The following is a 230,686-nucleotide window of genomic DNA, read 5'->3' as shown; positions in this document are numbered from 1 at the left end:
AGCCACGGGTTTCAGAGAATGGAATGCTCTCGATAAAGGCTACTGCATCCACTTGCCCGCCACTGTTACCTAGCCAGGTATTCACTCGCGATGGACCGGCGTTATAGGCGGCGCTGGATAAGATACGGTTGCGCCCGAACTGTTGGTAGACCTCTTCCAGATAACTGGTACCGATCTCAATGTTTGTGAGCGGATCCAGCAATTGGCTGCTATTGACATACCCACTGATATTATTGAGTTTTACTGTGTGTTCAGCGGTTCGCGGCATCACCTGCATTAACCCTGCAGCCCCTACTGGTGACTGTGCTTTCGGGTTCCAGGCACTTTCCTGACGGGCAATGGCCATAGCATAACTTGGGGTTATCCCTTTGCCTTCTGTCGCCTGACGGAACTCCTTTGGCCATGCCAGCGGGAAGCGTTCTTCCAGATGATCCCACAATTTGGCAACGATGGTCGCCTGTACGCTTAAGTCCGCCCACTTCTGGTTAAACGCGTAGCGTGCCAGTGCTTCCTGTTCCGGCTTGCTGCGGCTGGCAACCAGATAGCTCCACTCGTTACGGGCCAAATTATCCATATTCCAGTACATCAACTCACGCACCCGGATAATTTCCGGCCGCTGTGCCAACGATGCATCCGGTTTGGTCGCTACCTCAACATTAATGGGATATGGAACCCCCAACTTTTGGGCCGCAACCATGGGGTAAAAGCCACGTTCCTGCATCAGGCTACGCAGGATAGCTTCACCCTCAGTTTTTTTACCTTGCTCCAATAATAGCGATGCACGCCAATAGCGCCATTCATCCTTATCTTGCGCATCGGCCGGCAAGCGAGCCAACCAGGTCGCTACCCCTTGACGATCGCCGCTGCCCAGAGACATACGAATACGGCGCTCCAGCAAGGAAGTTGAATGACTACGCAGAGTGACTTGATCTCGCCATTTGGCCTGATCATAAGTCGCATCTGTCCCCATCAAACGCCAGGCAACCGCCTCTTCCAGCTCCAGTTTTTCGCTGTCACTCATTTTTTGTAACCGTGCAAGGGTTGGAATCATTGCACGTGCATTTTCTACGTCCTGGCGCGCCAGGCGGGTAAAAGCAATGGTGGTAGCAGAGCGGGTAAAATCGGTCGGCCCGACAGTACGGGCGAAGTTTTCAACACTGGCCGGGTCACTTTGCAGTTTCGCCAGTGCCGTACCCATGGTCTGATAATCCGCTGGCAGTTGTTTGAGTAAATAACTCACTAAACTGGCATTGCCTTCTTTCAAGGCCAACTTCATCCGTGCCAGCGTTGCCAGAGGGGTTTGATGCCCAGCTTGTTGCCAGACACTGAATAATTTAGTGCAACTGCCTGGAAGTGTCTGGCCGTTTAGCCAAATTTCACTCGCGCCATCCCAGGCTACCTGCTGTTCGCCAGTAGCCCATTTGGCATAGTAATAGTTGCAACGGGCAGCAACCGGCTTCGGTGCTGTCGGGCTGAATGCCAATAACCCACGCCAATCTTCCCGGCGGGCTAATTCATTAACAAAACGAGATGGCAGCGAACGTGCTGGCGGCAAGGTTGGATTACGGCTAAGGAAATCGTTCACTTGCGCCGCGCTCACCTGGCTCAGGTCTTGCGTTAACTGGCGGTACTCCAGATACGGGTACAGGGGATAATCGCGCAACGTGGGCATCAGTTGTATCACTGTGTCCATCTGATTGCTGTCCCAGGCCAGTTTAACTTGCTGATAGCGTTGCCGTTGGGCATCAATAGAGTCAGCGAATGCCGCTCCTGAAGTCGTCACCAGACACACGCCAATCGCCAGATATCGCCACTTGTCCATACTTACTGTTTCCTCACTGGTTGTTGGCTACTGCACTTTACTTATCGCCACATCATTATGTCACTTACCGCAACCTCTGATTAGCATATGCCTAATTAGTTCCGGCAGCAGAACATACTAGCGAAGAGCTTTACCTGATAGCCAGCAATAACACGGGCCAATATGAAATGAAGATTCATCATTATGTGTTATCACTCAATATCAGTGAAACATTCAACATCAGCAAAAAAATAACCGGCAGGATAGTTCAACCTGTAATTACTTACTATTCACAAGGTTACCAACCATATGTTGCTAAATGTTTCATGTTTATTATCTCAGATCAAAGCACTATCTTGATGAAAACCTACTATCCTTGCTTAATATAACTAGGTTGTTGTAAATATATCTTTCAACGTATTTTTTTGCTTTTTAATCAAAATCAAACAATTAAGGAACAGGCTAGATTCACAACGCCTCTTCACGGAAGAAATGAAGACAATTTTCTCTGCCCCGTCCCACGATGAAACGGATAGATAGATTTTAGATTTATTAATTTTTAAGAAGGTTCTTTCAATGCAAAACTCATCAGACCATAAATCCGCCTCCCCGCCCCCAGAGGGTAAGGCTTGGTATCAACTTACTGCGGAAGAGTCTTTGCAGCATTTAAATAGCCGCGAAGAAGGGTTAACACCACAAGAGGCGGAGGAACGCCTTAAACAATACGGCCCCAATTCACTACCTGCTAAAAAAAGAAAACATCCCCTGCTACAGTTTTTAGCCCACTTTAATGATGTTCTGATTTACATTTTATTAGCCGCAGCGTTGGTCAAAGGCCTGATGGGTCATTCAGTTGACACTATTATTATCCTTTGTGTGGCAGTTATTAATGCCTTAATTGGTTATGTGCAGGAAAATAAAGCCGAGAAGTCGCTGAAAAGCATACAGAATATGCTTTCCAGTAAAGCGGTGGTCACTCGTGGTGGTAGCGCTCAGGTCATTGATGCACAAAATCTGGTCCCCGGTGATATCGTCACCTTGAAACCAGGGGATAAAATCCCGGCAGATCTGCGCTTGCTGGAAGCCCACAATCTTCAGATTGAAGAAGCTATCCTGACCGGTGAGTCAACGGTGGTCGAGAAGCAAATCGGCGTGATTGAGAACGAGTCGGTGATTGGTGATCGCAAAAACTTGCTGTTCTCAGGAACGACCATCAGTGCCGGTACCGCAAAAGGCTTGGTGATTGCCAGTGGCGGTGATACCGAACTGGGCCATATTAACCAAATGATGTCGGCGGTTGAATCAACCCGTACCCCGCTGCTGCAACAAATGGATCGTTTAGGTAAAGCCATCTTCATCCTGATCCTGGTCATGATGGCCTTCTTGTTTGTCTTCGCCTTTATCCTGCGCGACCTGCCGGTCAATGAACTGTTACTGGCATTAATCAGTCTGGCGGTGGCATCGGTTCCAGAAGGCTTACCGGCGATTATTTCCATCATCCTCTCCCTGGGTGTGCAAGCGATGGCGCGCAACCGCGCGATTATCCGCAAACTGCCAACGGTAGAAACCTTAGGTGCCATGACTGTCGTCTGTTCCGATAAAACCGGCACACTGACGATGAACGAAATGACCGTTAAAGCGGTCATTCTGGCAGACCATTGCTATCGCGTAGAAGGCGAAAGCTACGAACCGGTTGGTAACATCTATCCAGAAGGGAGTGACCAGCAAGCCTCACTCGATACCAACGGCACGTTAAAGACATTTATCACTGCGGTGAATTTGTGTAATGACAGCCAAATTCAGAAGAACGAGCAAGGTCATTGGGCCATTACCGGCGGCCCGACAGAAGGCGCGCTGAAAGTGTTAGCCGCTAAATCCGGTATTGAGCTGGGTCAGGTGACTCAGCACGGTAAAATACCTTTTGATTCTGCCTATAAATACATGGCTACCAGCCATCAGGTTCAAGCAGAACATAGTATCTTCCTGACTGGCGCACCTGATGTGTTGTTTACATTCTGCCAGCAAGAACTGACGGATCAGGGTGTTGCGCCATTCCGCCGCGATTACTGGGAAGCCGAGATGGCACGTTATGCCAAGCAAGGTCTACGCATGGTAGCCGCAGCCTTCCGCCCAACAGAACAACCGGTCAGCGAGTTGGACCACAGTGATATCCAGCAAGGCATGGTGTTTGTGGGTATCGCTGGCATGATGGACCCACCACGTCCTGAAGCCATCGATGCAATAGCAACCTGCCAGCAGGCCGGTATTCGCGTGAAAATGATCACCGGCGACCATCAGGAAACCGCGATGGCGATTGGTGCCATGCTGGGAATTGGTAATGGTAAAGATTCTATTACCGGTGGTCAGTTGGAGCATATGGACGATAACGAACTGGCACAGGCGGCCGTTCATTATGATATTTTCGCCCGTACCAGCCCGGAACATAAACTGCGTTTGGTTAAAGCGTTACAAGAGAAAGGCGAAATTGTCGGTATGACCGGTGATGGTGTGAATGATGCGCCAGCACTGAAACAGGCCGATGTAGGTATCGCCATGGGTATCAAGGGCACCGAGGTGACAAAAGAAGCTGCCGATATGGTGCTGTCAGACGATAACTTCGCGACCATTGCCAGTGCGGTTGAAGAAGGCCGTCGTGTCTACGATAACCTGAAGAAAACCATTCTGTTTGTATTGCCCACCAACCTGGCGCAAGGGTTGCTTATTATCTTTGCCATCCTCGCCGGTGCAGTTATTCCCTTAACGCCACTGCAAATCCTCTGGATAAACATGGCTACCTCCACCACGCTCTCTTTCGGTTTGGCATTTGAACCGGCAGAAAGAGGCATTATGCGCCGCAATCCGCGTGACCCATCAAAACATGTGTTAGACGGCCATGCCATCTGGCGCATCGCGTTTGTCGGTACGTTGATTGCTTTAAGTGCTTTTGCCTTGGAAGCCTATATGGAGCCACGCGGTTACAGCACTGAATTTATCCGCACCGTGTTGATGCAAACCTTGGTTACCGCGCAGTGGATTTATATGTTTAACTGCCGAGTGACTGACCGTTTCCCTCTGAACAAAGAAGTCTTTGTTAACAAAGGGCTGTGGTTAGTATCAGGTGTACTGATCGTGTTGCAGTTAGCCATCATCTACCTGCCATTTATGAATACCGCGTTTGGTACCGAACCCTTGCCTGCCTATTACTGGGGCTTAACATTGTTGGTTTCTATCGCCATCTTCTTAATAGTAGAAATCGAAAAGTGGGTTATCGGTCGCTTTAAGCGCGGATCGAATCCTGTCTGATATCCAGACATCGCAACACCCAAAGCCTGGCTAATCAGCCGGGCTTTTTTATCACTTAGAAATATGATTTAAGATAAATCGCATATTGCCGATATCATGACTATTATTGCATCAATTAAATCTTATAATAGAACAGCGGCGATTTATTATGCGATCGCTGCAATGAACATGTGAATTATGCCGCCCTACAGGAAGCGCAAAAATGAACACTGCAACTTGCGCAATTAACGGCGTCAGTATTTATGAGCGCTTTTATCCGCTAAAACTGATGACACTGCGGCATCTCTGGCGGCCTTGTGCCTCTATTTTATTACTTCTCTCAAGTTTATTTACCCCCTTGCCATCAAAGGCGGGAAATACCCTAAATGAAGCCCTTATCCATGAACGCAGTGATGCCGTCACCAAAATGGTGCTAGGCATTATCAGCTATGCTCGCTGGCCCGTGGCCCCCGTCGTAACTCGTTTGTGTGTGGTAGCCCCGACAAACTATGCGGAAGCGCTATTTAACCCGGCATTTATGGAAACCGCACATCCCATTAAAACTCAGCGTTATTCCCTCTCGGATACCTCAATTGCAACCCATTGCGATGTCGTTTATCTGGGGCGTACCGAGCCACAACTGCGCCAGGAACTGACAACCCGACTGTCGGGATACCCCATTCTTACCATCAGTGAAGATTATGACGAATGTACGTTTGGCAGTGCATTTTGTTTGTTACTGGAAGATAAGCAGGCTTCTTTCAAGGTCAATATGGATGCATTAGCGCGCAGCGGGATAAGGGTTCATCCCAATGTGTTGCAACTTGCCCGTAAAAAGACAGATGCATTATGAATTCAACACAGAATAAGTCAGTCAAACAGACAAAGAATCGCCCAAACACTGCGAAGCTCCCCACGCTGGGCCGAGTCCTGGGCCGTATACATATCACGGTAGCATTAGTGTCGGTCGCGACGGCAGGTATTTTTCTAACACTGGCAGCACTGTTTGCCTTACGGGTATATGCCGACCATAACCTACATTTAGTTGCTCGCTCAATCAGTTACACCACCGAAGCCGCCGTGGTGTTTGGTGATAGCGTGGTTGCCAACGAAGCGCTGTCCTTGATTGCGAAAAATGAAGAAGTTGCCCAAGCTAAAATTCTCGATGTGGATGGCCGAGAAGTGGCTAATTGGACATTACCCAACGATGGTCCAATGTTTGATATGGAACAAAAAATCGCCCGTTGGGCACTGCCTGAACCGGTGGTACTCCCAATAGAGCATTCCGGTAAAAAAGTCGGCAGCATCGTGATTTTCGGCCATGGCGGTAACCTGTTGCGTTTTCTGTTGCAAGGGTTGGCGGGCTTATTTATCTGCTTAATCCTCAGCACGATAGTGGCGCTATTCTTGTCTCGCAGAATGCTTTTTGGCATTATTGAGTCGTTGAACAAAATCACCGAAGTTGCTCACAATGTTAGCCGCCATCGCAGCTTTGGTCAGCGTGTGCCGTCAGCGAAAATTGCCGAACTCAACGAGTTAAGCAATGACTTCAATGGATTGTTGGAAGAACTGGAGGTTTGGCAAGACCATTTAACACAGGAAAATGACTTCCTTGCACACCGCGCTGCCCATGACAGCCTGACTGGATTAGCTAATCGTGCTTTCTTTGAGGGTCGACTAAGCCGTACGCTGAGTGATTGCGCTGCTGATGAACAACTGGCCGTATTATTTATTGATGGTGATCACTTCAAAGAAATCAATGATAACTACGGCCATGCTGCTGGCGATTTGGTGCTGACCGCGATTGCCGATCGTATCCGCTCACTGTTACGTGAAACCGATTTAGTGGCACGTTTGGGCGGTGATGAGTTTGCAGTCTTACTGGCACCGATCCACAATACCGATGATGTTCTTACCATCGCCAATAAAATCATCGACAGTATGAATCAACCTATTGATCTTGTTGATGGTAGTGAGATAACCGCCTCTATTAGCATCGGTATTGCAATTTACCCTGATCATGCGCAGACCCCCGAAGACCTATTACAACGGGCCGACGAAGCCATGTATCAAGCGAAGAAAAGTTTCCCGTCCGGTGGCGTTATTACTCATCAATCGGATATTACTCTCACTGAAAGCTTAGGATAGGTGACATGCAGGGATTGAAAAAAAACAGTTTGATAAGCCATATCTGGATCAGTTTTTTCGCCATGAGTTTATTGATATTGGCGGGGTGTCAGGCAGCTAAACCACCAGGATTAACGCCGGAGCAGATAGCGGCATTACAGGAGCAAGGGTTTAAATTAACTGATAATGGCTGGGAATTTGGTCTGGCAAACAAAGTGTTATTCGACAGTGACGTGAGAAAATTGAATCCGTCAGGCGTGCAGAGGGTACAAAAAATTGGCCGTGCACTGGCGAATGTGGGCATTCATCATATGCGGGTTGATGGGCATACTGATTCCATCGGTGAAGACGGTTATAACCAACAGTTGTCGCTGGAACGAGCCTCTGCGGTAGCAGATGCACTGGCAGCCATCGGTATTCCACGAGCCAATATTGATGTTCGAGGCCGTGGTAAGTTAGAGCCCGTCGCCGATAACCATACCCCTAAAGGGCGAGCTGAAAACCGCCGGGTATCTATGATAGTGACCGCTCCGTAACGCTTTTTTTGTTCTGCTGCCTCGGTGCATCCCAAGCTCATTGGTGGTGCAACCAGGTGGCAAACAAATAACAAATCGGTCAAAAATTGATTCGCAGTAGCCGCCAATAAACAAAGCGTAGCAGGGATTTTGCAGGAGGTTTTGGGGTGTGCTGATGATAGGTTTCGACCTTAAAGAAAAAGGCGACCTGAGTCGCCTACTACCAATTACTGTTTAGTGCTTTCAGCGGCAGCTTCAGTCGTTTTTTCATGAGCTTTTGTAGAAGTCTCATGAGCCATACCCGCTTCTTTCTTCGCTTCCTCTGTCTTCCCTTCTTTATGATGCTTAGCAGCTTTCTTATGATGCTCAGCAGCTTTCTCATGCTGAACTGCCGCGTCGGTATGAGTCATTGCCGCATCAGCAGCAATACCAGCAAATGAAGTCAAGCCCAGAGATAATACTGATACCGCTAATAATTTCTTAATCATATAAATCCCTTATATTTACAATTGACTATTTGAACACCTAAACCTATCTAAACGTAGAAGTCATCTCGTCATAACGCAAACTGTCACTACCAATAATTAATAGTAATGGGATACAAGTCAAATAAACATAAAAATTATTTATGTATTTTAAATGTAAACTCGTTATAAAATAATACGAACCCATCTTGATAAACTGCGGTCACATTCCTGATAACTGAGTGTATACGCGACCATTAAAATGATAAAAAATACATAATAAAATATTATTAATTAAGGAGATAAAGTGATTATTGATATATTACTAACTGTCGCTATCATATTTTTATCTTCGATTCTTGCTTGGGTCTATGCTATGCCATATATCGCCTTATCAACGATAGGTAGTATTTCATTGTTTTAACGACTAACCCCTGGCTATCAATAGATAAACACCGGAAGATATACCCGCGCCGCGAAAGACTAGAGATGAGCTTATTTTCAGAGCTATCCCCACACCTTCCACCACTCCAGCAAAGCAAAAGTCTTGATAAGACGACTCAGTAAGGCCCGGACAAACCTCAGCCCTTTTATCTATGCCCCCAGATAAACGCTAAAGGAAAGGGAGCTGATTAACATTTTACACCAACAGCACTGGGTGATAGCTGGGATCGCATCGTGAAACGGGCTAAACTGCGATATCGAAATACATACCAATCGCGCCTTCTTATGCGTGTTGGTCGTTATCCACCGAGGTGAATCCCTCATTTATTGCAATGCAAATGGGGCACTTCTTGGCACTAATGCCCCATACATGCCTCACTCCAAGAGTGGGATATCATGAAAACCAGTTATAGCGAGGGTTAGAGCAACGTGGCTCAATACGTCTATTCTATGCATCGTGTCGGCAAAGTCGTTCCGCCGAAACGTCATATTCTGAAAAACATCTCCCTGAGTTTCTTCCCTGGAGCCAAAATTGGTGTGCTGGGCCTTAACGGTTCGGGTAAATCTACCTTACTGCGTATCATGGCGGGTATTGATACTGATATTGAAGGCGAAGCCCGCCCGCAGCCTGGTATCAAAATTGGTTACCTGCCGCAGGAGCCTAAGCTAAATCTTGAGCAAACCGTGCGTGAATCGGTTGAAGAGGCCGTGGGTGAAGTTAAACGCGCGCTGACCCGTCTGGATGAGGTTTATGCGCTGTATGCCGATCCTGATGCTGACTTTGATAAGCTGGCGAAGGAACAAGGCGAGCTGGAAGCGATTATCCAGTCCCATGATGGCCATAATCTGGATAACCAGTTAGAACGTGCTGCCGATGCTCTGCGCCTGCCGCCGTGGGATGCCAAAATTGCCAATCTATCCGGTGGTGAACGCCGCCGTGTGGCAATTTGCCGCCTGCTGCTGGAAAAACCCGACATGTTGTTGCTGGATGAACCCACTAACCACTTGGATGCCGAATCCGTGGCTTGGCTGGAGCGCTTCTTGCACGACTACGAGGGCACTGTTGTCGCCATTACCCATGACCGTTACTTCCTTGATAATGTGGCGGGTTGGATTCTGGAACTGGACCGTGGCGAAGGCATTCCGTGGGAAGGCAATTACTCCTCATGGCTGGAGCAGAAAGATGCTCGTCTGGCACTGGAAGCCTCTTCCGAAGCCGCACGCCGTAAGTCTATTGAGAAAGAGCTGGAGTGGGTTCGTCAGAATCCCAAAGGCCGTCAGGCGAAAGGTAAAGCACGTCTGGCCCGCTTTGAAGAACTTAACAGCGTTGAGTATCAAAAACGTAACGAAACCAGTGAGTTGTTCATTCCACCGGGTCCACGGTTGGGCGACAAAGTGCTGGAAGTTGAGCACCTGAGCAAGTCTTACGGTGACCGCTTGCTGATTGATGATCTGACCTTTGCGCTGCCGAAAGGGGCGATAGTGGGGATCATCGGGCCGAATGGTGCCGGTAAATCAACACTGTTCCGCATGTTATCTGGGCAGGAACAACCTGATTCCGGCACGATTTCACTGGGTGATACCGTGCAATTGGCATCGGTTGATCAGTTCCGTGACAACATGGACAACAGCAAAACCGTATGGGAAGAAGTTTCCGGCGGTCAGGACATCATGAAGATCGGTAACTTTGAAATTCCAAGCCGTGCTTACGTAGGCCGCTTTAACTTTAAAGGGATTGATCAGGGCAAGCGTGTGGGTGAGCTGTCTGGTGGTGAGCGCGGCCGTATCCATTTGGCCAAACTGCTACAGGTTGGCGGTAACATGTTGCTGCTCGATGAACCAACTAACGACCTGGATATCGAAACGCTGCGCGCGCTGGAAAACGCCTTACTGGAATTCCCAGGTTGCGCGATGGTTATTTCCCATGACCGTTGGTTCCTTGACCGAATTGCTACCCATATCATCGACTATCAGGATGAGGGTAAAGTGGCATTCTTCGAAGGTAACTTTACTGAATACGAAGAGTGGAAGAAACGCACCCTGGGTGCCGAAGCACTGGAACCACACCGTATCAAGTATAAGAAGATGACCAAGTAATATGACATCGGCTCATTTGATGAGCCGATTAATGCCGCTATTCGGCTCATCAAATGAGCCGAATACTCCGTGACTCTCTGCACCAAACAAGCCGCCAACCACCAGAATTCCATTCTGTGATCGTTATCCTTCTTACCCACTGAATTTTGCCAGTATTCCTTGTCCTAAGGCAGTCAGCCGAAGGTGACAAGACTGCACACTATTTAGACTCCTTCGTTATCAGCGGTTTATGCGCCCTTCTGGTTCTGCGCCTACCCGCACCATCACAACGAAGGATAATAAGATGAACAATGCGATTATATTGGGGATAATTTGGCATCTGGTGGGCGCTGCCAGTGCGGCGTGTTTCTATGCGCCGTTTAAGCAAGTTAAAAAGTGGTCATGGGAGACCATGTGGTCGATTGGTGGCCTAGTGTCATGGCTTATCCTGCCGTGGACGGTCAGCTACTTGTTATTGCCTGACTTTTGGCAATATTACGGCTCCTTCAGTATAGCAACCCTGCTGCCAGTATTTCTGTTCGGTGCCATGTGGGGGATTGGTAATATCAACTACGGCCTGACCATGCGTTACCTCGGCATGTCGATGGGAATTGGGATTGCCATCGGTATCACTCTAATTATCGGCACATTAATGACCCCCATACTGCAAGGGCGCTTTGATGTGTTACTCGGCACTGCTGGCGGCCGGATGACCCTGCTGGGCGTCGCCGTGGCACTGATCGGGGTAGCTATTGTCAGTTATGCCGGATTACTGAAAGAACGCGCCATGGGCATTCAGGCGGAAGAGTTCAACCTGAAGAAAGGGCTTATTCTGGCCGTAATGTGCGGTATTTTCTCAGCCGGTATGTCATTTGCCATGGATGCCGCGAAACCGATGCATGAAGCCGCCAGCGCATTAGGAATTAACCCTCTGTATGTGGCGTTGCCAAGTTACGTCATCATCATGGGCGGTGGGGCCATCATCAACCTGAGTTACTGTTTTATTCGTTTAGCCAGCCTCAAGAATTTGTCGGTCAAAGCCGATTTCTCTATCGCCAAGCCGCTGTTGATCACTAATATCCTGTTCTCAGCCTTGGGGGGATTGATGTGGTATCTGCAATTCTTCTTCTATGCCTGGGGTCACGCCAAAATCCCACCACAGTATGACTATATGAGCTGGATGTTACACATGAGTTTCTATGTGTTGTGTGGCGGTATTGTGGGTCTGTTACTCAAAGAGTGGAAATGCTCAAGCAGGAAACCCGTGACGGTACTGTGTATTGGTTGTCTGGTGATCATTCTGGCAGCAAATATAGTCGGTTTGGGTATGGCGGCATAATAACGCTTACTGAAGATGATAATTGCATTGGCGGGTGATGTTGAGAAACGTCCCCGTCAATTTGACGCTATAAATTTAAAGCGTGGTACTACCCTGATGTTGTTGTTCTTTTTCGCTGCCGTTTTTAGCCGATAATAATGGAGTACGAACAAAGCGCTGGCGATAGTCACGGGGTGTCATCCCAGCTTCACGCGTAAAAACGGCAGAGAAATAATTACTGTCCTCAAACCCGCAACGCGCAGCGATATCACTGATGCGATGCTCACTTCCCCGCAGCAAACATTTGGCATGACAAAGGCGAATTTGGCGTAAATAATGGCTGATACTCATGCCCGTCTGTTGGCGAAACAGTTGTTTAAGAGAACGCTCAACTAACTGATTCTTATGGCAGAACTCCGCCATATCAAAATGCGTTGCCAGGCTTTGCTGTACGGCAGACATCACGAGATCTAACTGTTCACCATCAGGCAATAAATGTGCCTGTTCAGCTCGGTAGCGATGGCGTTTTAGTACGATGGCGAGTTGCAATAATAGCACCTCCGTCAGTTGTATTGACCAGGAATCTGTCTTACGTGACTCCTGTGCCAACTGATGAATAATCGGCCGAGCCTGTGCCATGCCCTGCGTGGTTAACCGCCAGTATCCTTGATTCTGCTCATGCCCAAATAGAGGTAATAACTTATGCCACTGTGCATTTAGGTGTAATCGTTCGGGGCAATAAATAATGTTATCTAATACCAAGTCATGCACGGATTCGTAGCTATGATGATCTGTGGCTTGAATATAAAAAACGTCGCCACAAGTAATGCGGTAAGGATGGTCATTTAGGACATGTAGCCCGTTACCCCGCCAGACAATCACAATTTCGCAGAATTGATGGGTATGCTCTGCGAAAACTTCCTGCGGGTATCGGTTGGTTACCGCCACCGGCATCTGCTCCGATGGCAAATAATCCCGGCTTTCTAACCGCAGTGGTATTCGCATGTCTATCGCCCTATATTGACAAGCTAATTAATAATCAGCTCATTATCATGAAACTACCGATTTTTACCGTGATGCCATTCACGCCCCATAGGTTGCACTAGAGTTGACTGCGCAAATCACGGGGAGACTGAGCAAACTCCCGCTTAAACAACGTTGAAAAATGATTGCTGTCACCGAAACCACATTGGTAGGCAATCTCAGTGACGCTACTGTCGCTGTAACACAATTGATGACGCGCCTGTAGCAAGCGCAAACGCGTCAGATAACGTTGTGGGGTCATGCCGGTCTGATTTTTTAACTGCCGATGTAGCGTACGTAACGGTAAAGCAAAGCGATCAGCCAGTTCCGGCCACTCAATTGCTTCACTGTAGTGGTTCTGTAGCCAGTCTAATAATTGGCATAAGCGCCCTTCCTGATCCTCCCCCACCTGCGCCCGACACCCTTGCCACAGTTGAACCAACAACTGCATAAACACACTTTCATGTAGCGCGATATCTTCAGCTTTCTCGCTGTGAGGCGAGTGTTCAAGGCAGCTAATCAAGTGTTTAACTTGCTGTAAAACCTGCCCATTAATCCGCCAATGTGAGGGGTAACCCCCTTCACTTTCACGTGGTAGAAAATGTTCTACGCCAGACAAGAAACGAAAAGCATCAGGCGCGCGGAATAAGACGTTGGTGAGGAACAAACCGTCGGTTGACTCAAACAGGTGACGGTCATGGTCACGGACAAAACAAACGCATCCTCCGCTTAAGGTGTAGGGGTTGCCATTAAACACATGGACCCCCGCCCCCTGTTCAACAATGATAATTTCATAAAAATCATGATGATGCTCAGGGAATACAGGTTGTGGCGACCGGGATTCAATTGCAACCGACGCGGAACTTGAAGAGAAAAAATCAATACTGTGCAAGACAGTCATCTTTTGCCCTCTTTCAACAGGCACGGCGAAATCGCCCTGCTTCAGCTCTCGATAGTAAAAGCAGCAGCGGTAATGAAACCTTCAAATTTTGACGTTAAAAGCGACTTTGACGGTGATTTTTTTTAGATAAGTGCAGCAATGTTGAAAAGTATGCGCAGGGTCACAGGCGGGGGATGCCCTGTTTAAATACAAAACTGTGAGCTGTTTCACTTTCACTTTCGTCATTTTGCCAGCAAGCCATAGGGGCTGGCAGTGATGAGAAGGTGGCAAGTAAGCCAAGTTTCTACACTGTCGGCATTGAGAAATGACAGGCCGCTAATCATGCCCACACAATCAGCAGTGACACCATCCATCAGCACACGGCACATGGTCGCCATTGACCTTGGCGCATCCAGCGGACGCGTGATGCTGGCAAGCTATCATCCCAGCCAACAACAACTTGCGCTACGGGAAGTTTGCCGCTTTGCTAATCAGATTAAATCCATTGATGGTACAGATGTCTGGGATATCGATGCTATTGAACAATCAATCCGTCAGGGTTTGAATCAGCTCGATAGCGAAGGGATTCTGCTCGACAGCATTGGAATTGATAGCTGGGGTGTTGATTTTGTTTTGCTTGATAAGCAAGGGGAACGGGTCGGGCAGCCAGTCGCTTACCGCGACAGCCGTACACAGGGTGTGATGGAGCAGGCGCAACAAACGCTGGGAAACAGTGCCATTTATCGCCGTACCGGTATTCAATTTTTACCGTTCAATACCTTGTATCAATTACGGGCATTAAGTGAACAGCAACCGCATTTGTTGGCTGATGTCGCCCATCTGTTGCTGATCCCGGACTATTTGCACTATCGCCTTACTGGCCAGCTTAACTGGGAATACACCAATGCCACTACCACCCAGTTACTTAATATTGAAACCAATGATTGGGATAGCGATCTATTAGCCTATGCCGGCGTACCGGCCCATTGGTTTGCCAAACCCACTAACCCTGGCAATACCATCGGCTATTGGTCAGGTGCCAGCGGCCAGCAGGTGCCGGTCATTGCCGTTGCCAGCCACGATACTGCCAGCGCGGTACTTGCCGCACCATTGATTGATGCGGATGCGGCCTATCTTAGCTCCGGTACCTGGTCATTGATGGGATTTGAAAGCCCCACCCCCATAACCCATGGGCAGGCGCTGGCCAGCAATATCACCAATGAAGGTGGTGCAGAAGGCCGCTATCGGGTACTGAAAAATATTATGGGATTGTGGCTACTGCAACGGGCCACTGATGAGTTGCAGATTAAAGACCTGCCGCAGCTGATCGAACAAGCGGCACGCCAACCGGCTTGCCGCTCGCTGATTAACCCCAATGACAGCCGCTTTATCAATCCAGCCAATATGTGCGGCGAGATTCAGAACGCCTGCCGCGAATATGGCATGCCAATCCCCACCACCGCAGCCCAACTGGCGCGTTGCATCTTTGATAGCCTCGCCATGTTGTACCGGCAAGTTGCCCAAGAACTGGCAGAGTTACGCGGGCGTCCAATCAGCCATTTGCATATCGTCGGGGGCGGCTGCCAAAACCAATTCCTTAATCAGCTCTGTGCTGATGCCTGTGGCCTGAATGTCACCATGGGGCCGGTTGAAGCCTCGACACTGGGCAATATTGGCAGCCAATTAATTGCACTGGGAGAGGTGAGCGATGTTGCTCACTACCGCCGCATCGTGGCGAATAACTTCCCACTCCACCCTTTATCCCCTCACGACAACACTGACTTTGCAGCCCATTGGCCGCAATTCCAGTCACTGAGTCAATTACCTAAGGAACTTTGCATATGACGAACTCTATTGAACAGGCCTGGGATCTGGCTAAACAGCGCTTTGCCGCCGTCGGCGTGGATGTTGATGCCGCACTTGCCCGCCTTGATACCCTGCCGGTCTCCATGCACTGCTGGCAAGGTGATGACGTCACCGGTTTTGAAAACCCGGATGGCGTACTGACTGGCGGGATTCAGGCCACCGGCAACTACCCCGGTAAAGCGCGTAATGCTACTGAGTTACGTTCTGACATCGAGCTAGCCCTAACATTGATCCCCGGCCCTAAGCGACTCAATTTACATGCTATTTATCTCGAATCGGATACCCCCGTGGCCCGTAATAAAATTGAGCCACGCCACTTTAGCCGCTGGGTTGAGTGGGCTAAAAAACATCATCTAGGATTGGACTTCAACCCATCCTGCTTCTCTCACCCACTGAGTGCCGATGGCTTTACCCTGTCTCATGCCAACCCTGAAATTCGCCAATTCTGGATTGAACATTGTCAGGCCAGCCGCCGGGTCTCGGCCTATTTTGGTGAGCAACTAGGGACACCATCGGTGATGAATATCTGGATCCCCGATGGCATGAAGGATACCCCTATCGACCGTTTGGCACCCCGCCAACGGCTGCTATCAGCACTGGATGAGGTTATCAGTGAAAAGTTAAACCCGGAACATCACATTGATGCCGTCGAGAGCAAATTGTTTGGTATTGGGGCTGAAAGCTACACCGTCGGTTCTAACGAGTTTTACATGGGATATGCCGCCAGCCGCCAGACCGCACTGTGTCTGGACGCCGGTCACTTCCATCCGACTGAAGTGATTTCCGACAAGATCTCTAGTGCCATGTTGTATGTTCCGCGCCTGCTACTGCATGTCAGCCGTCCGGTGCGTTGGGACAGCGATCATGTGGTCTTGCTCGATGATGAAACACAAGCTATCGCCAGCGAAATTATCCGCCACGACCTGTTCGACAGGGTGCATATCGGTCTCGACTTCTTTGACGCCTCCATCAACCGTATCGCCGCCTGGGTCATTGGCACTCGCAACATGAAGAAAGCCTTGCTGCGCGCCTTATTGGAGCCGACTGAGATGCTACGCCAATTGGAACTGCGCGGTGACTACACCGCACGCCTGGCACTGCTGGAAGAACAGAAATCCCTGCCATGGCAAGCCATCTGGGAAGGGTATTGTCAGCGCAACGATGTGCCGGTCGATGCTCGCTGGCTCAATGCCGTACGTGATTACGAACAACAGACTCTCAGCCAACGTTAAGGACTCATGATTATGCAAGCTATTCAATCTTCCTGGTTTATTCAGGGAATGATTAAAGCCACCAGCGATATGTGGCGCAAAGGGTGGGATGAACGTAACGGTGGCAATATCAGCCTGCGCTTACTGGCTGAGGAGGTTGAACCGTATCGTGGTGATTTCGCTGCGCAACCACGTAACGTGGAACTCACTCAACCCGCCCCTGAACTGGCGAACAGTTGGTTCTTAGTCACCGGCTCTGGCAAATTTTTCCGCAATGTTGAATTAAACCCAGAAGACAATCTGGTACTACTGCAAATCAGCAATGATGGCATGGCTTATCACATTCACTGGGGCCTGCCACAAGGGGGGCTGCCAACCTCGGAGCTTGCCGCGCACTTCCAATCTCATATTGTTCGCATGCAAGTCAGTGGTGGCAGCAACCGAGTGATCATGCATTGCCATGCCACCAATCTGATTGCTCTGAGTTATGTACAAAAACTGGATAATGCCAGCTTCACTCGGTTGTTATGGGAGGGCAGCACCGAGTGTCTGGTGGTGTTCCCCGACGGTATCGGCATCGTGCCGTGGATGGTGCCGGGAACCGACGGTATCGGTAGCCAAACTGCCGAACAGATGCGTGAACACAGTCTGGTGCTATGGCCATTCCACGGTATTTTCGGCAGTGGCCCAACGCTGGATGATGCCTTTGGTCTGATTGATACCGCCGAGAAATCTGCCGAAATCATGGTGAAAGTCCTGTCGATGGGCGGCAAGCAGCAAACCATTTCTCGTGAACAACTGATAGCACTTGCGGCTCGTTTTGGCGTCACGCCACTGGCTGCTGCGCTGGACGTTTAACCCCTTCGACCAACGCTCCGGTTCAGGCCGGGGCTGGTCATTATCTGGTCTGCTTTCTTTGAGGAGCACAGCATGAGTTTTATGTTGGCACTACCAAAAATCAGCTTGCACGGCACAGGTGCAATCGAGGATATGGTTAAATTACTCGGCGACAAACAGTGGGGCAAAGCCCTGATTGTCACTGATGGGCAATTGGTCGAACTCGGCTTACTCGACAGCCTGTTCGCTGCGATGCAACAGCATCAGTTACCTTATGCCTTGTTTGGCGAGGTATTTCCTAACCCTACCGAAGCGTTAGTACAGGCAGGATTAACCGCGTTCAGGCAGCATCAGTGTGACTATCTGATCGCTTTTGGGGGGGGTAGCCCAATCGATACAGCCAAAGCCGTTAAGATTTTGACCGCCAATCCAGGGCCATCCACGGCATATTCCGGTGTCGGCAAAGTAAAACAGAGTGGTGTCCCGCTGGTCGCCATCAATACCACCGCCGGAACAGCCGCAGAACTGACCAGTAATGCAGTGATTATTGATAGCCAGCGGCAAGTAAAAGAAGTCATTATCGATACCAATATCATTCCTGATATCGCCGTCGATGACCCCTCTGTCATGTTGAATATTCCTGCCAGTGTGACTGCTGCGACCGGAATGGATGCCCTCACCCACGCTATCGAAGCGTATGTATCGCTGGGCGCACACACCCTAACCGACCATTCAGCGCTTGAATCTATCCGCCTGATCAGCCAATGGTTACCTCTGGCAGTCGATGACGGTAAGAATCTGCACGCGCGTGAAATGATGGCGTGCGGCCAGTATCTGGCGGGGATGGCATTTAACAGCGCCGGGCTAGGTTTAGTGCATGCACTGGCCCATCAACCGGGTGCCACCCATAACCTTCCACACGGGGTGTGCAATGCTATTTTACTGCCCATTATTGAAGAGTATAACCGCCCACAGGCGGTCAGCCGTTTTGCCCGTATAGCACAAGCCATGGGGGTAAATACTCAGCAGTTGACGGATGAGCAAGCCAGCCATCAAGCGATAAGCGCCATTCGGCAGTTGTCGCAACGTGTTGGCATTCCTGTTGGCTTCTCAGCATTAGGTATTCAGGAAAGTGATATCGAAGGCTGGTTAGATAAAGCGCTGGCGGATCCTTGTGCACCTTGTAACCCACGTACTGCGGACAGAGATCAAGTCCGCGCACTGTACTTACAGGCACTTTGATCGGAGTAATATCATGATACGCAAAGCCTTTGTAATGCAGGTTAACCCTGATGCCCATGCAGAATATCAGCGGCGGCATTCACCCATCTGGCCAGAACTGGAAGCGGTACTGAAGGCCCATGGCGCTCACCACTATTCAATTTTTCTCGATGAAACGCGCAATTTGCTATTTGGTTTTGTCGAAATTGAATCAGAAGAGCGCTGGAATGCCGTGGCCCAAACCGCCATTTGCCAGCGCTGGTGGCAACATATGGCCGATGTGATGCCAGCCAACCCCGATTACAGCCCGGTAAGCCAGGCACTACGAGAAGTGTTCTATTTGGCATAGCTCGCCCGATGTGGAGCCTGGCTCCACATCTTTCAGGACGTGGCCAGCCCCTGCACATAATCTTCAAATACCGGATGGCCTATCACCACATCAATAAAACAGCTCAGTGCCGGTGAGTTCAACTTCCGACTCGGATACACCAGATACAGCTCATTACCTTCAGCTTGCCATTGCGGTAACACTTCCACTAATTGGCGGTTCGCCACCACTTCACGGCTTAAAAATGCCGGTAATAGGGTGATGCCACCGCCCGCAAGAGCACATTCGCGGGCATACAGCAGATTATCAGTGACATGCAGCGCAGGTACCTGCCAGCGGTAAAATTCGTCTTCACGGCGTAAAATCAACGCCTGCCAGGCACGATGGGCAATGCAGCGGTGAGTATCCAGTTGCCTTGGATGAGTCAGTGGCGGATGCTGTGCCAAATAGGCAGGTGACGCTAACAGATAGCGTGGCGCATAGCCCAATCGGCGGCCAATCAGTGACGAGTCCTGCGGCTTACCGGTGCGCAATGCAACATCAAAGCCCTCTTCAACCAAATCTACCATGGTGTCCGAGACTAACACCTCCAACAACACATCCGGGTATTGCCGCTGAAAATCTGTTGCCAACCGCGCCAGTAAAGTCGCCCCCAGCCCTGCCGGAGTTGAGATGCGCAAGCGGCCACTGGGGTTATCTTTCAGGCGTTGCAGCGCCAGATCAGCGCGCTCTGCGGCTTGTAGCATCTCCTGACAATGCACCAGATAGCGCTCACCGGCAAAGGTCAGGTTCAGTTGACGGGTGGTTCGATTGAGTAAACGGATACCTAAGTTTTGCTCTAACTGACTGATGCGCTGGCTAACACTGGATTTCGGCAAACCCGCCATTTCTGCGGCGCGGGTAAAGCTGCCACACTCCGCGACCCGTGCAAACAGCGCCATATCCTGAAGTTGTTTAAACATGATTGTTTATCTTAGACGAACACTGCGTTAGTGATTGTCCATCTTATCACCACCCCCCAGAAGGTCTAGACTCAATCCATACGCTAAACAGGAGTATTACCATGTCAGTTAAAGCCATTGCTGTGAACCCGCAACAACCCGCTGATTTTATTGAAGTCGCTCTGGACTCACTCGCTCCCGGTCCGTTTGATTTGCTGGTTGAGGTTAAAGCCGCATCCATCAATCCGGTTGATACCAAAGTACATGCTGGCCTGAAGAAGAATGGCCTGCAACAGCCGCGTATTCTGGGTTGGGATGCCGCTGGAGTGGTCATCAGCGTCGGTGAGAGCGTCACCGAGTTCCGTGCAGGTGATGAAGTGTGGTATGCCGGCGATATCACCCGCCCCGGTAGCAATGCTAACCAACAGTTGGTTGATGCCCGCATCGTGGCCCACAAACCCCGCTCATTCAACTGGGCGCAGGCCGCTGCATTGCCATTAACCGCAATAACTGCGTGGGAAGCGCTGTTTGAACATCTAAAAATTCAGCAAGCCAGTGCCGGACAAAGCTTATTGATCATCGGGGGAGCAGGCGGTGTTGGCTCGTTAGCTATTCCTCTGGCGGCATTACGTAGCACGCTAAAAGTGATAGCAACAGCATCACGGCCAGCATCAGCCGCCTGGTGCCGTGAACGCGGAGCAGACTTGACCGTTGATTACCACAATCTGAAAGCTGAACTGGCAAAAGAGGGTATTGATAAAGTTGATTATATTCTTTGCCTGAATGACACCGACGGCCACTGGCCCGCCATCAGTGAACTCATCGCACCATTGGGGCAAATCTGTACCATTGTTGAAAATGAAAAACCGTTGGATCAGAATCAGTTAAAACTCAAAAGTGCCGCCCTGCATTGGGAATTTATGTTCACCCGCAGCATGTTCTCTACCCCGGATATCGCTCAACAAGGGCAAATTTTAAAGCAGGTAAGTCAGTTGGTGGATGAGGGCAAACTGCCAGGCACCTTAAGCGAAACACTGCACGGCCTGACAGTGGAAAACCTGCATGCCGCCCACGCGCAAGTTGCAGGCGGGCATATGCAGGGTAAAGTCGTTATTGCTTACTAAATATATTATTAACAGGGCTATTTTATTTGCCATTTTACATTTGGGCAGTGCTCGAAATCCTCACGTAGCCATGATTTACAACGTCATGGTGTACGCTCCGGTTTCTGTGCACTGTCCGCATGCAAACTGACTGCAACAATCACGCCCTCAGATATCAAATTTTCATCAACCCTATTGTGGTACATCACTCAATAATGAAGGGCGGGCAAGGCGTTGCAGGTCAGCGGCCAGAAGTTGTTGCACCAGTTCGACACAGCGCAGAAAGCGTTCATCATAGTCTGCCGATTCGACGTGAACATATTCGATATTGTTACTGCGCAACATCTGCTCCAGTAAGTTCTGGAAGGATTTGCGGTCACGATCGCTACCCAGGCTGCGTAAACCGTCGGCAACCCACGGCGTATTGTTTTCCAACAAAATAACCAGATCAAAACGGTATTCGTCAATCAGCGCCTGCACGAAGGGGTGCTCTTTGCCCTCATATTTTTTGCAGAAGGCCTGCGTAGTAACGAAGTCAGTATCGATAAATGCCACTTTGTTGGCGTATTTCACCGCAAAATCCACATACTGTGCCTGCCCCAGCGCGATTTTGTCGTAATCAGAATATTGCAACGCCATCTCATCGCCGCCAAGATGGGAAAAGACATAATCCCGGCCATATTCCCACGCACTGGTGGTATTGAAGATATTGGCTAACTTATTGACCAAAGTGGATTTCCCACTGGACTCACCGCCCAGTATCGCCACAGTACGGACAAAAAATGGCTTCACTTCAGTCGGGATATAGTCCCAGTAACGGAAAGGGTCACGGCGGATCTGGCGACCACTGATATTCATAAATGAACGCTGTGGATCAATCAGGATGGTTTCAATGCCAAATTGCTCGTTGTAATGCGGCGCATCCTGGCTTTCGCTGGAGTAAATAAAGTTCGGAACAATGCCTTTTTCATTCATAAAGCCTTTTACGCCATGGCTCCACACATCCCAGCCATGGGGGTACGGCTCGATACCGTGCTCATCAAACGAATGAATATGGATATTTTTCTGATATTTAAAGGTTTGTAACAACCAGCGCAAACGGTCACTGACCGTCGGCTGCTGTGACATCGAACTGTTTTCAAACAGCTCACGATCGCGTGGCTCATCAAAACAAAGAATGATGTGCAACTCGTCAACCTGGCTACAGGCGCGCTGGATTAAATAGATATGGCCGGTATGCAGCGGGTAAAATTTACCAAACACCACGCCGACTTTTTTCTCACGGCGGGGAAACTCCAGCCCGAGGAAACGGTGCAGAGCTTCAAGCTTTTGCGCACTGGGGCTTTTGATTTTGTCGTTGAGTAACTGGCTTAAATAACCTTTGGTCATGCCGTTACATTCGGCCACCTGCTGTAAGGTGCAACCCTTTTGCTTAATTGCCGTTTTGAGATAGTCGAATTGCAGCATACCGCCTCCTTGTTTAGTGCGCTAAACAAAAATAACACAGTATGCTGCAAGATGAACACGACTAAATTAGCGGTTATAAATCCTCTAACACCGCCAGCGCATCAGCCAATTTCTTCACACCGAACACCTGCATATTGGGCAGGGGTTTCTTCGGCATATTGGCATACGGCACGATAGCGCGTTTAAAACCGTGTTTGGCGGCCTCAGAGATGCGTTCCTGCCCACTGGGCACTGGGCGAATTTCACCGGCTAGCCCTACCTCACCAAAGACCACTAAATCCTGTGGCAGCGGGCGGTCCCGCAAGCTGGAGACTAGCGACATCAGCAATGCCAGATCAGCACTGGTTTCTGTCACTTTCACCCCACCAACCACATTGACGAACACATCTTGGTCCGACATCTGTAACCCGCCATGACGATGCAATACCGCCAGCAAGATTGCCAGCCGGTTCTGTTCCAGACCGACCGCTACCCGACGCGGGTTGGACATCATTGAGTGGTCCACCAGCGCCTGAATCTCTACCAGCAACGGGCGAGTTCCTTCCCATACCACCATCACCGAGCTACCAGCAGTGACTTCATCCCCACGGCTGAGGAAAATCGCCGACGGGTTGCTAACTTCGCGCAAGCCCTGTTCGGTCATGGCAAATACGCCTAACTCATTCACCGCACCAAAGCGATTTTTGTGGCTACGCAGCGTACGGAAACGAGTATCACCGTCACCATCAAGCATCACAGAGCAGTCAATACAGTGCTCCAGCACTTTCGGCCCAGCCAGTGAACCATCTTTCGTCACATGGCCCACCATGATAATGGCGACACCACGGGTTTTGGCAAAACGGGTGAGGTAGGCTGCCGTTTCGCGCACTTGAGCCACGCTGCCAGGCGACGACTGAATATCCGCCATATGCATCACCTGAATGGAGTCGATCACCATCAAGCGCGGCTGCTCTTGCTCAGCAATTAAGCAAATTTGCTCAATGCTGGTTTCCGACAGCATATTGAGGCCCGCAGTGGGCAATCCCAAACGATGCGCACGCATCGCCACCTGCTGCAACGACTCTTCGCCAGTGACATACAGGGTTTTCATGTTTTCAGACAGCTTGCACAGCGTTTGCAGCAGTAAGGTACTTTTCCCCGCGCCGGGGTTACCCCCAATCAGAATGGCGCTACCCGGTACCACACCACCGCCCAGCACCCGATCAAACTCAAGAAAGCCTGTTGAAAAGCGTGGCAGTTCATCCAGACTGATATCTGACAGTTTCTGTACTCGGCTAACACCTGCATCACCGGCATAGCCACCAAAACGCTCATTGCGCGACGATGATGATGTTGCCGCGGCTAATCGAATCTCAGTAATGGTATTCCAGGCGTTACAGGCGCTGCATTGCCCCTGCCAACGAGGATAATCGGCACCACACTCATTACAGACAAATGCTCGTTTTGGCGCTTTAGCCACGGTTCACCTCAATTTAATTAGCTCACGCCTGCCATCCCCAAATTACCCAGTAGGCGTAATTGTTACAGGCAGTTTGAGTGCAGACAGCGCGCAGAAACCGGAGCGTACACCATAACGTTGTAAATCCTGGCTACGTGAGGATTTTATTCGCTACGCTCCCCTACGGGCCGCCCTTAAGTGCGTTCAAAATGGCAAATAAAATAGCCTATTTCATCGTTCTTCGTGCTTCAGACTGCCGGTCAAAATGCAAAGAACACTCAGCAAATCACCGTGACGGATCGCCACTTTCGCTTTGGCATATACCTTCGGCTTCGCATGGAATGCCAGCCCTAAGCCGGCGGCTTGCATCATTTTCAGGTCATTGGCACCATCGCCGATAGCCACTGTTTGAGCAATAGGGATATTGAGTTTTTCCGCCAATTTGAGCAGGGTATCGGCTTTATATTGTGCATCGACAATCGGCCCTAACACTTTGCCTGTCAGCTTGCCGTCTTTGATTTCAAGTTCATTGGCTGCCACATCAACCAGCCGCAGTTTGTCGCGCAGATATTCAGCATAATAAGTGAAACCACCGGAGGCGATAGCCACATGCCAATCTAATGCCTGAAGCTTACATACCAGGCTGGTCAGCCCCGGCATCAATGGCAGTTGGTCACGTACCTGTTTTAAGATATTGGCATCCGCCCCTTTCAGGGTGGCAACCCGCTGGCGCAGGCTGGCGGCGAAGTCCAGTTCACCTTGCATGGCACGTTCGGTGACGGCAGCCACTTCTTCGCCAACACCGGCGAGCTTGGCAATCTCATCAATACATTCGATTTGGATGGCAGTTGAATCCATATCCATCACCAGCAGGCCAGGGCTACGCAAATGCGGGATAGCCCCCAAAGGCGCAACATCCAGACCGTTCTCATCCGCTAACGTTTTAATCCGTGGTGTCAAACTGCCGGCCAAACGGATGACCTGATAATCCTCCACACACCAGGCGGAAACTATCACCATGGCAGCACCCAACTGGCCTTGGAAACTCGTAATACGCTGCTTATCCAGCTTTCTACCGTACAGTAGCCAACCTGTATGACCGGCACGATAATCCAGCGGCATGACCTCATCGCCACTGAGCGAAAGTGGCAGACCCGGCCATTGATAGATCTCCGCGGGGAGATCGCAATAGGTCAGACTATTAGACATGAATGACTCCTGTAGAAAACGGGGTAAAGACCAGACAAAAGGACGCATCAAGCTATCCTATAGCCCTTGCTTCTGGCAACATATACCCTAAATAATTCGAGTTGCGGGAAGGCGGCAAACGAAATAATCCCGATAAACTTACATCAGTAAGTGATTCGGGTTATTGAGAGTAGCCAACGCACATGCGGCTTGAAGTATGACGGGTATAAAGTCACCGATTCTTGCAAGGAACCCGCATGACCAAGGCTAAACTAAAATTCCGACTGCACCGCACTGCTATTGTACTGATTTGCCTGGCATTATTGGTCTTGCTGATGCAAGGTGCATCCTATTTCAGCCTCAGTCATCAATTAGCTCGTTCGGAACAAGTTGAAGAGTTGGCGAAAACACTGGCGAAACAAGTCACGTTCAGTCTCTCCCCCATCATGGACAGTGGGGATGATGATATCGATAGCCAGAAGGTTGACGAAGTTCTCCAGCAACTGACGCAATCAAGCCGCATATTGGATGCCAGTGTATATCAGATTGATGGAACGCTGGTCGCCAGCGCCGGAGAGAACGTAAAAGTACGTGATCGACTGGCTTTAGATGGTAAACGCCCCGGCAGCTATTTCAACCACCAGATTGTCGAGCTGATCCCCGGTAAAAGCGGGCCAAGCGGCTTTCTGCGTATGACGCTGGACACCCATGTGCTGGCGACGGAATCCAAGCAAGTGGATAATACCACCAATTTGCTGCGCCTGATGATTCTCGTCGCGCTGGCTGTGGGGATTATTCTGGCTCGCACTCTGCTGCAAGGCCGCCGCAGCCGTTGGCAGCAATCACCTTATCTGCTCACCGCCAATACACCGGTCAAAGAAGATGAGGATGAAACACCAGAGGCACCTGCCAATCAGCCAGATGCAGATAAAAAGGCGGGAGATAAATAATACTGCGGATAGATATTATGCCATGCGCTCAATTAACGTGGTGAGAGAAAGCAGTTGTCCCTGCATCTGTCGGGCAATAAGTTTGAATTCATTACTGATGTTCGAGTGATCTATCACCCGTTGCCAGAATATATTTGCCAGTTGCTGTGCTCGTTGCCAGTCCAGTTTGCTGATATCAACAGATAAAGAGATTTCCGGCACGTTGTGGCGCATATTCCCCGTGCTCGTCGGGGCAAATGCCATTGGCAACATATCGTAAACTGGCGCTAATGATAGTGGTGTGTTCTCAGGATGCAGAAAGGAAAGATTACCTTGGTGCATATCGGTATTGGCGATTAATTTGCCAAATGCCCAGATAACGTTAACCTGCTCTAATGCCGGCGCGGCCAGTAATCCTTTATCGACTAATTGTTGGCAAACTTGTGGCCAACTGGCAACTGGGTTGCCAACAAATTCGGCATTAACCGCCTCTAAAGAAACTATCCCTAAACGGCCACGCTGCCCGCAGCGATCAAATCGCTCTACCTCAAGGAATATTTGCCTACCAACACCCTGTAAAACCTGACTTGTGGCCGCCTTATAACCCCCATTATTCAAGGTGCTAAGTGCAAGCGACTCAGATATCAGTAGGTCACCCCAGCGACGGCTATTGGCGTTTTGTAAAGAGGCAGAAAATTTGACAATAACATATGACGAAGGTCGCTCCAGATTCCCAGCATAACAAGTAAATTTCGGTTGTTCGCCGCCCGCAGAAGAACCGACCATTTCACCCGCCAGAGCCATTTGAGAAAGTTCTGCATAACGGGATAACTTATCTACCGGATCGATAGGTATCGCATCAGGTGCAGCTAACCAATGTTGATAACTTTGTTGTCCAATCAATATATTGCCATTCATATCATCAGCCTGACGTGACAGAGCTAATAAGATATGGTCTTCGTTCCACAAACGAACGTCATCGGTGAGCTGTAACTTACCTGCAACTGATTTCCCCCAAATCCGCCCGAGAAACCCCTGCGGCCGCATATCAGTCAAATACCACGGCAAGCTGTCAAATAGCTGCCATGTATCAGATGCCAGTTGATGTACACAGCACATTTCAGCCGGATGGATAGGATAGAGTATCGCGAAATGGGTTGCATGACCCTGTTCATCGATGCGATATAGCGGGAATGCATGCTCTGCGGCACTATCTCCAGCAATGTACCGCCGTAAGGCATATTGTGTTGCTTTGCCTTTACCTATTTTCAGCACCCTCTCTTTTAACCCGCTTAACTGCCGGGAAACCGTGGGTTGACTGATTGCCATAGCTTGCGCCAGATAGCTCGCGGTCGCCGGTTTTTGGCGTAATAACGTTTCCAGAGAGAGCATATGAATAGATTCGTGAATAGAATGATGAATAGATTTATAACGCTAATTATCTGATGTGTAAACAAACCTATTTTTTCTGGCAGATTTTATGAATAGATTCAGCGGCAGAGATCGCTGCCGCTGAATAGAGGGAAGCAGAGAAGGGATTACTTCTGATCGCCCAGCAACACCGATTCCAACGCAATTTCAATCATGTCATTAAAAGTACTTTGGCGCTCCGCAGCGGTGGTTTGCTCACCGGTACGGATATGGTCAGAAACAGTACAGATGGTCAGGGCTTTAGCACCGAACTCCGCAGCAACGCCGTAAATACCGGCAGCTTCCATTTCCACACCCAGAATGCCGTATTTTTCCATTACATCAAACATTTGCGGGTCTGGCGTATAGAACAGATCAGCAGAGAAGATGTTACCGACACGAACGTCGATACCTTTCGCTTTTGCCGCATCAACAGCATTGCGGGTCATCTCAAAGTCAGCAATCGCTGCATAGTCGTGATCTTTAAAGCGCATACGGTTTACTTTGGAGTCGGTACAAGCCCCCATGCCGATCACCACATCACGCAGTTTCACATCAGCACGAACCGCACCACATGAACCGACACGAATGATTTTTTTCACGCCAAAATCAGTGATCAGTTCTTTGGCGTAAATGGAGCAGGACGGGATACCCATACCGTGGCCCATTACAGAGATTTTGCGGCCTTTATAAGTACCGGTGAAGCCCAACATGCCACGCACATTGTTCACTTCGCGCACGTCTTGCAGGAAGGTTTCGGCGATAAATTTCGCACGCAGTGGATCCCCTGGCATTAATACAACGTCAGCGAAATCACCCATTTCAGCATTAATATGTGGCGTAGCCATAATCACTTTCCTTAAAAATCAGAGAATTAAAATTTATATTACTGAACTGTTTTTAAGTTTGAACTACTTTGCACAGTTCAGAGAAAATCAGCCATCGCCAGCGTAGATGAGCACCGACAGTTTGGGCACGGCCAGCGCACAGCCCCCGGAGCGTACACGCAGTACGTGAGGAGGGCGAGCACTGCCCGGGTTCAAAATGGCACGCTCAGCTTAGCTGAATGACTTAAAGCATATTCTTACCGTAATCCATTGGAGATAGATTAAAATATGTCGCTACCGTCTGCCCAATATCGGCAAACGTCTCACGATGCCCCAGCGATCCCGGTTTGACTTTCGGGCCGTAAACCAAGACCGGAATGTGCTCACGGGTATGGTCAGTGCCCGGCCAGGTTGGGTCACAACCGTGGTCAGCCGTCAGGATCATGATGTCATCTTCTTTTACCAGCGCCATCAGCTCAGGCAGACGGCGGTCGAACAGTTCCAATGCGGCAGCATAACCGGCAACGTCGCGGCGGTGACCATAAGAGGAGTCAAAATCAACAAAGTTAGTGAACACGATAGTGTTGTCACCGGCTTTCTTCATCTCTTCTATCGTGGCATCAAACAACGCATCCAGACCGGTGGCTTTCACTTTTTGAGTGATACCCACATGTGCATAGATATCGGCGATTTTACCGATAGAAACCACTTCTCCCCCCTTCTCATCCACCAGTTTTTTCAACATGGTTGGTGCTGGCGGTTCAACGGCCAGATCATGGCGGTTACCGGTGCGTTGGAAGTTACCCGGCTTGTCACCAATAAACGGACGCGCAATCACACGGCCAATATTGTAGCCACCTTCGGTCAGTTCTTCGCGGGCAATTTCACACAGCTCATACAAGCGATCCAGGCCAAAAGTTTCTTCGTGGCAGGCAATCTGGAACACCGAGTCCGCCGAGGTATAGAAAATCGGCTTACCGGTTTTCATATGCTCTTCGCCCAGTTGGTCAAGGATAACGGTACCACTTGAGTGGCAGTTACCCAGATAACCCGGCAGGTTGGCCCGTTTTACCAGTTTATCCAACAGTTCCTGCGGGAAGCTGTTTTCGACATCACTGAAGTAACCCCAGTCAAACAGAACCGGTACACCCGCAATCTCCCAGTGGCCTGACGGTGTATCTTTACCGGAAGATAACTCACTGGCATAACCATAAGCACCAATGATGTCTGCATTTTTATCCAGCCCAACCGGGAATTTACCGGTGGACTCTTCAGCAGCTTTACCCAGCCCTAAACGGCTCAGGTTTGGCAGCGTCAATGGGCCACTACGGCCAACGTTGGCTTCCCCACGGGCGCAGACCTCTGCGATGTGGCCCAGAGTATCGGCCCCTTGGTCACCAAATTTGTTAGCATCGGCGCTGGCACCAATACCAAATGAGTCCAATACCATAATAAATGTACGTTTCATTATTTTCTCCTGCGTGGGTTCACGCTCTGGGGCAGCTACGTTCATCTGCTCCCCCATGTAATTAATCTGTTTTTGCTAACATTTGCCGTCGAAAGCAAATAGCGTCAATAACAAAAGTATGGCGCTTATTCAGTAATACGGCGATAGATAACCGGTGTTTCTTCCGGCGCGTTGTCACCCAAGGTGATCGCCGCACGTACTGCATCTGCTGCCTGTTGCCAGTCGTCTTCGTTATTGGCATGAATTACGGCTAATGGCTGCTGGCTATCAACCCCGCCTCCCAGACGTGCCATTTCAGTGATACCAACACTGTAATCAATAGGATCAGTTGCCCGCCGACGACCACCGCCGAGGGAAACCACCGCCATACCCAGAGCACGGGTATCCATTGCGGTAACAATACCGGCTCGTTCAGCAAAGACCGGTTTGCTCAGCGTGGCAACCGGTAGGTAGCTGTCATAACGCTCAACGAAATCACTCGGACCTTTTTGCGCTGCCACCATGCGACCAAAGAGTTCTGCCGCTTTTCCGTTGTCCAGCACCGCCTGTAGCTTGGATCTGGCGTCAGCATCATTTTGCGCCAAACCACCTGATAACAGCATTTCAACGCACAGCGCCATCGTCACTTCCAGCAAGCGTGGATTGCGATATTCGCCGGTCAGGAAGCGCACCGCTTCGCGCACTTCAACCGCATTACCGGCGCTGGAAGCCAACACCTGATTCATATCGGTCAATAGTGCAGTCGTTTTGCAACCCGCGCCATTAGCCACACTGACAATAGCTTGTGCTAAATCGGCAGATAGTTGATATGTCGGCATAAAGGCACCAGAACCTACCTTCACATCCATCACCAACGCATCCAGCCCTTCAGCCAGTTTCTTCGCCAGAATAGAAGCAGTAATCAGTGGGATGGAATCTACAGTGGCGGTGATATCACGGGTAGCGTAGAAACGTTTATCTGCCGGTGCCAACGAGCTGGTTTGGCCGATGATGGCAACACCGACGTCCTGAATGATTTTACGGAACGCATTATCATCGGGGAAAATATCAAAACCGGGAATAGCTTCCAGTTTGTCCAAGGTCCCGCCGGTATGGCCCAGGCCACGGCCAGAAATCATCGGCACATAGCCACCGCAGGCTGCGACCATCGGACCGAGCATCAGTGATGTCACATCACCCACGCCACCGGTAGAGTGTTTATCCACGATCGGGCCGTTTAGATTAAGGCTTTGCCAGTTGAGCACCGTGCCAGAATCACGCATTGCCATGGTAAGTGCCACGCGCTCCGGCATGCTCATGTCGTGGAAATAGATGGTCATCGCCAAAGCAGCAATCTGCCCTTCGGATACCGAGTTATCGCGGATCCCATTGATAAAGAAACGAATTTCTTCTTCGCTCAATGGCTGACCATCACGTTTTTTACGGATAATTTCTTGTGCCAGAAACACAGCATCCCCCTGACCTAAATAAGGATAAAAGCCGCACTACAGGCTAGTCGCCCGCAGTGCATCAGCAAAACTCAATGAGTGCGATAATGATTAGTAACCGCTACTTTTGCTATCACTCTGATGGCCCAGCGTGGTTAATAAGCTGGCTAACAGACTGGATGCGCCAAAGCGGAAGTGGCGGGCATCGGCCCAGCCCTCACCCATCAATTGATCGGCCAGTTGCAGGAATTGTGCGGCATCTTCAGCGGTACGAACCCCGCCCGCAGGCTTAAAGCCGACGGTTTTACCCACGCCTAAATCACGGATAGTGCTCATCATAATACCCGCGCTTTCCAGTGTGGCATTGACCGGCACTTTACCGGTGGAGGTTTTGATAAAATCTGCGCCAGCTTTAATCGCAATTTCAGAGGCTTGACGGATCAAGTGCTCTTGCTTTAGCTCACCGGTTTCTATGATTACTTTCAGCAATACATTCGCGGCAGCGCAGGCTTCTTTGCACTCTTTCACTAATTCGAAGCCGACCTTATCATTACCTGCCATTAAGGCGCGGTAAGGGAAAACCACATCCACTTCATCAGCACCATAGGCAATGGCAGCACGGGTTTCTGCCAGTGCAATAGCAATATCATCATTGCCATGTGGGAAGTTGGTTACTGTTGCAATGCGGATTTCAGGGGTACCCTGCTCACGCAACGTTTTACGCGCAATAGGAATAAAGCGGGGATAAATACAGATTGCCGCCGTGTTACCGGCAGGGCTTTTTGCCTGATGACACAACGCGATAACCTTATCGTCGGTATCGTCGTCATTCAGGGTGGTTAAATCCATCAAACTCAGTGCGCGTTTGGCATAATCGTTCAGATTCGCGCAGGCGGTTAAATCGGTCATAAAACTCTCCAACACTATTTCAGCCCCAGCACTTTGCCAGAACTGAGCATCTATTTATGAGCGGACAAAGAGACCGTACCGGTACCTTTGGTGATTAAAAGCCCCTCTCAAGAGGCGTAATTGTTGCCGCTGGGCAAATAAAATCGCCCTAATGAGAGGGTTCTAAGCTCAATACGTTGGCGAGCGGACTTGGTTCCTTGAAGATAGCCCCTATGGGTGGCAATTGAGATCCATCTCACCGCACTAACTACTTGGTCATTGCATACATCACTGATGCAATGCGACGACATACAGGCTTTAGGCTTTCAATCCGAAAACCAATAATACTATTTGAACACGTTACCGATGCCTTGGGTGTGCTCAATTTCACACTAATCAATAGTAACTTGTAACGAGTAAAAATTATACGTGATTAAAGTCACAAAATAATCTGATTTGTAATTTATCGCCGATGATATGCCCACTCGCATCAAGGATAGCTTATGGGCAGAAATACGCAGTATTGTGGGCCTGAACCATAAAAAACTAAGCGTCAGCGGCGCAGACAGTTTGGGTGCGGACAGCACGCAGGGACTGGAGCGTACACGAAGTACGTGACAAGTCCCGAGCACTGCCCAATCTCAAAATGGCAAGTCAAGCTAGCCTAATTATAATGCCAGGAAGAAACCGGCGATCGTCGCACTCATCAGATTCGACAATGTGCCTGCCGCTACCGCTTTCAGGCCAAAACGCGCGATATCGTGGCGGCGATTCGGTGCCATGCTACCCAAACCACCCAATAAGATGGCAACAGATGACAAGTTAGCAAAACCGCACAACGCAAAGGAGATAATGGCCTTAGTGTGATCGGAAAGAACCTGTAAACCCGCAGCTTTGACTAACTCTTCCGCCTGGAGATACTGACCGAAATTCATAAATGCTACGAATTCGTTAACGATAATCTTCTGGCCGATAAATGAACCCGCCACCATCGCTTCACTCCACGGCACACCGATCAGATAGGCAATCGGCGAGAATACCCAGCCCAGAATCAACTCTAGCGAAAGTTGTGGATAATCAAACCAGCCACCAATCCCACCCAAAATACCATTGAGCAGAGCAATCAAGGCTATAAAGGCCAACAGCATTGCCCCAACATTCAGCGCCAATTGCATACCGGAAGCCGCGCCAGAGGCCGCAGCATCAATAACGTTAGCCGGGCGTTCATCCTCAGCAATCAAGGTAGTCGCATCAACTTTATCATGGGTTTTTTCGGTTTCTGGCACCATCAGTTTAGCAAACAGTAACCCGCCCGGTGCTGCCATAAAGGAGGCGGCAATCAGGTATTCCAATGGCACCCCCATTTGCGCATAACCGGCCAATACTGAACCGGCAACGGAGGCTAAACCACCGCACATTACCGCAAACAGCTCAGATTGGGTCATGGTGGCAATATAAGGGCGCACCACTAACGGCGCTTCGGTTTGACCAACAAAGATATTGGCAGTGGCGGAAAGGGATTCAGTACGTGAAGTCCCCAGCAGCTTTTGCAAACCACCGCCCAATACTTTAATAACGATTTGCATGATGCCGAGGTAATACAAAACGGCAATCAATGACGAGAAGAATACAATTACCGGTAATACTCGCAAGGCGAATACAAAGCCGCCGCCACCGAAAACCTCAAACATTTTGTCGGAAACCAAACCGCCAAAAATAAATGAAATTCCCTCATTACCGTAGGCGATAACGTTCGCTACCCCTTCTGACATGCCGCCCAGAATGCGGCGACCGATAGGCACATATAACACCAATGCACCAATAACGATCTGGATAATAAATGCACCAACAACAGTGCGGATATTAATCGCCCTATAATTACTTGAAAGAAGTACGGCTATTAATATCAGTACTGCCATTCCAACCAAACTCATTAGCATGTCGCTATCCCTAATAGTGAAATCATTAATTAAATTGAAATTATTTTGGGGGGATTATACCGGCATGACGGGGCTATCAAACAATCTCTGTCACAAATAAACACAACTAAAAGCAACTTGAACAACACAAATGTGACAAAAGTCACATTAAAAGACAGAAATAACGAGATGTTGATAATTATTAGCGTGGTTTGTATGCACCCATCGGTGATTTAGGGGGGGCATATCTTGGCTGGCGGTAACCGGAACAAACGCTGGCTATTCTCTAGCAACTGGCTGGCAATCTGTTGTGGTGCTTCAGGGCGTAATTCACACAATACACTGAACACATCAGCAGCCCGCTCAGGCCGATTTGGTTGCCCCTGAAAACCCGCTAACGGCATATCCGGTGCATCGGTTTCCAGCAGTAATGCAGAAAGCGGTAATGCGGCCATCACACCACGGGTTTTCTGTGCCCGCGCATAAGTAATGGTCCCGCCCACACCGATGTAATAACCCAGGCGAATAAAGGCTTGCGCTTGCGCCAGGCTACCGGCAAAACCATGCACGACCCCCGTGCGCGGCAAAACAGTTTTGCGCAGTGCCGAGGCTAATTGGTCATGGGAACGGCGGGAATGCAGAATAACGGGGAGATCATGCTGTTTCGCCAACGTAAGTTGGGCCTGCAATAGCGCTAATTGGCGTGATAACTGCGGCTCATCCATATAGAGATCCAGGCCAATTTCCCCCACCGCCACCAGCTTATGCGTTTTGTTCACCAGATAAGATGCCAGAGCGGCTAAATCGGCCTCTTGATGTTGAGCAATATAGAGTGGATGCATACCTAGTGCGGCAAAAAGAGGCGGATAGTTCGCAGCCAACGCCAAAATACGGGAAAAATAAGCCGCACCCACCGCCGGGACGATCAACTGCCGGACATTCGCCTGAGCCGCAGTGACTAGACTGGCCGCCTCTGCGCCACTGAACGGAGGGAAGTCAAAATGACAGTGGGTATCGATAAAATAAGGTGTATCGATGAGAGACGGTATCTGCTCAATGATCGCTGCCATTACGCGGTATCACCTTTGTTCTTTGCCATATCGGCAGGCAAAATGATCTCCCCTGCCAGGGGTTTTCTGCTGCTATGCGTAGTGACCGGAATAATTAACCCATTGCCGCTCACCCTCATCTGAGCCGGTAGACCATGCTTAGTGGTGGCAGTTGAATCCGCTGGCGTGATGATATTCGGCGGTTGAGTGATATCAAATGAAGAATCATCAATATCAATTAGCGCTGCCATATCATCCGGTTGATTAATATCTTGCGGCTGAAGCATACGGCGTGAGAGTGAAATCGAGATTTTCTCCCCATTGATTTCAGCTTGATCCCGATGATCTTGCGGTAATAACCAGTGCCCAACGGTCGCCAGAAAATAGCGGCCACAACGGCGGCCTAAATGATAATCACGATTAAGCGCCGCAACCCGACTCCCCAGCGCATTACTGGCAAGTGGCTTAGGCGGAAAAATTTCGAAAATACGCAGATCACCGGGCGGTTTTTCAATAAATTGCTGAATACGGTGATAGCTCTGCTCATGTTGCTGCATAATCCGCACCAGTTGTTGCAAACTACTTTCACTCAGCCAATGTTCCATCCGCTTCATCCACTGCGGCGTATAATAGACCTGCGACGGCACCGTGCGAATCACTACAATAGTATCAGCGCCACGGCGGTAGGCTTCTTCCACCGGAATGGCATCACTGATGCCACCATCTTGATAACTGATCCCCCCCAAATCCACTCCCTGACGGTATAAACCAGGGATTGCACTGGACGCTTTAATGGTCGGCAGCCAACTTTCTCGAGTGGGAGAAATATAGGTAGGTTCAAAATCATCACTGCGGCAGGCGCACATCAAGAATTCGCGGCCATTGCGTAAATGCTCTTCAGCATGATCCATGGCCAGAGGTAACTGCTGGGAGGTGATATCCACCAACCAGTCGAGATCAATTAGGTGCCCACCCCGTACAAAACGTAATGGGTTAAAGAAATTAGCTGTGGTGGTGTAGCGAGTAATAACACGGCGAGCGTAACCGGGTTGACCGCAGATAAAAGCAGATAGGTTTTGTGCACCCGCAGAGGTGCCAATCATCAGATCAAAAGGGTTAAAGCGGGCGCGTTGGAATTCATCCAGCACACCGGCTGTAAAAATCCCCCGCTGCCCGCCTCCCTCGCAGACCAACGCCATTTTTCCGGGTTGATATGGTTTATAGGCGAGTGGCTCAATATTACCGAGCGTGATAGGTATTCTGTATCCCACCATCCATCCTTAATTCGTTACAACAGGTGCTGAGGATACCTCGTCTTATCCTTTGCTGTAACCCTCTCGCCTTACTAAAGGCGCTTACGGCCTGTAAACAGACTGATGAGGAATAGGACAATACCCACTACAAAGACGACTTTTGCAGCCCAAGCTGCCGTACCGGCTAACCCGCCGAAACCTAATGCCGCAGCGATTAAAGCAATAATCAAAAATATGATGCCCCAGCGAAACATAAGCCTCTCCTTCCCGTTTTTAAAAATGGCTTTATACACTTACGTTAAAAACAGCGTTTTAACCTTCGGTCTATTTAACAGTAGCGTGTTTAACAGAAGTCGCATTATTAACGGATTTATTATTTGGCTGACGGGCTTATAAACGTTATTCCGTAAAGTATTTCTCTCCCACGAAATACCCATCAGCCGATAATAATTAAGGTTTGATGCTCAGATCATTTTTAACGCTTTTCACGCCATTAACGGCTTTAGCGATACTTTCAGCACGGTCAGACTGCGCTTTACTCTCAACATGACCTGACAACTGCACCACGCCGTCGGTAGTTTCTACTTTCACTTTACGTGAGGGTACGATGTCATCAGCCAGTAATTTGGCTTTGATTGAACTGGTTGTTGCAGCATCGCCAGCATATTCACTGACTGATTGTGATTTCTGATCCTTCACATGCAGCTTATCGCTGACAGATTTAACGCCTTCAACGTTTCCGGCAATTTCAACGGCGGTTTCAGCTTCAGCCTGAGAAGTCACAAAACCAGTCAAAGTGACGACGCCATGGTTGGTTTCAACAGAGATATCCGTACTTTTAAGGGATTTCTCTTCCAACAAGGCGCTTTTCACTTTCGCTGTTGCAGCGCTATCGCCCATGTAGTTATCGACTTTCTTCATGGAGCTATCGAGTTTCGCGCCGGTGCTGTCTACCACGTTGTTTGTCTTATTGAGCATGGTTTCTTCAGCGAACACGCTACCACTCATCAGTGCAGTACCTAAAACAACAGCGATCATTGAACGGGCAAATTTTGTATTTGTCATCGATTTCTTCCTTTGTCGTTATAAACCGTAAAGGGTTATCAAGCTTAATGGATTACAACACCCAAATTTACGGATTTTTACGCCCCCCAGAGGGGTGGGCATTTGATGAATACTTTACGATTACTACAGGTTATTTGACCCAAAAGTGATGTGCGTCAATCCTGCGTGTATCTATAAAGATAGAGCATCACAGAATAAATACAGTCAGAATCGCCCTAAAGCCGGATTTTTATGATTAAGTAGGAGTTATCCTAAGGAGAAAATAGTGAGGGGAATTAATGAATCGGGGTACTGGGTACCCCGATAGAATGCGGCTTGGCGGGTGATTAATGTTCGCGGGTTTTACGGAAATTCACTTCCGGGTAACGCTCTTGCGTAATATTAAGATTAACCATAGTTGGGGCGATATAGCTCAAGTTATCACCACCATCGAGTGCCAGATTAACCTCATTTTTACGTTTAAACTCTTCGAACTTCTTCACGTCATCACACTCCACCCAACGGGCGGTAGAGACGTTGACGGATTCATACACCGCTTCCACGTTGTATTCACTTTTCAGTCGTGAAGAAACCACTTCAAACTGTAGAACACCAACTGCGCCGACAATCAAATCGTTGTTGGTTAACGGACGGAACACTTGCACCGCCCCCTCTTCTGACAACTGAACCAACCCTTTCAGCAACTGCTTCTGTTTCAATGGATCACGCAGGCGAATACGACGGAACAATTCAGGGGCAAAGTTCGGAATACCGGTGAACTTCATATCCTCACCCTGGGTGAAGGTATCACCAATTTGAATGGTACCGTGGTTATGCAAGCCAATGATATCGCCAGCAAACGCTTCTTCTACATGCGAACGGTCACCGGCCATAAAGGTCAGTGCATCAGAAATCACCACGTCTTTCTTGGTACGCACCTGACGCAGTTTCATCCCTTTTTCAAAGCGGCCAGAAACTACACGCATAAAGGCAACACGGTCACGGTGTTTCGGGTCCATATTTGCCTGAATTTTGAAAACAAAACCGGTAAATTTGGGTTCAGCAGCAACCACTTCACGGGTATCTGTTTTACGTGGCATCGGGGCCGGAGCCCATTCAACCAAGCCATCCAACATATGATCGACGCCGAAGTTACCCAAAGCGGTACCGAAGAACACCGGCGTTAAGTCACCAGACAGGAAAGCATCATGCTCGAACTCATGAGAAGCCCCCTGTACCAGTTCCAACTCCTGACGGAACTGCTTAGCCAAGTCTTCACCAACTGCTGCATCCAAGTCTGGGTTATTTAGCCCTTTGACGATGCGCACTTCCTGAATAGTGTGGCCTTTACCCGTCTGATAGAGATACGTTTCATCTTTATAAAGGTGATAAACCCCTTTAAACAACTTACCGCAGCCAATCGGCCAGGTGATGGGTGAACAAGCAATTTTCAGCTCACGTTCCACTTCATCCAACACTTCCATCGGATCACGGATATCGCGGTCCAATTTATTCATAAAGGTCAGAATCGGCGTATCACGCAGACGGGTCACTTCCATCAGCTTACGGGTCCGATCTTCAACCCCTTTTGCCGCATCAATCACCATCAGACAGCAGTCCACGGCAGTCAGAGTACGGTAAGTATCTTCGGAGAAGTCTTCATGGCCTGGGGTATCGAGCAAATTGACCAGACAACCGCCATAGGGAAACTGCATCACCGAGGTGGTGATGGAGATCCCACGTTGCTTTTCCATTTCCATCCAGTCAGATTTGGCATGATGGCTTGAGCCACGGCCTTTTACCGTACCGGCGGTCTGAATTGCGTGTCCGAACAACAACACTTTTTCGGTAATGGTGGTTTTACCGGCATCGGGGTGGGAAATGATCGCGAAAGTACGTCTTTTCGCGACTTCCAGTGCGTATTCACTTGGAGACATAGTTTGAGATTTCTACTTTTAGGCCGCCCTGCTCTGGGCCTCATATCTTATTGATATGCGGGTCAGGCAAAGCGAGGCATTGATTGTGGCGCCATACCCCTGCTTATGTGAAATTGCAGCACGGTTGGCGGCAATTCTTACGTCGGGTATAAGTGGCTATAGCGCGGTATTTTCTCTGATTTATGCGAGATAGACAATTTATTCAAGACAAACAGTCGTTATTCAAGACAAACAATCGTTATTCAAGACAAACCGTCATTATTCACAACTGACAATCGGCAAAACGGTGCTATCCCATCGGCAGCGCCATCATAATGGCATCTTCACGCCCATCGGCACTCGGGTAATAGTTACGCCGCACAGAAACCTCGTTAAAGCCTAAACTCTCATAGAGGGCGATAGCCCGAGCGTTTGAAGCTCGCACCTCAAGCCAAAGAGTGACGATATCACGTGTTTCCAACTGTTCAATCAGATGTTCAAGCAGTAAACGCCCATAACCCTGACGCTGATACTGTGGATCGATGGCGATATTAAACAGCGTCGCTTCATCCAACACTATTTGGGTAATGGCAAAACCGACCATTTGTTGACTGACACTCAACTTAAAATTGAGATAGCGATCCCCTTGGTTGCTGACCAGGGTTTTTTCCGTCCACGGGAAAGCGTGGCTGGCTTGCTCAATGTTGTACGCTGCGGCCAGATCGGCTGGCGTCAGGATAGAAATCTGCTTCATGGTGACAAATCTGCTGCCAAAGTGCGCGCTTAGCGCTCGCGTCTTGATAAAGTCCGGCCAGTGCCGGGCTGTGTAACTGCGCGCCAACGACCGCAAGCGGTTCACTGATGCCCAATCGCCAACTGTTGCACTGCGTATCTTCTGGCAACATCGCTACCTTTTCCGGCGTCAGCGCATAAGCCTGACGCGGCGTGAGACCCAAGCTGTGCAACACATCGCACAACAGTGGATCATCATATTCTGGAAGCTGGTGTGCCACAATCAGCAGGCGGGTATCTGCGGGTAAGCGCACTGCGATTTCACCCTGCAAGACGGCCGGGCGGCGCAATGTCCACTGCGTAATGCCTAGCTGTTGTAACAGCAAGTCTCGTCTTGATGCCATGCCATTTCCTGTCAGAGCGACCCGTATTTCGACGCTATGCTAGCAAACCCATCGAACATGTGCCAACAAACCTCTATAATCCCCAATCATATTAATAAGGAGCCAAAGACTGATGTCAGCATTAACCCCAGCCAGTGAAGTGATACTGCGCCATAGTGATGAATTTATAGCCCGCCATGTGTTGTTTGCCGGTGATTTACAAGATGCGCTGCCAGCGCAGTTTGATGCAGCCGGGGTACGGGTTCATACCAATCAATATCACCACTGGCAATTACTGAGCAATACGCTGGAAGAGAATGTGCAATTCGGTCTTTTGGCCACTGCCGACATGGTGGCTAACTGCGATACGCTGGTTTATTACTGGCCAAAAAGCAAACAGGAAGCCCTGTTCCAACTGGCTAACCTGCTTTCGTTATTGCCTGTCGGCACTGATATTTTTGTGGTGGGTGAAAACCGCAGTGGCGTGCGCAGCGCAGAAGAAATGTTATCTGAATTTGCGCAACTGACCAAAATCGACAGCGCCCGCCGTTGCGGCCTGTACCATGGCCGATTGGATAAGCAGCCGGAATTTGATGCTGATGCCTGGTGGGAAAGTTACCAGGTGGGCGATGTGACAGTCAAAACATTGCCTGGCGTATTCAGCCGTGACTCGCTGGACTCCGGCAGCCATCTGTTACTGTCTACTTTCAGTGAGCCATTTAAAGGCAATGTGCTGGATGTCGGCTGTGGCGCAGGTGTGCTGGCCTCAGTACTGGCGCAGCAATCACCTAAAATCAAATGGACCCTGAGTGATGTCTCTGCGGCCGCTATTGAGGCCAGCCGAGCGACATTAGCGGCGAATAACATCGACGCACAAGTGATCGCCAGTAACGTCTACTCCGACATTAAAGGCCGCTTCGAGATGATTATTTCGAACCCACCGTTCCATGATGGCATTCAAACCAGCCTGACTGCGGCAGAATTGTTGATCCGTGGCGCAACCGCTCACCTGCATGTCGGCGGTAAATTGCGGATAGTGGCGAACTCCTTCCTGCCTTACCCTGCACTGCTGGATGCGGCATTTGGCAGCCATGAAGTGCTGGCCCAGAATGGTCGTTTTAAGGTGTATCAGGCAACTGTCGGGCGTGCGCCACGAGACGCTAAGAAAAAACGTTAAAACTAGGCGTTAAGATGAGCCATTCCCTCCACGCCGTAGCGTTCACCCGCTGCGGCATGGAACGGGAATACCGCATCCAGCGCCGCCAGCTCTTGCGGGCTGAGTGCCAGATCGAGTGCTGCCAGATTCTCTTCCAGATAAGCACGCCGTTTGGTTCCTGGGATCGGAACAATATATTGCCCCTGCGCCAATACCCATGCCAACGCCAGTTGGGCGGGTTTAACCCCTTTCTCACGCGCCATTTCCACTACCGCATCGGCCAATACCAAATTCATGGCAAAATTATCCCCTTGGAAACGCGGGTTATGACGGCGGAAATCATCAGCAGCCAGATCTTCCGGGCGACGTAACGCTCCAGTCAGGAAACCACGCCCCAGAGGGCTATAAGCCACAAACCCCACGCCTAGCCGTTCGCAGGTCGCCAATACAGAGGATTCCACATCTCGTGTCCAAAGTGAGTATTCACTCTGCACTGCGGTAATGGGATGTACCTGATGGGCCTTCTCTAATGTTGTCGCTGAGACTTCACTCAAACCGATATAACGAATTTTACCGGCGGTAACCAAATCAGCCAACGTGCCAATCACATCCTCAACCGGCACACTCGGATCACCACGGTGCTGGTAATAAAGGTCAATGACATCAACACCCAACCGCTTTAGGCTACCGTCAACAGACTGACGAATATAATCAGGCTGGCTACTGACGCCACGCACCGTCGGATCTGCCGGGTCACGAACAATACCGAATTTAGTGGCCAGAAAAACCTGATCACGTTTGCCTTTAATGGCGCGCCCAACCAACTCCTCATTGGTAAACGGGCCATACATGTCGGCGGTATCGAGCAAAGTCACCCCCAATTCCAGCGCACGATGTAACGTCGCAATGGATTCATTCACATCCTGATTGGTGGAGTAAAAGTCACTCATCCCCATGCAGCCAAGCCCCAGCGCTGAGACGAGTGGACCATTCAAACCTAATTGACGTTGTTGCATTGTGATATTCCCCATTAGTGATGTCGGAAGAAAGTGTGGTTGTTTAGCGAGGAAAGATAAATAATGCAGATTGCTCATTACTGTTCAAAAAACACCAACAATGGCGGGATGCAATCATGGACCAAATACAAGCTATGCGGATATTTGTCCGTATTGTTGAATTGGGCAGTTTCAGTCGCGCGGCGGAGAAACTGCAATTGCCACGCGCAACGGTCAGCCATACCTTAAAACGGTTGGAGCAGCGCTTAGGTGTGCGTTTATTGGTGCGCACCACCCGGCAAGTCAATATCACGGCTGAAGGCACGCTGTATTACCAGCGTTGTTTGCAATTATTGTCAGCGTTTGAAGAGGCTGACTCGCTATTCAGCCATCAGCGGTTACAACCCGAGGGGAAAGTACGCATTGATATGCCACATTCGCTGGCCCGCAATGTGGTTATCCCCGCGCTGAATGACTTTTATCAGCGTTATCCCCATATCACACTGATGCTCGGTGCGAATGACAGCACCATTGACCTGATGCGTGAAGGTGTAGACTGTGTTTTGCGCGCATGGCTACCCCATGATGAGCAATTAGCGTCGCGAAATATTGGTCTACAACCACAGATAACCTGTGCATCTCCGGCATATCTGGCAAAACAGGGTGTCCCGCAGTCCCTTGACGATCTGGCTGGCCATCAAGCTGTGGGCTATTTCTCACAGATAAATAGCCGTGATTACCCGCTAGAATTTGTTTATCAGGGCAAGGTTGAAAACCGTACCTTACCTGGCATCTTGAGTGTCAGTGGTGCCGATGCTTATATCGCAGCCGGTGTCGCAGGCTTAGGATTAATTCAGGCTCCCACGTCAGGTATTCAGAGCCAATTAGCACAAGGGGAACTGATAGAGGTACTGCCCCACTGCCCACCGCCGGCTATGCCACTGTTTATCATGTTCCCTGCGGGCCGTTTTCTCGCCCCCAGGGTCAGGGTGCTAATTGACTGGCTTATTGAGCTGTTTTCCCATTATCCACAGCCATCATCCCATCTACCCAGTAGCCGCTAAAAACTAAAAATGCTTCTGTAATCAAATCAATTATTCAACATATGATGCTTTTTACAGCAAACGTCCCGCTTAGGGGAAATAAGTATTGACCTGAACGTGAAAATCTCTAGAATTCGCCTCCGTAGTTGCTTTATAAAAGTCATGTTCCGGTACGCGATGGTGGCGGAATTGGTAGACGCGCTAGCTTCAGGTGTTAGTGTTCTTACGGACGTGAGGGTTCAAGTCCCTCCCTTCGCACCAAACAGTCTTTTGTAAGTAATCTATTTTGTGAGTAGGTCATTTTGGTAAAGTAAGTAGCAGTAAAGATTTATATTGCACAGCACATGCGATGGTGGCGGAATTGGTAGACGCGCTAGCTTCAGGTGTTAGTGTTCTTACGGACGTGAGGGTTCAAGTCCCTCCCTTCGCACCAAGCTGGTGATATAAATCCTAAGTTTTACTTTTTCAAGATATACCCAAAATAACTCGAGTTGCAGGAAAGCGGCAAACGCACATGCAGTTGGAAGTATAGCGGGGATAAGCAGTAAGAAATCATTTGGGCGATGGTGGCGGAATTGGTAGACGCGCTAGCTTCAGGTGTTAGTGTTCTTACGGACGTGAGGGTTCAAGTCCCTCCCTTCGCACCACAATGATTTCAAAAAGCGCAGTAATACCTTTCTTCTGGCAATTCCTCTTCCTGAAATACACGCCAATACCTCTACTTACTAAAATTCAGTCCGCTCGATTGGGTTCAATGTTGGGTTTTAGGTAAATCAATGTATCCCGCTATGCATTAATACCGCAGTCAGGCCGCTCAACAGCGCCAGGCAAGATGGCAGCAATAAAAAATGCCGCAACCGTGCGTGATACAGCATGCTAACCGTGGCCAGCATGGCGAGCACAATCAGGATACGTAACTGACCGATGGTGATATCTGCCCATCCCAAAACCGGTAGTAAAGCAAAAGGCAGCAATATCCCCCAGCCACTAGACATAGCACGGCTCAATAACCCACTGATCCCATACCAACGATAAGCGGCTAATCTGGTTGTAATCATAGCAATGGCCTCAAGTGATAATGATAACCAATATCATATATCACTCTACCACAGTCTGCACTATGAAGTTGTTGGCAGCAGACAAGCAACAACAAGGTAAGAAACATCATGATGACAGGCTGAAACAAAAATGGTAATTTTGGTTAAGAAAATTCCTAAAATGATGTTAAAAAGCTTCAAATAAAAATAATTACCAAGAAAAACTATTTATCGTGATGCCTAAATAATAGGGCCTTATGAGGATATTGTTTATTTGTCTACTGACAGCACGACATTATGCAGAGTGAATTGAATATGAATAGCCATTCCTACGATCAGCTTCTGAAAAGTAAGCATCGGCTCTCTTTACTGCTTTTTCTATTTCTCAATGCGTCGTCATCTATTTTTAGTATGATATTACCGTCGCCTGAAACACCAGCGGTGACATTACCGATAGTGCTAATCACGGTTATCAGCCTGAGTGCCGCAGCTTATCTGATTTTTATTTCGAAGAATTATGCCGATAAACTGAATTTATTTTCAATAATCATGGGTATGCTTTGGGCCTGGCAAATCATTCTTAAATACGAATACTTGGGTACTAATGTAAATAACTACTTATTGCTTAGCCTGTTTACGATTTTCTTTATCAGCACCATAGCTCTGTCTGATAATTTCCTCGCATTTTGTTTGCACACCGCCCCATCTGCCTTAACCGTTATTTTACTGGATGATTTTCAAAATATTTTCCGTATTTTATTTACTATCATGCTGCCACTGATTGGTTTCTCTTTACATCATTTGATGCTGCGCCGTAGCGATGACTTTACCCGAAAACTTGTCGCACGCCTGTATAATGAAAGGGAAAAATTCAGTGATTTAAGCATGATAGATCCCTTAACCAGTTTGTATAATCGCCGGGGTCTGGAGAATAAACTTGAAACACTGCTGGCTCAGTCCCCTGGCAATCATTACGTACTGTTACTCGATATCGACCATTTTAAAGCTTATAACGATAACTATGGTCACACCATGGGGGATCAAGCGCTGGTTCGCGTTGCTGCCGCTATTCGTGATGCAGTTCGTTCACGGGATATCGTGGTGCGCTACGGCGGTGAAGAGTTCTTAGTGCTCTTGACTCATGTCAGTGAAGAATATGCCAGCCAATTGGCTGAGCGCGTGCGCCAACGGGTTTTAGGGCTTGATATTCCACATGTTTTTAACCATAAAGTTTCCACAACTGTGACACTGAGTGCAGGTATTTCGCCTCTTCAAGCCTATGATCTGGCCTCCTCACTCAAAGCCGCAGATGAAGCACTTTACCGAGCCAAAAAAAATGGCCGTAATAAAGTTGCCTTTGCCGGAGAAAAATTATCAAACGTTGAATCATCACCCTAATTAAATCACGCAGTACAGACTCAATTATTATTTTTTACCATAATGGTTGAGTTTAATACTGCGGTATTATATTTCACTTTAATTATGTTATTAAACCTTATCATTGCATCTCAATAAAATAAATCACTGGCTCATCTACTGACAAATAACATCCATTTAAGTGAATCATCCTCCCGCACAGTTGGACATAATCTGCGTTTAAGACCATAAACTGCTCTATTTCCCTCATTAAAAAGCCAATCCCTTACTCTACCGATACTCCCTAGAGAAACCCTGAATAATATTCAGATACTGCAATGCAAATACAATAATGATTATCATTTATATAAAGTAGGGTTATACCGGAAAGCGCCTTGCGACGGGGGATAAAAATCGACTGACAATGCAGCCTGGCACTGTTTTTTTGGCTACAACAGATTATTTTGTTGCTTTGCTAAACCGATTCTTCTACTTTTAGCAGCAACCAGAATTGAAGAAAAAAAGGGTTTATCATGGAAAATACCATTTGGGTTTTAGGTGATGCTGTAATTGATTTAGTTCCTGAAAATTCAAATAGTTATCTTAAATGCCCAGGGGGTGCACCTGCCAATGTGGCGGTCGGTATCGCCAGATTGGGCGGTAAAAGTGCCTTTATTGGCCGGGTTGGGCAAGACAGTTTTGGTCGTTTTATGCAGCAGGTATTACAGCAAGAAAACGTTGATACCCACGCGATGACGCAAGATCCGCTGCACCATACCTCTACGGTGGTGGTGGATTTAGATGAACATGGCGAACGCACTTTTACATTTATGGTGACACCGAGTGCTGATCTATTCTTGCAACCAGATGATTTACCTGAATTTAAAAATAATCAGTGGCTGCATCTGTGCTCTATTGCCTTAAGCCAAGAGCCGAGCCGCAGTACCGCCTTTGAGGCGATGCGCCGTATTAAAGCCGACGGCGGTTGGGTCAGTTTTGACCCCAATATCCGTGCCGATATCTGGCGTGAGCCACAAGCGTTACTCCCCTGTCTGCAACAGGCGCTGATGTTAGCCGATGTGGTGAAACTGTCGTTGGAAGAACTGAATTTTATCTGCCCGGATCAGGATGTTGCCAGCGCAATGGAACAGGTGATGGCCGACTATTGCTGCAAATTGCTGTTGGTGACACTAGGAGCCGATGGCGTTTGGGTGCATAACCGCCATCGCCTGCAAAAATACCCAAGCCGAAAAATCACTCCAGTAGATACAACCGGCGCGGGTGATGCCTTTGTCGCTGGGTTGCTGGCGGCATTGGCACGGCTACCGGACTGGCACTTAGGTGCAGATCTCACCGCCGCCATCGATCAGGCGCAAGCCTGTGGTGCTTTGGCCACCAGCGCTAAAGGGGCGATGACTGCGTTACCTAATGCTCAACAGTTGCTGGATTTTCTTCAACGCAGTCACTCATTGTATAAACGATTCTCTGTATAAACCCGTCAGGATGTCGCCTTTGGCAGGCATCCATCTCCCCTCTTACCTGCCGTTCTTGTTGCTAAATACCCAGCCTATTTCCTCGTATCTAACATTGTATTTCTAGTTCTATCCTGCCGCCCATAGCCTTATTCCACTCGTAAAATCGTGCAATTTGCAGCCTGGATCACAATAGCTGAATCGGGTTAGCAAAATATTTTGCTAATCCCAGAGGTTCCCCCTTATGTTAGCCATGAAAAACCGGTTTAGCTGTTTAGCATAAATACAATTAATCACATACCGAGTGATATAAAATGATGATAAAACCAAGCTATCTTGCTGTATCAATAGGACTTATCCTTTCCTGCGCAGCGACCACCACCTTTGCAGCCTCTTCTTCTTCAAGCATGGATATAGAAGCCCGCCTCAATGCTATGGAGCAGCGATTGCAACAAGCGGAACAACGGGCAAAAAATGCAGAAACACGCGCCGAAATTGCCGAAAAACAAGCACAAAAACTGGAAGCCAGAACACTTCAGGCAGAAGAAAAGACCGTTCAGGTGGCTAAGCGCACCGATAAACTGGAAAGCAAAACACAGGATGGCAACGGCTTTGAGTTTCATGGTTATGCCCGTTCTGGTCTGCTAATGAACGACTCTGGCACCGGCACCCAAGGTGGCCCGTATGTTACGCCAGCGGGCAGTACCGGAGGGGCAGTTGGCCGCTTGGGTAATGAGCCAGACACTTATGTTGAAGTCAATTTGGAGAAAAAGCAGAAGCTGGATAACGGTGCCACCACCCGCTATAAAGTGATGCTGGCTGATGGTCAGCGCAGCTATAACGACTGGACAGCCGACAGCAGTGACCTCAATGTGCGCCAGGCATTTGTCGAACTGGGTACCCTGCCAACCTTTAACGGTATTTTTAAAGACAGCACATTGTGGGCAGGTAAACGTTTCGATCGCGATAACTTTGATATTCACTGGCTGGATTCAGACGTGGTATTCCTTGCCGGTACTGGTGGCGGTATCTATGACATCAAATGGACTGATAACCTGAAGAGTAACTTCTCGTTATATGGCCGTAATTATGGTGAGATCGAGAATGTTAATAGCGATATCCAAAGCTATATTTTCACTGCCAATAACTATAGCGGCCCCTTCCAGTGGATGGTGAGCGGGTTGCGGGCCAAAGATAACGAAGCGCGCCAAAATAGCGGTGAAACCGTCAATACCCATGCCGCTGACAAAGGTATTCACAGCATGTTGGCCTATCACGGTGACAGCTTCTATGGGCTACGTGATGGTACGTCAAAAACCGCACTGCTGTACGGCCATGGTTTAGGGGCTGAAGTAAAATCCATCGGTTCCGATGGCAACTTAACCAGCAGCGCAGATACCTGGCGTTTGGCGACTTACGGCACCACCGCATTAAGTAAAAACTGGAGTCTGGCTCCAGCAATATTGGCGCAACAAAGTAAGGATCGTTATGTCTCGGGCGATAGCTATAAGTGGATAACATTCAACACCCGCCTGATTCAGGAAATCACCGAGAATTTTGCATTAGCTTATGAAGGTAGTTATCAGTACATGAATCTGGATCCGCAGGGCTATAAGGATTATCACAAAGTCAGTGGCGGTTTCTATAAATTGACCTTCGCCCCAACCTTTAAAGCAGGTGATATCAGCAACTTCTTCAGCCGGCCGGAAATTCGGGTGTTCGCCACCTATATGGATTGGAGCCAAGATCTGGATAACTACGCCAAGGATGATTCCTTCGGTAAAGATGGTTTTGCCGCCGGTGGACAATGGAACTTTGGTATCCAAATGGAAACCTGGTTCTGACTATTGCGCACAGCAGTAATCACGAAGAATACCACCTGCAGCCGTGACGATCCTCGGCATGCAGGAATAAAAATAAATTTGCGAGGGATATCATGAATATCAACGAGACCGTAACGGCTCTGCTCCCATTGCTTGGTGGTAAAGAGAATATCGTCAGTGCTGCACACTGCGCCACTCGCCTGCGCTTGGTTCTGGCAGATGATTCTTTAGTGCAAAAATCAGCGGTAGAGAAACTCGATGGCGTTAAGGGCTGCTTCAGCAATGCCGGGCAGTTACAAGTGATTTTCGGTACCGGGCTGGTCAATAAAGTTTATGCCGAATTTATCCAGGTAGCGGGTGTAAACGAAGCCAGTAAATCTGAAGCTGCCGCTGTGGCTGCGCGTAAACTCAATCCGTTCCAACGCATTGCCCGCCTGCTATCCAATATTTTTGTCCCGATCATTCCAGCGATTGTGGCGTCCGGCCTGTTAATGGGCTTGCTCGGCATGGTAAAAACCTATGGCTGGGCCGATGCCGACAGCGCGCTGTTTATTATGCTGGATATGTTCAGCTCCGCTGCTTTTATCATTCTGCCTATTTTAATTGGTTTCACCGCAGCCAAAGAGTTTGGCGGCAACCCGTATCTGGGAGCAACTCTGGGCGGCATTTTGACGCATCCAGCGCTAACCAATGCCTGGGGGGTTGCAGGCGGTTTCCATACCATGAATTTCTTCGGTATGGAGGTAGCGATGATTGGCTATCAGGGCACGGTATTCCCAGTGCTGCTGGCTGTGTGGTTTATGAGTATGCTGGAAAAGCGCCTGCGCAAAGTGATACCTGATGCGCTGGACCTGATCCTCACCCCCTTTTTAACGGTGATCATTACCGGTTTTGTCGCGCTGTTATTTATCGGCCCTGCCGGGCGAGTATTGGGTGATGGGATCTCGCTGGTACTTAGCACACTGATAACCCATGCAGGCTGGCTGGCCGGGTTACTGTTCGGCGGGCTTTATTCCGTGATAGTGATAACCGGTATTCATCATAGCTTCCACGCCATCGAGGCTGGGCTATTGGGTAATCCGAATATCGGGGTCAATTTCTTGTTACCTATCTGGTCAATGGCAAACGTGGCGCAAGGCGGAGCCTGCCTGGCGGTCTACTTTAAGACCCGCGATGCTAAAATTAAAGCCATCGCCATCCCATCGGCATTTTCTGCCATGCTGGGTATTACCGAAGCGGCAATTTTCGGGATTAATCTGCGCTTTATCAAACCCTTCCTTGCGGCACTGGCCGGCGGCGCATTAGGGGGAGCCTGGGTAGTCGCGAATCATGTCAATATGACCGCTGTAGGTTTAACCGGCATCCCAGGCATCGCTATCGTACAAGGTAATTCAATTGTTAATTATCTGATTGGATTGGTCATTGCATTTGGTGCTGCATTTATTATCTCTCTACTGCTTAAGTACAAAACGGACAGCGAATAATGCAAGAAGTCAGTTTGCTAAAACAACTTACGCTGGCAGTGATGCGTGGTCAAATCCGCGCATCGCGTGACACTCATCGGCCGGGCTGGCACCTGGCCCCCAGTGTCGGGCTGCTGAATGATCCCAACGGGTTTATTTATCATGCTGGCTATTACCATTTGTTCTATCAATGGAACCCGTTGGATTGCCGCCACGGCAGTAAATACTGGGGCCATTGGCGTAGTGCCGATCTGATTCATTGGGAACATCAGCCTGTCGCATTGGTGCCCAGTGAAGAATATGAAAGCCACGGCTGCTACTCAGGTTCTGCCGTCATTGCTGATGACCGAATCACTCTAATTTATACCGGTAATGTGAAATATCCTGATGGCTCGCGTACCGCATTCCAATGTCTGGCACAGGAGAATGAACGGGGGGAATATGACAAATTAGGGCCAGTACTCCCATTACCTGCGGGTTATACCGGCCATGTTCGCGACCCGAAAGTCTGGCAGCACGACGGTCAGTGGTACATGGTATTAGGGGCGCAGGATAAGCAATTGCAAGGGAAAGTACTGTTATTACGCTCCAATGATTTACGTGAATGGCACCCTCTGGGTGAAATTGCCGGTTCCGGCCTGGGCGGATTAGGGCCGTTTGGCTACATGTGGGAATGCCCTGACATGTTCAGGTTAGCGGATCAGGACATGCTGATTTTCTGCCCGCAGGGCATCGCTGCCGAAGCAGAGCGTTACCGTAATACCTTCCAGGCGGGTTATTTACTGGGCCAATTAGATTATACCAAGGCAGCATTCGACCATCAGGCGTTCCACGAACTGGATGCCGGTTTCGAATTCTACGCGCCACAAACCACGCTGGCCGCAGATGGCCGGCGCTTGTTATTCGCCTGGATGGGGATCCCGGATGAAGATGAGTTATATCAACCCACGGTAGCCTATGGTTGGATCCATACCATGACCTGCCCGCGAGAACTGAGTCTGATTGACGGCAAAGTCATTCAACGACCCGCGCGTGAATTGCAGGTATTGCGCCGTGAGCATCGCCAGTGGCAAGGCCGTGCTCAAGAAGCACCGGCACTCTCCATCCGCAGTGCGGAAATGATAGTCGACGTCAGTGCGCCATTTATCCTCGGGTTAGGCGATGAAATGATGCTGGTATGGGACGGTGAACGCATCACACTAAGCCGCCGGAATTTGCGTACCGGGCTGCAAGAGTTCCGTTATTGGCGCGGTCAATTGCAGCAGTTACAACTGCTCTGCGATAGTTGCAGCATAGAGATCTTTATCAATCAGGGGGAGGCGGTAATGACCACATGCTACTTCCCAACTGAAGACCCTATAGCAATCTTTAACGGAAATGCTGAACTGCGTCTGCAACACTGGTTGTTGTCTTCGCCCATGTTAGAATGAAGTATCTTTCAAGGCGACAGATTCACTCAGTGAAAAACAATAACCTGTGAAAAATCATAAACGAATCACCATTAACGATATTGCCAAACTGGCTGGGGTGTCGAAATCGACCACCAGTTTGGTGCTCAATGGGCGCAGCAAGGAGTATCGTGTTTCCGATGAAACGCGGGATCGTATTGTTGCTTTGGCTAACGAGCATAACTATCAACCGAGCTTCCATGCCCGCTCGCTACGCTCAACCCGCAGCCACACCATAGGATTGGTGGTCCCGGAGATGACCAACCACGGTTTTGCCCTGATTTCACGTGAGCTAGAGATGCTGTGTCGCGAAGCCGGATTACAGCTACTGATTGCTTGCACCGATGAAAACCCCGGTCAGGAAATGATGGCGGTCAATAGCCTGGTACAACGTCAGGTCGATGGCCTGATTGTCGCATCCAGCCAGCTCAATGACAGTGAATATCAAAAGATCAATGCCTGCCTACCGGTGGTGCAGATGGACCGATTAATTGGTGAATCAGAGTTGCCGCTGGTTATCACTGACTCCGTGGCCTCCACCACCCTATTGGTTGAAAACGTTGCCCGCCAACATCCTGATGAGTTTTATTTTCTTGGTGGTCAGCCACGCATCTCACCTACCCGTGATCGGCTAGCCGGTTTCCAGCAAGGTCTGCAACAGGCAGGGGTGACGTGCCGCCCAGAATGGATACTAAATGGCCATTACCTGCCCAGTTCCGGTTATGAAATGATAGCTCAACTCTGTGCACAATTAGGCCGCCCACCAAAAGCGGTGTTTACTGCCGCCTGTGGGCTGTTGGAAGGTGTACTGCGCTATCTCAATCAGCATCAATTAATGGACAGCGATATTCATTTATGCAGTTTTGACGATCATTATCTGTTTGATTGCCTACCGTTGAAAATAGATACCATTGCACAAGATTGCCAAGGGCTGGCACGCCATAGCTTTGAGATGATCACCAGCTTAATTGCCGAATCGCCACTGGCGCAAAATCAACTGATTCTGCCAGGGCAGATCCATTGGCGGCATCCAGGTTCTAAGGCATTCAATGAGCAACACTGACCCAGTGACCACGCCAGCATTGGCAGAGTCCTGGCGGCGTTGCCAAAAATTGATGCAAGCCCACCAATGGCGAGTACCTCATCGGGCCGTGGGTGCAACTTTTCAATCAATTTGCCAGCGCAAAAATGACTTACTGGTATTAGGTCAAGCCGCATTGGAAGATGCGTACGAATATATGGAATCACGCCCCTGTGTGCTGCTGATTCTGGATGAAAGTGGCTGTACCCTCTGGCAATGCGGGCATCCGCAAACCATTAGTCAGCTACAGGAATTGGGGATCGGTTGCGGCAGTTATTGGGCGGAAGGGCTAATGGGCACCAATGCACCGGCGCTGGCAATTGCTGAAGGTAACCCGATACAAGTCAGTGGCCAACAGCACTTTAAACAAGCGCTGCACCCGTGGCGTTTTTGCGCCACTCCGGTGTATGACAACAGTGGCCGCCAACGGGCGGTGATTGTTTTAGGTAGCCTGCTCAGCGAACAGGCGGCAAGTGACTTGCCTCTGACATTAGCTATCGCCCGCGAAATTGGCAATTATCTCCACGCAGATAGCTTATTGGCAGAAACTAACCGCCATCTGAATGAACTCAATGCCCTACTCGATGGCGTGGACGATGGTGTCATGGCATGGGACCAACGCGGTTGTCTGCTGTATCTCAACCGCCGCGCTGCCGCTATTTTGCAGTTAGATGAAACCAGTAGCCTCGGCAAACCGGTCACAGATTTACTGACCTTACCTTCCTTACTGACCCATGCCATTTTACATCGTAATCCTCTCAGCCACGTTGAGGTGACGTTTGAGAGCCAGCAGCAATTTATTTCCGCCCTCTTAACCCTCAAACCCATTCCTGATGGTAATCGCTGCGGCTTTATTGCATTACTTCATCCACAAGAATTACTGCGGCAAATGGTACACAACCAATTAGGGCGGGCAAATTGTACTTTTGAGGATATGCCGGTTGCTTCACTAGAAATGCGCCGCCTGGTGCGTTATGGCAAGCAGGCCGCTAAAGGCCGGCATCCAATTTTACTGCACGGGGAAGAAGGGGTCGGTAAACAGCAGTTGGGGCAAGCAATCCATAATGCCAGTAATCGAGCCGATGGCCCTTACATCGTCTTAAATTGTCAGGCATTGCCGCAGAATTTTATGGCGCGCGAATTTCTTGGCAGTGATGCCAGTGAAGGGGAATCCGGCCAACCCAGCAAGTTTGAGCTGGCTAATGGCGGTACCTTATATCTGGAACAAGTTGAATATCTGTCACCAGAAATGCAATCAGCTTTACTGCAAATCGTCAAAACTGGCATGGTCATGCGGGTCAACTCCAATCGGGTGATCCCCGTCGATGTGCGGATTATTACTGCCACCGGAGCAGACCTACCCTTACTGGTAAAACAAGGGCGTTTTCGTCGCCAGCTATTTTATACCCTGCAATCTTTCGAATTACATATTCCGCCGCTGCGCCAGCGCCAGCAAGATATCCCACTACTGGTGCAGCATACGCTGGCAAGTATTGGGCAACATTTCCACTGCCAATATCAGCCTGATGAAAGTGTGATCCGTCAGTTATGCCAATACCCATGGCCAGGTAATGATCAGGAACTAAAAAGCGTAGTGGAGCGTGCCGCGATGGCCTGCCGCCATAACCGAATTAATCTCAATGATTTGCCAGAGCATCTATTGGGGGAGAGACTACTGCTCGAACCGGATATGCCGCAACCTCAGCCCGTATTATCGCTACAAGAATTAGAAAGGCAGGCCATTATTCGTGCTGCACTGGTCTGCCAAGGTCAGCTCAATGAAATGGCGGCCTTATTAGGGATAGGCCGCACAACTTTATGGCGAAAGGTAAAACTTCATCGGCTGGATATCAGCCAATTTAAGGGTGGCGAGTCACTGCCAGTGTAATCTCAATGCACCGCCCAGTCGGGGAAAATCATCGGTAAAGTGAATGCTTTTAGCTGCTCAGCAGACAATTGACGACGCTGTGTATTAATCTCTGCGCCCGGCCCCTGACTGTTTGCCTCAAAGAAACGCGAATCTTGCGGATAGAACCAGATTTTCTCACCTTGCTTATCTTTACCGGACATTTTGTCCCAACCGTAAATGTGATCGTCCATCGTCGTATTTATAAATACGGCCTGACCAATAGCCGCAGGATCAGCATAACGGCCGTCGTCAAAAGTTGTGGTTGGATGCCACGGGCGCCCTAAAGCGAAACTTTTGGCTGGAACCCCCGGCTCTTTGGTCAAACGACTATTGAGAAAAATCAAACCATAGGGTGATGTGCTTAATGTACTGGGGGCAGTAATATAGCCATAGGGCGGCTCAATATCGCTACGGTCACGGGCAACAATATTGCATCGGTCGAATACTGTAATACCCGAACCAAAAATAAAATCGACATGACCACTGATTTCACAATCAGTGAAATAGCTACGGCTGCCTGTCTTGCTGTACAGCGTATCCTGATAGCCTTCGAGTTTTACTTTCTTAAAGCGCGCCCTATTACTGTTTTCAGCCAATAATAATGCCACGGCTTGAGTATCTTTTAACTTCGTCGGATCACTGTCAGCTTTCTTTTTATTGGCAGGGAAATCAAAATCGTTACGAATAGTAAGCTCTTCAGCCGTAAAATTTGCCGCATTAACCAGCACGGTACTACTGCCCGAGGTTCCCCATTTCTCCCCTTGCGGATTAAGCATGCCGGCCGCAGTATTGGCACTGATCACCGTACCATCACGGTTTTCCCCTTTTAATGTGACATTATTACGATTGACCTCCAGCCGTTCAGTATAAACGCCCGTTCTAAGGAAAATAACGAATGCTGAATTATCCGCTGGCGCTGATTGTAACGCAGCATTAATCGAGGAAAACTCATTACCCTGTGGAGCAGTAGAAACCACAGCATTATACTGAGCAGCACTGGCTTGGCCCAATACAGTAATAGACATCAATCCTAACAATAGCGTTTTACCCAAAAAATTAATTGGCATTACATGATCCTTGGTTATTAGCCCGCGCCAGATTAAAATAACTTTAGGTTATTATCGTTTAAGAAAAGCAACTATAGCAGTGTAAAAAAGGCATGATACACAAAAATGGAATATTGTTCTATTTATGCAGATCACATTTTTTGACATTTATAGCTAAATCGTAAAAATAGCCATATGGGTATTTAAAATACAGGTAATGTATAACTCATCAAGTAGTTATAACATTAACCTCCCTATTTAATACATTCGAGTTACTGTTTTATAAAAAGCAACAGCAAACCAGGCCAATACCTATCTATAATTAATTATTTGCTAAATATATATAGTGATAGATATTTATAAAAACTTGCCGGAAAGTGATCTTTGATATATAAAAAAGAAAGAAGCAATAAAAAATAGTAAGTCATCAATAAAAACACCTCTATTAATATACGTAATTTTATATGATTTGTTTTTATCAATATAATTCATCAATAACAAACCAACTTATTAGGATGTTGACATAATAGGGATTAAATATAAAATAATTCATTTTAATATCAATGATCTTGGGATAGATATAAACTCAGTTAAAAACGCATTATCATTTAAATCATTAGAATGGGATACTAATGATATTAAAATATCTCAATTGAAATTCTTGGCAAGAAAATTTTATAACGATAAAACTGTCATCTTTCAGGAGGCACAGCGTTATCTCGATGATAGAACCCTACCACCCAATATTAAAAAACTCATATTGCTGCTATCTGAAGAAGATAGGCAAACTTTTTACGCCTATAAACCATTTCGAAAAAGAAGTATTAGCCGATTCATTGTTAAATCCATCAACAATCAATGGGAAGTCAGTAATATTGAAAGCCCTGAATCAACTAACTTCACTCAGCATCCTGACTCCCCCTCAGATTTAAGGAAATTAAAACGTCGATTTCCACCTATGGACCTGGCAACAAGTCATTCATTTATATTAAAAAAACTCATAATACGTTTTGTAGAAATGCTGTGCGAATGTGAACATGAGCGGGAAATAAAAAAAGTTGAAGTAACCTGTCATCAGATGTCTTTGATTATTGATAATACAATGAATTCGGTCTGTAATTCACCTGAGGGATTACATCAAGATGGAAGTGACTATATTGTATCCGCACTGGTTATTGATAAATACAACATCGACGGTGGAACGAGTAAACTCTATTGTACCGAAAGAGAAGAATTTATTAAATCACATACACTTAATTGTGGTGAGGGATTGTTTCACATTGATAGAAATTCAACCATTTGGCACAAAGTAACTCCGATAAAATTAAAAGAGCCATCAATAAAAATAGGCTACCGTAACATATTAGGATTTGACTTTAATTATATACAATAACAATCTATCCATGTGAAATAAATTTAATGAATATTAAAATAAATCAAAATAAGCAAAACAAGAAAATAATATTATCATTACTCTTTTTTATCCACGGAATAGCCTATGCTAGTCTCGTCCCTTGGATCCCAGAAATAAAGGAGAAGTTTTACCTTAGTCACTATATGGTTGGTATAATGATATCATCTATCCCAGCAGGCGCAATTGCCCTGGGATTACTCTCAAAGAATTTTATTAATTCAATTGGGTTATATTGGGCAACAAATATAGCATTTTTATTCTTTATAGTTTTCATATCAATAATACCATTTGCATCATCATGGTATGAAATAACGTTACTGCTTTTCCTGTTTGGGGTTTTCGATGCCTGGACAGATACTTGTATGAATGTACAGGCACTAAATGTACAGAGGTTATATGGCCGAAGCTTGATTAATCAATTTCATGGCGCAGAAAGTATCGGCACAATCATGGGAGGGGCCATCGCCATATCAGCAATCGGATTCGGCTTTTCTATGGGGCAATTTAGTATTACTGTATTATTTATGAACCTAATAATATTGATTAATTATATGGTATTCTTCCGAAATGGAAATTTAAAAAATAAATTTCCCCTTCGTAAAAACATTAAAAAAAGTATGAGTTACACAGGTACTAAACTGTATATCATTGCGTTAATCTTGCTAGCATTCACATGTGGCATAGAAGATACAGCAAGTATTTGGGGCGCTATATATATGAATAATTACTATCAAGTCCCTTCTGTTATTTCAGGTTTACCTTATCTGGCTTGTCAAGTATCAATGGTTATAGGCCGAGGCTTTGGTGATGAGCTGACCAATAAATTTGGGAGTATTCCGGTATTAAGAACCGGGATCTTGATGGCGGCATTGGGAATAGCAACAGTGATAATCATTCATTCACCAACTTTTTCAATACTAGGTTTTTTGTTAATTGGATTAGGGATGTCAGTTATATTCCCATTAACTATTTCATTTATTGGTCAAATACCAAATATAAACTCAACGAATGGAATTACATTCGCCACTTGGATATCACGAGTTGGCCTGCTTATATTCCCACCATTAATAGGGATGTTGGCCGACATGACATCATTAAGAACTGCGCTGATTACGATATTGATTGGTTGTCTATTGGTCTTCTTATTAATTAATACACTATCAAACACACTAATTAAACAGTTAACCTCAGGAGATAAATAATGAAAAAAATGAAGTGGGCTATCATATCAGGGGATGGACTCCCAACAAGTGGTCTACTCACTATTTTTAGAAATGTTGTAGAAATAGCTATAAAAAACAATAAGATTATTAATGAAATACCTGCCGATTTAGGATTCTCTTGGCGGCCGGACAAAAAACACTTTTTCCCGTATGGCAGTGCTGAATCCCATTATCCAACATGGATGAATGTAAGCTCTATTCACCAAAAAATTCCATATGATAACGATCATGCTCACTGTTTTACTCATATCAGAAAGAGAGTAGCAAGATATGAATCATTAACAGACGCAGAAATTAAAGACATCAATCAGGATATTGATTCTATTGCTAAAATTTATGAGGATTATTTCCTAAGTTGGTTTGAGGATAATAACGTCGATTGGGTATTCTGCTTAAACATCACACTTTCGGATGCCGTTCCTGTTAGCCTGGCACTACATAACGCAGCGAGAAAATACTGGGCTAAAAAAATAATGGCGGTATTATTTTTTGGGATCATGACCTCTTTGGTAGTTATGCTATTTATGAGCATGAGGAAAGGCTATACCCTGAAAAACCCAATATATTGACACCAATACCACAAGATAATGCCTATACTAAATGGATAGTGGCTTCTGAAGCACTGGCAAAGGAAAGCAGAAACTACCCAACAGAACTTGTACCCGATGTCATTCCCAATATATTGCCATCAATAGATATGTCTGCTTTCAATGATATTCATATTGATTTTCTAAGCCAACATAATATACCTGTAGGTTCATCTATTGTTATAGTTCCTGTTCGGGTATTCAGAGTCAAAGGTATCGAAATATCGATAAGTGTCTTTAATGAGCTATTTGATATTTATAAAGAAAAAAAACTGCTCACGCCAAAATTATTGATCTTCGGTAATATCAATGAAGATCCTGAGTATGCTTATGAACTAAAAGAGCAGGTAAAAAGATGCGGTCTTGATGATGATATTATATTTTTAGATGAAGTACCGATACAAACATATAAAAGTAAAGAAAACCAATGGTATCTGGATGAAATTGATTTGCTTACCATTTGCCATACTTTATCAGGTGCGGTTTTATTTACACCAAATGTAGAAAATGTAGAAAGTGTCGGTTTAGGGCCAGCACTTGCCGCGATAGCAGGCATCCCTTGCGCAGTGACACACTACTCGGCCTTCACTGAATTTTATGGTACTGGATATCATCATATTAAAGTGATTCCTGAACACCCTCGAGATGCGGCACAACAGTTGTTTACATGGATGCGTTTACATGCGGCCGAGTCTAATGACATTAAAATTCTGTTAGCTAATAACAAAAAATTTGTCCAATCAAGATTTCCTGAAAAACCATGGAGTGAATTTATGGATAAGTTGCAATGAATATAAATTATCACTCTCTTGATAAATCCATTATTGAAGGATAGATATAATGAATATTATAGATATTAACTCACGTAGAAACAAAAATGATATTCCATCCAGAATAAACATCTTAATACTTGGTGCGGGTATGTCAGGCCTGGAGTTAGCCAAGCATCTAAGCTGTCGAGGAATAAAAGATACAGTCGTTATCGAGGCGGGCCCAGCAGATGATTGCAACCATATAAATGCAAGTGGTGAATGCGATCGCGCTAATGAATATTGGAAAAATGAAGATTCTGATAAATATGCCTACCGTTCATGGCATTCTTTAAATGAGCCTCATTTTGCTAAAGGAACTTGTCTGCGCCGTAGAGTCGGCGGCAGATCCCTCTATTGGCATGGTGTTATCTTGCCAATAGAGGCGGAGTCACTTAAGTACTGGCCTTCAAATATTGTCCGCGATCTGACAGAAGGTTGGTTAGGCGGGCCATCACTTTACACTCAGGTACAATCTGAAATACTCGCATGGGCGGGAAGAAGCCATGAAACAGATTACTCTCTCCAATTATCTGGCTTTGAGTTTAAAATCGCACCACAGGTTATCCGCAATATTGACTCATCAGGGGGTTGGGAATCATATTCACCACTATCCTATTGGAAACAGGATAACCAATTAAAAGCTGATCCGAAAATCATTTCTGGCCATGAAGTTATCGCTCTTATCATTAAAAATGGCCACTGTATTGGCGCTAAATTGAGGAATACTCAATCAAATGAGATATATCCCGTATTTGCTGATAAATTTGTTCTCGCCTTAGGTACCATTGAAAATACACGTTTAGCCGCTAAAACACTTTATGACTCAGGGCTTTTGATTGAGGAAAAAGTAACTGGCCTTGTTGATCATATTGTACAGGGATTTAATGTAACACTTGAATATTGTAAACTGCCCAATATGCTCAGAGAGTTAATTGAACATAACACTGACACCATCTTCTTTTGCCATAGCCCATCAGGCGAGCGGTTTAATTTATTTTTCACCATCAGCCAATCAGAGTTTGGTATTGAGTTAGAAGTATGGGTAATGGGTGAACAGATCCCTTCAGAACAAGGATACATCTATATAGATAGAAATGATGAAGACATGCCTTTATCAATTTATAGTAGTTTAAATAATGATGACAATGCGTTAATACAAAAACAGCAGGATGAATTAAATAGATTCTGGCATGGTATTTGTGAAAATATAGCAATCCCCTTCTCCCCTTTAGCTTTTGAAGGCGGTTTTACTGTCCATGCGAGAACCATGGGGGATGTCTATCATGAGTTTCATTCCTCATCGAGGGCCGTCCGTGTCAACAAACCCGCCACATGGATAAGCCCGCTCGGCACCGAAAACCATGAAGGTTGTACTCTGCCACTGGGCAAGATACTGAATGAAAATCATGAATTTAATCATATTAAGAATCTATATGCTGTTGGCCCAAGTATATTTCCTCGACCAGGTGCGGCTAATCCATCGTTAACAACCCTCGCGCTATCACGTCGACTTGCTTACATTCTTAACTAATAAAAGGCCAAATTAATAAGGATATTAATTATGCAAAAACCAATTTATATTCTCGGCACGGCCCTATCACATGATGGCTCAACTAGCCTAATGAAGGATGGCAAGATTATATTCTCTATTGAAAAAGAAAGAATATCCAGAGTGAAGCATGATGGGTTCAATGATAATGCCACAATCCAATATTGTTTAGAGGCTGCCGGTATTCAATACAGTGATCTCAGGTTGGTGGTTGAACAAAATTCTTATAATCCATTGTTTAGCCAATCATTAGAACAACGGAAAAATCGAGTTTTGCCCCCTATGGTGCCAGTCGTCACGCTTTCACATCACTTGGCACATGCCTACAGTGCAATCGGCACATCACCTTTTGATGATATGGGTATCGTGGTTATTGATGGTCATGGAGGTAGCTTAGACAGTTGTAATGACATGGTAGAAGGTATCAAAGGTGCAAATAGCATTCACGTCAACAATCGTTACCGTTACTGGGAGACATGCAGCTACTACGTTTATCAAGATGGAGAAATAAAACCAATTTTCAAAGATTTCTCCCGCTGGGTTAATCGAAAGAACCGCAGAGATTACCCTGTTTCAAGCTGGGAAATAGAGAATTCTATTGGCGAGTTCTATGAAGGAATAGCGCTGTATATTTTTGGTGAGCTGGATTGTGCAGGTAAGCTGATGGGGTTAGCCCCTTATGGAAGGCCGAATGTTATTGATTGGGAAGCATTCTTTTTCGATTCCGGCAAAGTGGTATTGCGTAATGACTGGTGGATAAATATAGATCCGCTACTGAACACCAGCCCCACTCACTTTGGTGACAACTTTCAGTATTACGCTGATTTGGCCTATTGGGCACAAACCAAACTTGAGCAAGCACTATTTTATCTATTCAGCTATTACTACCAACTTTATCCTATGAAGAACTTTGCTTATGCCGGGGGGGTCGCATTGAATGCCACTGCAAATGAAAAACTCATTAATAATAGTGAGTTTGAGCACCTCTATATTCAACCTGCTGCGGGTGATAACGGGCTTTCGATCGGTTGTTGCTATTATGGCTGGTTGGAAATACTGAAGAAAGAGCGAGTAAAACACTCTGGCTCAACGTACTTTGGTAAAAAATATAATGATATTAGCGTTATAGAAGAGCTTGAAAAGCATACTGATAAAATTGAATATAATTACCATGATGACATTGAAGCTATTGCCGCTAAATCTATCGCATCAGGTCATGTTATTGCCTGGTTCCAAGGGGAATCTGAGTTTGGCCCTCGCGCTTTAGGCAATAGAAGTATTTTAGCTGATCCACGCAACCCACAAATGAAGGACCATATTAATGCTAACGTTAAATATCGTGAAGATTTTCGCCCCTTTGCCCCTGCTGTTTTACATGAGAAAGTACATGACTATTTTTATTTGAATCATGACAGTGATCACATGCTATTTATTGCCAATGTCAAAGAGCAATATCGAGCAGCACTAGTGTCGATTGTTCATGTTGATGGTAGTGCTCGAGTGCAGACAGTCAAAAAGGAGATGAATAAGAAATTCCATACGTTAATAGAATATTTCCATGCCGAGACTGGCGTCCCTATATTACTGAACACTTCTTTAAATACCAAAGGGATGCCAATTGTGGAAACGCCCAAAGATGCTATCAATTTATTCTTAAACTGTGGTTTAGATTTTCTATTTATTAATAATTACATGATATACAAGAAAGACAACCATTTAATTCCCTTATGTTAATACAGATGTAAATCATATTTATCCATTAAGAGATGAGGTTTATATGCAACGTGAAAAACTGTTTAATTGCGATAAAAAAAACTTAAAAATTGGCATTATTCATTTAATAACTGAAGGCGTACAACTTTTTGTCGGCGGGGTTGGTTCCTATATCAGAGGGCAGATCCTGGCATTACCAGAGGTCATTGAATTACTGGCTAATAATAATATTACATTAGAACCCCATTTTATTGAGATTGCCTCCAGTAAGTATAATGCTTTCTTTGATACCCACCATCATAACTATTTTATAAACCAAATTAATAATATGGGAGGGACTTTTTCGACAGTACCAGACATGACTATGGGGAAAGGCGTTGATTGTTCATGGCCCTACGGTGACGCTTTTCTTGGCAATTTACAAAACTGGCAAATATCCTCTGCGGCTGGTGCGGCAAAAATTATCGATCTCAGTACTAATTATGATATCACCCTAGCCTTTTGCCATGAATTACCGTTCTCGTTCACCCCACTCATTGCTCGTCTACATGCTGAGGTTGAAACATTGAATTTAAAAGTTGTTTATATTTCTCATGGCACGGCATTTAATCATGAAATGCCATTACCCAATCCTGAGCGCATTATGGCCGAATCGTTAGCTGTTCACTGGGCCAAGATTGATTCTAATATTAAGCTCGGCAATATCAGTCACTTTCTGGCGACGCACTTAGTGGCACAATACGGTGCTGATCCACAATCATTTATACCGACACCTGCGGGAATAAATATCAATGATCCCTGGTTTAGAATACGCAGTGATCAGGAAATTAGTGACACACTCTCATCATATGGCATATCGCTGGAACACCCCTTAGCGATCACGTTAGGGAGAGGAGTTCATTACAAGCGCCATGATGTGTTACTCAGGGCAGCCCGTTATCTGGGTAATGATATTCATCCCGTTATTATGAGTGATCCTATTTTGCCGGAATTATCTGCCTTGGCGAGCCAACTCAATATCTCTGCCTCTATTATAAATTCTTTTGATCGTGAACTGATGGCATGCCTTATTCAATGGCGTAATACTCGCGTTTGCGTTCTTTCTGCGGAGAATGAACCTAATGGATTGATTCCAATGGAGTCTCGTTGGCTGGCCAGAAAACAGGGAGCATTGTTAGTCGTTGCCGACTCCGGTGGTTTGAGTGAGCAAGTTGAACATGGGATCGATGGGTTCCTTCATATTCCAGGGAATGCGGCAAGTTTAGCGGAAATAATACGTCAGGTTTGCCAATTAACCGAAGGTGAAATAGCTAATATTAGGCACGCCGGCGCAACACTCATTAGAGAACGATATAACTGGCGAAACCAGATTTTGTCACCACTGAGACGTCTGGCTCCACAAATTGCAGCTCTGGAGTGATGCAGAGCTGCAATTTTTAGTTAATCATTTTTTGGTGATGATTCTTTATTGCAGCTTTAATGCCCCGATGGCGGTATCTAATATTGCGTTTTGCCCATTACGGCTGGCTTCCAGGCACCCCACGGCACCGACTAACATTGGAATATCCAACTCTTTAGCCAAAATGGCACTATGAGACATGATATGCCCTTTGCTTAAACAGATGCCTTTTACCTGCCGGTGGTTCAGCCCAATCATCTGTGAAGGCAATAACTCATTAGCTAGTAATATAATTTCACCACTAACTGAAAGCGAAACCGGTGGTAGCCCAGTCAAATGGCCCAATATGCGGTTAAGTATATCGCGAATATCTAATTCCCGAACGCGTAAATACTCATCATCCAGAGCCAGATAATCTTCCACCATTGCCATCAATTCATCCTGCAATGCTGATTCTGCACAAACGAGCTGACGCTCTATGCGCGCGTTCATCGCCTGATGCAATTCCTCATCATCTATCAGCATCGCATGTGCGTTGAAAATAGCCGCAGCCTCAGCGCTAATTTGTTGCTCGGCCTGTAGCGCCAACTGCTGCAAATCAGTCACAGTTTGAGCCAACGCCTGCTGTAAACGCTGCCGCTCTTTAGCTACCTGTTCAACATTGATTGTTTGAGGTAAAAAAACCGGGAGGGCAGGCAACCATTGCAACAACGGCGCACTAATAGCGCCTCGAGGTACCATCACGCCGGTAAATTCCCCCTCACTGGTGGAGGTAACTAATTCGCCAAAATGTTGTTGAGCCAGTTGCATAAAAGCATCTAGCGCCTCACCTGCTTGCTCCCCACTGGCTAGCAAACGAATGGTATCACCTTTACGAATTTGCAATATAGCGAGCTGGTTCAGGCTACGTGGATTTACACACTGGCCATTTTTTTCCAGCAGTAAATCTGCCGCGAACGGAGCCAATGCTTCGACCAATTTAGCCGCTGGTCGCACGTGTAGCCCGTTAGGATTGCGAACCACCCAACTGACACTTTGTGCATCCGCTGCCGCCTTAGCCACCGCATTGCTGGCAGGTGCCGTAGCCTCTTCCCCTAGCTGAGTGGCTTTAGCGATCAACGCCCCCATCGCTTCAGCACGCACGTCGGCGAGTGAAGCACCAGATGATGCAGCAACGACAGCAGCGAGAGTCCCTTCCACCAAGGGTGCAGCGCAAAGTTGCACATGCTGCGCCATGTCGGGGTCTAATAACTCCAATGCCGTTTCGGCGCTGAGTAAGGCACTACCCAAATCCATCAACACCAGTACGCCGGATGGGGTGTAAACCGACTCAATAGCTTCCATCACTTTAATGGCATCCGTGCCAATAGGATGATCCAGGTCGTCTACACCGGCAGCAACCGCTAACTGGCAGCCCCCTTGTGTCATTTGCTGTGCCAGTTCGGCCACACCCTGAGCCAGCAGCGCGCTATGAGAAACTACAACGAGATTGACCATCTTTCCTCCTGATAAACGTGTCGGTCCAGCCTGATTAATGACTGGCAACCTGCCATAGCGCCTGCATCATCAACATCGCTGATGTTGCTCCTGGGTCCTGATGACCAATACTCCGTTCGCCCAAATAGCTGGCGCGGCCTTTGCGAGCCTGCATGGTAATAGTCCCGGCCAATGCTTGCTGAGCGCGTTCAACAGCCTGCTGTAACGCATCCACCAATGGCACTCCCTGCTGATTTGCCTGTTCAAGCTGCGCCACCACCGCCCACCAAACATCGCACATCGTTTTATCACCCGGCTCCGCTTTGCCGCGCATCACTACCCCTTCCACACCATCTTTAAACATCTGACAAACCGCTGTCAGATCGAGGCTCTGCTTAGCATTAGTGCTTTGTGCCGCGCGAATGAAAAATGTGCCAAACAACGGGCCACTGGCACCGCCAACACTTGAAAGCAGAGTCATACCGGTATTTTTCAGGATGAAACCAATGTCTTTATCAGCAAAGGTAGGTAACTTCTCGACCACTTTATTAAAGCCGCGATTCATGTTCAGGCCGTGGTCGCCGTCGCCGATTTCGGTATCCAACTGCGTCAGAAAATCTCGCTGCTCGCTGAACACTTCAGCGCATAGCTGTAACCAACTGACAATTTGTTGTTTAGTGAGTCCCATGCTCTTCTCCTAGCACATTGTTTTATAAGATTGTTTTATATGCAGCACTTGTGCTACCCCGCAGGATGAGCCTCCAATGAGGCTCATGACACCAATGCGCTTACTTAAAGTGATTCAGATTAGTGAAAGTCGCGCGCGCCCTGCGGCTTCAAGTACCAAGGAGATATCAGCACCCCCAGCGCAGCGCGGGGGTACTTACCGGCGCATCCCACAATGACAGCAGTTCATCATCAACTTTCAGCACGGTGATGGACATCCCTTGCATATCCAATGACGTACAATAAGAACCAATCAACTTACGCTCGATGGTCAAACCGAATTGTGTACAACACTCCGCCAGACGGTGCCAGACACCATAAAGTTCTGATAAGGGAGTCGCACCAAGGTTATTGACCAAAACAATGATCCGATCGCCTTTGGCTAAGGGCTGCTTACTCTGGCGCGTCTCACTCCAGTCACCGGCTTGTCGATCCCAGTGGCGTAATGTGCGCTGATAACTGCCGTGATCAATCAAGGTCTGGAACATGGCATCTACCGTGTTATTCAGCGAAGTAAATGGCCGACGCTCGATACCCGGTTCACCATGGATACCCACACCAAACTCCATCTCATTTTCAGCCAAAATAAATGACGGCTTACCGGCTGCGGGTACAGTACACGCGCCAAGCGCGATGCCGATAGAATGCCCCTGATTATTAATTTTCTGACCCAATTGTGCGCATTCATCCAAAGAATCACCACGTGCCGCCGCCGCACCGAGTAATTTTTCGATAATCACCGTGTTCGCCACCCCACGCCGCCCGGCGGTATACAGGCTATCTTTGACCGCCACATCATCGTCTATCACTAAGGTAGCAACAGCGGTGCCACCGGCATGCAACAGCTCGGCGGCAGTTTCAAAGTTTAGAATGTCGCCAGTGTAATTCTTAATTAGCATCAGCACACCTGGCCCACCATCAATGGCTTGGCCACATTCATACATTTGATCGGGGGTCGGCGAAGTAAAAATCTCACCAGGGCAGGCACCATCCAACATGCCTTCGCCAATAAAGCCACAATGCATCGGCTCGTGACCACTGCCACCACCGGACATCAATGCAACTTTGCCACTCACTGGCGCATCTGCACGGGTGATAAAAAGGGGATCCTGATGCAATGTCAGCTCAGGATGCGCTGCAACCAGCCCCTGAATTTGTTCCTGTAACACACTCTCAACGCTGTTAATTAATTTTTTCATTTTATGCTCCGCGAACGGGAATGCTGGAGAACAGAGCTGCCGATGATGCAAAACACCGGCAGACTCAGTCGATTTTCTACTTAGAACGTATTTGCCGCACAGATTAGTTGAGGAAAGCCTGACCCAAACGGTCAGCCACAATAATTGCTGCATATACGCTGTCTGGTGTCACCTTAAATGGCATGTTGTGAATGGTTTCGCCCTCAGCACAACTGGCCTTGGCGACAGCGTGGATTTTGCGTTCGATATCCTCAGAAACCCCCATTTCAGCCAATGTGATTGGTAAACCCAGTTGCTGGCAGAATGAGAGCACTGTCTCGATCTCTTCCATGCTGCTGTTCTGTAATACGAGCTGTGTCAACGTACCAAAGGCCACTTTCTCACCGTGATACAAGTGGTGACACTCATCTAATACGGTGAAACCGTTATGAATGGCGTGGGCTGCCGCCAAGCCGCTACTTTCAAAACCAATACCACTCAGATAGGTATTAGCTTCGATAATACGTTCAACGGCTTCGGTCACAACACCCGCCTCTACCGCCAGTTTGGCTTTATAGCCTTCCGCCAGTAAGGTTTCGTAACACAAGCGAGCCAACGTGACTGCCGCTAATGTTGATGCACCACCGGCCATACTGATAGCTTTAGCGTCAAAACAAGCTTGTGCTTCAAAGTAAGTAGAGAGCGCATCCCCCATACCGGCGACCAGTAAACGTACTGGTGCTTTGGCAATAATGGTGGAATCCATCAGTACAATGTCAGGATTTTTCGGGTAAATCATATATTCAGCAAACTTGCCCTGTTCGGTATAAATGACTGACAAGGCGCTGGTCGGGGCATCGGTAGAGGCAATGGTAGGCACCACAACAACGGGGATATGCTGATAGTGAGCAATCGCTTTAGCCGTATCGAGGGTTTTCCCACCACCGATACCAACCACCCCATTACAGCCGTGCTTTTTCAGCTCAACCGTTAGTCGCTCAATTTCGTGACGGGAACATTCGCCATTAAAGCGACTGAAATGATGTTCCAGCTCACTGGCTTGCATGCTGGAGCCGACGGTATCAGCAGTCAGCTTCATGACGAAATCATCAGCAATGATAAAATAGTTATTAGCCAATAACTTAGCAAATTCACCAATGGACTGTAATGCATTGGCACCTTGAATATATTTTGACGGAGATTGAATGACTTTCAGCATATCTTGCTCCTGTAGCGTAAGAGATAATGTAAGAATAAATAATTTTTAGGGTTAATTTGATGAAACTGCATCCACTATAAGCGCAAAAAACAGGCTGAGAATCAGCAATGAAAACGTTCCATTATGAAACTCCATTATCTCGGCATGGTTTCATATTGGAACGATAGTGTGGTGATAAAACCACGAGAAGAGAGATGGCGCACAGAAGCCGTCAAACGGTGCCATAAGGTAAAATAGAAATAGGTTTATGAGCGATAAGCAACCGCCATAAAAAAAGCTGCCCCGATAAAAGGGCAGCTTTGGTCATTCTCGGTAGTGATAACGCGGCGCTAGCCGTTATTCACTGACAGGTTCGTCACTCACTTTCTCTTTAGGTTCTGGATTCATACAACTGTAAATCACTGGTAACACCAGCAATGTCAGCACCGTTGCAAAGCCCAGACCAAACATGATGACCACAGCCATACTCTGGAAGAAGGCATCACTGAGCAGCGGAGCCAGCCCCAGAACAGTAGTAAATGCCGTCAGCATAATAGGCCGTAAACGGGCGGTAGACGCATCAATGATAGCTTCGCGCAGTGGTTTTTCCTGCCGCTGTAGCCCTATCTCTTCCACCAGCACGATGCCGTTACGTATCAACATACCACTCAGACTTAGCAGCCCCAGCAAGGCCATAAAACCGAAAGGGATCCCCGTCAACAGGAAGCCTACCGTGACACCAATTAATGCCAGTGGCACCGTCAGCCAGATCGCTATAGCATTGCGCACCGAGCTGAACATTAATACCGTTACGATGAACATAATCAGGAACGCGATCGGCAAACTGATGAAAATACCCCGTTGTGCTTCCTTGGTACTTTCATAGTCACCTCCCCACTCCAGTTCATATCCGCGCGGTAACTGAATGGCTTCCACACCCGGTTTGATACGCCGCAACAGTTCAGCAGAGGTCTCACCACCTTGTTGGGTAGGGTCCGTTTGTACCGTCAACGTCCGCTTGCGGTCCAGGCGCATAATGAGCGGATCTTCCCACTCGGTTTCAAAACTGGTGACAACGTTATCGATCGGGATAAAGGCAAGGCGCGCCTGACTCCATACCATCACATCATTCAGCCGTTCTGCATTAAGCCGTTCTGCATCCGGTGTGCGCAGTACAATCGGCATTAAGCGAGTGCCATCACGGTATAATCCTACCGGCAGGCCACCAAAACTCATGCGCAATGTGCCATCAACTTCGCGTTTATCTACCCCCAGTTCGCGCCCCAGATAGTCGGAGAATTGTGGCCGGATCATTTTGCTACGATCCTGCCAGTCATGCCGTGCACCATCTGCCATTGGATCAGCAATGATCGCCTTTTCCGCTTGCGCTGCCAGGGTTCGTAACACTTCAGGATCCGGGCCAACAAAGCGTGCTTCAATGGAGCTGTTGTTGGATGGCCCAAACATGATGCGTTTTATCTGCGCATCAACCTGCGGGTATTCATCATGCATATAGGATTCGATTTCATCAATCAAACCCGGAATTTGATTTAGGTCCTCAGTACGAATCATCACCTGCGCATAGTTAGGATAACGACGTTGAGCATTGTAGGTCAGCATAAAGCGCATCGCACCCTGACCAATCGTCACCATGGTGTCCTCAACCCCTTTTTGCTGCTTGATATACTGCTCAACCTTGTTTGCTATCCCTTCGGTATAATTGATATCAGTGCCATTCGGCAGCCAGATATCAACGAAGAAGATTGGCGTATTTGATGGCGGGAAGAAGCTCTGGCGAACATGACCAAAACCCACCACCGATGCCACTAACATGGCCGCCAGCAGCACCAAAGTGATACTGCGATGTTGCAGTAATTTATTCAATATCACCCGATAATAGCGGAATAACCACCCATCATAAGGTTGTCTGGCCGGCTTATCGGCATCCACTTTCGCCGGTTTCTGGTTTTGGAATGCCCACTTAGCAAAGACCGGTGTTAGCGTCAGTGCCGTGAGCCAACTTAACATCAGCGAGATCAGCAACACCTGGAATAACGATTTACAGTATTCACCCGTTGCATCATTGGACAGGCCGATAGGCGCGAAGGCCAGAATGGCAATGATGGTCGCGCCTAACAACGGCATCATTGAGCGCTTCACCACATTGCTAATAGCAGTAAAGATGTTTTCGCCTCGCTGGCGACCAACAACGATACCTTCCACCACCACAATGGCGTTATCCACCAACATACTGAGCGCAATAATCAGCGCCCCTAACGACACTCGCTGTAGCTCGATATTAAATAGCCACATAATGAGCAACGTACCCAGTACGTTAAGTGCCAGCGAGATAGCTATCACTATACCGCTGCGTACCCCCATGAAAATCAGCAAAGTGACCACAACAATCAACAGAGCCAACAGGAAGTTAAGGATAAAACCGTTAACGGCCCCTTCAACTTCATGGGACTGATCATAGAACACGTTGATATGCATACCTAACGGGCGTTCACTATCAAGCTGCGCCAGTCTGGCTTTAATCGCATTACCTACGTTTACCACGTTGACATTTGGGGCAAACGAAATCCCCAGTGCCAGTGCGGGTTTACCGTTAGCACGATAAATATTGGTCGGTGAATGGCCGAAACCCTGAGAGACAGTGGCGATATCCCGCAAATACACGCTTTTCGGGCTGCCGGGCTGACTTACCAGTAAATTCCCCAGTTCTTGTACACTTTGGAATTCACCGGTCGGATGCAAACGGATAGACTCACTGCCTACCTGCAACTGGCCCGCATCAGACACCACATTCTGGCGGCTCAGTAAATCGGACAACTGCTGTGGCGTGATGCCTGCGGCGGTCATCTGGGCGCGAGAAATCTCCACCTGAACTTCCTCAGGCAGAATACCCACAATACCCACTTTACCTACCCCAGGAACCAGTACCAGTTCACGTCGCAGTTGCTCGGCGAAATTACGTAAATCCTGGTTACTGTAACCCTCTCCCGTGAGCGAGAAGAAGAAGCCATAAACATCGCCAAAGTCGTCATTGACCATCGGCGCACTGGCTCCCGGTGGCAAACGCACACTGTTATCGCTGATTTTACGCCGCAGTTCATCCCAGATTTGCGGTAACTCATTCGCGCCATATTGTGCGCGAATATTGATGGTTATTTGCGATAAACCCGCACTGGAAATAGAGGTAACATCGTCAACATAAGAGAGTTCCTGAATCGCATTCTCCAATGGGAGCGTGACTTCTTCCTCTACCTGCTGCGCTGATGCACCATCATAACGGGTGACAACTACCGCCGTTTTGATGGTGAAAGCTGGGTCTTCCAGCCGGCCTATATTGAGATAGGCAATAATGCCACCAATACCCAGCAACAGGATCGTTAGCCAGATACGGGTATTATTATTGATAAAATTGTCAGTCAGCTTCATCAGAGACCCCGCTCACGGACCCAAGCCCGGACAACCTGATTTGGGCGAAGCTCACCGGTACCTGCGGAGACAATCTGCTCGCCATCCGCCAGGCCGGAGGTAATTTGAATGCCGTTGGCGGTCAATTGACCCACCTGAACTTTGCGCTCTTCAACATGCATCTGACCGTCATCATTCTTGATGACCCAAACCCTGGCATCATTCAATTGGGCACTGTCTGGGTTAAACACCGCTTCCACTGGTACGATAATCGTCGGATGATCAGTACCAGACAGATTGCCAGAGTTGATTCTTACCCGGCCACTGATACCTGAAAGCAACGGCATATCTGCTGGGCGCTTCATTGTCAGCGTCACTTGGAAAGTTTGTGAAGCAGAGGTGGTTGAGGTGGTGTGTTCTTTATACTCAGCAATAAATTCGCGCCCCGGCATATGGTTAAGTAATACCGTTGGCTTGTATGTCCGATTGCTGATATCCAGCGTAGTAAACAGGCGCTCCGGCACACTGAACACCACATCTAACGTATCCAATGCACTTAATGTGGCAACCGCCTGACCTGGGGCCATGACCTGATGGTTACGCACATTCACATTGGCAATAATGCCATCAAAAGGTGCGGTGATAGTTGCATCACTAAGTTCTTTTTGTGCAATTTCCAAGGCCGCACGCGCAGATTCCATCTCAGCACGACGTACATCTAACTCAGCACGAGATACTGCTCTTTGCCCTTGCAACGTATTGAAACGGTTAAACTGATCGCGAGCCAGATTAAAAGTAGACTGACGATCCCTGACTCGTAGGTTCAAATCCGTATCATTCAGTCTGGCAATGACTTGGCCTTTTTTCACCTGCTCACCTTCACGAACCAGCAACTGTTGCAATTGCCCACTTCGTTTAAAGGAGAGTTGGGTTTCATCGCCAGCTTGTAATCGCGCTGGAAAATAGCGAGTGCCATTTTGCCCACTGTCTTCAACGGTAAATATTTTTACCGGGCGCACACTTTCTACGACTTCAGGGGGAGTTCTGTCGCAAGCAGCCAGAAGAAACGTTAATAGCAGAGTGATTACTGTTTTTATCTTCACTATAAGATCTCGTTGAGTCAGGTTTTAATAATTATTGCAGATTAATTACTCACACTTTTTTATCTGTTTTAGGCTTCACTTTTTTGTGACAGACAGCGCACCAGCCTTCTTATCAGTGTGATTAATAATCCCCCAGTAAAATAGATCAGCACAATTAGCGCCTAAATGGGTAGTGTTATTTGCACGTAACGGATAAATAGCCAATAGAGAAATAGCGCTGCTTTGCTATTCACTATCGGCTATTTTTTTAAGAGCAACTCCGTTACACCCTAAATAATTCGAGTTGTAGGAAGGAGGCAATTAAGCGAATCCCCAGGAGCTTACGCAGTCAAGTGATTCGGGTAAGTGCGCGCAGCTAACACCCCTGTGGCTTCAAGGCCGAAGGCCATCCCCAAAGTCATTGGAGCCACAGGTAGGCAGCCAGCAAACGAATCCCGATGAGCTTACTCAAGTAAGTGATTCGGGTAAGTGCGCGCAGCTAACACCCCTGTGGCTTCAAGGCCGAAGGGGATTAGTAGTCGACGGCATCCCGGATTATTGGACACGTCATACAGTGACCCCCCCCACGCCCACGGCCTAATTCACTGCCGACGATTTCAATCACTTCCACCCCTTCTTTACGCAACTGGGTGTTGGTTTTGGTATTACGGTCATAGGCCAACACCACACCTGGTGAAAGCGCAACCATGTTATTACCGCTGTCCCATTGTTGACGTTCAGTATCGTAATCATTACCTTCCGTTTCAACCACACGCAGTTTTTTCAGATTCAGTGCACCAGCAACTGCTTCAACAAAAGTCCCTTTGTCGCGACTTAACTTAATGCCGGTCGGGCCATTATCAGGGCGCAGTGAGAAGGTTTGGATCTGATTAACAATCGCCGGATATAACGTTACTACATCACGGTCGCAGAACGTAAACACGGTATCCAAATGCATGGCGGCACGCAGTTTAGGCATGGCCGCAATCATGACGCGTTCAACCTGCCCTTCGCTATTTTTAAACAGCGATTGCGCCAACTGAGTAATGGCCTGATGCGATGTTCGCTCACTCATCCCGATTAACACCGTTTTATTACCGATTGGCATCACATCACCGCCTTCCAGCGTAGCAGTGCCGTGGTGCTGCGTCGGGTCACCCCACCAGACTTTCACATTGGCATCACCAAAGTCTGGGTGGAATTTATAGATTGCCGTGGTGAGGATAGTTTCTTCATGACGCGCCGGCCAATACAGTGGGTTTAGCGTCACACCGCCATAGATCCAGCAAGTGGTATCGCGGGTATACAGTGTATTGGGCAACGGTGGTAACAAGTATTCAGTTATGCCTACCGCTTCGCGGATCAGCTTCAACTCTTCTTTGTCACATTTACCGTCGTTATGCAGCTCAGTAGTCGATAAACCGCCAATCAGCACTTCAGCGAGTACGCGAGGTTCCAGACTTTCCAGATAGCTGCGGGTTTCTTGCAAAATGCCCAGTGATACTTCATTAGGGACAATTTGCTGATCCAGAATCCACTTTTTCGCCGCTGGAATGGCAACTGTTTCAGCCAGCAGGTTATGCATCTCAACCACATCAACACCGCGTTCGCGCATTTTGGTCATAAAATCGAAATGGTCGCGCTTAGCTCTTTCTACCCACAGCACATCATCAAATAATAATTCATCACAATTACTTGGCGTCAGGCGGTTATGGGCACGCCCAGGGGCGCACACCATCACTTTATGCAACTTGCCGACTTCAGAGTGAACACCAAACTTAGTTTTAGCGTGAGTTTTCTTAGCTTTATCTGACATAAGAACTCCAATAAATTATATGGTGATAATCCCGGTGGCAATGCTATAAATCGCAGCAACCGCAGCAACAATCAGAACAATAAACAGTATTCTCTCATAGGAATTAAAGGCTTTTTGATGCTGTTCACGTTTGGCAATCAGATACAAAATAGTGCCTGGTCCGTAAATGATGGCCGACAACAGCACGTATTTCAGACCGCCGGCGTAAATCATCAGTGCAGAGTAGAAAGTGGCGATAATGGCAAAGATTAAATCTTTTCTATGACCACGGTTATTCGTTTCGTAAGTCTCACCGGTCCATGCTAATTTCAAGCCATAAGCTCCCACCAGCAGATACGGGATCAGAGTTAATGAGCTGGTTAATTCCAGTGCCAATTGGAAAGCATAATCAGTAAACAACGTGAGAATTAAGAATATCTGTATAAAGATATTGGTCAGCCAAACCGCTGCTGAAGGCACAGCATTGCTGTTTTCAGTCGCGAATATTTTTGGCATGCTGTTACTCTTGGCCGCCGAAAACAGGACTTCCGCCGCCAGCAGTGACCATGATAAATAAGCACCCAATACGGAGATAATCAGGCCAACACTGATAAATATTGCCCCCCAGCGGCCGACTATCGCTTCCAACACCCCGGCCATTGATGGCTGGCGTAACGCTGCCAAATCAGGGCGCAGTAGCACGCCGTAAGACAGCATAGTGATCAATACCAGTAGGCACAGCACACCAATAAAACCCAGAACAGTCGCAATACCAACATGGCTACGTTCTTTGGCATAACGTGAATAAACGCTCGCACCTTCGATACCCAAGAATACAAATACAGTGACCAGCATGGTGCTACGTACCTGAGAGAATAAAGACTCAGGTTCAACCGATGTGGTGATTGCCGCAGCCGCATGACCAACATAACCATAGTCATTCAGATGGGATAAATCGGCACCTTTAACCACGTCTGGCGTGCCCCAGAAGTTCAACGCGAAGACATCACCTTTAAAGGCAAAAATCAGCACAATGACGAAAATGAAGATTGGAATTATTTTTGCAAAGGTAGCGATGGTATTAATTGCCGCAGCTTCTTTAACGCCGCGCAATATCAGGATATGGAATCCCCATAAAATAACGGAGGCAATTAACACCGCTGGAATAGTATTACCATCACCGAATATCGGGAAGAAAGCCCCTAACGTAGATTTAATAAGTACAAAGTAAGAGACGTTACCAATACAGGTACCAGCCCAGAAACCTAATGCAGAAGCAAAACCAAGATAATCCCCAAAGCCCTCTTTTGCGTAGATGAATACCCCAGAATCGAGATTAGGTTTACGCTGCGCTAATGTTTGGAAAACAAAAGCCAGCATTAACATCCCACCCCCGGCGATACACCAGGCAATCAGTGCACCAAACCCGCCCGTTGCTCGTCCAAATGTTGCCGGCAATGAAAATATGCCAGCCCCGATCATTGAACCGACCACCAAAGAGGTAAGGGCCGGTAAAGATAATTTATTCGTTGCTGAATTGGCCATGATGCTCTCAATGACATTGGATAAATTAAGTTAAATGTAAATTCTGCTTATCTCACAGACAGATTCACCCAGACCCACTTATCAATATAAATACATAATTATCATAGCTTCCTTTAAAACTATTGCATAATGCCGAAAAAACAGACCAAATATTACAAAATGTAAATTATTGAAAAAATATCACGGGATCTATGGTTTTGTAACCATGTTGAAAATCATCATTTTGTATACTAAAGAAATCACATGACAGTTTAATTCACTGCCAGCAGGTCACTCCATTAGCATAGATATCTGTTTTTTCCAGAATAGTCATTTGAGATGATTCAAGCATAGGTATTAACCTAATTATCCCGATATATATAGGAGCCTCTACGGCCTTGCTCACTCGCGTTATATGGTCTACGTTTAGAGGTTGACCATTAAAAGTGAAAACAAAAAAATCAACTATTTTCAATGAGTTAAAAATAACCATCCCGTTATAAAAAATAGGTCATATCTTATTAAAACTCTCTATCAGCTCACATTTACCCCCCTCTGACCGCCATCGATTAGCCATATGTAATCAGGTGATAACTACAGCCATATATCAGGTTTTGATTTTTATAAAATGGATATGATGTTGTTCTTTCAATCATTACCGCGCAGTTATTCATCACGAAAAAATCAATGCAAACCGCATCCGAATAATAATTATCTCGATTTATTGTAGGCTCCATTTATAGTTCATTTACATTTGTTACAACAATGTAAACTTTCGACTGTAACATCTAATTCAGTGAAAAATTACATCGTTTAATGCTGAAATTTCATAATAAATCAGTTTTTTAATTTAACTAAAACCAACATTTTAAAATTAATCACTGATGAAATACGGTGATTTAAATGAAAAACACCTCCATTTTTCCCACAAAATCATTAGAAATATTAATGTTTATAATTGAAATATCTTACATGCAGTAGGATTATGATGATGAAATTAAGCAGGAAATATCTGATAACTGACATTATCATTCCAACAAAAAAGCAGGAAACGTAAATAACATTCGTATATTCAATGCGCTGCGTTTACATCTCATTAAATATCTTCTGATCCAAATAGAGATATCGGTTTTCCCGTTAAAATTCACTTTTAGATTCAAGACATTCATCATTATTACGAAATCAATAAAAACGGCCCCATTAGTAGGGGCCGTTTTTATTGCACGTCACATTCACAGGATATATATCCTGTTATATCAATTACTTATCCGATACATGCTGAGTCTCTGTTACTGAATAGCCCGCCAAAATTGCGACGAAAATCATAAACAGATGGCCTTCAGATGAATCCAGCAGGAATGAATTAAAGAAGTTACACGCCATATAGCTGGTCAATACGGCCAGTAGCACATTGCGTAAAACCGGTGTCTGTTGCCAAATAACGCGATAACAACAGACAATCCATGCCAAAAAGATAATTAGGCCAACAATGCCTGATTGAATCGTTTCCAACAGATATTGGTTGTGTGGATTATTGATTTTGTAATTGATCTCTGGATTCTCATAATAGAACCCGCCAGCGCCGTGCCCCAAAATAGGAGACTCTTTAATTAGCCGCACAGCTTCAATGGCAAAGGCCGAACGTTGCCCCATCGAACTACGACAAGCATCATTTACATCATCCGCAGAAGCGGCCATACAGACTTTTATCTCATCAACACCCTGGACGATACGATCCGTGGCTTTATTGGGTATAAGTAGCAACGCAGTAAAGGCGATTGCCCCTAATACCACTAATAGCCAGCGCTGGCGGCTACCCAGCGAGAAAAATAACCATATACCTAATCCAACAACCAATGCCACATAACCGGTTCGCCCCAATACCAAGAACAGAATACTGTAGCTAGCCGCCGCTACCAGCAAGCCATACCCCCAGCGTTTCCAACCCTGACTTTTAAAAGCTAGCGCTAGCCACAACAGCGCGGCCAATGCCATAAAGAAGTTTTGGGTAATTTGTAGTTTAAAAATGGTCGGGTTGGTTGGGTCTACATTGCCAATGGGAATGTGCAACACTCCAACGGCCAATGTTCCGGCTAATGCCACCGCGTTAGCCGCTAAGAAGCCGATACCGAACAATTTTATCAACCGTGGTTGGTTGATAAAAAACAGGGCTAACGGCAACACATAAAGAAATTTCTTATCTTTACCCACCATATCCGGGCCGTAGCTGTTGTGATGGAACAACAGTGATAATGCCAGTAGTGCAAACATGGCGGCTGGCAGGTAAATCAACGGATTCGTCAGTAATGGCTTGAATTGCAATGCGTTGCGATTGATTATCAAACAGATCAAGATTAAAACCAGCGAGATATTGATCAGTGAGTTGGATGCCGGTAAGGAAATACCTAGCAACAATGCTGTAATACCGCTCAGCATTTCACTGCGACGGTTGGTCGTGAAAGCGACTGGCGAAGAAGTCGATGGGATTGTCATAATTCTCTCAGCTTAAGCTGGTTAGCGGAAAATAAAGTTACTGACAGATATGCGTTACCCGCACATTACTGGCTTTGAGTACGCCAAGAGTCAACAGCATTGATAACTTCGCTCACCGGAATGGCGTTCAAATATCGATCGGTCGTGTCAGTATCTATCTCATTAGGGTGTGGCAACGAACGGTAATGTCCAGCCCATAATAGCGTGTGGGGAGCCTGCCACGGGTGCCATTGGTTAAGATTGCTGGGGCCAAAGAGGACTACCGCGGGTGTTTGTAAGGCTGCGGCCATATGCATCGCCACGGAATCTACGCCAATAAATAGCTTAGCGTTATCGATAAACACCGCCAGTTCCGGTAGCGCCAGCAGGCCCGACAAATTAACGACCTTTTCTGGTTGTGTGCACCCGGCAATGATCTCGGCAATATAGTCCAATTCAGCCTGATCTTTGCCACCGGTAAGCAAAATGGTTTCACCTTGATCGGTGAGATGATTGACGAGTTGGCTAAACGATTCGCTGGCCCATGTTTTGAACTTCCAGCGAGCAGAAGGTTGGATCAATATATAGTCATTAATATGGCGTTGTTGGCACAATTGCTTTACCCGTTCAACATCGTGCGCACCATAAGACATGGTTACATCAGTAATAATATCCGTCAGTTGCAGTGGCGCAAGGATATCCAGATTATTGAGTACAGTATGCCTTTTGGCCGCATTGGGGATATCAACCAATGTAGAATGGCAATAGCGCCATAGCCAGGTATCGCGTTTGGGGTAATGGAAACCAATACTGAAGCCGGGTTTTAATAAACGGCAATACGCTGCGGCTCGCCATTGATCTGATAGATTGAGGATCAGGTCATAATGGTGTTCTTTCAATGCATTAAACAGCGCTTTTTCACCACTGATTTGCGTTTTTAGCCCCGCATGCTTGAGGCCACGGTCGACAATAAATGCATGATTAACTGTTTTGTTCTCTCGCAGCATATCTTGCGTTCCGCCATACAGCAGGACGTCGATTTTTGCTTGTGGATAGTTGGCTTTTAAGGTGCTCAGTAGCGGCGTAGTGAGTAAAACATCGCCGAAATGGCGTAATTTAATCACTAAGATACGCTGAACGTTACTTTTCTCCCGCAATGTATCTGGCAGGTTAAATGCCCGCTGTTGGGTAGCAGCAACAGGAGCAGAAGGTTGCCCGGCAGGTGATTCTGTCTTATTTGATGTATTCATCATAGGATGCGCCATCATCGGCAACGAAAGAGGGGGAATAATGCTATCCAAGTGTTTACTGCATGGCAATTCTTTTATATCCATCATACTTCAAGCTGCATGTGCGTTAGCTGCCCTCGCTCACCCCAGTCACTTACTTGAGTAAGCTCTTGGGGATTTACTCAGTTGCCGCCTTCCTGCAACTCGAATTATTTAGGGTATAGCATGCCAATATCTTTCTTACCTAACTCTATAAAGCCACGAATGATTGTAATGATCATTCTGCCCCGAAGCTCAAACTGGCAAGTAAGATAATTACCAGAGGAAATTGGCGTTATCGGCGCAGGCAGATTGAGTGCGGACAGCGCGCAGCCAACGGAGCGTACACGCAGTACGTGACGGCGGCGAGCACTGCCCCGAAGCTCAAGCTGGCAAGTAAGATAGCCAATTTTAGAGGCCAGGGGCTTTCCATAGAGAGGTCGTCAACCCACTGTCCACCAGCGACAACTGATCGGTATATACTGCTTGCCAGTTAACCTTTGCCGCCTGATAAAGGGCTTGATGCTCGGTGTTCGGGGTGTATTCATGTTCCCAGCGCACCAACCGTTCACCGGTTTTATCCAGCGCTTCATATAGGCCGACCCCTACCCCCGCAGCGATAGCACAACCGAGTGCGGTGGCTTCTTTGACAACCGGTACCCGCACAGAAACTCCGGTCACATCGGCTAGGATCTGGCTCCACAGTTTCCCTTTTGAACCTCCGCCAGCAAACACTACCGAGGCCGCTTTTACGCCGGAGAACTCAGCAATTTGCGCTAAATTACAGGCCGAGACTATCGCGGCATTCTCTTCCAGTGCACGGAACAGTGTGGCCTTGTTACATTTTTCTGGATCAAGTGAGAGGTTAATAAAGGAAGGCGCGGCGTGATACCAGGATTTGAAACGCATTACATCGGAGAAAATCGGCATCACTCCATAAGCACCTGCCGGTACGCGGGCGGCCATATCCTCCAATAAACTGTAGGTATCGATACCCAACCGCTGCGCCAGTAATTTCTCTTCGGCGCAAAATGCATCACGGAACCAGCGCATGGTCAGGCCGGTAAAGAAACTGATGGATTCCGCCTGTACCATACCGGGTATAACATGAGGGTTAATCCGCGTATTCATATTCGGATCGGTAATCGGCTTAGGCAAATTTACTACCTGCTGCCAGAAGGTGCCGCCCAATACTGCGGTCTGACCCGGTTGAACGACCCCCAACCCCAAACAACCTAGTTGTACATCGCCACCGCCCATCACCACTGGCGTTCCCGCCAGCAGACCACTCTCTTCTGCGGCCTGTGCTGTGACATGGCCTAGCAGTGTTCCGGTTTCTTTGACCGGCGATAAAATATCGGCACGTAATCCGGCCATCTCCAGCAAGTTCGGCTGCCAGTTACGGGTGACTAAATCCAGCATGCCGGTGGTTCCCGCATTGGAGGGGTCAACCGCCAGTTCGCCACTGAGCATATTGGCTAGCCAGTCGCTTATCATGGTTAACGTGCCCGCCTGGCGATAAATATCCGGGCGGTAATGCGCCAGCCACAGTAACCGAGGCATAGCACTCAGCGCCAGAGTTTGGCCTGAACATTGATAAACCTCGAATTCAAACCCATCATTATGCAGCTCTTTCAGCTCACTGACTTCACGGCTGGCACGAGCATCCACATTGGCGCACGCCCAGATAGGTTTGCCACTGCGATCATAGAGCACAATGCCCTCGCGCATTGAGCAGGCAGCAACGGCACGGATAGCACTTGCCGGTAGCTTAGCCTGATGCAAGGCCTGACGGATGCACTGGCAGGTCAACTTCCAGTTAGTCGCTAAATCAAACTCCATCGACCCAGGGACATCAGGTACGGGCAAATGTAGCCACTCAGCCTGCCCGGCCGCGATCTGATTACCGTTAAGATCAAATATAACGGCCCGGACACTGCCGGTGCCTGCATCCAGAGCCATCAGGTATTCAGCCGATGAGAGTTGATTCATGTTCGATCCTCAGCTTCAATGTGTTTTTATATAAATTCGTGGATAAACCCGTCCTCTACTGCCTTTTTCTCAACAGAATAATCAAAACTATTGGCGTTATTCTTGAACCCCTGCACAAGCCTAAGCTGACAAGTAAAATAGCCAATCAAATCAGTTTGATAATTGATCTCGCTGTCAGCTCATCAGTCACTAATGCATTCACGTATTTTCCCCGCAATGCAGCAACAATCGCTTCTGATTTTTCAACGCCACCGGCGACGCCAATCACCGTCGGGATGTTGGTCAGATCTGCCAGTGAGACGCCAATCAGCTCCTGGTGAATCTGCATATCCGGCACCAATGCGCCATCGGCTTGCATAAAGTAGCCAAGGATATCGCCGACCGCACCTTTGCGACTGAACATCAGTTGTTCACCTTCTCCGATATAGCCGGAGCGTAAAATGGTGGCCTCTTTTTGCTGATTAACCGAACCGATACCCACGACGGCGACATCAGCCGCTCGTGCGGCTAGCATCACATCGCGCACACTGTTTTCCTGACGGAATGTTTCCGCCACTGTGGCACTGGAAGCACGCAACGGCGCAGGAATAATACTGACCTGACAAGCGGCGTCCAACTGACCAATACCGGTCATATAAGAGCCAACCCCACCAGAAAGTGTTACCAACCTGACCTGCTGTGAGGCGATAAAACCGCTTAGATGCTGTAAGGCACACATGGTGGTTTCACCAAAACCAACTGCCAGTAATTGTTGTGGCTGTATCAATGCCATCAATAAATGTGCAGCACCAATTCCCAGCCGGCTACTGATACTGAGATCAGCCAAAGAAGGCAGAATGCGGATATGCTTGAGGCCGAAATGCTGTTGCAAGGTGTTTTCCAGTTCCAGACAACCCTCATAGCGCGAATTAATCTGTACCCGAATAACCCCTGACTGGCGGCCTTTTTCCAGCAATCTGGATACCTTCAGCCGGGTCAGCCCCAACAGTTCGCCAATATCCCCTTGTGTTAAGCCATCGTGATAATAAAACCACGCAATGCGAGCGAGCAGTTCCTCTTCACTCATGCTATTACCCGGATATTTGTATTCATCGTTAGACGACATGGGTTTTTCTTTTGTTACTGATTTTTCTTTCATCATTAGCCGTGATCCCTATTGCCGCTTTCTCATTCTTCGTTGATTCATCATCGATCAAAAATCCACGGTCTGATAAATGCTATACCCAAGAGATTTCAAGATGCAGGAAGGCGGCAAACGCTGGCCCGTAAGGTGAACCTCTGATGAGGTTCATAATCCCGATGAGCTTACATAAGTAAGTCATTCGGGCGATTGAGCACAGCCAACACACCTGCAACTTGAAGATGACGGGTATAAATTACAATTGATAACTACGCTAACAGCTTAGGCAATACATTTGAACATATTTTAATTTAAATTTTTTTATTCACGGAAATGTGATCTTGATTACGCCATAAATGGGATTATACAGCTATCTTTTTTGAACACTTTTAAATTTAAAATATTTTTGTTCATAAAAAGGAGCCACTGATGCCGCACACCAATCCGCCACCGCTGCTCCAGGTTCGTGGTATCAGCAAGCAGTTTTCCGGCGTAGTGGTATTGAAAAATATCGACTTTACCCTGCAACCAGGACAGGTACATGCCCTGTTGGGGGGAAATGGTGCGGGGAAATCAACGCTGATGAAAATTATCGCCGGCGTGCTCCCTCCAGACAGCGGCACTATCGAGATCAATGGGCAAGCCTGCCTTAACCTCACCCCAGCCAAAGCACATCAACTCGGTATTTATTTGGTCCCCCAAGAGCCGATGCTATTTGCCAATCTGTCGGTACAAGAAAATATTCTGTTTCGTTTGCCCAAGCATCAGACCGACAAGAAGAAGATGGCGCAATTACTCAAAAACCTGGGTTGCCATTTGGACCTGTCAGTCAGCGCCGGTTCACTGGATGTGGCAGATCAACAGCTAGTAGAAATTATGCGCGGCCTGATGCGCGATTCACGTATTTTGATCCTTGACGAGCCAACGGCGTCACTGACACCGGCGGAAACCAATCGTTTATTTAGCCAAATCAAAATGTTATTGCAGCAAGGTGTCGGAGTGGTGTTTATCTCCCATAAATTGCCTGAAATCCGTCAACTGGCAGATTGGGTCAGTGTCATGCGCGATGGCGGCATCGCTCTGAGCGGTGCCACTACTGATTTCTCAATCGATACAATTATTCAGGCTATTAAGCCACAAGCCAAAAACAGCGAATTATCCGATACCCAGAAGTTATGGCTGGAGCTGCCCGGTAACCGCCGCTCTCAAGCGCGCGCTCAGTCCAATCAACCGGTGATCGAAGTTACCGATCTGAGCGGTGAAGGTTTTGCCCATATCTCTTTTGAGGTGCATGCCGGTGAAATTCTGGGATTAGCAGGGGTGGTTGGCGCAGGCAGAACAGAACTTGCTGAAACACTTTATGGTTTACGGCCCGCCAGCGGTGGTCACGTCAGGCTGGAGGGTATTGATATCACATTGATGAAAACCGTCAATCGTCTGGCAACCGGGTTGGTTTATCTGCCGGAAGACCGCCAAGCCTCTGGCCTCTATCTGGATGCACCACTCAGTTGGAATGTCTGCTCGCTAACCCAGGGTAATCAAGGGGTATGGACGCATCCGGCACAAGAGGCCGCCATTCTGGAACGCTATCGCCGGGCACTGAACATTAAGTTCAGTCACCTTGAGCAACCCGTGCGTACCTTGTCCGGTGGTAATCAACAAAAGCTGTTGATTGCGAAATGCCTTGAGGCCAATCCGTTGTTACTGATTATTGATGAACCCACTCGTGGCGTAGATGTGTCAGCACGCAGTGATATCTATCAATTGATCCGCAGTATTGCCTCTCAGCATGTGGCGATCATTTTTATCTCGTCAGATCTAGAAGAAGTGGTGCAGATGGCTTCCCGGGTGTTGGTCATGCATCAGGGTGAAATCAGTGGCGCAGTCAGTGGGGCGGAAATGAACGTCGATACCATTATGCATCTGGCCTTTGGTGAACATGATACCAGCGTGCGCCAATCTGCTGAAAATGAGGGTGCATCATGTTGAGATTTATTCAAAACAATCGCGAAGGTACTGCGCTGTTGGCCATTTTGGCTTTATTTGCCTTGCTTGGTGTGATCGACAGTAATTACTTCACCTTGCAAACCTTCACCATGATCTTCAGTAGCGCACAGATCCTGATCCTGTTAGCCATCGGCGCCACCATGGTGATGCTAACCCGCAATATTGATGTGTCCGTCGGCTCCATTACCGGCTTATGTGCCGTCACCGTGGGTATGGCGCTCAATGCGGGTTTTGGCCTGGCAACCTCCTGCCTGTTTGCTCTGCTGGTTGGCATGGTGACGGGCTTCTTTAATGGCATTTTGGTTACCTGGCTGCGCATCCCGGCGATTGTCGCCACCCTGGGTACGCTGGGGTTGTATCGCGGCTTGATGCTATTGATAACCGGCGGGAAATGGATAGAAGGGCTGCCGGCAGATCTGAAAAGTTTATCCACCCCTATTCTGTTTTCTATCTCTCCTATCGGTTGGCTAATTATGCTGCTGATTGTAGCCATGGCCTTGCTACTAGGTAAAACCGCCTTTGGCCGCAGTTTCTATGCTACCGGCGATAACTTGCAGGGCGCACGCCAACTGGGGATCCGCACTGACAGCATTCGTATTTTCGCTTTCTCAATGAATGGTGTGATGGCCGCGCTGGCGGGGATCGTCTTCGCCTCCCAAATTGGCTTTATCCCTAATCAGACAGGGAGTGGGTTAGAGATGAAAGCCATCGCCGCCTGTGTGCTGGGTGGGATCAGCCTGCTTGGTGGCACTGGCACCATTCTCGGGGCCATTCTGGGGGCTTACCTATTAACACAAATCGACAGCGTGTTGGTGCTACTGCGCCTGCCTGCGTGGTGGAATGACTTTATTGCCGGATTGGTGTTGCTGGGTGTGCTGGTGTTCGATGGCCGCCTGCGCTGTGCCATTGAGCGCAATATCCGCCAGCAGAAATATGCTCGCTTTACAGCTCGTCCGGCAGTTTCTGGTAAGCCGACAACTTCGGATAAAAAGAAAAACGTTATACCCAATAGATTTCATGATGCAGGAAGGCGGCAAACGAGAGAATCCCGATGAACTTACAGTGGTAAGTGATTCGGGTAAACGAGAGCAGGTAACACACCTGCAATTTGAAAGATGAAGGGTATAAAAAGAGGTAGCGCGATGAATACATATCGCCGTTATGGATGGGAACTGGCCTTGGCTGCACTGTTAGTACTGGAAATCCTGCTGTTTGGTTTATCAAATTCTCGCATGTTGGATATCAACGTACTGCTGTTCAGTACCAGTGATTTCATCTGTATCGGTATTGTGGCTTTACCGCTAACCATGGTGATTGTCAGTGGCGGAATTGACATCTCATTCGGTTCAACTATCGGATTGTGCTCCATATTCCTAGGAGTGATGTTTCAAGCGGGTGTCCCCATGAGTGTCGCGATCCCACTGACACTGGTGGTTGGCGCACTATGCGGTTTGATTAATGCCGGGCTGATTCTGTATACCGGCGTCAACCCGCTGGTCATAACCTTGGGCACCATGTACCTGTTCGGCGGCAGCGCTTTGCTGCTGTCTGGCATTTCCGGTGCAACCGGCTATGAAGGGATTGGCGGCTTCCCGACAGCCTTTACCGATTTTGCCAACCAAACGTTATTCGGCCTGCCCGTCCCACTGGTTATCTTTATGGTCTGCGTGCTGCTGTTCTGGCTGCTGATGCACCGTACTCATAGCGGGCGCAACGTATTCCTTATCGGGCAAAACAGTCGAGTGGCCCGTTACAGCGCCCTGCCCGTCGCGCGCACCTTATGCATCTTGTATGCCCTGACTGGCGTGGCGTCTGCGATTGCCGCAGTCCTGCTGGTTTCTTATTTCGGCTCGGCACGCTCTGATTTGGGGGCATCGTTCCTGATGCCAGCCATCACCGCAGTGGTTCTGGGGGGCGCTAACATCTACGGCGGCTCTGGCTCCATCCTCGGAACGGCACTGGCAGTATTACTGGTGGGTTACTTACAACAAGGTTTGCAAATGATTGGTACACCAAACCAGATATCGAGCGCGTTGTCCGGTGCATTGCTGATTCTGGTGGTAGTTGGGCGTTCTATCAGCCTGCACCGGCATCTGATTCATGAATGGCTGCAACGTCGTCGCAGCAGACACACCCTAAGTTAATACCTATTTTCTTTTGTAGTGAAATTGCCAACACCTCTACCCCTAGCTTCGGAGATAGCAATGAAAACACAAAGATTAAAAAAGCTGGCACTGGTTTGTGCCCTCGGATTTGCCTGTATCACTACTGCTCAAGCGGCAGAACGCATCGCATTTATCCCGAAACTGGTCGGGGTCGGCTTCTTCACCAGTGGCGGTAAAGGTGCCGTTGATGCCGGTAAAGAGCTGGGTGTGGATGTGACTTACGATGGCCCGACAGAACCAAGTGTTTCCGGCCAGGTTCAGTTGATCAATAACTTCGTCAATCAAGGTTACAACGCCATTGTGGTCTCGGCAGTCTCGCCGGATGGACTGTGCCCAGCGTTAAAACGCGCGATGCAACGTGGCGTCAAAATCTTGACCTGGGACTCTGATACCAAACCAGAATGTCGTTCGGTTTATATCAACCAAGGGACCCCAAATCAATTGGGTTCGATGTTGGTCGATATGGCCGCGAATCAAGTGAAAAAAGATAAAGCCAAGGTCGCGTTCTTCTATTCCAGCCCGACGGTTACCGACCAAAACCAATGGGTCAATGAAGCGAAGAAAAAAATCCAACAAGATCACCCCGGTTGGGAAGTGGTCACCACCCAGTTTGGCTATAACGATGCGACAAAATCGCTGCAAACCGCTGAGGGCATCTTAAAAGCTTATAGCGATCTGGATGCCATTATTGCCCCAGATGCCAACGCACTGCCCGCCGCCGCACAAGCAGCAGAGAACCTGAAACGCGACAATGTGGCGATCGTCGGCTTCAGTACCCCGAACGTGATGCGCCCTTATGTTGAGCGCGGCACGGTCAAAGAGTTCGGTCTGTGGGATGTGGTTAATCAAGGCAAAATCTCGGTATATGTCGCCAATGAAATGCTGAAAAAAGGCGACCTGAATGTCGGCGATAAAATTGATATCCCGAACATTGGCGTGGTTGAAGTGGCACCGAACAGCGTTCAGGGCTATGACCATGAGGCCAAAGGAAGCGGCATTGTGTTACTGCCACAGCGGGTCATCTTTACTAAAGACAACATCAACAAATACGATTTTTAATCTCGGCGGCCGGCCCACCGGTGGGCCGGAACAGGACTAAGGGAGTAATAACAGATGGCTGATTTAGACGATATTAAAGACGGCAAAGATTTCGGCATTGGCGTGCCACAGAAAAATCCTGCATTTACCCTCAAAGGCTCAGGTTCACTGGATTGGGGGATGCAATCCCGCCTGGCGCGAATTTTCAATCCGAAAACCAATCGCACGGTAATGCTGGCATTTGACCATGGCTATTTTCAGGGGCCAACCACCGGTCTGGAGCGGATTGATATCAATATCGCCCCGCTGTTTGAATATGCCGACGTCCTAATGTGTACCCGTGGCATTTTACGCAGTATCGTCCCCGCGTCGGCCAATCGCCCGGTGGTACTGCGCGCATCCGGTGCCAACTCAATTCTGACTGATTTATCCAACGAAGCGGTGGCCGTAGCAATGGAAGATGCATTGCGACTCAACTCCTGCGCCGTGGCCGCACAGGTCTATATCGGCACCGAACATGAGCATCAGTCGATTAAAAACATCATTCAATTAGTCGATCAGGGAATGCGTTACGGCATGCCTACCATGGCCGTGACTGGCGTCGGTAAAGACATGGCTCGTGATCAGCGCTACTTCTCTCTGGCCACCCGAATTGCCGCTGAAATGGGCGCTCAGGTAATCAAAACCTATTATGTCGACAGTGGGTTTGAACGTATTGCTGCCGGTTGCCCGGTGCCTATCGTCATTGCCGGGGGTAAGAAACTGCCAGAACGCGATGCACTGGAAATGTGCTATCAAGCCATTGATCAGGGAGCATCAGGTGTAGATATGGGCCGCAATATCTTCCAGTCAGAAGCGCCGATTGCCATGCTAAAAGCGGTTCATGCTGTGGTACATAAAAATGAAAATGCACAAACAGCCTATAAGCTGTTCTTAGATGAAAAAGGTTGAGTCAATATGGTGGCCAGCCCTTGGCTGGCAAACAATGACAAGGAGAAAGATATGCATGTCACCCTCGTCGAAATTAATGTGAAAGAAGACAAAGTGGCGCAGTTTATTGAGGTTTTTCGCGCCAATCACCTGGGTTCTATCCGTGAAGCGGGGAACTTGCGTTTTGATGTGCTGAGGGATGAGACGATCCCAACCCGTTTTTATATTTATGAGGCTTATACCGATGAAGCTGCGGTGGCGGCGCACAAGCAAACCCCCCATTACCTGAAGTGTGTCGAACAACTGGAGGGATTGATGACCGGCCCACGCAAGAAAACAGTCTTTATTGGCTTGATGCCTTAACCGATACGGGCAGCAGATTTCCTATGCTGCCCGCATGTTGGAACCGCAAGGCAAATTTAACGACTGAGCCACATCACTTGCGCAAGCGAAAACTGATCCGAACCAGTAAACCGCCTAGTAACTCACTGTGCAATAACTCTGGGCGGGTTTTATGGTAGGTCGTAATGTCTTTTACCAAAGCTAACCCCAGCCCCGCCCCTTGCTGCTCACCAACATTATCCAACCGATGAAATGGCATCAGCGCTTGCGCGGCTTCATCTTGCGCAATACCGGGACCACTGTCTTCTATTTCTAACAAACAGCGCCCTGCTTCACTGCCTATCACCAATCGTACCGTCACCACACCGTGCTTTGGCGTGTATTTCAACGCGTTGTCCAGCAAGTTGTCGCACAGTTCGGTCAGCAACAAAGCATCCCCCTCGATCCAACATTCAGACGCCCCCTCATAACCCAGATCAATCTGCTTGCTGCGGGCTTGAGCAAGGTGGGCGAAACACGCATCTCGTAATAATGGGCCGAGATTAACCGGTTGTAGTCTGCGTTCGTGCACTTTCATCCGTGATAACTGCAATAACCGATCCGTCAGAGAAACGGTGTGATCCAGCGTCCCGCGCATCGCCACCAGGCTTTCACGCCATTGTTGTGGGGAGTCACTGGCCAGAGCCACCGCCACCTGCGTTTTCAACACCGTCAGCGGTGTGCGCAATTGATGAGAGGCATCAGCACTAAAGCGCCCCTGCCGTGCCACCATTTCCCGTAAACGCTCGATGTAGCGATCAAAGGCCAATAACAACGGTGCCATTTCTGACCATGGCAATACTTTGGGGAGCGGGGTCAGTTCACCGGGATCACGCCGCAGCATCAAGCCTGATAGCTTACGTAATGGCTTGAGAATACCTTTGAGTAAGATATACGCCATTACCAGCGTCAAGAGCACTAGAGTACCCTGGGTCAAGACTGCCGATATCATGATCTGCTGTGCCAGATCATGGCGGGAAGCCAACGTTTCAGCCACCAGCACCATCGCCATGCCCATAACACCAGACTCATTAACCGGCTGATAAAGCGCAGCCACACGTATTGGTTTACCTCGGTACTCGGCATCATAAAAATGCACCAATGCAGGGTAGAGAAGGGATCGTGGCGTATTCAGCGGGAAAGGCGGTAAATCATTGTAGCCAGCAATACTTTTCCCCTCAGGTGTAATCACCTGATAGTAAAGCTGGTCATTCATATTCCGTTCAAAGCTGTCGAGGACAATATAAGGGACATCAACCTCTAGCTGCCCATGGCGGACAACCAACCGCTCCGCCACCGTCCGGGCAGAGGCCAATAACGTGCGATCATAAGCTAGCGTAGCGGCATTCATGGCACTGATATAATGGGTATAAATAGAAATCCCGCCCAAAATCAGTAACGGTACGCCAAAAAATAGCAGCAATTGATGAAACAGCGAACGTGGGGCTTTAAACCATCGTGGCACAATAGTGTTAGAGCACGCCATCGGTACATTCCAGGCTGTAACCTAAGCCGCGTAAGGTCTGGATAGACACATTACTGCCGTGTAGTTTTTTACGCACTCGATGCACATACAGTTCAATACTTTCTGGATTGGCATCATCGGATAAGGTAAATATCTGCTCAAACAGTTGTTGTTTGGCAACCGGCCTACCCCGGCGATGCATCAATGACGTTAATACTGCCGATTCCCGTGGTGTCAGCGCCAATGGCTTATCAGCTAACAGAAAGTAGCCTTCGTCGTGATAGGTCAAATCACCAAACTGCACCACCTGCCCAGTTCCACCGACACTACGCCGTAATAGGGCACGTATCCGCGCCTCCAGTTCATCCATTTCAAACGGTTTCGTCAAATAGTCATCAGCCCCCAAGTTCAACCCTTTCACCCGGTCAGCCACTTCCGTTCTGGCGGTTAACAACAACACCGGCAGCGTTTGCCCACGCTTACGTAACCGTGCCAGCAGATCTAACCCGTTCAGGCGTGGTAACGCTACATCCAATACCACCAGTGTGTAATTTTCGTTTTGCAGCAAATGATCAGCGGCAACACCATCATTTGCCACATCCACAGCAAAGCCCGCATGAGTCAATGCTTTCTGTAACCAGTGAGATAACTCGGGGTGATCTTCTACTAACAAGAGACGCATATCACATCCTGTACTTTTTCCTTCCCATTGAAAGGTAACTGAAAGGTTAATCTATTAACAATTCAATAACCTCGCAATCGCGGGAAAGCTCACAATTTAGACGAAAATATTGAGGGAATAATATGAAAAGAATAATTACCCGCACGTTAGCCGCCTCGGTTCTGATACTGACGGCACAAATGGCACAGGCTATCGACGCGCCCGGCAGAACAGAATGTATTGCGCCCGCCAAACCCGGCGGCGGCTTTGATCTTACCTGTAAATTGATTCAGGTTTCCCTGCAAGAGACTAAAGCAATTGACCGCCCGATGCGGGTCACCTATATGCCAGGAGGTGTCGGAGCGGTAGCCTATAACGCCATCGTGGCACAACGCCCGGCGGAATTCGGCACCGTGGTCGCGTTCTCCGGCGGTTCTTTACTTAATCTGGCACAAAATAAATTTGGCCGTTATAGCCCTGACGATGTGAAGTGGCTGGCGGCCATCGGCACTGATTACGGCATGATCGCCGTGCGGGCTGACTCTCCCTATAAAACGCTAACAGATCTGATGGATGCCTTTAAACAAGATCCTAACAGCGTGGTGTTCGGGGCCGGTGCCTCGATTGGCAGCCAGGACTGGATGAAAACGGCGTTACTGGCCCGTGAGGTGGGCATCGACCCTCATAAAATGCGCTATGTGGCCTTTGAGGGCGGCGGCGAACCGGTTACCGCATTGTTAGGCAACCATATTCAGGCGGTGTCCGGGGATTTAAGTGAAATGGTGCCTTATTTGGCCGGCGACAAACTGCGGGTGTTAGCCGTTTATGCAGAACAACGCCTGCCCGGTCAACTGGCTAATATTCCTACGGCTAAAGAACAGGGCTTTAATTTAGTGTGGCCGATTATTCGTGGCTTCTATCTGGGGCCGAAGGTCAGTGATGCCGAATATCAATGGTGGACGGAGACCTTTAACACCCTGGTACAAACTGACGAATTCAAAAAACAGCGTGAATTACGCGGCTTATTTGAGTTTAACCTGACCGGCAAAGAGCTGGATGTGTACGTCAAAAAGCAGATCGAACAATATCGTCAACAAGCTAAAGCGTTCGGGCTGGCTAAATAATTCAGGAGAAAGATCATGAGCGATCGTATTTTTGCCAGTATCTGGATCCTGCTCTGCATCAGTGGCTTATTTATCGGCTGGGGAATTCAAAGCGAATACAGTTACGAGCCGCTAGGCCCGCGCCCTTTCCCCATGGCAATTCTGGCGTTAATGACATTGTGCGCGGTGCTATTGCTGCTGCATAAACCTGATGTTATCGCATGGCCGCACGCCAAAGTATTGCATCGCCTGTTGGTGATGGTGATTACGCTGGTGCTCTATGCCTGGGGGTTTGAGTCGCTTGGATTCCCACTGGCAACCGCCCTACTAACATTTAGCATTGCATTGTTATTTAAGGCAAAAGTATGGGTCGCTGCGCTATCCGGCGTAGTTCTGGGCGCGTCATTATTCTATGCCTTTGACTATTTACTTGATGTCACCCTACCGCTTGGCGTTTGGCTGAACTAACGAGGCTGTGATGGAAACTTGGATGTATTTATCGCAAGGATTTGAGGTGGCATTAACACCACAAAACCTGATGATTGCCCTGATAGGCTGCTTTATCGGTACCATTGTTGGCTTACTCCCAGGACTGGGGCCGATCAACGGCGTGGCCATTTTGCTGCCACTCGCTTTTGCCCTAAAACTGCCCGCAGAATCTGCACTGATCTTGCTGGCCACGGTTTATATCGGTTGTGAATATGGTGGGCGCATCTCATCCATATTACTTAATGTCCCCGGCGATGCTGCAGCCATCATGACCGCCCTTGATGGTTATCCAATGGCGCAGCAGGGCCGTGCTGGTGTGGCGCTATCTATTTCAGCGGTTAGCTCATTTGTTGGTTCAATCTTGGCTATTGGTGGGATCATTCTGTTTGCACCGCTACTGGCACAGTGGTCACTGGCCTTCGGACCCTCGGAGTATTTCGCGTTAATGGTCTTCGCCATTGCCTGCCTTGGCAGCATGATGAGCCAAAACCCCTTAAAATCACTGCTCGCCGCCTTAATTGGATTGGGGCTGGCAACCGTAGGCGTTGATGCAAACACCGGTGTTTATCGCTTCACATTTGATAGTGTCCATCTCTCTGATGGGATCCAATTTATCGTGGTAGTGATCGGCTTGTTCTCGGTCAGTGAAATCTTGTTGATGCTGGAAAGCACCAGCACCGGCCAGAAACTGGTGCGTAAAACCGGTCGCCTGATGTTCAACCGCAAAGAAGCGGCAGAATGTGTTGGGCCAACACTGCGTTCTTCAGTGATTGGTTTTTTTGTCGGGATTTTACCGGGTGCAGGGGCAACCATCGCCAGTGCGCTGACCTACATGACCGAAAAGCGTATCAGTGGCAACAGCGATAGTTTTGGCAAAGGAGATATTCGTGGTGTTGCCGCACCTGAAGCGGCGAATAATGCTTCTGCCTGTGGATCTTTTATTCCAATGCTTACTCTGGGCGTTCCAGGCTCAGGTACCACCGCGGTAATGATGGGAGCATTGACCCTGTATAACATCACGCCGGGGCCTGCGATGTTCACCGAGCAACCGGATATTGTCTGGGGGTTAATTGCCTCTCTGTTGATAGCCAACGTCATATTACTGCTGATGAACTTACCGTTGGTTGGTTTCTTCACCCGCATGTTAACCATTCCGTTATGGTTCCTGGTACCCGCCATTGCAGCAGTCTCTGCGGTGGGGGTTTATGCCGTGCACAGCACCACTTTCGACCTGATGCTCATGGTCGGATTGGGTATCTTTGGCTATCTGCTCAGAAAAATGAATTTCCCCATGTCCCCGTTGATTTTAGGTTTTGTCTTGGGAGAAATGCTGGAGCAGAACCTGCGCCGTGCTCTGTCCATTAGCAATGGCAATTACACTATCTTGTGGTCGAGCCCCATCGCAAAAAGTTTGCTAATACTGGCTGTGGTGGTGTTGGTTCTGCCGCCAATCCTACGAGTGGTGCGTAAACTTCGCCAATCAAAGCCAGCCGTTAATGAAGGATAAAAACTGACTCACATTACTCCGGGGCTAATAATTATAGGATTATTGGCCCCGATTTCTTGGGTTAGTTACAATCAAATATTCCTCGTTATAAGATGATACCTATCAGCAAAATGATTAATGAGTAAACTGATCATTACCAATACCGGAAATACCCAGACCTTAACTATAATGAAGGTAAATAAGTCCATTCACGATAAATAATGAGGCAAAACCATGTCAGACAAAATCGCCGTCGGTATCAGCGCTTGCCTGTTAGGTGAGAAAGTACGTTTCGATGGCGGGCATAAGCGTCTAACATTTGCTGTGGACGAGTTGGCTCCCTTTGTTCATTTTGAGCCGGTCTGCCCCGAGATGGCAATCGGGCTGCCTTCGCCCCGCCCAGCGCTACGCTTGGTTAAAGCAGGTTCCGATGATATTCGTCTCAGCTTTAGTAACCAACCAGAAACCGACCTGACCAGCGCCATGCAGGACTTCTCCGCGAAAAAAATTGCGGGACTACAGCATCTGAGCGGCTATGTGGTTTGCGCCAAATCCCCTAGCTGTGGCATGGAGCGGGTGCGGGTGTATGAAGCCGATGGTAAAAATAACCGTAAAAGTGGTACTGGCATTTTCACTCAAGAATTAATGCGCCAACTACCGTGGCTCCCCATTGAGGAAGATGGCCGCCTGTGTGACCCTGAGCTGAAAGAGAATTTTGTGGCGCGGATTTATGCCTTACACGAGTTTAATCAGCTATGGCAGCAAGGCATGAGCCGCGCCCGACTGATCGCTTTCCATAGCAGTTATAAATTGTTATTACTGGCTCATTCGCAACCTGCCTACCGTGAATTAGGGCGTTTCGTTGCGGCTATCGACCAATGGCCTTCAATTAATGAATGTGCTTTTGAATACCGTAACCGGCTGATGGCCCTGATGAGCCAACACTCCTCGCGCCGTGGTCACACCAATGTCTTGCAGCATGTCCAAGGCTATTTCAGCAACCAACTCAGCTCTCGGCAACGCAGCGAACTGGCACAACTGATTTTGCGTTACCGTCAAGGCAGTCAGCCACTGCTTGCCCCGATTACCCTGCTCAAACATTATTTAGCTGAATACCCCGACAGCTATCTTGCCCAGCAGCGCTATTTTGACCCTTACCCAGAGGTTTTGCGCCTAAGGTATGGGCATTAATCGGCGGATTTAAACGCGATATGAAGCCAGTGGCAATTTAGCCAATCGCCGCGTTATCAGATAACACCTATCAGCAAAAGGTGTCCTTTGCGTTATTCTTAGCGCCGAACATAATAACTAGCAGCCTTTCTGGTGGTATCACGGCCTCATGGCAGTGAGGCCGCCGTAAAACAGGAGTTTCTATGAACACCACTTATCGCCTGGCACTGGCTTTGGCTTTTTCTACCACGCTGCTGACGGGTACCGTTCACGCCAATAGTCTATTGGATTCAGTAAAAAGTGCTGCTGACCAATACAGTAAATCGGGCGATAGCTCATCCTCACTGTCGTCACTGACTGGCTTACTCAATGGCGGCGATAAAGGGCTAAGTGCCAGCACCATGACCAATGCTGCCGGTATATTGCAATATTGCGTACAAAACAATGTACTGTCGGCCAATGGCACGTCGGCGATTAAAGACCAATTGATGAGTAAACTGGGCATCACCAGTACCGAAAATGCCAATAGCCAGGATTATCAGGAAGGTTTAGGCGGGTTACTGAAAACCGGTGAAGGTAACAGTCTGAATCTGAACGATCTGGGCAGTGAACAAATCACTGAAAAAATCAAAACCAAAGCCTGTGATTTAGTCCTGAAACAGGGTCAGTCGTTCTTGTTGAAATAAACCTGACACACTGAAGTTTATAACAACGCGATTTCTGGCTCAGTGAGTGAAGGGTTTACCGCACTCAGGGGCACGGTGGCTTACGCCACTACGGCCCCAACAGTAAGTATCCCCTTCATTTCACTTTGTCAGTGCGTTCTATTTTATGAAAATATTCTGGCGGTGATACGCCATCTGCCCTTCATCAGGGGAAAACTTAACCGGTAAACGCAGCTTTCGCCCTTCATATTTAGCGAAATTATCTTCACTGATACTGCTTTTGAGTTTTTTGATCAGAGGGGATAACACCATTTCCAAATGCTCATTAAAGGTGATTAATCCCTGATCAAAAGCCCGATCATGCAAACTGGAAAGGCACAGACCATTACTGGGATTAAGCCGATGTTCAGCGCCGTGACTCCATGGGCGAATATGGCTAGCAACGAGTAATGCAGGTACTTCTAGTTCAGTAATACAGCAACGATTGTCATAGATGTGCAGTACGTTTTTACGAAATAATTGCTGACCAACCCTCGCTTTAATAATCGTGGTTCTTTCGCCGCCACTAAAGTCTTTAATACCAATATCAGCCTTAATACCATTGTCAATTTTAACATTACTATCAAACAGTTGGGTGACCGGCTCGTCTAACTGCCTCATCGCCTGTTGGCATTGCAGCTCAAAAACATCAGCATTCTCATTCAATTCCAACCATAAAGCTCGGTCGGCCTTAGAGACACTCGTTAAACCACTGCGGCCTGAGTCAGTAATAAAAGGGTCCAGACTGGCTAAATTGACCAACTTCATCGCGAGTGCCGAAGGGGTTCTGCCAATTAACGCGGCGTAATGAATAATATCGGGATTTCTGGAATGCAATTTGCCAAAGGGAATTTGGCTATACAGTGTAAAAGCAACTAACAGTTGATCCCGCGTCCAGTGATTTACCGCCGCCATGCATCGTCACCCAAAATTAGTGAGTCATTTTATTGAATGCGTTAACTATGCCAGGTGTTATGGGGTATGGGTACCCTATCCTCCCCAATATATCTTCAGCCCCAACTCGGATAACCATACAAAATCTAAATTAGCCACAACAATTCATACCCCAAAATATCCTGTTTTGGGATATTTTTACGCGGATAGAATAATTACTCAAACACATCACATGGAGGATAAACGGAAGTGGAATCACTCACTTTCAGGCCATCATCCTGCTGCTGTCTCACAGGCAAAAATGTTAGTACCCATATTATATGCGGCTTCAAGTACCTGTTCAGGGCCACCTAAGTCTGGCAGCAGTAACACCGTTGAACTCATCACCGGCGCACCACAGAAATTGAAAATACCGTGCTCAATCTGTATTTTCATCGCTTCGGCAAAGCCGTGATTGATATAAGTCTTATACGCAGCCGCACCGATTCCAATGATATGTACTGGCAGATGCGTCAGCTTTTTGATCAGCTCTCCCGCGTCATCATAGGCCCAACCATTGGAAAACACGCGATCAATCCATCCTTTTAACAATGCGGGCATCGACCACCAGTAAATTGGGAACACTAATACCAACGCATCTGCCCGCTCAACCCTTTGTTGCTCCGCCAGCACATCATCCGCCAGCGAAGCTTGCCGATTAAAAGCGGCAATATCCACTGCGGTAAACCTTGGGTCAAAACCTTCGGTAGCAATATCGGCAATCTCATAAGTGTGTGTAGGATCCGATGCAACCAACCCCGCTGCAATCTGCCGTGCAACACTGTTAGTAAGTGATTCATGAAGCGGGTGTGAGGTAACGATAAGTGAATGCATAATCTGACTCCTGATTGCCATTAAAATGCCGTTGGCGTAATCTATATACCATTAGTAAGTTACTGTTGGTAAGTTACCTTTGGTATATAAGCATGTCAACTAGCAAAAAGAATGTATCGTCACGGCTTCGCCTATCGCGTGAAGAGCGTTACCACCAATTAATGAATACAGCATGGCAACTGGTGCGGGAAGAAGGCACTGAGGCTCTGACGCTAGGCCGCCTTGCTGAGCGCTCCGGCGTCACTAAACCGGTGGTTTATGACCATTTCGGTACCCGAGCTGGGCTTTTTGCCGAACTTTATAAAGAGTTTGATCGCCGCCAAACCGCATTGATGGATGCGGCCATTGCGCAATGCGAGCCAACACTCACTGCTATCGCCACTGTGACCGCCTCATCATATATTGACTGTGTCCTGCTTCAGGGGCAGGAAATCTCTGGGGTCATTGCGGCATTAAAAGGCACGCCTGAGCTGGATGAGATGAAACGTGAATATTCTAAGGCGTACATCCACAAATGCCGGAATATACTCGCGCCCTATGCTAAAGGGAATCTGATTTCAGATGCCAGCCTGTGGGCACTGCTAGGTGCAGCAGAAGGGTTGTCGTGTTCTGCTGCTAGCGGCGAAATCACCGCCTCACAGGCAAAATCTGAGCTATTTGAGTTGATTGTGGCGATAGTAGAAAGAAGCATGGGCCAGCGCTAGCAACGGCAAAGTATCCTCAAAAAGAATCAGATGAAATAACAGGTGTAGATTAAAAGTTTGCCGAGGTTGTATCAGTAGTTTGAGTGCGGGCAGGTAATGAATGGATTTCCAAATACTCCCCGCACAACGAGGAGTATTTAGAATAACGTTAAATCGCTTTTTCTGATTCAATGCTTTTTTGATTACGACTAACTGCCACTTTGAATAGCCAATATATCAAGCTGGCGGCAACCAGCGAGTTAATGGTTGGAATCCCCCACTCGGTCAGCAATCCGATCACACTGCCGACAATACTGGCGATAATGGCAACCCAACCGATAACCGGTGTTTGGGTTTCGCCAGGGAGTTTCCCCTCCAACCGACTCTTATCCAGAATGTTGCGATGAGAGCGCAACACAAAATAGTCGACCAGCATGATGCCGATAATCGGTGGGAACACCACGCCTAGCACGGTAAGGAAATCCACAAACCGGTCCAAAATGCCTAACACCGAAAGTGTGGTACCCAGAACGCCAATAACCAACGTGGTTAAGGTGTATTTCAGTTTTTTCCCGGTCAGCCCCTCGACCGCATTAACAATACCGAGGGACGAAGAGTATAGATTAAGGTCATTAACCCGCAACGTAGAGAACACCACCACCAGCAAACCTGCACCACCTGCGGCCTGAGACATAATAGTCACCACATCAGCCGTTCCGAGCGTTTTAGCAATCAAGATAGCCAGACCGTTGACCACGAACTCCCCGGCCACAATGGTGAAAATCGTCACCCCTAACACATGCTTCCCATTTTTGGAATAACGCGTTAGATCAGGGGTCATCAGGCTTGCCACGATAGCGCCCCCCACAACAATGGTGATGCCCGCGCTGATAGACAGAGGGTCACCCGGTGGTATCAACTGCATAATTTCATGCAGATTATGCCCAGACAACGTACTAATAGAGATATAAGCCACCAGCAAAATAAACATCGGAACCGCAATACGTGCGGCGATGCGCAATGCCTTAAAACCAAATGCCACCAGGATAGTCAGCAGGCTACCCGATAAAGCAGCCGCGAATCCGAATCCCAGTTTATTACCCAGAGCGAAATCAAGCGATTTGGCGAAAATAGCGTTTTGTATACCAAACCAACCCAGTAAACTCACGGCCACCACAATTCCGATCAATACTGAACCTAAGCGACCAAAGCCACACCAGCGTGCCAACAGACTGCCCGAGATCCCTTCACGCATACCTGCCAGCCCAAGACCGTAGGTGACCACACCGAATATAATACTACCGATGAGGATCGCGGTGAATGCATCAGTCAGTGTCATGGAGTTACCCAGCACGGCGCCAAGCATAAATTGATCCAGCGCAGTCAGCATACCCATATGAACGATGGCAACGCTTAAAAATGAAACCCTTTTATCCTGTGGTACACGGCTTAATGGATAATCTTCAATTTTGATCACGATAAAGTACACCCTTGTAGTTCAGATAAACTGGATTCCTTTTGCCACCAGTCGATCAGGAATATAATTATCCAAATGTGCAAATTTGCAAAACTCCTCAAACTGTTGCAACGTGTGGACATCAGATTTTTGATAAATTGTATATATTCTGTTTTCTATTGTTTTAGTGCTGATATTATATATCTTAGCGATCTCTTTAACGGAAAGTCTTTGCAACATTAAAAATATAACGTCAAGCTCAGCGCGAGTAAAAGTCTTACTATTAGTTTCGGTAGTCAGAACGCTTGGTTTTTGTTGGTTTATATATTTTAGTGGAGATAAAGTATTAAGTGGTTTAGCGCTCCACATAACACCAATGACTTCTTTTTTATCATTATAAATAGGCAGCTTTTCACTGATAAAGGGGGTCAGAGTATCTTTACCATACCAATAATGTGTTTCTATGACGGTAACCCGACCTTGTGACTCTTCAGTTCTCTTATCGTGTTCCATAAACTCAGGAGAAAATTCAGCCCAGTTGGCAGGAAATTCATCGTCCAACTTCCCCTCAACCTCAAAGTTCAATGGTGTATTGGTATAAAGATAGGCTGCCTTGTTCATATAGATATGGCGGGAACTCAGATCTTTAATGCCCCATGGCTCACTAAGGTGCTCCATCATGGCAATAAGGCCCTTGAAATAAATTTCATTATTTTTATCGGGCAAATCCATTACTACCTCGCCGATTAAAACCGGTTAAATTTCTTTTGCCAGATAGTGCCGGGTATATTTTTTGGCATATCCACCTAAATCACCATAGACACGATAGCCCAATTTTTCATAAAACCCTCTGGCCTGGAAATCGAAAGTGTCTACATAAGCCATGTGACAACCGCGTTTTATGGCTTCTTCTTCCGCTTTTTCCATTAATTGGCGACCATAGCCACTCTTACGATATTCATCACTGACCCAAAGATATTGCACTTCAAGCCCGCCCCACCAGGTTCTGGCAACCAATCCCGCCACAATTTTGCCATTGTCGTGGGTAACGGTTAAGAACAATGGATGAATGTCTACAGCTTCTGTTTTATTATTGTGAGCCCAAAGACTATCAATGACATACTCCTCGTCTTGTGGGTTTGGCGTATCCGTGACATTAATATTCATTTTCGTAACATACCTTCCTACGTTAATAATTCAAATTGCAATTAAATTAATAAACTCCAACTGATTTTAATATCACTTTTCTTAAAGTGTTACAAGAGTGGTTTTCACCCGTTCCCGCCATGGCGTTAAGTGTTTATAGTTAATGTGACGGAGCTAAAAAATACCAACTCATCTCATGAATGTTATCTGTTTGGCTTGCTCCGTCTGCAAATACTGATTTCGCCTCACCAGGGCTTTATCGGGGAAACCTATCAATAACTCACGGCTCCACCTGTAGAGCAAGACTAACTTGCCAAAGGGGGGCCGCTCATCCTCGCCAAAATCCATAAATTTTATTGCTTAATATGCTCATTTTATCTCTACTCGGTGAAAACCAGCAGTGCCGTTTCTATTTATCACTCACCATGGGCACCCACTCAAACCTGCTGAGCAGACCATCAACAATGGCAAGCTTCAAGCTAGCACTCAACGACATGTTTCATGTACCGATCCAGTGTGAACATTTTTGTGTTGTAACAAGTCACAAAAATTAACCGTCACAGATCATTGGATTGGCAATTTCCCCCCGTGATAATAACGATTAGATCCCTATTAAATGTTTAATTAAATACAATTTAGTTTACTTTATTTCTTTTTAAAACAATTTATCAGATAACACAGGTAAATATGAAAAAATATTCACCTCAGCGTAGAGGCTAATATGCTCATACTTATCAAAGGAGATCATTTCAAGGATTTGCAGATTAAGAGGCGGCGTAATAGTCAATATAGGTTCTAGTCCCAACACCGATCGTGATGGCGGCTACAGTTATAACGCCATTTATTATTCTATCACTCTATTTTCATTACTATTTACTCATGCAAAAACACATTGTAAATAACGATTACATAGGCATAATGCGCACAATCTATTTTATATTTATCTACCCAAAATATTGGGGAAGGGCCTCCTCGTGTCACGTCCTTGTTATTTCATATTAATAGCTGGCATATTATCGCCAGCATTGACTATTCCGTTATCCAGTGTTGGCGCGGAATTAGCCCCTGTTCAACAGAGTATTCACCAACAGGAACGGCAACGGGCATTGGAAGAGCGCCTGGCCCCCGCAACACCGGATGTGCGCTTATCGGCACCGGCGGCCTCTTGGGGCCGGATTGTCTTTCCGGTTGAGAAACCTTGCTTCGTTATTGACCGCATTACCCTCAGCGGCACCGAGCCTTTTCCCCACTGGTTGCCCCTGCAACGCCTCGCCAATCAGGCGCAAGGCCAGTGTTTGGGCGGACAGGGCATTAATCTGCTGATGAGCCAATTGCAAAACCGCCTGATCGACCACGGCTATGTCACCACCCGGGTGCTGGCCCCGCAGCAGGATTTAAACAGCGGTACGCTGGCGCTACACGTGGTGCCCGGCAAAATACGCAGCGTAGAGCTGACGCCCGACAGTGACCGCCATGTCACGCTGTTCAGCGCCTTCCCCGCCCGCCCCGGTAACCTGTTGGATTTGCGTGATATCGAACAAGGGTTGGAGAACCTGCAGCGCGTCCCCACCGTGCAAGCCAGTATGGAATTGATCCCCGGCTCCGCACCCGGTGAGACCGACATCGCCCTGAGCTGGCAGCAGCGCAAAATGTGGCGGCTGGCGGCCTCACTGGATGACTCCGGCACCCGCAGTACCGGCCGTTATCAAGGTGGCGCGACCCTGTTTCTCGATAACCCGCTTTCGCTGAGTGACCTGTTTTATGTCTCGGCTGGCGGTTCAATAAAGAATCGCGGCGAGAAAGGCACCAATAACCTGACTGGCCACTACTCGCTGCCATTCGGTTACTGGACGGCGGGCATCACCGCCAGCAGCTATGACTATCACCAGACGGTGGCGGGCCTGAATGGTGATATCCGATACCGGGGTGACAGTGAGAATGTGACGCTGCAACTCAGCCGCCTGCTGCACCGCAATGCCAGCCAGAAAACCACCTTTACTTACGATGTGCTGACCCGTTCGTCAAAAAACTATATCAATGACACCGAAATTGAAGTGCAGCGCCGCCGTACCTCAGCCTGGCGCGTTGGCCTGCAACACCGCCACTTTATCTCGCAGGCCACGCTGGATGCCGGTGTCAGCTACCAGCGCGGCACCCGCTGGTTGGGTGCGGTGCCGGCACAGGAAGAGTACGCCGGTGAAGCCACTGCCCTGAGCAAAATTCTGCGTTTGAATGCGCAACTGGATATTCCTTTTGCGGTTGCGGCGCAAAATTTCCATTACAACTTGCAATACCAGCGGCAAAGCACCCACACCCCCCTGACGCCACAGGATCAGTTCGCCATCGGCGGCCGCTGGTCGGTGCGCGGTTTTGATGGCGAGCGCACGCTAAACGCCGATAACGGCTGGACAGTGCGCAATGATCTCGGCTGGTACACCCCGCTACCGGGGCATGAGCTGTATGTCGGCGTGGACTACGGTGAAGTGAGCGGTCACAGCGGGCCTTATCTGCTGGGCCACCATCTGGCCGGCAGTGTCATCGGCGTGCGCGGCACTGTGCTCAATACCCGCTATGACCTGTTTGCCGGCAAACCGCTGTCTCAACCCGATGGCTTCCAGGCCGACTCGGTGACCGTAGGCTTTAACCTGAACTGGCAATACTGATGCACCCGCTTAACGCTTTACTCTGGGATGAGTTATGAATAAGAACCTGTACCGTATCGTTTTCAACAAGGCGCGTGGCTTATTAATGGTGGTGGCCGATATCGCCGCTTCCGGTCGGGCTGCCTCGTCACCGTCGTCCGGTGTTGGGCATACTCAGCGCCGCCGTCTCAGTGCCTTATCGCCATTGAGTTTTAGTCTGTTACTGGCGTTCGGTTGCGTCTCGTTATCCGCGCAGGCCACTATTGTCGCCGATGCCAGTGCGCCGGGGAACCAGCAACCGACCATTATCAACAGCGCCAACGGTACGCCACAGGTGAATATCCAGACGCCCAGCAGCGGCGGTGTTTCCCGTAACGTTTACAGCCAGTTTGATGTCGATAATCGCGGGGTGATCCTCAATAACGGTCAGGGTGTCAACCAGACCCAACTTGGCGGTTTTGTCAGCGGAAACCCGTCGCTGGCGCGCGGTGAAGCCAGTATTATCCTCAATGAAGTCAACAGCCGCGATCCCAGCAGACTCAACGGTTATATCGAGGTGGCCGGGCGCAAAGCGCAGGTGGTTATCGCCAACCCATCAGGCATTACCTGTGATGGCTGCGGCTTTATCAACGCCAACCGTGCGACCTTAACCACCGGTCAGGCACAACTCAATAACGGCCAACTCACTGGCTACGATGTGGATCGGGGTGAGATTGTTATTCAGGGCAAAGGTCTGGACAGCAGCCGTCAGAACCATACCGACCTGATCGCCCGTTCGGTTAAAGTGAATGCCGGTATCTGGGCCAATGATCTAAAAGTCACCGCCGGGCGCAATCAGGTTGACGCCGCGCACCAGAATATTACCGCCAAAGCCGACGATGGCAGCGCCCGCCCTACCGTGGCGGTGGATGTGGCGAGTTTGGGCGGCATGTACGCCGGTAAAATTCGGCTGATCGGCACTGAAAGCGGTGTCGGGGTGCGTAATGCGGGTGAAATAGGCGCTTCAGCGGGCGATATCTCCATTACAGCCGACGGTATGCTGATCAACAGCGGCCAGATCAACAGTGCTCAGCATCTGGCGGTGAAGACCACCACCGGTATAGCAAACGCAGGAGTGCTTTATGCACAGGGCAATACCCAGCTCACCACCGCAGGCACGTTGAATAACACCGGCACTGTCGCGGCGGCGGGTGATACTTCGCTGCGCGCAGCTGAAGTCAATAGCAGCCGCAATTCTCTCTTGGGCGCGGGCGTCAAATCCGACAACAGCAGTGTTACCAGCGGCACTCTTAGCATTGATGCCAGCGGGCAGTTAATCGCCCAAGGGAAAAATATCAGTGGTACGGCGCAGAATCTCAACGCGCACAGTATCGATCTCAGTGGCAGCCAAACTCAAAGCCGTGATATCACATTGACCACCCAAGGCGGGGCTATCGATCTCACTGGCGCGAACCTCTCCGCCAGCCAACATCTGTCTGCTTCGACCGCCGCGCAATTACGTACCGACAGCGCCCGCCTGATTGCAGATCAAGTGACGCTGAACGCCCAATCGCTCTCCAATGTCGGCGGGGTAATAGCGCAAACCGGTACCACGGACTTCAATCTGAATCTGCCGGGTGATGTCGATAACCGGGGCGGCACCTTGCTCTCTGGCGGGAAACTCTCACTGCAAGCTGAAAACCTGAACAGCAACGGCAACAGCCTGTTGGGTGCAGGTGTACAAAGCGATGGACGGCTGACAGATGTCGGTGATCTGATGGTAACCACCCGCCAGGACTTAATCGCACACGGTCAGACCCTCGCCGCCGGTGCCATGACGCTAACCGGCAGCCGAGTCAATCTGGCTGACAGCCATACGCAAGCCCGCGAGATGAATATTATCGCCAACAGTGGCGATATCAGCACGCAGCGCGCCAACATCATCTCCCTTGGCTCGCTGACCATTACTGCGGGGGCAAATGCAGGTCAAACGCTCAATAACCAGGGCGGTGCGCTGGCGGCGAATAACATCGCATTGAACCTGGGCCAGCTTGACAATAACGCCGGTAAGGTTACCGCCAGTCAGGATCTGAGCCTTGGTTTGCAGAACGATTTCAATAATCTGGCCGGTTCGACACTTCAGGCCGGGCATGATTTAACCTTGAGCACTGACGGCACGTTAACCAATGACGGGCAATTAGTGGCGGGCGGCAAACTCAGCACTCACTCGGCCAGTTTATTGAATAACGGCAATATCAGTGCGACCCAAGCCAGCCTCACCGCGACGGGCGCATTGACTAACCGTGGCGAGATCTTAACCCGTGGTCGGCTCGATACCGACACTAACACCCTGTTCAACACCGGCTCCCTGATCAGTGCAGAAGCCACGCTGAAAGCGCGGGATCGTATCACCAACTCCGGCCCTAACGCCCTGATCGGTGCCACCGATGAAAATGGCACCTTAGCCCTGCTGGCACCGGTGATTGAGAACAGTGATACCGTCACCCACACCGACAGCGCCCCAACCACCACCCTGTTAGGGATGGGCAAGGTCATTCTGGCGGGCGGGCAAGATAATGGCGGAAATTACCTGACGGCGGCTCAGATCCTCAACATTTCCGGTCTGATCGAATCCGGCAAAGATATGTTGATTTACGCCACGACACTGACCAATCGCCGCCATATTCTCACTGCCAATACACAATTTGTGACGGGCAATACCGTTAGCGGATCAGCTTACTGGTCGCCAACCAATCCTGATGTACCGGGTGGTCGCTATGCTGAACCGCCTCATGGCGGCTCGATGAACAGTGATTATATTGGCACTAATTATACGTCGACTTACGCCCATAACAGCATCGATAAGATAAGCCCTGAAGCACACCTGCTCACCGGTGGGAACTTGACCCCGCAGGTAGGCACGTTGGAAAACTTCTGGAGTAAAATCAGTGCACAGGGCGAGATTTCACTCTCGGGCGTGGCTCTGCAACAAGATGGCTGGGGGAATGCACAACGCCTAATCGAAAGAACCACCTCCAGCGGTGAGTGGCGCTACCGCACTTACAAAGGCAATTTGTGGGGCACCGGTTGGGGGCCGGAGGTCAAAGAACACGCGACCAACCAATACGCCTCCAGTCTTACCGCGAAAACCATTAGTGGCAGTGGGACGACGATCAACAATGGCGCCAACCCCGGCTCAATCGCACCACCGGATGGCCGCGACCATACCGGGAAAGATATCGCCATTGAGTTTAACGGTATCTCCCTGACACAACCCAATGGCGGACTGTATAAATTCAATACCGACTACACCGTGGGCGGTGGCGGTTATCTGATTGAAACCAACCCTGCTTTTGCCAATCTTAATAACTGGCGCGGGTCAGACTACGTGCTCCAGCAGTTAAATAACAATCCTGCTTTCATCCATAAACGCCTGGGTGATAACGCCTATGAGCAGCGTCTGGTGCGGGATCAAGTGCTGGCGCTGACCGGCCAAGCGGTCGCCAGTAGTTATACAAGTGCCCAAGAACAGTTCGAACAACTCTTTGCGGCGGGGCTCGAGTACAGCAAGGCGTTCAATCTTGCCCTTGGCACCCACCTCAGTGCGGAACAGATGGCGGCATTGACCCGCAATATCGTGCTGATGGAAAGCCGTGACGTTGCCGGGCAAACCGTGCTGGTACCGGTGGTCTATCTGGCAGGCGTCAAACCGGGTGACTTACAGGCCAACGGCGCGTTGATTGCCGCCAATAATATCGAACTCACCGATATGCAGGGGTTAACCAATCAGGGGGCGATTAAAGCCAGCAATGACCTGCGCATTAACATGGCAAAAGATATCACCCTGACCAGCAATGGCGGCTTACTTCAGGCCGGTGGCAACATGCAGCTCAGTACATTGAACAGTGATATTGACCTGACTGGTACGCGGCTAAATGCCACTAACCTGCAACTGGATAGCGGGCGCGATGTGATCCTGCGCACGGACAGTGAGCAACTCAGTAGCAGCAATGGCGCCGTGCTGCGCAATCAAACCCTGCTGGGGCCGCTGGCGAGTATCAATGTCAGTAATAACGCCGTTATCAATACCGACCGTGACTTTCTCCTGCAAGGCGCAAGTGTGAATGTCGGTAAAGATCTTCAGGTCAATACCGGCGGCGACTGGATCCTCAATACCGTTGAGCGTAGTGACCAGATAAGTGCGGATTATGGTTATGGCCACGCCACCAGTGAACATATTCGTCATCTGAGTAGCGAGGTGAATGTCGGTGGTGCGTTGGCCGCGAAGGTCGACAATCTGACCGCCGTGGGCGCAAACATTAACGCCGGCACCCTTGATGTACAGGCGCAAAACATTAACCTCAGTGCAGCGACCGACAGCCTACAGGTCACTGGCAAAGCCGTCACCAAGCGCCATAGCGACTCAGTGGATCTCTATGATGAAACCCTGCTCGGCAGCCAGTTGAACGCCAAGGGCGATATCAATTTACAGGCAGCAAAAGACATCACCCTCAGCGCCAGCACGGTACAAACCGACGGCGCACTGAAGCTGGCGGCGGGCGGGGATGTCACGCTCACCACCCAGACCGAACAGCATGATGAACTGCGAATTCATACCGGTAAGCACAAAGGTCTGGCGTCCAGTTCCACCACGCACACCGAAGACAGCCGGAGCCAGACACTGGCGGTCGGCTCCATGTTGTCGGCGGGTTCTATCAATGTCAGTGGCAACAATATCGCGGTCACCGGCAGTAATGTGGTGGCCGATAACGATATTAATCTGCGGGCTAAAGAGAACCTCACCGTCAGCACCGCGCAACAGAGCGAGAGCGAGTCTCACCTGTATGAGAAGAAAAAATCGGGTCTCTCCACCAATGGGGGTATTGGGGTATTCATCGGTTCTTCAAGCCAAAAAACCACCGACAAAACGCAGACTCTGAGTAACGTCGGTAGCACAATTGGCAGTTTGGGGGGCGATGTCACTCTTAATGCAGGAAATCAGTTAACTATTCATGGCAGCGAAGTGATCGCCAATAAAGACATCAGCCTGCAAGGATCAGATGTCGCGATAACTGCGGCGGAAAACAACCTGTCTCAACAACATACCACCGAGAGCAAACAGACCGGATTCACCCTCGCCCTGTCAGGTGCGGTAGGCAGTGCCATCAACAGCGCCGTCACTACCGCCCAGGATGCCAAAAAAGAGACCAATGGCCGCCTCCAGGCATTGCAGACCACAAAAGCAGTCCTTCAGGGCGTTCAGGCAGCACAAGGCGCGGTGTTGGCCAATGAAACCGGCGACCCCAATGCGGTAGGGGTAAGCATTTCACTGGGCAGCCAAAAAAGTAAATCAGAAAGTCGCCTTGAGCAGACTACCGCCAGCGGCAGCAACATTGCTGCCGGGAATAATCTTTCTATCACCGCCACCGGAGACAAGGGGCCGGGCGATATTCGGGTACAAGGCAGCGAGCTACAGGCAGGGAAAAATCTCAGTCTGGATGCCAAAAATGATATTGCGCTGAACAGTGCTGAAAATAGTGAGCGTCTGCGTGGCAGTAATAAAAGTTCGGGCGGCAATATTGGGATAGGTATTGGCGTCGGAAAAGGGGCCGGTATCAGTATCTTTGCGGGTGTAAATGCCAGTAAAGGCAAAGAGCAAGGCGATAGCCTGACCCATACTGAAAGCCAGTTGAAAGCGGGCGATACGGTGAGCATTACCAGTGGCCGCGATACATCCTTGAAAGGCGCGCAGGTCAGCGGCGAAACGGTAAAAGTAGATGTGGGCCGTGATTTAACCCTGCAAAGTGAGCAAGACCGTAACAACTACGACAGCAAACAGACCAGCGTGAGTGCCAGTGGCAGCTTCACCTTTGGCACCATGACCGGCAGCGGGAGTGTCAGTGCCAGTAAGTCTAAAATTGACTCAGACTACACATCAGTACAGGAGCAGACCGGGTTCTTTGCTGGCAAAGGGGGTTTTGATATCACCGTCGGCGAGCATACTCAGCTCAATGGTGCGGTGATTGGCTCGACGGCCACTGCCGATAAAAACACTTTGGATACTGGCACGCTCGGTTTCTCGGATCTCGATAATCAGGCCAGTTTCAACACCTCGACCAGTAGCATGGGCCTGAGTAGTGGCGGTTTTACCGGCAGCAAGGACTTTATCAGTAATATGGGCGGGGGCATCCCCATCGCGGGCGGTAATAGTGGTGATGCCAGTTCCACTACCCATGCGGCAGTATCCGATGGCACTATCACCATTCGCAATACCGATAAACAACAACAAAATGTCACTGACCTGAGCCGTGATGCTGAACACGCTAACAATGCCCTCTCTCCTATTTTCGATAAGGAGAAAGAGCAAAATCGCCTACGGGAAATCAATTTGATCGGGGAGATAGGCAATCAGGTTGGCGATATTGCGCGCACGCAGGGTAAGATAGCGGAAGAAAAAGCGCTGAAAGATCCGCAGGCGATTCAGGCAGCAAAAGAAGCTCTGGCGGCGAAAGGTAACCTGACGCCAACGGAAAAACAGCTGACCGAACAGATACGCAATACCGCGATGGCAACCTACGGCACCGGCAGTGATTTACAACGGGCGATCCAGGCCGCGACTGCGGTCACTCAGGGGCTGACCGGCGGTAACCTTGGTCAGGCGTTGGCAGGCGGCAGCGCACCGTATCTGGCGCACGAAATCAGTAAATATCTGCCCGCCGATCAGAACCAGACTGCGAACCTGATGGCCCATGCGGTGTTGGGTGCGGTGGTCGGGCACTTTAACGGCAATGCAACAGTCGGTGCCGTATCAGCCTTTACGGCAGAGGCCGCCGCACCCGCAATTATCAACGCGATGGGCTGGGATAAAGACCATCTCACCGAACAGCAGAAACAAACCGTCAGTGCGTTGGGTACCCTGGCAGCAGGGCTGGCGGGTGGGTTGGTAGGTGACAGCAGCAATAGCGCAGTGGCTGGAGCGCAGGCTGGGAAGAATGCGGTTGAGAATAATGCGCTGAGTGATGGCTGGAACAGCCTGTTGCCATCAGGAGCACAGGATTACGGACAGGCCGTAGCCTTGTGGAATCAGTATGCGGTAGACCACAATCTGACACAGGAACAAACTCAAGAAGGGTTAAATAGAATTGCTACTGGCGAAGGGCCTTCTTGGGGAACAGAGTATAAAGTTAAACCATATGTAAAAGGTGAAGTAGCCGGAGGCGCAGGGGCCGGTTATTACTTTGATACGAGTATAGACCCATATCAGATTTCAGCTAATCGTGGAGAAACATTAGCTGTCGGTGGGCGTATCTCCGGGCAGATGGGGATTCAGTTTGGCCCATATTTCCCTGGGACTATTGATTCCAAAAGAAATAATTCCGTAGGCTTAGGGCTTGGTATCATTTCTAGCGAGATATCTTATGGAAAAGATGGTGTTGGCTTTAGTTTTGGAGTAGGGCCAGCATGGGGATGGAGTGGTATATCAACCAATATTTCCGGTGAAAAAGTAGATGTTAATGGTTCTTCTGGAACTGAATTCTATCATTATGATTTCAACAAGGAGAAAGCAAAATGAGCCCAGACATCATAACGATCATATTATCAATGGTAATATTTTTTATGTCATTCTATCACTATGCTAGAAGTACCAACCTCCCCCTTACCTCCCCAATAGGTATGAACGAGTATTTTAATGGCATTTTTTTCCTAAGAAAGAGATCTCTCAGTTTGTTTTTTGGACGAATAGCATTGCTTATTGGATTCCCACTGTCTTATACCCTTAAATTTATTAGGGATGGTGAGGGCGCAGTTTACTTCCCATTAATAGTAATAACTTGGGGTATCGCTTTATATTTTTATATATACGCTGACCGCTTCAATGGGGTAGCTGAAGAGCGAAAAGGATTTTTTAGTATACTCCTCAAAGGGAAAACATATGGAATGGCTAGCACTTCATTATGGTTGCTCCGTATTTTATACATTGCATCAGTAATATATGTATTCTTGTATAGATAATGTTATTGTTCTGATAAATTTGTTGCGGAGAATAACTCACTGTTAAATAAAGGGTGCAAAAACCCTATAGCATGCTTGAGTCAGCCAGAATTTGACGGTGGTGGTATTCGTGGTGGTGGGGGCAGAGGTGGTGGAGGTTCCACTAAGCCAGTTAATACAGCTAATGCAACCAAAGAGTCTGTTCGTTTTATTGACGGTGTCACAGTAAAAGATATAAAAACAGGACAATCATTTTCTGGGACTGTGGATTTAAAACCTACACTTGACCGAATTTCTAGCGGCGGAACATACCCACACAGAAATGATGGTTCAGTATTCAAAAATCTACCTGATCGTACAACAGGCGTGTCTGGCTTGCCCACACAATCTGCTGGATATTATAAGGAATATGTTCATTCAACTCCAAATATATCAGGGCCAGGTCCTCAAAGAATTATTGTTGGACAAAATGGTGAAGCTTATTATACAAATGATCATTATAAGACGTTCATAAAAATCAGGTAATTATGTGATGAGTGTATTTAAATTTTCAAATAAATCTGTATGTTATGATGGTGGTGAGGTGTTTTTAGCTAGGGTGGATCCAACCATCGCTGATACTGACGAGTTGCTAAGATCTCTTTATTACTTACTTTGGTTTCCTGGGTATTTTGGTCTCAACTGGAACTCCCTCTTTGATTGTTTACGCGATCTAGATTGGATTAGTGAAAATAAAATAATGATCGTGCATGAATCATTGCCGAGTATTCCTGATTCTGACTTGTGTATATATTTAGAGGTATTAAAAGATTCAGTCTTAGATTGGAACGATGATGAAGGGCATCAACTAGAGGTTGTTTTTCATGAGAAAGATAAAGAAACAATCGAAAGGTTATTACCATCTTGCTAGCACTATTAACTGAATGAGAGATCTCGGCTTATACCGGGATCTCTGCTTTTAAGCCCTAAACCCTCCATATTCTCGCCGCTGCAACCGGAGCACACCGGGCGCAGCGGTGACTTCCAGTTGTTCTGCATCGGTAATGCCGGACTCGGTGAGCCAGTCACCGCCGATACCCATGCGGCAGTATCCGATGGCACTATCACCATTCGCAATACCGATAAACAACAACAAAATGTCACTGACCTGAGCCGCGATGCTGAACACGCTAACAACGCCCTCTCCCCTATTTTCGATAAGGAGAAAGAGCAAAATCGCCTGCGGGAAATCAATTTGATCGGGGAGATAGGCAATCAGGTTGGCGATATTGCGCGCACGCAGGGTAAGATAGCGGAAGAAAAAGCGCTGAAAGATCCGCAGGCGATTCAGGCAGCAAAAGAAGCTCTGGCGGCGAAAGGTAACCTGACGCCGACGGAAAAACAGCTGACCGAACAGATACGCAATACCGCGATGGCGACCTACGGCACCGGCAGTGATTTACAACGGGCGATCCAGGCCGCGACTGCAGTCACTCAGGGGCTGACCGGCGGTAACCTTGGTCAGGCGTTGGCAGGCGGCAGCGCACCGTATCTGGCGCACGAAATCAGTAAATATCTGCCCGCCGATCAGAACCAGACTGCGAACCTGATGGCCCATGCGGTGTTGGGTGCGGTGGTCGGGCACTTTAACGGCAATGCGACAGTCGGTGCCGTATCAGCCTTTACGGCAGAGGCCGCCGCACCCGCAATTATCAACGCAATGGGTTGGGATAAAGACCATCTCACCGAACAGCAGAAACAAACCGTCAGTGCGTTGGGTACCCTGGCAGCAGGGTTGGCGGGTGGGTTGGTAGGTGATAGCAGTAGTAGCGCAGTGGCTGGTGCGCAGGCTGGGAAGAATGCGGTTGAGAATAATACATTATCCTCTAAAGATGAGAAGCTGCGTCAGGATGCGAAGTGGTCACTGCCTTATCTGGAAGGTGATAAGAAGGTACAGGCTGAAAAACTGGTCACTGACCTTGACGCGAAAGATAAAGCGTTCGATGCAGCCATAGACGCAGCATGTAAGCATCTGTCATCAGCTCAGTGCAGGGGAATGCGACAAGAACTGGCCGCGATGGGCAAAAGCTATGATGAACAAATGAATGGCCAGTACATCGGCACTATGGCAAGTGTTTACAAAGAGGGGGCGGAGAAAGTCGATGGTCTGATGTGGCAATATGCAACAGCAGACGCTCAAGCTCAGAAAGCCAAAGACATCCAAACTATAGCGAGTAACTGGGGCGTCAGTATCGAGATAGCCTCCGCACTGTATACAGGAATGGCAATAACGCATACCACTGCGGCTATTGGTGGCGCAGTGTATGGGATGAAGACTGAAGTTCCTGTGACAAAAGGTTTGATTCCAACTGGCTCAATAGCTGATGTGAAATCTATAAGTGCAATTGAGGCCAATGCTCCGTTTGTAGCAAAAGGTTGGGGAGCTCCTTATGATTCGGCAACCCAAGTACGAACATTTACTACAGCATCAGATCTTACTTTTGTGCGTGTTTCAACGGTTGATAACCCCGTAGGTGGTTTCTTAGTCCGTGCAGATGAAATTGCAGGTATGACTCCAATCCAGATCCAAAAATATTTAGCCTCACCTAAAATTCCGACGCAAATAGCAAATGTTCTTGTACCAGCAGGAACGAAAATGCAAGTCGGTAAAGTTGCAGCTCAACCTCAGTTCGATGCACCTAATGCGGGTGGGGTTCAGTATCAACTTTTGCAACAGATCCCAACTAGCAGTTTTGGGATACCGAAATCCTTAAAGTAAGAGAGAAATCATGACTAATAATGTGCTAACTGAATACTATTTTTCTGATGGAAATAAAATAATTCTCCTTGATAGGCTAGGAATGGAGAACCTATACGGAAAAATTGAATGTGCGCGAAATATTTATTTATTAGATATGTATGGAGCGACTATTTGGCAAGTGAGTAGTGACTTTGATTTTGAGGGTAATCCTTTCACAAGTCTGACATTATGTGATGATGGTGGAATAATTGCGTATAGATGGGATGGAGGAAATTATACCATTAATGACAAAACTGGGATTGCTACACCAGTTATTTTGATGAAATAGGTTAGGTGTAGTGACCTATGTTTATAAATACTGAGTTGGATACCAGCACACTGGGCGACGTGGTCCTGTCGGGGCTGGGCAATGATGGGCACGCGGAAGGCACCACCGGATGGCACTATCACCATCAGGGACACGGATAAACAGCAGCAAAATGTCACTGACCTGAGCCGTGATGCTGAACACGCTAACAACGCCCTCTCCCCTATCTTTGATAAAGAGAAAGAGCAAAACCGGTTAAAAGAAGCGCAGCTGATTGGCGAAATTGGCAGTCAGGTCAGTGATGTTGTGCGGACACAGGGTGATATCAACAGCCTGAAAGCGGCGCAAAAAGAGCTTGGCCCACTGAAGGAAAATGCCACCGAGAAAGACCGTACCGATTACATGGAGAAGCTGCGTAACTCCAATTTTTACAAAGACGAGATGAAGAAATACGGTACCGGCAGCGCACTGCAACAAGGTATTCAGGCTGCGACGGCCGCCGTACAAGGCTTGGCCGGTGGTGATATGGCGAAAGTGCTGGCAGGCGCCTCAGCCCCGTATCTGGCTGAAGTCATTCATAATATGACCCTTGCCCCTACCAGAGAAGGGGGGATCAACACCGAAGCCAACCTGATGGCCCATGCGGTACTGGGTGCAGTCGTGGCGCAGATAAACGGCAACAGTGCACTGGCGGGCGCTTCGGGTGCAGCGATGGGTGAGTATATCGCCCAGCAGATGTATCCGGGAATTAATCGTGAAGACCTGACTGAAGAGCAGCGACAGACCATCAGCGCCTTGGGTACACTGGCGGCAGGATTGGCGGGTGGGTTGGTAGGTGACAGCAGTAATAGCGCAGTGGCTGGTGCGCAGGCTGGGAAGAATGCGGTGGAGAATAACTCGCTGAGCGCGACCCAGGCTCTGACCTTTGATAAAGAACTGTCGGACTGCCGGAAATCAGGTGGTGATTGTCAGGTGGTTATCGATAAATGGAAACAGGTCAGCGATAAGCAAAGCGCGGAAACCGATAAGAAGCTGAAAGACGATCCGGTTGGAGCACAGGTCTGGGATAAAGAAGTTGCTCAGGGTGGTTCGGATATGGCAAGTCGCCCAAGCTGGCTTGGCAGCATTGGTGCGGACGTGATGACCAGTGACGAAGCCAAAGCCTATGTCCAGCAGTGGAATAGTCAGGATCTTACGAACATTGATGTAAACAGCCCGACCTGGACGAAGTTTGCGGTATTTGCCTCAGATCCGGAAAATCAGGCCATGTTAGTTTCGGGTGGGTTACTGGCAAAGGATTTAGTACAACTAGCAAAAGCTACCATAACCAACTTATCCCAAGGCGGTGCTCCATTCGCAATAAAAAGTATGCAAGTTGGATTACGTAATCCACGACAGGTGGATCAGCTTAAAAACGATATGGTGAGTGGCAATTATAAATTTACAGCCCCTGAGGGGCGTATTGCTGGATATGTTGATAGTAAGGGAAATTATTATATATCTGAAGGTAATCACCGGATGGTTGCAGCCCAGGAAATATATAAGAAAACAGGAGATGCTTCATACATAGAAAAGCTTATACAAAATGGTTCATGGACTCAGACTAAAAATGCTCCGGCTGGAACTTCTTCTATGCCGACAAGAAAGTGATAAATTTTATGAATATTAATCATAAGGATGGCTACATGTATAAAAATGAAATATATGTGAAAATGTTAGGACTTGCATTGCCTTACATAAGAAACCTACAGCGACTGGAAAAGAAAGAAAAAAGCTTGAATTTATCTTGCTATCTCGAAGCTGAACTTGTTCATAATTTGACTGTTACTATCTTGGATAAGAACTTTACAGAGCACGATATATGGTTTTTAAATAACCAAGCAAAATATTATGTTGAAAAATGCAATGAGAATATATCACCAAATTACAACCAGCATCTTATTTATATAAAAGAGTTATTTAATATAGTTCCTGACAATTTGAAGTCTAAATTAACGTGGGTTGGCCCATAATAAAAGGGGCCAGTTTGGATATAGAAAATTATTGTACTATAAGGGCTTTCCCGGCATGTCAACGCCGATTTATCTTTCGATCTGTTCATCAATGAATTAAATGGATAAGACTGCGGTACGATAAACGGCCATAATGAATCGTTATCGGAGAGTATGAAAATCTGTGAGGCACACCATAGCAAGCTAGATTTATTGTAAAATAAAATATGGGTGAGAAAAATATGACCATTCCATCAACGTGTTACGTCATTGGCCCACACAATTTTATGCCCTCCACAATGGAGAGCGGCCACATCAGCCTTGCCGGTTGGCGCTTTCGAACAGCAGATTGCACAAGCGCCCCATAACCGGTCTGCTAAGGGTACCTGATATAATTGTTCAATCTTTTATCGAGAATAGTACTTTTATGATGAAAAAAATATTATTAACGTCCACATTAATAACCGCATTCTTATTAAGTGGATGTGCCTCTGAGTCCTCACGCTCGTTAGACGTGGCGAAAGTCGCCTCTTACGGCACGCAATATAACGGCCCTCGCAGCCCTATTTCTGTGGGTAAATTCGACAACCGTTCAAGCTATATGAGCGGAATATTCTCCGATGGCGTTGATCGCTTGGGGAGCCAGTCAAAAACCATTCTGCTGACACACTTACAGCAAACCGGCCGCTTTAACGTATTAGAGCGCACCAATATGGAGGAGTTGAAAACAGAAGCAGCTATTTCAGGGCAAAACCAGCAATTAAAAGGCGCGACTTATGTCGTGACCGGCGATGTGACCGAGTTTGGTCGCAAAGAGACTGGCGATCGTCAGCTATTTGGCATTTTGGGTCGGGGTAAATCTCAGATTGCCTATGCCAAAGTGAATCTGAATATCGTCAATGTGAAAACTTCTGAAGTGGTGTTCTCTTCACAAGGTGCTGGCGAGTATGAACTCTCCAACCGCGAAGTGATCGGTTTTGGCGGAACAGCAAGTTACGACTCAACCTTGAATGGCAAAGTACTGGACTTGGCTATCCGTGAAGCGGTCAACAATCTGGTTACTGGCATCGAATCGGGTGCATGGCAACCAGCGAAATAAACATTAATAGCAAAATAATTCTTAATAACGAGTATGGATACTGCAACATGAAATTAGTAAAAAATCTCTCTTTGCTGCTTGCTGCAGCTGTATTGGCGGGTTGTGCCACAGCACCAAAACCTATTTATAACTGGGATAACTACCAAACAACGATTTATGATTACTATAAATCGGATGCCAGCCCTGAACAGCAAATTGCAGCTTTAAAAGAAAATATTGAAAAGTCACGCGCGAAAAATATGCCCGTCCCTCCGGGCTTACATGCTCATTTGGGCATGCTGTATGGCAATACCGGGCATACCGATTTAGCAATGGTTGAATTCAATACCGAGAAAACGGCATTCCCTGAGTCTGCTCCGTTTATGGACTTCTTGATGAGCAAGGATAAAGGGGCATTTAAATGAAATCTATTTTCGCAATATGCGCTGTCATGATAACGCTGTTACTGACCGGTTGTGCCAAGCCGGTACAGCAGGACTATTCTGCATTTAAGCAAAGTAAACCAAAGAGTATTTTAGTAGTGCTGCCACAGAACCAATCGCCAGAAGTTTCTGCCAGCCATGGCATGTTATCTCAGGTCACCTATCCACTCTCTGAGGCAGGCTATTACGTGTTGCCAGTCGCCGTCGTGGAAGAGACATTTAAGCAAAATGGCATGACGAATGCGGGCGACATCAGTGCTACCAGCCCAGCCAAACTGCATAAAATCTTTGGTGCAGATGCGGTGCTCTACATTACCGTGGTGCAATATGGCACCTCTTATCAGGTTATCACCAGTGATACTCGTGTCACAGCGAATGCCAAATTGGTGGATTTGAGAAACGGAAAACTATTGTGGAGCGGCAGTGCTACTGCATCCAGCAATGAAGGTGATAACTCTTCTGGTGGTGTCATCAGCATGTTGGTTCAAGCGGCGGTAACGCAGATAAGCAATACACTCACCGATCGTAGCCATGATATTGCCGGTGTTACAAGTACACGAATGCTGACGGCTGGAACGCCTAACGGCATTCTGTATGGTCCGCGTTCACCGAATTACGGTAAAGATGCTCAGTAACTCTCTTTAATGCCCATGCCCCCTGAAGTTGCGGGGGCATTTGTTCCCCGCCGTGACTAAAAATGCCGTTGGATGAAGTGGAATACTGAATTTGGCAACCTGGGAGAGCATGATGGAACACCGACGGTCATTGACATTATCGCGTATGCCTCCGGTATCTCTCAGAATAGTAAAAATTGTTCCTGGCTTTGAATCCAGAATTTTAGCGATGTCACTGAAGCCAATTCCGTTTTTCCACGAGTCGAAGACAAACCTTTTTTCTGCTGCTGTAAATGTTCGTTTCATTCAATAATCCTCCACAACTGCATGTTTTAACATGGTTGTTGCATTGATCAATTGAATTGAAGTGTTTCACTTGAACCACCTAAGGTGTGGGATAGGCTGATAGAGCAAAATTCATCAAAAGCTCGCGTATTAACGAAAGAGGAATTTCTGAATGAATTTAACAAATGATTATCAGAATTTACTCGATGCCATTTTTAATGGTGATAAAGATATAGCTATCTTTGTTGCGGATGGTGTTCATTATTATCTTATTGATAATAAGGATAATTATTGTATAGATGTTAGGCCGGAATATAAGGCGTATATAGCTAAAGGATGGATGAAGGAGTCTCTGTATGACGAGGCAGTAAGTTCATTCAGAAATGGAGTTCCTGTATTGTCTAAGGATAACTTTAAAGATTACATAACCAGAAATGATGTTGCTATTTATACAGTTGATTGGATGAGATCATTCTTCACATTGGACAGGGATGATGAGCGGCTTGTCAGTTTTTATGATTATGTTGAGCGATTTTTATGTACATTAACAGCTCCAGTATCAGTTGAGTGGGATAGCTGGAGAATGCGGCTACCTAAGTTTTATATTAATTTTGACAAAAAAATATATCGCCATACTGATTGGGATAGAAATTACGAAGCGTCTGCGCCTTCTGATTGGAACGCTCAAGCAAATAGTGATTTTGGCTTGCTAGTACCAGACAAGGAACAATACTGGCTTATTAATGGCATGAATTTTTGGAAATTACAGATGTGAATAGTGAAATCCTGCCCTCAGTGGCGGGATTTTACTTTACAGGTCAGCCAGTTATCCCTTATCCGCCAACTTGATCACCAACTTCCCCTGTTCAGCCGTAATACTCACCGGCTGGCCGTGGGTGAAGCCCAACGCTTCCAGCCATCGCCCCTTAATGGTCAGTTGCGGCAACGGATGCGGCTTACCGCCGTTGGTGCGATACGTTGACTAAAATCCGTCCTAATGGTGATTAGTTATATTACAATCCGACGACGAACACATTCGCTTCTAAGAATATCGATGGTGTTCCACGGACAATGTTTAAGCCTGAAAAAGGTATGGAGTATTGGAATAAACAATGATGGAAGATGAACTTTACCCCTGTCCTTGTTGTGGTAAGAACACAATAGGTGATCTAGGGAATTATGAAATTTGTACTGTCTGTGGATGGGAAGATGATCTTGTTCAATCAGAAGATCCTTACTTTGCTGGCGGGGCTAATGCACCTAGTCTAAATGAAGCAAAAAAAGAGTTTTTAAAGAAATAATCTTAAAGATCTCGGTATTAAAACTGGGATCTTTATCTCTAAACCGTGATAGTACGGTGGCTGAAGTCATTCACAATATGACTACCGAAGCCAACCTAATGGCCCATGCGGTACTGGGTGCAGTGGTGGCGCAGGTAAACGGTAACAGTGCGTTGCCGGGGCGCAGGCTGGGAAGAATGCTCTGGAGAATAATAACCTTGCTATCTTGCGTACCGGTGCAGCCGTTTGTAGCAAAGCGGTCATAGATCTTGGGTTTGGTGCTCTCATCGGTGTTGGTGTTGCCACTTCAGCGATTGAAGAGCTGTCTAGCGTACAGAAAACCAATGTTATGTTGGCTGCAATGTCAGGTGATCAGGAACAAATAGATAAACTGTCACCTTCCGAGCGAGCAGCCTACGAAGAATTAAAAAATGGTAAGGGTTTAACTACGGGGTTCCCTACTCCAGTTGATGATCCCACAGGCGGTAAGCTGGTAAATCCTGCGCCCGATCAAAACAAGGGAACGGCGTTGGTGACACCAGATAAAAGTGGCGAGAATGGTGCCAGTAATACCGGGAGTACTAATGGTAAGCCGGATGTGGGTGGGAATAGCACGGTAACGCCGCTCCCAGAACAGAATAAAGATGATTTGGCATATACATCTGACAGCAGTAAGTATGTACCTAGCCCAAAACATGCAGCCGGAGGCTGGGGAACGCCAATGGATTTAAGTGATGCAAAAGCGCAAGAGGTACTAAACAACTCAATCCTAGGTGGCAAACAGAAATATGGTATAAGTGATGGTAAAGTCTATTAATTTCAACCAGATAATGCTGGCGGTTGGTATGGATATCCAATACCAGGAACTGAAGCACCACCAAAAATATTACGTGAGTTTCTTGCTCGTGGTGATATTAGTAAGGCTGAATATAACAAATTGATAAAGGGAAAATGATGAATAAATTAAAAATCAGTTTGCTTAAAAATTTATTACAGGATGAATATCAATTAGTTGATATATCAATAAAAAATGAGGCTAGTTTAATATCTATTTTCTGTGGAAATATTAATCTATCCAGATTTATTGAATGGTTACTTGATAATGAATCTGAAATCAAAACATCAGAATTACCGATAGATATCACAGATAGTGGATCCTTGGCTTATCAAATTTGGCACTTCTACGAAAGTGAAGAAATAGGAAATGATATTATAGTTGATGAAATGTTCGACTATCGAGCAAGCCATTGTCTTAGATTTGGGGTGCGAGGAACTGATTTTCCTGAGATTTACATTGGTAAATTAGGTAGTAAACATGAAATGTCTATGTTTACTAGTAATGATTCATGGCGGTATTTTATTGATATAAATGATTTTTATAAAAATCTGACTACTCTTACTTATAATAAGTAAAAATGTTGATGACCTGAGCCGTGATGTTGAACACGCCAACAATGCGCTTTCGCCTATCTTTGATAAAGAGAAAGAGCAGAATCGCCTGCGGGAAAGCCGTGCTTAATCTAGATGGTTCGTACAATCAGAAAAAAACTGAAGCAGCGATCAAAGAAGGACGGAGGTTGCCAAAATGATAGATATTGATTCTCTGGACGATTTTAGCCGTGAGTATCTGTTTTTTTTGAAAAAAACAGCGGGTGATGAGTTGCAGGTTGATGACCTTTATCTAGCTGAGGATTATTCACTCGTTGATAGCATTCAGAATGACATAAAAAATATTAATCTTTCTATAGCCCTTTTTATGAAGGCGAAAGATAGTAATGATGAATTAGCTATGCGAGCAGCTTTGCTGCGTATCAGAAGTTTTATGATGGGGGTATATGGGGTTTTTTATCAGACGGTCGAGGATATTGACCGTTTATTCAAGCTTCCTGATGAGATATCTTTTCCTGAGGATTATAAAATCCCGGAGCATTACAACTATCCCATTAAGTAAAGATCCCGGCCAACTGGCCGGGATCTTTACTTTTAAGCCCCAAATCCTCCCCCTTCCCACCGCTGCAACCGAATAACACCGGGCGCAGCGGTCACTTCCAGTTGTTCCGCGTCGGTGATGCCGGACTCGGTGAGCCAGTCACCGCAGATACCCATGCGGCAGTATCCGATGGCACTATCACCATTCGCAATACCGATAAACAGCAGCAAAATGTCACTGACCTGAGCCGCGATGCTGAACACGCTAACAATGCCCTCTCCCCTATTTTCGATAAGGAGAAAGAGCAAAATCGCCTGCGGGAAATCAATTTGATCGGTGAGATAGGCAATCAGGTTGGCGATATTGCGCGCACGCAGGGTAAGATAGCGGAAGAAAAAGCGCTAAAAGATCCGCAGGCGATTCAGGCAGCAAAAGAAGCTCTGGCGGCGAAAGGTAACTTGACGCCGACGGAAAAACAGCTGACCGAACAGATACGCAATACCGCGATGGCGACCTACGGCACCGGCAGTGATTTACAACGGGCGATCCAGGCCGCGACTGCAGTCACTCAGGGGCTGACCGGCGGTAACCTCGGCCAGGCGTTAGCGGGCGGCAGCGCGCCGTATCTGGCGCACGAAATCAGTAAATATCTGCCCGCCGATCAGAACCAGACTGCGAACCTGATGGCCCATGCGGTGTTGAGTGCGGTGGTCGGGCACTTTAACGGCAATGCAGCCGTCGGTGCCGCAGGCGCTTTCACGGCAGAAGCGGCCGCGCCTGCAATAATCAAGGCGATGGGTTGGGATAAAGACCATCTCACCGAACAGCAGAAACAAACCGTCAGTGCGTTGGGTACCCTGGCAGCAGGGTTGGCGGGTGGGTTGGTAGGTGACAGCAGTAATAGCGCAGTGGCTGGTGCGCAGGCTGGGAAGAATGCGGTTGAGAATAATGCGCTGGGTTGTTCAGTATTAACTTGTCTGAATAATCCTATCGACATAAGCCGCCCTAGTCTGGGCGGTGGTATGGCGGGTGTTGCAGGTGGTGCTGCTATTGCTGATGCGCTTAATGGAGATAAAGAAAGTGAATCTGGCCCGAACGTAGGCAAGGATCAGACGGATGCAGACAAGGCGGAATTAGGTGGGACGGGTTCTGGAACGCCTGGCGGCTGGGAGCCTCAGGATGAGGAGAACGCTCGGAATAGTGAAAAACAGAATAATACTGTCGAAGATTTAACCTCGACATCATCAAAAGGGAATGAGACTACAGGGCGTTCAAAACTCTTCGAAAGAACAGGCGGTAGTAACGCTGCTAACAAAGAGTTTGATGCCTTATCCCCGACAGAGATTAAAGATATACCTGGCGGAAGGGTCGGCAAATTGCCAGATGGTCGAACTGTTATCGTTCGTGAACGTAGTACGGATGGTCGTCCAACATTAGAGATCCAGTCTGGTAAGAATAGGATCAAGTTTAGGTATGACGAGTAATCATATATGACTGAAAAACTGAATAAAGTTCTTCTTACTGAAGGTTCCCTTCAAAATAGTCAACTAGAGGATTTTCGATATTCCTCTGGTTCCCTTGAGCTAATTTTGTCTTCTGGAGATAACGAAGAAGGTAGTAAAGTGAAGGTGTTGTTCGACTGGATTTATTCTTTCCGGGTGACAGATGAAGGTGACCTGTTAAAAATGCAGGAAGAGCAGAAGGGTGAGATGCTTACTGGTCTTTATCTCGTTGAAAATTCTAAGTATCTAGAATGGTTTAATGAACAAAGCGGTAATGTGCATGACGAGATTGCTCATTATATGCTCTCAACTGTAGACGATGTTATAGATATTTTAGCCTCCATTAGTCCTTCAATATCAGTAAGTAGTTGATTGCAACCCCGACCATTGGTCGGGGTTGTTGTTGTTAAGTCTTAAATATTTCCACTTCCCGCCGCGGCAACTGAACCACATTGGTTGCAGCGGCGTTTTTTGTTGTTCCACAGAGCGATGGCGGCTCGTATTCTCTCTTAGCTGCTCAGCATCCGAAGATGAACCGTTAATCAGCCTACTTCGTCGGACAGGAAATGTTTTGTCATTACCGCCATGCTGTGGCGGTGCGACAAAACAACCTGGTCAGGGCTGCGCCCGACACCCAACACCGATAAAATACCCCCGGATGCAGTTGCCGGGGGGTTATCTCTGTTACTCAACAAACATCAGGCCACCGGGGTAATGCGTGATCCAGTTGGCCGCTGCTGCATTAGCCTGCGTTCATCCAGATGCTCAGCCTTATGAATATAAGCCGCACGTACAGAGTTACGTTCCTGGTGGCTCATCTGCCGCTCTACCGCATCCCTCGACCACAATCCCGACTCAATCAATGAACTACAGGCCATGGTTCTGAAACCGTGACCGCAGACTTCCACTTTAGTGTAATAACCCATAACCCGGAGCGCATTGTTAACAGTGTTTTCACTCATCGGTTTACGTGGATCGTGATCGCCAACGAAAATCAGCTCATGACTTCTACTCACGTAGAATGAATTACGAAGGCAAAAAATAATATATACCCAGCCGAGGTTATAATTGGGTGACTTGAATCCTAGTTATGCTGTTTTACCAAAAGTCCCATGAACAATGGTTCCTTCATCAGCAAGGTTTTCAAGCAGTAAGACTAAATTCAGGAGGGACTACATCTTCTTTTATGATCTTTTTACTAAGTATGTGGGGACTCACTTATTTAAAATTAGGGTCCCATTTTTGGGGCAGCCCCGTCAGTTATTTTGGTTTAGGGATTGCTGGGATTTTCTTTCTGATAATGCATTGTCGCTATGGTGCAAAGGATGTCGATATCAAAAATGATGGACTTGCGCCCATGAGAGAATTAATCAATATCCGACGGTCTGGCCTCACCAGCCCATATTTATGGTTAAGCCGGGCCGGGTATCTGGGATTTTTAATCGGTATGATGCACTGAAACAGGTCACTGATACCTGCGGCTGCCGTTGAGAATAATGAGCTGAGCCTGTTAGCCAGAGGGTGTGCAATCGCAGCACCGTGTCGAAGTAAAGTTGCTGAGCAATTGCTGGAGATAGGTGCGAAAGCGGGTAAGCAAGGTAATTTGGTCAATACGTTCCCAGGTAAGACGGTGGTGAGGTAACTATATGTTTATTGTTTACTTATGGGATAACGTTATTGGTGAAAACATTGCCTCATTGGAAGACTTTCCGGGGAATGAAAGCTTTTTAATCAGGGACGATCACTGTAAATACCCATTGTTATCTGAGTTATCTAACTGTGACATAGAGCTTTTTAGTGATGAGCAACTTGCAGATCTTCGTAAGGAGATTAATAATCTGATGAAAGATGAATCATCAGAGCAAGATGTTCATGATTACCTATTATCTGTGATTGCACTAATAGATCAGGCTAATCGCGATAATAAAAGTATTTTATTTTCGCCGTTTTAACGAACCACCATCGACCGATGGCCGAGGTGGTTGATCTCAAATTCCAAATCCCCCAACTTCCCGCCGCCGCAACCGAATAACACCGGGCGCAGCAGTGACCTCCTGTTGCTCAGCCCCAGTAATACCTGACTCGGTGAGCCAGTCACCAGCTCGCCGCTCTGCCGTACCCCATCTGCGCCTAAATCTTGCCGCTGTTGGCTGGCCTCGCACAGCACTTCCCAAGTGGCTTCGTCGGTGACGGTTGCCACCCATAGCCGGTAGTGCTGAAGCGTCAGTTGCAACGGGGTGCCAGCGGTAAATCCCAATGCGCCGCCTGCCAGCGTCAGCTCTGGGATCGGTTGAGGGGTAAAGGTGATGTTCATGCGACACCGCGCAACAGAGCGAGAGCGAGTCTCACCTGTATGAGAAGAAAAAATCCGGCCTGATGACCACTGGCGGCATTGGTGTCACGATTGGTAGTAATAGCCAAAAAACCACCGACAAAATGCAGACTCTGAGCAACGTGGGTAGCACGATTGGCAGTCTGGGCGGCAATGTCACTCTTGATGCGGGAAATCAGTTAACTATTCATGGCAGCGAAGTGATCGCCAATAAAGACATCAGCCTGCAAGGATCAGATGTCGCGATAACTGCGGCGGAAAACAACCTGTCTCAACAACATACCACCGAGAGCAAACAGACCGGATTCACCCTTGCCCTGTCTGGCGCGGTAGACAGTGCCATCAACAGCACCGTCACTACCGCCCAGGATGCCAAAAAAGAGACCAATGGCCGCCTCCAGGCATTGCAGACCACAAAAGCAGTCCTTCAGGGCGTTCAGGCAGCACAAGGCGCGGTGTTGGCCAATGAAACCGGCGACCCCAATGCGGTAGGGGTAAGCATTTCACTGGGCAGCCAAAAAAGTAAATCAGAAAGTCGCCTTGAGCAGACTACCGCCAGCGGCAGCAACATTGCTGCCGGGAATAATCTTTCGATCACCGCCACCGGAGACAAGGGGCCGGGCGATATTCGGGTACAAGGCAGCGAGCTGCAGGCAGGGAAAAATCTCAGTCTGGATGCCAAAAATGATATTGCGCTGAACAGTGCTGAAAATAGTGAGCGTCTGCGTGGCAGTAATAAAAGTTCGGGTGGCAATATTGGGATAGGTATTGGCGTCGGAAAAGGAGCCGGTATCAGTATCTTTGCGGGTGTAAATGCCAGTAAAGGCAAAGAGCAAGGCGATAGCCTGACCCATACTGAAACCCAGTTGAAAGCGGGCGATACGGTGAGTATTACCAGTGGCCGCGATACATCCTTGAAAGGCGCGCAGGTCAGCGGCGAAACGGTAAAAGTAGATGTGGGCCGTGATTTAACCCTGCAAAGTGAGCAAGACCGCAACAACTACGATAGCAAACAGACCAGCGTGAGTGCCAGTGGCAGCTTCACCTTTGGCACCATGACCGGCAGCGGGAGTGTCAGTGCCAGCAAGTCTAAAATTGACTCAGACTACACATCAGTACAGGAGCAGACCGGGTTCTTTGCTGGCAAAGGGGGTTTTGATATCACCGTCGGCGAGCATACTCAGCTCAATGGTGCGATGATTGGCTCGACGGCCACTGCCGATAAAAACACGTTGGATACTGGCACGCTCGGCTTCTCTGATCTCGATAATCAGGCCAGTTTTAAAACCTCGACCAGTAGCATGGGCCTGAGCAGTGGCGGCTTTACCGGCAGCAAGGACTTTATCAGCAATATGGGCGGGGGCATCCCCATCGCGGGCGGTAATAGTGGTGATGCCAGTTCCACTACCCATGCGGCAGTATCCGAGGGCACTATCACCATTCGCGATACCGATAAACAACAACAAAATGTCGCTGACCTGAGCCGCGATGCTGAACACGCTAACAATGCTCTCTCCCCTATTTTCGATAAGGAGAAAGAGCAAAATCGCCTACGGGAAGCGCAACTTATTGGTGATATTGGTAGTCAGGCGATAGACATTGCGGCAACGCAAGGTAAGATCCTGGCGACAAACGCCGGTAAAGCGGAGCTGGAAGCGGAGCTGGAAGCGGAGCTGGAAGCGAAAGGCATCAAGGCACCAGGCCAGGACGCGACACCAGAAGAGCGAGCGGTGTATGACAAGCTGCTAACCAGCACTTCCGCCTATAAAACCACACAAGCCCAATACGGCACTGGCAGCGCATTGCAACAAGGCATCCAAGCTGCTACGGCGGCGGTGCAAGGCTTGGCGGGTGGGAATATGGCGCAGGCGCTGAGTGGTGCTGCAGCGCCGTATCTGGCGGAAATCATAAAACAGTACGCGCCGGATGAAGCCAGCCGAGTCATGGCTCATGCGGTTCTGGGCGCAGTGGTGGCGCAAGCCAGTGGTAATAGCGGTCTGGCGGGAGCTGCGGGTGCGGCCACCTCGGCGATGATCGGGGAAAGCATCAAGAAATCACTGTACGGTGATATTCCGGTCAGCCAACTGAGTGAAGAGCAGAAGCAAACGCTGGTTGCACTGGGTAGCTTGGCGGCGGGTCTGGCTGGCGGCTTGGCCAGTGGTGATACTGCTGGCGCGGTATCCGGTGCGCAGGCAGGTAAGAACGAACTCAGCAACAATATGACCAGTCTTGGCCTCATATCGCAGATGATGGCGCAAGAAACGCTGAACGCCGCCGCGATGGCCGAAGCAGGCAAAGGCGGAGCTAACGAGCAAGCCGCGCTGGCGCTGACCAAGAAAGTGAAGGAAGGGTTAGACGCGGCCTGTCTGAAAAATGCAAGCTGTGTGCTGTTGGCGGTGGTTGCAGCGCAGAGTCAATCAAACTCGAATAGCAGCCAGAATCCGAATATCGGCAAGGATCTGACGGATGAGCAGAAGAAAGAGCTGGGTGGTTCGGGGTCTGGAACCGGAACACCACCACCGCCAGAAAACGATCCGAACAAATCGGAAGAGAAAAAAGTCGATAAGCTGAATCAGAAGCAAGAAAGTGCCATGAGAAAAATCGACAACCTAATTAAAAACTCTCTGAAAGATCATGATATTACAGGCTCTCTTAAAGATATGGACAACAACCCTATTCCTAAACCTAATGGAAGTGGGGAAAACTGGAACCATATGAAAGAGATGCAAGATACCCTTAATGGTTTAAGGAATCATGCAAACACGCTAAAAAATGTTAATAATCCGGAAGCTCAGGCAGCTTACGGAAGAGCAACAGAAGCTATTAACAAAATAGAATCGGCGATCAAAGGATACGGTATATGACAACGTTTAGAGATCTATTAATAGCGGAAGGCGGTAATTATGAGCCTAACACTAGGTCATCTCTTGATGAGTGGTTTAGCAGTATCGTAGATGTACCGCTTGATGAGTTGGATGTTGGGGATATTGCTCGAGCTATAAGACAGGATTTGTTTTTAGTTCATGTATTGCCAAGGGCAGAATCGATCTTGCAAGGAGATCCTCTAGCTGGAGATGATTACGATGGGCAATTAATATCATCAATCGCATCTTTAAGTCACAAGGAAGCAAAAGGTGTTTTATCTTCCTTAAAAAGGATAAGTCATATTTTAAATCAAGTAGATAAAACTACTCTTGATGAACAGTTACTGTTAGACATAAAGAAAATAGATAATTTATCTTTTTGTGAGTAATACAGACCCCCGGCCAACTGGCCGGGGGTCCTTCTTCTAAGCCCTAAATCCCCACACTTCCCGCCGCCGCAACCGAATAACACCGGGCGCAGCAGTGACCTCCTGTTGCTCAGCCCCAGTAATACCTGACTCGGTGAGCCAGTCGCCAGCAATCACCAGCTCGCCGCTCTGCCGTACCCCATCTGCGCCTAAATCTTGCCGCTGTTGGCTGGCCTCGCACAGCACTTCCCAAGTGGCTTCGTCGGTGACGGTGGTGATCCAGAGCATGTGATGCTGGCGTGTCAGTTGTAACGGGGTGCCACAGGTAAAACCGAGTGTCGCCAGCGTATCGCCTGCCAATATCAGTTCCGGGATCGGTTCGGGGGTAAGGTGATGTTCATGCAGCACCGCGCAACAGAGCGAGAGCGAGTCTCACCTGTATGAGAAGAAAAAATCGGGTCTGATGGGCACTGGCGGGATTGGTGTCACGGTGGGCAGCAACAGCCAAAAAACCACCGATACTGGCAAATCTCTCTCCAACGTGGGCAGCACGGTGGGCAGTGTGGGGGGGAATGTCAGCATGACCGCCGGTGAAGACCTGACGGTGCAAGGCTCTGAGGTGTTAGCCGGTAAAGACATCGCTCTGACCGGTAAAAATGTCGCTATTGTGGCGGCGGAGAATCAGCTTAGCCAGACTCATACCGTTGAGCAAAAACAGAGCGGCCTGACGCTGGCACTGTCCGGCACGGTTGGCAGCGCCGTCAATACTGCGGTTACCACTGCCAAAGCCGCCAGTGAAGAAAGCAATGGTCGCCTGGCCGCGCTGCAAGGCGTTAAAGCGGCATTGAGTGGTGTTCAGGCGGTGCAAGGTGGGCAACTGGCCGCAGTGAATGCCAGTGACCAAAATGCTATTGGCATTAGCCTGTCTTATGGTAGCCAGTCGTCAAAATCAGAACAAACCGTCAATCAAACCACCCACCAAGGCAGCACACTGACCGCCGGTAATAACCTGAATATCACCGCCACCGGTAACGGCGTGAAAGGGGCGGATGGCGATATTGTGGTGCAAGGCAGCCAGTTACAGGCGGGTAAAGACACCAGTCTGACGGCCAATCGTGATGTGATATTGCAATCAACACAAGAGAGCCAGACGCTGGACGGCAGTAACAAAAGCAGCGGCGGTTCATTGGGGATAGGAATAGGTGCCGGTCAGGGCGGTTGGGGGATTAATGTCTCCGCCAGCCTGAACAAGGGTAAAGGCAGCGAAAGTGGCAACGGCGTGACTCACACGGAAACCACAGTCAACGCCGGTAACCAGCTCAACATCACCAGTGGCCGCGATGCGGTGCTGCAAGGCGCGCAGGTCAGTGGGGAAACCGTCAAGGTGGATGTGGGCCGTGACCTGCTGCTGCAAAGCCAGCAAGACAGTGACCGTTACGATTCGAAGCAGCAAGACGCCAGCGTCGGTGGCAGTTTCAATTTTGGTTCGATGACCGGCAGTGCCAGCATCAATGCCAGCCGCGACAAAATGCACAGCAACTTTGACTCGGTGCAGGAGCAGACGGGTATCTTTGCAGGCTCTGGTGGCTTTGATATCACCGTGGGCGCGCATACTCAGCTCGACGGTGCAGTGATTGGCTCCACTGCCACCGCCGATAAAAACACGCTGGATACCGGCACGCTGGGGTTCAGTGATATCGGGAATAAAGCGGACTTCAAGGTAGAGCATCAAAGTGTGGGCATCAGTACCGGCGGTAGCATCGGCGGTCAGTTTGCCGGGAATATGGCCAACGGCTTGCTGGTTGGCACTAACAATGAAGGTCACGCCGACAGCACCACCCATGCCGCAGTATCCGATGGCACTATCACGGTTCGTGACACGGATAAGCAACAGCAAAATGTTGATGACCTGAGCCGTGATGTTGAACACGCCAACAATGCGCTCTCCCCTATCTTTGATAAAGAGAAAGAGCAAAACCGCCTGCGGGAAGCGCAGTTGATTGGCGAGATTGGTAGTCAGGCCGCTGATATCGTGCGGACGCAAGGTGACATCAATGGGCTGAAGGCGGCGCAAGATAAACTCGGCCCGTTGAAGGAGAATGCCACTGAGAAAGAGCGTGCCGACTATATGGCAGAACTGCGTAACTCCGATGTCTACAAAGCCGAGATGAAGAAATACGGCACCGGCAGTGCGCTGCAACAAGGTATTCAGGCCGCGACAGCCGCCGTACAAGGCTTAGCCGGTGGTGATATGGCGAAAGCGCTGGCGGGAGGCAGTGCGCCATATCTGGCTGAAGTCATTCATAATATGACTACCGACCCGGTTACGGGTAAGGTAAACACTGAAGCTAACCTGATGGCGCACGCGGTACTGGGTGCAGTCGTGGCGCAGGTGAATGGGAACAATGCACTGGCGGGCGCTTCGGGTGCAGTGATGGGGGAGTATATTGCCCAGAAGATGTATCCGGGGATTAATCGTGAAGACCTGACTGAAGAGCAACGACAAACCATCAGCGCCTTGGGTACACTGGCGGCAGGGCTGGCGGGGGGATTAGCAGGCGGCAGCACCGCTGACGCCGTTGCCGGGGCGCAGGCTGGGAAGAATGCTCTGGAGAATAATAACCTTGCTATCTTGCGTACCGGTGCAGCCGCTTGTGCAGAGATAGCCGTTTGTAGCAAAGCGGTCATAGATCTTGGGTTTGGCGCTCTCATCGGTGTTGGTGTTGCCACATCGGCGATTGAAGAACTTTCTGGCGTACAGAAAACCAATGTTATGCTGGCTGCAATGTCAGGTGATCAGGAACAAATAGATAAACTGTCACCTTCCGAGCGAGCAGCCTACGAAGAATTAAAAAATGGTAAGGGTTTAATTACGGGGTTCCCTACTCCAGTTGATGATCCCACAGGCGGTAAGCTGGTAAATCCTGCGCCCGATCAAAACAAGGGAACGGCGTTGGTCTCACCGGATAAAAGTGGTGAGAATGGTGCCAGTAATACCGGGAGTACTGATAGTAAGCCGGATGTGGGTGGGAATAGCACGGTAACGCCGCTCCCAGAACAGAATAAAGATGATTTGGCTTATCTAGCCGAAGGTAGAGATAACCAGTTACCAATTCCTGAACCTATCGTGGCGAGTAATGGGTTAAAAGTCGAATCAAATACCAAACATACACCAGGTGCCCAAGGATTCAGGCCAGACGCAGGTATTGAGCCAAGGAATTCTTTAGAGCTATTTGGTAGTTCAGTATCAGTCGATGGAAACAAAGCTCGTTATAGTATGGGAAATGATGGAGCTATTCATCGTTATTTCCCTGATAATGTAGGAACTTACCATTGGTCTGGAAGTACTGGTGATTCAAAAAATGCAATGCAGTTAGATAATAAGACAAAGGCCCAGTTACGTAAGCAAGAGGGATGGAAAATTAAATGATTATTGGTGATCCTTATCGAATTGCTATACAACTTGAGCAGCTAGATATTCTATGCTCCCCGAGTGGGGTTTTTAATTTTATTATCAATGGGTTATTCATCCCAGGCAAAGGGGTAACTATTGATCTTTACATTGTAATTTCCTCTTTGAAGGAGAGTTTAGATTTAGGCCTTAAAAAATATAATGCTGATATTGGCACTATCCCTATTGAAAAAATGGATTTCTCAGAAGGAGAACCTGAAAATTTAATACCGTTGAATGTTGCGGAACTATATGACTACGGTTGTAATTTTTGGCTAGGCTTTGATGGTAATGAAGAACGTTTGATTTATTCATTAGATTTCGAAAATAGTTTTTCCGAGAATCGTTTTCCCCGAGGAACGGTCGAGGAATTAATTAGGAAGCTGCCTTTAGCTGATAGCTTAATTATGGATAAAAATGACGGTATTATAATCACAAAAATAAGCTAATTTGTGAGTTTGATAATAGTAATCTCGGTCTTGGCTGAGATTACTGAAACTTAGTCCTAAATACTTCCATCTTTCACCGACAGCCTGCACGTCACCGGCGAATCCTCAAGCAAACGCCATACCAGCTCAGTGGATCTCTATGATGAAACCCTGCTCGGCAGCCAGTTGAACGCCAAGGGCGATATCAATTTACAGGCAGCAAAAGACATCACCCTCAGCGCCAGCACGGTACAAACCGACGGCGCACTGCAGCTGGCGGCGGGCGGGGATGTCACGCTCACCACCCAGACCGAACAGCATGATGAACTGCGAATTCATACCGGCAAGAAAAAAGGTCTGGCATCGACCACCACCACCCATACCGAAGACAGTATTAGCCAGACACTGGCACTCGGCTCAATGCTCTCAGCCGGTTCCATTGATGTCAGTGGCAAAAATATCGCGGTCACCGGCAGTCATGTGGTGGCCGATGGCAGCGCCGTCAATACTGCGGTTACCACCGCCAAAGCCGCCAGTGAAGAAAGCAATGGTCGCCTGGCAGCAGTGAATGCCAGTGACCAAAATGTTATTGGCATTAGCCTGTCTTATGGCAGCCAGTCGTCAAAATCAGAACAAACCGTCAATCAAACCACCCATCAGGGCAGCACACTGACCGCCGGTAATAACCTGAATATCACCGCCACCGGTAACGGCGTGAAAGGAGCGGATGGCGATATTGTTTTGCACGGCAGCCAGTTACAGATGGGTAAAGACACCAGTCTGACGGCGACAATCCACTCAAGAGAGCCAGACGCTGGATGGTAGTAACAAAAGCAGCGGCGGTTCATTGGGTGTGGGAATATATGTCCCATCCCCTGGGGAGATGAATGACATATTCTCCTCTGTTGGTAGTGAGATAGGCGGAATATATTTGAAAAATATTTCGGCCAGTCTGTATCGACTGTTAAGCGGCAATAATGCTTGGATAAACATTATTGCCATCATAACAACTCTTTTTTATTTCTGTTATTTGAGTTCCTGAACTTGTTTGTTTAATTGCCATGACAGTAGAGGAGTAAATGCTTGCCACCGGCTAAACGTTTTTTCTTGCTCATCGTCCATTGGCTGAGCAGCTCCCAGCAACAATCCTTCTTTATCAACCCAGGGATAAAACTCCCCTTTACCGGATAAAGTGAAACTGCCTTGTTGGGTTATCAACAGTTCAGGGTTATAGCCCTGGCACCAGATAGCATCCGGTTTTTCAGACAGTAAGTCGCAACCCGTTCGGTAATAAGGCGTTTCTGACAGGCTGAGCTGATACAGCGTAGGCCAGATATCTTTATGACTGCCGACTCGGGATGCATCAAAATGGCTGTTCTGACGATAGCGTTGCGGAACATAAAGATAGAACGGCACTGCGCGGCTAAGAGCCTGCTCAGCGGCGTCAGGATAACTAATACCCCGGATATTATGGTCGCCAGTGGCGGCAATAATGGTATGTTCACCCAGCGACTGTAATTTTACCCAACTGATAAACTGCCCTAGCTGATCATTGGTGTAACGTAGGGTATGGAATACCTCGTCCAACTGTTTACCGCTGGCCAGATTGCTCAGCCTTTGTTTTTCCGCATCCGATAATTTGATATCTGTCTTTGCATAACTATTAGGCGCTTTGAACGGAGGATGATGAGTGGTCGACATTGACATGATCAGTACATGCTCACCTTCTTTGTCAGCCTGAGCTAAACGTTCTTCAATATAACGGAACATATATTCATCAGGCACGCCCCAAGTGCCAGTTTCGGCTTCAGGATAGCGTTTTTTCAACCCGTTTTGTTCAACAAATTCACTTATGCCTAAATGGGGTAGGAACTGATTTAGATTGCGCCAGGAACCGTTTCCCGAAGTAACGAAAATAACTTTATATCCGTTAGCAAGGAAGGGTTTAAACATATTACTAGAAAAATCAATATCTTGAGCACTAGATTGGCTAATGTTACTATTTGGACTGCGGACAAATAAGCGGCTTAGGCTATCAATGGTCCCATTCCCTTCAGAGATAAAGCGGCCAAAACGCCAATCAGTTTTCCAGTGCTGTTTTAGTGCGCCAAATACGTCACGATCCGAGCGATCATAGCCTTCAAGGTAATACCCCATACTTTCCATAACGACAAAAACAACATTAGGTGGTGATTTTTTCGCTATTGCGTTAGGCGCGGTTTTAGCCATAAATGGCTTGAGGTTAGCTTCTGTAGGCTTAGTAAAAAACTGACTGAGCAGTTCTTCACCTTGTTTTTCGGTTGCTGGGGGGAAATTGCTATATTCCCGATGGGCTTTTAACGCCCAGGTAAGTGCCATCGGGCCACTTGGCGTCAACATATTCAATAAATTAATATCTGAAATCTGTGCATCCGACTGCCGAAGAGGAAATGTGCCCATGGAACCACGCACGCCGATAAAACTGAGTGCCAAAATAATCAGAGTTGAAATTGCAGAAACTACTATACCGCTATGTTGTTCAGGCCAGGTGCTAATTTTTCGCTGCCAGCGGTGAAAAATCCACGAAATTGCCGCAACAAATAGAATTAGGCAAATAGCGCTACGAATAACCGGATAGTCACTCCACATGGTTTTCAGCACAGCAACAGTATCATCTTCCACCAAACCGAAAACAAAGATATCAATTGGCCGCTGGTAGGTAGCGTAATAGAAGATATTGCCCACAGTGAGTATTGTTACTAGCGTGCCGAAAAGCGTCGCAAACCAAGGCCAAAATCGCTGCCAGAGTCTAAAGCTGGTTTTATTGAACGCAAGCAGGCCAGCAATTAATAAACAGGGAACAAATATCAAGCTGGCGATACGTACATCAAAAAGCCCACCAATCAAGAACATACGTTGCACATCTGTTGATACCCCTGCCAGGGATTCAGGATTACCATAGTCGTTTAGAAGGTAGACTCTTCCTGCTAATTGAATAATAACGGCAAGTATCCATGGGAGTAACAACGCAATAAATGCATGTTTAAATCTGTAAAACCACATAATCCCTTATCCTGTGCGTTCGTAGTTATAAAACATTTGTTCGTAATCAGAGATATATTCGGTTCTGGTGCGTTAGGCACACATCTGATATCCGAGCACAGGTATCGGCAGCGGAAGACTAAACATTAATATTTCATGCAAATTATGGCGTTACTGTATTTATACTTCGCCATGCGCGGTGAAAAGCTATCATGGTGAATAAAGTTGCATGTTGTACCGCACTTGTTAGTGTCTATTTTTACATTGAGGCATACGGAAGGTGAAGCAGCGTGCGGGCTGGAGCATATGTCAGTGCGATGTATGTATCGGGTAGCTTGAGCGCACAGTGGCGTCTGGGTTACTGATGAAATAGTTAGGGAAGGATGTTGCACAGGACTTAATTGCGGAATATTTCCCCTTCTAATTTGCCTAAAGCATAAGGAAAACGGATAGAATCAGTAAACCACTTCACAGATACAGCCCACCGCCATCAGTGAGTTTGTATTCTTTGGGTTTTGCAGTATCAATCTATCGTACATTTAGTGGCATATGGGGTCCCTAATTCCCGTTGAACGAGATGAGCCCCCTTAAAGGCCCCCGATACCACTTGATTTGGGTATAACTGAGTTGACCTCGATAGAACTCGTGACAGAAAAGTTCAGTAATTTCAGGGAGTATAAAGGATAAAAAGCGAATTCAGTAGCGGTGTATTGACGTGAAAATGGTACATCGATAATCCATCAAAAGGCTGGGCTGCAGTGGTACCAGGAATTATTGACAGAAGAGTTAAATTTGTCCTTGACCCATCATTAGATGCAGCGGCTTTAGCAGGGAAAATGGCATTTAGGGGGGCATAACAGTGACATCTAATCTAACCCCTAAAGATGGTGAATATAAGCCAGTAGAAATCATGCTGCGGGCATTTGTTAACTAATCTTACCCTGACTAACCCTGCCCCGCTGCCGGGTTTTTTGCTCCTGTAATCTGACAATCTCCCCTACCCCGCGTTGCCCCTTTCTAACTGCCTCCATAGTGCCATCCTATTTTTAGAATTTTACTCACGCTAATTGTTTGGAGTAATCATCCAAATCCAATATGCTGTGATGGGAATTTATGTGGTAATAACAGAGAAAAATTGCTATTGAAAAGAACAATTGAATTTCACCCTTTAATTTCAAGGTTTTTTTGTTGATAAGTAGAAACAACCCAATCCAAAAATAAGAATAAGTAAGTGACCAACAATATAGCTATAGTTAAATAGAGATAGCCCACCATCATTATATATATCAATGATGGTTGTAAAAAATCTGAACACAGCAAAGGTAATAAAAAAACAGACAAAATGATAGTAACGCCATTGTGTAAAAAGAAATTTATTAACATTCATTATTAGTTCCATTAATTAAAAAATCCTGAATTATATTTATAACAACCAACCTTAACCCAAAATGCTATAGCGATTCTGTGTGTACTCGCAGATGAGATAACCTTCATGGGCTATCAGTTTGAGTTAGCAAAAATTTATGGTAACTCAAACTGATGTTGAACTACAGGTTATCGAGTTTTTGAAAAAAGAGCTTCCCCTCATAGCGGCGATTGCCTGCAAGAGAATCCTTGTTGAAGTCGATTCTATGTTCTTTGAGGACATAAGTGATGCCACAGCCGCCTATTTCAAAGCATTTAACGTTAACTATGATAACTTCTATTGGGGTAATTATTTTCCTTGGAAAAAGAAAGATTCTTTTCTCGTTAGTAATCTGTCCAAAATAAAAAACCACTTACAATAAGAATGTTTGCAGAATCAGCCAAAGCAGGCCGCTGGCTGTACGATTGAATAGATCGCGTCATTAAGCCTGAAGCTGTTACTGCGCTGGCATTAACGCGTGCTGTTCTGTGTTTTGGTCATTTGTTGATACTCTGATGTAGCCGATCAGCATGCTTTATTCCTCCGAGAAATTAACCGGAGTGTGTCATGACAAGGTAGATGACTAAAGTGTGATGACTCTCTTAAACCTTCGTTAATGCGACAGAGCCTTGCCGGGGCGATTCAAGCCCCGTTAGGAAGTTACGTCCATCACGTTATTAACTTTTACTCATTTATTCAATAGGAGACAACGACTCTGATTGTTTTCGAAAAAGGCCCTGATATCACATTACTGCCTGGGATTTTCGACAACGTCGCCGTATAAGGGAGATCCAAAGGCATCCCAGGACGCAAGCTCCCTGCCGGATAGGATTCATTGTAATTGATATCGCCGTTGGCATTGCTCAATAACGTTTGTAATCCGTTCCCCATATCCAGATATTTATTATCCAGTATCGTATTGTTACCGGGTTCAAAACGTACAGATATGTTTAAGCCGGTTTCACAATCCTGGGAAACTGCAAAATTAAGATTAAAGTTTTTATTTATCACATCGCCAGCATTCATAATCGTTGGGGAGACGGTACCAAATCCGACACTCCCCCCGTTGCTTGCCGTTACATTCACTACCGGGCTCGGACAAAGCAGGACCAGATCGCCTTTTATGTGAATATAAACAGGAGCCCCGATATTAGTACCTAAATAATCGGTATGGTACCCAAGCAGTACTCTACCGGTATCAAAAGGTTTCAGAGCATTGGCCCCCTTTCTTACCGTAAAGCTATATTCTATACCAAAAGCAATGTCCTGTGTACTCAGTCCCGCCTTTGGAATCCAATATCCTAGATTTATATTAGGAACGGTCGGGTCAGTAATAGCAACATCCGACCCACCACCAATTACATTTCTTTGATCAATCTCAACACCGCTGTTCCGCAGCAATTCTTTGGTACTTTGCGGTAAAACATTCCTAAAATATACTGTGTTTAGCGTCGAATTATTCCCAGTAAAAGTACATTCTAAACCGATGAAATCACTCTGTTGTGACGTTAATACCGTACCTGGAGATATAGCGGTGGTATTACTGGTTATACTAAAATTTAAATTCACATCAACGTAGGTATTCCCAAATGTGGGGCGGCAATTACTGACCTGACCAAATGCCTGGCTGTGAAATAGCGTCAGCAGCACGGTAAAAAAGACGCTTACCAACCCTTGATTTAACCTAGACATACTTCTTACTCCTTGTGGCAAGCGGGATGACTGACCCGTTACTTACGGTTGAGATTTTAATGAACACGTCATTCCACTACATTGGTATTTCAACACATTCGGCGTGCCGTAATCATCCATATAGGTGAGCACCATTTCAGAAGCGGTCTTTTGCTGCGCAGTCAACGGATAGCGCACATTGCTCAGGGGCTTGATAATGATTTCCGGGAAATCTTTTACCTTCTGCATACTGTCATTAATATTAATAATGACCACATGATAAGGCGTCGGATTAGTTAACACGAGGGAGTTGCCTTCGCGTGCTAGCGTGAGTTTTTTCTGCCAATCATAGTCTGGGTATTTAACTAAACCTTTTGGTCGATAAAACAGTTTAAACCGTGACTGGATCACGACTTCTACCACATTTTCTAAGCGGCTCTTGGGGGGGATACCTAGAACATTAAAATAGAATAGTGTCTCCCTGTCCTGTGGTAACTGTGCCGTTTGGTTTACCGAGTTGATCCTTATCTGTTTTTTCTGACCGGGTTCAATCCGCTGTAATAAGGGCAATGCAACCAGTGGCTCGGTTATTTTTTCACCCTGACTGGACTCTATCCAGGTCTGTAACAAAAAGGGATCTTTGGTATCGGTATTTTCAACCACCACACTAACCCCTGGCTTTTCCATATCATAGATGACACGCGTACGATCAACCGTAAGAGAAGCTTGCACATGGGTGCTTAGCAGTATCATTGCACTGAAAATAAAAGTGATTCTTTTAATCATGTTGATTCCTTAGAGCAGGTTAATTGCTTCAGCGTCTGGACATCAGAGGTATTAATGGCTATCTGGCAAGATTGATTACCATTCCAATTAATAGACATGACTTGTTTATTTCTGATACCCGTTAGGTAGGTTTGCCCGCGTTCTGCAATGATACCCAGCTGTTTATTGTTCTCTTTATCATAAACAATAGCACCAAAAGGCGGTGTGGTCCCATCTGCCAACGTGATGGTTAGCAGCGCTTTTTCACCAATAACCGCATTGATTTTGGCATAACCAACAGCGCCGGCCGTTAAGGTTGATTGAATCACGTTATCTTCAATACTGACGTTTTCCGGCATATTGTTTAAATCAAGATATTGAGTACTTCTGTAATACGTAGGCACATTACTTATCCCCGCCAGACCAAAATGGTTAGTAATGGATTCATTCTCATTAACAGACACATTTTTTGCCTTATCAGCATCGATAATCATACGAGCCTGGTTTTGATATACCTTTCTATGAAAAACGGGGCCTTGTTGGGTCACCGTTAACGAACCGTCCAGTACCCCACTCAAAGAGTGGCTATGCTGACCATAGGACCCGCTCACCTGCATATTGGAATAAGGCGTATCACGAGACACCGACGCATTCATACTGGCATTATCATAAAGATTGGTATTTGATACCCCCAGATTAATGCTGTTATCGCCTCTGCGGGTATAATAGTTAATATTATTATTTTGGTTTTTGCTCTGTCCGTCGTAAGAACCAAAATACTGAATTCGGGAATTCGAATTACCACCAAACGGGATACTCAAAGAGGCATAGGCCTGTTTGAAATTACCCCCTTCTGAAGATGTATTTTGACTAACAGAAACAGTTAATACCGTTTCTTTCAGCCATGCGTTGTTAAGCGTTTTGTTAAAAGACAGGCTCAGGTTATCGTTACTTTGGGTGCTATTCCAGTAGGTTTCACGTGAGTAATTCAGCCCAACCTCAGCATTCCAATCAGAAAGTTGCTGGCTAAACGAGGTTGAAAAAAGGTTCTTCTGCCGATAGGGCGTATTCGACAACATACTCTTGGTTGCTATGTAGTTATTAACGGACATGAAACCTTCATTGGAAAACTGATAGCCCGTCAGGTTTAGTCGGCTAGAGTTAGAGAATCTTTTTGCATAGCTCATTCTGTAACTTTCCCCTTGCTGCTTGTCTAGTCCCGCTATATCGCTAAGAGATTGGGTCACATCGAAAGAAAGTGCGCCCCAATTGGCCATATTGGCACCCAACCCCAGGCTATAGGATTGATACTCACTGCTGGTAGTAGAAAACAACCCAGCATAAGCCGAAAGGTTATTCAGCAAGCCAAATGACAATTCGCTAGATAAAAAACCAGAATCGACGTCCTGGTAGTCTAAGGGATCTAGCTTACCGGCATTGACTTTATAGCGTACCGACCCCGGGCGCGTCAGGAAGGGGGCACTGGTTGTTACCACCTGGAATTGACGAACAGAACCATTTTCTTCGGTTACGTTCACATCAAGTGTACCGGAGAGCGATGAACTCAAATTATCAATCGAAAAAGGGCCTGGTGGCACTTTCACCTGGCTGAGCATCCGGCCATTTTGAGAAATAGTCACCGTCGCATTGCTGGTTGCGGTTCCGGTCACATTCGGTGCATAGCCCCTTAAAAGAGCCGGCAGCATATTTTCATCACTAAACGCGCTAACCCCTTTAAAACGCACCGAGTCAAAAATATTACTTGATGTGTAATGTTTACCCACAAATAATTTGGACGCCAGGTCGGGAAGGTCAGTAAATGCATACGTCTGAACCCACTGTAAATCGTTGCGTTTGTTTTTGCTGTCAAAATTGTTTTGATACTGATAGTTGTTACGCAAACGCCAGGAGCCAACATTGGCACCGACCGTCCCATGGGAACTCAGGGTATTTTGACTCGCTGAATTTCGCCCATTGATATAACTATCTATGATGCTGTAATCAAATATTAGTGCATTCACCCCATTATCGCGCTGTTGAGGAGGCACCCAGTTGTCATCATTGTACAGAAAGTAGACTTGTGGGATAGAAAGGAGAAGCTCTTGCTTTTCATCATCAAAATTGACCTTAATATGTTCATCTTGAGCCCCCAGATCAAAACACTCATCCTGGTTCCACATGGGGATTTTTTTGACAAATTCTTCTTTTAACCCAATAACTTTGATCAGAGTTTCTGGGAGACAGGCCTGTATTTTTTCGTCTTTTTTTGCAAACATTATTTTATCGAAGAAATTGACTTTCCGGCCATTGACCGAAACGCCGACAAAATAGCTACCGTCGGATTGCTCACTTTTTTCAAAAGCATTTAAATCAATATCAGATATACCTAAAATGGAAAGAGCTTGTTCGTTAAATTGCACTTCTTGTGCATAAGAAAAATATGAATAAAATAGAGAAAGTGATAACAACTGAGTAATTATATTTTTTTTCATGTTCACGGAGGTATCATTCCAAATGGGTGGTGATTTATTCGATATTATGCATTCAAAATGGAAAATTGATTTACCCCTATATCTTTATAAAATAAAAGGGTGAATAAATCTTATTGATGGGCCATTGAAATACTGTGCAGGTTAATGACCTACACAATATTTTAAATGTTCATCATGAGGCATTCTCAATAAATGGCAATCAAGAATGAATAGTGCCATTTATAATAAGAATGTCTTTTAGTGCCATATTATTGATAATCTAATACGTAAGCGACTGTTGATTTAACAGTACCCGCAGTGGCATTACCCAATGAAGCCATACGCGCAGACAGGTTGATAGTATTGCTGCCCTCTCTCAGGCTCTGCTCAACTGTACTACCGCTTGTCAGATTTTTACCATTAGGGTCCTGGAACAAGACGCCCATATTGTTTGCTGTACCGGTATTTGCCCACAGATTGCCTGCAGCGTCCATCTGGCCAGTAAAGGTAACAGATACTTTAGAGAAATCGGTGCCGCTGGCGGTTGGATCCATGATGCAGTTAGTCAGTTCTAGCACAAAATCAGAAACTGGGCCTTGAGAACCCGCAGTCTGGAGTGAGGCTGCTGAAATAGAGCCCAGATCCACTTGCTTATTCACTGATGATGGAGCAATAGTACATGCGCCAGTATTGACAACTCCGTTGAATTCAATAATGCCACTACCGACATCAGCAGCAAATACTGATGAAGATGCAGCAGAAATAACTAAAGCCAGTGCAGAGAAAGTGAATAGATTACGTTTCATATTAATAACCTTATTATATTAATCGATATACTTACGATAAGTTAAGATAAATTCTTAACAAGAGATGATAATTACATGCTGTTATACCTAATACAGCTATAACTTAGTTTTTACTGTCATAAATCAGTGGGAAAACAATCTTTTTTCAAAAGGAAATTTTTCTACTCAAACCATATAAAAATAAATTTAAATAGTTCCAATAAATTATTACCCCTTACCGGCAAGGCATTATTGAAAATATGTTTTCCATGTAATTTATGGCGTATATTACACTATAAATACAGATAAAATAATACAGGACTAACCGTAATGGCTTGTAGGCATTTTCTTGTTTTTGGGTTTGATGGTTAGGACGTTGGATTGTAGTGGCATAGTGAATTTGGCCACCTGAATAGAGGTGATATCATCACCTCATAGTCAAAACAGGTGACATTATGACTGGACGCTGCACTGACAGCGAAAGCCCTGTCCATGGCCTGGGAAGCGCGAGGAAAACCCGCTAATTTACTGTATCACTCAGTCACTATACCAGCAGGAATTTCAGTTAGTTACGGTGGAGATATCAGATAAAGCAAAGCCTGAGTCGCCGGGGGAATTGCTGGGATAACAGCCCGATGGAACGTTTTTTTAGAAGTCTGAAAACAGAATGGGTGCAGGATAATGGATACGCTAATTTTAGCGAAGCCAGCACAGCGATAACGAATTACATCACGGGATATTACAGCCAGCTCAGACCTCATCAATATAACGGGGGTTTGACGCCCAATGAATCAGAACGATTGTTCTGGAAAAGCTCTAAAGCCGTGGCCAATTTTTGTTGACCACTACATTTCCACCCAAGCTGTTTTCGTGTCTTTCCAGCCCCATGATTGGAGCACTTCCAAACTTTCCGAGAGTGTCAGTAGCATCACATCTTGATTGGTTCGTGCCAACATCGTGCGTAAGGCATCACCCAGCAGAGCGTGGGTATTACGTAACACCGGATAATCCGGCACAAACTCAGAAGGTGGTTTTTCACCGGTGAGATAGGGGATAAACTGGCTTTGTTGGCTGACTGGGCGAACTGTTGTGGTTCAGTGACAGTTGAATCTAGCACTGTGTTAGAAGAGACGGTTCTTGGTTGTACTTCCTGATAAGGGCCATGAGATGCCCACGTCTGTGACGGAATAAAAATTGCTTTGCATGAACACGTCGAACGGCTATATAGCGTGCTGGCAACGTAATGCCCATACACTATCTCGCCCGGATGTCCTCCCCCACGCTATAGCTACCGGGGTGTATGCCGCACGAGACTTTACTCCCATTCACTTCGATTGGATGACCTGCAAACTGTCTATCTGGTATCCCCTCATGCACTATTCCGCCACAGCTTGTCTTATCACCTTTGACTATCCAATATCCTGTTGCCATATCATCCCTTATTCATCCCTTATTCATCCCTTTGCCAATATCACTTTGGCAATCAGCCAAAAAGGTAAGGGATAATGATGAGTCAGGCAAACAAAAACTGAAATTGTGCTCTATATGCAGAAAGTGAAATTGGGCAGACGATGTACCTCTCCGAATCAGTGAGTTGTCTCGCCGACTGCACAAAGGCCATTAGCTTGCGATGGTGGGATACAAACTGAGAGGCACGGTTGCATATAACAAAAAAAGCCAGGGGAGTTACCCTCTGGCCTTCATTTTAATCATTCCGATTAACGGTCACCTAACGTTAAATGGGGGTTAGGTTAATGGACTGATTATTTTATCTGACACACATATAAGCCACGGCGGAGTTACCTACCGAATGCACTTCCCCAGTGTTTGGATGGAAATCATAACCCTCGGTTGACGTCCACATAATTGTTGCTGTTGGGAAGTCAGGATAACTATTCAGATTTCCCCATTCACCAAAGAAAGTACCAATACCACGTGCTGCCACTCCAGTAGATACTTCATTATTTCCAGGCAATCTCATCCCTTGAGCAATACAGGCGCTATTAGCAGCAGCCCAAGTCACTGTAGATGCGTTAAAGTGGCCAACCCAAGAGTCTAATTTAAACTGATAAGTGAATACTTTGCTCTTGTCTAGTTTCCATGCAGCAGTAATGGTAACTGTTCCAGTGGTGTCATTATCAAGATTAACCAAACCTGAACTGCTTACACTCACGTTTGCATCGCTACTCGCCCACTCATAGTTGCTGTTGCTGGCAACATTGCCGTGCGGCGCTATCTGGAAGTTGGCGTTTTTAAACCCTTTGGTTGGGAAACCATCACTTACACTGAAACCGCTATAAGCATTGACTGGTGTATTCAGTGATGCTTTAGAGAAATCAGGATAGAACGTAACGTCTTTATCATGAGAGCTGCTGACACCCGCCGTGTTAGTCATCGCGGCTGTTATTGTACTGATGGTGCCGCCGACATTCGTCATAGTAAGGTCAGTAATGGCTTTCCCATCAACACCCGTTTGAACTGACGCTGTTTTTACTGTGACACCATTGGTCGCGCTGAAAGTCACCGTCATGTTAGGGACTGGATTTCCCTGCTTATCCAGCACGATAGCTTGTACCCTGTTGGTGCCGCTGCCCGCAGTTTGATTATTGACTTCCACAGTAAAATCATCCGCGGTAATGGTTGCGGTAGTCGCATCAGGGATAAAGTTCACTTCCACCTGTTGCTCCGCGCCATTAAGGTTTGCTGTCACGGTATAATTGCCCGCTTTGGTGCTAGTGATTTTCGCTGTGGCTACACCGTTGTCGTCGGTTGCGGTGAATTCACTGATTGTAGCATCGCTTACTGTACTGAAAGCGACGCTGATATTAGGCACGGTGTTACCGAACTTATCTACAACGGTCAGTTTTACACTGTTGGCGCTGCTACCATCGGCAGGTTGGCCGTCAGTCACTAGCTGCAATTTATGTTCAGCGCTACCACTCAGCGTGGCACTGCCAACATCGGCGATAAAGTTCATATCAACCTGTTGTGTCTCACCATTGAGTTCGGCTTTAACGGTATAGCTAGCAGCCTTAGTACTGGTGATCGTTGCCGTTGCTACCCCTTGGTTATCACTGGTTGTTGTCGCAACAATGTTAGCGTCTGCATCAACGGTGAAATTGACTGTTACCCCGGACAATTTATTGCCATAGGCATCAACCACTACCGCTTTCACTTGGTTCGCCGCAACATCATTAGCTAAGCTGCCATTGGTCACAACTTGCAGGCTATTGTCTTGTATTGTCGCACTTGCTTCATCAGCGACCATGCTCACTTTCGTTTTCACATCATTTAGCGGCACACCATTAATCTGGGCGCTAATATTAATCAGTTGTGGTTTGCTGCCTGCGGTAAGCGTGGCTTGATAAACACCCGGAGCCGACTCGCTAATTTGAGTTATCGAATGTTCGACACTTGGCAATGGTGCTGCACGTGCAACTCTGGCGCGTTTTGCGTCAGGCAATTCTGCCAATTCAAGTGAGAATGTCAGTTCATCAACAATACCCGTAATCGGTTGGTTGTTATTGTCCTTGATATTAAGTTCAATAACGCTGCTTGCGACGGCATTTGCTGGCAGAGTGGCTGGTGAAGCGACCATGCTAGAGGTCTTGGTGTTCACACCACTGTCATCTACGACAATATCGCTATAAGCGACCGGAGAAGCATTACCTTGCGTATCGTAAGCGATGGCACTGATACGATAAGTGTTATTTCCCTGACCACCCGGTAGATAGCTTGGTAATGTTACTTGCCAATTATTGGCGCTACCGGTCATTTTCCCGCCAGCCAGCGTCAATGCACTGGTTTCCCACTCAATACGATCCAGACCTTGCTGCGCCGTAGCATTTGCCACTAATGGCATGGTTTGTCTTGCTGAACCGCTAACACGTGCTGGTAACTCGAGGGTAACCATATTCTGCTTACGGTATTTCATCACGATCTGATTATTACGATCGACCAGATTATAGCGGCTGCCAATCAGGCTACGCTTAATGGCTACCGTGTTAGGATCGAGCTGGTGCGCCAGCGGGGTGCCGAATGCATAGTTAAATCCAAGGTTCAAACGGGTGTCATTCATTCCTGCACGTCCCATCTTATGGTCGACGCCAACAGTGAATAAAGGAATTGGGGTATAATTCACGCCCATAGTGACTGCAAGTGGGTTTTTCTGGCGATTATCTACGCCAAACAAGCCAACTTCATCACCAAAATATTGTTCGTAAACCAACTTACCACCCAATTGTGGCAATGCTGGTAAATAAGCTTCACTACGTATATCAAAGCCGTTCGCGACTTTTTCATCATATTTATCAAGATCTGGTGAGTTTTTCCAACCACTCACACCAAAGTAACCGTTGGCGGCCAGATTAATATAATCACGACCATATTCAGCACCGACGCCAATACGGGTATGGCTATAGCTGGCATCATGATCGACAAATAGGTTATAGCCCAGCATTTGCTGCGCAAAGAAATGACGTTGGCCCAGACCAAAGTTCAATGTCACACGGTCATCAATGTAGCGACCGCCCAACTGAGTAAAAGTCAGTAAATCCGGGCTGTCGGTCAGTGGCAGCAACACATCTAATTGGCTGCCTTTAAGGCTCAGTTTCTCATCCAGATTAAGTTGTACTTTCGCACTACCAAACTGGTTAAGCCACTTTTGTACGGCTTCATTACCTGCACTGGTGGCAGTGCCGCGTGCAATGGAGCTCGCTTGTTTGGCTGAGTCACCATCTGCCAATACCGACGCCAAACGCGTTGCTGCATTAGCCGTAGTTTGTTCAGCCTGTGAACTCGAGACATCAACGGTCTCAGCTGCCATGACTGCAGGGGTAAAAGCAATACTCAAAGGAAATGCTGTCTGGATGACAATATTTGCCCAGACGACTGATTTTGCAATTCGAGTTTTATTTAACTGTTTGGTTTGAGGTGGAGATGTTACACGATGCAGGCTCATACTTATTTATTTACACTCTATAAGTCAATAATATCAAATAACAAAAGTCGCTTATTTATATTATTATTTCTGAATTCAGCGGCATTGCTCCATATATCAAACACGGGAAGTCCGCCATAAAAATGGTGAAATAGTTGTTGTGATTGAAATTTTCGAGTGAATATCTATTGATAAGAGATAAAAACAGTCATATTAAGGCTCGTTGCGACTAACACCAAAAACCCAAGAGGTAATATGATTGATTTAATGACTTTTACTTATAAAGAAAACACTTACTTTATTTCCATCACGGCAAGAAATATTGCGAGATCCAGCTTGTCTGGAATAGATCACAAGAGATATATTTATAACACCATAGGTACATCTAAGTTACAAAATTGATGGCGCTATTAAACATCATGTCGCATATTTTATATATAGGATCACAAGAGAACTTTATGTAGGAATAATCCTACACGAAATCCCATCTAAAATTTCATATGATTTCTGGTACTGTTTTAGTGATAGTTGAGCGGGTAAGTTTTGCTGTTCTGTTGTCAGTAATACTCATCAGAAATGTATTAACAGACTGAAATTAAAGGCTAATGGTCGTTGGGGTTTGTAGTGGTCAACTAAAACTGGCCACCGCGTTAGAGCTTTTCCAGAACAATCGTTCTGATTCGTTCGGCATCAAACCACCATTATATTACCATTATATTGATGAGGTCTGAGCTGGCTGTAATATCCCGTGATGTAATTCGTTATCGCTGTGCTGGCTTCGCTAAAATTGCGTCTGTTACGTCTGGTCATAATGTCACCTGTTTTGACTATGAGGTGATGATATCACCTCTATTCAGGTGGCCAAATTCAGTGTGCCACTACTTTTGCTTCAGACTTGGCTGTACGAACCTTCACATCACTCAGAGCCATGTTGAGTATCCTTTCAAGGGTTCTGCGTGGGTACAAACATTATCGAACCGGGATATGCCCACAATTGTAACCACATCAGTAAGTTGATGTAGATTGAATCAGGTTGACTTATGTTGAGTAAAAAAGCGAGAAGAGCCTTGCGGGGACTGGATTTTAGACATAAAAAAAGACCTCAGTTGAGGTCTATTTACATACTAATGGTGCGAAGGCCGGACTCGCCAATCAAAATTAACAAACTGATATCAATGTAATTTATTTCAGGTTAAAGATATTTGTACCCGCACTTGTACCCACATACGAAAATCCGTACAAAAATCAGACATTGCCAGCGGGTACAAAGCCATATCAGTACAACATCAATATGGCTATCAAAGCAAGGTTTAGGCAGGCCAAAAAGCTTTTATCATTAGCCCCCAATTGCCAACAACCTTGACCACCGTCCGCTATGAGCGAAAAGCAGAAATAGGACTGTGTTCTTAATTCGATATTCTAAGGGTAAGAACTACGGACTGATCTCAAAAAGTTCTTAGAACTAAAATTCAAGTCAATCGTTTTAGTAATGGCTAACCATACAAAATATACTTTAAGTTGCAGGATACTTACTTTCGAGATTCTATACAGCAACTTACAATTGAACATGGTATAAATTATCGGCAAAAGTTGGATAATGCTTCGGCAAGTGCTCTGGGATTTTCCCACGACATTGAGTGTCCGCAGCCTGGCAGTATGCACGTTGAAACTCCGGAGGAAGTTAGATTGGAAAAATCATCATCTGGCAAAGAGTATTCACCGAAGATAAGCTGCTTTGTAATTGGCAGTTGAACAAAACGCTCGAGCCAATTATTACCAACAATTAGGTTGGCAGCACCGCGCCACACCGCCCAAGGAGCATCTACTGCAAGGCTACCAGCCCATGGGCTAGTTTCTTCCTTCACCATTTGCTGCCAGATAATGTCAACAAATTCATCTTCTCTGTAGCTACATATTTTCTTGCTGAAAAAACCGCCACCGGGATGAAAGTTTGGCTCAGATACTACCAGCCCCAGCAAACGTTCCCCTAGAAGCTCAGCCACCTCGATGCTGATGCTGCCTCCCATGCTATGCCCATACAAAAAACATTGCTTTAAACCTAGATGTTTTACCAGCTCAACTACTACCCTCGCCTGGTCGGTAATCGAGTAACCATAATTCTGTGGCTTTTGGCTATATCCGCAACCAGGTAAATCAATCAGAATTGCCTTTCTCCCTTCAAACGATGGTTCTGTGACAACTCTTGGATATTCGTAAGAAGAAGCACACCCTAATCCATGAACAAAAATCATCGGCGCGCCACTTCCCGGCAAATCTTGCCAGCGAACATGGCAGTTAGCTATCGATGAGAAAAAAGAATCCATTAGTCTTACTCCCTTTATCAAGTCACACGAAGCGTTACGATATCTAGCCACTGCCTCATACAGTACCCTAGTTTATAATTTTATTGTCAGCCTAAAAACGTCCGCTATTTGGCAGCCAAGCTGCCTGCCAGAACTGTACCGGTCGGCTATGAGCGAGGAGCGGACATAAATTTCTGGATTAAGGCACTGTCATCGTAATGAACACTCAAAAGACAAACGATGTGATTGACAGTATGGGAGTCAAGCACTTAGCCTTATCCAACTCCACAACTGTTAATTACACATAAATTAGTCAATTATCGATGATGTTGTTTCGTTCTCAGATGAGCAATAGCTACCACTGTCGCTGCGCAGTTTACCCTAGCTGGTGCTCGGTACCAATGGTGTAGGAAGATGAAAACATTTAAAAGCTAAAATAGAATCTGACATGTTACGTGATTCAGGCCGTTTTCCTACCCCTTTCATCGATTGATGAAGTTATGGCAGACGGGTGGTTCGCAGAATAAGGTTCCTCCCAAAAACATTATGCTATTGGGAGTAAGAGGATTAAAACATGAAATTGAGTAGTTAAAAACTAACTACAAATTTTAGTAAATACCATACATGACTGTTTTTTATTAAAGAAGGATTTTAAGGATGATTGAATTTACAGTGTTACCGTCCAAAGCTTGGCCTTCATCACCTAGTCCAAATAGAGTTTATCTGGTTCATCAAACATGGAACGATTATTCATACAGAACCTTGTTTAAACTTTTCGTGTATAACACGCAAGAAAAGAGACTTCTTGATATTGGTCATATAAAAATAGGATTTGCAGGTCAGGATTTTTCAATAAGTACCTATGATAAAATTGAGAAAAAATTCACCCAAATTGGCAACGAATTTTTTAGTCTTGCAGAAACCCCGGAGTTTTATGAAAAACTCTATGAAATTGGAGAGCAACGCTGTAAAGAAATTTTAAAAGCACTTAACTGTGTAGTTGTCAGTAATGCGGCAATGATTGTTGCTAAAGAACAAGACGTTTTCCAAGTGTCTTTATTGAGAGATATCAATATAAATACGATTCAAGGTCAATTTGCAAGGATTATAGATGGTGATAAAGCTTTGGTAGAGTTTGATTTCACTTTTGTTCGTGAAAATCATGAATTTTCAGATCTACAATTAGAATTTAATGTTAACCCTACTCGATTACCTTCTAATAATATACATGCTTTGATAGGTAGGAACGGGTTGGGGAAAACGACCTTGCTTAATGAAATGGTCTCTTCGCTAGTTGGGAAGACGAAGCCTCAATCAGCTTCATTTCGTAACCTTTACGGAAACGTAATCGGATCGGATTATTTTAGTACAGTTATATCTGTTTCATTTAGTGCATTCGACCCGTTTCGGCCAATGATGGAACAAGATGACCCAATGATGGGTACTTGTTACTATTACATTGGACTTAAAAAACCATATAATACAGACGATCTAAACGATCTGTTACCAATGGCAGAGCTTCATAAAAAGTACGCTGATTCAGTAAATAGATGTTGTTCTGACGATTCAAAAAAGGAACTGTGGAAAAAAGCCATAAGAAATTTGGAGTCTGATACAAATTTTGAAGATCTGAATTTAACAGAACTAACCGATTTTGAAGAGAGCGAGAGGGTTGATGCATGTATTGAACGTTTGCAAAAAATGAGTTCAGGGCATGCAGTTGTATTTATGACAATCAGCCGCTTAGTTGAAGTTCTTCAAGATAAAACTCTTATTTTGTTTGATGAGCCAGAAGGCCATTTGCATCCGCCCCTTTTATCAGCATTCCTTCGTTCTTTAAGTGAATTGTTGCATAAGCGGAATGGTGTAGCAATTATGGCTACTCATTCTCCAGTGGTGGTGCAAGAGATCCCGCAAAGATGTTGCTGGGTTTTGACACGTTTTGGCGATGCAACACATTATGCAAGACCATCAATAGAGACTTTTGCGGAAAACGTAGGTGTAATCACTAAAGAAGTATTTAAATTGGAAATGGAACGTTCAGGATTTCATAGGCTATTTCAGGAAAAAGTCAATGAAGGATATTCCTTTGACGAAATATTAGGAGAGTTTGGGGGTAGTATAGGTCGCGAAGGTAAGGCTATTTTAATGGCTATGTTGATGTTAAGGGATAAACATCATGACGAGCAGGGAGGTCAAAATGCGTAGACTAAGTTATCCTGATATTAAATGCAATGATCCTTTTTCAACGTGTATATTATCTGTTAATGCTAAGTATGCAGATTACATCAACCGCATGACTAATATATCAGTCGACGTGGCAACAGAATGGGTTGATTTTAACTCACGGAGCGGGACTAAGGATCTGCATTTGCTTACACCATGTCAACCAAAAAATATAAAGCAAATAATTATAGCTGATGTGAAAAAATCAGAACTGAAAGTCCTTTACGAAATTCATATGCTAAAAAAAGGTAGCCAAGCAAGAAAAATATATGACATTCTAAGAGCGTCAGCCGGTGGTAGGTGCCCTCTTTGTGGAATAAGAGATGTTTCAACGTTAGACCATTATCTTCCTAAAGCACGTTACCCATTGCATTCAGTAAATCCAAAAAATTTAGTTCCGGCATGTAGAGATTGCAATACTGGGAAATTGGATAAAATATTTACAAATAAAAATGAGCAAACTCTTTATCCTTACAATGAAGATGCTAAATTTTACGACGAAGACTGGATATGCGCTACTGTTGAAAGTATTCAAGGGATTTTAGTATTTGATTTTTATGCCGATCCTCCTCAAAACTGGCCTGATGTTGACCGCGAACGTGCCATTAATCACTTTAAAATGTTTAATCTTCGTAAGGCTTTTACCTTGCATGCTTCCCAGATGGCTATGGCTATCAAAATTGCTATTGAAATGTTTTGGGAAATTGGTGGAAGCGATGCGGTACAGGAATATTGCCGACGCAATATAACGTCTGAAAAAGAGTTCCCCTCAAATAGAGCAATTTTTCGCGCTATTATGGCTAATGATAATTTGTGTAATGGTGCGTTGTGACACTTCTATTATCCCACCAGCATTATGCTGGTGGTTGATTTACTTACATGCTCCGTCATACATCTGACAAACACCACCAGCTTTTAGCGCGACAAACTTGTAGGAATATTCATCATGCAGCTACTCTTCGCGTATAGGTTCATAACGTCCGCTCTTGGCACAGAGCGGCTACTCAGTTAGGTTAACTTTTGTGTCTAGGTTCCTAGGGTGAACGATGATGTTTTTGCTGGATATACTCAAGTAGAATGCGAAAAGGAATTCAAATCAGATGGAATTATGCACACAGGAAAGGCACCTTTCAGGATGCTGGTAAAAATTACCGAACAAGCAGATCCAGCCAATCTGGGTTCTCAATTTTACGGGAATAGGGCAGCATCGCACGATTAATCAGCTCAAAGAATTCTGACTCCTCCATCCTTACTGCTTCGCTTGTGCCAGGTCCCTCCCATTCATCAAAGAGATGCCAGTAAAGCGATTTCAGGGTATCGACCACCGCCGCGAAAATCTTTACGTCAGGTTCAAGCCAATGACACACCAGAAAATACATTTTCTGTTCTGCATCATGGATGGACGCGCACTGGGAAAGTTGACTCATAAATAGCTTGATCCAGACCAATGCTGCTGTTTTTAGCGGTGGCAGATCTATCCGCTGCTCTGCCATGTACCGTGACATATATAATTCAACCTCGGTCCGTTCAGGTTGCTTATCAAGCCCCAGTGAAGCGAGAATTAAAAGAGTCTCCGAATCATTTCCTTCGGTGATTTGATCTTCAGCCCATGCAATGATCAGGCAGTCCAGATCATTGTGGAGAAAGTGATATTTGCGTGAAAAAACAAACAGCCCGAGCAGGTCATTGAATGTGTATTGAGATGGCATCTGATATTCCCTTACCTGTATTGTTTACATGAACCCTGGCAGTGATAATTTCTGAGTCCATCATTAATTGAACGGTGGGTCTATATAACCGAATGAAACTCCAATTAACCTTCATTTTATCTTAACTATTGATATAAATTCTATAAAGAGTAGTGGTATACCGATTTTGACCACATAAGCAGAAGTGTGAAATATCCGCTCCTGGCACTTATCCGACGGTCAGATTTAATAGTGCCCTACCAGAGGGCACCGTTAGATAAAGGCACAGCTAATACAACCTAACATGCACTGCTGCCCTATACCCGTTCTGCCAATACGCTTGGGTAATGTTTAGCGATGATATCGTTCATCTTGTCCATCAACCCAGGTTTCCTAAATGTCAGATGCGCTGAGCCCTTCATAAAATATTTTATCGAAAAGTAATCGTCTTCATAAACTTTCGTCATTTGCCGATTGGCACTCATATGTTCATACAGCCGAGTTGTCACATCTCCCCGGTTGTCCGGGATCGCCTTGCCCTCGAGCAGGAACAACATCCGTTCAAGATCCGCCAGTTGATCCCGCCGGTAGCTGTGGTTCAGGGTAAATCCCCATTGGGTGTAACTCACCAAATTGTTGACGATAATTTTCTTGCCAAACTTACAAGGATGGTTGCTCTTGTAATCCCATGATAGCGACTTGAACACATTAATCACCCCTCGCTCAAATACGTTGTCCTTATCACGGTGCAACTGCTCAAATGTGCTGTAAATACTTTCCTCGCTAATGGCAGGAATATTATCCCCCTCAAGGTTTCTGTACCACTGGTCACGGGCTTGGGCATCCATCAGGCTCAGCATCCCTGATTTTTTCATCAGGTCTCGCCATATACCGCGATCGAGATTGCAGGTAATCACTTTCATGGCTGTTTCTGCTTTCTCCATGAACCAGCAGCCAGTACGGAAGTCTTGCCGCATGGCCCAGTCCTTTGCAATTCCACCGCCGATGCTGCTGGTGATGGCTGAAATATCCTCAAGCTGGTGGATAAGCACGTCAATCTGCACCAGCGCGGTGTTACGCATGGTGATGATACGTTCAATGCTGGTGGAGCAAATCACATCGGTGTGGCCGGTTAGAACCTGTGGCTCGTCGATAACTGCGCTAAGTGAAGTAGACATCGTAGGAACTCCATAAAAGCAAAACGCCAACTATTGTTGTTGGCGTCGAGGAAGAAGGATGTTTCAGGTGCCAGTGTCTGCTGTTCAAGCCAGTTTCTGATATACCGAGATATAGACATAACCGTGACTGCCCAGCGTATCCGCGTCACAGACCCATTCTCCATGCCGAACCGTAATGCCTTGCTGACGGCGTGGATCCAGCGCACCGGACAGCAGTTGCGATTCCAGTTTGGTTATCAGCGCGGGAAACGCTGCATCAAGAGCCTGAGTGGCTTCAAGGGAAAAGGTGCCGACAATGTGGGCTCTGTCGCTCAGAAAATGCAGATGCGTTCCCTCCTGAACCAATCGGGCTCCCAACCGTGGTGTAATATCACATTGCAGGCCCCATGCCGGGGCGGTGGTAATGTTGTTATCCATGCTAAATTTTTCTCTGTGGTTGAATAGGGTTGAGGGACTCGGTTGGGTAGAGCAAGGTGGGCGGAAAATGTGCTCGCCACAGCCCCGCAGCCTGGCGTGCTCGGGCGATATCTCCCTTGCTCAGCGTGGTGTCTTGCGCCAATGCACTGAACCCGGCACGGCCGATACGCACCAGAGCATATTTTTCAACCAGAGCATTGACGGTATCACCCACTGAAATCTCCCGCTCAATCTGTTGCGCAATCACCTGTTCATCGTGATAAGGCGTATCGTTGAGGCTCAGGCCGTAGTAATGCTCCAGCAGGAAAGCGAGCAGTTGCTGATAAATAACAGGCACGGTCAATGCGCCCGGTGGGGTGGGACGTGGTTTCATGGGGATGTTCTCAATGTGGATAATGCGGGATTACGTCAGGAGACGAGCTGTGGTATCACCAGTCAAACGTGGCAAAACCGGGCAACACATCGCCCAGAGCATCAATATGCAGGAAGGTTAGCCCATGGTGTTTCATTAATGTGGTGACCAGACGGCGGCAAGCTTTGGAGCAGCCCAACTGTTTGAGCCGCAATACCTGGTGGGTCCAGGCTTCTAATCTCATCAGGTAACCGGTGCCCGTGTAGAGTAACCATTCGCCATCGCTGAATGCCACCTGACAATGGGATATCCGGTACAGCAGCGCATTGTCGTTCTCGGTGATGTGTGCGGTACTGCATTGTAAGCCGCAGAATATCGGGTAAGGCTCGGGTGGGTTGGGCATGGTGGGTTCTCCTTTATGCCGCTGTTCGGATAGTCTGGTAGGCCAGACGTTGTTGATGAATGGTTTCACGGGCTGACTGCATCAGTTCGGGCAGGTACTCACGGTCAAACCACTGGCGTACCGGTTGATGGTTGGCAATCAATACGGCGGATTGCCAGTCCTGCGCCAGAGTGTTGCCCGTGGTCAGGCACACCAGTTCGACCCGGACAGTGAGTAAACGGGCACCGTGGTGCAGCAACCGGTCCAGCGTGTCATCCCACAATGACGCGTTTTCTGAATCATCCAACTCATCATCACTGGCTTCGGCGATGGCCCGTAACGCAAAATGCCGTGTCCGTCGCTCAAACAGCATGTCGCTGTCGTAGGGGGGCAATGTAGCGTCAAGCAGTCGATACCCCTGACGTTCAGCCTCCGAGCACAATGAGACGAGGTCTTGACGTAAAGCCTGATAAAACGGCTGATACAGCGCCTCCTCTGCGTCGGGAAAATCGAGGATTTCAATCTGAATGCATCCCGCATGGGTATAACGCAGTCCGTCCTGAAGAGTCAGCGATACCGCTATCGGAGACTGCGACAGTACGAACGCCAATCCCTGCCGGGTCTCGATGCTCAGCGACTGGCGCTCAGACAATGCAGGTAATAACTGTTGCAGTGCCGTATTATCGAGGGTACCAAAGCAGGCGCAGCCATCGCCCTGACAATAGCCGAGCGACCAACGCCATTCCAGGTCATCAGGATAATGGGACTGTTGCAGCAGCCGTTGCCCCGTGCGGGCCATCAACGTGTGGAATAAGGTTGTCATTACATTTCTCCTGTTTTTGTGGCGGTCATCCCGGTAACCAGTCGCGTTCAGCAAATGACACAATATCCAGGCCGCCAACAACCAGGTGATCCAGTACTTTCACATCAACCAGTCCCAATGCACTGACCAGCCTGTCGGTGATCTGCCGGTCTGCCTGACTGGGTTCAGCGTGACCGGAGGGATGATTGTGCGCCAGCAGTACGGCCGCCGAGTTATGCCTCAACGCCGCTTTAACCACTTCACGGGGATGAACCTCGGTACTATTGATCGTCCCTTTGAAGAGGGTTTCGTACGCGATCAGGCGGTTCTGGTTATCCAGAAAGAGCACCGTGAACTCTTCACGCGCCAACGTGCTCTTTTGCAAGCGTAGCCAGTCACGGACGGTCGTGGTTGAGGTAAACGCAGCACCGGGTTCACGCAGTTGTTGTTCCAGCAGGGTTAAGGCGCGCTTGATGGTCCGTTGGGCTGTGGGTGACATTTCCGCCACTGTTGGAGATAACGTTATTTTCATGGTGAGAGGTCCTTGTTGCTCAGTCAATCAGGGAGAAAATGGCGCGGCTTTCAGGGTGTTGTAAGGCGTATTCCCGTAGCCAGTAGAAGTGTTCGGTCATGGTCTCGCTCTCGGTGCTGCAGGCACAGTGGCTGTAGGTCATCAGGCAGGCGGTGATACCCGCGGCTTCACGACTGACGGTGGCACCATTGCCATTGAGCGCGTTAAACAGCACATAGTCTTGCTCCGTGCCCGGCACCATAAATGCCCCGCCGTTACTGAGCGTGTAGAAGTCCCAGAAATCGCCCTGATAGTCAGCACACAACCGGTCCAGCCACCAAAAAATCCGTGGTTCAATCAACGCCCATTTAGGCACCTGACCAAAGTACTTTGGCCAGAAATGGATACGCTGCGCATCAGAAACCCGGGTGGCGGTGAGTCCGTTTGTTTCGGTCTTGCGGTGTTGGTTCATGGGGCAACTCCTTGTGTCATCATCGGTTAATAACAAAACAGGCCCCACCGGAAAACCGGGGAGCCTGTTTGTGGGGGGGATAAAAGTGAGTGAGTACTTACCGGGGGAGTGTGTTTAGATACGATTAATTATCCGTCGTGTGCTGGCTGGGAAGCGGTGAAAATCAGTTGCCGTTGGGGACAGGATTGTGCGTAGCCATCAGCGTCAAAACAGGCAGGCCAGTCATTTTTTTCGGTAATCAACCGGCACAAGCTACTCTCACCGGGGCGGTAATACAGATGGCCGCACCAGGCGCATAAATCATCATCCGATATCGAACGGCAACCGGGTTCGTTGTCTAATGCCACGGGATAACAGTCAACCAGACGGGCCCCAGCAGGCAGACAAAACATCAGGTCATGGCCTGCTGTAATCGCTCAGCCATCACCCACAAAGCGCGGTTGAGTTTGATGTCGCCATCGATGCCATTCACTGCCCGGGTCTGGGTGCGTTTGCCTTTGGCACTGATGCCGGACAGGCCCCCTTTAGTTAAATTTTCTTGCAAACGTTGAAAAACCGTCCACGAATCGTCTTTCTTGTCCTCCCAGCGACGTGGGGTCAGCAGTTGGCTGGCGGTGACCGGATGATGTTCTTCGCCGTAACGGTAGGTCAATGCCGCGTGCGCCAGCGCATGCTGATGTTCCGGTGTCAGTGTTAATGCCAGCATGCTTTCGCGGCTTTCTTCTATTCGATCAAATATCCCCAGTACTTCGTAAGCCCCTTCAATGACTTGTTCCGATATATCGCCCAGGTGTGGCACACGAATATCGCCAAAAGACTCACCACAGATTAACCCATTCGCACAGACTGCACGAAACATGCCGGGAATTAATTGGTGGCTACTGCTGCCATCGTGGCTGTTTAACATAATAATTTCAGGCACCTGCTGACCGGCTATCTGAGTGACGCGTCGTAAGCGTAGCATGTGCTTAGTATAATCACGTTTCTCGGGGTCCCGTACCCGGGTCTGGCAGGCAAAGAACGGCTCAAACCCTTCGTTCTGCAGGTTTTCCAGCAAGGTGATGGTGGGAATAAAGGTATATTTTTCACTTCGGGATGCATGTTTATCCTCACCGAAGACGCTCGGCACGTAATGCATCAGTTCTTCGCGGGTTAACGGACGGTCGCGGCGAACAGAATTCACCCGACCAAAACGGGACGCTAAACGGGTCATCAGTGTTTTCTCCAAATAAAAGGCCCCCAGTCTAAATAGACTGAGGGCCAGTAGGGTGACGATGTATAAAGAGTAAAGTCAGTGGTGAATAAGCATCGTGATATCGCTATTCAGTTATGGGTGCAATAATGCCGGACGTTGGCGGGATGTATTCATACCCTTTCTCCCGCCGCCAAATCAGTCAATAACACACACACGATGAAAATGGGGGGTATCTGACCGAAGCGGCTAATCCCCGAGATACCCGATGAGCAGACCGTATCCCACTATGAGTATAAGGACATACATAAGACAGAATTTTAGATAAATAATACCGGCTCTTTTTAGCCTACCTTTTGTCATTTTGATTTCACGACCATGATATAAAGCACTGCTCCGAATAACGGGTCGAGTAACAATGACACCATAAACCACAGCCAGAATGACCGTCCATTTGAGCTGGCGCACCACCCAATGAAAGCCGAAGCCATAATCCAAAGTAAAAGGACAAGTATCATTTTAGTCCTCCTGATGAGCGTCAGTCGAACCTTGCCCAGATTTCCTCGTGACGGTCCCCTTTGACTGAGTGACGAGATAATGAGAGAGGATGCGAAAAACCAAACTGAGAATAAGCCAACTGACAATGCCCCAGAAAACTGCGGTGATAAGAGACAGGATGCTGATCCCGTGCTCGGATACGGCGACGGTCACTAACAGCATGAGTGTTATCATCACGGCCAGGGCCACTTTGACTTTTCTTGAATTCAGGATATTGATGATGTTCATGGCATCGCTCTGGTTTGTGTAACAAAATTCAACCACGGTGTGACAGTGACGGGAAGAAACAGGCCATTTAGTAATACCTGTGGAACGCCCTGCACAATCAGAAAGTTATCGTTCACTTGCTCACTCCTTTTGTAGGCGATTAAAGGCTGTCTGATTCAGCAATACCGTCATCTGCCAGTGCGTGGCTAATGTTATTCACCACCGTATGGGTATCGAGTTTTATCTCTGCCAGCAGTTTTCCGGTGTCCGGCGCGCCTTTATAAACGTAGAGTGACGCGACGGGTTCACCGTCATCGTTTGTTCCGGCGGAGACCTGATAGCGGGTATCACCCTTTCTGACGGTGAACTCCTGAATGCTGATAACCTGATTGTTCTGGTATGCGTAAGTGGTGTTGGCTGCCGGAACAGTGATATCCATCTCTTTATGTGGGGTGCCGATCTTACCAAAAGAGTAAGACACGTAAGGGGTATCCATGCAGATGGTGACTTCTTTGTTATGGTTGAGCGTTTTGGCATAAAAAACAGGTTTTGCACAGCGCGAATTGTCAGCCTGTACTGCATGTACACATGACAACAACAGCCCAGTGCTTAAGAGAAAAACGCGGACGAGACTTTTAAATTGATCTTTCATTTTCATTCCTCCCACTCAGGTAAAACGACATAAATATCCCTGCCCCTGACTTCAATCGTCATCGGCTCTTTATTACCGGTGTTCATCAGGGCCTGTGCCCGATAAAAACGCCCGCTGACCTCTTCCTTTAAGTCCGTCACGCGAATACAGCGTTCATCAATACCTTCCTGTTTCATAAGCTGGGTAACAATAGAACAAGCGCTCTGCGCAAGTTGTTCTGTACCCGACTGCTTTTTAAATTGCTCACCGGCTATCACCGACAAAACAGTACATATCAGCCATACCTGCAATAAACGCCAGGGTTTCCCCTGACGTTCGTCACGTTGCCGCAGATAAACCATGGGTAGCAGAAAATAGCCGAACGAAGGCGGTACTTTTTCTTGTTTCATCAGGCTTAACCGGTCAAGAAGGGTCCAAACCAGTGAGAGAACCAGATAAAAACCAAGGGCAATCTCTTTAGGAAAGAAAATGGCGAAGGGTGCCCAGAGTAGTGGAAGAACAATGGCCAGAGCCCAGGCATAGCTGTCCTGCTTGGACAGAGGATAAGGTTTTAGCATGGGGACCTCGTATCGTGCAGCACAAAGGCCAGATAAGGGAAACCGCGTTGCATCATGGGAATACTCCTGTATTCATCAATAAGTAGACAGAAATTAAGGGGTGACGACCGTTCTGGAAAGGGGATCGTAGCGAGATGTGGGAAAGAGAGATAATCGTTAATTAAGATCAATAAGCTAAAACCGATCGTTGAAACCTATTGGTTTTTTGATGATAAAATCAATTATTGATAGATAATAACTATTATAAATAGGTGTTCGATCGGCGAAACAGATCGAACGAATAAACCGTTGGCCGTGAGAAATCAGAACAGGAAATGCCAGACAGCGTGAACAACCGAAAGCAGTCGGTGGCGAAGCCGTTTAAGCTGACGCACCAGCGCACCGGTGGTTTGCATTGCAGAGAGCGCATCATCGAAAATATCGCCCACGCCACGGGCAAAGTTGTCGCGCGCCGTCTTGATCACGTTCTCCGTACGATAACCCGACTCCAGTTGGCGTGTGACTGCACTGCTGGCGTTATCCGGCAAAGCACGAATGAAGGTTTCGGCCCAGAGGAGCATATTGAACCCCTCCGATGCTGATACGGCCAGAACAGGATGTCGGGGTGAAAACAGCGCATTGACCTGCGCTATTTTTACCTGCAAGTGCTGTTGCTGACGTAAAGAAGGTTGGTGAGTGACGAGGTCCCATTCCCGACAGGGTTCAATTTTATCAGCCTGATTGAGGACGAAAAGAAAGCGCACGGGGTCTGCTCCCTGCGAAATCAATTGCCGATAGCAACGAATGTCATCGTTCCATGCCCGGTCATCCGCTTTAAGCACCCAGATAATCAGGTCCAGTTGACCCAGCCAGTGTTGATATAACCGCGTATAGATACGGTCAAGTTCGGGCGTTTCACCTATTCCCGGAAAGTCCACGATGAGCAAGGCATGCGGTGCAAGGCTCAATTGATACGTTTGTACACGGCGGGTACATCCTTTAATGGCGCTGACCTTGGCAGGAGGCGGATTGAATAAGGTATTGCAGAGGCTGGATTTACCCACACCGCTTTTACCCATAATGCCAATCGTGGGTTCGTAATGAATGCACTGATGTATATGTTTGAGAATGGCACGGGAGAGGTTGTCAGGGAGAAGGGAAAGTGGTTGTGTCAAGGCGGAGATGCCTTGTTCGGTTTTATCTGGCACATTAACCTCCGTGAGTTGAAATAATAAAACGGTAGCAAAACCTGCTGCCGTTCTTATGGCGGTAATATAGGTCTGAATTTTTTTTGAATTGAATTTTTAAACAGAATAGAGGCGAATATCTAACCAGTCAGGCAGAGGCCACATCACATTTAGGCGCACAGAACGCTTAATAACGATATGAGTGAGAGTATTATTATGGCGGATGAACTCTGTGTATCTCAAGCAAGAAAACATATTCATTATGAGCAAAATAGCACAGATAAAATACAAGTATTAGATAACATAACTCCAGAGTGATTTTATGCTTATTTTCCCTTTAATGTGATACTTCCTTCTTCTATTGCAAAAAGGGGTTTTAATGGTTTTTTGTGGCGGTTTGTCTATGTGTTATTTAATACTGTTATTTAATATGCTTAGTAGTATCGAAGTAATATTATAGTAATATTGGGTAGTAGTGGCATTTAATATCACCGTGATATTAAATAGTAGATAGATAAACAATAAGCATAGTTAGTTAAAATTGGTTTACACAGACTAACCTTACCCTTAAATAACAAACGTTAAGTACATGATGAATTTACATTCAAAAATACTCACTGATGAAACTTATGCAGGATACTATGCAATAACGATTTATCTTTAGGGGTAGAGTAATATATTTGGCGTTATCAATAACGACAGGCGTTATATATTGAGCTTTCTGAGTTTAATAACCACGAGTAAATAAATACTATAGGCATGACTCTATAGTCATTCACAATTGGCTGAAGCGTTAAATGCCAGCAAGGAAAAACCTCAGGGGTAAACATGTTAAAATATATCACATCTTATGGGAAATTGAACGAGCGTCATCTCGCCAGAATTAAACAAACGATAAACCAATCACTACTGAAGCATTCACAAATCATAGGGCTAAGATTAGATCTTCATATCCCAGTGATTAACTCAAACAATGACATGCTTGATGAAACTAATTTCGCCAAAACGGATGCATCTGTTATCTCACGTTTTATGGCATCCCTGAAAGGGAAAATAAAATACTATCGCCGTAATAAACTTAAGCAAGGGAAAAGAGTCCGCTATACATCATTACATTACGTTTGGGTGAGAGAGTTCTGTCCAACAACAGGTAAACGACACTATCATGTGCTGCTTCTGCTAAATAAAGAAACCTTTAACCGATTAGGCTCATTCCACGAGGATAAAAGAATATTGGTGAGCCTTATACATCAGGCATGGATGAGTGCACTAGGGCTCACCTACCCCGGTTACAGACAACTTCTCCATATTCCTGAAAGACCGTGTTATTACCTGAAGGCAAAAGAAGGCGATAACAGTGAAGCATACAAAGCACTTATCTATCGTACTAGCTATATGGCTAAATTGAAAAGCAAGAACAATACCGATGGTCAGCGTAATTTTGGTTGCAGTCAGTACTGATTAAATAAAAAGTATTTTTCTACTGGCGAAAGGAATGTTATGACGGAGTACGGGGATAACGGTAATACATTCATCCTGGTGCTCCTGTCTTTCATTCACTATAAGACAGAGAGAAATCGTCATGACAAACGAAAATACTGCCCCAGGTCTGCTTAATGATAAAATGGTGGATATGGTCTTCATCACTGAGTTTACGGGTTGCAGTGACAAATGGTTCTACAAATTAATACAGGAGGGTCAGTTTCCGAAACCCATTAAATTAGGTCGTAGTTCACGGTGGCTACAAAGTGAAATAGAAGCATGGGTTAAACACCGTATTGCAGACTCCCGTCCTTAATGGTTGTATAATATCTACAATCCAGTCATTTTTTATTTCAAAAACGTAACTCCCTGCGCCGAAAACGAAGATTTTATAACTGGGAATAGTTCTAAATCTCAATAAGGTGGACATTCTACAGCACCACTATTGTTCGCTTAATGAACAGTTTTAATCATGTCTTACTGAAAAAAACGTAGATCATTGCTACTGTAGCAATGAAAGACAATTATTCATGGCTGTTGCTATATGAAATGAGTGTTTTTTGCCCTATTAGGGCAACTGAAAAGCACGACAATCCAACCTTCACTTGAAGGTTGGTTGCTTTCGATTTATTGGGCATTGATGATAACCTGAGTAGATTAGCACACACTCCGTGACTCAGGATATATTAACCTGGTACGGCCTTCCTTTCGTATTATCTCGTGAATGAATAATATGACATTGAGCCTGGGGTTCGGAGTTTAAAGGCAGATTATAGCGACCATTTTGATTAACGATAGTAACGTAAAGGGCATTATGTGAAAACATTTTAATAACGCCGAAGTACCCCTGGCTAATTAACTGATTCAGCACAGGAGTGAGTTTTTCCAGACGTCTCAGTCGGTGAGGACCATACTTTTCTAGCTCATTCATCGGAATGGCGAATCCATTATTTTTTTTGATTCTGTTCATAATCCATGCGTGTAATTCGCAGACATCCTGTTCAAACTGGCAGCGTTCTGACCCGGGGTAAAATAAAACACTTGCCTGATTAAGGTACCAGTCCATTATCTTAATTGCACATCCAATCATGCTTGGTGGAATATCCTCTGAACTGCCATTATAAAAAAACTGGAACAACGCTGCTATTCTTAGGGTATTCGAACTCGCTTTCGATGCAATATCACGAATATGTTCCCATTCGTGTCCGATAGCCATTTTTCTTTCTATTTTTAAGCGGTTGTCTTTCCAGATTTCTAGAGCATCATCCGTCAGTTTTAATTTTTTCTTTTGGACGGCGGTATCGCTCAGCGCGATTTTACTCAATTTCAGAAGTTCATTAATCCTATCATGGAAAAGATTCAATTCATGCTCTATCGCTATATATTCTTGCGTGTTTCCGCGGGAGCCAATTGTGCTGTCACCCCAGGCAAAAAGAAAACGGGACATGAATCCGCTAGATCTCGCCTGACCTTCATGTTTATTCAAGTAGTCCATAAATACACCGGGCTGGGACATTAATGAAAATGTCAGGCGGGGTGTTATTCTATAAATTTCACCATCAGCCCGACGAAAGTCAAACACCTCACCATCCCAGGTTTTATTCAGTAGACCGGGATTATTTTTCAGATAACTTTTAAAAAAAGTGATCGCTTCATCGGAGATAAATCCGGCTTCAGGGTATTCATTGAGTCCTTCAATGAGGGCTTTTAGTGAGGTGTCTTCATAAATGAAAGTAGGGCGTGCCGGGCGTTGTGGTTCATTCACTGCATGCTGACTGATGTCCTTCTCTTCCTCCTTTCCTTGATAACCTTTTTTAATAGCCTGCCTGAGATTACTTTCGAGTGCCTGTTGTCGAATTTTCCAGAGTTTAAATTTGTGTTTATAATCTACTAATTGCTGTTCATATTGCAGTATGAGTTCTGATGCGAATGCGTAACAGGGTTTCATGACCTGTTTATTAATTGTTGTTTTCCCTTCCCCCGATTCTGCGATGGTCATGAGATAAAGTGAACAGGGTTCCGGCATATTCGTATGGGGTTGTATTACTTCAATCAATGACTGGCAGGTCAATGATGTTGCTGCCAGTACAACATTACCAATCATTTCGATTGGAATTTGGGTGTTGCTATGTAATGCCTGAATAACATCTTTGAGTACGGGAGGAAAGTGGTGTACCGGATAGGGGGGTAATTGTTTTTGGTGTAATTGTTTTTCAGTGGGGGGGCACTGTAGTCCTGGACGACTTACTTGGCTGGCATTATAAATTTCAGGAGATAAATTCATATTTCTTTCCACCTTCGTCATTCTGGATTACAGCAACATGTTCGGACAGCATAAAACATAATCCCTGGTAGAAGATAGTCACATTCGTCACTTGACTGTCAGAAATGGATGACATTTTTGAACTAACAATACTTTAAGCATTTTTAAAATAGCTCCACTTACGCTGCTGCAGAACGAGATGGCAGATACTTTAATAGCCTATTGACCATTGGGGTATAAAACTAACCGGTATTTCAGGGCAAAGCGGCCGATATGACCGAAACCCGTGATTACGGCAGCCTGGTTGCCGCCAGCCTCGGTCAGGAATGGAGTGGATTTGGGCAAATGGTATTTTTCCAACCGATGGAACAGGCGTGGCAACAAGTATTAACCCCTGCCGCTCAGAGCCTGAATGCCCAGTGACAGGCATCTATCGTCTATGACTGGAACAGTACTTTCGGCGGACGCTATCCCTTAAAAGATACCAGCAGTGAAGTGTCACTCCTGTTATTGGCACGTTACCTCAACAGCGACAGTGGCCGTAACGCCCGTTTTCTGCAAACCCGGTTGAATGGCGTGCTGCACAAAGAGGGCAGCCATTGGGTGCCGGATAGCATTAATGCTCAGGGGCTAACATTTAACCCAGCATTCCTGAAAGCTGTGGATCTGCTGAGTTATTTGTCTGACGTAGTGTTTGCCGCCGATGAAGCGGGCATCCACTTTGCACTCCGCCCCGGTACCCGCTAAAGATGTAATGCAAACTGATCTGGTGATCAACAGCTAGAAGCTCAGCTATTACAACCAGTTGCCCGTCTAGAAATGCTTCACTTGGCCTCATGATACCGAAGCGCCGGGTGCCAGCCTGAGCTGGATAAGTACTCAGGTCGGTATCCGACATTTTTCACCGACGCAAATACTCTGCGTGGATGCAACTGTGCCGTTCAGAAACCGGATAACGGCAGACAAAACGATTTTTATCAGAAAGATGGGGATGCTGATGTAATCATGTATCAACACATCAGAACGGCCCTAACGGCACAGGGCAAGTAAGTTAATAGCACACACCTATCTTCAGGTTCCTGCCCTTCTTGCCATAATCCGTTGGAATTGCTGCATACTTATTTTACTGGCCGTTTATTCATTTATGACCAGCAGCATCCCGATGTCCAATCGGAGAGGGGTTGTCAATACCGATACCATATAAGAGCAGCATCAAACTTTTCACAAACAATCCGTACCTTAAACACAGCTGAGCCCTATCATAACTCAACCACTACCAAGGGCTACTCTGCCACACAGGATTTATTTCTGTGTACTCTGCCAACATGAATACCGTGGGCCAAAGACGTGCCCTCAATACCAATAGCACCTGTATACGAAGGAAGCCAGTTGAGTAATGACCATTGAGTAAGCTACGTTTCGTAGCGTTTACTTGCATAGGGATGCCGATACTCCGGCACTTGAACAACACCTGGAAAAAATACGTCAAATCAAACATGCTATGATGCAAGAACTATTAATCGGCAAGACCCGTTTACTGTAAGGACATCACTTGAAAATTGAAGCCGATGTAAAAAGTATCACAAAATTAAATGATTATTACTTTCTGGTACCGGACTATCAGCGCGAGTATGTCTGGAAGGTTGACGATCAGGTTGAGCAGTTTCTCATCGATCTGGATAACGAATACCAGCCGGATCAGAAAGATCAAAGTGGTTATTTCCTCGGCTCAATTATCATCGTTAAAAATGGTGAAAAATATGATGTTATTGATGGACAGCAACGTCTGACCACCATTGTCATCACCATGTGTGCTCTACGTAATTTACTCAAAGAACGCAAAGATACCTTGGATAAAAAAGGTCAGGAGTACCTGAAAACTATTGATGAATGGCTCTCCAGTTACGATATCAATAGTGATGAAGTCCAAATCCGCCTTGACCTCCAGTATGATGAGAGTCAAGGATTTATGACTCAACTTATAAAGGGAGAAATCGACAGTCTTGCGGAAACCGCCTCAGTCAAGAAAATGGCTGGTGCTTATCACCATATTCACGCATATCTTTCTGGTCAGTTAGAAGAAGGAGAAGGAATGGATAACCTCATTTCTTTCTCTCGTTTTTTTCTGACAAAAGTTGAACTGGTTGTGATTGAATCTGAGAATCTCAGTAGTGCACTAAAAATATTTGAAACTATCAACCAGCGTGGAGCTAGTCTCAACGCGATGGATTTGGTTAAAAATCTGCTTTTCAGGCAGGCAAAAGAGACTCAATTCGTACAAATCAAGACTATCTGGAAGTCGATAACCAACAACCTTGAAGCCTGTGGTGAGAGTGATAACCCACTTCGTTTTTTGCGTTATTTTTTAATGTCACGTTATCATCATGGTATTTTGCGGGAAGATGATATTTATAAGTGGATTATTTCAACCGAGGGTGAAACCCAGCTTAAATATGAATCGCAGCCTGTAGTTCTGGTTAAAGAATTGGAGAAACTCTCAGAACGCTACGCCAGCCTGGTAAATGCAACAAACGAAGCCGCCAGTTGGCGCGAGGATACCCGTTTTCCTCACGTTAGTAACATCGGTTACATTAATAAATACCGCTCACGCCAGCATCTGGTATTGCTAATGGCACTGGACGTAAATTGCCCTGATGATGTTATAGATTATCTAGGAGCACAACTCGAAAGCTTTTTATTCTTTGCCAACACCATGGGGATTCAGACTAAAACCTATGAGCAGCGTTTTACCCAGTGGGCAGCAAAACTGCGTAAAATGAATACCAAAGAAGATGTCGCTAAGGTTGTCTCGACCACTCTGGTACCTTTTATTAGTGAACGTTTGGCCGATTTTAAGCAGCAATTTTCACTTATTGCGCATTATCATTTTACGCCACAATATCGTGAGCGTTTCATCCTCGGTAAATTAGAAAACCATATTCGCCAGCTTTGCTGTTTCCCGCAGAAAAATCAGATGGCTATTCAGCAATTGCAGATCGAGCATATTCTCCCCCAGACGGTCAAAAATTTACCTACTGAAAGTGATTTTTCTGACGACAAGCATTCAAGTTTTGTATATAAACTGGGGAATATTACCTTGCTTGAAGGAACAATAAACCAGGCCGTAAATAACTTTAACGATTTAAGTACTGAATGGTTTTCTCTAAAACAACAGCAGTATACCAGTTCTGAAATACTCATGACGCGCCTGCTTAACGATACATATTCCATTGGAATCAACACGGCATTAAATCGTTTTAAAGAACATTATAACTATAAATATCAACAATGGTCGGCTGAAAATATAGTGGCAAGGCAATGTTTAATGATGGAACTTGCTATTGATTGTTGGCGATTTAACGATCAGAGAATCGATACATATGCAGCAGTCACCTCAACATCAGCCATAGGATAATAGATGTCAAATGGACCGAGTGATGAACAATGTAGGCCAAATCGAGACATTAAATCGCCTTGTTAAATCTATCTAAGTGGAATAGGTTACCGCTCTTGGGGAAACTGGCAGTACCGAGAGGGTAATAAAAATGTCTAAGTCGGCATTCCTGATCAACTAGCTATAAAAAACGGTGGTGCCTCCAATTAGGAGCACATGTATTCTTCAATGAAGGCACCAATGACTTTTTCATGCAGCCCAACGAAACTTATAGACAAGTGGTTTTACAAACGGATTAAAGACGTCTTATTCCCCAAGTCCATGTCCGGTATACTCACTCTTTTACTGATACTTATTAACTGGGATATTATGCTAAATCTCAGTGTTACTCTACTGGTAGCCATTTGGATATTTCTCGAACTCTTTTGTCGTCGACTACATCAACTGTACTGATTGCTGATTTAGTTAGATAAAGATATTCGCAGGTAGGCAGAATTAGCGTGAGTAATGATTTTTAAGATACTACTCGATATTGACAGTTGTCAAAATTTCACCAAAATCGCTTTTAAAATCTATTTATTGATAAGAATAGACATTTTCAATAATTAAGACTCCCCACCTCTACGTAGACAATGACCAAATGCCCCCCTTACATTCTAGATTACACTCAATAAACAAGAGAATTTAGTTAGCTACATAGTAATTTCATCAACACATTGATCATTATCTATACAAAAATTAAGTATTATCGTTGCTCCTCGACGGCATATTAGAAAGCAGCAAAACCATTTATTTTTTACGTAAAAAAACATATAATACCAAGATTAAACGTGAAGTTTTACGTAAAAAATTATGCTTATACCAATTATCAGGGAAATGCAGCATGGCGAATTTCGATACAGATTATTGCTACTCCTTTCCAGCAGTCCGAGGGATACAAGCTGGACGCCCCTTCTACATTGCAACCTGCCCGATGCGGATCATTCCCAAAATATTCAGTTTTGATGAAAATGAAGTACCACCTGAATTGCGCGCACAACGAACTCTAAATAAAGCTCGAATTCCAGAAATGGTTCGTTATTTGCTTGATAATCCAAGAGATTATGTTTTTTCTGCTCTTACTGCTTCAATTGCAGTTGATGTGCAATTTGATGAATTTGCTGGTTCCAACAATTTAGGGACATTACGCGTACCTATGGAGGCCCAAATTTTAATAAACGACGGGCAGCATCGTAGAAAAGCAATAGAGGATGCTTTAGAAGAACGACCTGAGCTTGGTCAAGATAACATCCCTGTTTTATTCTTCGTAGATGAGGGGCTTAAACGCAGCCAGCAAATGTTTGCTGACTTGAATAAGTATGCGATCAGACCAAGTCCTTCTCTAGCGACTCTCTATGACCATAGAGATGTCAGCTCAAATCTATCGCGGTACCTGGCAATGAATATCGAGCCTTTTATCGGTTTGACTGAAATGGAAAAATCTAGCATCAGTAAATTCTCCAATAAACTGTTCACGCTGAGTAGCATTAAGCAGGCTACACGTTCTTTACTAGGTAAAGATCCTAAAGCTAACGACGTAGAACAATGCTCTGACCTTGCAGCTCTATATTGGCAAGCTATATTTCATGTCATGCCAGACTGGCAATTAGCAGCAAAAAAAGAGGTATCTCCAGCGCATTTACGCCAAGAATATGTTCATGCACACGGAATAGGGCTCCAAGCCCTAGGGCTATTAGGAAACAGTCTACTGTCAGAACATCCTGATTCATGGCAAAAGAAAATAGTTACACTTAGAGAATTCGACTGGCGTAAAAGTAACCCAGACCTTACCAAGCGCGCTATGCAACATGGTAAACTAAGCAAAACTAATGCTTCTATTCAGCTTACTTGCAATGCATTAAAAATCGCGTTATCTCTTCCCCTTTCAAACGAAGAACAAGAGCTTGAAGCTCAAATGGTTGTCTCATGAGTAAACTGGTTCAGGCCTTCGATCTGGCCGAGTATGAAGATTTTATTAATCAGGAGCAATTCGTCGGGCGTCCACTGGCGGAATACGTTGCTGAAGTTCAAAGAATTTATTGTGCAGATAAACGTCCGTGGGTGATTGGCTACAGTGGTGGCAAAGATTCTTCAGCGGTTATTACTTTGGTATATATGGCCTTACTGGGCCTGCCTCCGGAAATGCGCAACAAAGATGTTTTCTTAGTATCATCCGACACTCTGGTGGAAACGCCTGTGGTGGTTGATCTGATTAAGAAAACTATGTTGCAGATCGAGGCTGGTGCAAAACGCAATGGCCTGCCAATCACTCAGCACGCAGTGATGCCCAAAACCCATGAAACGTTCTGGGTTAACTTGCTGGGGAAAGGTTATCCGGCACCTACCCGGAGTTTCCGCTGGTGTACTGAACGAATGAAGATCAATCCGGTAAGCGATTTTATCAAGGATAAAGTCAGCCAGTTTGATGAGGTAATTGTTGTATTGGGTTCGCGAAGCAGCGAAAGCGCTTCTCGTGCGCAAGTGATCGCAAAGCACAAAATTGATGGTTCACGCCTGGCCCGACATACCACACTGGCAAACGCCTTTATCTATACCCCAATTGATACCTGGGATGTAGAAGACGTCTGGAAATTGTTACGCGGTGCATTTCGCTACGCCCCGGATGATATCGAGGAGTGGGAAAGCCCGTGGGGCGGTAATAATCGCCCACTCTGGACGTTGTATATGGACTCTTCCGCACAAGGTGAGTGTCCACTCGTAATCGATGAAAGCACTCCCTCTTGCGGAAATTCTCGTTTCGGTTGCTGGACTTGTACTGTCGTAACAAAAGACAAAGCAATGGAAAGCCTGATTAAGAATGGTGAAGAGTGGATGTCCCCTTTGCTTAAATATCGCGATCTGCTGGCATTTACGACCGATCCCGTGAATAAAGATACATTTCGCAACTATAAGCGCCGTACCGGCAAGGTGAGCTATCAGTACGCCAAAGACGGTGAAGAAATCAGTGCAGATCGTAAGCATGTTCCCGGCCCTTATTGGCTCAAATATCGTCAGAAGTGGCTTAAAGATTTGTTAGAAATTGAGCGCGATATGAATGCTCAGGGCCATACCATCACATTAATCACGCAGCCGGAACTGCACGCTATCCGCCAAGAATGGCTGAAAGACCCTAACGAGCCGGACTGGTACGACACACTACCCGGTATTTACCGTGACGTGTATCAGCAGGATTTGGACTGGGTGGTTGATGATCAGTCGCGCTTTGACGCCAGCGATGCCGATTTGCTGGTACAGATAGCTCAGGGATTTGATGTCGTGCCAGAGATGGTTATGAAGCTGATTGAATTGGAAGTTTCAATGGAAGGATTAAGTCGCCGTCAGGGGATATTTGACAAACTCGGCACCATTTTGAAGCAAGACTGGGGAAGCCTGGAAGAAATTCAGCAACAACAGGTAACGCTGCAAAAACGCAACGATCGGGATATTCATCAGGAAGATGTTGCCAGACTGGAAGCAGAACTCCAGGTTTTACAGCGCAGAATTGTCGATGCCAGTGAATCATCTGTATTTGCCGATGAGGAAAAAGAACGTGCTCATTAAACAACTGGTATTACATAATTTTCGGGTATTTAACGGTACGCACACGATTGATCTAGCTCCGAAAAAGCGCCCAAATGATGTAAATGCACGCCCTATTGTGCTGTTTGGTGGTTTAAACGGAGCGGGAAAAACTTCGATTCTATCGGCGATCCGTCTCGCGTTATATGGTCGGCTGGCGTTTGGCCTTGCGACTCAACAACAGGACTATATTGAACAGCTTAGCTTGTTGATCCACAACGGCGCGAACTATATTGAGCAACCAGAAGAAGCTGCTGTTGAACTAACCTTTACCTACAATAAGGGTGGCCATGAAGCAGAGTTTACCGTTACACGGGCCTGGAGAAAGGGCAAGAAAGACCGCCTTTCTCTACAGCAGAATGGGCAACCGCTCAGTGAGCTGGATTACGATCAATGCCAGGGATTTCTTAATGAATTAATTCCGCATGGTATTGCTGACCTGTTCTTTTTTGACGGCGAGAAAATTGCGGAACTGGCGGAAGATGACTCTGGCAATATTCTGCGCACCGCAGTGCGACGTTTATTGGGTCTAGACCTGATATCCAAACTGCGTAATGACTTGATGATTTTTGTTAAGCGCCAGCAATCCAATCAGTTAGCGGGTTCTCAACAACAAAAAATTGCTGAGTTTGAAGAACAAAGTAAAAAATTAGCCTGCCAGACAGAAGAACTGCTGGAAAAAGCTGATTTTGCCAAAACACGAATTGAGTTCTTATCTAAAGATATTACCCGTTATGAAGGCTTGCTGAATGCTCAGGGCGGCGCATTTGCACAGACTAAAGTACAGGAAAAACAAAAAGTTGAAACACTGTTAAAAGAAAAGGAACGTCTGGAAAAAGCATTGCGGCAAGAGTGTGATGGGGCGTTGCCTTATGCGCTGGCCCCGAATACCTTATCCCGGTTGCTGGAAAAAATTGCTGACGAAACGCAGATCAAGCAAGCTCAGAGTTTTGAAAAAGAATTGGGACAGTTTTTGACTCTGCTACAAAGCGATATCGCATTGCGATCCAGTACGACGAGTAAAATTGCGACCGAAGCGATTACCGATAATTTGAAAGAGTATATGGCAACCAAGCCTAAAGGCGATTTGCTGTTTGATATCTCTGAGCGTGAAGCAGGTATGCTCCAGCAGTCTATTGAACAAGACAGCAAAAAGGCATGGCAGCGCTTTGATCTTTATCGCACTCAGTTAGCTGATATTGAACAACAGTTAGAGCAGGCTGCCGCTAATATTGCCCGCGCCCCGGAAGACGATCAGCTAATGGATCTCTTTGAGAAACTGCGAGATCTGGATAAGCAGCGTGAAAAGCAGCGACAAAAATATCTTTCATTGCTAGAAGACGCTAAACAAGTTAAGCAACAGCAGTTGGATTGCGTCCGTCAGGTGCAAAAAATGCATGATGTCGCTCGTAGTCAGCATGGCTTTAGCAGTGCCTTTAAAAATGCGCAAGAAACGATTAATTTACTCGACAGGTACAGCGATGTATTAACTCAGGCAAGAGTGAAAACGCTGTCAGCGAATTTTGAAATTGCCTATCGAAAACTAGCCCGTAAAGAAGATCTACAGCTTAATGCGCATATTAACCCAGAGACGTTTGATGTCGAATTGGTGGATGAAAATGGTTCAGTGGTTAACCGTAAGTTGCTCTCCGCAGGTGAAAAACAGATCTATGCGATTGCGATCCTTGAAGCTCTGGCAAAAACCTCTGGCCGTGATTTGCCGGTGATTATTGATACGCCATTGGGGCGTTTGGACTCTCAGCATAGGGATAAGCTGATTAATCACTACTTTCCGTTTGCCAGCCATCAGGTAGTGTTGCTGTCTACTGATACGGAAGTAGATGAACGTTATTTTGTCGATCAACTACGCGATGACATTTCTCATGCTTATGAGATTGTTTTTAATGCGCACACCAAATCATCGACTCTAAAACCTGGCTATTTCTGGGAATTAACCAAGGAGGCAATCTGATGCTCCCGAACCGCATGCAGCTCAGTCGACAGACTGAAGAACAGCTTAAAAAATTAAAGGGATATACAGGAATTACGCCTAATGTCGCCGCCCGGCTGGCGTTTTTCCGTTCAGTTGAAAGCGAATTCCGTTATTCGCAAGACCTGGATAGTAAAAAGCTGGATGGCTCGTTAGTACTAGATAAAATTACGTGGCTAGGGGAAACCCTACAGACTACGGAATTAGTTCTTAAATTACTATATCCTCGGATAGATCAAAAAATGCTAATTAAAGCGTGGGCAGCGCATGTTGAGGATGGGATTGCTTCAATTCGAAATCATCGTAATTTATTAAGTTTATCACAAACTATTGGCTAATATAGTAAGCAGCCATCCATTAAGATAAAAGGATGGCTGCTTAGTAATTAAGCTAAGGATTAACTAAGACATGTTTAATAAAATAGTCAAAGATTTTCTTTTTACCCACACTTGTTGATGGATAAGCGCTAGAATCAGTAAATTCCTTAGGATCAATAAAGTCTAATGCCAGACATAAATTATCTAAGTTAACAATATTTATCTCAGGCATATCAATTAGTTTTTGGCGCAAAAATTGGAACAATGCCGATATACCTATTGACCTAACAAGCACTGTATTTTGTGCAATACAATCATCTGTCCAAAATCTTTTCTTGACTGCTTTAAAAAATATAGTCAATACTTGTTCAACTGCACGATCATTACCCTTTATATACAATATCCTCAATGGACTATTATCATTACTACTCTGAAGGCGCTCACGTCCCTTTCTATTATCTATAGAATGGATCGAATTTACAGCATATCGATCTAAACGAGGATTTTTTGATATTAAAGACAGTACTCCATCAATAAAAACAGAGGATGAAATTGACCAGTCTTGCTCAGGCTTCTCTTTCAACACCCTATTTTTTAGCCTATTAGAGAATGGAGTTCCTTCAGTATTATTGAATTTCTCACTCAAATACACAGCAAGCAAGTCCGGTGGCCAGAACTCCCTAGAAATATCATCGAGTGAATATCCAAAAAGTCTATAAGCTAAACTTTTTGGTACTTTTTGCTGATTGAAATTTATTGTGGAAAATATTGATGCTTGTCCAGATGGAGGAAGAGCATCATAAATAGCACAAGGCAATTCCATACTTTTATTTTTTGAATATTCGAAACCTAGCAATCTATGCTGACCATCTATTACTGAACAGATTTTCATTTTAATATCAGGGATCACCAGTTCGTATAAATTACCTTCTTTTTGTTCAAACTTCCATCGATACTCATCTGTTACAGGGTTATCATTTTCATCATAATTCACTGATAGTATTATGGAGTTTGGAAATGCAGCTTCTTCGGAATCTATAAATTTCGCTATCTCACGAGCACGTGGAAGCGAACCGTTTCTTTGTACCCCAGATATCTCTCCATCTTCTACTTCTGCACGATTTATGAAAGAGCAATTGAGTAAAAGCTCCGCATTTAGTACAACTTGAAAAAAATCACCATACGGCTGAGTTACTTTCAACGCATAAATGGTTTTGGTTTTATTCATTTTATAAACCATCTCCAGGTTCAGGGCTGTTGTTGACAATCTCTAGTTCTTCTCGCATTTTCCTTTCAGGTGAACCAGGGAAATCAAAATCCGACTTTGTCGATGAAATTGAAAGCCACAACACCAACGTTATAATAAATGCAATAACTAGCAGAGAGTTCACATTCCCTTTCAATCCATAGAAAGAAAATACAAATGATATAAACCAGAGAAATACAGAGAATGACATTTTAACTTGTTTTCTATATTTGAACTGAGTATTTGTAAGCTCCCCTTCATCCCGTAACAAATTTTCTGCGGCAAGAACACCTAACGTTGCAATTATGAACGAAAAAATTGAAAATCCTAATTGTGTAGTGTCGCCTAAAAATAAAGGCCCAATCCAAATGCCACAGGTAGAAACAGATAATGTAACGAAAGATATTAATACAAATTTAGGTTGTGCCAACCTTGAAAACAACTCTTTGATATCATCGATCAAATTCAACCAATGATTTGATTTTGTTGCAAAATGCCCTCTGATAATAACCAGTACTAATAAAAAAATAAATACAACCAGCAGTACTGTCGATATGATGAATGTTATCATTATGCTAATAACTCCCAAAACGCTTTATCGCGCATCTTTTTGACCTGCTTATCCCCATCCACATACAGGCTATAATGCTTTTCAAGCTGCCGAATATTCCCCATTAAGGATTCCTGCTCACTCTTATCATCAACGTTAAACACCGCCTTGATATCTGCATTCTTTATCTCTGACACGCGATGAATTACCCAAGTCAGAATATAAGAGGCATAATTATTCTCCCCCGTCTTGAAGTGGGTGATTTCCTGTGTTGACAGAATCGCGCCAACACCATATTCACGCCCTTCTTTAAGGATCTTACGCAAGCTGGCAAAATCCTGGCGCATAAAGTTATCCGCTTCATCAACCAGAATCATTTTGGTTATCTGGCGGTAATCCCCTTGCACAGTCGGTTTGCCGCGCTTTTGCATCTGTGCGTAAAACAGGTCAAGCGTCAGTGCGACCACTAGGTTTTGAATCTCTGATGGGTAGCCCGCCAGCTCAATAACGGTGACGCCATCAACCAAGTCATACAAGCTGGTCATCTTTTCAGGATTTGTTTCAAAAATTTGAAAACCTGCCAGATTATAAAGTGCAGCGTACAATGAATCTTCGTCTACTTTTTCCTGAGCTAAGTACTGCTGCCAAACATCTTCGATTGTCGGCGCAGTGCGGTTCCAGGTTGTACGATCATGAGGAACAATCCCCGCAAGGTCGTAACAATCCATAATCAGCGTAACAAGCTTCATTCGCTGTTTCACACCAAGGTTATAGGCTTTCCCCATCGTTTCAGAGAATGCCATTGCCGTATGTCTGGGCAGCATTGGCATATCACCAAATAGCGATAACGGGTTATAAGGCAATAAAGATAGCTGGTATTTCTTAGCACCAGTCGCCTCCAGAAAATCCTTATCCACATAGTCCGACTTGTAATCGAAGACCAGCAGGCCAATCGGTTTACCATCAACGTTGCAGGATTGATTGCGCATCAACTGCGTGACTAGCGATTTAGTAAACTGAGTTTTCCCAGTGCCCATCGTACCTATAATGCCAGTATTGGTGTTCATGAACTTCGCTGTATTGGTTGGCTCCCAATGCAACAGGCTCTGACTCAGAGCGTCATGACCAAACAGGATCTGTAATGGAGTATGGATAATATTAGGGACTACCACCTCAGCAACAGGCTGTAACGACTCCGGTTTTGAAACGGATTGTGCAGTAGTCGGCATTGTGCCTTGTACCATGGCTTCTGGTTGTGACGAACTTACATCACATCCTGGTTTCAGCTGGTACTTTTCCGGCACCCGATAGCGCTCCACCAGCGGTGGTTCATCTCCATACGAGGCGATTAGCGAGGGTAGCAATGAATAAGGGATTTCGATCTGTAAAATATTATCTTGCGTCGTTTTATAAGTGAGATCGAAGCAGGTTCCACTGTCCACATGCGCCACCACAAAACCCTCAACGTAGCCGGCAAGCTCACCCAACTGATAGTCACCGGTGAGCCACCATTCACGTCGTTCCAACAGGGGAGATAGCTTGTCGTTGTCCAGCACGCCGTACAAACGTAGCTTTTCAACTTGCATCAATACCTGCCGTATAAAGAGCGCGCGGTACAGCTGAGATGCCAGCGTTTGCGGCCCCAGAATATCCTGCTGTAAATAGCGTTTTAGCTCGCGAGCCTGCTGTCCGGCATGGTTGTAATCGGGTCGCGCCCCCGTTTTCACTTCCAGCGGTAACAGATAAAGGTTGTTCTCTTTAAAACCCACAAAGAGCACATCGTCGGAGATCGCACCTTTTTGATAACCCTGTAAATGGCGGGATAAATCACTTTCTTTCATTCTTAGTCCGACGTTGCCTGACACGCGGATCATTTCAGCCACCGAAAGCGGAACCCAGCAAATATCGGACTGATGCAGCATGGATTGCACGAATTTATACGCGCCAATAATGCCGTGCTTCTCTTTGCGCTCTTTCTCTCCAGAACGCAGCATTTTCAGCAGCCATTCACCGTTAAAGGCATTAAATTCAGCAAGCAGGTGCTGGCTGTCAACGGAAGGCTGCCCGGTCTGATTTCCTGTCTGGAGCAGACGCAGGAACAACTCAACCTGCTTTGTGACAGTAACAGCATCATAACCTGCGCAACTGGTGTACTGGTCAGAATAATGGATCAGTACCACATCTTTCTGGCTGGTAAAGAAATCAAGCGTGACTTTGGGGTCTATAATGGTAGTCCAGAGCGAGCTGTCATAAGAGTGATTGAGCAGCTGCTTAAAATCACCACTGACTGCCAGACCAATGCCCTGACCGTGATACTGGCTGTTACTCTGTCTCGCTGGTTGCCACAGGCAGCCCAACAAGCGGGCAAGGCGCAGGGCGCAATAAGGCTCAGTATCGACATTACGCAAACCAAAAGCGGTAAAGTATGCATCGCCCTGGGTTTCAGCCCCTTCACCCGCAATGAGGCCATGGCATAACACGCCACTAGAGGCATCTTCAATGCAAATCTGGCGGCAATCAACCGGTGCGGTATTGGTGAAAAACGCCAGATGGGCATAAGCCAGTTTGTCATTTGCTGATGGCAGGACAAATTTACTAAACGTTAATCGGCTACGCAGCAAATCAATTAGCATATCGGCTTCTGCACGCCATGTGCCACTGTTCAGGCCAAGGTCGTTTTTAATCTGTTCATAGCTGCCGCTTTCGGCAAATTGGTCAAAGGCATTCGGCAACAGGCGTTCATCGTAGCAGTTTACATGCACCGAAGTTGCTCGCTCTTTTTCCTGCTTAAAGTACTCCACCAGCCCCAGGAATAACTCTCGGGCGTTGCCCTGGTTGATAGCATTGATAATCAATGCATTATTCCCAGCTCTCTGGAACAACCGGGAATAGGCATCCGTGAATTCGTTGAGTTTATCTTTTACTAGTCGTTTTACGTAGTCATGGCTCATCTGGCGCTGAGGAATAACGTTAATCCAGAAGCGATTTTCTACTACTGGCTGTAGCTGCGCATATTCATGTTCGCTATGGTACACAAACGGCATTAAGCCTGAGACAACCAGGCGATCGAGGGTAATCGGTGGTAATGAGGCAAATGAAGCCGATGTAGGCTGCCCTGGTTCCGCGATGATGGTTTCTGCCAGTTGCAAATGATATGCCAGAACTAAGGGATGCAATGGCGAAAGGCGTTCATGCGTATCTCCACGGTAAACCCCGAGATGTAGCAGCCGTTTTTCCTGTAGAGTGAGCGCTCTGCTGAGACCAATTTGTTGTAGTGCATGTTCAAAAGTAGCGACTACGTGGCTGACCAGCGCACGGTATTCCACTGACCACGCCACCAAGCTCGGCAAAGTGTTCCAACGCTGATAGTATGCTAATAGTTGATAGTATGCGTTATGAAGATCGGGGTAGCTGGCAAGGAGTTCATCCAGCGCAAATACGCTGCCGTCATTGTCCGCACCTAGCAAGTTCCGTTCGATCAGTGACGCTTCCAGCGCCAGCAACTGCTGGCGTACACCGACCACGTTATGTTCGGTGTTATCCAATATGACACGCCCCTTCATCCGGTTCCAGGTTGCATTACCCTCTTCTTTGAAGAGCTTATTGAAACGGCTCTGATCAAAAAGCAGCGGTAATGTTAATCCTTCCTCTGCCCCCGGCCCTTCGATATTAAGCTGCAAACGGGAATCACCTGAAATCAGCGCAAATTTGATCAGCTCACTTTGGTTCGCCAGCGTCTCAAAATTAACCCGTGCATAGTGCCGACAGTCAATGTCATTGCTGTCTTCATCCAGCGTACAGGTCTGGTCGCCTGTTTCTGCAATCCGTAACTCGTTATCTTCAAGTTGTAGGGTCAGTTGGTCTTTACCCGGCTCAACGCGATAGCAATGCTGGATCTCATTCAGCCAGAATTGCCCCTGTTCGACTAACAGCAAGCGAAACTTATACTCTTCCGCCGAGTTATTGCGGTTGATTATTTCGAGGCTAAAAAAGCAGGGGTGCCCATCAAAAGGCACTGACGCTATAATGCGGGAGGTTTTCCCTCCAGCCCGACTGGTGCGCCAGAAACGTTCTTTCTGTAACTGGCGATGATGAGCAATTTTTATCTGATCATCCTGAAGGTCGCTACTCTGAAAACTGAACTCCAGTTCTACCTGCGATTGTCCCGGCTGTACCTGAACCAAGACGCTGAGATCACGCTTACCCGCTTTACTAGTGCTTTTTGCTCTCTGCCAGACTTCACCGTTCTCAATGCAGATGTTTTCCAGTACTAGCTTCTGTTCTCTATTCTGCGCTTTCTCATCCAGGTAGACGGAAAAATCAAGCTCACGCCAATTATCTTCATCGACGAAATGTTTCTGAATAAATTTGGTACTGAAGTCGGTCAGCACATTCTCTAGTTGCCCACTGTAACGCTCGATACTATCTTCTATCTGGCGATATAACTTCTGGTTTTCATTCAACCGGGCACGTAGCTGTTTATCTCTAAAATTTAATAAATTATTATCGTTGAATAGCTTTAGCTCAGAGAAATCCAGGTTGCCATCTTCCAGCAGACGGTATAGCGATGAAAAACCAAAGACGGTTGCGCCTTCATCCAGTATCGTTGTCAACTGATCGCCCAGCAAACAGTGAGTCACTTGCGAACGGTTGCTGTCCGTAGTAATTAATTTTTCTAGTTGGTGGCGGAAGGTTTCGGGATGCCAGATTGCATCTGGTGCGGCCACATCCTTGGTGCTATTGAGCAAGGTATCCAACATGCTGTTATGGATAATCAACAACGCCGTTTGGGCAAAAATCCCGTTGCGACCGGACACTTTATCACGCAGATGGGAAATATAGTTTTCCGTAAACGCGGGAGCAGTAGTACCGTGCAGCACTGGAATAAGCTGGATCCCATTACATGAGACACATGTAATATTCTGATCCGGCGCGATCTCCAGTTTATTTCCATCAGCTAAAGAGTCGAAAGCCTTCCAGAGTTTTAAGGCGTTATCGGGATCGGGAGATTTAAACTGGTAGCGCTCACCCGGCTGAATGGTGCTGCTAACCCATTCAATGAAGGTTTCCGCCAGATAGGTTTCATACTGTTTTACGGACATATACGGCGTCTCCACTGTCACTCATTCGCTCCACGTTCCCCATGCGTTCATAAAACGCCACCAGCATTTGTGCAGACTGGTTATCCAGATAAAATCCGCGTTGCTCAAAACCGAGCAACAGTTCATGCAACCGGAGTTTTTTGTTTTTACCCACGGTAAGATTGGTCAGTAACAGTAGCCGATCCTGATTCAGTACCAGCACTTTACCCGCGCGGCCACGTACCTGGATGAAGTCAGTACAAATCTGGCTTTCCAGCTCGTTGATGTATTTGCGATTTACCGATGCACGTTCAGATTTCTTGCCCTGAAACTGTTCAATGGCAACGGATAATAGCTGTTTGAAGGCATCGTCTAGGTTTGTAGCTCGATCGCGTGCAGGAAGATCTCGCTCCCCCTTACTGATAAACTTCTGTATGTAATCATTAAGCTCATTTAATACTTGACTTGATGCGTCTGAATAGCTCAAACAATCCTGATATACCTGCCAGAGAGGTCGTTTTCTCTCTCCTTTACCCCATTGTAAAACCTCCAGTGCGGAGAGTATCGGGAAAAGCTTTTCACTTTGGCTGGAAAACCATTTATAGCCAAAGCGCTTTATCTGGTCTCGCTCGGAGCTGGCTTTCTCTGTATCAAGAATAAAAAACAGAGATCTGCTTTGCGGCTCGCCGTTTCTCCAGTTATCCAAGTTGAGCGCCAACTGAGCACACCAGCTAAAGGCATACAAACGCAGGGTATTGGTCAACTCCTGCAAAAGATATTGTGGATGATCTGCCAGAAATGCCAAATCAGACTGAAAACACGTCACCAGATAGGGTAAATAAGGTTGCTCTTCTGCAAATGGACCTTCCCCCAGCCGTTTTACTCTCGTATTGAGTTTATTTAGCATTTCTTGTTCGAAAAAGTTCAACTTATCTTGTATCGGGTAGTTAAGGCTAAATCCCCTCATGAGATTGGCAAATAGCGTTCCAAGACGTTTGTCTGCCGTGGATCCTGCGCTTATCTTTTCAGCATCAAACTGGGCATGAAACAGTAAAAAAAGTGGAGAGACTCGGAAAATATCCTGGCTGGAAAAATACATCCGTTCCAGCACAGGCCAGAAGGCTGGCTCATCAATCAATGCTTGCAGGTGAGTTTTGCAATCTTCGCGAAATTGTTCGAGATTATAAGTGTCAATTTTATACTTCACGGCATAACTCAGTACCAAGCCAGTGACAATTTGCCAGTCAATATTATTGTTTTTATTGCGCACCGGCAGGTAACTATCCAGTTGGTTGTTGCCCACTTTTAAATTTGTTGCAATGGGATACATGATGTTATTTCTCCATTCCGCTGATGGTGATCATGTCGTCATCCGCCCTAGCGGTGTAAACCCGCTGTGCGCCATCATAAAACTTAATTTCACTACTGGATTTGGCCCGCTCAGCAATCAGTTCAACGACTTCATCCAGTAATACAATTGCACTCTTGTCATATTTATTAGGACGATAGCCATTATTCAATTTGCTCAATAGGTCAAATAAGTTAAGCCCGATACGAATAGGCAGCAACGAGTTTTGTCCCACTTTCAGATGAATGTCGAAGCAGGTCGGCTGGGCCGTATTTTTCCTGAAAATAGCATCCCAGTTCGGCTTCAGCGCCACTGGTGCGGTGATTTTAACCCCACCAAATTCACCCAAAAAGAACTCCTCCTTTTGCGCGATCAACTCAGGTGCTTTACGATTTGCGTAGCGCTGGATACCAGCTATAAGCTCGGAAGAGTAAAATCGGTTCAACAATCTTTTCTGCTCTGTATCTGCAGTGTAGTTTTTATGCAAATGCCAGATTTCTGAGTAGCGTTCAAACAGTGATTCGTTAAAAAACACTGAAAATTTATGGTGATAATTATTGCCCAACGACTCATATTGTAGCAGCCAGAAGAGCCTAATCAGCGAGGCCGCATCGCCCGGTTTAACACACTGGCGATCGAATTGAATATGTAATTTTTCAAGGGCTACAAGAAAATCATCCAAGTCTGGATCAACCAATCCCAGCTCATAACGCAAAATGAACTGATCGAGCTCGTAGGTGTGCAATCTGGCAGGATCGAAATCAGAGACCTTTTTAATTAGGTCATTTTCTTCACCATTGAAGAGGTTATCAAACAAGTAACCCGGCCCAGTCAGCAGGTGATGCAAAAAATCCAGCAATGTTCTTGTCGTAACAAACTGGTCTTTAATTAAGCGGGCTTTAAAGAGCTGGGTGATTAAGACATTCTGAACGCCGGGCATACAGAGCAGTTTGAAGTTGGCAACAGTATTTAAATCATGCCCTACTGATTCATCTCGTTGAAAAATAGTGTAAAACAGATTTTTATCATCATCATTAGTTAATTGATTTAACAATTTTTTTATAAATGGTGAATATTGCCTATCTTCATCAAACTGGAACTTAGGATAATGTTCAAAATCAAAAAAAGAACAATTGTCACTGTGAAAAGGGCCACTACTTTCTTGTTGTCCCGATAAAAATGCATCAATCGCCAAACGAAGTACCTGATGACGTTCGGCACCTTCTCTGGCAAAGTTGGCGAGCATTCCAGTATTGATACCCACCAGCAACGGACATAATTGCTGCTGATGATCGTCGAACAAATCGTCCAAAGCATCAATGGCGGTCTGTTGGGGGGCGAAGCTATGCGTCGCATCCAGATGAAAGGCAAATCGCTGCTGGTAACGTTGGTTTGACTGACAGCGGGTTAAAATTTCTGACTTACCATCCCCACTACTGCCACACAAAAAAATGATTTCACTGGGTTTAGCAACGTCCAAGTGATGTAGTAAATCTTTTTCAATATATTGTTTAACAAAGAGTTGTTCTTTTAACTGATCAAATACGTCTCTTTGTCGGTGTGTTACCGTGGTGACAGAAAACGAAGATGACTTCGCGAGTACACCCAACGCTTTGCGTAATGTGATTGCGCTCATAACTTCATGTTCTCTAAAGAAAGAATTCTCTCATTGTATACAAGCTAACCCATGATCTCTATATGCCTTTTTTCTCAGTGATAACTTAGTGTTTCAACAGATGTCTCTCACATGGTCATATGCAGAGATAACTAAGGTTAAGATGGAAACATTAGCCTCACTGACCGATTGTGTCAGTGAGGTTTTACTACATGTATCAATGGGTCATGTACTACCTTTAGGATTCATATAGAATGTACTCGGCAATCATCAGCCATTCTGAATTTTCACCAATGCGTTAATCTTCCCAAAATCAAACGGACTAACCCCCTTCTCCCGATTCGCATCCAAGTAATCAGCCCACCACTGAATCATCAATCTGCGTTCATCTAAGTGCTCGGCTTTATGGATATAAGCCGCACGCACAGAGTTACGCTCCTGATGGCTCATCTGCCGTTCTACTGCATCCCTCGACCACAATCCCGACTCAATCAATGAACTACAGGCCATAGTTCTAAAACCGTGCCCACAGACATCTACTTTAGTATCGTAGCCCATAACACGCAGGGCTTTGTTCACCGTGTTCTCACTCATGGGCTTACGTGGGTCGTGATCACCGATAAAAATCAGCTCACGATTTCCACTCATGCTTTTGATCTTTTGCAGAATAGCGAGAGCCTGACGGGATAAGGGGACAAGATGAGGAGTACGCATTTTTGATCCCCGGTGCGAGTGTTTAACACCTTCCAGTGGTTCACGCTCTCCAGGGATTGTCCACATGGCGGTTTCAAAATCCACTTCTGACCAACGGGCGAAACGTAATTCACTGGAACGGATGAAGACCAATAAAGTCAATTCTACCGCTAGCCGGGTTAATGGCCTGCCACTGTAGTAATCGATGCGATGAAGTAACTCTGAAACGCGGTTTAACTCAAGTGCAGCACGGTGCTTTCTTTTACCGGTAGCGACAGCGCCCGCCATCTCCTGCGCGGGGTTGTAATCAATTAAACCACTTTGTACTGCATAACGCATTATCGCTGTGGTTCGTTGTTGCAGGCGGGAAGCCACCTCAAGACGTCCAGACATCTCTACGGCTTTAATTGGAGGTAAAAGATCACGGGTTCCGAGATCTGCAATATTCCGTTTGCCTATGGCTTGAAAGAGATTGTCCTCTAAGCTTTTGAGCACTCGAGCACTGTGAGCTTCTGACCATTGACGATTACTGGCATGCCACTCTCTGGCTACCACTTCAAAAGTTATCGCTTCTTGCTCCTGCTCTACTTTAACGGCTTTCTTGCTCTCACTTGGATCCACACCGTTAGCTAACAGCTTACGAGCTTCGTCACGCCGTGCCCTGGCATCAGCCAACGATATTTCAGGGTACTTCCCCAGCGCCAACATCTTTTCTTTGCCACCAAAGCGATATCGCAGCCGCCAGTATTTTGAGCCGTTAGGATGAACCAGTAACACCATACCGTCACCATCTGTAAGCTTATAGGCTTTTACTTCTGGCTTGGCCGTACGAACCTTCACATCACTCAGAGCCATGTTGAGTATCCCTTCAAGAGTTCTGCGTGGGTACAAACATTATCGAACCGGGATATACCCGCAATTGTACCCACATCAGTAAGTTGATGTAGATTGAATCAGGTTGACTTATGTTGACTGAAAAAGCGAGAAGAGCCTTGCGGGGACTGGATTTTAGGCATAAAAAAAGACCTCAGTTGAGGTCTATTTACATACTAATGGTGCCGAAGGCCGGAATCGAACCGGCATGCCTCGCGGCGGTTGATTTTGAGTCAACTGCGTCTACCGATTTCGCCACTTCGGCACTGAAGTAGTATGCGGAGAACGAGGTGAATTATACCTACCAATGATCCGCATGCAACTGTTATCCCACTAAGTTTGGTCTAAGTGTCGAAAAAAACGCCATCAACGCCGTTTTAGCAGCAAATAAACACTGATTAGGAGAAAAAGTATACTCGGTAGCAGCGCACCAATGACCGGTGGAATGCTGTAAACCAAACTAAGTGGGCCAAAAATCTGATCCAGTACGTAGAAAACAAAACCGAAGAAGATGCCAGTAACCACCCGAACACCCATCGGCACACTACGTAATGGGCCAAAAATAAATGACAGTGCCATTAGCATCATTACCGCGACTGAGAATGGCGCAAATATCTTGCCCCACATGTTCAACTCGTAACGGTTCGATTCCTGCCCGCTTTGCCGCAGGTACTTACTGTAATCGTATAAACCACTAATGGAGAGCGAATCCGGGTTCATCGCAACCACCCCCAGTTTTTCTGGTGTCAGGTTGGTCTTCCACTCACCGGCCAAGGTCTGCGAACCTGTCACTTGCTTAGGATTGGTAAGATCAGACTCATCAACCTGCGATAAACGCCAAATATTGTCTTCATAAGTCGCAGTTGCGGCGTAACGAACTGAGAGTAGACGGTCCTGTTTATCAAAATGATAAATATTAACGCCCGTCAGTTCGTTGTCACCCGATACCCGCTGGATATAGATAAAGTCAGAGCCGTCTTTCGCCCACAGACCCGATTGTGTCGATAATAATGAACCGCCATACATCTGCTGAGCACGGAAATTGCGTGCCATCTGTTCGCCTTGCGGTGCAACCCACTCGCCGATCGCCATTGTCAGCAATACCAGCGGGATCGCGGTTTTCATCACCGACGCGGCAATTTGCATTCGGGTAAAGCCTGATGCCTGCATCACCACCAGTTCACTGCGGGTCGCCAATGATCCAAGACCGAGCAATGCCCCCAATAGCGCCGCCATCGGGAAGAATATCTCAATATCTTTAGGGATGCTTAGCAGGGTGTACATGCCAGCGGAAACGGCTGAATAGTCCCCCTGCCCGACCTTACGTAACTGCTCGACAAATTTGATGATGCCAGATAGCGATACCAGCATGAATAACGTCATCAAAATGGTATTGAGGATAGTCCGTCCGATATAACGGTCTAATACACCAAACATCAGGCAGCACCTCTCAATCGTGCACGTAACTTACGAGCCGGCAGGCCATCCCACAGGTTCAATACCACCGCCACAGCCAGATAAGCACCGTTTACGATCCACATCCAGATAAATGGGTCCAGCTTACCGTTACCTGCATTAGAGCGCAGGGAGCTTTGTAACAGGAAGAAAATCAAATACAACAACATGGCCGGCAGCATGCTCAGAACTCGCCCTTGGCGCGGGTTGACAACACTCAGTGGCACCACCAACAACGCCATAATAATGACCGAAACAATCAGTGTCAGACGCCAGTGAAACTCAGCACGGGTATCGGGTTGATTCGCGCGCCATAGCTGTTTCATGGACATCTGTTCTGCCACATTGTTGTTTTGCTGCACTTCCTGATGGCCGATTATCGCTTGGTAATCAACAAAATCAGTGATACGAAAATCGCGCAACAACGCGGTGCCTTCATAGCGGGTACCTTTGTTTAAGATAACCACTTGCGAGCCATCTGGCCGTTCGGTCATATGGCCGCTATCAGCCACAACTACAGAAGGACGTTGATTACCGTTTGGCCGCAATTGTGCCAAAAATACACGGTTAAACTCTCTGCCCGTCACATTACCGATAAATAAGGCTGAATTGCCATCAGTTGAAGATTTAAACTGCCCACCGGCCAAGGCCGCCAAGCTTGGGTTCGCGCGGGCATCATTCAATACTTCGTCTTGATGTTTAGAAGACCAGGGTCCAAGCCAGATGGTATTAACTGCCGCCAACGCAGAAGTAAACAGCGCCAGAATCAATGCCGCCATTATCAGGGATTTTTTGCCCATGCCGCAGGCATGCATCACGGTGATTTCACTCTCCGTGTACAATTTGCCCAACGTCATCAGCAGGCCAAGGAATAAGCTCAATGGCAGGATAAGTTGTGCCATTTCCGGCACACCGAGCCCTAAAAGGGATAAAACCAGGTTTGCCGGGATTTCACCATCGACCGCAGCGCCTAATATCCGTACTAACTTCTGACTAAAGAAGATTAATAGCAGGATGAACAGAATCGCAATTTGGCTCTTAAGTGTTTCCCGTACCAGATATCTTATGATGATCACGCTAATACGCCTGTGAAAACTTGTCTTTTTGCAGGAAAATCGATAGTTTCATCGTTAATCCGCCATTTATTCTCATCATATGGCAACCTTCACAGCTAAAATAGTATTACAGCATCTAGCGTTTAGGTGTCCTATAGGAACATGCTTATAGTCGCCAAAACAAAACAACTTATGCCGTTAAGGTTAACACACGTCGTTAACACAACGGAGAGAGATCGTTGCGGAGCGCTACATTCTAGCGGTAGCCTGCGCCTTTGTCTTTAAGATTCAGGAGAGTGCATGGAGTTCAGTGTAAAGAGCGGCAGCCCGGAAAAACAGCGCAGTGCCTGTATTGTAGTCGGCGTTTTCGAACCTCGTCGTCTATCTCCAATTGCCGAACAACTCGACAAAATTAGTGATGGCTACATCAGCGCTTTATTGCGCCGTGGTGAACTTGAAGGCAAAGTCGGGCAGACGCTGTTACTGCACCATGTGCCGAATATTCTCTCCGAGCGCATCTTGTTAATTGGTTGTGGCAAAGAGCGTGAGCTTGATGAACGCCAGTACAAGCAAGTGATCCAGAAGACCATCAATACCCTTAATGACACCGGTTCAATGGAGGCGGTCTGCTTCCTAACTGAACTGCATGTTAAAGGCCGCAATACTTACTGGAAGGTGCGTCAGGCGGTAGAAACAGCCAAAGAAACGCTTTACACCTTCGATCAACTTAAAAGTAATAAAACCGAGCCTCGCCGCCCGTTGCGTAAAATGGTGTTCAATGTGCCAACCCGCCGCGAACTGACCAGCGGTGAGCGCGCAATACAACACGGTCTGGCAGTAGCATCCGGTATCAAAGCCGCTAAAGACTTGGGCAATATGCCACCAAACATCTGTAACGCCGCCTATCTGGCGTCTCAGGCGCGCCAACTGGCCGATGCATTTAGCACCAACATCATTACTCGCGTTATTGGTGAGCAACAGATGAAAGAGCTGGGAATGCACTCTTATCTGGCTGTTGGCCATGGTTCGCAGAATGAATCATTGATGTCAGTGATAGAATATAAGGGTAATCCGAACCCTGACGCTAAGCCAATTGTGCTGGTAGGCAAGGGGCTGACCTTCGACTCCGGTGGTATTTCCATCAAACCGGCCGAAGGTATGGATGAGATGAAATACGACATGTGCGGTGCTGCAACCGTTTATGGCGTAATGCGGGTGGTGGCTGAGCTGCAATTGCCGTTGAACGTAATTGGTGTATTGGCGGGCTGTGAAAACATGCCAGGTGGCCGCGCGTATCGCCCAGGTGATATTCTAACCACCATGTCCGGTCAAACCGTCGAAGTGCTGAATACCGATGCGGAAGGCCGTTTGGTACTGTGCGATGCGCTGACCTACGTTGAGCGTTTCGATCCCGAACTGGTGATTGATATCGCCACGCTGACCGGCGCGTGTGTGGTGGCATTAGGGCACCACATTACCGGTTTGATGTCGAATCATAATCCACTGGCTCATGAGCTGATTGGTGCGTCTGAACAAGCTGGTGACCGTGCATGGCGCTTGCCACTCGGTGATGAATACGCCGAGCAACTGGATTCCAATTTTGCCGATATGGCGAATATTGGTGGCCGTGCTGGTGGGGCCATTACCGCAGGCTGCTTCCTGTCGCGCTTTACCCGCAAATATAGCTGGGCGCATTTGGATATCGCCGGAACAGCCTGGCGTTCGGGCAAGAACAAAGGTGCAACAGGCCGTCCAGTCGCGTTGTTGTCTCAGTTCCTGCTAAATCGTGCAGGACTAAACGGCGACGATTAATCGTTTGATGTACATCATGCTATTCTAAGGGCACACTTTTGTGCCCTTTGCGTTGTAGAGAACCTATGAAAAACGCCACCTTCTACCTGCTCGAACACGACACGCCCGCCGGTGAGCTGCGCGCTCATGAAGCGTTGGCCTGCGAAATTGCGGCTGAGCGTTGGCGGGCAGGCAAGCGGGTACTGATCGCCTGTGAAAACCAGGAGCAGGCACAGCGGCTGGATGAAGCTCTGTGGCAACGGGCACCTGAGCAATTTGTGCCCCATAATCTGGCCGGTGAAGGGCCAAAATATGGCGCGCCAGTTGAACTGGCCTGGCCGGAACGGCGCGGTAATTCCCCGCGCGACCTGCTGATCAGCCTGCTACCAGAGTTCGCAGGTTTTGCCACCGCTTTCCATGAAGTGGTAGACTTCGTCCCTTACGAAGAAAATTTAAAACAGTTGGCGCGCGACCGATATAAGTCTTATCGCAGCGTCGGCTTTCATTTGACCACGGCAACGCCGCCAACTAATTGAAATAAAAAGAAAATGGAAAAAACACCTTCTAATATCGACAAAACTGAGCCATCCCTCGATAAAACATACAGCCCGCAGGAAATCGAGCAACCGCTGTATGAGCATTGGGAAAAGCAGGGCTATTTCAAGCCAAATGGCGATACCAGCAAAGAAAGCTATTGCATCATGATCCCGCCGCCGAACGTAACCGGCAGCCTGCACATGGGCCATGCTTTCCAGCAGACTATTATGGATACCTTGATTCGCTACCAGCGCATGCAGGGGAAAAATACCCTATGGCAGGCGGGTACCGACCATGCCGGTATCGCAACCCAAATGGTGGTTGAGCGTAAGATTGCCGCAGAAGAAGGCAAAACCCGCCACGATTACGGCCGCGATGCGTTTATCGATAAAATCTGGCAGTGGAAAGGCGAATCAGGCGGCACCATCACTCGCCAAATGCGCCGTCTGGGTAACTCCGTGGATTGGGAGCGTGAGCGTTTCACCATGGACGATGGCCTGTCTAATGCGGTTAAAGAAGTGTTTGTCCGCCTGCATAAAGAAGATCTGATTTACCGTGGCAAGCGCCTGGTGAATTGGGATCCAAAACTGCGCACAGCTATTTCTGATCTGGAAGTAGAAAACCGCGAATCTAAAGGTTCCATGTGGCATCTGCGTTATCCGCTAGCCGATGGTGCCAAAACTGCCGAAGGTAAAGATTACCTGGTGGTCGCCACCACTCGCCCGGAAACCGTATTGGGTGATACTGGTGTTGCAGTAAACCCGGAAGATCCGCGCTATAAGGATCTGATCGGCAAAGAAGTTATCCTGCCGTTAGTTGGCCGCCGTATTCCGATCCTCGGTGACGAACATGCCGATATGGAGAAAGGCACCGGTTGCGTGAAAATCACCCCAGCGCATGACTTTAATGACTATGAAGTGGGTAAACGTCACGCCCTGCCGATGATCAACATTCTGACTTTCGACGGTGATATCCGTGCTGAAGCTGAAGTGTTTGATACTAACGGTGAAGCTACCGATGCTTGCAGCGGTGCGATCCCAGAACAGTTCCAGGGTTTGGAGCGTTTTGCTGCCCGTAAAGCTGTTGTCGCTGAATTTGATAAGCTTGGCCTGCTAGAAGAGGTTAAGCCACACGACCTGACAGTACCTTATGGTGACCGTGGCGGCGTGGTTATCGAGCCGATGCTGACCGACCAATGGTATGTACGCACAGCACCGCTGGCGAAAGTGGCCATTGAAGCGGTAGAAAACGGTGAAATTCAGTTCGTGCCTAAGCAGTACGAAAATATGTATTACTCATGGATGCGTGACATTCAGGATTGGTGCATCTCTCGCCAACTGTGGTGGGGCCACCGCATTCCAGCCTGGTATGACGAACAAGGGAAAGTGTACGTCGGCCGCGATGAAGCTGAAGTGCGCCGCGAAAACAATCTGGGCGCAGACGTGGCATTGCGTCAAGACGAAGACGTGCTGGATACCTGGTTCTCATCCGGTCTGTGGACGTTCTCTACATTGGGCTGGCCTGAGCAAACCGACGCGTTGAAAACCTTCCATCCGACCAGTGTTGTGGTCAGTGGTTTCGACATTATTTTCTTCTGGATTGCCCGCATGATCATGATGACCATGCACTTTATGAAAGATGAAAATGGTAAGCCGCAGGTGCCGTTTAAGACCGTCTATATGACCGGCCTTATCCGCGATGACGAAGGGCAGAAAATGTCCAAGTCGAAAGGTAACGTCATCGATCCACTGGATATGGTTGACGGTATTTCACTGGAAGAATTGCTGGAAAAACGTACCGGCAACATGATGCAGCCACAGTTGGCGGAAAAAATCCGCAAGCGCACCGAGAAACAGTTCCCGAACGGTATTGAACCGCACGGCACTGATGCCCTGCGCTTTACGCTGGCAGCGCTGGCCTCTACCGGCCGTGATATCAACTGGGACATGAAACGCCTGGAAGGCTATCGTAACTTCTGTAATAAGCTGTGGAACGCGAGCCGTTTCGTACTGATGAATACTGAAGGGCAGGATTGCGGGCAGAATGGCGGCGAAATGGTGCTATCACTGGCTGATCGCTGGATTCTGGCTGAATTCAATCAAACCATCAAAGCCTACCGTGAAGCGATGGACACTTACCGCTTTGATCTGGCGGCGGGTATTTTGTATGAGTTTACCTGGAACCAGTTCTGTGACTGGTATCTGGAGCTGACCAAGCCGGTGATGAACAGTGGTTCTGATGCTGAACTGCGCGGTACCCGTCATACCCTGATTGAGGTGCTGGAAGCATTGCTGCGTTTAGCGCATCCAATCATTCCTTACATCACTGAAACCATCTGGCAGCGGGTTAAAACCCTGAAAGGCATTACAGCAGATACCATTATGTTGCAGCCTTTCCCAGAATATGATGCCAGCCAGGTCGATGAAAAAGCCCTGAGTGATTTGGAATGGATCAAGCAAACCATCATTGCGGTGCGTAATATCCGTGCAGAGATGAACATCGCGCCAGGTAAGCCGTTGGAAGTCATACTGCGTGGTGCCAGTGCTGAAGCTCAGCGCCGCGTGTTGGAAAACCAGAGTTTCATCCAGTCGCTGGCACGCTTGTCCTCCCTCACGCTGCTCGCTGACGGTGATAAAGGCCCAGTATCGGTGACCAAACTGGTTGAAGGCGCAGAAGTGCTGATCCCAATGGCGGGCTTGATCGATAAAGCTACTGAGTTGGATCGTTTGGCGAAGGAAGTCGCAAAACTGGAAGCCGAGATTGAGCGTATCGAAGGCAAGCTGGGTAACGAAGGCTTTGTGGCGCGTGCGCCTGAAGCGGTGGTCGCCAAAGAGCGTGAAAGAATGGCGGCCTGCGCTGAAGCTAAACAGAAGTTAATTGAGCAGCAGGCAGTCATCGCGGCTCTGTAATTAACTCAGACCACGATAGCCAGATAAGAACAGCGGGCTAATTATTTACCCGCTGTTTTTTTATCATTGCATTAATTCAGTGTCATAGCCTAAATAATTCAAGTTGTAGGAAAGCGGCAAGCGAGATCATCCCGATGAGCTTACTGGTAGTAAATGATTCGGGTTATTGAGTGTAACCAACGCACATACAGCTTGAAGTATGACGGGTATAGATGGTATTACAGATTATTACTATGTTATTACCCATCGGTTTATAGAGTAATACGCCATGACCACTGCCACACCTATCCGCCTGCTGGTGCGCCCTATCACCGTCGCAGACAATCTTGCTATTGCCAATGTTATCCGTGATGTTTCGGCTGAATTCGGCTTGACCGCAGATAAAGGCTATACCGTGTCTGATCCTAATCTGGATCACTTATTTGAGCTGTATAGTCAGCCACGTAGCGCTTACTGGGTGATCGAGGTGGACGGTAATATCGCTGGCGGCGGCGGCATAGCGCCGTTGTCAGGTGGCGAAGCCGATCTGTGTGAATTGCAGAAAATGTATTTCCTGCCCATATTACGCGGTAAAGGTTTGGCAAAGCAGTTGGCGTTACAAGCGTTAGCTTTTGCTCGCCAGCAGGGCTTTGGCCGCTGCTATCTGGAAACCACCGCCAGTCTGACCAGCGCCATTGGCTTATATGAGAAACTGGGTTTTGAGCATATTGACTGTTCGATGGGCAATACTGGCCATGTGGACTGCGAAGTGACGATGCTGAAAAAACTGTGATTATTCAGGGCGCATAACGCACCCTGATAGTATTAGCTGGAAAATGCCGCTAACACAGTTATAGCGTCAAGCACCAAGGCAATTACCCAAAGTCATTGGCGCTATAGCAAGGCAGCAAACGAGCAAATCCCGATGAGCTGACACAAGTCAGTGATTCGGGTGAGTGAGTGCAGCTAACACCGCTATAGCGTCAAGCACCAAGGCAATTACCCAAAGTCATTGGCGCTATAGCAAGGCAGCAAACGAGCAAATCCCGATGAGCTGACACAAGTCAGTGATTCGGGTGAGTGAGTGCAGCTAACACCGCTATAGCGTCAAGGACGAAGGGTAATTTAGTGGCGCTTACCGTCGTCGTCTTCATCCACCAACTCTTCATCGCCGAAATCACCGTCTTCGTCATCTTCGGCGTTCGGGTCTTCGTAGTAGGTGCCCCAACCATCGTAGTTAACGCCACAGGTCTCAGCCAGGGCAATCAGTTGTTCAACCTGTGCATCAATGATTTCAGCATTTAGCGCAACTTCACTGATCACGTCACAGCACATCACTAATGAGCCATCTTCCACTTCCAGCTCTTCAGCATCTGTTACTTCATAACCCAGCTTGAATGCTTCAACGGCAGCCTTCTCCAGCACCTCGAACTTCTCAGCAGACAGGTGATGTTCGATGGTGTATAGCGCATCTGGATCACTGCCATCTTCCAGCAGTTCTTCGATGATCAGGCGGGTTTCGTCACGTTGTTCGTCCAGCATTTCGCGGTTTGCCATGCCTTTATCCTCAGTCAATGGGCTTTGTATGGTGCTATTTTCCCACACCCACGCTAATGCCTCCACTATAAACGAGAAAGATTTATTGATTAGGGTTGTAATTGAATATTTATACGTATAAATTGAATTTAAATTCACATTGAAGTTCAATTAATCCCCTAATAATTGGTGTTGTAGTCAGACAGCAAGTATGAAGGGCAAATGGAGATGAACAGATGAGTCAGTTCTATAAACGTCACTTTCTGAGGTTACTGGATTTTACCCCCACCGAGATTACGGCCCTGCTGGATCTGGCTGCTGAACTCAAGCAAGCCAAGAAATCAGGCCGTGAGCAGCAAAAGCTGGTAGGTAAGAATATCGCGCTCATCTTCGAAAAAGACTCGACTCGTACTCGATGCTCTTTCGAAGTTGCCGCATATGATCAAGGTGCTCGCGTGACTTACCTCGGCCCAGGTGGGAGCCAAATTGGGCATAAAGAATCAATTAAAGATACTGCCAGAGTGCTAGGGCGCATGTATGACGGTATCCAATATCGCGGCCACGGCCAGCAAATCGTTGAAACATTAGCCGAATTTGCCGGTGTTCCGGTATGGAATGGTCTGACAAATGAATTTCATCCAACCCAGTTACTGGCTGATTTGCTGACCATGCAAGAGCATTTGCCAGGTAAAGCGCTGAGTGAAATGAAATTTGCCTATCTTGGTGATGCACGTAACAACATGGGTAACACCATGCTGGAAGCAGCGGCGTTGGTCGGGATGGATCTACGTCTGGTTGCACCAAAAGCATGTTGGCCAGAGGCTAACCTGGTGGCGGCTTGCCGGGCGCAGGCACAGAAAACGGGCGGTAAAATCACGCTGACAGAAGATATTGCCGAAGGGGTAAAAGGCGCTGACTTCCTGTATACCGATGTTTGGGTGTCAATGGGTGAGCCAAAAGAGGTGTGGCAAGAACGTGTTAGCTTACTGAAACCTTATCAGGTCAACATGGCGGTGGTAAAACTCACCGGTAACCCGCAGGTCAAATTCCTGCACTGCCTGCCAGCATTCCACGATGACCAAACTACCGTAGGCAAGCAAATGGCCGAACAGTATGATTTGCCCGGTGGAATGGAAGTTACCGAAGAGGTGTTTGAATCCACCCATAGCATCGTATTTGATCAGGCAGAAAACCGCCTGCATACCATCAAAGCAGTTATGGTCGCCACATTGGGCCAAGACTAAACATAACAGAGCCGATCATCTGATGTATCGGCTTTTAATTATTTTCACAACAAATCAATAAGCGTTATTGGCGCAGGCAAGTTGAGTGCGGACAGTGCGCAGCCAACGGAGCATACATGGAGTATGTGACGGCGGCGAGCACTGCCCGAAGCTCAAGCTGGCGAGTGAAATAGCTTATTTTACAGATATCTTCACAACCGCTTTGCGCACATTAGCCGGTTCCCCCACCGCACACAGTGGTTTATGTACTTCACCTGGGTAAAACACCACAAAATCACCGGTCTGCATGACAAACAGCTTCTCATCAACACCCGCCGGTAGAAAGGCAATGTCTTTGTCCGCCAACCAGTCAGTATCCGGCTTACCGGCAGGCTGATTACTGAATGTCATCCCCTCGACGCCCGCCAAAACAATCTGAATATCCAGATATTTAGCGTGGTATTCCGCACGGCGATTTTCCAGATAATCCGTGCAGTCATTGGAGATCAATACGAAGAGATTATTGCCATCGATATCATGCTTACCCAATGGGGTTTCTGCGGTGATATGGCTCTTCACATATTCAATAGCTTCTTTTAATTGTGCAGGCAGATAAGGCAACAATTCCAAATGGTGAATATTTCCGGTAATCATGGCTTTCCCTTTGGGGTGAATAAAATGAAATAACGTTTCATTATAACTAATTCATCCCTCATTGTGTGGGAAGCGTTTAACATTTATTTATCTGGAATAAAGATTGTGCTGCTGCTGGGCGAGTTAATAATCATTACTTTTTTGTAATATTTCTTTATCACTAATTGTTATAACAAATAACTGTTGAGACTTTGACCACAGACAGGAAAGCCACTATCGTGAGAAACTGCGATGAAATAGTCGAAAAAACAATAATTTCCTAGCGATGTTAACTATCTATACTGGCTATTAACGCGAAAAATATTCGTGGTTGTAGCCCATTTCGGGGAGTCACAATGAAAGCTAAAATTCTGTCATTATTGGTTTTGACAGCACTATCTGGTAGCGCACTTGCAGCAACGCCGCCAGATACTCTGGTTGTAGTGCAATCCCTGGATGATATCGTCAGTCTTGATCCGGCTGAAAGTAATGAACTGTCGAGCATTCAGACGGTTCCGAGTCTCTACCAGCGTCTGGTACAGGCTGATCGTGATAATCCGGCAAAAGTAGTGCCGATCCTTGCTGAAAGTTGGCAAGGTGATGCCGCAGCCAAAACCCTGACGGTGAAATTACGCCCGAAGGCTGAGTTTGCTTCTGGTAACCCAGTGCAGGCCGATGACGTGATTTACTCCTTTACCCGTGCGATAAAAATGAACCGTTCACCAGCTTTCATCCTTAATGTACTGGGCTGGGACGCAAGCAACATCGATCAACATCTGAAAAAGATTGATAACAAGACCGTGCAACTGAGCTGGAGCGCCGATGTTAGCCCTGCGGTTGCTCTGAATATCTTATCAACCCCAATCGCCTCAATTGTTGATAAGAAAGCCGTCACCGCCAATGTAAAAGAAAATGATTATGGCAATGCCTGGCTGAAAATGCACTCAGCCGGTAGTGGCCCATTCAAAATGCGAGTGTATCAGCCGCACCAAGCCATTGTGCTGGACGCCAACCCGACATCTCCGGGTGATAAGCCGCTGATTAAAAATATTATTATCAAGAACGTACCGGACCCAAGCGCCCGCCGCCTGTTGATTCAGCAGGGTGATGCGGATATTGCCCGCGAATTGGGGCCAGATCAGACAGCCGCGCTGAAAACGCAAGCCGGCGTCAAGGTAGTTGAGATCCCATCAGCGGAACAAAACTATTTGGTTTTCAATACGGCTAACCCCGCTAACCCATTACTGAGCAAACCTCAATTCTGGCAGGCTGCCCGCTATTTGGTTGATTATGAAGGGATTACTAAAGATCTGCTGAAAGGCCAATATTTCGTGCATCAAAGCTTCTTGCCGGTTGGTTTACCGGGCGCACTGGAAAGCAAGCCTTTCACCTTTGATCCGGCTAAAGCCAAAGAGATTTTGGCCAAAGCAGGTATTAAAGATGCCACATTGACACTGGATGTTGAGAACAAACCACCGTTTATCACTATCGCTCAGTCGTTACAGGCAAGTTTTGCCCAAGGTGGCGTGAAACTGGTGTTACTGCCAGCAGCAGGCAGCCAGGTGTATGGCCGAGTTCGAGCCAAACAACATCAGTCTGCTATCCGTTTGTGGATCCCGGATTACTTCGATGCACACTCCAATGCCAGCGCCTTTGCCTATAACGACGGCAAAAGCAGCACCGTTGCGGGTTTAAACGGTTGGGTTATTCCTGAGCTGAATAAACAAACATTGGCCGCCGTTGCAGAAGCCGATCCGGCAAAACGCACTGCGCTCTACACCCAGTTGCAACAAGAGCTGCAACAGAACTCGCCTTATATCTTTATTGATCAAGCCAAAGCACAAGTTGTGCTGCGAGATAACGTAAAAGGCTATCAGCAAGGTCTGAATGCGGATATGGTCTATTATGACCGTGTCAGCAAATAGCCTATTCCCTGCGTACTTGAAGTTGCAGGGTTGTTAGCTGCGCGAACTCACCCGAATCACTTACCAGTGTAAGCTCATCGGGACTCGTTCACTTGCCGCCTACCTGTAACGCCAAGTTCTTGGGCATAGCTGGTTGATAAATTTATTTGTGAAATAGTGAGTTGCTAGTTGATGTCTGTCGCACTAAATAATACGCCGGGATCCCCATCCCGGCGTCGTCTTTGGGGGTTTTTACAGGGTTTATTTACTCTGGCCCTGACCTTATTCGGTCTACTGGTAATTACCTTTTTCCTGTCGGCGCTGTCGCCAGTGGATCGGGTATTACAAATTGTGGGTGACCACGCCAGTGAGGCTACCTATCAACAAGTTAAACACCAACTTGGGCTGGATCAGCCATTACCAGTACAGTTCTGGCACTATTTGGTGCGGCTGCTCCATGGCGATCTGGGTACTGCCAGTGCCAGCGGCCAACCGGTGTTACAAGATCTGCTGACGGTTTTCCCCGCCTCGTTAGAGCTGGCCACCTTGTCCTTAGTGATTGGCGCAGCACTGGGCGTTATCCTCGGCTTATTGTGCGCCCGCTGGGCAGGCAGCAAGCTGGATGCCACTATTCGCTTTATTACCCTGCTGGGTAACTCGGTACCTATCTTTTGGCTTGGCCTGCTGATGTTGCTGCTGTTTTATGCGCGCTTGCAATGGAGCCCAGGCCCCGGCCGCCTTGACGATATTTATCAATATACCGTGGAAGCGAAGACGGGGTTTGCGCTGATCGACACCTGGCGCTCCGATGATACCGGTGCCTTTAGTAATGCCATTGCCCATTTAATTTTGCCGGTTTCCCTGCTTTCTTATTATGCCCTGGCCAGTATCACCCGCCTGACCCGTTCAGCCTGCCTGAGCGAGTTGAATAAAGAGTACATTACATTGGCAAGAGCGAAAGGCGCAGGTGAAATGCGAATTCTGCTGATGCATGTGCTACCCAATATCCGTGGTACGTTGCTGACGGTGATTGCACTGGCCTATACCAGTATGTTGGAAGGCGCGGTGTTAACTGAAACCGTCTTTGCCTGGCCGGGTATTGGCCGCTATCTGACCAGCGCTCTATTTGCCGGCGATACCACCGCGATTATGGGCGGGACACTGCTGCTAGGTATCTGCTTTATTTTGATTAACAATGTGACGGATCTGTTGGTCCGCCTGCTGGATCCGAGAACGCGCTGATATGTCGATGATAACCTTCTGCCACGCGCTAAAGCGTTCCCCCTCCACCAGCATTGGGCTGTTTATTCTCTCCTCACTGGTGATCATTGCGATTTTCGCCCCGTGGTTAGCGCCACAAGATCCCAACTGGCAAAACGCAGCCGACCGTTTATTACCGCCGGGTGCACACCACTGGCTCGGTACTGACAGTTATGGCCGCGATATGCTGTCGCGCCTGATTTACGGCACCCGCCCAACCTTAGGGCTGGTACTGTTGGTTACCGTGATCACACTACCATTGGGGTTGCTGGTCGGCGTGCTGTCCGGTTATTACGGTGGCTGGCTCGAACGCATTTTGATGCGCATCACTGATGTAGTGATGTCGATGCCACGGCTGATTCTGGCCTTTGCCTTCGTGGCGATGCTCGGCCCCGGTTTGATTAATGGCGCATTGGCATTGGCACTGACTACCTGGCCGGCCTATGCCCGTCAGGCCAGAGCCGAGATCCAATTATTACGCAAAAGTGATTATCTGGCCGCCGCTGAAATGATGGGAATTAAAGGTCTTCGGCTGCTGTGGGGCCATATTTTACCCATGTGTCTTCCCTCGGCGGTGGTGCGTCTGGCGCTGGATTTAGCAGGCATTATTTTGGCCGCTGCCGGGTTAGGTTTCCTCGGCCTGGGTGCCCGACCGCCGATGTCCGAATGGGGATCAATGGTTGCCGACGGAATGCAGGTTATCTTCGATCAATGGTGGATCGCCGCCATTCCAGGCTGCGCCATTTTGCTCAGCAGTATGGCTTTTAATCTGTTAGGCGATGGCCTGCGCGATATTTTGGATCCTCACCATGACTGATAAAATTTTCGCCGTTGAAGGCTTGAGTGTCGACTTTAAACAACAGCGGGTGGTGGATAATATCTCTTTCCAGCTTGGCCATGAGCGCGTCGCTCTGGTTGGTGAATCTGGTTCCGGTAAATCTATTACTGCCAGAGCATTGATGGGATTAGTCCGCTCACCGGGCAAAGTCAGCGCCAAAAAGCTGAGTTATTACTCTGACAATACCGATGCACAAGGAAACCCCGGTAAGATCGTCGAACACGATTTGACGTCCCTCAAGCCGAAACAGTGGGGTGCGTTACGTGGCAGTGAAATTGCTATGGTGCTGCAAGACCCCCGCTACGCACTGAATCCGGTGCGAACCGTGGGTAAGCAAATTGAAGAATCCTTGCTGTTACATAATGCCCTTTCAGGGGCTGATGCTCATGAGCGGGTATTAAACGCACTGGCCGCCGTTGGGCTGAATGAAGGTGCTTATCACAGCTATCCCGGCCAACTCTCCGGCGGAATGGGCCAGCGGGCAATGTTAGCTATAGCGTTGGTGAATAACCCTCGGGTATTAATTGCCGACGAACCAACATCAGCCTTAGATGCCAAACTGCGTAATCAAATTCTTGAATTGATTGTTGAACAAACCGAGCAGCGCAATATGAGTTTACTGTTGATAAGCCACGATTTGCCGTTGGTCGCTGAGCATTGCCATCGCGTGCTGGTGATGTATCAAGGGAAACTGGTCGATCAGGGGGCGGCGGCAGACTTACCTTATTCAACTCATCCTTATACCCATACGTTATGGGCTTGCCGCCCGAATGCCGGCACCTATGGCACTGACTTGCCAGTATTAGATCGCAGCGCTGATTTCTCTGGAGGTTCCCATGGCACTGATTGAAGTCAATAATCTTCGGGTCAGTTTCCCTCAGAAGAATCAGGTAAAAACAGCGGTTGAATCCGTAAGTTTTGCGGTTGAAGCGGGTGAAACCTTCAGCCTGATCGGTGCATCCGGTTGTGGTAAATCCACCGTATTACGCACTCTGGCCGGTCTACAGCGAGAATGGCAAGGAGAGATAACCTTGCTGGGTACACCGTTACGGCCAGGGCACCGTTTCGCCGGCCAACTGCGTAAAGATGTGCAGATGGTGTTTCAAGACCCTTATGCCTCGCTGCACCCTCAGCATAATATCCAGCGCACACTGGGTGAGCCATTAAAGATTCATGGTGAAAAGAATATCCAGCAGCGAATTGTCAGTGCATTAGAACAAGTAGGTCTGCCTGCTTCTGCCGCCCAGCGTTACCCTCATCAGTTCTCTGGCGGCCAGCGCCAACGCATTGCTATTGCCCGCGCCTTGCTGCTGCGCCCTAAACTGCTGTTGTTGGATGAGCCAACCTCGGCGTTAGATATGTCAGTGCAGGCAGAGATCCTCAATTTGCTCAATCACTTGAAACGCGAACATGGCATGACATATTTATTGGTCAGCCACGACAGCGATGTGGTGGCCCATATGTCTGAACGCGCGGCCCTGATGGAGAGCGGGAAGATAGTAAGAGAGTTTACCCGGCAGGATTTAGAGCTGGCTGAACATTTTATGGGATAGCGTTTTGCCGTTCACTCGTGGGTTAAGGTTTGGTTGATAGAGTTGATCGGATCACTGTTTCAGTTGATTCGGTGCTCAGATTCGGTTGTTAGAGTAGATCGGATCACTGTTTCGGTTGATTCGGTGCTCAGATTCGGTTGTTATAACTTTACGGCTAACCTAACCTTAGTCGCCTCAACCGCCAAAGGGGGCGGGCGCGCCCCCTTGTGGAATCCCGCGCTTGCGCGAAATATTGTGGCTTCACCATGCCCTCCGGCCGCTTGCAGGCTAATCGAACCGGGGCCGACTCGCTCCCAGCTCGACAGCCCCTTTCGCCGCGTCCATGCGGCTCATTCGGCCTGCAATCTTTGTCGGCAATATTCCTGATTGCGCCCAACGTCAAAATCAAAACCTTTTCTTTAGGTTTTGATGTTTAAAAGCACATTTGAGCCGCCGAGTGAAGAGAGTAGGCAAGGCAACCCGCCAAGGACGGCGGGTTGAGGCGTCATGAGCAGGGACGCGAATAAAGCCGTCCGTTAGCCGGAACGATGATTGAGGGTACCTGCGCAGCAGGCCAGCGATACGTGCGCAAGCGCGGATTGTTAAGGCCCACGCTTATGGGCCTTAACTCGGTTGAGGTGGCGGAAATGAATTGAGCACTGAACGATTATCAACCGAAATAATGATCCGAACCACTCTAACAACCAAATCAACCAAATCAACCAAATCAACCAAATCAACCAAATCAACCAAAATAATAAACCGGATCACTTACCACCAGGACGAGTGACTAAAACCCCTTAACCAACCCCACCACACCTTGAACATAACGATCTAAAGTATCTTCAGACATCTCATTTGCCCCCTGCACCAAAAACGGTGGCAAATAATCCATCCCGGTCAGGTTCGCCATCGCATGGAAGGGTAATAACAGATCCAACGCCGGATAACGGTTATATCCTTGTGGCGTATAATCCTGTGCCTTCCCACCCGTGGAAACCACCAACTGCAACGGCTTACCCTGTAGCTTATTGCCACCACTGCCGTAGGCAAAACCATGAGTTAATACCGCATCCTGCCATTCACTTAAAATAGCCGGTGAGCTGTACCAGTAAAACGGAAACATCATCACAATCACATCATGTGACTTCAACAACTCCTGTTCCCGCACCACATCTATTTGAAAATCAGGGTATTCACGCATCAATTCATGCACCGTGACATTCGCTAATGGGCGGATTGCCTCTATCAACCGACGGTTAATACGAGACTCATCTGGGTGACGATGGGATGTTAAAACTAAAATACCGGACATAGCGCTTTCTCCAACCAATTTGATAACCTTATTTTTTCATTTTCCGGCAGGCAGGTGTAGGCTGCTATCAGTCACATTAATTTCAACTCAAGGTATCAACCACTATGTCGCTGCCTTTGGATATTCATCGTTTACTGCCCGCTTTTCTCACCGCAGCTCAGAGTGAGAACTTCTCCACCGCCGCCAGACAGCTAGGTATCACACCTGCTGCGGTCAGCAAGAATATCCGCGTTCTGGAAGAAAAACTGGCGCTACGTCTGTTTCAGCGCAATACCCACAGTGTGGTGCTAACGGATGAAGGCAAAACATTACTGGCACGAGTGGCACCACTGTGGCAGGCACTTTCCAACACACTGGATACGGTGCGTAATAATGATGAGCAACAACCCAGTGGTACGGTACGGGTCAGTGTCATCCCCGGCTTTGGCCGCCAACTGTTGATGCCACTTATTCCAAAATTTATGGCGCGTTATCCACAGATTGATTTGGATCTTTCATTGGAGGCCAGAGTGGTGAATTTGGTCGGAGAAGGCTTTGATGTCGGGATCGGTACTCGCATCGATCCCGATAGCCGCTTAATTGCCCGCCAGTTTTACCCAATGCAAATGCTTCTGGCGGCATCCCCTGCTTATCTGGCCCGCAATGGTTCACCCACCAGCCCACAGGATCTCTATCAACATCAGTGTTTAATACACCGTAATCCATCAAATGGCCGGAGAGTAAAATGGCAATTGCAGCAAAATAATGAGGTACAATCTTTAGAGTTGTCAGGTCGTTTGATCTCTTCCCAGCCGGATATGCTGCTACATGCCGCATTAGCGGATATGGGGATCACCTATGTGGCACAATGGCATGCAGCATCACATTTTGCTGACGGTAGCCTTATGCCCGTATTGGCGAGTTACTGGCCCACCCCTACCCCAGTATGGCTTTATTATGCTTCTGCCGATTTACCGCTCAGAGTCCGCGTTTGGGTTGATTTTCTGTTAAAACATTTCGGTCCGCATCACGCTTTATCCGCACAATAAGTCACATAAAAATATCGTTTTTGTGACGCACTGAACAGGGAATAGACCTAACGTCGATTTCCTTGTTCTAAGTCAAATTAGTTGACTGTCACTTCTGCCATTACCCATATATAGTGTTTATAGTAATTCAAACACCTATATGTAGTAGTTATCCACAAACCATCCACACCTTCCCCGCAGCCCTTATGCGCTGCGGCTTGTCTTGTGGATAACCTTTGCTACAGGCAACAGGAGCAGGCATTGTGAAAACAGTAGTGATTAAGCGGGACGGTTGTCAGGTACCTTTCGATGAGGTGCGGATCAAGGAAGCCGTCGAGCGTGCAGCCTTAGCTGTTGGCGTTGTGGACGCAGATTATTGTGCAACTGTTGCCCGAGTGGTCGCTCAGACGATGGAAAACCAGCCGAAAGTTGATATCCGCGACATCCAAACTGCGGTAGAAAACCAACTGATGGCCGGTCAATACAAGCAGTTAGCTCGCGCCTATATTGAATATCGCCATGACAGGGATATCTCGCGGGAACTGCGTGGTCGCCTGAATCAGGAAATCCGTGGATTGGTTGAGCAAAGTAACAAAGCGCTGCTTAACGAAAATGCCAATAAAGACAGTAAAGTGATCCCCACCCAGCGCGATCTGCTGGCGGGTATTGTCGCGAAACATTATGCCAAACAGCATATCTTGCCACGGGATGTGGTGTTAGCGCATGAACGAGGCGAAATCCACTATCACGATTTGGATTACGCGCCCTTCTTCCCGATGTTCAACTGTATGTTGATTGATCTCGACGGCATGCTGACCCAAGGCTTTAAAATGGGTAATGCGGAAATCGAACCACCGAAATCCATTTCTACTGCCACCGCAGTGACCGCACAAATTATCGCTCAGGTTGCCAGCCATATCTATGGTGGTACAACCATTAACCGTATCGATGAAATTCTGGCCCCGTTTGTCACTGAAAGTTTTAACAAACATAAATCTGTGGCCCAAGAGTGGCAAATTCCTGATGCCGCCGGTTATGCCATGTCGCGCACCGAGAAAGAGTGTTACGACGCCTTCCAGTCGCTGGAATATGAAGTTAATACCCTTCACACCGCCAACGGTCAGACACCGTTTGTCACTTTCGGTTTTGGCTTGGGCACCAGTTGGCAATCACGCATGATCCAGCAGGCCATTTTGCGTAACCGTATTGCCGGCTTGGGCAAAAATCGCAAAACCGCGGTATTCCCGAAACTGGTGTTTGCTATCCGTGATGGTCTGAATCATAAGTTTGGTGATGCCAATTACGATATCAAACAGTTGGCGCTGGAGTGTGCGACTAAACGCATGTACCCAGACATTCTGAATTACGACCAAGTCGTAAAAGTCACCGGTTCCTTTAAAACCCCAATGGGCTGCCGCAGCTTCCTCGGTGTGTATGAAGAAGAGGGTAAACAGATCCATGATGGCCGTAATAACTTGGGGGTTATCAGCCTTAACCTGCCACGTATTGCGCTGGAAGCCAAAGGCGATGAAGCCCACTTCTGGCAATTACTGGATGAACGCCTGCTGTTAGCCAAGAAAGCCCTGATGACCCGTATTGCCCGTCTGGAAGGGATTAAAGCACGCGTGGCACCGATTCTGTATATGGAAGGGGCTTGCGGCGTGCGCTTACAAGCCGACGACAACGTTTCTGAGATCTTTAAAAATGGCCGCGCATCCATCTCGCTGGGCTTTATCGGTATCCATGAAACGGTTAATGCGCTGTTTGGTCATCAGACCCATGTCTTTGATGACGAAAAATTGCGTGAAAAGGGCGTGGCTATCGTCGAACGGATGAGACAAGCAACAGACACCTGGAAAGATGAAACGGGTTACGCCTTCAGCTTGTACAGCACACCAAGTGAAAACCTGTGTGACCGCTTCTGCCGCCTTGATACCGCTGAATTTGGCGTGGTGGATGGCGTCACCGACAAGGGCTATTACACCAACAGCTTCCATCTGGACGTTGAGAAGAAAGTTAACCCATACGACAAACTGGACTTCGAAGCACCTTACCCACCATTGGCGAATGGCGGCTTCATTTGTTACGGCGAATACCCTAACTTGCAGCATAACCTCAGAGCGTTGGAAGATGTCTGGGATTACAGCTACAGCCGAGTGCCCTATTACGGTACTAACACGCCAATTGATGAGTGCTACGAATGTGGCTTCACCGGTGAATTCTCTTGTACCAGCAAAGGTTTTACCTGCCCGAAATGTGGCAATCATGAGCCATCGAAAGTCTCAGTAACCCGTAGAGTATGTGGCTATCTGGGTAGCCCGGATGCACGGCCATTCAATGCCGGTAAGCAAGAAGAAGTGAAACGGCGCGTGAAACATCTGGCGAACGGACAACTGGGCTAACCACTTAATACGATATTACCCAAAGTAATCGGCGTTGCAGGTAGGCGGCAAGCGAACTCAGCCCCCCCGCAGCACCAAGTACAAAGGGAGGCACTGATTATAAATTACCATCAATACTACCCGGTCGATGTCATCAACGGCCCAGGCACACGCTGCACGCTGTTCGTCTCTGGCTGCGTGCACGAGTGTGTCGGCTGTTATAACAAAAGTACCTGGCGACTGAATTCGGGTAAGCCATTTACCCGTGAAATAGAGGATCAGATAGTTGCTGATCTGAATGATACCCGTATCCATCGGCAGGGGTTATCCCTCTCCGGCGGTGATCCGCTGCACCCGCAAAACCTGTCTGCGATACTGCAACTGGTTAAGCGAGTGCGTAATGAGTGCGACGGCAAAGATATCTGGATCTGGACAGGTTACACTTTGGCTGAACTGACCGACGAACAACAACAAGTGGTTGATCTGATCAACGTGTTGGTTGACGGCAAGTTCGTGCAAGATCTAAAAGATCCCTCACTGCTCTGGCGCGGCAGCGGTAATCAGGTTATCCATCACCTGCGTTAATTTATTTCCGCCATTCTGCACACTGTTCAGGTTCAGAATGGCGACTCACATCCCTTCTCAATATTAATCCGTAGCGACTCATTTCCCCTCCCGAATTAGGTACGCCAAAATAATATCGCACGCCGTAAAACTTCATCGTTCCGCCATCTCAGCTTAACCCTACTGTCATCAAAAGCAGCCAGCATAGCGGTGAGATCACTTACCGGTTATCACTATGACTATCCACCATCTGCCCGTCCGTTTTGCCACTTCTGTTGCTTCGCTGCGGCTAGAAACGGCCATCAGGGGGATAGCACTGCGAGGGTATATCTGCCATGCACTTATCTAGACCACCGACCAGCTACCCCACCCGCTATCAACAAATTGCGGCCCAATTAGAACAAGAATTGCGCGGTGCCTATCGTTGTGGCGATTACCTGCCGTCAGAACAACAACTGGCTGATCGCTATCAAGTTAACCGCCATACCTTGCGCCGGGCGGTGGATGAACTGGTTGAGCGCGGCTGGCTACAACGCCGCCAGGGTATCGGCACGCTGGTATTAATGCGCCCGTATGACTATCCACTGCATGCTAATGCTCGCTTTAGCCAGAACTTGCTGGATCAAGGTAGTGACCCCACCAGTGAGCGCTTACTCGCAGTTTTGCGCCCGTGTATAGAGCATGTTGCCAAAGCACTCTCACTGGCAGAAGGCACCACCGTGATCCATTTACGTACTCTGCGGCGGGTTAATGGCGTGCCGGTCTGTGTTATCGATCACTACCTGCCAGATCTGCGCTGGTGGCCGGCTTTACAACAATTCAACTCCGGTTCATTGCATCAATTCATCACCCAGCATTTACAACAACCACTGAATCGTAGCCAAACCCGCATCAGCGCACGTCGTGCGCAGGCAAAAGAGAGCCGCTTACTTGAGATTGCGACTCATGCGCCGCTGCTCTGTGTACGTACCTTAAATATCTGTGTTGATAGTCAGCAAGTGGCGGAATACTCCGTCAGCCTGACGCGGGCCGACATGATTGAATTGACGATGGAGCACTGAATGGAAACTCACCATACCCTTCGGCAAAACTGGATGTCGGTGTTAGCCCACAGCCAGCCAGCAGAGCTGCTTGCTCACTGGCAAGCCTTGAATTTGTCACCGCAATACCAAGTGATCCGCGCCCCAGAGATAGGCCTAAACCAATTACAGGCACGGATGGGGGCGACTGGCCGCCGTTTTATCCTTGGCGATATGACCATAACGCGCGCTGTTATCAGGCTTAACGACAGCATGGATGTTTATGGTTACAGCTACATTGCCGGGCGTAATAAGCCTCATGCCGAGCTGTGCGCCGTGCTGGATGCCTTGTTGCAACACTCTACCGTTAAGGGTAAGCCCGCCGGGTTGAATGAATTATTGCTGAAAACCGTGATTCACCCACTGGCCGCAATACAACAAGAACGGCGGCAATTACGCGCTGGTGCTATCACGGCCAGTAAGGTTGATTTCTTCACCTTGGTGCGGGGAGAGGACTGATGAGCCTATTAACTCACTTTGAGCATCCCGTGGATGATGCGCAGTACACTTTTCGCCGTATTCTCAAAGCGTTGAGTGAACCTGGCGTGCTGGTAACACTGCCTCATGCTACCGGCTGGCAACCACTGAACCCGGCAACCACCAGTGTTCTGCTCACGCTGGCCGACCAGGAGACACCACTTTATCTCGACACGGCACTTAATAGTGACACCGTGCAACACAATGTGCGTTTTCATACCGGTGCGCCCCTGACGACATGCAGTGATAAATCCTCTTTTTCATTATTTAATAATGAGATAACAGCAGAGCAACTCGCTACCTGCCCGGCAGGTAATGAACTCTCACCAGAACAATCCACTACGGTGGTGATTCAGACCGACAGCCTACACCACGGCGTGCCATTGCGGTTACGCGGGCCAGGCATTGAACACAGCCGCACCGTTGCACCCCACCTGCCCGTCGCCGTTTTGAATTATCTGCTTAACCGCCCTGCCGCATTTCCGGCTGGTATCGATTTTATGTTTACCTGTGGCGAGAGCCTGATGGCAATCCCACGAACCACCCATGTGGAGGTGTGCTGATGTACGTTGCAGTCAAAGGGGGCGAAAAAGCGATTGCAGCAGCCCATCAATTGCTGGAACAGCAACGGCGCGGGGACACTCAGATCCCGGCGATCGATTGTGAGCAAATTGAGCAACAACTCGGTCTGGCGGTTGATCGGGTGATGACCGAAGGCGGCATCTACGATCGCGAGCTGGCTGCACTGGCAATTAAACAAGCCAGCGGCGATTTAGTAGAAGCCATTTTCCTACTACGCGCTTATCGCACAACCTTGCCACGTTTGGCCGTCAGCCAACCGCTGGCAACCGAGCATATGCGGCTAGAGCGCCGTATTTCGGCCATTTACAAAGACTTACCCGGCGGGCAAGTGCTCGGCCCAACCTACGATTATACCCATCGACTACTGGATTTTACCCTGCTGGCCGCAGGCGATACACCGCAAGCCCCCAAGCGTGGCGAAGCATTACCCGATGATTTACTACAGAATAATTGTGCCCATGTGTTTGATTTATTGGCTCAAGAGCAGCTAGCACTGACAGAGCAAGATGACGGTACTCAGCCGGAAGATATCACCCGCAATCCCCCCGTTTACCCCTGCAATCGCTCGGCCCGGTTGCAACAACTGGCCCGTGGTGATGAAGGTTTTCTGTTGGCGCTAAGCTATTCCACGCAACGCGGTTATGGCCGCACCCATCCTTTTGCCGCCGAGATCCGCACTGGTCATCTGAGCGTTTCAATTCAACCGGAAGAACTGGGATTTGCTATTGATATCGGCGAAATTTTGCTGAGCGAATGCGAGATGGTAAATGGCTTCGTCAGCCCGGAATCAGAACCACCGCACTTTACGCGGGGTTATGGTCTGGTGTTTGGCCGTGGCGAGCGCAAAGCCATGTCGATGGCGCTGATGGATCGAGCCTTGCAAAGCCGCGAACATGACGAAAATGTCACCAGCCCGGCGCAGGATGAAGAATTCGTACTTTCCCATGCTGATAATGTCGAAGCTGCGGGTTTTGTTTCTCATCTTAAACTGCCTCACTACGTAGATTTTCAGGCCGAGTTGGCGCTATTAAAACGCTTGCGCCACGAGCACTGTTCATCCTCTCACCAACCCTCATCTCAAGAACAGGAACCACACCATGACTGAGGTTCTCACTGGTTATAATCTGGGTTACCTGGATGAGCAAACCAAACGAACTTTACGCCGTGCACTGCTAAAAGCAGTGGCGATCCCCGGTTATCAGGTGCCGTTCGGCGGGCGGGAAATGCCGATGCCTTATGGTTGGGGCACCGGTGGCATTCAACTGACTGCCAGCCTGATTGGCCGCCATGATGTATTAAAAGTGATCGACCAAGGGGCTGATGACACCACCAACGCAGTCTCTATCCGCCGTTTTTTTCAGCGGGTTAGTGGGGTGGCGACCACCGAAAGCACTGTCGATGCCAGCTTGATCCAAACCCGGCATCGCATTCCCGAAACACCGCTAAGCGAAGATCAAATCCTTATCTATCAGGTGCCGATCCCAGAGCCGCTGCGGTTTATCGAACCACGCGAAACCGAAACGCGCAAAATGCATGCGTTAGAAGAATATGGCGTGATGCAGGTAAAACTGTATGAAGATATCGCCCGCTACGGTCATATCGCCACCACCTACGCCTATCCGGTCAAAGTGAATGATCGCTACGTGATGGACCCTTCACCGATCCCGAAATTTGATAACCCCAAAATGCACATGATGCCCGCCCTGCAACTGTTCGGTGCCGGTCGCGAGAAGCGCCTGTATGCCCTGCCCCCCTTTACCAAGGTGGAAAGTCTGGACTTCGACGATCACCCGTTTACCGTGCAGCAGTGGGCTAGCCCCTGTGCCTTGTGCGGCTCGCGCCACAGCTATCTTGATGAAGTGGTGATGGACGATCAGGGCAGCCGAATGTTTGTCTGTTCTGATACTGATTTTTGCCAGCAGCAACTGGCGCAAGTAGCGGCACAAGAGGTAAATATTCAATGATCTCCGAACACGTTATTTCACCATCCGCAGCCACTCACCCACTGCTATCAGTAGAGAATCTCACGCATTTGTATGCGCCAGGTAAGGGGTTTAGCAATGTCTCTTTCCAGCTCTATCCCGGTGAAGTATTGGGAATCGTCGGTGAATCCGGCTCCGGCAAAACCACCTTATTAAAATCGATTTCTGCCCGGTTGGCACCACAGCAAGGGCAGGTTATTTACCATTCTGATGCACAACAACCGGTTGATTTATATCAGATGGCTGAAAGTCAGCGCCGCCGTTTACTGCGCACTGAGTGGGGGGTGGTTCATCAGCATCCACTGGATGGTTTGCGCCCACAAGTTTCCGCCGGTGGCAATATCGGCGAGCGTTTGATGGCGATTGGCCAGCGCCATTACGGCGATATCCGCCAACAAGCAGGGCGCTGGCTGGAGGATGTCGAGATCCCACTATCACGTCTGGATGACTTGCCCACCACCTTCTCCGGCGGCATGCAGCAGCGCCTGCAAATTGCCCGCAATCTGGTGACCCATCCCAAGCTGGTATTTATGGACGAACCGACGGGTGGCCTGGATGTATCAGTACAAGCGCGATTGCTGGATTTACTGCGCAATCTGGTGGTGGAAATGCAACTGGCAGTGGTGATTGTCACTCATGATCTCGGTGTGGCCCGGCTATTGGCACACCGGTTGCTGGTGATGAAGGAAGGCCAGGTGATCGAAAGCGGCCTGACCGATCGAGTGCTAGACGATCCCCATCATCCCTATACCCAACTATTGGTCTCGTCGGTGCTACAAAACTGACTGTTTTGTCTCTTAGCCAGCGAATCGATTAACGAGAACTCACTATGAATCACCTGCAACGGCCTATGAATCACCCACAACTGAGAGTTGAGAATCTCAGTAAAACCTTCGTACTACACCACCAGCATGGTATTCGTTTGCCGGTATTGCATCAAACCTCACTGGAAGTGAGTAGCGGCGAATGTGTCGTGCTACACGGCCATTCCGGCAGTGGTAAATCCACTCTGCTACGCTCTTTATATGCCAACTATCTGCCTGACAGCGGGCATATCTGGGTCAAGCATCAGGGGGAATGGCTCGACATTGTGGCAGCACCAGCGCGACAAATTATGGAGGTACGCCGTCATACGGTGGGTTGGGTCAGCCAATTCTTGCGGGTGATCCCACGGATCAGCGCATTGAATGTAGTGATGCAACCACTACTGGAGCTTGGCGTTGAGCGCCATATATGCCAACAGCGCGCGCAGGATCTCCTGACTCGCCTCAATGTTCCACCACGCTTATGGGATCTGGCCCCCTCGACCTTTTCCGGCGGTGAGCAGCAGCGGGTCAATATCGCCCGTGGTTTTATCAAAGATTACCCCATATTGCTGCTTGATGAGCCAACGGCCTCGCTCGACAGCACCAATAGCGCGGCAGTCGTTAGCCTGATTGATGAAGCTAAACAGCGAGGGGCCGCCATCATTGGGATTTTCCACGATGAGGCCGTTCGTAACCATGTCAGTGATCGCTTACTGGTCATGACGCCCTTTCCCGCCGATGCCAGCCCGGAGATACCCGCATGATCCTCAATAACATCAATCTTATTCTTGAAGATCAGGTGGTCAACGGATCGCTCGAAATCAAAAATGGGCTTATCCACAATTACAGTGATCGCCCAACCCAACTTTCTGCCGCCATAGATGGACAAAATGGCTGGCTGTTGCCGGGGTTGATCGAGCTGCATACCGATAATCTGGACAAGTTTTTTACCCCACGCCCCAACGTTGATTGGCCTGCCCATTCGGCGATGAGCAGCCATGATGCGCTGATGGTTGCCAGTGGCATCACCACCGTGTTGGACGCCGTGGCAATTGGCGATGTTCGCGATGGCGGGCATCGTCTGGATAATCTGCAAAAAATGATTAATGCGGTGGTGGATAGCCAGCGGGCGGGACTGAACCGGGCAGAACACCGGATTCATTTACGTTGTGAATTACCTCATGAAAGTACCCTGCCGCTGTTTGAAGAACTGATGATGCAGCCTGAACTGTCATTGGTATCGCTGATGGATCACTCACCAGGCCAGCGTCAATTCGCCTCCAGGGCAAAATATCGCGAATATTATCAGGGCAAATACCATCTTAATGATCAACAAATGGCAGAGTTTGAGGAAGAGCAAATCACCCTGTCAGCGCGCTGGTCCGCGCCGAATCGAACAGCAATCGCCGATCACTGTTCGCGGCGAGGTATTCCACTCGCCAGCCACGATGATGCCACGGTGGAACATGTAGCGGAATCACAAGCACTGGGCAGTGTGATTGCTGAGTTTCCCACCACAGAGGTGGCGGCCAGAGCGTCACATCAGCATGGTTTACAAGTATTGATGGGCGCGCCAAATATCGTCCGTGGCGGCTCCCATTCAGGAAATGTTGCCGCACACCAACTGGCCGCTGTTGGAGTATTGGATATCTTATCGTCTGACTATTACCCAGCCAGCTTGCTGGATGCGGCCTTTCGTATCGCACACGATGCAACGAATAGCTTCACCTTGCCGCAAGCGGTCAATCTGGTAACACGTAATCCTGCCAGCGCCTTGGGACTACAGGATCGCGGTGTCATTGCCGAAGGTAAACGGGCTGATTTGATACTGGCACGCGCTCATGACAGTGCGCAAAGTAAACATGTTTACGTGCAAAACGTCTGGCGTCAGGGAATACAGGTGTTCTGATGGCGCGCTTAATCTATCTGATGGGGGCATCGGGTGCCGGAAAAGATTGCCTGCTGTCGGCTCTGCGGGCAGCCAATCCGGCAAATATTATCGTGGCACATCGTTATATCACCCGCCAAGCCAATGCTGGGGCGGAAAACCATGTTGCGCTGAGTGAACAGGAGTTTTTACTGCGGGCGGCCCAAGGATTATTCGCACTGTACTGGCAAGCGCATCAGTATCGCTATGGGGTCGGCATTGAGATTGATATCTGGCTACAACACGGGTTAGATGTGGTGGTTAATGGCTCCAGAGCTTATCTGCCTGAGGCGCAACAGCGCTATCCCGACCAACTTTTGCCGCTCTGTCTGACGGTTTCTCCGGCTATTTTGGCGCAACGATTGCGGCAACGTGGCCGAGAGAACAATGAACAGATCAATGCACGATTACAACGGGCGCAGCACTATCAGCAACAGCTACCGCTTAATTGTTTGCAACTGTCTAATGATGGTGAGCTGCACCACACACTGGGGCAGTTACAACAATTACTGGTAGCGCCCCCCCTAACCAGTAAAGAAATGGGGGATAAAAAATGGAACTGACACTGTTAGGCACCGGTTGCGCCCAGCAAGTGCCGGTATTTGGTTGTGACTGTGTGATTTGTGCTAAAGCCAGAGTGCAGCCCGCATTGGGCCGTAAACCTTGCAGTGCCATGCTGCGATATCAGGGGGAAACCACCTTGATTGATGCCGGATTGCCGACACTGGATCAGCAGTTTACTGCGGGGGAAATTCAGCGTTTTTTGCTTACACATTACCACATGGATCATGTTCAGGGGTTATTTCCGTTACGTTGGGGATGCGGAAATTCGATCCCGATCTACGGACCACCGGATCCAGACGGCTGTGACGATCTGTTCAAACATCCTGGAATTCTGCATTTTCAGCCGCCGATGGCCGCATTCCAGACCCTCCATTTTGGTAACTTACGAGTCACACCGGTTCCGCTAACCCATTCCAAAATAACCTTCGGCTATTTATTGCAAAGCCCCAACCGAACCATCGCCTATCTGACCGATACCGTCGGGCTGCCCGCTGATAGTGCGCTATTTCTGACCAGCAAAAATATCGATCTGCTGGTACTGGATTGCAGCCACCCGCCGCAGACGCCGCCACCACGCAATCACAATGATGTGACCATCGCGTTAGCCATTAAGGATTTGCTGATGCCACAACAGACGTTACTGACCCACGCCAGCCACCAACTTGACCGATGGTTGCTTGACCACCCATTACCGGCAGGCGTGGCAATCGCCCATGATAATCAGACGATTACCCTGTTATAATCAACGCTGCTGCATCTGAGCTGAGGTTAAGATTGTCACGCCCTCTTTCGGCGGCGCAAATGCTTGATCCAGCATCGCCTGTGCGACATCTTTGCCTTTAATCAAGCGCCACTTATCCGGCAATAAGGCAAACAGAGGCGCGCTCAGGCTCTCCATCAAGCGGGGCTTGTCGCGCTGACCAGCCAGCATTGAGGGCCGGGCAAAAGTAAGTTGTGGCCAGCCCTGAGCCTGTAAGTCACGCTCAGCCTCACCTTTGGTGCGGTTATAAAACACCCATGAGTTAGCATTAGCCCCCATCGCACTTACCAATAGAAAATGCCGCGCTCCCAGCCGCAAGCCGGTTTCACCGGCGGCCAATACCAACCGATAATCCACCAGACGAAATGCCGCCTGGCTGCCAGCTTGCTTGCGGGTGGTCCCCAAACAACAAAAGACCAAATCCACCGGCTGATCCAAGGTTTTCAGCAACTCGCCGATATTTTCATCCTGAGGATTAATGAGTTTATTCATGACTGGCAAGGGTTTACGGCTGGGTGCAATAATGGATGTCACTCTGGCATCCAAACGTAACAGACGCAGTAATTCGCCCCCCACCAGGCCACTTGCGCCCAGTAATAATACCTTCGCCATCTGACCTCCTGCCTTATGGTATTGATGCTAACGCCGCGAAAACGTGCGGAGACAATTATTGAAATCAATTGTTATGAATAATACATACCAGAAACACTATTACATAGAATCGAAAAATAGCAGTTATCATTAAAACAGGGAATTTATAGTGAAGAGTCTTGCTGCCAATACAGTTTTTTGCCAAAACCAAGGGTATTATTAGTCATCTTGATTTCCAGCAGATTGAGCTGCCAGAGTGGAGCGGATACCACTTTAGCCACCGGAAAGCGGCGGCAGTAGAGCTGGCGAGCGCGGTGTTCCGCATCCCCTGTTAATTCGCTTATCTCTGCGCGGTATTGAATACCTTTAATCAAGGTTACCGTGCGCGGCTGGGTGGCGATGGTGCCGACAACCTGTGAGTTTATCTGCATCAGTTCGCCATGTCGGGTATGCTTTTCTGTCATGATAAATAGCGCCATCTGCGTTTCATCAAATACGTAAAAACAGTTGGCACACCACATATCCATACCGCTACCCGCACACAGCGTCAGTACATGTTGCTGGCGCAGGAAACGGCTAATGCCCAGCAGATCATCAGGGTTATTCACGTCACTCATTATTCACAACACCCTCTGGCTTAAAAGCGGTATTGAGTGTACATCAAGTCCCCCGCAACAAGCAGCTCTGCGGCTATTCAGTTGCGTTTACTCACATGGAAAAGCCTTTGCCACGCGTTCACCACACTTATCTCTGAGTAGGAGATCATTGCCAGCATATCCCTCCCAAGAATAGGGTCTTAATCGAGCAACAACCTAATAACGTGATTTAGCTAGCATTTACTGCATAAGATGCATATGAATTTATATGCAAATTGCGCGTATAAATTTGGATGTAACAAATAATTATGGATTAACAAATAAAATACAAAAACTATTAAGAATCCGCTCTCATACCGAATATTGGATAATAATAAGCTTTCTTATGTATCCGCCGTGTTAAATATAGCCACACTGTTTTGCATAACATACAGTACAGTTTTGAATAAACAACGTTTAAAATGAATAAAATAAAGTTTTTATTCATTTTTTAGTCAAATTCTCTTTTTAAATCGGTAGAAAACATGATTTGAGTCACAGAATGAATAAGTGTTATGACTAAAATAGCCGTCATCAGTACATTGTTCGTAAACCTTGTTTAAAGAATAGAGACCTTACGTAAATGGAAAATAACAACAAAAAAATGGCGCATATAAGGCGGACAACGCATTTAATGATGCCGGCACACCGTAGTTATTTTAACTTTTCCTACTATCATTATAGATAACATCCTCCCTGCGATGACATCCACTTTTATTGGATAGTCATTGTCTATGCACAATATTTAACAAATGCGAAAAGCGTTCACGACCTTTACGTTGAGTTAACTATTGTCTGCTTTCTCCGAAGAGACTAACACTCGGTTATATTTATACGTCTATCTGATTATGGTTTTTTATTAACCAATCGATACTCAACCTGTGTTATTCATCTTTCAGCAGAAACATAGCTATCTTGTAAAATTTACTGTCACCTTTGTCATTAATGCTAAATGACCAGAGGATCACTGCGCCTGAAATTCAGTCGCTGTGTTACGCAGAAAAAACATAAAGCAGCCAAGACGATTAATGAATGTTGTTTCATTGATACGGATTGTTATACCCAAAATTTAATAGAAATTAATTTAAATAAACCAACAATAGCCTCTTAAAATAAAAGAGAATTTATGATGAAAAAATTAAATATCGCGGCAAGTTTATCTGCTATGCCTTGCTTTGAATCACAGCGTGAAGTCGTAGATGTTTTACACACTGATTTTACTGATATTGCCGCCGTCGTGCTTTCAGTTCAGGACATTAATAATGGTGTCATTGAAAGCATTCATGAGTTAGGTTTAGAGATTCCAATTTTTGCCGCTGTTTGCTGTGAAGAAGAATTGAACACCGATGTATTACCCTCTTTAAACGGGGTATTTGAACTGTGTGGCGACAACACTGATTTTTATGGTAAACAACTTGAATCAGCTGCAGAAAAATATGAGAAAGAGCTGTTACCACCGTTCTTTAGCACATTAAAAAAATACGTGGAGATGGGTAATTCTACCTTTGCTTGCCCTGGTCATCAGGGTGGTCAATTCTTCCGTAAACACCCAGCGGGCCGCCAATTTTTTGACTTCTACGGCGAAACTATTTTCCGCTCTGATATGTGTAATGCCGACGTTAAATTAGGTGATTTGCTTATTCATGAAGGCGCACCTTGTGATGCTCAAAAACATGCAGCGAAAGTATTTAACGCAGATAAAACCTATTTCGTACTGAATGGCACTTCTGCTTCTAATAAAGTCGCGACTAATGCGCTATTAGCGCGTGGTGATCTGGTGCTGTTTGACCGTAATAACCATAAATCCAACCATCATGGTGCGCTGATTCAGGCCGGTGCAACACCGGTATATCTGGAAACTGCCCGTAACCCATTTGGCTTTATTGGTGGTATTGATGCCCACTGTTTTGAAGAAAAATACCTGCGGGAACAAATCCGTAGCGTAGCACCTGATCGTGCTAATGAAGCGCGCCCGTTCCGTCTGGCTATCATCCAACTGGGTACTTATGACGGCACCATCTATAACGCTCGTCAGGTTGTGGATAAAATTGGCCACCTTTGTGACTACATTCTGTTCGACTCTGCTTGGGTTGGTTACGAACAATTTATTCCAATGATGAAAGATTGTTCACCATTATTGCTTGAACTGAATGAAAACGATCCGGGTATTATCGTTACTCAATCAGTACATAAACAACAAGCTGGTTTCTCACAAACTTCGCAGATTCATAAAAAAGATAAACATATTAAAGGCCAGGATCGTTACTGCAATCATAAACGCTTTAATAACGCCTTTATGTTGCATGCCTCCACCAGCCCATTCTATCCATTGTTTGCCGCTTTAGATGTTAACGCAAAAATGCATGAAGGCAAAAGTGGTCAACGCATGTGGCTCGATTGTGTTAAGACCGGTATTGAAGCACGTAAAATGATCTTGAATACCTGTAATATGATTAAACCTTTTGTACCGGTAGAAGTTGATGGTAAACCATGGCAGCAATATGACACCGAAGCCATGGCACAAGATTTACGCTTCTTTAATTTTATTCCTGGCGAAAAATGGCATGCATTTGAAGGCTATGAAGAGTCACAATATTTTGTTGACCCATGCAAATTATTATTAACCACTCCAGGGATTGATACGAATACTGGCGAATATACTGCATCAGGGATCCCGGCAACCATTCTTGCTAACTTCCTACGCGAAAATGGTATCGTGCCAGAAAAATGTGACCTTAACTCGATCCTATTCTTATTAACGCCAGCAGAAGATTTGGCGAAAATGCAGCACCTGGTCGCACAAATTGCCCGATTTGAACGTTTCATCGAAGAAGATGCAATGTTAATCGATGTATTACCTACTGTGTATCGCAATAATGAAACACGTTATCAAGGTTATACTATTGGCAAATTATGTCAGGAAATGCATGACCTTTATGTCAGCTATGATGTTAAACAGCTACAAAAAGAAATGTTCCGTAAACAGTATTTCCCTAAAGTGATGATGAATCCGCAAGATGCCAATATTGAATTCGTCCGTGGTCATGCAGAATTAGTTCCATTGTGTAAAGCCGAAGGCCGAATTGCTGCTGAAGGTGCACTTCCTTACCCACCGGGAGTATTGTGTGTGGTCCCTGGCGAAGTTTGGGGTGGCGCTGCACAGCGTTATTTCCTGGCATTAGAAGAAAGTATTAATTTACTACCAGGGTTTGCACCTGAGTTACAAGGTGTTTATTTACAAGTCGACGAAGATGGTTGGAACCGTGCATACGGTTATATGATGAAGCAATAAGTTAATAATAATAATTTTATACCCGATTTAGTTGACGTTACAGCCTGGCGGCAAATGAAACGATCCCGAATCACTGGCGAATATTAAGTGATTCGGGTGAAAAATCTGTTTGCGTGGCCCAAGAAGGATAGGCCGAGTAATGATAATCGCCAACAACACTGTAGTTTCAAATAAAAAGGGATTTGACGACACCAATAACTCAAACCTGTGGGAATAAATTATTCCCACAGTCTCTGAAATTAAAAAAGAGATAATAAAAATGAGTAAAACAAATAATAAGATGGGAGTAGTACAGCTAACAATTCTGACAGCCGTCAATATGATGGGGTCGGGAATAATTATGCTACCAACCAAACTCGCCGAAGTCGGGACAATCTCTATCGTCTCATGGTTAGTCACCGCAGTAGGTTCAATGGCACTGGCTTATGCCTTCGCCCAATGTGGGATGTTCAGCCGTAAATCCGGTGGTATGGGCGGCTATGCTGAATATGCATTCGGTAAGTCTGGCAACTTTATGGCGAACTACACCTACGGTGCTTCACTGTTGATTGCCAATATCGCCATTGCAATATCTGCAGTAGGTTATGGTACTGAATTGTTGGGGGCGACACTCACTCCACTGGGTATTTGTATTGCAACCATTGGCGTGCTGTGGCTGGCAACAGTTGCTAACTTCGGTGGCGCGCGCATTACGGGGCAGATCAGTAGTGTTACTATCTGGGGGGTTATTATCCCAGTGGTCGGCATCTCAATCGTCGGCTGGTTCTGGTTTAGCAGCTCAGCCTATATGGCAGCCTGGAACCCACATGCAGTTCCTACGTTTGAAGCTATCGGTTCTTCTATCTCAATGACCTTGTGGGCCTTCCTTGGTCTGGAATCTGCTTGTGCCAACACCGATGCTGTCGAAAACCCTGAACGTAACGTTCCGATCGCCGTACTGGGTGGGACTTTAGGTGCCGCAGTTATCTATATCATTTCAACCAACGTGATTGCCGGTATCGTGCCAAATATGGATTTGGCTAACTCTACAGCGCCATTTGGCCTGGCATTCGCTTATATGTTCACCCCAGCGGTCGGTAAAATCATCATGGCATTGATGATCATGTCCTGCGTGGGTTCATTACTGGGTTGGCAGTTCACCATCGCTCAGGTATTTAAATCCTCCGCTGATGAAGGTTTCTTCCCGAAAATTTTCTCAAAAGTCAGTAAAGCAGATGCGCCAATCAAAGGGATGTTAACCATTGTTGTCATCCAGAGTGTGTTGTCCCTGATGACCATTAGCCCGTCATTGAACAAACAGTTCAATGTGCTGGTCAATCTGGCGGTAGTAACTAATATCATCCCTTATATTCTGTCGATGGCGGCGCTGGTCATTATCCAGAAAACAGCCAATGTGCCACCAGCCAAAGCGCGTAAAGCCAATATCATTGCCTTTATCGGTGCGATGTATAGCTTCTATGCGCTATACAGCTCTGGGCAAGAAGCGATGACATGGGGTGCGATTGTTACCTTCCTTGGTTGGACACTGTACGGTTTGGTTTCACCACGCTTTGAATTTGCAGCAAAAACCAAATAAATAGCCATAACTCGGTGGGTGGAAGGTCACTTCCCCCGCCTATTTAACCAATCAGGTGCCAGCAGATAAAAAAGTCAGGATGCCGCAGCCAATTCCGGTAATAATGTTCCGCACCGCTACCCCCGGACTGGAATAAAATTATGTCGGACAGCCTATGGCATCTCTATCTACTGCGCACCCCCACTGGCATGCTCTATACTGGGATCACCACTGATGTAACACGGCGATTGGCCCAACATCAGGTAGGGAAAGGCGCAAAAGCGCTGCGAGGAAAAGGTGAGTTAACATTGGTATTTCAGTGTGAGGCAGGGGATAGATCGACAGCATTGAAGTTGGAATATCGGGTGAAACAACTCAATAAGCAGCAAAAAGAAAAGCTGGTAGTTAGCCAGCCTTCTTCATTGCTATCGTTGCTCGCCGCTAAAAGCGATTAAACGGGGCAGAGAACACCACTTCGCCATCAGCGCCCGTCAATGCATCTTCCGCCAACGCATAAACCTGAAAAGCTTCTTCGGTACCGGGCCAACGGCAGCTCAACTGATGACGAACTGCGGGCACAAAACCAAAACGCTGATAATAGGCTGGGGAGCCTAGCACCACGACAGCGGCATAGCCAAATTCATTCAGGGAGTCTAGCCCTTCGTATATCAGCTTTTCAGCCAAGCCTTGGCGGCGCAACCCATCCGCCACGGCCAGTGGTGCCAGTGCGACCCATTGACGGTCTTCACCTCCCACCTCCACCGGGCTGAATGCTGCATAACCAACCACACCGCCTTCATCGTCAGTTGCCACGATACCCAATGTCAATAAGCCGTCTTCACGCAGTTGCTGTACCAGCTCGGCTTCTGCATCTTGCTTGAAGGCTTGGCGCAATAGGGCGTCGATCCCCGGCGCATCTACCGGAATTTCAACCCGGATCAGCACGATGCTAATGTACGGGAAGCACTCACCGCACCCTCTTGCTGACCAGCCTCGATAAATTCAGCCAGTTGTTGCAGGCCAACACGCAGTAATGTTGGCATGGACTCCAACTCAATGGCATCCATTAGATTTTTGACATACAGACCCAATTCAGTATCCCCTTCAATTCGTAACCGGCGCTGGAAAAACAGCGTATCCGGATCTTCTTTACGGGCAGCGATCAAAATCAAATCGTTGGCATCACCGCTAAAGCTCACATCAGCTTCAGCCTGTTGGCTTACGACCAGCCTACCGTGTTCTACCGTCATAAACCATTGCAATGCGAGGTCTCGCACTTCAATTTTTAGCCAGCGGGACTCCAAAAACTCCAGTTCTCCGTCCAGCAGAGCCTGACGAAGTTGCCACCCGAGCACTTGCTCTATTACCTGACGCTTTAAGGCAAATGGTGTCAATTTTAATGGACCTCGCAGCAGCGCAGGCCCTTGACTCACCAGACGTGCTCGTAGTTTTCCCAACACAGGCAGACTCCTTTTAACCCAGATAAAAAAGGTAAATGTGTTATATCAATAAATTTTGCACCAAGTTATGGCTGAAAGTATTGCTAAATATCAGAAGAATAGCACCAATGCCAAAGAAACTGCCTTAAATCAAGGTCCGTGTGGGACAGGTTAACTAGAATCGCCATTCGATAAGATTTTCATCGCCACGAATATCATCTTCGGATGGGAAAAATAATTGCCAGCGGTAACCTCAGCAAGGCGAGCCGTTGACTCATTCAGGAAAATTCTATGGAGCTGCTTTGTCCTGCCGGCAACTTACCTGCATTAAAGGCTGCCATTGATAATGGTGCCGACGCAGTTTATATCGGTTTGAAAGATGATACCAACGCCCGCCATTTTGCTGGCCTCAATTTCACCGATAAAAAGTTGCAGGAAGCGGTCAATTACGTTCATAGCCGCAAACGTAAACTGCATATCGCCATTAACACCTTCGCCCACCCTGACGGTTATTCCCGCTGGCAGCGGGCAGTGGATATGGCGGCACAGCTTGGGGCTGATGCCCTGATCCTGGCTGATTTGGCCATGCTGGAATATGCAGCCGAACGTTACCCAGAGGTTGAGCGCCATGTATCGGTACAGGCGTCGGCTACCAATGATGAGGCTATCCGCTTTTATCAACGTCATTTCGATGTGGCGCGAGTGGTTTTACCGCGCGTACTGTCAATGCATCAGGTGAAACAATTGTCGCGTACCAGCCCGGTGCCACTGGAGGTCTTTGCCTTTGGTAGCTTATGCATTATGGCTGAGGGCCGTTGCTACCTTTCCTCCTATTTGACCGGTGAATCACCCAATACGGTCGGTGCCTGCTCTCCAGCGCGTTTTGTTCGCTGGCAGCAAACCCCACAGGGGATGGAGTCTCGCCTTAATGAAGTGCTGATAGACCGTTATGAAGATAATGAAAATGCCGGTTATCCCACCCTGTGCAAAGGCCGTTATCGGGTAGACGGTCAGCGCTATCATGCGTTGGAAGAGCCAACCAGCTTGAATACGCTTGAGTTATTACCGGAGCTGTTTGCTGCCAACATTGCGTCAGTGAAAATTGAAGGCCGCCAACGCAGCCCGGCTTATGTCAGCCAGGTTGCCAAGGTCTGGCGACAGGCAATTGACCACTATCAGGCCAATCCTTCGCAGTTTGTCGCTAAAGCGGAATGGATGGAGCAACTGGGCGCAATGTCCGAAGGTACTCAAACCACATTGGGTGCTTATCATCGTAAGTGGCAGTAGCCGGAGGAAACATGAAGTACGCCTTAGGCGCAGTACTCTATTACTGGCCGAAAACTGATATCGAAACCTTTTACCAAGCTGCGGCTAACAGTAGCGCCGACATTATTTATCTCGGTGAGAATGTCTGTACCAAACGCCGTGAAATGAAGGTGGGTGACTGGTTGGCACTTGCAAAAGAAGTGGCTGCCAGTGGCAAACAGGTGGTTATTTCCACACTGGCGCTGCTGCAAGCACCGTCAGAGTTGAATGAATTAAAGCGTTATGTGGAAAACGGTGAGTTTTTGCTGGAAGCCAATGATCTGGGGGCGGTGAATATGGCCGCTGAGCGTGGCCTACCCTTTGTTGCCGGCCATGCCCTGAATTGCTACAACGCTTATACTCTGCGAATTTTACACCGCCAGGGCATGATGCGTTGGTGTATGCCGGTTGAGCTATCACGTGACTGGCTGGTTAATGTGCTGCAACAGTGTGAAGAACTGGGGTTCCGCAACCAGTTTGAGGTAGAGGTATTGAGCTACGGCCACTTACCGCTGGCTTATTCCGCCCGTTGCTTCACCGCGCGCTCAGAAGACCGAGCCAAAGATGAGTGTGAAACCTGCTGCATCAACTACCCACAAGGGCGGCCGGTATTATCACAAGAAGACCAACAGGTATTCATCCTCAATGGTATTCAAACCCAAAGTGGCTACTGTTATAACCTCGGTAATGAACTGATTTCCATGCAAGGATTAGTGGATATCGTGCGACTTTCTCCGCAAGGCCTGGATACGCTGGCAGTTATCGAGCAGTTCCGGGCTAATGAGCAAGGGTTGAGCCCACTTATTTTGACCGATAAAAACGATTGTAACGGCTACTGGCGGCGTCTCGCTGGGCTGGAATTGGTGTCATAAATAAGCCATCGGGCGTAGCACTACGCCCGATATTTCTCTATGCGCTGGCATTCTTACCCAGCCACTCGATATAGCTACCACACGAATCGTAGGCTCCATCGCGCTTTCTTTTTCATCGCCTCAATCGTCCTTTTGCCGCCGCATTTATTCCCCCTTCGCAACCCACGATTTAGATTATGCTTTTATACGTGATAGTCGCGCACTGTATGTGATTTCTTATGTGCATAGTAAGGCGACTAGACACCCTATTTGGGTTAATAAATTAGTGCGTTCGCCCTTCAAGCGACTCGACATAAGGTTAAGATGGACGACTCTATGACTGACAAAAAGACAGTTCCGCTTTCAGTACTTGATTTATCGCCGATAGCGCAAGGCAAGACACCACGAGAGGCTTTTCATGCTTCGCTGGATCTAGCTCAACATGCTGAAAAGTGGGGATATCACCGCTATTGGCTCGCTGAGCATCATAATATGACAGGTATTGCCAGCGCGGCGACCTCGGTACTGATTGGCTATATTGCCGGGGGTACCAAGAGCATCCGCGTAGGCTCTGGCGGGGTCATGCTACCTAACCACTCACCACTGGTGATTGCAGAACAGTTTGGTACCCTCGCCTCCCTCTACCCAAACCGTATCGATCTCGGCCTTGGCCGTGCGCCCGGTAGTGACCAACGCACCATGATGGCACTACGCCGCCATCTGTCCGGTGAAGTAGATAACTTCCCAGCCGATGTCAGCGAACTACAAAGCTACTTTGCTGAAGTACAACCGGGGCAAGCGGTACAAGCCGTTCCTGGGCAAGGTTTGCATGTTCCATTGTGGCTACTGGGTTCCAGCCTATATAGCGCTCAATTGGCTGCAGCCATGGGCCTGCCGTTCGCCTTCGCCTCACATTTCGCACCAGATATGTTATTCCAGGCGCTCAAGCTCTATCGGGAAAACTTCAAGCCGTCCATTCAATGGCCAAAACCCTATGCTATCGTTTGTGTGAACGTGGTTGCCGCAGATAGCGAGCGCGATGCCCGTTTCCTGTTTACCTCCATGCAGCAGCAATTTGTCAATTTGCGCCGAGGCACGCCGGGTCAACTACCGCCACCAGTAGAGAATATGGATAAGATCTGCTCACCCGCCGAACAATTTGGTGTGGATCAGGCGCTACGCTTATCTATTATTGGGGATAAAAGTAAAGTGCGTCATGGGCTTCAGTCATTATTGCGGGAGACCCAAGCTGACGAATTGATGGTGAATGGCCAGATTTTCGACCATCAGGCACGGCTAT

At 47.4% G+C, this 230,686-nt stretch carries 184 protein-coding genes, 4 tRNA genes and 17 pseudogenes (2 of these 205 only partly in view); 115 read left to right on the top strand and 90 right to left on the bottom strand.

Going from position 1 to position 230,686, the window contains the following annotated elements; translation table 11 throughout:
* Window positions 1-1,822, bottom strand: the 5' portion of a protein-coding gene (gene sltY, locus A6J67_RS06880; protein WP_042568589.1) for a murein transglycosylase. The gene continues 98 nt to the left of window position 1, outside the view; the window shows 1,822 of its 1,920 coding nt (coding positions 1-1,822); its start codon is at window positions 1,820-1,822; its stop codon lies off the left edge, out of view.
* Window positions 1,823-2,377: 555 nt separating this feature from the next.
* On the opposite strand from sltY, the gene A6J67_RS06875 reads away from it, so the two are divergent.
* The 4 genes from A6J67_RS06875 (at window position 2,378) to A6J67_RS06860 (ending at window position 7,746) form a co-directional block, all read left to right on the top strand.
* Window positions 2,378-5,104, top strand: coding sequence for a cation-transporting P-type ATPase (locus A6J67_RS06875; RefSeq protein ID WP_050296823.1), 2,727 nt, complete (start codon window positions 2,378-2,380; stop codon window positions 5,102-5,104).
* 202 nt (window positions 5,105-5,306) lie between these two features.
* A complete protein-coding gene (locus tag A6J67_RS06870; protein ID WP_005191861.1) occupies window positions 5,307-5,936 on the top strand; it encodes a YfiR family protein in 630 nt (209 codons plus the stop codon).
* Window positions 5,933-7,231, top strand: a complete 1,299-nt coding sequence (locus A6J67_RS06865) for a diguanylate cyclase domain-containing protein (RefSeq protein ID WP_042568591.1) — start codon at window positions 5,933-5,935, stop codon at window positions 7,229-7,231. Before A6J67_RS06870 ends, A6J67_RS06865 begins: the two co-directional genes overlap by 4 nt.
* Before the next feature lie 5 nt (window positions 7,232-7,236).
* Window positions 7,237-7,746 carry an OmpA family protein gene (locus A6J67_RS06860; RefSeq protein ID WP_042568592.1) on the top strand — a complete coding sequence of 170 codons (510 nt, stop codon included), beginning with the start codon at window positions 7,237-7,239 and terminating at the stop codon, window positions 7,744-7,746.
* Between the two features lie 206 nt (window positions 7,747-7,952).
* On the opposite strand, the gene A6J67_RS06855 is transcribed toward A6J67_RS06860, so the two are convergent.
* Window positions 7,953-8,213, bottom strand: coding sequence for a hypothetical protein (locus A6J67_RS06855; RefSeq protein ID WP_050072503.1), 261 nt, complete (start codon window positions 8,211-8,213; stop codon window positions 7,953-7,955).
* A gap of 627 nt (window positions 8,214-8,840) precedes the next feature.
* Between A6J67_RS06855 and A6J67_RS23640 the strand changes: the two are divergent.
* From A6J67_RS23640 to rhaT, 3 genes and pseudogenes are all read left to right on the top strand, one after another.
* A pseudogene (locus tag A6J67_RS23640) lies at window positions 8,841-8,995 on the top strand (integrase); the annotation flags it as partial.
* 67 nt (window positions 8,996-9,062) lie between these two features.
* A complete protein-coding gene (gene ettA, locus A6J67_RS06850) occupies window positions 9,063-10,730 on the top strand; it encodes an energy-dependent translational throttle protein EttA (protein WP_032907800.1) in 1,668 nt (555 codons plus the stop codon).
* A 283-nt stretch (window positions 10,731-11,013) separates the two neighbouring features.
* Window positions 11,014-12,048 (top strand): L-rhamnose/proton symporter RhaT, encoded by a 1,035-nt coding sequence (rhaT, locus tag A6J67_RS06845; RefSeq protein WP_032907799.1) that lies wholly within the window; start codon window positions 11,014-11,016, stop codon window positions 12,046-12,048.
* 75 nt (window positions 12,049-12,123) lie between these two features.
* Here rhaT and rhaR read toward each other — a convergent pair whose 3' ends face one another.
* The 3 genes and pseudogenes from rhaR to A6J67_RS23860 all read right to left on the bottom strand — a co-directional run bounded on the left by rhaR (window position 12,124) and on the right by A6J67_RS23860 (window position 14,317).
* Window positions 12,124-13,032, bottom strand: a complete 909-nt coding sequence (gene rhaR, locus A6J67_RS06840; protein ID WP_032907797.1) for an HTH-type transcriptional activator RhaR — start codon at window positions 13,030-13,032, stop codon at window positions 12,124-12,126.
* A gap of 97 nt (window positions 13,033-13,129) precedes the next feature.
* The gene (gene rhaS, locus A6J67_RS06835; protein ID WP_005191844.1) at window positions 13,130-13,951 is read right to left on the bottom strand and encodes an HTH-type transcriptional activator RhaS; all 822 of its coding nucleotides are present in this window, start codon (window positions 13,949-13,951) and stop codon (window positions 13,130-13,132) included.
* Between the two features lie 221 nt (window positions 13,952-14,172).
* Window positions 14,173-14,317: pseudogene (locus tag A6J67_RS23860) on the bottom strand (phosphoribosylaminoimidazole synthetase).
* Here A6J67_RS23860 and rhaB point away from each other — a divergent pair.
* The 5 genes from rhaB (at window position 14,318) to rhaM (ending at window position 19,414) form a co-directional block, all read left to right on the top strand.
* Window positions 14,318-15,775: a rhamnulokinase gene (gene rhaB / locus A6J67_RS06825; RefSeq protein ID WP_080608107.1), complete on the top strand. Its 1,458-nt coding sequence runs from the start codon at window positions 14,318-14,320 to the stop codon at window positions 15,773-15,775.
* Window positions 15,772-17,028: an L-rhamnose isomerase gene (locus tag A6J67_RS06820; protein ID WP_032907795.1), complete on the top strand. Its 1,257-nt coding sequence runs from the start codon at window positions 15,772-15,774 to the stop codon at window positions 17,026-17,028. The genes rhaB and A6J67_RS06820 overlap by 4 nt, the downstream gene beginning before the upstream one ends.
* Before the next feature lie 12 nt (window positions 17,029-17,040).
* Window positions 17,041-17,865, top strand: coding sequence for a rhamnulose-1-phosphate aldolase (gene rhaD / locus A6J67_RS06815; protein WP_042568594.1), 825 nt, complete (start codon window positions 17,041-17,043; stop codon window positions 17,863-17,865).
* Window positions 17,866-17,937: 72 nt separating this feature from the next.
* Window positions 17,938-19,086, top strand: a complete 1,149-nt coding sequence (gene fucO, locus A6J67_RS06810; protein WP_042568595.1) for a lactaldehyde reductase — start codon at window positions 17,938-17,940, stop codon at window positions 19,084-19,086.
* A gap of 13 nt (window positions 19,087-19,099) precedes the next feature.
* Entirely contained in the window at window positions 19,100-19,414 is a 315-nt protein-coding gene (gene rhaM / locus A6J67_RS06805) for an L-rhamnose mutarotase (protein ID WP_050288146.1), read from the top strand.
* 32 nt (window positions 19,415-19,446) lie between these two features.
* Here the strand turns inward: rhaM and A6J67_RS06800 are convergent, their stop codons facing one another.
* Entirely contained in the window at window positions 19,447-20,355 is a 909-nt protein-coding gene (locus tag A6J67_RS06800) for a LysR family transcriptional regulator (protein WP_005191828.1), read from the bottom strand.
* A gap of 101 nt (window positions 20,356-20,456) precedes the next feature.
* Between A6J67_RS06800 and A6J67_RS06795 the strand changes: the two genes are divergently transcribed.
* Window positions 20,457-21,458, top strand: a complete 1,002-nt coding sequence (locus tag A6J67_RS06795; RefSeq protein WP_042568597.1) for a zinc-binding alcohol dehydrogenase family protein — start codon at window positions 20,457-20,459, stop codon at window positions 21,456-21,458.
* A gap of 171 nt (window positions 21,459-21,629) precedes the next feature.
* Here the strand turns inward: A6J67_RS06795 and nadR are convergent, their stop codons facing one another.
* The 3 genes from nadR to serB form a co-directional block, all read right to left on the bottom strand.
* Entirely contained in the window at window positions 21,630-22,904 is a 1,275-nt protein-coding gene (gene nadR / locus A6J67_RS06790) for a multifunctional transcriptional regulator/nicotinamide-nucleotide adenylyltransferase/ribosylnicotinamide kinase NadR (RefSeq protein WP_005191821.1), read from the bottom strand.
* A 73-nt stretch (window positions 22,905-22,977) separates the two neighbouring features.
* Window positions 22,978-24,363 (bottom strand): DNA repair protein RadA, encoded by a 1,386-nt coding sequence (gene radA / locus A6J67_RS06785; RefSeq protein WP_004701929.1) that lies wholly within the window; start codon window positions 24,361-24,363, stop codon window positions 22,978-22,980.
* A 210-nt stretch (window positions 24,364-24,573) separates the two neighbouring features.
* Window positions 24,574-25,551: a phosphoserine phosphatase gene (gene serB, locus A6J67_RS06780; RefSeq protein ID WP_032907792.1), complete on the bottom strand. Its 978-nt coding sequence runs from the start codon at window positions 25,549-25,551 to the stop codon at window positions 24,574-24,576.
* 236 nt (window positions 25,552-25,787) lie between these two features.
* Between serB and A6J67_RS06770 the strand changes: the two genes are divergently transcribed.
* On the top strand, window positions 25,788-26,480 hold the full coding sequence (locus A6J67_RS06770; RefSeq protein ID WP_050296821.1) for a YtjB family periplasmic protein: 693 nt from the start codon (window positions 25,788-25,790) through the stop codon (window positions 26,478-26,480).
* A 15-nt stretch (window positions 26,481-26,495) separates the two neighbouring features.
* Here the strand turns inward: A6J67_RS06770 and yjjJ are convergent, their stop codons facing one another.
* The 13 genes from yjjJ to A6J67_RS06700 all read right to left on the bottom strand — a co-directional run bounded on the left by yjjJ (window position 26,496) and on the right by A6J67_RS06700 (window position 40,796).
* A complete protein-coding gene (gene yjjJ, locus A6J67_RS06765; protein ID WP_050296820.1) occupies window positions 26,496-27,851 on the bottom strand; it encodes a type II toxin-antitoxin system HipA family toxin YjjJ in 1,356 nt (451 codons plus the stop codon).
* Window positions 27,852-27,997: 146 nt separating this feature from the next.
* Window positions 27,998-28,717: a purine-nucleoside phosphorylase gene (deoD, locus tag A6J67_RS06760; RefSeq protein WP_032907790.1), complete on the bottom strand. Its 720-nt coding sequence runs from the start codon at window positions 28,715-28,717 to the stop codon at window positions 27,998-28,000.
* Window positions 28,718-28,940: 223 nt separating this feature from the next.
* Complete coding sequence (gene deoB, locus A6J67_RS06750) at window positions 28,941-30,164, bottom strand: phosphopentomutase (protein ID WP_042568600.1); 1,224 nt, start codon at window positions 30,162-30,164, stop codon at window positions 28,941-28,943.
* A 125-nt stretch (window positions 30,165-30,289) separates the two neighbouring features.
* Window positions 30,290-31,612 carry a thymidine phosphorylase gene (gene deoA, locus A6J67_RS06745; protein ID WP_042568601.1) on the bottom strand — a complete coding sequence of 441 codons (1,323 nt, stop codon included), beginning with the start codon at window positions 31,610-31,612 and terminating at the stop codon, window positions 30,290-30,292.
* Between the two features lie 90 nt (window positions 31,613-31,702).
* Window positions 31,703-32,500, bottom strand: coding sequence for a deoxyribose-phosphate aldolase (gene deoC / locus A6J67_RS06740; RefSeq protein WP_050072495.1), 798 nt, complete (start codon window positions 32,498-32,500; stop codon window positions 31,703-31,705).
* A 647-nt stretch (window positions 32,501-33,147) separates the two neighbouring features.
* Window positions 33,148-34,419, bottom strand: coding sequence for a NupC/NupG family nucleoside CNT transporter (locus tag A6J67_RS06735; protein WP_072088685.1), 1,272 nt, complete (start codon window positions 34,417-34,419; stop codon window positions 33,148-33,150).
* Window positions 34,420-34,631: 212 nt separating this feature from the next.
* The gene (locus tag A6J67_RS06730) at window positions 34,632-35,468 is read right to left on the bottom strand and encodes a TatD family hydrolase (RefSeq protein WP_050296819.1); all 837 of its coding nucleotides are present in this window, start codon (window positions 35,466-35,468) and stop codon (window positions 34,632-34,634) included.
* Window positions 35,468-36,721 (bottom strand): patatin family protein, encoded by a 1,254-nt coding sequence (locus A6J67_RS06725; protein WP_050072492.1) that lies wholly within the window; start codon window positions 36,719-36,721, stop codon window positions 35,468-35,470. Before A6J67_RS06725 ends, A6J67_RS06730 begins: the two co-directional genes overlap by 1 nt.
* A 71-nt stretch (window positions 36,722-36,792) precedes the next feature.
* On the bottom strand, window positions 36,793-36,954 hold the full coding sequence (locus A6J67_RS06720; protein ID WP_004876076.1) for a DUF1328 domain-containing protein: 162 nt from the start codon (window positions 36,952-36,954) through the stop codon (window positions 36,793-36,795).
* A gap of 196 nt (window positions 36,955-37,150) precedes the next feature.
* Window positions 37,151-37,765 carry a molecular chaperone OsmY gene (osmY, locus tag A6J67_RS06715; protein WP_050072490.1) on the bottom strand — a complete coding sequence of 205 codons (615 nt, stop codon included), beginning with the start codon at window positions 37,763-37,765 and terminating at the stop codon, window positions 37,151-37,153.
* Window positions 37,766-38,091: 326 nt separating this feature from the next.
* On the bottom strand, window positions 38,092-39,681 hold the full coding sequence (gene prfC, locus A6J67_RS06710; protein WP_005191790.1) for a peptide chain release factor 3: 1,590 nt from the start codon (window positions 39,679-39,681) through the stop codon (window positions 38,092-38,094).
* Window positions 39,682-39,970: 289 nt separating this feature from the next.
* On the bottom strand, window positions 39,971-40,414 hold the full coding sequence (gene rimI, locus A6J67_RS06705; RefSeq protein ID WP_032907784.1) for a ribosomal protein S18-alanine N-acetyltransferase: 444 nt from the start codon (window positions 40,412-40,414) through the stop codon (window positions 39,971-39,973).
* Entirely contained in the window at window positions 40,359-40,796 is a 438-nt protein-coding gene (locus A6J67_RS06700; protein WP_032907783.1) for a DNA polymerase III subunit psi, read from the bottom strand. The genes rimI and A6J67_RS06700 overlap by 56 nt, the downstream gene beginning before the upstream one ends.
* Window positions 40,797-40,908: 112 nt before the next feature.
* Between A6J67_RS06700 and rsmC the strand changes: the two genes are divergently transcribed.
* A complete protein-coding gene (gene rsmC / locus A6J67_RS06695; RefSeq protein ID WP_042568605.1) occupies window positions 40,909-41,952 on the top strand; it encodes a 16S rRNA (guanine(1207)-N(2))-methyltransferase RsmC in 1,044 nt (347 codons plus the stop codon).
* Window positions 41,953-41,954: 2 nt separating this feature from the next.
* Here rsmC and A6J67_RS06690 read toward each other — a convergent pair whose 3' ends face one another.
* Window positions 41,955-42,947, bottom strand: coding sequence for an aldo/keto reductase (locus A6J67_RS06690; RefSeq protein WP_050296818.1), 993 nt, complete (start codon window positions 42,945-42,947; stop codon window positions 41,955-41,957).
* Between the two features lie 116 nt (window positions 42,948-43,063).
* Between A6J67_RS06690 and A6J67_RS06685 the strand changes: the two genes are divergently transcribed.
* From A6J67_RS06685 to A6J67_RS06670, 4 genes are all read left to right on the top strand, one after another.
* Window positions 43,064-43,990: a LysR family transcriptional regulator gene (locus A6J67_RS06685; RefSeq protein WP_050288154.1), complete on the top strand. Its 927-nt coding sequence runs from the start codon at window positions 43,064-43,066 to the stop codon at window positions 43,988-43,990.
* A gap of 153 nt (window positions 43,991-44,143) precedes the next feature.
* Window positions 44,144-44,230 (top strand) — tRNA-Leu (locus tag A6J67_RS06680).
* An 85-nt stretch (window positions 44,231-44,315) separates the two neighbouring features.
* Window positions 44,316-44,402, top strand: a tRNA-Leu gene (locus A6J67_RS06675).
* 127 nt (window positions 44,403-44,529) lie between these two features.
* Window positions 44,530-44,616, top strand: a tRNA-Leu gene (locus tag A6J67_RS06670).
* Window positions 44,617-44,742: 126 nt separating this feature from the next.
* On the opposite strand, the gene A6J67_RS06665 is transcribed toward A6J67_RS06670, so the two are convergent.
* Window positions 44,743-45,027 carry a DUF1435 domain-containing protein gene (locus A6J67_RS06665; RefSeq protein ID WP_050296816.1) on the bottom strand — a complete coding sequence of 95 codons (285 nt, stop codon included), beginning with the start codon at window positions 45,025-45,027 and terminating at the stop codon, window positions 44,743-44,745.
* 276 nt (window positions 45,028-45,303) lie between these two features.
* Here A6J67_RS06665 and A6J67_RS06660 point away from each other — a divergent pair, with 276 nt between their 5' ends.
* The 7 genes from A6J67_RS06660 to dhaR all read left to right on the top strand — a co-directional run bounded on the left by A6J67_RS06660 (window position 45,304) and on the right by dhaR (window position 55,537).
* On the top strand, window positions 45,304-46,404 hold the full coding sequence (locus A6J67_RS06660; protein WP_042568608.1) for a GGDEF domain-containing protein: 1,101 nt from the start codon (window positions 45,304-45,306) through the stop codon (window positions 46,402-46,404).
* Between the two features lie 491 nt (window positions 46,405-46,895).
* Window positions 46,896-47,855: an aminoimidazole riboside kinase gene (locus A6J67_RS06655; protein ID WP_050089859.1), complete on the top strand. Its 960-nt coding sequence runs from the start codon at window positions 46,896-46,898 to the stop codon at window positions 47,853-47,855.
* Between the two features lie 293 nt (window positions 47,856-48,148).
* Window positions 48,149-49,678, top strand: a complete 1,530-nt coding sequence (locus A6J67_RS06650; RefSeq protein WP_071843467.1) for a carbohydrate porin — start codon at window positions 48,149-48,151, stop codon at window positions 49,676-49,678.
* 92 nt (window positions 49,679-49,770) lie between these two features.
* On the top strand, window positions 49,771-51,141 hold the full coding sequence (locus A6J67_RS06645; protein WP_050296814.1) for a sucrose-specific PTS transporter subunit IIBC: 1,371 nt from the start codon (window positions 49,771-49,773) through the stop codon (window positions 51,139-51,141).
* Complete coding sequence (locus A6J67_RS06640) at window positions 51,141-52,550, top strand: glycoside hydrolase family 32 protein (protein ID WP_005189806.1); 1,410 nt, start codon at window positions 51,141-51,143, stop codon at window positions 52,548-52,550. The genes A6J67_RS06645 and A6J67_RS06640 overlap by 1 nt, the downstream gene beginning before the upstream one ends.
* 46 nt (window positions 52,551-52,596) lie before the next feature.
* Window positions 52,597-53,631 carry a LacI family DNA-binding transcriptional regulator gene (locus A6J67_RS06635; protein WP_042568611.1) on the top strand — a complete coding sequence of 345 codons (1,035 nt, stop codon included), beginning with the start codon at window positions 52,597-52,599 and terminating at the stop codon, window positions 53,629-53,631.
* Window positions 53,618-55,537 (top strand): dihydroxyacetone kinase operon transcriptional regulator DhaR, encoded by a 1,920-nt coding sequence (gene dhaR / locus A6J67_RS06630; RefSeq protein ID WP_032907261.1) that lies wholly within the window; start codon window positions 53,618-53,620, stop codon window positions 55,535-55,537. The genes A6J67_RS06635 and dhaR overlap by 14 nt, the downstream gene beginning before the upstream one ends.
* A 2-nt stretch (window positions 55,538-55,539) precedes the next feature.
* Here dhaR and A6J67_RS06625 read toward each other — a convergent pair whose 3' ends face one another.
* The gene (locus A6J67_RS06625) at window positions 55,540-56,625 is read right to left on the bottom strand and encodes a pectinesterase family protein (RefSeq protein ID WP_080608106.1); all 1,086 of its coding nucleotides are present in this window, start codon (window positions 56,623-56,625) and stop codon (window positions 55,540-55,542) included.
* A 505-nt stretch (window positions 56,626-57,130) separates the two neighbouring features.
* Between A6J67_RS06625 and A6J67_RS06620 the strand changes: the two genes are divergently transcribed.
* The 6 genes and pseudogenes from A6J67_RS06620 (at window position 57,131) to A6J67_RS06595 (ending at window position 65,322) form a co-directional block, all read left to right on the top strand.
* The gene (locus A6J67_RS06620) at window positions 57,131-57,997 is read left to right on the top strand and encodes a 2OG-Fe dioxygenase family protein (protein ID WP_080608105.1); all 867 of its coding nucleotides are present in this window, start codon (window positions 57,131-57,133) and stop codon (window positions 57,995-57,997) included.
* Between the two features lie 26 nt (window positions 57,998-58,023).
* A complete protein-coding gene (locus tag A6J67_RS06615) occupies window positions 58,024-59,220 on the top strand; it encodes an MFS transporter (RefSeq protein WP_080608104.1) in 1,197 nt (398 codons plus the stop codon).
* Window positions 59,220-60,619, top strand: a pseudogene (locus tag A6J67_RS06610) (hypothetical protein). The gene A6J67_RS06615 and the pseudogene A6J67_RS06610 overlap by 1 nt, the downstream one beginning before the upstream one ends.
* 49 nt (window positions 60,620-60,668) lie before the next feature.
* Window positions 60,669-62,171, top strand: coding sequence for a GMC oxidoreductase (locus tag A6J67_RS06605; protein ID WP_080608103.1), 1,503 nt, complete (start codon window positions 60,669-60,671; stop codon window positions 62,169-62,171).
* 30 nt (window positions 62,172-62,201) lie between these two features.
* Window positions 62,202-63,923 (top strand): carbamoyltransferase, encoded by a 1,722-nt coding sequence (locus A6J67_RS06600; protein ID WP_050296810.1) that lies wholly within the window; start codon window positions 62,202-62,204, stop codon window positions 63,921-63,923.
* Window positions 63,924-63,966: 43 nt separating this feature from the next.
* On the top strand, window positions 63,967-65,322 hold the full coding sequence (locus A6J67_RS06595; protein WP_005189760.1) for a glycosyltransferase family 4 protein: 1,356 nt from the start codon (window positions 63,967-63,969) through the stop codon (window positions 65,320-65,322).
* Window positions 65,323-65,367: 45 nt separating this feature from the next.
* On the opposite strand, the gene dhaM is transcribed toward A6J67_RS06595, so the two are convergent.
* The 12 genes from dhaM to lsrR form a co-directional block, all read right to left on the bottom strand.
* Entirely contained in the window at window positions 65,368-66,798 is a 1,431-nt protein-coding gene (gene dhaM, locus A6J67_RS06590) for a dihydroxyacetone kinase phosphoryl donor subunit DhaM (RefSeq protein WP_042568618.1), read from the bottom strand.
* Window positions 66,799-66,832: 34 nt separating this feature from the next.
* Window positions 66,833-67,465: a dihydroxyacetone kinase subunit DhaL gene (gene dhaL / locus A6J67_RS06585; protein ID WP_005189755.1), complete on the bottom strand. Its 633-nt coding sequence runs from the start codon at window positions 67,463-67,465 to the stop codon at window positions 66,833-66,835.
* A gap of 166 nt (window positions 67,466-67,631) precedes the next feature.
* On the bottom strand, window positions 67,632-68,702 hold the full coding sequence (gene dhaK / locus A6J67_RS06580; protein ID WP_080608102.1) for a dihydroxyacetone kinase subunit DhaK: 1,071 nt from the start codon (window positions 68,700-68,702) through the stop codon (window positions 67,632-67,634).
* A 103-nt stretch (window positions 68,703-68,805) separates the two neighbouring features.
* Window positions 68,806-69,900 carry a glycerol dehydrogenase gene (locus tag A6J67_RS06575; RefSeq protein WP_042568619.1) on the bottom strand — a complete coding sequence of 365 codons (1,095 nt, stop codon included), beginning with the start codon at window positions 69,898-69,900 and terminating at the stop codon, window positions 68,806-68,808.
* A 336-nt stretch (window positions 69,901-70,236) separates the two neighbouring features.
* Window positions 70,237-73,323, bottom strand: coding sequence for an efflux RND transporter permease subunit (locus tag A6J67_RS06570; RefSeq protein WP_042568620.1), 3,087 nt, complete (start codon window positions 73,321-73,323; stop codon window positions 70,237-70,239).
* On the bottom strand, window positions 73,323-74,405 hold the full coding sequence (locus tag A6J67_RS06565) for an efflux RND transporter periplasmic adaptor subunit (protein ID WP_032907255.1): 1,083 nt from the start codon (window positions 74,403-74,405) through the stop codon (window positions 73,323-73,325). The genes A6J67_RS06570 and A6J67_RS06565 overlap by 1 nt, the downstream gene beginning before the upstream one ends.
* Window positions 74,406-74,916: 511 nt before the next feature.
* Window positions 74,917-76,200: an arginine deiminase gene (arcA, locus tag A6J67_RS06550; RefSeq protein ID WP_005189741.1), complete on the bottom strand. Its 1,284-nt coding sequence runs from the start codon at window positions 76,198-76,200 to the stop codon at window positions 74,917-74,919.
* Between the two features lie 15 nt (window positions 76,201-76,215).
* Window positions 76,216-77,724 carry an amino acid permease gene (locus A6J67_RS06545; protein WP_032907252.1) on the bottom strand — a complete coding sequence of 503 codons (1,509 nt, stop codon included), beginning with the start codon at window positions 77,722-77,724 and terminating at the stop codon, window positions 76,216-76,218.
* Window positions 77,725-78,963: 1,239 nt separating this feature from the next.
* Window positions 78,964-80,196, bottom strand: a complete 1,233-nt coding sequence (waaL-ps, locus tag A6J67_RS06540; protein ID WP_050296809.1) for an O-antigen polysaccharide ligase WaaL-ps — start codon at window positions 80,194-80,196, stop codon at window positions 78,964-78,966.
* 65 nt (window positions 80,197-80,261) lie between these two features.
* Complete coding sequence (gene rfaQ / locus A6J67_RS06535; protein WP_042568622.1) at window positions 80,262-81,428, bottom strand: putative lipopolysaccharide heptosyltransferase III; 1,167 nt, start codon at window positions 81,426-81,428, stop codon at window positions 80,262-80,264.
* A gap of 426 nt (window positions 81,429-81,854) precedes the next feature.
* On the bottom strand, window positions 81,855-83,435 hold the full coding sequence (gene lsrK / locus A6J67_RS06530; protein ID WP_005189725.1) for an autoinducer-2 kinase: 1,581 nt from the start codon (window positions 83,433-83,435) through the stop codon (window positions 81,855-81,857).
* 145 nt (window positions 83,436-83,580) lie between these two features.
* Entirely contained in the window at window positions 83,581-84,573 is a 993-nt protein-coding gene (gene lsrR / locus A6J67_RS06525; protein WP_032907275.1) for a transcriptional regulator LsrR, read from the bottom strand.
* Window positions 84,574-84,984: 411 nt separating this feature from the next.
* Between lsrR and lsrA the strand changes: the two genes are divergently transcribed.
* From lsrA to lsrG, 6 genes are all read left to right on the top strand, one after another.
* Window positions 84,985-86,544: an autoinducer 2 ABC transporter ATP-binding protein LsrA gene (lsrA, locus tag A6J67_RS06520; protein ID WP_050296808.1), complete on the top strand. Its 1,560-nt coding sequence runs from the start codon at window positions 84,985-84,987 to the stop codon at window positions 86,542-86,544.
* Entirely contained in the window at window positions 86,538-87,617 is a 1,080-nt protein-coding gene (gene lsrC / locus A6J67_RS06515) for an autoinducer 2 ABC transporter permease LsrC (protein ID WP_032907245.1), read from the top strand. Before lsrA ends, lsrC begins: the two co-directional genes overlap by 7 nt.
* 87 nt (window positions 87,618-87,704) lie before the next feature.
* Window positions 87,705-88,706 (top strand): autoinducer 2 ABC transporter permease LsrD, encoded by a 1,002-nt coding sequence (lsrD, locus tag A6J67_RS06510; RefSeq protein ID WP_032907243.1) that lies wholly within the window; start codon window positions 87,705-87,707, stop codon window positions 88,704-88,706.
* A 60-nt stretch (window positions 88,707-88,766) separates the two neighbouring features.
* Window positions 88,767-89,786, top strand: a complete 1,020-nt coding sequence (lsrB, locus tag A6J67_RS06505) for an autoinducer 2 ABC transporter substrate-binding protein LsrB (RefSeq protein ID WP_005189709.1) — start codon at window positions 88,767-88,769, stop codon at window positions 89,784-89,786.
* A 54-nt stretch (window positions 89,787-89,840) separates the two neighbouring features.
* Window positions 89,841-90,716 carry a 3-hydroxy-5-phosphonooxypentane-2,4-dione thiolase gene (lsrF, locus tag A6J67_RS06500; RefSeq protein ID WP_005189706.1) on the top strand — a complete coding sequence of 292 codons (876 nt, stop codon included), beginning with the start codon at window positions 89,841-89,843 and terminating at the stop codon, window positions 90,714-90,716.
* Between the two features lie 51 nt (window positions 90,717-90,767).
* Window positions 90,768-91,058 carry a (4S)-4-hydroxy-5-phosphonooxypentane-2,3-dione isomerase gene (gene lsrG, locus A6J67_RS06495; protein ID WP_032907272.1) on the top strand — a complete coding sequence of 97 codons (291 nt, stop codon included), beginning with the start codon at window positions 90,768-90,770 and terminating at the stop codon, window positions 91,056-91,058.
* 73 nt (window positions 91,059-91,131) lie between these two features.
* On the opposite strand, the gene A6J67_RS06490 is transcribed toward lsrG, so the two are convergent.
* The gene (locus A6J67_RS06490) at window positions 91,132-92,562 is read right to left on the bottom strand and encodes a sensor histidine kinase (protein ID WP_032907241.1); all 1,431 of its coding nucleotides are present in this window, start codon (window positions 92,560-92,562) and stop codon (window positions 91,132-91,134) included.
* Complete coding sequence (gene tctD / locus A6J67_RS06485) at window positions 92,549-93,223, bottom strand: transcriptional regulator TctD (protein WP_032907239.1); 675 nt, start codon at window positions 93,221-93,223, stop codon at window positions 92,549-92,551. The genes A6J67_RS06490 and tctD overlap by 14 nt, the downstream gene beginning before the upstream one ends.
* A 122-nt stretch (window positions 93,224-93,345) precedes the next feature.
* Between tctD and A6J67_RS06480 the strand changes: the two genes are divergently transcribed.
* From A6J67_RS06480 to A6J67_RS06460, 5 genes are all read left to right on the top strand, one after another.
* A complete protein-coding gene (locus A6J67_RS06480; RefSeq protein WP_005189697.1) occupies window positions 93,346-94,326 on the top strand; it encodes a Bug family tripartite tricarboxylate transporter substrate binding protein in 981 nt (326 codons plus the stop codon).
* A 15-nt stretch (window positions 94,327-94,341) separates the two neighbouring features.
* Entirely contained in the window at window positions 94,342-94,773 is a 432-nt protein-coding gene (locus A6J67_RS06475) for a tripartite tricarboxylate transporter TctB family protein (RefSeq protein ID WP_005189694.1), read from the top strand.
* Window positions 94,774-94,783: 10 nt separating this feature from the next.
* Window positions 94,784-96,301, top strand: a complete 1,518-nt coding sequence (locus A6J67_RS06470) for a tripartite tricarboxylate transporter permease (protein WP_032907238.1) — start codon at window positions 94,784-94,786, stop codon at window positions 96,299-96,301.
* A gap of 213 nt (window positions 96,302-96,514) precedes the next feature.
* Window positions 96,515-97,471: a YbgA family protein gene (locus tag A6J67_RS06465; RefSeq protein WP_042568624.1), complete on the top strand. Its 957-nt coding sequence runs from the start codon at window positions 96,515-96,517 to the stop codon at window positions 97,469-97,471.
* A gap of 182 nt (window positions 97,472-97,653) precedes the next feature.
* Window positions 97,654-98,136, top strand: coding sequence for a DUF2501 domain-containing protein (locus A6J67_RS06460; protein ID WP_005189686.1), 483 nt, complete (start codon window positions 97,654-97,656; stop codon window positions 98,134-98,136).
* Between the two features lie 138 nt (window positions 98,137-98,274).
* Here the strand turns inward: A6J67_RS06460 and A6J67_RS06455 are convergent, their stop codons facing one another.
* Together A6J67_RS06455 and A6J67_RS06450 are read right to left on the bottom strand one after the other, a co-directional pair.
* Window positions 98,275-99,069 (bottom strand): HNH endonuclease, encoded by a 795-nt coding sequence (locus tag A6J67_RS06455; protein WP_050074826.1) that lies wholly within the window; start codon window positions 99,067-99,069, stop codon window positions 98,275-98,277.
* A 252-nt stretch (window positions 99,070-99,321) separates the two neighbouring features.
* Entirely contained in the window at window positions 99,322-99,921 is a 600-nt protein-coding gene (locus A6J67_RS06450; protein ID WP_080608101.1) for an NAD(P)H-dependent oxidoreductase, read from the bottom strand.
* A gap of 161 nt (window positions 99,922-100,082) precedes the next feature.
* Between A6J67_RS06450 and A6J67_RS06445 the strand changes: the two genes are divergently transcribed.
* Window positions 100,083-100,625: a TetR/AcrR family transcriptional regulator gene (locus A6J67_RS06445; RefSeq protein WP_200889154.1), complete on the top strand. Its 543-nt coding sequence runs from the start codon at window positions 100,083-100,085 to the stop codon at window positions 100,623-100,625.
* 148 nt (window positions 100,626-100,773) lie between these two features.
* Here the strand turns inward: A6J67_RS06445 and A6J67_RS06440 are convergent, their stop codons facing one another.
* Genes A6J67_RS06440 through A6J67_RS06430 form a run of 3 tightly spaced genes read right to left on the bottom strand, consistent with a single transcriptional unit; the run spans window position 100,774 to window position 103,227 of the window.
* Entirely contained in the window at window positions 100,774-102,081 is a 1,308-nt protein-coding gene (locus A6J67_RS06440) for a cytosine permease (protein WP_050296865.1), read from the bottom strand.
* A gap of 21 nt (window positions 102,082-102,102) precedes the next feature.
* Window positions 102,103-102,792, bottom strand: a complete 690-nt coding sequence (locus A6J67_RS06435; RefSeq protein WP_005189668.1) for a helix-turn-helix transcriptional regulator — start codon at window positions 102,790-102,792, stop codon at window positions 102,103-102,105.
* A 24-nt stretch (window positions 102,793-102,816) separates the two neighbouring features.
* Window positions 102,817-103,227 (bottom strand): GNAT family N-acetyltransferase, encoded by a 411-nt coding sequence (locus A6J67_RS06430; protein ID WP_005189666.1) that lies wholly within the window; start codon window positions 103,225-103,227, stop codon window positions 102,817-102,819.
* A 953-nt stretch (window positions 103,228-104,180) separates the two neighbouring features.
* Here A6J67_RS06430 and A6J67_RS06425 point away from each other — a divergent pair.
* The 11 genes and pseudogenes from A6J67_RS06425 to A6J67_RS06370 all read left to right on the top strand — a co-directional run bounded on the left by A6J67_RS06425 (window position 104,181) and on the right by A6J67_RS06370 (window position 121,013).
* Window positions 104,181-105,869, top strand: a complete 1,689-nt coding sequence (locus A6J67_RS06425; protein ID WP_080608100.1) for a ShlB/FhaC/HecB family hemolysin secretion/activation protein — start codon at window positions 104,181-104,183, stop codon at window positions 105,867-105,869.
* A gap of 34 nt (window positions 105,870-105,903) precedes the next feature.
* A complete protein-coding gene (locus A6J67_RS06420; RefSeq protein WP_105877054.1) occupies window positions 105,904-113,400 on the top strand; it encodes a hemagglutinin repeat-containing protein in 7,497 nt (2,498 codons plus the stop codon).
* Between the two features lie 515 nt (window positions 113,401-113,915).
* The gene (locus A6J67_RS06410) at window positions 113,916-114,344 is read left to right on the top strand and encodes a ribonuclease domain-containing protein (RefSeq protein ID WP_216594434.1); all 429 of its coding nucleotides are present in this window, start codon (window positions 113,916-113,918) and stop codon (window positions 114,342-114,344) included.
* Window positions 114,345-114,351: 7 nt separating this feature from the next.
* Window positions 114,352-114,729 carry a barstar family protein gene (locus tag A6J67_RS06405; protein WP_050087917.1) on the top strand — a complete coding sequence of 126 codons (378 nt, stop codon included), beginning with the start codon at window positions 114,352-114,354 and terminating at the stop codon, window positions 114,727-114,729.
* 501 nt (window positions 114,730-115,230) lie between these two features.
* Window positions 115,231-116,577 (top strand): VENN motif pre-toxin domain-containing protein, encoded by a 1,347-nt coding sequence (locus A6J67_RS06400; protein ID WP_404810569.1) that lies wholly within the window; start codon window positions 115,231-115,233, stop codon window positions 116,575-116,577.
* A gap of 10 nt (window positions 116,578-116,587) precedes the next feature.
* Window positions 116,588-116,887 carry a hypothetical protein gene (locus tag A6J67_RS06395; RefSeq protein ID WP_019081680.1) on the top strand — a complete coding sequence of 100 codons (300 nt, stop codon included), beginning with the start codon at window positions 116,588-116,590 and terminating at the stop codon, window positions 116,885-116,887.
* Window positions 116,888-116,949: 62 nt separating this feature from the next.
* Window positions 116,950-118,252, top strand: a pseudogene (locus A6J67_RS23855) (VENN motif pre-toxin domain-containing protein); the annotation flags it as partial.
* Window positions 118,253-118,551: 299 nt separating this feature from the next.
* Entirely contained in the window at window positions 118,552-118,878 is a 327-nt protein-coding gene (locus tag A6J67_RS06385) for a hypothetical protein (protein ID WP_050090201.1), read from the top strand.
* A gap of 406 nt (window positions 118,879-119,284) precedes the next feature.
* Entirely contained in the window at window positions 119,285-119,956 is a 672-nt protein-coding gene (locus A6J67_RS06380; protein ID WP_050090204.1) for a CsgG/HfaB family protein, read from the top strand.
* 47 nt (window positions 119,957-120,003) lie between these two features.
* The gene (locus tag A6J67_RS06375) at window positions 120,004-120,360 is read left to right on the top strand and encodes a DUF4810 domain-containing protein (RefSeq protein WP_050090207.1); all 357 of its coding nucleotides are present in this window, start codon (window positions 120,004-120,006) and stop codon (window positions 120,358-120,360) included.
* Entirely contained in the window at window positions 120,357-121,013 is a 657-nt protein-coding gene (locus A6J67_RS06370) for a DUF799 domain-containing protein (protein ID WP_050090208.1), read from the top strand. Before A6J67_RS06375 ends, A6J67_RS06370 begins: the two co-directional genes overlap by 4 nt.
* Before the next feature lie 140 nt (window positions 121,014-121,153).
* Here A6J67_RS06370 and A6J67_RS06365 read toward each other — a convergent pair.
* A pseudogene (locus tag A6J67_RS06365) lies at window positions 121,154-121,298 on the bottom strand (IS30 family transposase); the annotation flags it as partial.
* Window positions 121,299-121,449: 151 nt separating this feature from the next.
* On the opposite strand from A6J67_RS06365, the gene A6J67_RS06360 reads away from it, so the two are divergent.
* Complete coding sequence (locus A6J67_RS06360) at window positions 121,450-122,052, top strand: hypothetical protein (protein ID WP_050090210.1); 603 nt, start codon at window positions 121,450-121,452, stop codon at window positions 122,050-122,052.
* Between the two features lie 51 nt (window positions 122,053-122,103).
* Here the strand turns inward: A6J67_RS06360 and A6J67_RS06355 are convergent.
* Window positions 122,104-122,253, bottom strand: a pseudogene (locus A6J67_RS06355) (SymE family type I addiction module toxin); the annotation flags it as partial.
* Between A6J67_RS06355 and A6J67_RS23630 the strand changes: the two are divergent.
* The 8 genes and pseudogenes from A6J67_RS23630 to A6J67_RS06315 all read left to right on the top strand — a co-directional run.
* Window positions 122,253-122,393, top strand: a pseudogene (locus A6J67_RS23630) (hemagglutinin); the annotation flags it as partial. The pseudogenes A6J67_RS06355 and A6J67_RS23630 overlap by 1 nt on opposite strands.
* Entirely contained in the window at window positions 122,390-122,578 is a 189-nt protein-coding gene (locus A6J67_RS06345) for a CPCC family cysteine-rich protein (protein WP_374700015.1), read from the top strand. The pseudogene A6J67_RS23630 and the gene A6J67_RS06345, both read left to right, overlap by 4 nt.
* 205 nt (window positions 122,579-122,783) lie before the next feature.
* On the top strand, window positions 122,784-123,374 hold the full coding sequence (locus A6J67_RS23420; protein ID WP_050090216.1) for a hypothetical protein: 591 nt from the start codon (window positions 122,784-122,786) through the stop codon (window positions 123,372-123,374).
* 134 nt (window positions 123,375-123,508) lie between these two features.
* Window positions 123,509-123,970 (top strand): hypothetical protein, encoded by a 462-nt coding sequence (locus A6J67_RS06335; RefSeq protein ID WP_226719436.1) that lies wholly within the window; start codon window positions 123,509-123,511, stop codon window positions 123,968-123,970.
* A pseudogene (locus A6J67_RS23940) lies at window positions 123,969-124,070 on the top strand (hemolysin); the annotation flags it as partial. The gene A6J67_RS06335 and the pseudogene A6J67_RS23940, both read left to right, overlap by 2 nt.
* A 72-nt stretch (window positions 124,071-124,142) precedes the next feature.
* Complete coding sequence (locus A6J67_RS06325; RefSeq protein WP_050090222.1) at window positions 124,143-124,508, top strand: hypothetical protein; 366 nt, start codon at window positions 124,143-124,145, stop codon at window positions 124,506-124,508.
* Between the two features lie 101 nt (window positions 124,509-124,609).
* The gene (locus tag A6J67_RS06320; protein WP_226967885.1) at window positions 124,610-125,971 is read left to right on the top strand and encodes a VENN motif pre-toxin domain-containing protein; all 1,362 of its coding nucleotides are present in this window, start codon (window positions 124,610-124,612) and stop codon (window positions 125,969-125,971) included.
* Window positions 125,972-125,977: 6 nt separating this feature from the next.
* Window positions 125,978-126,361: a hypothetical protein gene (locus tag A6J67_RS06315; RefSeq protein ID WP_050074838.1), complete on the top strand. Its 384-nt coding sequence runs from the start codon at window positions 125,978-125,980 to the stop codon at window positions 126,359-126,361.
* 362 nt (window positions 126,362-126,723) lie between these two features.
* Here the strand turns inward: A6J67_RS06315 and A6J67_RS06310 are convergent.
* Window positions 126,724-127,005, bottom strand: a pseudogene (locus A6J67_RS06310) (tyrosine-type recombinase/integrase); the annotation flags it as partial.
* A 74-nt stretch (window positions 127,006-127,079) separates the two neighbouring features.
* Between A6J67_RS06310 and A6J67_RS06305 the strand changes: the two are divergent.
* The 3 genes and pseudogenes from A6J67_RS06305 (at window position 127,080) to A6J67_RS06295 (ending at window position 127,941) form a co-directional block, all read left to right on the top strand.
* Entirely contained in the window at window positions 127,080-127,448 is a 369-nt protein-coding gene (locus A6J67_RS06305; RefSeq protein WP_226967884.1) for a hypothetical protein, read from the top strand.
* Between the two features lie 27 nt (window positions 127,449-127,475).
* A pseudogene (locus A6J67_RS23935) lies at window positions 127,476-127,589 on the top strand (hemagglutinin); the annotation flags it as partial.
* 46 nt (window positions 127,590-127,635) lie between these two features.
* On the top strand, window positions 127,636-127,941 hold the full coding sequence (locus A6J67_RS06295; protein WP_050298031.1) for a hypothetical protein: 306 nt from the start codon (window positions 127,636-127,638) through the stop codon (window positions 127,939-127,941).
* 36 nt (window positions 127,942-127,977) lie between these two features.
* On the opposite strand, the pseudogene A6J67_RS06290 reads toward A6J67_RS06295, so the two are convergent.
* Window positions 127,978-128,303 (bottom strand): annotated as a pseudogene (locus tag A6J67_RS06290) (hypothetical protein).
* Window positions 128,304-128,365: 62 nt separating this feature from the next.
* Here A6J67_RS06290 and A6J67_RS06285 point away from each other — a divergent pair.
* Together A6J67_RS06285 and A6J67_RS06280 are read left to right on the top strand one after the other, a co-directional pair.
* Window positions 128,366-131,185, top strand: a complete 2,820-nt coding sequence (locus A6J67_RS06285) for a hemagglutinin repeat-containing protein (RefSeq protein ID WP_105165818.1) — start codon at window positions 128,366-128,368, stop codon at window positions 131,183-131,185.
* Window positions 131,182-131,574, top strand: coding sequence for a contact-dependent growth inhibition system immunity protein (locus A6J67_RS06280; protein ID WP_050087911.1), 393 nt, complete (start codon window positions 131,182-131,184; stop codon window positions 131,572-131,574). The genes A6J67_RS06285 and A6J67_RS06280 overlap by 4 nt, the downstream gene beginning before the upstream one ends.
* Window positions 131,575-131,610: 36 nt before the next feature.
* Here the strand turns inward: A6J67_RS06280 and A6J67_RS06275 are convergent, their stop codons facing one another.
* Entirely contained in the window at window positions 131,611-131,961 is a 351-nt protein-coding gene (locus A6J67_RS06275; RefSeq protein ID WP_390899622.1) for a hypothetical protein, read from the bottom strand.
* Here A6J67_RS06275 and A6J67_RS23235 point away from each other — a divergent pair.
* The 3 genes and pseudogenes from A6J67_RS23235 to A6J67_RS23230 all read left to right on the top strand — a co-directional run.
* Window positions 131,960-134,983 (top strand): annotated as a pseudogene (locus A6J67_RS23235) (hemagglutinin repeat-containing protein); the annotation flags it as partial. The gene A6J67_RS06275 and the pseudogene A6J67_RS23235 overlap by 2 nt on opposite strands.
* Window positions 134,980-135,453, top strand: a complete 474-nt coding sequence (locus tag A6J67_RS06265) for an Imm42 family immunity protein (protein ID WP_050072988.1) — start codon at window positions 134,980-134,982, stop codon at window positions 135,451-135,453. The pseudogene A6J67_RS23235 and the gene A6J67_RS06265, both read left to right, overlap by 4 nt.
* A 63-nt stretch (window positions 135,454-135,516) precedes the next feature.
* Window positions 135,517-136,294 (top strand): annotated as a pseudogene (locus tag A6J67_RS23230) (hemagglutinin repeat-containing protein); the annotation flags it as partial.
* Between the two features lie 164 nt (window positions 136,295-136,458).
* Here the strand turns inward: A6J67_RS23230 and A6J67_RS06250 are convergent.
* Window positions 136,459-138,474 (bottom strand): LTA synthase family protein, encoded by a 2,016-nt coding sequence (locus tag A6J67_RS06250; RefSeq protein WP_050297220.1) that lies wholly within the window; start codon window positions 138,472-138,474, stop codon window positions 136,459-136,461.
* A 1,502-nt stretch (window positions 138,475-139,976) separates the two neighbouring features.
* On the opposite strand from A6J67_RS06250, the gene A6J67_RS06235 reads away from it, so the two are divergent.
* Window positions 139,977-140,240, top strand: coding sequence for a DUF1493 family protein (locus tag A6J67_RS06235; protein WP_253271808.1), 264 nt, complete (start codon window positions 139,977-139,979; stop codon window positions 140,238-140,240).
* A gap of 2 nt (window positions 140,241-140,242) precedes the next feature.
* Window positions 140,243-140,287, top strand: coding sequence for a DUF1493 family protein (locus tag A6J67_RS23930; protein WP_268748651.1), 45 nt, complete (start codon window positions 140,243-140,245; stop codon window positions 140,285-140,287).
* Window positions 140,288-140,554: 267 nt separating this feature from the next.
* Here A6J67_RS23930 and A6J67_RS06230 read toward each other — a convergent pair whose 3' ends face one another.
* The 4 genes from A6J67_RS06230 to A6J67_RS06215 form a co-directional block, all read right to left on the bottom strand.
* Window positions 140,555-141,550, bottom strand: coding sequence for a fimbrial protein (locus A6J67_RS06230; protein ID WP_042568639.1), 996 nt, complete (start codon window positions 141,548-141,550; stop codon window positions 140,555-140,557).
* Window positions 141,551-141,592: 42 nt separating this feature from the next.
* Window positions 141,593-142,315: a molecular chaperone gene (locus A6J67_RS06225; protein ID WP_042568640.1), complete on the bottom strand. Its 723-nt coding sequence runs from the start codon at window positions 142,313-142,315 to the stop codon at window positions 141,593-141,595.
* Window positions 142,312-144,786: a fimbria/pilus outer membrane usher protein gene (locus A6J67_RS06220; protein WP_042568641.1), complete on the bottom strand. Its 2,475-nt coding sequence runs from the start codon at window positions 144,784-144,786 to the stop codon at window positions 142,312-142,314. Before A6J67_RS06220 ends, A6J67_RS06225 begins: the two co-directional genes overlap by 4 nt.
* A 248-nt stretch (window positions 144,787-145,034) precedes the next feature.
* Window positions 145,035-145,571 (bottom strand): fimbrial protein, encoded by a 537-nt coding sequence (locus A6J67_RS06215; RefSeq protein WP_042568642.1) that lies wholly within the window; start codon window positions 145,569-145,571, stop codon window positions 145,035-145,037.
* Window positions 145,572-146,012: 441 nt separating this feature from the next.
* Here A6J67_RS06215 and A6J67_RS06210 point away from each other — a divergent pair.
* A pseudogene (locus A6J67_RS06210) lies at window positions 146,013-146,392 on the top strand (integrase core domain-containing protein); the annotation flags it as partial.
* 3 nt (window positions 146,393-146,395) lie between these two features.
* Here A6J67_RS06210 and A6J67_RS23415 read toward each other — a convergent pair.
* The 5 genes and pseudogenes from A6J67_RS23415 to A6J67_RS06180 all read right to left on the bottom strand — a co-directional run bounded on the left by A6J67_RS23415 (window position 146,396) and on the right by A6J67_RS06180 (window position 152,813).
* Window positions 146,396-146,551 carry a hypothetical protein gene (locus A6J67_RS23415; protein ID WP_172668572.1) on the bottom strand — a complete coding sequence of 52 codons (156 nt, stop codon included), beginning with the start codon at window positions 146,549-146,551 and terminating at the stop codon, window positions 146,396-146,398.
* Window positions 146,552-146,598: 47 nt separating this feature from the next.
* Window positions 146,599-146,981: pseudogene (locus A6J67_RS06205) on the bottom strand (PAAR domain-containing protein); the annotation flags it as partial.
* Window positions 146,982-147,318: 337 nt separating this feature from the next.
* On the bottom strand, window positions 147,319-150,375 hold the full coding sequence (locus A6J67_RS06200) for an inverse autotransporter beta domain-containing protein (RefSeq protein ID WP_042570041.1): 3,057 nt from the start codon (window positions 150,373-150,375) through the stop codon (window positions 147,319-147,321).
* Between the two features lie 742 nt (window positions 150,376-151,117).
* Window positions 151,118-151,278 (bottom strand): annotated as a pseudogene (locus A6J67_RS06195) (IS3 family transposase); the annotation flags it as partial.
* Between the two features lie 788 nt (window positions 151,279-152,066).
* A complete protein-coding gene (locus tag A6J67_RS06180; RefSeq protein ID WP_049563450.1) occupies window positions 152,067-152,813 on the bottom strand; it encodes an alpha/beta fold hydrolase in 747 nt (248 codons plus the stop codon).
* 636 nt (window positions 152,814-153,449) lie between these two features.
* On the opposite strand from A6J67_RS06180, the gene A6J67_RS06175 reads away from it, so the two are divergent.
* Both A6J67_RS06175 and A6J67_RS06170 read left to right on the top strand, forming a co-directional pair.
* Complete coding sequence (locus A6J67_RS06175; protein ID WP_080608093.1) at window positions 153,450-155,000, top strand: AAA family ATPase; 1,551 nt, start codon at window positions 153,450-153,452, stop codon at window positions 154,998-155,000.
* Entirely contained in the window at window positions 154,993-155,850 is an 858-nt protein-coding gene (locus A6J67_RS06170) for an HNH endonuclease (protein ID WP_080608092.1), read from the top strand. Before A6J67_RS06175 ends, A6J67_RS06170 begins: the two co-directional genes overlap by 8 nt.
* Before the next feature lie 316 nt (window positions 155,851-156,166).
* Here A6J67_RS06170 and A6J67_RS06165 read toward each other — a convergent pair whose 3' ends face one another.
* From A6J67_RS06165 to A6J67_RS06100, 14 genes are all read right to left on the bottom strand, one after another.
* Window positions 156,167-156,727 (bottom strand): hypothetical protein, encoded by a 561-nt coding sequence (locus A6J67_RS06165; protein ID WP_050536341.1) that lies wholly within the window; start codon window positions 156,725-156,727, stop codon window positions 156,167-156,169.
* 296 nt (window positions 156,728-157,023) lie between these two features.
* Window positions 157,024-157,884 carry a DUF4942 domain-containing protein gene (locus A6J67_RS06160; RefSeq protein WP_080608091.1) on the bottom strand — a complete coding sequence of 287 codons (861 nt, stop codon included), beginning with the start codon at window positions 157,882-157,884 and terminating at the stop codon, window positions 157,024-157,026.
* A gap of 84 nt (window positions 157,885-157,968) precedes the next feature.
* The gene (locus tag A6J67_RS06155) at window positions 157,969-158,301 is read right to left on the bottom strand and encodes a type IV toxin-antitoxin system YeeU family antitoxin (RefSeq protein ID WP_080608090.1); all 333 of its coding nucleotides are present in this window, start codon (window positions 158,299-158,301) and stop codon (window positions 157,969-157,971) included.
* Window position 158,302: 1 nt separating this feature from the next.
* Window positions 158,303-158,674, bottom strand: a complete 372-nt coding sequence (locus tag A6J67_RS06150; protein ID WP_080608089.1) for a TA system toxin CbtA family protein — start codon at window positions 158,672-158,674, stop codon at window positions 158,303-158,305.
* 55 nt (window positions 158,675-158,729) lie between these two features.
* Entirely contained in the window at window positions 158,730-159,056 is a 327-nt protein-coding gene (locus tag A6J67_RS06145) for a DUF5983 family protein (RefSeq protein WP_080608088.1), read from the bottom strand.
* Window positions 159,057-159,069: 13 nt separating this feature from the next.
* Window positions 159,070-159,858, bottom strand: a complete 789-nt coding sequence (locus A6J67_RS06140; protein ID WP_080608087.1) for a hypothetical protein — start codon at window positions 159,856-159,858, stop codon at window positions 159,070-159,072.
* Window positions 159,859-159,883: 25 nt separating this feature from the next.
* Entirely contained in the window at window positions 159,884-160,369 is a 486-nt protein-coding gene (gene radC / locus A6J67_RS06135) for a RadC family protein (RefSeq protein ID WP_080608086.1), read from the bottom strand.
* A 19-nt stretch (window positions 160,370-160,388) separates the two neighbouring features.
* Entirely contained in the window at window positions 160,389-160,820 is a 432-nt protein-coding gene (locus A6J67_RS06130) for an antirestriction protein (RefSeq protein WP_080608085.1), read from the bottom strand.
* A gap of 128 nt (window positions 160,821-160,948) precedes the next feature.
* The gene (locus tag A6J67_RS06125; protein WP_080608084.1) at window positions 160,949-161,212 is read right to left on the bottom strand and encodes a hypothetical protein; all 264 of its coding nucleotides are present in this window, start codon (window positions 161,210-161,212) and stop codon (window positions 160,949-160,951) included.
* Complete coding sequence (locus A6J67_RS06120; protein WP_080608083.1) at window positions 161,212-162,033, bottom strand: DUF932 domain-containing protein; 822 nt, start codon at window positions 162,031-162,033, stop codon at window positions 161,212-161,214. The genes A6J67_RS06125 and A6J67_RS06120 overlap by 1 nt, the downstream gene beginning before the upstream one ends.
* A gap of 498 nt (window positions 162,034-162,531) precedes the next feature.
* Window positions 162,532-162,798, bottom strand: a complete 267-nt coding sequence (locus A6J67_RS06115) for a hypothetical protein (protein WP_080608082.1) — start codon at window positions 162,796-162,798, stop codon at window positions 162,532-162,534.
* A 139-nt stretch (window positions 162,799-162,937) separates the two neighbouring features.
* Window positions 162,938-163,429: a hypothetical protein gene (locus A6J67_RS06110; protein WP_192945362.1), complete on the bottom strand. Its 492-nt coding sequence runs from the start codon at window positions 163,427-163,429 to the stop codon at window positions 162,938-162,940.
* A gap of 2 nt (window positions 163,430-163,431) precedes the next feature.
* Complete coding sequence (locus tag A6J67_RS06105; RefSeq protein ID WP_080608081.1) at window positions 163,432-163,986, bottom strand: hypothetical protein; 555 nt, start codon at window positions 163,984-163,986, stop codon at window positions 163,432-163,434.
* Window positions 163,987-164,288: 302 nt separating this feature from the next.
* Window positions 164,289-165,173, bottom strand: a complete 885-nt coding sequence (locus A6J67_RS06100; protein WP_105165815.1) for a GTPase family protein — start codon at window positions 165,171-165,173, stop codon at window positions 164,289-164,291.
* A gap of 807 nt (window positions 165,174-165,980) precedes the next feature.
* Here A6J67_RS06100 and A6J67_RS06095 point away from each other — a divergent pair.
* Entirely contained in the window at window positions 165,981-166,613 is a 633-nt protein-coding gene (locus A6J67_RS06095) for an inovirus Gp2 family protein (protein WP_080608080.1), read from the top strand.
* Between the two features lie 121 nt (window positions 166,614-166,734).
* Window positions 166,735-166,950, top strand: a complete 216-nt coding sequence (locus tag A6J67_RS06090; RefSeq protein ID WP_080608079.1) for a helix-turn-helix transcriptional regulator — start codon at window positions 166,735-166,737, stop codon at window positions 166,948-166,950.
* A 360-nt stretch (window positions 166,951-167,310) separates the two neighbouring features.
* Here A6J67_RS06090 and A6J67_RS06085 read toward each other — a convergent pair whose 3' ends face one another.
* On the bottom strand, window positions 167,311-168,918 hold the full coding sequence (locus tag A6J67_RS06085; protein ID WP_226967883.1) for a YfjI family protein: 1,608 nt from the start codon (window positions 168,916-168,918) through the stop codon (window positions 167,311-167,313).
* A 228-nt stretch (window positions 168,919-169,146) separates the two neighbouring features.
* Between A6J67_RS06085 and A6J67_RS06080 the strand changes: the two are divergent.
* The 6 genes and pseudogenes from A6J67_RS06080 to dndE form a co-directional block, all read left to right on the top strand.
* Window positions 169,147-169,798, top strand: a pseudogene (locus tag A6J67_RS06080) (type VI secretion protein VasK); the annotation flags it as partial.
* Window positions 169,799-170,449: 651 nt separating this feature from the next.
* A complete protein-coding gene (locus A6J67_RS06075; protein WP_080608077.1) occupies window positions 170,450-172,312 on the top strand; it encodes a DUF262 domain-containing protein in 1,863 nt (620 codons plus the stop codon).
* 862 nt (window positions 172,313-173,174) lie between these two features.
* On the top strand, window positions 173,175-174,260 hold the full coding sequence (gene dndB, locus A6J67_RS06065; RefSeq protein WP_057648604.1) for a DNA sulfur modification protein DndB: 1,086 nt from the start codon (window positions 173,175-173,177) through the stop codon (window positions 174,258-174,260).
* On the top strand, window positions 174,257-175,891 hold the full coding sequence (dndC, locus tag A6J67_RS06060; RefSeq protein ID WP_080608075.1) for a DNA phosphorothioation system sulfurtransferase DndC: 1,635 nt from the start codon (window positions 174,257-174,259) through the stop codon (window positions 175,889-175,891). Before dndB ends, dndC begins: the two co-directional genes overlap by 4 nt.
* Window positions 175,881-177,881 carry a DNA sulfur modification protein DndD gene (dndD, locus tag A6J67_RS06055; RefSeq protein ID WP_080608074.1) on the top strand — a complete coding sequence of 667 codons (2,001 nt, stop codon included), beginning with the start codon at window positions 175,881-175,883 and terminating at the stop codon, window positions 177,879-177,881. The genes dndC and dndD overlap by 11 nt, the downstream gene beginning before the upstream one ends.
* The gene (gene dndE / locus A6J67_RS06050; RefSeq protein WP_080608073.1) at window positions 177,881-178,237 is read left to right on the top strand and encodes a DNA sulfur modification protein DndE; all 357 of its coding nucleotides are present in this window, start codon (window positions 177,881-177,883) and stop codon (window positions 178,235-178,237) included. The genes dndD and dndE overlap by 1 nt, the downstream gene beginning before the upstream one ends.
* A gap of 52 nt (window positions 178,238-178,289) precedes the next feature.
* Here the strand turns inward: dndE and A6J67_RS06045 are convergent, their stop codons facing one another.
* From A6J67_RS06045 to lptF, 9 genes are all read right to left on the bottom strand, one after another.
* Window positions 178,290-179,444 (bottom strand): DGQHR domain-containing protein, encoded by a 1,155-nt coding sequence (locus A6J67_RS06045; RefSeq protein WP_192945361.1) that lies wholly within the window; start codon window positions 179,442-179,444, stop codon window positions 178,290-178,292.
* A 1-nt stretch (window position 179,445) separates the two neighbouring features.
* Window positions 179,446-180,033, bottom strand: coding sequence for a hypothetical protein (locus A6J67_RS23410; RefSeq protein ID WP_186367909.1), 588 nt, complete (start codon window positions 180,031-180,033; stop codon window positions 179,446-179,448).
* Window positions 180,033-185,114 (bottom strand): DNA phosphorothioation-dependent restriction protein DptH, encoded by a 5,082-nt coding sequence (gene dptH, locus A6J67_RS06035; protein WP_080608071.1) that lies wholly within the window; start codon window positions 185,112-185,114, stop codon window positions 180,033-180,035. The genes A6J67_RS23410 and dptH overlap by 1 nt, the downstream gene beginning before the upstream one ends.
* The gene (dptG, locus tag A6J67_RS06030; RefSeq protein WP_050103248.1) at window positions 185,095-186,423 is read right to left on the bottom strand and encodes a DNA phosphorothioation-dependent restriction protein DptG; all 1,329 of its coding nucleotides are present in this window, start codon (window positions 186,421-186,423) and stop codon (window positions 185,095-185,097) included. Before dptG ends, dptH begins: the two co-directional genes overlap by 20 nt.
* A gap of 4 nt (window positions 186,424-186,427) precedes the next feature.
* Entirely contained in the window at window positions 186,428-188,077 is a 1,650-nt protein-coding gene (dptF, locus tag A6J67_RS06025) for a DNA phosphorothioation-dependent restriction protein DptF (protein WP_080608070.1), read from the bottom strand.
* 249 nt (window positions 188,078-188,326) lie between these two features.
* Window positions 188,327-189,604, bottom strand: a complete 1,278-nt coding sequence (locus A6J67_RS06020; protein WP_080608069.1) for a tyrosine-type recombinase/integrase — start codon at window positions 189,602-189,604, stop codon at window positions 188,327-188,329.
* Window positions 189,605-189,802: 198 nt separating this feature from the next.
* Window positions 189,803-189,887, bottom strand: a tRNA-Leu gene (locus A6J67_RS06015).
* A gap of 101 nt (window positions 189,888-189,988) precedes the next feature.
* Window positions 189,989-191,059 (bottom strand): LPS export ABC transporter permease LptG, encoded by a 1,071-nt coding sequence (gene lptG / locus A6J67_RS06010; protein WP_032906666.1) that lies wholly within the window; start codon window positions 191,057-191,059, stop codon window positions 189,989-189,991.
* Window positions 191,059-192,153, bottom strand: coding sequence for an LPS export ABC transporter permease LptF (lptF, locus tag A6J67_RS06005; RefSeq protein WP_005186603.1), 1,095 nt, complete (start codon window positions 192,151-192,153; stop codon window positions 191,059-191,061). Before lptF ends, lptG begins: the two co-directional genes overlap by 1 nt.
* 279 nt (window positions 192,154-192,432) lie before the next feature.
* On the opposite strand from lptF, the gene pepA reads away from it, so the two are divergent.
* From pepA to A6J67_RS05985, 4 genes are all read left to right on the top strand, one after another.
* Window positions 192,433-193,944, top strand: coding sequence for a leucyl aminopeptidase (gene pepA, locus A6J67_RS06000; RefSeq protein ID WP_005186600.1), 1,512 nt, complete (start codon window positions 192,433-192,435; stop codon window positions 193,942-193,944).
* Between the two features lie 65 nt (window positions 193,945-194,009).
* Window positions 194,010-194,459: a DNA polymerase III subunit chi gene (locus A6J67_RS05995; RefSeq protein WP_005186594.1), complete on the top strand. Its 450-nt coding sequence runs from the start codon at window positions 194,010-194,012 to the stop codon at window positions 194,457-194,459.
* Window positions 194,460-194,471: 12 nt separating this feature from the next.
* Window positions 194,472-197,369 carry a valine--tRNA ligase gene (locus tag A6J67_RS05990; protein ID WP_042568663.1) on the top strand — a complete coding sequence of 966 codons (2,898 nt, stop codon included), beginning with the start codon at window positions 194,472-194,474 and terminating at the stop codon, window positions 197,367-197,369.
* A gap of 268 nt (window positions 197,370-197,637) precedes the next feature.
* Window positions 197,638-198,141, top strand: coding sequence for a GNAT family N-acetyltransferase (locus tag A6J67_RS05985; RefSeq protein ID WP_042568664.1), 504 nt, complete (start codon window positions 197,638-197,640; stop codon window positions 198,139-198,141).
* A 332-nt stretch (window positions 198,142-198,473) separates the two neighbouring features.
* Here the strand turns inward: A6J67_RS05985 and rraB are convergent, their stop codons facing one another.
* Window positions 198,474-198,905, bottom strand: coding sequence for a ribonuclease E inhibitor RraB (gene rraB / locus A6J67_RS05980; RefSeq protein WP_032906663.1), 432 nt, complete (start codon window positions 198,903-198,905; stop codon window positions 198,474-198,476).
* Between the two features lie 215 nt (window positions 198,906-199,120).
* On the opposite strand from rraB, the gene argF reads away from it, so the two are divergent.
* Window positions 199,121-200,128 (top strand): ornithine carbamoyltransferase, encoded by a 1,008-nt coding sequence (argF, locus tag A6J67_RS05975; RefSeq protein ID WP_042568665.1) that lies wholly within the window; start codon window positions 199,121-199,123, stop codon window positions 200,126-200,128.
* A gap of 174 nt (window positions 200,129-200,302) precedes the next feature.
* On the opposite strand, the gene A6J67_RS05970 is transcribed toward argF, so the two are convergent.
* Window positions 200,303-200,761 carry a YhcH/YjgK/YiaL family protein gene (locus A6J67_RS05970; protein WP_005186587.1) on the bottom strand — a complete coding sequence of 153 codons (459 nt, stop codon included), beginning with the start codon at window positions 200,759-200,761 and terminating at the stop codon, window positions 200,303-200,305.
* Between the two features lie 335 nt (window positions 200,762-201,096).
* Between A6J67_RS05970 and A6J67_RS05965 the strand changes: the two genes are divergently transcribed.
* The 5 genes from A6J67_RS05965 to A6J67_RS05945 all read left to right on the top strand — a co-directional run bounded on the left by A6J67_RS05965 (window position 201,097) and on the right by A6J67_RS05945 (window position 206,295).
* A complete protein-coding gene (locus A6J67_RS05965) occupies window positions 201,097-202,665 on the top strand; it encodes an ABC transporter substrate-binding protein (RefSeq protein ID WP_005186586.1) in 1,569 nt (522 codons plus the stop codon).
* A gap of 171 nt (window positions 202,666-202,836) precedes the next feature.
* On the top strand, window positions 202,837-203,886 hold the full coding sequence (locus A6J67_RS05960; protein ID WP_005186585.1) for an ABC transporter permease: 1,050 nt from the start codon (window positions 202,837-202,839) through the stop codon (window positions 203,884-203,886).
* 1 nt (window position 203,887) lies between these two features.
* Complete coding sequence (locus tag A6J67_RS05955) at window positions 203,888-204,721, top strand: ABC transporter permease (protein WP_005186584.1); 834 nt, start codon at window positions 203,888-203,890, stop codon at window positions 204,719-204,721.
* On the top strand, window positions 204,714-205,592 hold the full coding sequence (locus tag A6J67_RS05950; protein WP_032906662.1) for an ABC transporter ATP-binding protein: 879 nt from the start codon (window positions 204,714-204,716) through the stop codon (window positions 205,590-205,592). The genes A6J67_RS05955 and A6J67_RS05950 overlap by 8 nt, the downstream gene beginning before the upstream one ends.
* Window positions 205,579-206,295: an ABC transporter ATP-binding protein gene (locus A6J67_RS05945; RefSeq protein WP_050073011.1), complete on the top strand. Its 717-nt coding sequence runs from the start codon at window positions 205,579-205,581 to the stop codon at window positions 206,293-206,295. Before A6J67_RS05950 ends, A6J67_RS05945 begins: the two co-directional genes overlap by 14 nt.
* A 769-nt stretch (window positions 206,296-207,064) precedes the next feature.
* On the opposite strand, the gene A6J67_RS05940 is transcribed toward A6J67_RS05945, so the two are convergent.
* The gene (locus A6J67_RS05940; protein ID WP_005186573.1) at window positions 207,065-207,589 is read right to left on the bottom strand and encodes an NAD(P)H-dependent oxidoreductase; all 525 of its coding nucleotides are present in this window, start codon (window positions 207,587-207,589) and stop codon (window positions 207,065-207,067) included.
* A 104-nt stretch (window positions 207,590-207,693) separates the two neighbouring features.
* Here A6J67_RS05940 and A6J67_RS05935 point away from each other — a divergent pair, with 104 nt between their 5' ends.
* From A6J67_RS05935 to phnP, 13 genes are all read left to right on the top strand, one after another.
* On the top strand, window positions 207,694-208,617 hold the full coding sequence (locus A6J67_RS05935) for a LysR family transcriptional regulator (protein WP_050297173.1): 924 nt from the start codon (window positions 207,694-207,696) through the stop codon (window positions 208,615-208,617).
* A 242-nt stretch (window positions 208,618-208,859) separates the two neighbouring features.
* Window positions 208,860-210,998, top strand: coding sequence for an anaerobic ribonucleoside-triphosphate reductase (gene nrdD, locus A6J67_RS05930; protein ID WP_005186566.1), 2,139 nt, complete (start codon window positions 208,860-208,862; stop codon window positions 210,996-210,998).
* Between the two features lie 99 nt (window positions 210,999-211,097).
* Window positions 211,098-211,562: an anaerobic ribonucleoside-triphosphate reductase-activating protein gene (gene nrdG / locus A6J67_RS05925; RefSeq protein ID WP_032906658.1), complete on the top strand. Its 465-nt coding sequence runs from the start codon at window positions 211,098-211,100 to the stop codon at window positions 211,560-211,562.
* Window positions 211,563-211,876: 314 nt separating this feature from the next.
* Window positions 211,877-212,602 (top strand): phosphonate metabolism transcriptional regulator PhnF, encoded by a 726-nt coding sequence (phnF, locus tag A6J67_RS05915; protein WP_005186558.1) that lies wholly within the window; start codon window positions 211,877-211,879, stop codon window positions 212,600-212,602.
* The gene (gene phnG, locus A6J67_RS05910) at window positions 212,603-213,079 is read left to right on the top strand and encodes a phosphonate C-P lyase system protein PhnG (protein WP_005186555.1); all 477 of its coding nucleotides are present in this window, start codon (window positions 212,603-212,605) and stop codon (window positions 213,077-213,079) included. It begins immediately after the preceding gene.
* Complete coding sequence (gene phnH / locus A6J67_RS05905; protein ID WP_050073014.1) at window positions 213,079-213,660, top strand: phosphonate C-P lyase system protein PhnH; 582 nt, start codon at window positions 213,079-213,081, stop codon at window positions 213,658-213,660. Before phnG ends, phnH begins: the two co-directional genes overlap by 1 nt.
* On the top strand, window positions 213,660-214,784 hold the full coding sequence (locus A6J67_RS05900; RefSeq protein ID WP_005186543.1) for a carbon-phosphorus lyase complex subunit PhnI: 1,125 nt from the start codon (window positions 213,660-213,662) through the stop codon (window positions 214,782-214,784). Before phnH ends, A6J67_RS05900 begins: the two co-directional genes overlap by 1 nt.
* Window positions 214,777-215,643, top strand: coding sequence for an alpha-D-ribose 1-methylphosphonate 5-phosphate C-P-lyase PhnJ (locus A6J67_RS05895; protein WP_032906653.1), 867 nt, complete (start codon window positions 214,777-214,779; stop codon window positions 215,641-215,643). The genes A6J67_RS05900 and A6J67_RS05895 overlap by 8 nt, the downstream gene beginning before the upstream one ends.
* Window positions 215,640-216,446 (top strand): phosphonate C-P lyase system protein PhnK, encoded by an 807-nt coding sequence (gene phnK / locus A6J67_RS05890; protein WP_050297171.1) that lies wholly within the window; start codon window positions 215,640-215,642, stop codon window positions 216,444-216,446. The genes A6J67_RS05895 and phnK overlap by 4 nt, the downstream gene beginning before the upstream one ends.
* A gap of 65 nt (window positions 216,447-216,511) precedes the next feature.
* Window positions 216,512-217,231, top strand: coding sequence for a phosphonate C-P lyase system protein PhnL (phnL, locus tag A6J67_RS05885; RefSeq protein ID WP_005186537.1), 720 nt, complete (start codon window positions 216,512-216,514; stop codon window positions 217,229-217,231).
* Complete coding sequence (phnM, locus tag A6J67_RS05880; protein WP_050297169.1) at window positions 217,228-218,376, top strand: alpha-D-ribose 1-methylphosphonate 5-triphosphate diphosphatase; 1,149 nt, start codon at window positions 217,228-217,230, stop codon at window positions 218,374-218,376. Before phnL ends, phnM begins: the two co-directional genes overlap by 4 nt.
* Entirely contained in the window at window positions 218,376-218,957 is a 582-nt protein-coding gene (phnN, locus tag A6J67_RS05875) for a ribose 1,5-bisphosphokinase (RefSeq protein ID WP_042568672.1), read from the top strand. Before phnM ends, phnN begins: the two co-directional genes overlap by 1 nt.
* The gene (phnP, locus tag A6J67_RS05870; protein ID WP_032906648.1) at window positions 218,948-219,700 is read left to right on the top strand and encodes a phosphonate metabolism protein PhnP; all 753 of its coding nucleotides are present in this window, start codon (window positions 218,948-218,950) and stop codon (window positions 219,698-219,700) included. Before phnN ends, phnP begins: the two co-directional genes overlap by 10 nt.
* Here phnP and A6J67_RS05865 read toward each other — a convergent pair whose 3' ends face one another.
* Both A6J67_RS05865 and A6J67_RS05860 read right to left on the bottom strand, forming a co-directional pair.
* Window positions 219,701-220,330 (bottom strand): hypothetical protein, encoded by a 630-nt coding sequence (locus A6J67_RS05865; RefSeq protein WP_050297167.1) that lies wholly within the window; start codon window positions 220,328-220,330, stop codon window positions 219,701-219,703. It abuts the gene before it with no gap.
* A 143-nt stretch (window positions 220,331-220,473) separates the two neighbouring features.
* Window positions 220,474-220,926: a YhbP family protein gene (locus A6J67_RS05860; protein WP_050297165.1), complete on the bottom strand. Its 453-nt coding sequence runs from the start codon at window positions 220,924-220,926 to the stop codon at window positions 220,474-220,476.
* A 601-nt stretch (window positions 220,927-221,527) separates the two neighbouring features.
* On the opposite strand from A6J67_RS05860, the gene speFL reads away from it, so the two are divergent.
* The 4 genes from speFL to A6J67_RS05845 all read left to right on the top strand — a co-directional run bounded on the left by speFL (window position 221,528) and on the right by A6J67_RS05845 (window position 226,246).
* Window positions 221,528-221,632 carry a leader peptide SpeFL gene (gene speFL / locus A6J67_RS23850; RefSeq protein WP_105877053.1) on the top strand — a complete coding sequence of 35 codons (105 nt, stop codon included), beginning with the start codon at window positions 221,528-221,530 and terminating at the stop codon, window positions 221,630-221,632.
* Window positions 221,633-222,073: 441 nt separating this feature from the next.
* Window positions 222,074-224,236, top strand: coding sequence for an ornithine decarboxylase SpeF (gene speF / locus A6J67_RS05855; RefSeq protein WP_032906684.1), 2,163 nt, complete (start codon window positions 222,074-222,076; stop codon window positions 224,234-224,236).
* Window positions 224,237-224,495: 259 nt separating this feature from the next.
* On the top strand, window positions 224,496-225,812 hold the full coding sequence (gene potE / locus A6J67_RS05850; RefSeq protein ID WP_005186511.1) for a putrescine-ornithine antiporter: 1,317 nt from the start codon (window positions 224,496-224,498) through the stop codon (window positions 225,810-225,812).
* Window positions 225,813-225,952: 140 nt separating this feature from the next.
* A complete protein-coding gene (locus A6J67_RS05845) occupies window positions 225,953-226,246 on the top strand; it encodes a GIY-YIG nuclease family protein (RefSeq protein WP_032906646.1) in 294 nt (97 codons plus the stop codon).
* Here the strand turns inward: A6J67_RS05845 and A6J67_RS05840 are convergent.
* Both A6J67_RS05840 and ubiT read right to left on the bottom strand, forming a co-directional pair.
* Window positions 226,233-226,736: a GNAT family N-acetyltransferase gene (locus tag A6J67_RS05840; protein WP_042568675.1), complete on the bottom strand. Its 504-nt coding sequence runs from the start codon at window positions 226,734-226,736 to the stop codon at window positions 226,233-226,235. The two genes, A6J67_RS05845 and A6J67_RS05840, sit on opposite strands and share 14 nt — an antisense overlap.
* A complete protein-coding gene (gene ubiT, locus A6J67_RS05835; RefSeq protein WP_032906643.1) occupies window positions 226,730-227,251 on the bottom strand; it encodes a ubiquinone anaerobic biosynthesis accessory factor UbiT in 522 nt (173 codons plus the stop codon). The genes A6J67_RS05840 and ubiT overlap by 7 nt, the downstream gene beginning before the upstream one ends.
* Window positions 227,252-227,521: 270 nt before the next feature.
* Between ubiT and ubiU the strand changes: the two genes are divergently transcribed.
* The 3 genes from ubiU to A6J67_RS05820 all read left to right on the top strand — a co-directional run.
* Complete coding sequence (gene ubiU, locus A6J67_RS05830) at window positions 227,522-228,517, top strand: ubiquinone anaerobic biosynthesis protein UbiU (protein ID WP_005186501.1); 996 nt, start codon at window positions 227,522-227,524, stop codon at window positions 228,515-228,517.
* A gap of 11 nt (window positions 228,518-228,528) precedes the next feature.
* Window positions 228,529-229,407 (top strand): U32 family peptidase, encoded by an 879-nt coding sequence (locus A6J67_RS05825; protein WP_042568676.1) that lies wholly within the window; start codon window positions 228,529-228,531, stop codon window positions 229,405-229,407.
* 315 nt (window positions 229,408-229,722) lie between these two features.
* Window positions 229,723-230,686 carry the 5' portion of a luciferase-like monooxygenase gene (locus tag A6J67_RS05820; RefSeq protein ID WP_005186495.1) on the top strand. Its footprint extends 59 nt past the window's final position, so the window shows 964 of its 1,023 coding nt (coding positions 1-964); it begins with the start codon at window positions 229,723-229,725; the stop codon falls past the right edge of the window.

The sequence above is a fragment of the Yersinia sp. FDAARGOS_228 genome (genome assembly GCF_002073315.2).
Classification (GTDB): Bacteria; Pseudomonadota; Gammaproteobacteria; order Enterobacterales; family Enterobacteriaceae; genus Yersinia; species Yersinia intermedia.
This window is presented reverse-complemented; position numbering and strand designations above follow the sequence as displayed.

Bases quoted from the DNA above. Each gene is read 5' to 3' on its own strand.
- phnL (WP_005186537.1), top strand. From the start codon at position 216,512: ATGAATCACCCACAACTGAGAGTTGAGAATCTCAGTAAAACCTTCGTA.
- A6J67_RS06470 (WP_032907238.1), top strand. From the start codon at position 94,784: ATGGAAACTTGGATGTATTTATCGCAAGGATTTGAGGTGGCATTAACA.
- A6J67_RS06215 (WP_042568642.1), bottom strand. From the start codon at position 145,571: ATGAAACGTAATCTATTCACTTTCTCTGCACTGGCTTTAGTTATTTCT.
- A6J67_RS06545 (WP_032907252.1), bottom strand. From the start codon at position 77,724: ATGGCCAATTCAGCAACGAATAAATTATCTTTACCGGCCCTTACCTCT.
- A6J67_RS06770 (WP_050296821.1), top strand. From the start codon at position 25,788: ATGACCAAGGCTAAACTAAAATTCCGACTGCACCGCACTGCTATTGTA.
- dhaL (WP_005189755.1), bottom strand. From the start codon at position 67,465: ATGGGACTCACTAAACAACAAATTGTCAGTTGGTTACAGCTATGCGCT.
- A6J67_RS06385 (WP_050090201.1), top strand. From the start codon at position 118,552: ATGTATAAAAATGAAATATATGTGAAAATGTTAGGACTTGCATTGCCT.
- A6J67_RS06200 (WP_042570041.1), bottom strand. From the start codon at position 150,375: ATGGCAGCTGAGACCGTTGATGTCTCGAGTTCACAGGCTGAACAAACT.
- A6J67_RS06120 (WP_080608083.1), bottom strand. From the start codon at position 162,033: ATGACCCGTTTAGCGTCCCGTTTTGGTCGGGTGAATTCTGTTCGCCGC.
- A6J67_RS05995 (WP_005186594.1), top strand. From the start codon at position 194,010: ATGAAAAACGCCACCTTCTACCTGCTCGAACACGACACGCCCGCCGGT.
- A6J67_RS06180 (WP_049563450.1), bottom strand. From the start codon at position 152,813: ATGGATTCTTTTTTCTCATCGATAGCTAACTGCCATGTTCGCTGGCAA.
- dndB (WP_057648604.1), top strand. From the start codon at position 173,175: ATGGCGAATTTCGATACAGATTATTGCTACTCCTTTCCAGCAGTCCGA.
- A6J67_RS06295 (WP_050298031.1), top strand. From the start codon at position 127,636: ATGTTTATTGTTTACTTATGGGATAACGTTATTGGTGAAAACATTGCC.
- phnF (WP_005186558.1), top strand. From the start codon at position 211,877: ATGCACTTATCTAGACCACCGACCAGCTACCCCACCCGCTATCAACAA.
- A6J67_RS06395 (WP_019081680.1), top strand. From the start codon at position 116,588: ATGACTAATAATGTGCTAACTGAATACTATTTTTCTGATGGAAATAAA.
- A6J67_RS06095 (WP_080608080.1), top strand. From the start codon at position 165,981: ATGTTAAAATATATCACATCTTATGGGAAATTGAACGAGCGTCATCTC.
- A6J67_RS06085 (WP_226967883.1), bottom strand. From the start codon at position 168,918: ATGAATTTATCTCCTGAAATTTATAATGCCAGCCAAGTAAGTCGTCCA.
- A6J67_RS06795 (WP_042568597.1), top strand. From the start codon at position 20,457: ATGTCAGTTAAAGCCATTGCTGTGAACCCGCAACAACCCGCTGATTTT.
- A6J67_RS06250 (WP_050297220.1), bottom strand. From the start codon at position 138,474: ATGTGGTTTTACAGATTTAAACATGCATTTATTGCGTTGTTACTCCCA.
- A6J67_RS05990 (WP_042568663.1), top strand. From the start codon at position 194,472: ATGGAAAAAACACCTTCTAATATCGACAAAACTGAGCCATCCCTCGAT.
- A6J67_RS06105 (WP_080608081.1), bottom strand. From the start codon at position 163,986: ATGCTAAAACCTTATCCTCTGTCCAAGCAGGACAGCTATGCCTGGGCT.
- dptG (WP_050103248.1), bottom strand. From the start codon at position 186,423: ATGTATCCCATTGCAACAAATTTAAAAGTGGGCAACAACCAACTGGAT.
- radC (WP_080608086.1), bottom strand. From the start codon at position 160,369: ATGAAAATAACGTTATCTCCAACAGTGGCGGAAATGTCACCCACAGCC.
- yjjJ (WP_050296820.1), bottom strand. From the start codon at position 27,851: ATGCTCTCTCTGGAAACGTTATTACGCCAAAAACCGGCGACCGCGAGC.
- A6J67_RS06605 (WP_080608103.1), top strand. From the start codon at position 60,669: ATGAATATTATAGATATTAACTCACGTAGAAACAAAAATGATATTCCA.
- lsrD (WP_032907243.1), top strand. From the start codon at position 87,705: ATGAATACATATCGCCGTTATGGATGGGAACTGGCCTTGGCTGCACTG.
- rhaB (WP_080608107.1), top strand. From the start codon at position 14,318: ATGGTCGCCATTGACCTTGGCGCATCCAGCGGACGCGTGATGCTGGCA.
- lsrR (WP_032907275.1), bottom strand. From the start codon at position 84,573: ATGAAAGAAAAATCAGTAACAAAAGAAAAACCCATGTCGTCTAACGAT.
- A6J67_RS06445 (WP_200889154.1), top strand. From the start codon at position 100,083: ATGAATACAGCATGGCAACTGGTGCGGGAAGAAGGCACTGAGGCTCTG.
- rraB (WP_032906663.1), bottom strand. From the start codon at position 198,905: ATGGCAAACCGCGAAATGCTGGACGAACAACGTGACGAAACCCGCCTG.
- A6J67_RS06235 (WP_253271808.1), top strand. From the start codon at position 139,977: ATGGTAACTCAAACTGATGTTGAACTACAGGTTATCGAGTTTTTGAAA.
- speF (WP_032906684.1), top strand. From the start codon at position 222,074: ATGAAAAAATTAAATATCGCGGCAAGTTTATCTGCTATGCCTTGCTTT.
- A6J67_RS06265 (WP_050072988.1), top strand. From the start codon at position 134,980: ATGATTATTGGTGATCCTTATCGAATTGCTATACAACTTGAGCAGCTA.
- phnP (WP_032906648.1), top strand. From the start codon at position 218,948: ATGGAACTGACACTGTTAGGCACCGGTTGCGCCCAGCAAGTGCCGGTA.
- A6J67_RS06600 (WP_050296810.1), top strand. From the start codon at position 62,202: ATGCAAAAACCAATTTATATTCTCGGCACGGCCCTATCACATGATGGC.
- A6J67_RS06615 (WP_080608104.1), top strand. From the start codon at position 58,024: ATGAATATTAAAATAAATCAAAATAAGCAAAACAAGAAAATAATATTA.
- A6J67_RS06570 (WP_042568620.1), bottom strand. From the start codon at position 73,323: ATGAAGCTGACTGACAATTTTATCAATAATAATACCCGTATCTGGCTA.
- rhaM (WP_050288146.1), top strand. From the start codon at position 19,100: ATGATACGCAAAGCCTTTGTAATGCAGGTTAACCCTGATGCCCATGCA.
- A6J67_RS06165 (WP_050536341.1), bottom strand. From the start codon at position 156,727: ATGCCATCTCAATACACATTCAATGACCTGCTCGGGCTGTTTGTTTTT.
- argF (WP_042568665.1), top strand. From the start codon at position 199,121: ATGAGTCAGTTCTATAAACGTCACTTTCTGAGGTTACTGGATTTTACC.
- A6J67_RS06640 (WP_005189806.1), top strand. From the start codon at position 51,141: ATGCAAGAAGTCAGTTTGCTAAAACAACTTACGCTGGCAGTGATGCGT.
- A6J67_RS06115 (WP_080608082.1), bottom strand. From the start codon at position 162,798: ATGAACATCATCAATATCCTGAATTCAAGAAAAGTCAAAGTGGCCCTG.
- lsrF (WP_005189706.1), top strand. From the start codon at position 89,841: ATGGCTGATTTAGACGATATTAAAGACGGCAAAGATTTCGGCATTGGC.
- A6J67_RS06855 (WP_050072503.1), bottom strand. From the start codon at position 8,213: ATGATTAAGAAATTATTAGCGGTATCAGTATTATCTCTGGGCTTGACT.
- A6J67_RS06420 (WP_105877054.1), top strand. From the start codon at position 105,904: ATGAATAAGAACCTGTACCGTATCGTTTTCAACAAGGCGCGTGGCTTA.
- A6J67_RS06700 (WP_032907783.1), bottom strand. From the start codon at position 40,796: ATGGCATCAAGACGAGACTTGCTGTTACAACAGCTAGGCATTACGCAG.
- A6J67_RS06375 (WP_050090207.1), top strand. From the start codon at position 120,004: ATGAAATTAGTAAAAAATCTCTCTTTGCTGCTTGCTGCAGCTGTATTG.
- A6J67_RS06140 (WP_080608087.1), bottom strand. From the start codon at position 159,858: ATGACAACCTTATTCCACACGTTGATGGCCCGCACGGGGCAACGGCTG.
- A6J67_RS06690 (WP_050296818.1), bottom strand. From the start codon at position 42,947: ATGCAACAACGTCAATTAGGTTTGAATGGTCCACTCGTCTCAGCGCTG.
- A6J67_RS06125 (WP_080608084.1), bottom strand. From the start codon at position 161,212: ATGTTTTGTCTGCCTGCTGGGGCCCGTCTGGTTGACTGTTATCCCGTG.
- A6J67_RS06875 (WP_050296823.1), top strand. From the start codon at position 2,378: ATGCAAAACTCATCAGACCATAAATCCGCCTCCCCGCCCCCAGAGGGT.
- rsmC (WP_042568605.1), top strand. From the start codon at position 40,909: ATGTCAGCATTAACCCCAGCCAGTGAAGTGATACTGCGCCATAGTGAT.
- A6J67_RS05895 (WP_032906653.1), top strand. From the start codon at position 214,777: ATGACTGAGGTTCTCACTGGTTATAATCTGGGTTACCTGGATGAGCAA.
- A6J67_RS05955 (WP_005186584.1), top strand. From the start codon at position 203,888: ATGTCGATGATAACCTTCTGCCACGCGCTAAAGCGTTCCCCCTCCACC.
- lsrK (WP_005189725.1), bottom strand. From the start codon at position 83,435: ATGAATCAACTCTCATCGGCTGAATACCTGATGGCTCTGGATGCAGGC.
- A6J67_RS06110 (WP_192945362.1), bottom strand. From the start codon at position 163,429: ATGAAAGATCAATTTAAAAGTCTCGTCCGCGTTTTTCTCTTAAGCACT.
- A6J67_RS06595 (WP_005189760.1), top strand. From the start codon at position 63,967: ATGCAACGTGAAAAACTGTTTAATTGCGATAAAAAAAACTTAAAAATT.
- A6J67_RS05970 (WP_005186587.1), bottom strand. From the start codon at position 200,761: ATGATTACCGGAAATATTCACCATTTGGAATTGTTGCCTTATCTGCCT.
- A6J67_RS06335 (WP_226719436.1), top strand. From the start codon at position 123,509: ATGATGAATAAATTAAAAATCAGTTTGCTTAAAAATTTATTACAGGAT.
- dndC (WP_080608075.1), top strand. From the start codon at position 174,257: ATGAGTAAACTGGTTCAGGCCTTCGATCTGGCCGAGTATGAAGATTTT.
- A6J67_RS06360 (WP_050090210.1), top strand. From the start codon at position 121,450: ATGAATTTAACAAATGATTATCAGAATTTACTCGATGCCATTTTTAAT.
- rimI (WP_032907784.1), bottom strand. From the start codon at position 40,414: ATGAAGCAGATTTCTATCCTGACGCCAGCCGATCTGGCCGCAGCGTAC.
- A6J67_RS06230 (WP_042568639.1), bottom strand. From the start codon at position 141,550: ATGTCTAGGTTAAATCAAGGGTTGGTAAGCGTCTTTTTTACCGTGCTG.
- arcA (WP_005189741.1), bottom strand. From the start codon at position 76,200: ATGTCAGATAAAGCTAAGAAAACTCACGCTAAAACTAAGTTTGGTGTT.
- dhaK (WP_080608102.1), bottom strand. From the start codon at position 68,702: ATGAAAAAATTAATTAACAGCGTTGAGAGTGTGTTACAGGAACAAATT.
- lsrA (WP_050296808.1), top strand. From the start codon at position 84,985: ATGCCGCACACCAATCCGCCACCGCTGCTCCAGGTTCGTGGTATCAGC.
- dhaR (WP_032907261.1), top strand. From the start codon at position 53,618: ATGAGCAACACTGACCCAGTGACCACGCCAGCATTGGCAGAGTCCTGG.
- A6J67_RS06315 (WP_050074838.1), top strand. From the start codon at position 125,978: ATGACTGAAAAACTGAATAAAGTTCTTCTTACTGAAGGTTCCCTTCAA.
- A6J67_RS05985 (WP_042568664.1), top strand. From the start codon at position 197,638: ATGACCACTGCCACACCTATCCGCCTGCTGGTGCGCCCTATCACCGTC.
- A6J67_RS06660 (WP_042568608.1), top strand. From the start codon at position 45,304: ATGCAGAGTGAATTGAATATGAATAGCCATTCCTACGATCAGCTTCTG.
- speFL (WP_105877053.1), top strand. From the start codon at position 221,528: ATGGAAAATAACAACAAAAAAATGGCGCATATAAGGCGGACAACGCAT.
- phnH (WP_050073014.1), top strand. From the start codon at position 213,079: ATGAGCCTATTAACTCACTTTGAGCATCCCGTGGATGATGCGCAGTAC.
- fucO (WP_042568595.1), top strand. From the start codon at position 17,938: ATGAGTTTTATGTTGGCACTACCAAAAATCAGCTTGCACGGCACAGGT.
- A6J67_RS05845 (WP_032906646.1), top strand. From the start codon at position 225,953: ATGTCGGACAGCCTATGGCATCTCTATCTACTGCGCACCCCCACTGGC.
- A6J67_RS06280 (WP_050087911.1), top strand. From the start codon at position 131,182: ATGACAACGTTTAGAGATCTATTAATAGCGGAAGGCGGTAATTATGAG.
- A6J67_RS06655 (WP_050089859.1), top strand. From the start codon at position 46,896: ATGGAAAATACCATTTGGGTTTTAGGTGATGCTGTAATTGATTTAGTT.
- A6J67_RS06730 (WP_050296819.1), bottom strand. From the start codon at position 35,468: ATGGCAGCGATCATTGAGCAGATACCGTCTCTCATCGATACACCTTAT.
- serB (WP_032907792.1), bottom strand. From the start codon at position 25,551: ATGTCTAATAGTCTGACCTATTGCGATCTCCCCGCGGAGATCTATCAA.
- A6J67_RS06575 (WP_042568619.1), bottom strand. From the start codon at position 69,900: ATGCTGAAAGTCATTCAATCTCCGTCAAAATATATTCAAGGTGCCAAT.
- rhaT (WP_032907799.1), top strand. From the start codon at position 11,014: ATGAACAATGCGATTATATTGGGGATAATTTGGCATCTGGTGGGCGCT.
- A6J67_RS06090 (WP_080608079.1), top strand. From the start codon at position 166,735: ATGACAAACGAAAATACTGCCCCAGGTCTGCTTAATGATAAAATGGTG.
- deoD (WP_032907790.1), bottom strand. From the start codon at position 28,717: ATGGCTACGCCACATATTAATGCTGAAATGGGTGATTTCGCTGACGTT.
- A6J67_RS06665 (WP_050296816.1), bottom strand. From the start codon at position 45,027: ATGATTACAACCAGATTAGCCGCTTATCGTTGGTATGGGATCAGTGGG.
- A6J67_RS06725 (WP_050072492.1), bottom strand. From the start codon at position 36,721: ATGGTGGGATACAGAATACCTATCACGCTCGGTAATATTGAGCCACTC.
- rhaS (WP_005191844.1), bottom strand. From the start codon at position 13,951: ATGACTGTCTTGCACAGTATTGATTTTTTCTCTTCAAGTTCCGCGTCG.
- osmY (WP_050072490.1), bottom strand. From the start codon at position 37,765: ATGACAAATACAAAATTTGCCCGTTCAATGATCGCTGTTGTTTTAGGT.
- tctD (WP_032907239.1), bottom strand. From the start codon at position 93,223: ATGCGTCTCTTGTTAGTAGAAGATCACCCCGAGTTATCTCACTGGTTA.
- A6J67_RS05945 (WP_050073011.1), top strand. From the start codon at position 205,579: ATGGCACTGATTGAAGTCAATAATCTTCGGGTCAGTTTCCCTCAGAAG.
- A6J67_RS06735 (WP_072088685.1), bottom strand. From the start codon at position 34,419: ATGCTAATGAGTTTGGTTGGAATGGCAGTACTGATATTAATAGCCGTA.
- phnN (WP_042568672.1), top strand. From the start codon at position 218,376: ATGGCGCGCTTAATCTATCTGATGGGGGCATCGGGTGCCGGAAAAGAT.
- A6J67_RS06720 (WP_004876076.1), bottom strand. From the start codon at position 36,954: ATGTTTCGCTGGGGCATCATATTTTTGATTATTGCTTTAATCGCTGCG.
- A6J67_RS06860 (WP_042568592.1), top strand. From the start codon at position 7,237: ATGCAGGGATTGAAAAAAAACAGTTTGATAAGCCATATCTGGATCAGT.
- A6J67_RS05865 (WP_050297167.1), bottom strand. From the start codon at position 220,330: ATGGCGAAGGTATTATTACTGGGCGCAAGTGGCCTGGTGGGGGGCGAA.
- A6J67_RS23410 (WP_186367909.1), bottom strand. From the start codon at position 180,033: ATGATAACATTCATCATATCGACAGTACTGCTGGTTGTATTTATTTTT.
- dndE (WP_080608073.1), top strand. From the start codon at position 177,881: ATGCTCCCGAACCGCATGCAGCTCAGTCGACAGACTGAAGAACAGCTT.
- A6J67_RS06380 (WP_050090204.1), top strand. From the start codon at position 119,285: ATGATGAAAAAAATATTATTAACGTCCACATTAATAACCGCATTCTTA.
- phnG (WP_005186555.1), top strand. From the start codon at position 212,603: ATGGAAACTCACCATACCCTTCGGCAAAACTGGATGTCGGTGTTAGCC.
- A6J67_RS06155 (WP_080608090.1), bottom strand. From the start codon at position 158,301: ATGGATAACAACATTACCACCGCCCCGGCATGGGGCCTGCAATGTGAT.
- A6J67_RS06170 (WP_080608092.1), top strand. From the start codon at position 154,993: ATGCGTAGACTAAGTTATCCTGATATTAAATGCAATGATCCTTTTTCA.
- A6J67_RS06130 (WP_080608085.1), bottom strand. From the start codon at position 160,820: ATGAACCAACACCGCAAGACCGAAACAAACGGACTCACCGCCACCCGG.
- A6J67_RS06345 (WP_374700015.1), top strand. From the start codon at position 122,390: ATGATGGAAGATGAACTTTACCCCTGTCCTTGTTGTGGTAAGAACACA.
- A6J67_RS06220 (WP_042568641.1), bottom strand. From the start codon at position 144,786: ATGAAAAAAAATATAATTACTCAGTTGTTATCACTTTCTCTATTTTAT.
- A6J67_RS06625 (WP_080608106.1), bottom strand. From the start codon at position 56,625: ATGCCAATTAATTTTTTGGGTAAAACGCTATTGTTAGGATTGATGTCT.
- A6J67_RS06820 (WP_032907795.1), top strand. From the start codon at position 15,772: ATGACGAACTCTATTGAACAGGCCTGGGATCTGGCTAAACAGCGCTTT.
- lsrB (WP_005189709.1), top strand. From the start codon at position 88,767: ATGAAAACACAAAGATTAAAAAAGCTGGCACTGGTTTGTGCCCTCGGA.
- A6J67_RS06160 (WP_080608091.1), bottom strand. From the start codon at position 157,884: ATGTCTACTTCACTTAGCGCAGTTATCGACGAGCCACAGGTTCTAACC.
- A6J67_RS06865 (WP_042568591.1), top strand. From the start codon at position 5,933: ATGAATTCAACACAGAATAAGTCAGTCAAACAGACAAAGAATCGCCCA.
- phnK (WP_050297171.1), top strand. From the start codon at position 215,640: ATGATCTCCGAACACGTTATTTCACCATCCGCAGCCACTCACCCACTG.
- rhaR (WP_032907797.1), bottom strand. From the start codon at position 13,032: ATGCGAATACCACTGCGGTTAGAAAGCCGGGATTATTTGCCATCGGAG.
- A6J67_RS06465 (WP_042568624.1), top strand. From the start codon at position 96,515: ATGTCAGACAAAATCGCCGTCGGTATCAGCGCTTGCCTGTTAGGTGAG.
- A6J67_RS06305 (WP_226967884.1), top strand. From the start codon at position 127,080: ATGCTGTTTTACCAAAAGTCCCATGAACAATGGTTCCTTCATCAGCAA.
- A6J67_RS06225 (WP_042568640.1), bottom strand. From the start codon at position 142,315: ATGATTAAAAGAATCACTTTTATTTTCAGTGCAATGATACTGCTAAGC.
- phnM (WP_050297169.1), top strand. From the start codon at position 217,228: ATGATCCTCAATAACATCAATCTTATTCTTGAAGATCAGGTGGTCAAC.
- dptH (WP_080608071.1), bottom strand. From the start codon at position 185,114: ATGTCCGTAAAACAGTATGAAACCTATCTGGCGGAAACCTTCATTGAA.
- pepA (WP_005186600.1), top strand. From the start codon at position 192,433: ATGGAGTTCAGTGTAAAGAGCGGCAGCCCGGAAAAACAGCGCAGTGCC.
- A6J67_RS06285 (WP_105165818.1), top strand. From the start codon at position 128,366: ATGACCACTGGCGGCATTGGTGTCACGATTGGTAGTAATAGCCAAAAA.
- deoC (WP_050072495.1), bottom strand. From the start codon at position 32,500: ATGACCGATTTAACCGCCTGCGCGAATCTGAACGATTATGCCAAACGC.
- A6J67_RS06685 (WP_050288154.1), top strand. From the start codon at position 43,064: ATGGACCAAATACAAGCTATGCGGATATTTGTCCGTATTGTTGAATTG.
- A6J67_RS06150 (WP_080608089.1), bottom strand. From the start codon at position 158,674: ATGAAACCACGTCCCACCCCACCGGGCGCATTGACCGTGCCTGTTATT.
- A6J67_RS06405 (WP_050087917.1), top strand. From the start codon at position 114,352: ATGAGTGTATTTAAATTTTCAAATAAATCTGTATGTTATGATGGTGGT.
- ubiU (WP_005186501.1), top strand. From the start codon at position 227,522: ATGGAGCTGCTTTGTCCTGCCGGCAACTTACCTGCATTAAAGGCTGCC.
- A6J67_RS06045 (WP_192945361.1), bottom strand. From the start codon at position 179,444: ATGAATAAAACCAAAACCATTTATGCGTTGAAAGTAACTCAGCCGTAT.
- A6J67_RS06325 (WP_050090222.1), top strand. From the start codon at position 124,143: ATGATAGATATTGATTCTCTGGACGATTTTAGCCGTGAGTATCTGTTT.
- lsrG (WP_032907272.1), top strand. From the start codon at position 90,768: ATGCATGTCACCCTCGTCGAAATTAATGTGAAAGAAGACAAAGTGGCG.
- rhaD (WP_042568594.1), top strand. From the start codon at position 17,041: ATGCAAGCTATTCAATCTTCCTGGTTTATTCAGGGAATGATTAAAGCC.
- A6J67_RS05960 (WP_005186585.1), top strand. From the start codon at position 202,837: ATGTCTGTCGCACTAAATAATACGCCGGGATCCCCATCCCGGCGTCGT.
- A6J67_RS06800 (WP_005191828.1), bottom strand. From the start codon at position 20,355: ATGTTTAAACAACTTCAGGATATGGCGCTGTTTGCACGGGTCGCGGAG.
- A6J67_RS06145 (WP_080608088.1), bottom strand. From the start codon at position 159,056: ATGCCCAACCCACCCGAGCCTTACCCGATATTCTGCGGCTTACAATGC.
- dptF (WP_080608070.1), bottom strand. From the start codon at position 188,077: ATGAGCGCAATCACATTACGCAAAGCGTTGGGTGTACTCGCGAAGTCA.
- A6J67_RS06370 (WP_050090208.1), top strand. From the start codon at position 120,357: ATGAAATCTATTTTCGCAATATGCGCTGTCATGATAACGCTGTTACTG.
- A6J67_RS06020 (WP_080608069.1), bottom strand. From the start codon at position 189,604: ATGGCTCTGAGTGATGTGAAGGTTCGTACGGCCAAGCCAGAAGTAAAA.
- A6J67_RS06490 (WP_032907241.1), bottom strand. From the start codon at position 92,562: ATGGCGTGCTCTAACACTATTGTGCCACGATGGTTTAAAGCCCCACGT.
- A6J67_RS06435 (WP_005189668.1), bottom strand. From the start codon at position 102,792: ATGGATTTGCCCGATAAAAATAATGAAATTTATTTCAAGGGCCTTATT.
- dhaM (WP_042568618.1), bottom strand. From the start codon at position 66,798: ATGGTCAATCTCGTTGTAGTTTCTCATAGCGCGCTGCTGGCTCAGGGT.
- A6J67_RS06175 (WP_080608093.1), top strand. From the start codon at position 153,450: ATGATTGAATTTACAGTGTTACCGTCCAAAGCTTGGCCTTCATCACCT.
- A6J67_RS05940 (WP_005186573.1), bottom strand. From the start codon at position 207,589: ATGTCCGGTATTTTAGTTTTAACATCCCATCGTCACCCAGATGAGTCT.
- A6J67_RS05950 (WP_032906662.1), top strand. From the start codon at position 204,714: ATGACTGATAAAATTTTCGCCGTTGAAGGCTTGAGTGTCGACTTTAAA.
- A6J67_RS06400 (WP_404810569.1), top strand. From the start codon at position 115,231: ATGGCGACCTACGGCACCGGCAGTGATTTACAACGGGCGATCCAGGCC.
- A6J67_RS05965 (WP_005186586.1), top strand. From the start codon at position 201,097: ATGAAAGCTAAAATTCTGTCATTATTGGTTTTGACAGCACTATCTGGT.
- nadR (WP_005191821.1), bottom strand. From the start codon at position 22,904: ATGCTGCAATTCGACTATCTCAAAACGGCAATTAAGCAAAAGGGTTGC.
- A6J67_RS06475 (WP_005189694.1), top strand. From the start codon at position 94,342: ATGAGCGATCGTATTTTTGCCAGTATCTGGATCCTGCTCTGCATCAGT.
- deoB (WP_042568600.1), bottom strand. From the start codon at position 30,164: ATGAAACGTACATTTATTATGGTATTGGACTCATTTGGTATTGGTGCC.
- potE (WP_005186511.1), top strand. From the start codon at position 224,496: ATGAGTAAAACAAATAATAAGATGGGAGTAGTACAGCTAACAATTCTG.
- A6J67_RS06460 (WP_005189686.1), top strand. From the start codon at position 97,654: ATGAACACCACTTATCGCCTGGCACTGGCTTTGGCTTTTTCTACCACG.
- A6J67_RS05935 (WP_050297173.1), top strand. From the start codon at position 207,694: ATGTCGCTGCCTTTGGATATTCATCGTTTACTGCCCGCTTTTCTCACC.
- lptG (WP_032906666.1), bottom strand. From the start codon at position 191,059: ATGTTTGGTGTATTAGACCGTTATATCGGACGGACTATCCTCAATACC.
- A6J67_RS06455 (WP_050074826.1), bottom strand. From the start codon at position 99,069: ATGGCGGCGGTAAATCACTGGACGCGGGATCAACTGTTAGTTGCTTTT.
- A6J67_RS05860 (WP_050297165.1), bottom strand. From the start codon at position 220,926: ATGAGTGACGTGAATAACCCTGATGATCTGCTGGGCATTAGCCGTTTC.
- prfC (WP_005191790.1), bottom strand. From the start codon at position 39,681: ATGTCTCCAAGTGAATACGCACTGGAAGTCGCGAAAAGACGTACTTTC.
- A6J67_RS06870 (WP_005191861.1), top strand. From the start codon at position 5,307: ATGAACACTGCAACTTGCGCAATTAACGGCGTCAGTATTTATGAGCGC.
- A6J67_RS06450 (WP_080608101.1), bottom strand. From the start codon at position 99,921: ATGCATTCACTTATCGTTACCTCACACCCGCTTCATGAATCACTTACT.
- rfaQ (WP_042568622.1), bottom strand. From the start codon at position 81,428: ATGATGAATACATCAAATAAGACAGAATCACCTGCCGGGCAACCTTCT.
- A6J67_RS06480 (WP_005189697.1), top strand. From the start codon at position 93,346: ATGAAAAGAATAATTACCCGCACGTTAGCCGCCTCGGTTCTGATACTG.
- lsrC (WP_032907245.1), top strand. From the start codon at position 86,538: ATGTTGAGATTTATTCAAAACAATCGCGAAGGTACTGCGCTGTTGGCC.
- waaL-ps (WP_050296809.1), bottom strand. From the start codon at position 80,196: ATGACAATCCCATCGACTTCTTCGCCAGTCGCTTTCACGACCAACCGT.
- A6J67_RS05825 (WP_042568676.1), top strand. From the start codon at position 228,529: ATGAAGTACGCCTTAGGCGCAGTACTCTATTACTGGCCGAAAACTGAT.
- A6J67_RS05900 (WP_005186543.1), top strand. From the start codon at position 213,660: ATGTACGTTGCAGTCAAAGGGGGCGAAAAAGCGATTGCAGCAGCCCAT.
- A6J67_RS06645 (WP_050296814.1), top strand. From the start codon at position 49,771: ATGAATATCAACGAGACCGTAACGGCTCTGCTCCCATTGCTTGGTGGT.
- A6J67_RS06650 (WP_071843467.1), top strand. From the start codon at position 48,149: ATGATGATAAAACCAAGCTATCTTGCTGTATCAATAGGACTTATCCTT.
- A6J67_RS06430 (WP_005189666.1), bottom strand. From the start codon at position 103,227: ATGAATATTAATGTCACGGATACGCCAAACCCACAAGACGAGGAGTAT.